Here is a 230,686-nt window from a genome sequence, read left to right as displayed (position 1 = left end):
ATATAAGCTTATTTGTCAGCAGGTCAAGTTCCCACATCCCAAACTCTAAAGCCTGTAAAGCCACGTGCATTTTATTTTCTAAGATATCTTGAGTAGATAGGTCTTGAATAATTCCTAAAAATGTAGTTTCTGTATCGCTTTTAACCTCACTAACAGAAAGCAGAATTTTAAATTTTTGGCCATTTTTTTTCATAGCCTCAACTTTTCTTCCAGTACCAATAATAGATGCTTTTTGAGTTCTTCTATAATCAGCGAGATAGTCATCATGTTTATTTGATATATTTGGAGGCATCAGAATTTTTACATTCTGTCCAACTAGCTCGTTTGATTCGTATCCAAATAATTTACAAGTGGCGTTATTTACCATCAAGATAAATCCAGCATCATCAATGATTACAACTGAATGAATAGCTGCTTCTAATGCTTTAAAATAATCTATTGATTTGGGTTTAACCATAAAACTCAACCACAAATGTTTAGTTACTATAAATCATTCTATAGTTTTAAATATAAAGAATCTAGAAAAATAGAGATTTCCATTTGATTATCTAAAATGATATTGGTTTTTACCTTTGTTTTTAGCAATGTACATAGCGTCATCTGCTTGTTTAATAATTTCATCGACATCATTTTTATTATTTCTATTTTGTATAGTAATTCCTATACTTATAGATTGCACAATTTTTTGAGTACTATTTATTGCTATCTCTTGCTCCATAGATTTTATAGTTCTATCAAGGATATTTATAATTGTATTTTTGTCATCAAGGTTTTTTAAAACTGCGATAAATTCATCTCCACCAATTCTGGCAATTAAATCTTCTTCGCGTAGATTTTCTTTTAGCCTATTTACAACCTCTATAAGTATTATATCGCCAGCATCATGCCCATAAGTGTCATTTATATGTTTAAAATTATCCAAATCAATAAATAAAACTGTAAATTTAGAATCAATAGATCTACCACTTTTTAACATTGAATTAAGCTGTTTAATCAGTGCATGTCGATTTAGACTATTTGTTAAAGAATCTGTGGAGCTAAGCGTTGTTAATCTTTGCTCGCTAATACTTAATATTTTATTTTTTCTAGAATTTATATTTAGCAAATGAAAAAATATCTGCGTCATAAAGCTAATTAAAACTCCAAACAAAAATAGTAGGGATGGAAATAGCTTCTGTAAATCCTCATACCCACTGGTTGTATAGAATGCTATAATTTTCCAATTTTTAGCACCATTAAATGTTTTTGATACTTTAAAGGTGTAATTGTCTGTCGATGCGAGATTAGAATATATTTTTTCTCCTTCAAGGTATATCTCAATATTGTATTTATCATTATTTATCTGATTGATAAATTCGTTAGAAAAATTTGGTCTAAAAACAACATTGAACTTACTTTGCTTATCTTGGATACATATTAATTTTTGCTCTTTAGTATCTGTGACATCACATTTAGCTAAAACATTTAAAGCTTGTGATTTATCGATTTTATAGTTTGATAAAAACAAGTCTTCATTATTTTTATTATAGTATATAAAGTAAATGCTTGGATAATCATCTTCATATGCCTGAAAGTCAGCAAGAATTGCTTTTGTACTTGAGTATGATGAGCTTACAAGACGCTTATGTAGTCTATCAATAGCACTATACTCAAGATTTAATTTTCGTTCTAAATTTGTATGTAATAATATAAGCCCTTTATCAACTTTATTATTTATTTGCTCATCATCATAATAAGTAGCATATAACCAAAAAAGGAAAAATATAGTAAAGGTTATGATTGAAACAACTATCCCAATTCTTTGGCCTATATATTTAATACCTTGAAATGAAAACTTAGTTAAAGAGAGTAGTAAAAGACAAACTGAAGTATGTAAAGCCATACCTGTAATATGACCCCAACTAAAATAATAAGATATGTTTAGCGAATAACCTAGTAAAGCAACAAAAGTAATCAAGGCAACTATACCATGAAGCGTTGAATAAAGGTTCTTCACCAAAAGGGCATTGTTTCTAACTCGAGGAAATGTATTTGCTATCGCTAATAAGGTAAAGCATACAGCTGTGTTTGGAGACATCCTCCCTGGGTATAGTGAGTTGTCAAAAGTTTTGTGAAATATAATATTATCAATATGTAAATTAACAGCTAGCAAAAATTCCATCAGAGTACTAAAAGCTAATATCATAACAAATATAGAAATTATGCAACGTGTAAAAGATATCGTTGTTTTTCTAGGGATTAAATTTGCTACTGCTAATAAAAATAAACAACTAGCAGTATTAAACTGCATAGGTGGAAAAGTAGGGCTAATTTTTATTATAGAGATATTGTTAGTAATCCAACCATATATAACTATACTGGATATTACTAAAACAGTTGAACTTGCAACAATATTTGCTCTGCGTCTTGGTATATACAAATCATTCTCCAATAACCGCTTTACTTTTATTCTATAGCTAATGATAGTAAATGTCTAAATTTAGAGTTTACATTTATTACTAAAAAATATAGCTTTATGTTATGAGTCTTTACAGAAATTAACTAATGTCGAGAGATTTAAATATAGCAATACTAAATACAACTAGCTTAGATGTTCGAGATAAACTAAGCAAATGTAGTATAAAAGAATTTTCTACTAAAGATGAAATCTCCACTGATTTTGAAAATATAGATGCTATCGTATTAGATCATAATAGTACTACCACATCTAATGTTGATGCTTTTGTTATAGATCCTCAAGACCAAGATGAGTTTATTACACTTTTAAAAAAGATAAGATCAAGTATTTATACCTATCTTAAACCTGTATTTTGTACCAATGCTGATTATATCGATTATACTACTGAGCCCTTTACAGATATTGAAACAATAGCTAGTTTTATAGATACTGTTAACCATGAAGTATCTACTATAGAGCAAATATCACAAAATGCTGATAATATAAGTCGTGACTGGCAAGCCAGACTTTTAATTTATCTGTATACTAGAAGATCAATTCGACATTTAAAACCTTGTAAAAATAAGATAAAAAAGAGTTTTTTCAGTTATCCAGTGATAGATGTTTTTTCACAAGATGCAAATTTTGATTATTATGAGTGGATAAAAGAGCTTAAAGATAGAGACATTCTTAAATTTAAAAAGTTTGTAAAATCCTTTTTCTGTTGTTCTAATTGCTCCTCTGCTAAGGCATTATTTTCTGAGATATGTCCAGAGTGCAAAAGTGAAGATGTTCTTTTAGAAGATTTTTTACATTGTTATACTTGTGGAAATATATCTCCAGAAGCGCAATTTATATCAACTAGTGATGAATTGATATGCTCACAATGTAAATCAAAATTAAAGCATATTGGTGTTGATTATGATAGACCTCTAGAGAGTTACTCTTGTATGAGTTGTGATAGTATCTTTATAGAGCCTGAAGTTATTACAGAGTGTATAGATTGTAATACTATAACACTAACAGAAAAGATGAAAAAACAGAAAGTGAATGAGTATTCACTTACAAATAAGGCACAGCGCTATATTAGGATGAATCTTCTTGAATATTCTATGTCTGTATTTGATGAAATTAACTATGTAGTGCCTGAGTTCTTTTATAACCTCATTGAGTGGGCCTATTCTATGCAAGATAGAGATAAAGCTTATGAATTTTCTCTAATTTATATTAATGTTTTTGATTATGTAAATATAACAGACATTTCAACTCTATCAAAAAGCTTAAAAAATGCTCTTAGAAAAACAGATATGTTAACAAGGTGTGAAAAAAACCAATGTATCTGGGTTTGGTTGCCTAATACAACTCTAGAAGGAGCTAAGATAGTTGCAGATAAGCTAAAGCATATACATATGTCTGAGGGCGATAATTTGAAAGATGCTATTGAAATAAAAACTTTTTATTCAACAGATATAGAAGATTTTACAGCTCCAAATAAAGTATTAGAAAAATTAGCAAGACAAGGGTAGTTTTTGTGGACATAATATATGTTTTTTATCAGCATATTTTAGTTATTCTTTCTAATCCTAAAGATCTTTTTATTTCAGTTTTTACTATTGCTGTTTTAATAGAGGCTCCATATACAGTTTTTATATTTCTTGGGGTATTATTCGCCTACTTTAAGCAAATATCTAGTGTTACCAAAAGAGAGCCATATTTTCCTAAAGTTAGCTGTGTAATCACTGCATATAGTGAAGGAGCTGATATTTTATTTACATTAAAAACTTTAGAAGAACAATTATATAAAGGACATATTGAAGTTTTGATACTCATTGATGGTGCTGATGTGAACAAAGAAACTCTAGATGTTGCAATGAAATATAAAAGAAATTTCAGACCAAACAATAGAAGATCTCTTAAGGTTATTCCTAAGCTGCATAGAGGAGGTCATGCTTCATCATCAAACTTAGGTTTTAATTTAAGTACTGGGGATATCGTTATTATGCTTGATGGGGATACATCTGTAGATAATGATATGATAAGCAACATGGTACAACAATTTGCAGATCCGAATGTTGTTGGATGCTCTGGAACTCTTCGAGTACGAAATATCAAAGAGAATCTAATCACTCGAATGCAGGGTGTTGAATATATGCTTGGCATCCATATGTCACGTATCGGCTTAGCCAGCATTAATAGTATTAATAATGTTTCAGGAGCTTTTGGAGCTTTTAGAAAGAGTTTTATGAAAAAAACAACACGCTGGCGTAATGGTTCAGCAGAAGATCTTGACCTAACATTAAGACTGCAGTCATATTTCAAAAGACATAAGCACCTCAAAGTTGTCCACTCTCAAGATAGTATAGCTCATACAGATGTTCCTAAAACAGTTTGGCAACTTATAAAACAAAGAATGCGTTGGGATGGAGATATTTATTTTATTTATATTAGAAGACATCTAAAAAAACTATTACCAAAATATTTAGGTTGGCGAACTTTCTTTGTTACTGTCTTTTCAGGATTGTTTTTCCATGCGGTTCAACCAATTATCATAGTAACAAGTTTAGTTTATAGTATTTTTGTATTTCCAATACATGTCATCATACCTGTTTATATATTAGTTTATTTTTATTATTTAGGTATAAATGTATTTTTATTTATAACTTTTATATTATTAGTATCAGAGAGAAAAAAACAAGACCTAGCAATGTGGTATGTATTGCCATTTATGCCAATATATTCAATTTTTCTTAAATTTGTGGCAACAGCAGCTATATTAAGTGAGTTTTTTATAAAAACACATAGAGATAGCTCTATGGCTCCTACTTGGGTCAACAAAAAAGTTAAATAGGATTTTATTATTATGAAGTTTAAAACTCCCAAAAACAGAAGCTCCCAAGCAGTAAAGAGATCTCCTGTCAAAAAAAATATTGCCCGTTGGCAATGGTACTCAGTTATTGCGTGTGTTGTGGCTCCGTTGTTGTATATTGTTTGGCTAATATTTAGCAGCCATTATTTTATTGTGGCACATGGTACAGTTGTCACCGAAAGGTATCTTATAAGAGCCCACGAAGATGGTTTTATTAAACAAAATAATATTCATGCTGGTGAATTAGTGAAAAATGGTGATACTGTTTTTCAGATGAGCTCACCATTATTAGAGGCAGAACTTGATGAGGTGAAATCTCAAATTAAAGATTTAAAAAGCTTACAACAAAAACTTTACAAGAATGATCTAAAGGCTTTAGAACATAAATATGATATAGCTAAAAAGTATGTTGATATTAATAAAAAGTTCTATGATGCTATGGTTAAGTTGCGTAGAGAAAATATTATTAATGTCATAGAGTTGCAGCAGTCATCACAGGTTTTGCATACAGCTGAAATGGATCTAGAAAATGTACAAGTAGAAAAGCAAAAATACTCTTTAGATAAAGATAATGATTATGAAAAAACTTTAAGAAACTTAGCTTTACAGCAGAAGATTCTTGAGGAAAAGATAAAAGGTTTAAATATAGCTGTAGATGTAGATGCTATTGTTAGTAGGGTATTTGTATATAAAGGTGAGTTCGTGCAAAAAGGCCAAGAGTTAGCTCTTTTATCTTTATTTGAAGAACCTTTTATAAGAGCCTATTTGGATTCTGAGTTTATCTCATATATTTCAAAAGGTACACCTGTTATGATACGTTTTCAGGATGGCGCGAAGTTTAAAGGTATTATTGAGTCTAGACCTGTTTTTGCAGAGCAAAATAATGAGAGAAGTATGTTTGACTCAAAAGAGTCAGAGGTTGTAATAATTGTAAAACCGACACAAAAAATACCAGCGCAATACAATATAAATAATGTCCCTGTTGATATTGATATAGACAGAGTAGAATTTTGATTAGAAAAAAGCTTCTAAAATTAATAAAACTTGGGTTTAGAGAAAATTGTATTCTCTGTAAGCAATCAGCGGAGGGTGTTGTTTGTAATTATTGCTTATCGGGTTTGCAGAAGGATATAAATATTCAGCATCAAAAATTAGATTTTGGACTAGAGTGTGATTATTACCATTTGTTAAATTACTCTGCTGAAGTTAGGTATTTACTTCAGAAGCTTAAGTTTCATAAAGATTTGCTTGTAACACAAGTATTTTCTAAGCTTATTATATACTGGTGGGATCAGGTCTGTGGTAAATATTTTGTTGATGTAGATGCTATTGCTGTAGTACCAATTCATCGATATAGATATTTATATCGAGGTTTTAATCAAGCAGAAGTTTTAGCACAAAAATTAGCTGAATATACAGATATAGCTACAACTTTTGAGAGTTATTCACGTATTAAGTATACCAAGTCACAAGCAAAATCATCAAAGCAAAAAAGGGCAGAGCAAATTAAGGGAGTCTTTCATTTAGATAAGCCAATGAAAGCTAATCATTTGCTTGTATTTGATGATGTTTTAACTACAGGATCTACAATGAAGGAGTTTATTCAAACTATTGTAAATGATAGTAATATCGAGAAAATCTCCGTAGTAACACTTGTACGTCCTAATTAATTAGAATCGTACGCGCTCCTATTTATCGATAAGAAAAATATATCATTAGTATAAAATCAATATATTTAACATCTTAATGTCTGGATGTGATAATAGTCACATAAGTTTATTAAAGAATTTAAAAAAGGTGGCTAAAATGAGAAAAATAATTTTAACAGTAACGATGATAATAAGTTTAACAACAGCTAGTTTTGGGTATGGGATGCATGAGGTAAATAGTTTTTCTTCAAGCTCTTTTCCTCCGCCAACTTTAAATTTAGCTAGTTAAGTTATAGAGGGAATGAATGTATCTTTCCACCAAGTATATGGGCATGAATATGAAATACTGTTTGTCCACCTTCTTTACCAGTATTAAAAACAGTTTTAAAGCCTTTTAAGCCTAGTTCTTTAGCAACTTTTGAAATACCAATCATAAACTTACCCATTACTTGCTCATCTTCATTATTAAGCTTATTTAAGCCTTCAATGTGCTTTTTGGGAATTACTAAAATATGAGTCTCAGCAACAGGATTTATATCATGAAATGCTAAAATATTCTCATCTTCGTAAACTTTTTTACAAGGTATTTCACCAGCTATGATCTTACAAAAAATACAGTCAGACATACTAACGCTCCTTTCTAAAACTATAATAGATTAAACATCCTATACCAGCAATTACAAAGCCTGTGCTGTGAGCGCTAATAAAGTCTTGTAATTTAACTATAGGGGTTAGGTCTTTATTAAAACTATAAATAATACCTAAACTAGTTAAAACCACACCTGAACCTAATATAAGATTATATCTTTTCTTTTTTGGTTTTTTATCAGGTTTAGGTTCACTTACTTGCGGTTGCTTAAGATTCATCTGTGTTTGTTGAAGTATATCAAAAACCATACGTGGCAACTCTGGTAGTTTATCACTGACTCTAGGCATATTTTCCATAGTACGATGGTAGAAACCTCTTAAGCCCATTTGCTCTTTCATCCATTTTTCTAGAATAGGGCGTGATGTTTCCCAGATATTTAGTTCAGGGCATAACTTTTGTCCTAATCCCTCAACATGGAAAAGAGTTTTTTGTAATAAAGTAAGCTGAGGCTGGATATTCATTTTAAAACGACGAGCTACTGCAAATAGCTGCATTAACGTATAACCTAGAGAAATCTCTCGCATCGGTCTTTCAAATATTGGTTCACAGACTGTTCTAATTGCAGATTCAAGAACATCTACACGAGTATCACTAGGAACCCAGCCAGATTCTATGTGTAGTTCAGCAACCTTTCTATAATCACGTTGGAAAAATGCTAAGAAGTTGCCAGCTAAATAACGTTGGTCATCTCTATTTAGAGTTCCAACAATCCCAAAGTCAATAGAGATATATTTAGGGTCAGCAGGATTTGTAACATCTATAAACATATTTCCAGGATGCATATCTGCATGGAAAAAACAGTCATTGAAAACTTGAGAGTAAAAAATCTCAACACCACGTTGAGCTAATAAACGGCGATCAACACCTAGAGCATCCAACGTTTCTATATCAGAGACTCTTACGCCACTAACTCTTTCCATAACCATTACAGATGGGCTTGTATATTCCCAGTATATTTTTGGCACATAGTGGATAGGGGAGTTCTCAAAGTTTCTACGAATTTGGGAAGCATTTGCAGCTTCGCGAACAAGGTCTAGTTCATCAAAAAAACTCTGGTTAATTTCTTTGACTATTTCTACAGGCTTAAAGCGACGAATCTCTTTTAATTTACTTAGTAACGTAGCAAAAAAAAGCATTAAAGAGGTATCTAATTTTAGGATTTTATCAATTCCTGGGCGAAGTACTTTCACTACAACCTCTTCGCCATCTTTGAGGATAGCACCATGAACTTGTGCTACAGATGCTGATGCTAAAGGAGTATGTTCAAAGCTTTTAAATATTTCATCAATTGGCTTTTGAGCAGCTTTTTCAATTTGTGCTGCGGCTATTTTATTATCAAATGGAGGAACATTATCTTGAAGTTTTGAGACCTCTTTAATAACTTCAGGAGGTAAAAGGTCCGCTCTTACAGATAGTGCTTGTCCAAATTTGATAAATATTGGCCCTAATTTTTCTAGTGCTTCTCTAATACGCACACCATGTTCAAGCTTACGTATTCTTGGTGAGTAGTAAAAAGGGTTTAAATATAGCAAAGCTCGTAAAGTTCTTACTTTTGTTGCTCGAATAGGCTCGTTTAAAAGGCAATATCTATTAATTACATAAAATATGTATATAAGTCTTAGAAATTTTCTAATCATTGTAAGAGCCTTCTAGCAGTTTTAGTTTAGCTTCTATTCTATCTGTCGCTTGTTTTAGATCTTGAACCTGCTTGTAGAATATATTTATTTCATTTTGAGATATTAAGATTCTTTTTTCTTCAGTTAAAAAATCTTTGATATCAATAATTGATTCTTGGCGTGAGGTTTTAAAATATTCTTTCGCTTTTTGAAATGGTTTACTAATAACTCCAGCAAACTCTGGACTTGTCATTTCTGATATTTTATAAACTAAATCTATATCAATAGCGTTTAGAAATTTATTGAATTCGTTAAGATCTTTTAGGCTACCTTGATAATCTAGCTTTTCAGCAATTATAAGTTCTTGCAAATTTTTGTTGAAAACCAACTCTAAAATATAAGCTAGCTTTCCTTTTAAAACATTTTTTGTTATCTCATCTGTTGCGTATATACGGTTACCTTGAACAGTTAAGGAGATATCATAATCAATATCTGTAATATATACACTTATGGTTTTACCATTAAGTGGCTGTAATAGAGATGAAGCTTGAGGATCAAGATGTAATAAAAGTTCTAGAAACTTATTTATAGTCTGTATCATTTTAATATTTATATCCAATATGTAATGCTACAATTCCACCAGTCATATTTTGGTATTCAACATTATCAAATCCAGCGTCAAACATCATTTGTTTTAGTGTCTCTTGATCTGGATGCTTACGAATAGATTCAGCAAGATACTTATAGCTTTCCGCATCTTGTGTAATAATCTTACCCATAAAAGGTAGGGCTTTGAAAGAGTACTCATCATAAACTTTTGATAATATAGGCACTATTGGTTTAGAAAACTCTAATACTAGTAGACGACCACCTGGCTTTAGAACTCGACACATCGATGCAAGAGCCTTAGCTTTGTCTGTAACATTTCTTAACCCGAATGAGATTGTTATACAATCAAAATAGTTATCTGGGAAAGGTAAGCATTCAGCATTTGCTTGGACATACTCAATATTGCCTACACATCCTTTGTTTGTAAGTTTTTCTTTTCCAACTTCTAGCATTGATGAGTTTATATCACTTAAGACAACTTTGCCTTGTGAGCCAACCATTTGACAAAATTTGTAAGCTAAATCGCCAGTACCACCAGCTAGATCTAATACTCTGTCACCTTTTCGTACAGCTGATTTTGCAAGAGTTTGTTTCTTCCAAATGCGATGAATACCAAAAGACATTAAATCATTCATCAAGTCATATTTAGCAGCAACTGAATGAAATACACCAGCTACTTTTTTTTGTTTTTCTTCCCAAGGTACTTCTGTGAAGCCAAAATCTATTGTTTTATTTTCTTTAGACATTTAAACTAAAACTTATAATATTAAAGCTGCTTTCATTATAGCAGAATATCATTTATTTGTATTGACTAGATACCACTAAATATGAGGTAGAAAAATGTATATATTGTCAGGTGATATTGGCGGGACTAATACGCGTCTAGAAGTTTCTCTTTTAGAGAATGGTGTAACTAAAAGTATAGCTATAAAAAAATACAAAGGAGCAAGCTATAATTGTTTGTCAGATATTATTGAGCAGTTTTTAGCAGAAGTTAAATTAGACGGACAAATTGAATCTGTTTGTTTAGCTGTCGCTGGATTTGTTTCAAATGGTGAGGTTGAGGTTACAAATCTCCCATGGATGGTTTCTGAACAATATATATCAGAAGGTTTGGGTATTGATAAGTCTAAAGTTAAGGTTATAAACGATTTTGAAGCTATTGGTTATGGCATAGAATCTTTAGATAAGACAAAAGATATAATCACAATCCAAGAAGGAAAAAAAGATAATGATAATCTTTGTGCTGTAGTAGGTGCAGGTACTGGTCTTGGAATGTGCCTAGTCAGTTATGATAAAGATCATAACCCTAGAGTTTATAAGACGGAGGGTGGTCATGTAGATTTTTCTCCAGTAGATGATGAGCAAGTTGAGCTTTTTAAGTTTATGCGTAAAACTTTTCATCGAATCTCTCCAGAGAGGTTCTGTAGCGGCTATGGTATTTATAATATTTATAAATATGTTGTTAAAAATCCTTTATACGACCAGCCAGAATGTCCAGAGCTAAGAAGAGAACTATTTAGTGTTTCAGATTCTGACAAAGCGGCAGTTATTGTCAAATATGCAATGCAACATAGAGAACCATCAGCATTAAGAACTATTGATATTTTTCTAAGTATTTATGGGTCGGTTGCTGGAAATCTTGCTCTTACGAGTTTACCTTTTAGAGGTGTTTATATAGCTGGAGGTATTGCCCCTAGGCTCATTGAACAAATTAAGTCGAGTAAGTTTCTTGAGAAGTTTAGAGATAAAGGAAGGATGTCAAATATGATGAAAGACTTTCCTATACATATAATTGTAAATACAGATGTTGGATTAATAGGGGCGCGTACTTATGCCGCGGGATTACTGTAGTTTTATGATTAAATATGCAATATCAATTTGTATTGGGATTGGTATTAGTCAGTAGATTTTTCTTTATTTGTATAGTGGCTTATTACTTTTCTAGCAGATAGCCACAATAAATATGCGCCTCCAAATATAGCAATTATCATATAAAAGCTAGCAAATACAGCAAATATTGTTGTCATTACAGCTAGCTCTGCAATACAAAATATCGTTAATATAGTTACTAGGCAAATGCAGCTCAAAAAGTTTTTATAAGAACAAGATTTTGGGTTTTTTATAGGTTCTTGAGGTTGTAAGGCTGTGGAATTGCTCATTTTTTAGAAAAGTTTATTAATATGGTTGTAATTATACATCTATAAAATGTTTCTTTGCAAACCTAAAATATCTCAACTATTTCTTTATATGTCTCGAAAGATATATTGATTGGATTATTAAAAAAACAAAGGTTATTCCTAAAAGACCAAATAATTTAAAATCCATCCAGATGTCAGTAGAAAAAAAGTAAGCGACAAATAAGTTGATAGTCCCTAAAACAGTAAAGTATGCTCCCCACATATTATTGATTTCTCGCCATTTACGAGTTTTTAGCTCAACAGTTTCTTTTAGAATTTTTTCCATAGGGGTTTCTTTCATTGTATATGTGGTAATTATTAACCCAATTCCCATTAGCCAGTTGATAATGCTTACTTTCCATTTGATAAATTCTTCATTATGAAAATATAGTGTAGCTCCTCCAAATACAGCTACTAATAAAGCTATTAATATTTGAGCTTTTGCTACCTTGCGGTGTTTCACGTATTCCCATATAACTTGTGCGACTGTAACAATAATCAAAGCAGCCGTTGCAAAAAATATATCATAAAATTTATATACAGCGAAAAATACGATTGCTGGAAGCAAATCGTTAATCATTTTATTCATGTCAATTATTTATAAGTGTGTATAATGTCATAAAAGTATAACGGTTGTTGTAAAAATTATGAAGAGATTAATTGAACTATATAGTTATGGCAATAATGCTTCTGAACTAAAAGATATTGCTAATATTCTAGATAAGGATGGAGTTATTGCAATTCCAACAGACTCTGGTTATGCTTTAGCGTGTCGTATGAAATCAAAGAAAGGTATAGATAAAATCATCAAAATAAGAAATTTGGATAATAGTCATAATTTTACACTTTCATGTAAAGATTTATCTGAAATTTCTGAATATGCTAAAGTTGATAATAATGCTTATAGATTACTTAAAAGATACACGCCTGGAGCTTTCACATTTATTTTAAATGCTACAAAAAAAGTATCATCATTACTTGTTACTAAATCTAAGAATACAGTAGGTATTAGAGTTAGTGAGCATTATGTCCCACATGCGATATCAGCAGAAATTGGTGAGCCTCTAGTGATTAGTACATTCATATTGCCAGGACAAGAGCATGTGGTTACAGATTGTGCTGAGGTTGGTGATGATGTGATGAATTATATAGATGCGGTAGTTGAGTCTGATTACTGTGGTTATGAACCAACAACTGTGGTTGAAATGCTTGAGCTTCCATATCAGATACTTAGACAAGGTGCTGGTGAGATAGAAATTTAGATTTTTGTATATTAATGAATAGTTATAAAACTATTTCTCAAAATATTGAATTAGAAATTGAGCCAATCAAGAAATCACGGTTTATCGCGTATTTATATAAGGTTGAGTCAGAACAAGATGCTCTAAGTTATATAAGTGAGCTTAAAGCAAAATTTCCAGATGCAAACCATCATTGTTGGGCATTTTCACTTATCAAAGAAAATAAATTTAGGTTTAGTGATGATGGTGAACCAAGTGGTTCAGCAGGTAAGCCAATACTTTCACATATTCAAGGTCATGATTTAACAAATGTTTTAGTTGTTGTAGTTCGTTATTTTGGTGGCACTAAATTAGGTGTTGGTGGGCTGATAAGAGCTTATGGACAGGCTGCTAAAGAGGTATTGAAGTTAGCAGAGATTATAGAAGTCCAGCCACAAAGCCATATTCGTATCGAGTACGGCTATACAGAAACCACAAATATTGAAATTATTATAAAACGCTTTTGTGCCGAAGTAATAAATCAAAGTTATGATAGTAATATTGTAATAAATGTTAAAGTCAACTCTTCAGATAGACTTGAGTTTATTCAAGAAGTCATTAATATAACCAGAGGTAGTGCTAAAGTTAAAGAAACTAAATAATCTGTAGTTGTTAAAGTTTAAATTAAAGCTCTTTTAGTGTGTATAAACATGTATATGATTGATCCAAATAAGCAAACCAAACCACTAAAAATAAATATAATAAAGAAGTTATTATTTGTTGCTTGCAGAATAATTCCTGTTATCAGGGGAGCTAGCCCTGCACCAATAAAGTTTGCAAAGTTTTGAGCGCCGCCAATTGTACCAACTAGGTGAGAAGGTGATATATCTGTTACTAATGCCCAAGTTGGAGAAATTCTAAGTCCTAAGCAAAAAATAGCAACTGCTATTACACAGACAATCACAAATATATTATCTATAAATGGTAAAGTTAAAATCGAAAGAGATGCAACTATACAACCACCAATAATTGGAATTAAACGGGAATGTATGGCATTGATATTTCTCTTAATCAAAAAATCTGAGAGTATCCCACCAAGCATGACTGACACTATTCCTGATATGAATGATGCAGAAGTAGCTATACTCATTTGTGATAAGCTAAGTCCTTTTACTTTTATAAAATAGAAAGGTAACCATGTTAAAAATACCCAATAAGCATACGATGAACAAAGATTGCCAATACATAGGAATATAACATTTTTGTTTTTTAATGCTTGTTTGAAAGAGGTTTCTTGAGTTTTCTTGACAGATTTGACTTCGTGGAGAACTCCTCTTCTTAGGAGGTTATGCCATACTAAGGTTGCAAGTAGACCTACAACACCAAGCATTATAAACATCCCTCTCCAACTTATTAGTAGCATTAGAGATACTAATACCAGTGGAGCTAAAATATTTGCAAGTCTTGGACCAAGAGAAACTATCGATGAAATTAGGCCACGTTTAGATACAGGGAAGTTTTGCTGGATTATTTTTGTAGCAATAATGAAAAAAGGAGCTTCGGCAACACCTAATAAAAGCCTTGTAAAAAGTATTGAATAAAAACCAACAACCATTCCACCAAGAATACATGATAGAGACCAACCAATCATGCTAACTAGCATTATCTTGTTACTACCTAATTTATCAACTAGATATCCTGCTGGTAGGCTAGCTAAAGCATAAGGCCACATAAATGCAGAAAGTAGAATTCCCATCTCTGTGGGTTTAAGATTAAAAGCATTAGCTATCTCTGTATTAGCGATACTTAAAGTAGAGCGGTCAAGATAGTTTAGTAGTGCTAAGAAAAACATCAAAAGCACTAAGATAATGTAGTGTGATTTTTTCATTATTTTAACTTATCATAATATATTTTTGTCACGCTGCTGTATAGCTCATTTAACTCATTATTATTTAAATAATTCAGCTGTACTATTTGATTATATGCTTTATTTGGGTTATTGAAGTTAATTTTGTTATTTTCAGGCTTATGTTTTTTTAAAATATTATCAAAAACTTTTTTTTCATTTAAGTATTCATATAATCTTTGATATTTAATTATGAGCATATTTAAGTTATTTATATCAATATTATTGTATTTCATCATAGCCTTATAATATTCATTTAAACTTTTTTCAAGTTTGCTACATAACTCATTTGTTGGGATGACATCACCATTAATGACTATGTTTATACCTTCTTTTGATTTCATACAGTTTTCATAGTTAGTCACAGTATTTCTTGTGATAATGAGAAATTGGTCTGCAGATGTTATAAACTCACTTTGAAGTTTATCAATTTGTAAAATTAGTGTTTCTGAAACTATTTTATCCTTTTCAACTTGAGAGCTTATATACTTAATGCCAAAGAAAGCCAGCAGAGCTATAGTGATGGGAGCGTTTATTATTTTTATAAAATAGGTAATATAGGAGGGGACAGCTTTCCATTTGTCTTTTAAGTATAGAAAGATCTTCATTATTTTACACGCATGCCTGGTTGAGCACCTTCATGAGGTTCTAGTATATATATACCTTTACCATCTCCAGCAGCGAGTACCATACCTTCAGAAAGACCAAATTTCATTTTTCTTGGAGCAAGGTTAGCAACCATTACAGTATGTTTTCCAACTAAGTCTTCTGGATTATATGCTGATTTAATACCTGCAAAAACTTGCTTAGTAACTCCGCCAAGATCAAGGATTAATTTTAGTAGCTTATCAGCACCTTCAACATGAGATGCTTCAGCAATTTTAGCTACACGAAGATCTACTTTCATAAAATCATCAAAACTACATTCTTCAGCTATATCTAACTTAGATTCTTCTTTTTTAGGTTCAGGCTGTTTTTGTGGTTGCTCTTTTTCTAGCATTTTTTTAGTATCCTCAATTATCTTATCTACTTTTTCTTTTTCTATACGCGTAGCAAGTGGTTTGAATTTATTAATTTTGTGGTTCTTTAAGAATGTTGGAGCATCATTCCAGTTAGAGATTTCTATATTTAAGAAAGCTTCTGCTTTTGTAACAATGCTTGGAACTATCGGTTTTAGATAAGAAACCAAAACCTTAAACATATTTATACCTTGTGAGCAGACTTGATGAACTTTTTGTTCCTGTCCTTCTTCTTTTGCTAGTTGCCAAGGTTTATGATGATCTATGAATTGGTTTGCTTTATCAGCTAGTGACATTATCATGCGTACAGCATTTGCAAATTCTCTCTTTTCAAAAGCTTCTGTAATTGCTTGATGACTTTCTGCAAATTCTTTTTCTAGCTCTTTATCAAAAATCTCATCAGCTAAAGTAGCATCGAATTTCTTGTATACAAAACCTGCACAACGACTAGCAATATTTACAACTTTACCAACAATGTCAGAATTTGATTTTGTGATAAATTCTTCTAAATTCAAATCAATATCATCTATGCGAGCAGTTAGCCTTGATGCGAAGTAATATCTTAAATAACTAGGTTCTAAACTATCTAAATATGTTCTAGCTTGGATAAACGTGCCACGAGATTTAGACATTTTCTTACCATTAACTGTCAAGAAACCATTTGCAAAAACACTTGTCGGAGTTTTATAACCAGTTGATGATAATATTGCAGGCCAGAATAAAGCATGAAAATATATAATATCTTTACCAATAAAGTGATAAAGTTCGCTGTCATTAGAGCTATCACCCCAAAACTCATTGAAGTCGACATCGTTTTTATTGCAATAGTCTTTGAAGCTTGCGATGTAACCCATAGGGGCGTCAAGCCATACATAGAAGAACTTTTGCTCATTTGTACCTGGAATTGGGTAGCCAAAGTAGGGCGCATCACGAGATATATCCCAGCTTTGTAAGCCTTGCTCAAACCATTCTGCTAATTTGTTAGCTACTTCAGGTTGTAAACTTTTATTAGATTCAATCCAATTTTTGATATCTTTTTCTAATGCTGGTAGATCAAAGAAGAAATGTTCTGAATCTTTTTTTATCGGAGCCTTGCCAGAAACTACAGATTTTGGATTTATTAATTCTGTAGGATCATAAGTTGCACCACAAACTTCACAACTATCACCATATTGATCTTCAGCTTTACATTTTGGACAAGTACCTTTTACAAATCTATCAGGTAAAAACATTTTCGCTTCAGGGTCATAAGCTTGAGCAATCTCTTTTTTAGAAATAAGTTTTTGAGCATTTAGCTTATTATATATATCTTCAACAATTTCTTTATTCAAAGCATTGTGTGTTGAGTGGTAGTTATCAAAAGCTACTTCAAAATCTGCAAAATCTTTTTGATGGTTTTTTGAGTAATGCTCTACAAGCCTCTCAGGAGTTATGCCTTGGTTTTTGGCCTTTAGCATAATTGGAGTGCCATGAGTATCACTACCACAGACAAATATACATTGGTTTCCTTGTAGTTTTTGAAATCTTACCCAGATATCTGATTGAATATATCCAAGCATATGTCCTAAATGTAAATCACCGTTTGCATAAGGAAGAGCGTTTGTAACTAAGATTTTTCTCATTTTATATTTGACTATGTAAGAATTTTATAATAATTTGAATATTATAAAGATTTTTCCCCGTTTTGTTTAGCTAATTTATTAAATATAGCGTTTTAAAGTGAAAATATCTGTCTAGTACTCTTGACTCTATATTTTATCTATATATAATAATTTCTCACATGGTTTAGGAGAGGTGGCCGAGTGGCTGAAGGCGCTCCCCTGCTAAGGGAGTATAGGCGTTAAACCCTATCGAGAGTTCGAATCTCTTCCTCTCCGCCATTAAGTTTCGATTACTTTGAAATCGGGTGCATAGCTCAGCTGGGAGAGCATCGCCCTTACAAGGCGAGGGTCGGGGGTTCGAACCCCTCTGCACCCACCACGATACGAAAAGGCGGTTCTATACCGCCTTTTTTGTTTTTAGATATTTTGTTTATTAGATGATTTCGATAAATTGCTTTACGCATAGTTTTAGTTCATTTCTTAATAATTCATCTACAATTCCATTGCCATCTTCAAAGTTTTTATCAAACTCAGGTAAAGAGAAAGATATTATTTCACCTTTTGATAACATGCTGAAAGTGATTTTTGCCATGTTTAAAATAGTTCTAGCTCCTCTAGCACCTGGTGAAGTCGAGAGTAGTAATACCGGTTTGTCATACCAGAGCGAGCCGTCATTTATACGAGATATCCAATCAAAGATGTTTTTGAATGCTACTGTATAAGAACCGTTATGCTCAGCAAGTGATATTATTAAAGCATCATGTTCCTTCACTATCTTTTTAAACTTATAAGCTAAAGGATGAATACCATCTTTATTTTCTCTATCAATACTATATATGGGCATTTCAAAGTTATTGATATCTAAAATGGTATTGTTTGAGTCTGGAATTAGGCTTGCTGCATATTCTGCAAGTTTTTGATTTATTGAGTTTTTACTATTACTTGCGCCAAAGACTAGGATTTTTTTCATAACTTTTTTATTTGAGTGCATATATTAGATCATTATATATATTTAAATGTAAATTTATTAGGAGTATTATGTTTGGTAGTAACTTAATTTTAGGAGTTGGTAATGCCATTGTATCCAAAAATAGAACCATATAACCAAGAATTTTTAAAAGTTTCAGATCTTCATACAATATTTTTTGAAGAGTGTGGAAATCCAAAAGGTAAGCCTGTAGTGTTTATCCATGGTGGGCCAGGTGGAGGAATTCAACCAAGTTATAGACAGTATTTTAATCCAGATAAATATAGAGTAATTTTAGTTGATCAGCGCGGATGTGGACAAAGCACTCCTTTCGCGGAGATCAAAGAAAATACAACTCAGCACTTAATAGAAGATTTTGAGAAGATTCGTAAGAAACTTGGGATTGATAAATGGATGATATTTGGTGGCTCATGGGGGAGTACTCTAGGATTAGCTTATGCTCAAGAACATCCAGAAGTTGTAACAGAACTTGTTTTAAGAGGAATATTCTTTGGAAGAGCTAAAGAAATATCGTGGTTATATCAGTATGGAGCTAGTGAGATTTTCCCAGATATGTGGGAAAAATATATAGAGCCAATCCCTGAAGAACAAAGAGGGGATTTCCTATCAGCATATTATAATATACTTACTGGTGATGATAATGAACTAAAACAGAAAGCTGCAAAGGCATGGAGTATTTGGGAAGCATCAACAAGTAAATTATTCGTAGATGAGAAATCAATAGCGAGATATGGTGGTGATAAGTTTAGTTTAGCTTTTGCACGTATTGAATGTCATTTCTTTAAAAATGGATTATTTTTAGAGGAAGCTCAATTACTTAAGAATGCTCACAAAATAGCAAATATACCAGGAGTTATTGTACAAGGCCGTTATGATATGGTTTGCCCAGCAACTTCTGCTTGGGATTTACATAAAGCTTGGTCAACTGCAAAATTAGAAATAGTTCCAGATGCTGGACATTCTATAAGTGAACCAGGAATTATAGAAGCTTTAGTTAAAGCAACAGATGATTTTGCTAAATAAGAAAAAATTTCTAGATATCAAAATAATAAATAGTTAGTGATTAGATTAAAAATCCTTACCTTTGAAATTACCTTTGATTGCTCCCCACATTAGTTTAAATAAGTTACTCCATGTTGGTTCTATTGAGTAAGCACTCATATTTTCAGATAATTCATCCATTGCAGATATATTTGTATTTAGCATGTGTCCCGGAGACATAAAACTATCATATATTATTGATTTTTCGATATTCTCATAGCATAAAAGATTACCGAAATGACCATGACCAGAGACTAAATCTTTGTCAGACTCATGTCCCCCCCATGTTAGATAAGGGTTTAAGAAAATAAATGGAGGCATAGCATTAATAGCAATTCCACCATAGTTCATTTCAGTTACGGCATTCTCTAAGTCAGTTTTATGAGCTTTTTTTGTATCTTCATCAATTATGATACAGCTTCCAAGTGTACCTAGAAGTTTTGTATTACAAAAATCAATAGCCTTTTCTAAGAAAGCTTTTACATTAGTTGTAGTATCTAGAGGAACTTCACTTAATATTTGACAAAAAGCTTCGTGGGTTACACAGTAATCATCTTCAGGAGCATCTGTAATTAGTATAAACTCTCCACTTTTATATTTACCATTCTCAGGGTTAAGTATTTTTGCTTCTGGACAATTTTCTTTGAAACCTTGTATAACTTTTTCTGATCCTGGGTAATAAGTTCCTGCTGCAGGGGTATAAATCTCAAGAGCATCTTTTAATGCTAATAAGAATTCTTCACGTTGAGCCCAGTTTTTACAAGTTACAATTGTTTGAGGACGGCCACATACTGCCCCACCATTTAGTTTTGCCATTGTAGCAATTTGAATTGCTTGGTGTTTGATTTCTTTTTTTGTCCATGCTCTAACACCTGGGACAATAATGCAGGGGTTATTACCACCACACTCAGATACTAGTTTTGTATCTGTAGAATTTGCAATAGCTTTAGCTGTTGCGGAGCTTCCTGTAAAATATATTCTAGATAAGCGCTCATCTTTAGTCAGTTCTTGCCCTTGATCCGCTGAACAAAAGCCAAGAGCTCCAATATCAACTAGGGGTTTGAAAATTTTAGCCCAAGTTTGATCAGTTTCTTCATTAAGTTGATGAGGCTTATGTACAACAACACAATTCTCTAGAAATAATGCTTTAACCATTTCAGAAGAAGAGCTATAGTTACCAGCTCCTAAAACTGCAATTATTTCTGTAGGTTTCTCCATTGGGCTTACTTGTTTAGGCTCTCCTTTTACGCGGATATAGTCTTTACGTTTTCCATACATTATTTTATCTTTGATTTCTTTTGGGAAAACATGGATATCATATAGATTATCTTTTACTTTACTTATACTAATAGGCTTAAGTGGTTCACCATCTTTTTCTAATGCTTTATATAAATCTATACAAGCTGTAAGGGTATTTGTTAGTGGGACAATGGTTGCAACTTTAGCAATAGAGTCGGAGTATATATTTTCACTCGTTTGCTTATTTTTCATTTTTTTATCTGATTTAGCAAGATCGTCAGCATAACTTTTTATATTCTGTTGAATTTGCTCAAGTAATCTAACTCGATCTTTTATGGATGTTTTATTCCAGATATTTGGTTTCAATTGGTCAATAGTCTTTATTGCAGTTTTTTTATCTTCCATATGATTTCTCCTTTCTATATATAACAATATGAAATATATCAATTGATAGGGTATCAAACAAGATAGATTATGTAACTAAATTATAAAAGGTAGAGCCCAAATCTATAATTAATAATTTTTATATTAGTATTAAGAAAAGGGTGAATTTTAGGTATAAAATAGGCTTGAAGCAAAAAACCTATAAAAAAGTGTAATTTTTTACAGAAAGTACTTGCAATTGGGTAAGTGTATGCGTATTATATGTCTTCACCGGCTGGGAGTGATCCAGTGGGAAGCTAGACAGGGAGTAGTTTTCAGGTCTTAGATATTTAATAGATATATTATATACAAACACTTTGTTAAAGAATTTGAGTATCAGTAGTTAGAGTCAGAATTTGAGAATTAAACTGAAGAGTTTGATCCTGGCTCAGATTGAACGCTGGTGGCATGCTTAACACATGCAAGTCGAACGGTAACAGTAGAAGCTTGCTTCTAGCTGACGAGTGGCGGACGGGTGAGTAACGCGTAGGAATCTGCCCATCTGTGGGGGATACCAGTTGGAAACGACTGTTAATACCGCATAATATCTGCGGATTAAAGGTGGCCTTTGTGCTGCCGCAGATGGATGAGCCTGCGTTGGATTAGCTTGTTGGTGGGGTAAAGGCCTACCAAGGCTACGATCCATAGCTGATTTGAGAGGATGATCAGCCACATTGGGACTGAGACACGGCCCAAACTCCTACGGGAGGCAGCAGTGGGGAATATTGGACAATGGGGGAAACCCTGATCCAGCAATGCCATGTGTGTGAAGAAGGCTCTAGGGTTGTAAAGCACTTTAGTTGGGGAGGAAAGCTTATGAGTTAATAGCTCATGAGAAGGACGTTACCCAAAGAATAAGGACCGGCTAACTCCGTGCCAGCAGCCGCGGTAATACGGGGGGTCCGAGCGTTAATCGGAATTACTGGGCGTAAAGGGTCTGTAGGTGGTTTGTTAAGTCAGATGTGAAAGCCCAGGGCTCAACCTTGGAACTGCATTTGATACTGGCAAACTAGAGTATGGTAGAGGAATGGGGAATTTCTGGTGTAGCGGTGAAATGCGTAGAGATCAGAAGGAACACCAATGGCGAAGGCAACATTCTGGACCGATACTGACACTGAGGGACGAAAGCGTGGGGATCAAACAGGATTAGATACCCTGGTAGTCCACGCTGTAAACGATGAGTACTAGCTGTTGGATTCGGTGTAAAGGATCTAGTGGCGCAGCTAACGCGTTAAGTACTCCGCCTGGGGACTACGGCCGCAAGGCTAAAACTCAAAGGAATTGACGGGGACCCGCACAAGCGGTGGAGCATGTGGTTTAATTCGATGCAACGCGAAGAACCTTACCTGGTCTTGACATCCTGCGAACTTTCTAGAGATAGATTGGTGCCTTCGGGAACGCAGTGACAGGTGCTGCACGGCTGTCGTCAGCTCGTGTTGTGAAATGTTGGGTTAAGTCCCGCAACGAGCGCAACCCCTATTGATAGTTACCATCATTAAGTTGGGTACTCTATTGAGACTGCCGCTGACAAGGCGGAGGAAGGTGGGGACGACGTCAAGTCATCATGGCCCTTACGACCAGGGCTACACACGTGCTACAATGGGTATTACAGAGGGCTGCGAAGGTGCGAGCTGGAGCGAAACTCAGAAAGGTACTCTTAGTCCGGATTGCAGTCTGCAACTCGACTGCATGAAGTCGGAATCGCTAGTAATCGCAGGTCAGAATACTGCGGTGAATACGTTCCCGGGTCTTGTACACACCGCCCGTCACACCATGGGAGTGGGTTGCTCCAGAAGTAGATAGCTTAACGAATGGGCGTTTACCACGGAGTGATTCATGACTGGGGTGAAGTCGTAACAAGGTAGCCGTAGGGGAACCTGCGGCTGGATCACCTCCTTAACGGAAATACGAAAAAAAGAATAAGCTTTAGCTATTGATTTCAAGTGATTTAACTTAGTGTTTGTAGATAATATATTTTAGTGTAAATAGAATACGGGTCTGTAGCTCAGTTGGTTAGAGCGCACCCCTGATAAGGGTGAGGTCGGTAGTTCGAGTCTACTCAGACCCACCAGTTTTTTTGGGGCCATAGCTCAGCTGGGAGAGCACCTGCTTTGCACGCAGGGGGTCAGCGGTTCGATCCCGCTTGGCTCCACCATATTTTATTTGCATGAAGATAGAGATATTTAACAATTTAGTATAGAAATAGACTTAAGAAAATAAGTGCAAGCGGTGGATGCCTTGGCATTCAGAGGCGATGAAGGACGTGATAATCTGCGATAAGCTTCGGTTAGCTGGTAAATAAGCTTTGATCCGGAGATTTCCGAATGGGGGAACCCACCTAGCATCAGTTAGGTACTCACTCGATATAGAGTGTAGAGCGAACGAGGGGAACTGAAACATCTAAGTACCCTTAGGAAAAGAAATCAATTGAGATTCCCATAGTAGCGGCGAGCGAAGTGGGAAGAGCCTGGTATGATTTAGCATGATATATAGTAGAACAAGTTGGGAAGCTTGACGATAGAGGGTGATAGTCCCGTATACGAAATATACCATGTGGAACTAAGCATACGAACAAGTAGGACGGGGCACGTGGAACCTTGTCTGAATATGGGGGGACCATCCTCCAAGGCTAAATACTACTGAATGACCGATAGTGAACTAGTACCGTGAGGGAAAGGTGAAAAGAACCCTTATAAAGGGAGTGAAATAGAATCTGAAACCGCTTGCATACAAGCAGTAGGAGCATGATTTAGTCATGTGACTGCGTACCTTTTGTATAATGGGTCAGCGAGTTACTTTTAGTGGCGAGGATAACTGAATAAGGGATCCGTAGCGAAAGCGAGTTTTAATAGGGCGACTAGTCGCTAGGAGTAGACCCGAAACCGGCGCGATCTATCCATGGCCAGGTTGAAGGTTGGGTAATACCAACTGGAGGACCGAACCCAATAATGTTGCAAAATTATGGGATGAGCTGTGGATCGGAGTGAAAGGCTAATCAAGCACGGAGATAGCTGGTTCTCCCCGAAAACTATTTAGGTAGTGCCTCGTGTATAACTGATTGGGGTAAAGCACTGTTTCGACGATGGGGGTTTTACGACCTTACTGACTCGATGCAAACTCAGAATACGATCAAGTTCAATCACGGGAGACACACTGCGGGTGCTAAGGTCCGTAGTGGAAAGGGAAACAGCCCAGACCGCCAACTAAGGTCCCCAAGTCATAGCTAAGTGGGAAACGAAGTGGGAAGGCCCAGACAGCCAGGAGGTTGGCTTAGAAGCAGCCACCCTTTAAAGAAAGCGTAATAGCTCACTGGTCGAGTCGGCCTGCACGTAAGATTTAACGGGGCTAAGCTATGCACCGAAGTTGCGGAATATATATAGTATATTGGTAGGGGAGCGTTCTGTAAGCCGATGAAGGTGAATTGAGAAGTTTGCTGGAGGTATCAGAAGTGCGAATGCTGACATGAGTAACGTAAAATAAGTGAGATTCTTATTGGCCGAAAACCCAAGGATTCCTACGCAATGTTAATCAACGTAGGGTAAGCCGGCCCCTAAGGCGTAGCTGAAGAGTGAAGTCGATGGGAAACAGGTTAATATTCCTGTGCCGCTTATATGAACGAAGGAGGGACGGAGAAGGTTAGGTAGGCCTGGCGAATGGTTGTCCAGGTGAAAGTATGTAGGTAGAGTTATTAGGCAAATCCGGTAACTTGTTGATCTGAGATACGAGACGAAGTCAAATTTTATTTGACGAAGCTATTGATACCACGCTTCCAGGAAAAGCTTCTAAGTATATTGTATAAGCGACCGTACTCTAAACCGACACTGGTGGGTAAGTAGAGAATACTAAGGCTATGAGATAACTCTGGTGAAGGAACTAGGCAAAATGACACCGTAACTTTGGAAGAAGGTGTGCCCTTGATGGTGAAGAGACTTGCTCTCTGAGCTGTTGGGGGTTGCAGATACCAGGTGGCTGCGACTGTTTATCAAAAACACAGCACTCTGCTAAATCGTAAGATGAAGTATAGGGTGTGACGCCTGCCCGGTGCTGGAAGGTTAATTGAAGGGGTTAGCGCAAGCGAAGCTCTGGATCGAAGCCCCAGTAAACGGCGGCCGTAACTATAACGGTCCTAAGGTAGCGAAATTCCTTGTCGGGTAAGTTCCGACCTGCACGAATGGCGTAACGACGGCCACACTGTCTCCACCAGAGACTCAGTGAAATTGAAATCGCTGTGAAGATGCAGTGTACCCGCGGTTAGACGGAAAGACCCCGTGAACCTTTACTACAGCTTTGCACTGGACTTTGAATATTTATGTGTAGGATAGGTGGGAGACTTTGAAGCACGATCGCTAGATTGTGTGGAGTCGTCCTTGAAATACCACCCTTGAATATTTGAAGTTCTAACTCAGGAGAGATTCGAGGACAGTGTATGGTGGGTAGTTTGACTGGGGCGGTCTCCTCCCAAAGAGTAACGGAGGAGTACGAAGGTGCACTCGGTACGGTCGGAAATCGTGCCAAGAGTATAAAGGCAAAAGTGCGCTTGACTGCGAGAGTGACGGCTCGAGCAGGTACGAAAGTAGGTCTTAGTGATCCGGTGGTCCTGTATGGAAAGGCCATCGCTCAACGGATAAAAGGTACTCCGGGGATAACAGGCTGATTCCTCCCAAGAGTTCATATCGACGGAGGAGTTTGGCACCTCGATGTCGGCTCATCACATCCTGGGGCTGAAGCAGGTCCCAAGGGTATGGCTGTTCGCCATTTAAAGTGGTACGCGAGCTGGGTTCAGAACGTCGTGAGACAGTTCGGTCCCTATCTGCCGTGGGCGTTAGAGATTTGAGAAGAGTTGCTCCTAGTACGAGAGGACCGGAGTGAACGAACCACTGGTGTTCCGGTTGTTTCGCCAGAAGCATTGCCGGGTAGCTACGTTCGGACGGGATAAACGCTGAAAGCATCTAAGCGTGAAGCCTCCTTCAAGATTAGATCTCTCTAGCTTAGCTAGTAAGGAACGTTGGAGACTACGACGTTGATAGGCTGGGTGTGGAAGTACAGCAATGTATGAAGCTTACCAGTACTAATGATCCGAGAGACTTAAGTCTATTTCTATGCTGAATTGTTAAATATTTTTATTCCAAAACATAAAGTTTTGGCGATGATAGCTTGTAGGAACCACCTGATCCCATTCCGAACTCAGAAGTGAAACTACAACACGCCGATGATAGTCTGGCATTGCCCAGGTGAAAGTAGGTAGTCGCCATCTTATTACAAATAAAAGACTTATCGTGATAAGCAACAACACAAAGCCTCATAGAAATATGGGGCTTTTTTGTATCTAAAGCACAAAAAATACTTGCTGTAATTTATTGTTTATTTATATAGAACAATGGTAAGCAATTGATAAATATTAGCCTAGCTTTCCAATTATATATCTAGGACAGCCCTTTAATTTATTTATAGTATTTTAATTTATGATACTTAATATATATATTTACTATGTTAATTATCTTAAAAAATAAATAGTTTTTAATATTTTAAAATTGAGGTATAGTTTTACCGTTATTAATTTATAAAACTGCATAAGGGAAATATATGAAAATAATAATAAGTATAATAAGTATGATAATTGTAGTTAGCTCTTTTGCAGCTAATAATTGTGTTGTTAATGATAACTGTCCTGAGGATCAGTTGAAAAGTATTTCTTCTACTAATGACCACTCCAATAGAATTATTATACATAGTCAAACAGAGTATCCTCTTCAAAATAATACTCTTACTTATAATTCTAATTGTGTAGAAGCTGATACTAGTACATTTAAGTATGATTATGATGATATTTATAAAATATATAATTTTAAATTAAAAAAGAATGAGTGTGGAATGTTTGTTTCAGAGCCATATTTAGTAAGTTTTAAATTTAGTGATAATACTGGTTACAGTGGTATTTCGATAGATCTTGATAGTGGAAAATATCGTATTGCTAGTAATCATTTAGACTCACATATTGTTGATGGACAGTTAGGTAAAACAAAAACAGATTTTAGTGCAGAATCTCGTGATGGAAAAACTTATGTAAAGCATATTGTAAAGTAGACGAAGAGAAATGATTATTATTCAAAAATAAGATTAAATATTATAAACCTTTAAATATCTAAGCTAATTAAAAAATAAAATATACTCAGAGAATTTAAATATTTATAAATAAACAGAAACATCTAGTGTAAGTGTATTCATACTTTTGCCATCATAAAATATCTGATATGCCCATTCTGGCCCAAATAAAATATTATTATCAAAATATGCTCGCTGAGCTGAAAATATAAGTTGTCTTTTAATTCCTGACTTCGATAACCCATCTTGTAAAGGACTAGCAGCTATTGCCATTGGTATGGCAGCAGCATTGTATGTCTCACCATAGGTTGCGTTAAAGTTGGTACTTTTACCAAAAATATTGGCACTATAGTTACCAGCAACATACCAAGAGCCAGCAAGCACGTTATTACCAGTACCATTAAAATCGAAAGACTGTGTGGTAGATGCCCAACCAGAGTTTATCTGGAATATTCCAGAATCTATGGTATAAGCGATGTTAGTATCGACATTGAATGCTCCAATAGTTTGATTTGGAGCTACTCTAGGAATGCTAAAATTTTCAGCGCCATCTAGATCATAGACATAGCCGGTATTAAAACCAACAGCTAAACTATCTGTCCAGCTATCAGCGTAGAATAGACCTGCTGAAAAGTCTGCTTTTTTATCACTTGAACCAAATACTGCAATACTCGCATTTATAATATCTGTTTTATAATTAAGAGAGATGTTTGTAGCTCTACCAGTACCTAAGAATCCCGCGATACTTCCTGTCGAACTACCACCTCCACCTAAGTTAGCAACAGAAAGAGTACTTCTCCCTGCTGTTACAAAGAATGGAGATACAGACATATTACCAAATATTACAAAAGCATTACCTATAAAAAAGTCATTTGTTTCAGATGTGCTTACATCATATTCAGCAGTTACATAATCGCCAAGATTTGATACAAAAAATAATTTAGATGATGTTAGGTAAATATTTTGACCTGTTGGACTAAAAGGAGTAGTCGGTTTGTTATCAAAACCAACACGGGGAATTGTATCTCCAAACCAAGTTTGAGCATCTATACCAATGAAACCACCTAAGAATACTGAATAATCATCAAACTTCTCTTTTTGTAGTATTAATGTTGAAGCAAATAACTTTGATGGTATCATTCCTATAGGAATACTATTATTACCTGAGTATGAGCCTAGATAAGCGGCTTCACCATTAGTTGTGATAGCTGGTGCATCTCCAACATTAATTCCACCACCTGTATCAAAGATTCCTCCAACAGGCTCATTTTTTAAATCGATTATAGAGTTTTCAGGACTAATGTTTTGTACAATATCTACAGTATTTTTTTTAATTATGTATTTTTCAAGCTCATTTGCTATGGTGGGTTTATTATCGACAACATTTGCATTATATGTGGTGAATTCATTGTTATTAATATTATCCGTTTGCTGAAGCTGATTAATCTCTAGCTGTATATTTTTGATTTGTTGTTGTAGTTCTAAAACTGAATCTTTATCTTTAGTTTCTGCATATAAGGGAGTGATGATGCATATAAGTAGCACATAAGTTAATAAACTTCTGTAAATATGCTTCATCAATATAATAAATAATTACCCTCTAAAAGAATTATTATATAATAATTATGAAATTATTTTAATATATTGTTTAGAAATTAGGTAGGCATAATTTTAATACAGATAAGTAAAGTATAAAAATATTATGAATGCTATATATGTAAGAGGGAATGCTGCTCTTGAAAAAATATCTATTTGCTTAGCAATATCTTGTTTGTTAGTTTTTACAAACCAGTAAACAATTAAACTTTCTAAAACTGTAGAAAATAATATTGAGAAAGAAATTAATAAGAAGCCATCTGTAAAGGTTAGATAGTCAATGTCAGGCATTTCTCCTTCTACTAGAAATTGATAAGCAATAACTGAAAGTATACCAATAAATGCAATATTTAGCCTATCTGAAAGAGCTTTAGTATCCATCCAAAATACTGCCCACATAGCTAAAACTAATAATGATAAAGGTATTAAAACTTTAAGTAGAATATTTGTAGCTTGTCTATCTAAAGATATACTAAATTTTAGCATTGAGACTTGATCATTTTTACCATAATATTGTTTTGATTTGGTAATATTTTTTAGGTTGAAATCAGTAAGTTGCCACTCTGCTATATTGACATTAGGGTGATCTTTTACATAATCTTTAACTGTAACTTGGTAGTCTGGATTAACTTGTAATTGAACTTCATCTGAATCGTAGCCAAATGGTATTATATAGGCATTAAGTGTTTGCTTGTCAAAGGGAAATCTTTCTAGTTGCATAGGTGTTTCTAGAGCAAGAGTACGTTGCTCTGTATATATGACATCACCATTAGGATATATTCTTATCTGACGAGCTTTTATTTGAGGGCTACCTATTTCATTTATAATTGAGATTTGAGGTTTCCATCCTTCGAATATTTCATCATATTGGAAATCTCCTTGATATAGTTTATATTCTGTATTTTCTTTTTTTTCATCAAAGGCAAGTCTTGGATCGTTCCACTTTAATCGAAAAATGGCATCAACCTGTAATTGTTCATTAACTTCATCTAAGCTTTGTATGTCTGTTATGAATGCTGTGGTATCAACTATAGTTGGCTTTTGAGGTGGAGCGTTACCATATGAAAAGCTTATCGAGTATGACATTAATAAAAATGTGATTACTACAAAAAGATATTTACTAGTATTTAGCATTTTATCGTAAGATTGTTTTATATGGTATATATTATACTAAATCAGTATAGTTAATCCAAATTTATAACTTTTTAAGAATATATATAACAGCAAAAAAAGCAAAAAGAGCCCATGTGGCAAGCATGACGATACCACTATAAAAGAATGAATTAACGCTCGCTTCAAGTATATAAATCTTATCAAAATTAAATGAAATAGCTTGAGAAAATATGATTTGGCTAGCCATGCCACCTAAAACTATAAAAAGATTATTTAATGAAATAGCTAAACCTTTTTCAGTATCTGTTACAAGATATTGAATAATAAAAAAGCCTAAAACGACTCCTGATGCTGAGATACCAGAGATAATTGTGATAAGCATAAGCATAGAATATCCAAATAAAAAAGGAGTTAACATAGTAAAGTATGCTATAACTCCCAGAATAGAAAGTAATAATATATATTTCTTTGCTTGGGCAATTGTTTTAACATATGCTCCAACAATAAGTGCTGAAATTAAAAAGCTCATCCAGTATATTTCAGGTAGAGATAATGCATACTCTCTAGTATAGTCATGCATATTAATATAATAACTTTTCGCCCAAAAGCCAGCAAAAGTCATTATTATTCCCCATGTAAAAAATGAGTATGTAAAGATGGCAATGTTTGTTGATGATTTAAACATTTTTTTAATTGAATTTTTGATATCTTTCATAGACATTTTACTGGTAGGTTCAAGTTTTGTATCTTTTTTACGTCTTTTTATAACTCTCATTAATATCAGAGAGTATAAAAATAGAAATAAAACCATTAGAACGGTTACTATATTTGTCGCATTCCAACCTAAACCTTTGATAGTCGTTAAATATATATTGCCTGCAAAATAATCACCAATACCCGTAGCAATTTCTGCAAAACTTATTAATAAAGGGATTATAGCTTTATTGAAATATTTAGTAGCTATAAATATAGAAATAATGTATGCACTTGAGCATCCAGCACCAATAATAAGCCTACTAAAACCGATTAGAAAAACATTGTCTGAAAACCAGTATAAAATACAGCCAATAAGAACTAAAAATATAGAGCAAGGAAATATTTTTTCAAAACCTTTTGAGTCTAAAATATATCCACATGGAATTTGTAAAATAGCATATGAAAGAAAGTATAGCGTTACAAGTTGAAGGAAGAAACTTTCGCTTATTTCTACTTTATCAAGTATAAAATCAACACTAACACTTGGAGATACTTGCAAAAATGCAGATACAGTCGCAAACAGTAAAGCAACAACTAGAATCTGTATACGTATTAATAATGTCATTATATCTTAAGGATAATATATGGATTTTTACTCAGTAAAGTCTACATTAAAAATAGGGTAAATAAAATAGATATAAAAGTTATATTTTATACAATTTGAATAATGTTTTAGAGATCAATATAACTATTAAACCTATTACTATAGCTGAAATACTTAGTGTGAAAAATACATTGTAATATGCTTGGGCTTGGCTAGTATGTATCTGCGTAGTTGATGAAGTATTAATATCTGTAAATGTTGCAATATAGCTAGCCATGTAATTGCTAATGCCTGATTTAATTCCCCATATTCCAAATAGTAAAGCTGCAATATCTCTAGGAGCAACTTTGCTAATAGCAGATAAGCCTGTAGGGCTACAGCATAGCTCTCCTATAGTTATAGCGATAAAACCAAGAATTATAATTAATATAGATACAGCGTGACCTTGTAGAGCAAGGTAGGCTGCAAAAGTGAATATTCCCATGGCTAATCCTGTGATAACAAGCCCGGCTCCCATTTTTTTAAAAACAGAAATATTCCATTTTGCCCAAATCGCTGCAAGTATGGGAGAGAGTATAATGATAGAAAGGTTATTGGTTACATGAATGTTGGCAGCAGAAATATCAAACCCAAAAATATTAAGATCAACAAATCTTTTTGTAAATAGTAAAACACTTGTGGCAGTCTGTTCAAATAGAGCCCAGAAAAGCATAACAATTATAGAAATTTTAAGAACGGCAAGGATTGCTATAAGATACTCTTTACCTCCTTTTCTGGCTTTATAAGCTAAATATAAAAGAGCTAAGATGCTAGTTATATATAATACAGATGCTGTATTGTTTGCTGTTGAAATAAGATATGCAAAAATAAAAGCGATAGTTGTGGCAACAATAATTATAGTAACATGAGTTTGTTTGGTAGCTTTAATATGATCTGCAGGAACTAATTTTTTTATTTGACCTATAAAAAGTGTTATAAGCCCTAAGAACATTCCAAAAGCAGCAGCTGCAAAACCAGCGTGCCAGCCATAGTATTTTGCTATTAGAGGAACCGTGATGATAGCAATTGCTCCACCGAGATTTACTGCCATATAAAAAAGAGTATATGCACTATCTTTCATATGTTTTTGGTCTTTCGAGTAAAGTTCCCCGATATTAACATTCATCGCTGATTTGAAAAATCCTGTGCCAACAACTATAGAGCCTAGCCCTAAAAAGAAAAACATATCCATGGCTAATAGTAAATGACCTATCATTATGAATATACAGCCATACTTGACACTTGTGGTATGTCCAAGATATACATCAGATATATAACCACCTATTAGTGGAGCCATATATACAAATGCAACATAACTTCCGTATGTTAAGTAAGCTTGAGTGTCACTCATACCCCAGAATTTACTTGTTAGGAAAAGAATAAGAATAGCTCTCATTCCAAAGTAACTAAATCTTTCCCATATTTCAATACTGCATAAGACCCATAAGCCTTTAGGCTGGTTTTTAAAGTTTCTTAACATAACTCTTAAAAGAAAATTTATACTATATTTTTTTAATATAAAGAATAAAAGTGGATTTGTATATAAAAATTTATCTTTAGAAGACTATTAATTGGATAAAGTTAGTAATAGCTATTATAAAAGGTTTCATAATATAGAACAAAAGGTTTGAGCCATTAAATGGAATAATTATCAATGCTAATAGAATGAAAAAACCATATCTTTGAAAGCTATTGTATTTATACGCAGTGGAACTAGGTAGGAGAGATGTTACTATTTTACTACCATCTAAAGGAGGTATAGGTAGCAAGTTAAGAACCATCAGTATTACGTTTATCATTATTCCATAAAAAGCCATACCTTGAATGTAGGGATGTAGGGTTACATATTTTGCGACTAAAGCCCAGATTATTGCCATAAGTAGGTTAGCTAAAGGTCCAGCCGCTGCAACTAAAGCCATATCGAGTCGAGGTTTTTTTAGGTTGTTATAATTAACAGGTACAGGTTTAGCCCAACCAAATATAAAAGGAAATCCTGCTGCCATTGATGAGATAAGCATAATCCCAGGGATTAGTATTGTGCCAATAGGATCTATATGAGAAACCGGGTTTAAAGTAACTCTACCTAAGCTATAGGCTGTATTATCTCCTCTTATTTTTGCAATATAAGCATGAGCTGCTTCATGCATAGTTATGGCAAATATTAGAGGTATTATTGCCATTAGAACAGTCATTAATATGTGGTTGAAATCCATCTTGATTTTTGTGATAAATGCTTGTTGTTGAGATTATAGTATTTGAGGTTATAAATATGAAGTTAAAACATAGATTTAAATAAAAAAGTAATAAAAAAGATGAATTTATATTGTCTATGTTTATTCTGTGTGGTATAAAATAGGTGTGATCTAGTTTTAAAGAATGATTTTAGCAACTAGATTTTTAATAAAACTATAATAGGAGAAACATTATGAAAAAAATCATTGCTATTGTTTTGGTTTCATGTGTATTGGCTTCGTGTGTATCATCGTATCAACCAGAGCCTGCGCAACAGTCGCAAGAGTAATTCAAGGAGAAAGTTATGAAAAAAAATATTTTTAAAATAGCTGTTGTTGGACTAATTTCAATGTCTTTAATGTCATGTGTTGTAAGACATCAATGCCCAACTAAAAAAGATGCAAATGGCAATGAATACTTAGATAGAAATGCTTGCTCTGAAACGACTTACTTAGCTGGAATTATTCCTCTAGGTTAATCAATATTTTCTTTTTCTTTATATAATTTTTTTCAATAAAATTTACTTTTTTTTAAAAAAATAAACTGCTTTAAGTATAGCATAGATATTTTGTGTCTAATTTTGTATTCATCGATATGGGTCTAAAAATATAATGTAATTTAGCCTTACATAATGATTTAGATTTTTATTCTTTAATAGCTTTATTAAGGGATGTTTAAAACATTTTATTAAGAATATTATCTATTATTGATCATAAAATTAAACTATAAAAGTTGCTGTATAAAAGGGTTGTGGAGATAGATAAAAGCTGTAATATCTTAGTCTAGAGAGATCAAATTAGTTAATTAGAGGAGGCTCGAGATATGGCAAATCAGTATTCGGGAAATTTTGAACAGATAGTTAAAAACAAGTTTAAATGTTCAGCTAAAGAAATTTTATTAAAATGCCAGAGAGAAGGGTTAAGCTATCAGGATGCAGAGCAGGTCTTGGGCTTTAAACATGTTACAATTAGAAAATGGGCAAAAAGGTTTGATATTAAGCTGCCGCCTAGATTTAGAGTATCAGAAGATAGCGTAGATTCTGATAATGGCATAGCCTATGTCAGAGAATGTAAATCAAATAATGTTAATAGAACAAATATTCTTAGTCGTTGTTGGATAAATATGAGTCTTTATTCAGCAATAAAAGCTAAATCTTGATTGACTCTAATTTCTGAATTATCTTTTTCAAAATTGAATCTTACCTTTTCTCCTGGTGTTAGAACTATAACTGTAGAGCCAAAATTGAACCAACCTAAGGTATCGCCTTTTTTAAATGTGATATTAAATTCTTCTGAGTTATAATTCCATGTTTGGGCTTCTTTGTAGTAGTTGGGTGCTACTTTTCCATGCCATACTGTTTCTATACCTGCAACTAAAAGGGCACCTACAAAAATAACTGCTACTTCTCCTATGCTAGTATTAAAATAACAAACTAATCTTTCATTTTTAGCAAATAAATTATCGATTCTATTGGTTGTAGTATTGTTTACTGAGAAAAGTTTACCAGGAATATATACCATCTTGGTTAACTTACCATCAATAGGCATATGTACTCTATGGTAGTCTCTAGGAGACAGGTAAATCGTAGCGAATTTCGTAAACCTTGTAGCTGAACTTTCAGCTATGAGTGAATTAAGCTTAAAAGACTTACCTTTTGCTTGAATTAAAGTACTATCTTTTATATCACCAAACTGACTAAGAACACCATCAGCTGGAGAAGATATTGTATTTTCATCTTTATTCAAAGGTCTTATTCCATTTTTTAATTCTCGAATGAAGAAATCATTAAAAGATGAATAATTGTTTATATTTGTTTCTTTTGCTTCATCAATATTTATATCGAACTTTTTAATGGCTGTTTTTATTAGGAAAGTTTTTACAGTTTTATTTTTTGAATCAGCAAATTTACTTACTAAGCGTGAAGTTAAGCTGTGAGGTATTATGTATTGTAAAAATATAAATAGATTATCTTTCATAGTTTTGTGCTCATTTTTATTACTAAATATTAGTATAGCACTGTGTTATAATATTTAGCTAACTTAATTAGCTAGTTGTATTTAATTAAACAATGAGAAAGATATCTAAATTGCTTGTGTTATTGAGCTTAGGTTTTTTATTACAAGACTGCTCGACTAACAGCGTGGAAAACGACTTTTCATATGAAAGCTTGACAGACACAATAAGCGGAACACCATTTAGAAATAGAAAATATGATTATGCTAGAGTTAAGGTTACAGAAAAACCTTCTTTAAAAATACCAACCGGATTAAATGGTGAGAAAATAAAGCCTGCTTTGAAGTTGCCGGACGGCGATAATAACTATGCAAAATCACAGGTGGATGAAGCAGAGAAGGATATGCTGCCACCTAATTATACAGATCAGTTTAATATGTCACAAATAATAAGTGATCAGATTTCAAAGGTTGCTATTAGCGTTGTATATGATGATTCTGGCTCGTTGAAGTTAGTTTTTAGAGAGCCCTTATTAATAACTATAAACTTACTTGAAGATTATTTCAAAGCACACTCTGATACTTATACTATATCTTCAGAAGAAGATGAAATGCTTTCAGGGCACTTGATAAAAGTTAGAGATAGTAAAAAAGATCTAATTTTTGTTATTAAAGCTCGTAAGGTTGATGAGCTATCAAGTTTAGTTAAGGTTAATATGGTCTTTTTAGGTGATGGGGAAACACAAGCGCCAGACTATATAAATGAAGGAGTAAGCTTACTAAGTAATATCCGTAAAGAGTTAAACAATACAGAGCTTAAAAGTGATGATAATCTTAAAATTGCTAAACAAGCAGAGGTAAATTTAGCGAATTCAACAGCAAGTCCAGATAATGCAAAATCTGGTTTAGGTGGTTTGTTAGGAGCTAAGAAGAGTAGCTTTAGTCTAGGTTCATATGATAGAACGATTGATAAAGCGAAGCAGCAAGAGCAACAGGGTTCTCAGGCTCAGCAAGATTACACGCAGATGACAGCACCATCAAGTGACAGTGTTTACGATAGTGATGCACAAGCTCAGGTATTAAATACATAGGTTATAAAATGTATGATGTTTCAGTTTTTATAGGTAGATTTCAACCTTTTCACAAAGGTCATTTACATAATATACTAGTTGCTCTTAAGCATAGTGAAAAAGTAATTATAAATGTTGGTAGTTCATTTAATGCTCCTAATGTAAAAAATCCATTTTCTTATAAACAAAGAAAACAAATGATTTTGGAAGATCTTGAAATTGCAGGAGTTAATTTATCTCGAGTTGAGATAGAGCCTTTAGCAGATTATTTTTATCAAGAACAAAAATGGGAAGATGCATTAAGAGCTAATGTCAGAAAGCATATTAATAAAAATGAAACAGTTGCCATAGCTGGACACGTTAAAGATAGTTCTAGTTATTATATAAAAAGTTTTCCGGAGTGGGGATATATTCCTGTTACAAACTATAAAAATTATAATGCTACAGATTTTAGGAAAAAGTTTTATAAAGGTGAAATCATTGCTGAATATATGTGTAATGATAACTTATCAAAAGGTACCTATGCTTTTTTAAAAAAGTTCATATTCACACAACAATATCAAGACTTAGTCGCTGAAAATAATTATGTTATAGAATATAAGAAATCGTGGAGCAGTGCACCATATAAACCAAACTTGGTTACGGTTGATGCTTTAGTTATTGTTAACGATCAGATTCTACTAGTACAGCGTAAAGGTTTGCCAGGAAAAAATCTTTGGGCTTTACCTGGAGGCTTTTTGGAGCATGATGAAACAATATCTCAAGCTATAGTTAGAGAGTTGCATGAAGAAACAAGCCTTGATTTAACTAGGGAACAATTAGCTTTAGCAAAAATAACAGAAATGGTTTTTGATTATCCAGATCGTTCTGTTCGTGGTAGAACTATTAGTCATACTGGATTATTTGTATTTGATAAATGGGAAAAACTGCCCAATATACGAGCAGCAGATGATGCAAATGATACTAAATGGGTACCCATATCCTCAATTATGGAAGATATGTATGATAGAATGCTAGAAGATCATTATCAAATTATCACTATTTTATTAGAAATATGTGAGAAATTATAAGGAGACTTTTTATTATGAGTTTATCAGTTGTAATTTTGGCTGCCGGTAAGGGCTCTAGAATGAATTCAAACAAACCAAAAGTGCTGCAAACATTAGCAGGGGAGACTTTAATTAAGCATGTGATCAATAGAGTCAAACCTCTTAATCCCGATAATATTATAGTTGTTAATGGACATCTAAAAGAGATGGTCGAAGATAACCTAGTAGGTCAAAATATAACATTTGTTGAGCAAAGGGAGCAGTTAGGGACAGGACATGCTGTCTTACAAGCTTTGCCACAAATTAAAGAAGATAAAGTTTTGATTCTTTATGGTGATGTACCATTAATATCTACAGAAGTATTAGCTAACTTAATTAAATCAGCAAGTGATGACTTAGCAGTACTAACAGCTATTGTAGATAACCCAACAGGGCTTGGTCGTATAGTTAGAGATAAGTTTGGTGCAGTTAGTCATATTGTTGAAGAAAAGGATGCGACTGATGGTCAACGACAAATTAAAGAAATTAATACAGGAATATACTGTGTAGCGAGAGAGCATTTAGAAAAATGGCTTCCTAATCTTGGTAATAGTAATGCTCAAGGTGAATATTATTTGACCGATATTGTGGCAATGGCTAGGAAAGATAATATTTCAATTACAGTGACGCATCCTGTTGAAGAGTTTGAGATTCAAGGCGTAAACGATAGAGCACAACTTGCACAACTTGAAAGACAATGGCAAAAACATATTGCAGATGTAATTATGGCAAAAGGTGTTAGTATTGCAGATCCTCATAGATTTGATGTGCGTGGTAAACTAGAAGTTGGTAGGGATTGTTGGTTGGATATTAATGTCATTATTAAAGGGAATGTAAAGCTTGGAAATAATGTAGTGGTTGGTGCCAACTGTATTTTGAAAAATTGTACTATAGAAGATAATGTTAAAATCAAAGCAAATAGTATGGTTGATGGCTCTATTATTAGAGAAGGTGCTATTGTTGGACCTTTTGCAAGAGTTAGACCGGATTGTGATATAAAAGAAGGTGCTGTTATAGGAAATTTTGTTGAAGCTAAAAAGACAGTTCTTGGTAAAGGATCTAAAGCATCACACTTAACATATCTTGGAGATAGTGAAATAGGTGCTAATTGTAATATAGGTGCGGGTGTAATTACATGTAATTATGATGGTGTGAATAAGTTTAAGACTACTATAGGTGATTATGCTTTTATTGGTTCTGATTCACAACTAGTCGCTCCAGTTAATATTGGTCAAGGAGCAACTGTGGGCGCGGGGTCAACTATTGCAAAAGATGTGCCAGCTGATAATCTTGCAATTTCAAGAGCTAGACAGCGTCATATAGATAGTTGGGAAAGACCTGTCAAAAAAGCGGATAAATAAAAATTAATTAGTAGGTATTTATTATGTGTGGAATAGTTGGAGCTAACTCTACGAGAAATGTTACAAATATATTGATTGAGGGTTTAAAGAAGCTTGAATATCGAGGTTATGATTCAGCAGGTTTAGCTGTTATAGAGGATAATAGTAAGATCGATATTTGTAAAGAGGTTGGTAAAGTTATAGAACTAGAGAAATCTGTTCATGCGCAACCAGATTTCAAAGGTAATATTGGGATAGCTCATACGAGATGGGCAACTCACGGGAAGCCTTCAAAAGAAAACTCTCATCCCCATGCTTCAGAAAAGTTTTGTATTGTACATAATGGAGTGATTGAGAATTTTGCAGAGTTAAAGAAAACTCTAATAAATGATGGTTATGCTTTCAAATCTGATACTGATACAGAGGTGATTGCACATCTTCTTGATAGGAAATGGCAAGATAATCTTTCAATAATTGAGAATATCAAATATATTACAAAGCTTCTAAAAGGAGCTTATGCTTTAGCAATTATCTCACAAAAATTTTCTGATAAGATAGTTGCTGTTAGATCAGGGTCGCCGTTAGTTATAGGTGTTGGAATCGATGAGAATTTTATTTCATCAGATGCTTTATCATTATTGCCAGTAACAAATAGGTTCTCTTATCTCGATGAAGGTGATGTTGCTGTAGTTTCTAAGGATAATATAGAAGTTTATGATAGTAACGGTATAGCTAAAAATCTTGAAGTTGAAGAATATAACTATTCATCATCAAGCGCTTCTAAAGATGGTTATAAGCATTATATGCTTAAAGAGATATATGAGCAGCCAGAAGCTATTTCAAATACAATAGCCGCATCATTAGATGGTGATGAAATTAGCTTGGATAATTTTAATAACAAAGCAAAAGAGCTATTTGAGAAAACAAAGCATATTTGTATAGTTGCATGTGGTACTAGCTATAATGCTGGTATGACTGCGAAATATTGGATAGAAAAATATGCAAAGATTCCTTGTAGTGTCGAAATTGCAAGTGAGCTTAGATACCGCGATAATGTTGTGGTTGAAGGTTCATTTTTTGTAAGTATTTCACAATCTGGTGAAACAGCAGATACTCTGGAATCTCTAAGAAAGAGTAAAAAGCAAGGCTATGCTGGAAGTATGTGTATTTGTAATGTACCAAATAGCTCGCTTGTTAGAGAGTCAGATATTGCATTTATGACGAAAGCAGGAGTTGAGATAGGTGTTGCATCTACAAAAGCTTTTACAACTCAATTAGTTGCTTTAGCAATATTTACTCTTGCAATGGCTAAGCTCAGAAATACTTTATCTGATCAAGAAATTGCTAAATATACACAAGAGTTAAAAAATACTCGAGCTTTAGTTATGGGAGCTTTAAAACTTGATCCTGAAATAGATGAAATAAGCGAATATTTCTCTGATAAAGAGCATACAATCTTTTTAGGTCGTGGATTATATTATCCAATAGCTATAGAAGGCGCACTTAAGTTAAAAGAAATATCATATATCCATGCAGAGGCGTATCCATCTGGTGAGCTTAAACATGGCCCATTAGCTCTAGTTGATAAAAATATGCCAATAATAGCTGTAGTGCCAAATGATGATTTATTAGATAAGACTCTTTCAAATTTACAAGAAGTTCATGCGAGAGGTGGTAAGTTGATTCTTTTTGTTGATAAAGCGATTAAAGATAGAGTTAGCTTTGATAATAGTATTGTTTTAGAACTAGATGGCGGACACGATTTCAGTGCACCAATAGTCTTTACAATACCTCTTCAACTTCTTTCATACCATGTGGCTATAATCAAAGGCACGGATGTTGATCAGCCAAGGAATTTAGCTAAATCAGTAACAGTTGAGTAATGTTACGCTACGCTACATTTAATGATATTGAGCAACTTGAAAATATTAGAATACAATCTATCTCATCTCTAACAAAACATTATTCCACTCAACAGCTTAATATTTGGAAATCGTTAAAGCCAGATTGGAGTAAGCTTTATGAGCTTACACAGATTTATTGCTTAAATGATAGCAAAGTAGCAGGTTTTATAACAGCGACTAAGACTGAATTAAAGTTACTTTACATTGATCCAAAGTATCAAAAAATGGGTATAGGAACATTCTTGGTTTCAAATGTTGAGAATGTAGGCATGATTTGTGATGCTAATATATTGACTGAGAAAATTCTAATTAAAAGGAATTAGGCTTATATAAAAGAAAATCAAAAAACTTTTGATAGTAATATTTGCTTTTATAATAGAATTTATAAGTGTAGGGAAGAAAGTTATATGGACTTTAATAAATCTATTTCATGTGAGAATGTTCATCTTCAACTAATGACTCAAGATGATTCTGATAGACTATTTGAAGTTGCTAAAGATCCTGAAATTTGGGATCAATATAATGCTAAAGAACGTTGTGAGCTAGAAGGGTTCAAAAAGTTTTTTAATGATGCTATAAATAATCCACAGAATTGTTATTTGATTTTTTACAAAGATGAGTTGGTTGGATCAACAAGATACTATGAGTATGATTCAGTCGCTTCATCAGTAAAAATAGGTTATACATTTTACGCAAAAAAATGTTGGGGTACTGGATTAAATAAAAAAGTAAAAAAACTAATGCTAGAGTATGCTTTTAAATATCTTGATAATGTATTTTTTGATGTTTGGACTAGTAATTTTCGTTCGCAAAAAGCTGTTGAAAAGCTAGGCGCAAAACTTTATAAAAAAGATAATTTACGAGAGAGATTAGTTTTTAAACTAAATAAAAAAGATTGGAAAGGAAGAAATGATTAACCGAAAGCTCTTCTTTGAGCGATTCTAGCTCTTTTAACAGCAGCTCTTTTAGCTAACTTTCTTCTTTCAGTAGGTTTTACGTAATGTTGTCTATCTCTAAGCTCTTGTTTGATACCTGCTTTTTCACATGCACGCTTAAAGTTTCTTAGACTTATATCAAATGGTTTACGATCATCTACTCTAATACTTGGCATTATAGCACCTCAATATTTATAGCTTCAGGACCTTTTCTACCTTCTTGAGTTTCAAAAGCAACCTGTTGACCTTCTGCCAAAGTTTCACCATCTAATTTTGAAATATGTACAAATACATCTTTTCCACCGTCTTGAGGAGTGATAAAACCAAAACCTTTTTGGTCATTGAAAAACTTAACTGTACCTTGTGATTTATTATCCATTTTTATTCTCTTAATTTGTTTATTTTATTCATATTTTGATAGGACATAGCCCCTACCAAAGGCTGTATGGAATTTATAATTTTGTAAAAACACTAAGACTAAAAAAAGTGAGTTAAAAAACTATAAGAAATCATATCACTGAAATCTCCAATCCTTACAGAAAGTATAATAATACAAAAATATAGTAAAAGATAGTGTTGGAATTATTTTTTGTCTAGAGAGTATGTATTTACAAACTCTTGGAATTTATCAGCGACTATATTATGAGTATATGTGGTAGGATGCATTTTGTTATAAAATATATATCCTTTGCAGATAGGAAAGTTCTCTTCCATATTTTTACTAGGGGTTGTGATTGTATCTACACACATTGAAAAAGGATTATTATTTACTTTGCCAAAATATTGTTCATATTCTGGATTTTGAGGATCTTTTACTAGTTCAATTAAGTATTTACCAACATCAAAAAAATTAGCACCTTCATGATTTGCCATAGATCTTAAACTATTGTTATAGTTTATTGATACCGCGCTAAGTATACTAGATATTACAGTTTGTACTGAATTAGGGAACTCTGATATAAGTTGATGCACAGCAGGTACATATTTGAAGTTAGGTAGGGCAAAAACATATATGTTTTTAGGTTTAATGCCAAAATTTTCTAAGAGTTTTATGCTTGTTTTTACATTATTAACTAATAATGATGGTTGGAATTTTTTAAATTCTGATTTGATATTTTTAACATCAATATTTGGAATATTCAATATTTTAACAATATTTCCAAATACATCATTACCACCGACCCAGATGATAACTTTAGTATCTGTAGTTGGTTTGAAATCATTTGCTTTAGCTAGCTTAATAAACTTCTTAACTTGTTTTGTAACGCTAGGGACACAACTAGCTATTGGTGAACCTTTTAAAACTTCACCGTATTTGTCTGCTGGACAGTCTGCGTAAGGGAACATGCCTGTTTGGTAAATTGCTTTATAATCTAGATCATCAATGAAATTATCACCAGATTGAGCTGTTGCAGTAGCAAAAGTAATGTTATTTTTAGGAGTATTTAGGTATTTCCCAAAATCAGTTATAGCAGCTCTATATATTACTAGAGTTTGCCCATTTTTTTCAGAGAAATAGTTGATCCATGTTTTAGGCGCTTGATTAATATCACTATAATTAAAGCTAGTTATAGGGGCAGCTTGGAAGTTCTTGGGAAATGCAGTATCTCCGGGAACCCAGTAGTTATTTCCTAGATCTCTAATAAGATTATTACCATCTATTTCACCACCGTTTGTAGCAGGTAAATCATTATCTTTTAATATTTGACTACTTTTGGAGCTACCTGTATCTGTTAGGCTATCACCAAAGATAATGTATTGATCATTCGCTAATATAGGTGTTGATATAGTAAAGGTTGTTAAACCTGCTAAAATTATTTTAGATATTTTCATAATATAAAGTAAAAATGACGTATTCAATAATTCATAATATAGGATAGCTTTGTTGATCTAGCAAGATATATTGGTATAAAAAATTGATTTTTAAAATCAATCAAGCTTATCTCTTTTTATTTTTAATAAACTTTCTGCAGATTGCCATTGTGCTACACGAGGCTTTAGAGTTTTTATTTTTTTGTTAAATTCATTCTCTAAATCTATCTCATATAAATTTGCTAGCTCAAGCAGACTAACAAAAACATCTGTAAGTTCAGAGGTTATTTTTTCATTATTTGAGGTTTCTTCATATATTTCTTTTTGCATAATTTCATTAGCAAGTTCTCCAACCTCTTCTGTTAAAGCTATAAAACTTGCTAAGCGTGGGTGAGAAATATTTTTGAAAAGTTCTGCTAAGGTCTGTTGGGCTTGTTGGATTTTCATTTTGTTGAGATTATAAGTTTTAGTCTGTTAATTTTAACATCATTTTACGACATCTATATATTCATGAAATGATAGTTTATAATAGCACTTAGACTTATATTTAAAAAATGATATGTATAAATGAGCGAAATACTTATAAAAACACCAGAAGAAATTGAAAAAATGCGTATTGCTGGAAAGTTGGCGGCAGAAGTTCTAGAGATGATTACTCCTTATGTTAAAGAGGGTGTTACTACCGAAGAACTTGATAATATTTGTCATGATTATATTGTCAAAGAGCAAGATGCTTATCCTGCACCGCTTAATTATCATGGTTTCCCAAAATCTATTTGTACATCTATAAATCATGTGGTTTGTCATGGTATACCTGCTGATAAAAAGCTGAAAAAAGGCGATATATTAAATATAGATGTGACTGTTAAAAAAGATGGCTATCATGGTGATACTAGTAAAATGTTTATGATTGGTGAACCATCTGTAATGGCTAAAAAATTAGTTGATGTAACACATGAATGCCTTTGGAAAGGTATAGAGGTTGTTAAACCAGGTAATCACTTTGGCGATATAGGTGCTGTAATTGAAAAACATGCTAAGAAGTTCGGGTATTCAATAGTTGATGCTTTTTGTGGTCATGGTATTGGTGCAAATTTCCATGAACCACCTCATGTGATGCATCATGGTAAAGCTGGTACAGGTGCAAAAATTGAAGAAGGTATGATCTTCACAATTGAACCAATGATTAATATTGGTAAAAGAGCTGTATCAGTTCTTAAAGATGGTTGGACTGCTGTTACAAAAGACAGATCACTATCAGCTCAATGGGAGCATACAATTTTAGTTACAAAAGATGGCTATGAGGTTTTAACTTTAAGAGAAGAAGAAAAAGGCTAAGATGTCAAAACAAGTAACTCAAAAACTAGTAAATCAAAAATGTGATCTTTTAAAGTCACAAAATGAAGAAATTACAGTTAATAAGATCAGAAAACTTATTGGTAATGGTGTTTCGATAATTGATTTAGTAGAAAAAGTTACATTGTACAAAGATGACAGAAAACAAGCTTTAGCAGTTGCTGAAAATGAGGTTGAGCAAATTTCTAAACCTAATCATGATGAGTTGCTTGAGACTATCAAAACTACACTAAAGAGTTTTGCAGTTGATAAAAATGATATTACTTATACTCTAAGAAATAATCTCAAGACTCACATAGACAAAGAAGTCGCAGATAAAACATCTAAATTAAAACAAAAGCAAGTAGAACTATCTAATCGAAATGATAGTCTGGAAATATCAAATTTAACTTTAGAGAAACGCTATAAAGAGCTTTTAGAGAAATTTAGTCAACTAAAGGAAGATCTTCATCAGCTTAAACAAGATTTTAACAATCGTACGATAAAACAGCTTAATAAAGAAGATGAAGAGGCTTCACTTCTTGATATCGAAGAATTTACAAGCTTTAGTGAGCAGTTGCGCAAATATAATAAAGATCCATCTGTTGCAGTTTATGATGCTAATAAACGTACAATTTTAATTAAGTTTCCAGCTACATCTGCACTTACTGCAGAATGTCGTAAGGGTAGAAGCAGTTTTTTAAATGCGATTACAACTTTTGATTTTACAAACAAGGTTTGGGAGTTGAGAGGTTATAATCTTAAGACGGTGGATTATCTAAAAAGAAAAGGCTTTGTGTTTTCAAGAGAGTTAGAAACTATTGTCTATATGTTTAAGCAGCGTCAAGCTCAACAAAGTAATAACTAGGTTTTTAAATAACCCAAGTTAATAATTGGTATCCTATAATAGGATGATCTAGTCTTAGTACTTTCTAACTTCTCTAGCATAGCAAAGGCTGTTAATATATAATTTAGCCATTAGTTTATTATATCTCCTTAATATATGGATTTATTCTCAAGTTTAGAAAACACTCAATCTGTTGGCGAGTTCTCCGAACAGGCATACTTGAACTACTCAATGTATGTGATCTTAGATAGAGCTTTACCTCATATATCAGATGGTTTGAAGCCTGTGCAAAGGCGTATCATATATGCAATGAGTGAGATTGGTCTAAGCCATCTATCTAAATACAAAAAATCAGCTCGTACAGTAGGTGATGTACTTGGTAAATATCATCCACATGGTGATAGTGCTTGTTATGAAGCTATGGTGCTGATGGCACAAGACTTTTCATATCGTTATCCTTTTATCGATGGGCAAGGTAACTGGGGATCTATCGATGATCCTAAGTCATTTGCTGCAATGCGATATACAGAATCGCGTTTATCTAAATATGCAGTATTGTTACTAGATGAGCTAAAAAAAGGTACAGTTGATTGGGTCAAAAACTTTGATGGTACAATGGATGAGCCAAAACTACTACCTGCTCAAGTGCCAAATATTTTACTAAATGGTGCAATGGGTATTGCTGTGGGGATGTCAACATATATTCCTCCGCACAATATAACTGAGATTATTAATGCTTGTTTGCAACTTTTGTCAAAACCAAAGTCTACAATTGATGATGTCTTAGAAATAGTCGAAGCTCCAGATTATCCTGGAGGAGCAAATATTATCAGCTCTCGTCAAGAAATAGCGGATTTATATAGAACTGGTAATGGCTCAATTAGACAACAAGCAGTATATCACTATGATAGTCATGGCAATGTAGTTATTACAAGGCTACCACATCAAGTGTCAAGTGCTTCTGTTATGGAACAAATTGCTAACCAACTTAAAGCTCAAAAAATTAGTTGGATAAAAAATATCCAAGATGAGTCTGATGATAAAGAGCCTGTCAAAATAGTACTATACTCTGGAAGTACTAAGAAAAATATTCAAAAAATCATGGGGCACTTGCTTGCGACCACTGATCTTGAGAAAAGTTTCCGTGTGAATATGAATATGATTGGTCTTGATAATCGTCCTAAAGTGAAGAATCTTTTAGAGATACTTACAGAGTGGTTGGAGTATCGCAAAGCTACTTTACGCAGAAGGTTACAAACTAGCCTAGATAAAGTACTTGCAAGGTTGCATGTATTAGAAGGTTTACTAATTGCTTTTCTAAATATAGATGAAGTGATTGAGATTATCAGAAACTATGATGATCCAAGCATTGAACTACAAAATAGGTTTTCACTTTCAGAAATTCAAGCTGAAGCAATTTTAAATATCAGACTGCGTAAGCTAGCGAAGATTGAAGAGATTGAAATCAAAAAAGAGCAGGCTGAGCTAGCAAAAGAAAAAGAGCTCTTAGAAGGCTACTTAAATAGTGAAGTTAAATTTAGAAACTTAATGAAAAAAGAGTTTAAACAAATCTTGGCTGATTTTGGTGATGAGCGTCGTTCACACATTATTGAGACAGAAAAAGCGCAGGCTCTTGAAGAAAAAGATCTAATGCCAAGCGAGAGAGTGACTGTTATATTATCAAAAGCTGGCTGGGTAAGATGTGCCAAGGGAGATGGTATAGATCCGAAAGGTCTTAACTACAAACCTGAAGATAAACCATATTTGGCAACTTCAGGGAATAGTAATATTAAGCTGGTATTCTTTACCAAGCTTGGTAAAGCTTACTCAATGTATGTTGATAAGTTTCCATCTGCTAGGGGATATGGTGAACATATAACCACATATATTCCACTTGATAAAAAAGATGAAATTATCAACATGGCATTTGTTAATGTAGCTTCTCACTTCTTGTTAGCTAGTGCTAGTGGTAAAGGTTTTGTTATTCCAGCTGAAGATTTGATAACTAATAAGGTCACTGGTAAAAATATTTTTGATACTGAGGATGTTATAGCATTTATGCCATTTAAAGAGAATAAAAAAATGTTAGCAGTAAGTTCACAAGGGCGTACAGTTATTCGTGATTTTGCTAGTTTTGGAGTTCTTAAAAAAGGTAAAGGCAAATCCATTATAAGATTAGATAAAAAAGATAAAGTTAAATTTATAGAGCTTTTTGAACCTGAGCAAGAACTTACACTTAGTGCTGGTAAGAGATTTATTAGAATCGATAATAAAAATATAGATACTTATCTTACAGATAAACCATCTGGTGGAGGAGTACTTTTACCACAAGGCTTTAGAAAAATCACAAAAGTTAATATAGAAAACACACAAAAAAATAATACAGAGAGTTAAAATGAAAAAAATAGCAATACTTGGAGCTATGGAGATAGAAATCCAACCAATTTTAGAAAAGTTAGATAATTATGAAGTTGTAGAGTATGCAAATAATAAATACTATACTGCAAGTTACAAAGGCAAGGATCTTGTGGTTGCATATAGTAAAATTGGTAAAGTTTTTTCAAGTTTGACTGCTACTGTTATGATAGAAAAGTTCGGTGTTGAGGCTCTTTTATTTACAGGTGTTGCTGGTGGACTACAAGATTTGAAAGTTGGAGATATTATTGCTGCAACTGCTACAGTCCAGCATGATGTTGATATCACAGCTTTTGGTTATCCTCATGGTAAGATTCCGACTTCTGAAGTAGAGATTGCTACATCTACAGAGATTTTACAGCAAGCCCAAATAGTTGCAAAAGAATTAGACCTGTATTTGCAGACAGGAGTAATTGCTACAGGAGATCAGTTTATTCATTCCGTTGAGAAAAAAGATTTTGTTATAAAGGAGTTTGGAGCAAAAGCTATCGAGATGGAAGGTGGTAGTGTTAACCTAATATGTAATGAGATGGGTGTTCCAAGCTTAATTTTGAGAAGCATTTCTGATACAGCTGATGGTGATGCTCCTGAGAATTTTGATGAGTTCGCAAAAATAGCAGCTAATAGATCAGCTGAGTTTGTAACCAAGTTGGTTGAGAAACTATAATCTTACATTAAGGAGAGCTGTATTGTTTAAGAAGTTCTTTATCTATGGTGCTCTATTTATCTCAACTATTGCATACAGCAGTATTTCTGAGAAGCAAGTGCAGCAATTAAAAAAACAGTTAGCTACAATCCAGCAAAAAGAGTATAAAGATAAGCAACATATCAAATCCAATCTTAAATCTACAAATATAGATGCTTATCTTCAGTATAAAAAAATATCTCTTGATCCAGCAGCATTTACTCAAGAACAGATTAAAACCTTTTTTGATGAGAATGAAGATCAGTATTGGAGTTCAGCCTTATGTGATGATTTGGCGAGATATTATGCGAAAAATAATAATTGGCAGATGTTTAAACAATTCTATGACGGCAACCTTGAGTCTGCTGGCAAGTGTTGGATAATTGCACAGAAAGCATCAGATGAAGAATTTAAAAGAAAGGCTATAGTAGACTTTTCTAAATTCACACAGACTAAAAAATATTCAGCTCTTGAATGTTCTGATGTGGATGATTATTGGAAAAAACAAGACTCTACCAGTAAAAATAAAGATTGTGTTGTAGAGAAAGCATATAAGCTAGCTTTTGAAGATAATTTTGATGATGCTCTTATACTTTTAGATAATAATATTGAACAACATTCTTATAATGACTATATAAAAGCATGGAAAAAAACTACAGATAATCCTCAATTGCTTGATGGTTTTATAGCGAAATATCATGACTACCCAGAGTTTATAGAAGTACTAGCTGAGACTTCAAAGGATTCTGTGAAAACTAAACTAGAAGATTATGCAAAGATTTGGCTAAAACTAAAAAACAAAAGCTATTTAAATGACGAGGCAAAAAGTAAGGCAACTTTACCAATTGCTGTTGCTTTTGCAAAAAATCATAACATGCAACAAGCTAAAGAATGGTTTGCAAAAGTAGATAAGAAATACTACGATGATAATGCTTGGGCATGGTTATTAAGAGTAGATATATATAGCTTTGATTCTCAAAACTATATAAACAACTATAAGAATCTTCCTGCTAAAATGCAAAAAGAAAATGCTTGGAAGTATTGGTTTGCTTATAGTTATTCAAAAACTGGTAATAAAGCAAAGGCAAATGAGATTTATGAAAGCTTAGCAATACAAAAAGGCTTTAACTATTATACGTTGTTATCTGCTGATGCTCTTGGTAAAAAATATGTTTTAGGTTCTGATAAAGTTAAGTTGATTTCTAAAGAAAAAACGACAGATTTCTTAAAAGATAGGAATATTTCTCAAGCGGTGATGCTTTATGAGGCTGGTCAGTATAAAGATTCTAGTCAGTTATGGAAATGGATTATACGAGAAAAATTTAGAAGCCAACAAAGGATGCAAATACCTGAGCTAGCACAGCTTGCATGGATTAAAGAAATGCATTATCAGGCTATTTTTAGTATGTCTATGCTTGGTTTGGATAATCATTTAGAGCTTCTTTATCCATACCCTTTTACAATTGAAGTTGATGACCAGTCTAGTAAATATAATTTACAAAAAGCTTTAATTTTTTCTATTATGCGCCAGGAGTCTTTATTCTATAGAGAGGCTAGTTCATTTGCAGGAGCAAAAGGGTTGATGCAAGTTACAGACTCTACAGCTGGATTTGTCGCTAAAAGATATAGGTTAAAAAATATTGATAATATTGCAGAAAAACTATTTACTCCTAATGTTAATATAAGTGTTGGTAGCGCAAATCTTGATTTTCTTAATCAGCTATTTAAAGGTAATATCATCCTAACAATTGCTGCTTATAATGCCGGTCCTGGTAATGTGGCTAAGTGGTTAACAAAACAAGAGATTCCAGCAAAACAATGGCTAGAAAGTATTCCATTTGGTGAGACGCGTCACTATGTTAGAAGTGTATTGGTGAATATGGTTATTTATAACAATATTATTCTTAAAGATAAAAGAGTTAGGTTAAGTGACATTCTTGATAATCAAATATCAAATAAGCTAAGTTTTAAATAAGATTGTTTGGTAGTTATAAGTTAGTTTTTTTGCTCTAATAATGTTAGTATCTCTAACAAAATAAACAGTTGTGTTTTATAAACGTGATTAGTAAAAAAGTTATAACATTAAGCTTAGCATTGCTATCAGTAGGCACTAGTTACAGCTTAACAAATCAACAAGTTGAGCTATCAAAGCAAGCAATAAAAGCTTTAGATAATAAGAATTATAAATCATATTATTATCTAAAATCTAAACTTAAAGATACAAGTATCTATACATATTTACAATATAAGGAAATTAGTAGTGATCCAGAAATATTTGAGAGTTCTACTATTGATAATTATATTTCTGAGCATAAAGACAGTTATTGGACGGATGAGTTAAAAGATGATTTAGCTAGCTACTATGCGGAAAATGATAATTGGCAAGGTTTTCAAAAATATTACAATGGTGGTCTAGGAGTATCTGGACAATGTTGGTCAATACAATCTAGTTATGAGTCTGGGGATAAACAAAAAGCTTTAGATAAGTATGGTCAGCTTTGGCAAAACCGTGTTTATATGCCTTCTGCGTGTAATGGAATGCAAAAGTATTGGGATAAGTCAGATTACAAACCTAAGAATTATATTGTTAATAAAGCTTATAATTTAGCATTTGCAAATAAGTTTGATGATGCTTTATGGCTTTTGAATACCTTCGTTGATAACAATAAAGACTATGTGAACTATATAACAGCTTGGAAAAATGCTACAAAAGATCCTAGCCAATTAGATAGTTTTATTAATAGATTTCATAACTATAGATATTTTGACAAAATCTTTGTTGATATATCAAATGATCTTGTTAAAAGAGATGCATCAAAATATGCAAAAACTTGGGATGGTTTAAAAAATAAAAGATACTTAAGCTCAAAGGCAAAGCATGAATGTATCTCTGCTATAGCTGTTAGTTTCGCACGCTCTCAATCGCCACAAGCAAAACAATGGTTAGCTAGGGTTGATAAGAGGTATCTTGATACTATTGCATGGGAGTGGTTATTAAGAGTTGATTTGTATAATGAAAACTTTAAAGATTATATAAAGACATATAATCAACTTCCAAAGAGCTCTCAACAAGACGAAGCGTGGAGATATTGGTTAGCATATAGTTATGAACAAATAGGGCAAAAAGAAAAAGCGAAGCCTATTTTTGAAAAACTAACTAAAGAACCTTTAGATTATTATTCATTCTTAGCATCAGACAAGTTGGGTAAACCATATAATTTTGGTCATAAAGAAGTTGATGAGCTAGATACTAAGAAGTCAGAAGAGTTAATTAAACAGGATACTATCGAGCAAGCTATAGATCTTTACCAAATAGGGCAGTATAAAGCTTCAACTAGTATTTGGAAGTGGGATATTCGGAAGAAGTTGAAAGCTAGAGAGATTACACAAATTAAAGAGCTTTCTCAGCTAGCTGAGGATAATGATATGTATTATGCAGCTATTTTCAATATGGCTGTGATAGGTACATACAGTAATATTAATATGATTTTTCCAAAGGCATTTTTAGATATTGTGAATAAAAATGTTAAAAAATTTGGTATCGATAGAGATTTAGTGCTTTCTATTATGCGTAAAGAATCATTATTTGATATTGAAGCAGGATCTTGGGCTGGTGCAAAAGGTCTGATGCAGGTTACAGAGCCTACAGCCAATTTTATTGCTAAGAAATATAAACTATCTCTAGCTGGAGATAAATCAGAAGGTATGAGTAGTCAAATATTTATACCAGAGAATAATATTAAACTTGGTACGGCTAATTTATATTTCTTAGAGAAATTATTTAAGAAAAATCCAATACTTGGGATAGGTGCTTATAATGCTGGACCTGGTAATGTTGATAAATGGTTAAATAAAAAAGAGGTTCCTGCAGCTATTTGGATTGAGAATATTCCATTTGGAGAGACAAGACATTATATACGTAAAGTTCTTGTATATATGGTTGTTTATAATAACTTTATCTTTAAAAATAAGAAAAATAGCATTAGTGACTTTCTAGATTATCAAATATCTGATAAATTAAGTTTTAGGTAATTTTATAAAATTTAAATAAAAGGGAACATAATGCTAGTTAAAAAAACAATATTGGTAGGTAGTTTACTACTTTCGCTAAATATAGCAGTTGCAGCAGATGAAGGGTATACTTTTTGTGGTTATAAAACTCAAGCAGCAGATCCAGAAACAAGCCAGCAGTTTAAATTTAGAGAGATGACAGATAACTATACTATCAAGCCAGCTGCTTATAAAACGCAGGCCAAAAAAGAAGATTTGGATACTGTAATGCTAGGCTCTGGTATAACACTTGATAAATATACGATTAGTTCTTTTAATAAAGAGAATGCTAAGAGTGACTATGTAAACTTACCTGCAATGGGACCATTTATGATGGTGTACTCAGATGAATATAAAAAGAATATTCCAGCTGCATGGGTTTACTGGATAGGTGATGGTCAAACAACGGTTAACGGCCATTATCAGCCATATAATAGAGTTTTAGAGCCAATAAACTTTGTTTTTGTAGTTAAAGGTTTTGAAGATAAGGCAAAAGCAAATAAGTATTTAGTTGAGCAATTAGAAAAGGCTGATTTTACTAAAAATTATTCCGATCAGCATTCAGGTGGATATGCTGGTATTTTTAAAGATTCTGATGGTAAGTTGCAGACCTTCAAACAAATAGGTGGGATGGTTAATGGAGCATATCATGGTTATACTTTTGAGGATGTAGATAATCCTGATATTGGAGGGAATCATTTTAGAGTGTTTGGACCATATCAAGATAATGATAGTGGTGCATATATTTATACAGCATCAATATCTAAAGAGTCGCCGAGGTTTTATAAAGACAATAAGCAATGTGGACATATGTTTGAATCATTTACTACTGCTAAATCCAAATTGGCAATAGGACTATTAGATAATACAAAAGCTAAAGTATATGATACCAATCTATTTACCACTATTCCTGATCGTATTGTAAAAGCTGGAGATAATGTTGATACATACTTTACAGGAGATCAACAAATTACAAATTCTCAAATTTCTAATGTAGCTTTTGTAGCTGTTTTTGATAAAAAAAGATCAGACTTTATTTAGAATATCTATACAAAAAAATTCATCAATGATTTTATAACGCATTTATAGTAATATCTCTAGTTAAGTTTACAAAATAATAATATTTCTATAATGATTTCTCATCTTAGAGTCCATACAGGGTTTTCTGTTGTTGATAGTACTGTGCGTTTAGGTGATTTATTTGCTCGAGCTAAAGATAAAGATATTGTAGCTGTAGCACTTACTGATGTAAGTAATTTGTTTGCTGCAGTTAAGTTTTATAAACAAGCTCTGGGCAGTGGAGTCAAGCCGATATTTGGAGTTGAGTTGAAGGTGGTTACGGGGTTTGGTGTATCTGATTTGGTGCTTTTGGCTGAGACAAATACTGGTTATCAAAATATTGTCAATCTAGTATCTAAAGCTTACCAAGAAGGGCAAAGGCATGGTTCTATTCCATTAGTTGAAAAATCTTGGCTAAAAGAAGCAGATTTAATAGAAATTATTTGTTTAAATGGTGGGCAGTATGGGGAGTTGGGTCAGGCTATACTAGCTAAAGATATTGCAAAAGCTGAACAAGTTATAGCTGAGAATATTGCAATATTTGGAGCTGATAATTATATAGTAGAGATCCATAAACTAGGCTATGAAAATGAAGGTTTATATAATGAAAAAGCTCTTGAACTAGCTAGTAAACATAATCTGATTGCTGTAGCTACAAATTTGACTGTATTTATGGAGTCTGATGATTATGATATCCATGAAATTAGAGCTTGTATCAATGAGAAAACTACAATTCTTGATGAGTCACGTAAGTCTAAATTTACTAGAGAACAATACTTAAAGTCATCTGACGAAATGTATGAGACTTTTTCGGCATTGCCAATACTTGTTGATAACTCTTTAGCAATTGCAAAACGTTGTAATGTAACATTTGATTTGGGTAAGCCTTGTTTACCGACAGTAGATATTCCAGATGGTTTAACTGAGAAAGAGTATTTCTCAAAACTATGTTATGAGGGGCTAGAGAATCGCTTAGAAAAAGTACTAGCAAATAAGCCGCAAGACAAACACGAACATATTACAAAAGTTTATAAAGATAGATTACAAAGAGAGATTGATATTATCTGTGATATGGGATTCCCTGGCTATTTCCTGATAGTAGAGGATTTTATAAGATGGTCAAAAGAAAATGATATTCCAGTAGGTCCAGGGCGTGGTTCTGGTGCTGGTTCATTAGTGGCATACTCGTTACTTATTACAGATATTGATCCACTACCGTATGGACTACTTTTTGAGAGATTCCTTAATCCTGAAAGGGTATCAATGCCAGATTTTGATATTGATTTCTGTATTCAAGGTCGAGATAGGGTTATCAAATATGTAGAGCAAAAATATGGTAAACAAAGTGTTGGTCAGATTATAACTTACGGTACTATGGCTGCTAAAGGTGTAGTGCGAGATGTAGTGCGTGTAATGGGTCAAAGTTTTGGTTTTGGTGATAGGATTGCTAAGCTTATTCCTGAAACTCCAGGTACAACATTCAAAAAAATCTTGCATGAAGGTGAACCGCTATATGATGAAATGCAGGCAGATGAAGATGTTGCTGAAATTGTTGAGAAAGCACAAAAGTTAGAGGGTCTACCACGAAGCTTAGGTAAGCATGCTGCAGGTATCGTGATATCACCAACTGTAATATCAGATTTTGCTCCGATATATTGTGAGGATAAGGGCGGTGATATTGTAACTCAGTTTGATAAAGGTGATGTTGAAGATGTTGGTCTTGTTAAGTTTGACTTTTTGGGACTAAAAAACTTAACAATTATCAAAAATGCTATTACAAGTATTAATGCTAAACGATCTAACCAAGAAACTCCGTTAGATATCTCAAATATTCCTCTTGAAGATGAGAAAACGTTTAAGCTGTTACAAGCGGGTAATACTACAGGGATATTTCAGCTGGAGTCGCAAGGTATGCGTCAGATTGTCAAAGATCTTGGTACTTCAAATTTTGAGGAGATTATTGCCTTAGTAGCATTATACAGACCAGGACCAATGGAAAATATACCAACATTTATTGATCGTAAGCATGGTAGAAAGAGAACTACATATCTGCATCCATTATTAGAAGAAGTTTTAAAAGAAACTTATGGTATTCCAGTTTATCAAGAGCAGGTAATGCAGATGGCGCAAAAGCTTGCTGGCTATACTCTTGGAGCCGCAGATTTATTACGTCGTGCAATGGGTAAGAAAAAACCAGAAGAAATGGAGCAACAGCGTAAAATATTTAAAGAGGGTGCTGCTAAATATCATAATATTGAAGCTGGTCTTGCTGATGAAATATTTGATCAGATGGAAGCCTTTGCAGGTTATGGTTTTAACAAATCCCATGCTGCTGCGTATGCGTTGATTGCCTATCAAACTGCTTGGCTAAAGGCTCATTATCCTGATGAGTATATGGCTGCTCTTATGTCAGGAGATATGGGTAATACTGATCAGTTAGTTAAGTTTATCCTAGATTGTAAAAATATGGGTATCACAGTTTTATCACCAAATGTGAATAAGAGTGTTTATGACTGTATAGCTATCTCAAAAGGTACAATTTTACTTGGTTTAGGGGCTATCAAAGGACTTGGTGGCGAGGCTATTAAGAGTATCCTTACAGAAAGAGAAGCAGAGGGAGAGTTTAGCTCAATCTTTGATTTAACTCGTAGGGTAGATCTACGTAAGGTTAATAAAAAAGCTCTTGAAGCACTTTGTTTTGCAGGTGCTATCAAAGAAATTTCTAGAAATAGAGCAACAGCATTTAACTGTATTGAGAAAGCTATCAAAAATGCTGGCTATGTAAATGACATGGCAGCTGCTGGGCAAAATGATTTATTTGGTTTTACAGAGCAAGAGAGCGATACTGATGGTGAATTAGAAAGAGAGTGTATTATTGATGAGTGGAGCCTAAAAGAGTTACTTATCAATGAGAAAAAAGCTCTTGGGATGTATTTTTCTGGGCATATTATTGATGAGGAAAGCCATTGGCGTAATCATGTTAGCTTTAGTGATCTTGAGAAAATACAAAAACCAAATATGGATGGTAATTCTGTAAGAATTATTGCTAGTATGATAACTCCAGCGATGCGTAGAAAAACCAAGACAGGTAGAATCTTATATATTATCAATATAGATGATGAGTTTGATAGAGCAGACTGTCTTGTTGGTGAAGATGTTTTTGCACTAGTCAAAGATAATATTCAAGTTGATGATGTTGTTGTTGTTGAAGGCAAAGTAAGCCGTGATATACAGCGAGAATGTAATAAACTAAGTGTAGATAAGGTCCTGCCAATATCTCAATATATTGATGAGAACTTTAGTAAAGTAGAGCTTGCTCTAAGAAGTCAAAATGTAAATCCTACAAATCTTAAAAAGGTTTTAGATAATTTAAAAACAAATATTGCTACTACTAATATTCAAAGAGAAAATACTTTAGAAATAAAAGTATTACTGGATGATGTCGATGGTAGGTTTGATTATCTAAATAAGCCATTTTCGATATATGAGTTTGTTAATGATGTTAGTAGGTTAATAGCTGAGGGCAGTACGGTTAGTTTAAGTGGTAAGTAAATGAAATCCCAATTTATACAATATAATGATCCAAACAACGAAGTTCTATATCAAAGATGTAAACCTGTAACTGATATTAAAAATGCTGAAATACAAAATATCATCACAGAAATGAGTGAGAAAATGCAAGGCAATGGTATAGGTCTAGCGGCTAATCAAATTGGCTATCCATATCAAATATTTATGATAGAGTTTGATAGCTCTAATTCTCGTTATCCAATAGATTTTGAAAATGTACCATATCAGGTATTTATAAATCCCAAAATTACAAAGGCATCAAAGCAAAGAGTCAGTTTCTGGCATGGTTGTCTAAGTGCTTTAGGTGAAAAGAGAGGTAAGCTTGCAACATTCAAAGAGATAGAATACGAAGCATATAATCAAAATGGTGAGAAAGTTATAGGCAAATTAGATTCGATTGCAGCCGTAATATTCCAGCATGAGTTTAACCACTTGATTGGTTCTGTATATGTCGATTTTGATACAGAATATATGGATAATGATGAGTTGCAGGTAAAATTTTCTATGGGAGAGTTGTTACCTTACCAAGAGTGCGGAGAGGAGGTTCCGTTATTATTAGAAAAGTACCAAATAGGGACTAGTATTATTTAAAATAAAGTCTTTTTGATAAAAATAAAGATAGCTTATTGACTTATAAATTAAGAAGAGTATCATAACAGCCACTGACGATCATAGCAGTTTGGCACCACCTGATCCCATTCCGAACTCAGAAGTGAAACGGACTCACGCCGATGATAGTCTGGCATTGCCCAGGTGAAAGTAGGTAGTCGTCAGGACTTTTTCAAAAATTTTACTAAAACATTATTTCTGCTATCACAGTTACTGAAGCGATATATGCTAGAGCTATTGTTCCTAAGTATATTGGAAGTGAGTATGTTTGACCTTCTAGAAAATTTCTCATTTTTTAACCCATTTAGTTAGCTTAATTTGTGATGTGTATATAATATAAAAACTTAGCTAATCTAACAATTAGGCAAAATTGATAGGAGTAGTTAATTTTTGATAGTCTTCTTAAAAGAATGTTTTAAATATCGTTTTGTACTTGTTTCAAGCTCAAGTATTAGCGTAAGATTTTTCAAATGTTTTTCATGGCTGGATATGATATTCTATATAACAATTTTTGATTAGAATGAGATTTTTAATGTTTAAAAGTCTGCCTTTATTTATAGGGTTGCGATATATCCGCGCAAAGAAGCGTAACAGGTTTATATCTATTATTTCAGCAATATCTTTTTTAGGTATTTCTTTAGGTGTTGCGGTTCTTATTACAGTTATGTCTGTTATGAATGGTTTTGATGGACAAATAAAGAGTCGTATTTTGATGATGGTACCTCCCCTTAAAGTTTATCAAGTTGGTGGTAAGGTTACAGACTGGCCAGCATTATCAAAAAAAGTTGAGCAAGAAGCTCCAAAAGTTACAGCGACTGCACCTATTATTGAATCACAAGGTTTGCTTAGCGCAAATAGTGGTGGTAGTACTACAGCATTTGTACAGATACAAGGTATAGAGCCAAAGTATCAAACAAAAGTATTACCAATTGCAGATCATATAATTGAAGGTAAGCTTTCATCGCTTGATGATGGAAAGGGATATAATGTGGTATTAGGTAGTGCTTTAGCAGATAGCTTAGGTGTTAAAGTGGGCGATAAGGTTACGTTAATCGTACCAAAAGTAAGCTTAACGCCAGCAGGGATGATTCCTAGAATTAAACAGTTTACTGTATCAGGGATATTTTCTGTTAGTTATCAGTATGATGCTTATTATGCGATGATTAATATCAAAAATGCTCAAAAAGTTTTTCAAACAGGTGATTCTGTATCAGCACTTCAGCTTGGTACAAAAAATGTCTATGATGCGCCACTTATAAAAAATAAATTAAATGATGGTGCAATTCCAGCATACTATTTTACTCGTGACTGGACAGATGAAAATAAGTCATTTTTTGATGCTTTGAAGATGGAAAAGACAATGATGTTCTTTATATTATTGTTAATAATTACAGTTGCAATATTTAATCTTCTATCATCACTAGTTATGGTTGTTACAGATAAGCGTAGTGATATTGCAATCCTTAGAACCATGGGCATGTCATCACGCCAGATTATCACAGTATTTATTTATCAAGGTTTTATAATCGGCATGATTGGTACTGTTATCGGTGTGCTTCTTGGTATCTTGTTATCAACTTATGCTACAGAGATCGTCAACTTTATTCAGCACGTTACAGGTAGGCAGTTCTTAAGTGCAAGTGTGTATCTGATTAACTATATACCATCTGAACTTATGTGGTCAGATGTTCTTAAGGTTACAGGTGTTTCAATGTTTTTAAGTTTCTTAGCAACATTATATCCAGCATGGAGTGCTTCAAGAGTTCAACCAGTGGAGGCACTTAGATATGAGTGATGTAGTTCTAAGTTGTAAAAATGTTTCGAAAAAATATACAGAATTCAAAACTGATATTGCTATCTTAAAAGATATAAATCTTGAGATTAACAAGGGTGAGAAAGTTGCTATTCTGGGGTTGTCAGGTTCGGGTAAAACTACTCTTCTAAACGTCCTTGGCGGCTTAGATAAATGCAGTTCTGGTGAGGTTACTCTTATGAATGAGAGATTTGATAACCAATCTGTAAATAAACGAGCAATTATGCGTAATAAGCATCTTGGTTTTATTTATCAGTTGCATCACTTGTTACCAGAATTTACAGCTATTGAGAATGTGATGATTCCTTTAGCAATTACCAAGAAATATGGTAAAAAAGAGTCTATAAAATTAGCTACGGAAATCTTAGAAAAAGTAGGTCTAGCACATAGAGCTAATCATAAGCCTGCGGAGCTTTCTGGAGGTGAAAGACAAAGAGTGGCTATTGCAAGAGCTTTGGTGACAAATCCTAGTTGTATCCTAGCAGATGAACCAACAGGTAATTTGGATAGTGAAAGGTCAGAGAGTATTTTTCAACTAATGCAACAGCTAAGTGAAGATTTTGGCACAAGTTTTGTGATTGTGACACATGATGAGAAACTTGCTAGCAGAATGAACAAGGTCTATAGATTAACAGATGGCGAGTTAAGTCAAGTTCAATAGAATATATTTAAAACTTAAGCCTGTTTCGCTATATTTTTACAAATTTATATTAGAGTTGGTGTTAAAGGTACTTCTAGTTTCTTATGAATGCTGAAAAAAGGTTCTATTTATTCTAGTGTCTATGTAGATATTTATAGTAGAGAAGGAGCAAAAACTAGTAAATTGTATATCAAAGTAATTGATGGCAAAGAATAGTATTATTTTTTCTAACAAAATGCTTATAAAAAACTAAAAAAAAATGTATATTGTTACGTATCTAGAATTATTTTTTTTGGGTGGGCAATTTCATGCTTAAAACTCCTCTATTTGAAGCTCATGTGGTAGCAAATGCCAAGATGGTTGATTTCTCTGGTTGGTCAATGCCAATCAATTATGGTTCACAAATTCAAGAACATAATAATGTACGTGAAAACTGTGGTGTGTTTGATGTATCTCATATGCTTGCGGTTGATATCAAAGGTAAAGGTGCAGAAAAGTTTTTGCGCCATATGTTAGCAAATGATGTTGCTAAGTTAGCAAATAATAAAGCTCAATATGGTTGCATGCTTAATCATGAAGCAGGTATTGTTGATGATTTAATTACATATAAAGTTAGTCAAGAGCATTTCAGAATAGTCGTAAATGCAGGTAATAGAGAGTCTGATGTTGCTTGGTTTATTGAGAATTCGAAAGATTTTGATGTTGAAATTACATCAAAGAAAGAGCTTGCAATAGTCGCTGTACAAGGACCAAAAGCTGTAGAGATTGTTAAGCATTGTGTTACTAAAGAGACTGCAGAAGAAATTGAAGCTCTTAAACCTTTTTCGTTTAAGTTTTTTAGTAAATGGATGTTTGCTCGTACTGGATATACTGGTGAAGATGGCTTTGAAATAATGTTACCAGCAGATCAAGTAGTAGATTTCTGGGATAGCTTATTAGAAAATGGTGCTGAGCCTGCTGGTCTTGGTGCCAGAGATACTCTTCGATTAGAAGCTGGTATGCATCTATATGGTTCAGATATGAATACTTCAACTACTCCACTAGAAAGAGGTCTTGGATGGAGTGTTGATTTATCAGATGAAAGCAGAAGCTTCATTGGTAAAAAAGCATATTTAGCAAAAAAGGCAGAAGGTGTAAGTACTAAGTGGGCTGGAGTTGTATTAAAATCAAAAGGTGTACTCAGAGCTGGTCAAGAGATTGATTTTGATAATGGTGAAAAAGGTTATATAACAAGTGGGACATTCTCACCAACGTTAAAAGTTGCCATAGCTTTAGCATATGTACCAAAGCAAGGAGATAATCCCGTGGTAAATATTCGTGGTAAAAAGCTAGAAGTTGAAATTATTAAGCCGAGATTTGTTAAAAACGGCGAGTCTTTAATATAAAATATATAAAAGTTTAGTTAGTTAAATTGGGTCAATTACCGGAGGTATAAAAATGTCAAATATTCCTAGTGAATTAAAATATACAAAATCGCATGAATGGATCAAAGTAGATGGTGATGAGGTTACTGTAGGAATTACAGCGCACGCACAATCTTTACTAGGAGATTTGGTTTATGTTGAGCTACCAGAAGTGGGAGAAGAGTTCTCAGCTGGTGATGATACTTGTGTGGTTGAGTCTGTAAAAGCAGCTTCTGATGTATATGCTCCTATTGATGGCGAAGTAGTAGCAGTTAATGATGCTGTAGTAGATGAACCTGCTTTGGTAAATGAGTCTCCATTTGCTGATGGTTGGTTATTTAAATTAAAAGTTTCTGATGAGTCTCAACTAGATGAATTGCTAAGTGCTGAAGCTTATGCAGAAAATTTAGAAGATTAATCTTAAAAAAAATTCTTACTGTTATAGAATAAAAAGATCAAAACTAACTATCTGTTCACTCTTAATTTGTTTTGAGTGTAGCAGGTAGTTCTTTAGTTTATTCAAGGACATGGAGGAAGTATGTCTTTTATTCCACATAAACCAGAACAAATCAAAAAAATGCTCGATACTATTGGAGCTAATTCTGTGGATCAGCTTTTTGATGAAATTCCTGCTCAGCTAAGAGCAGATGCTCTAAAAATTCCAGACGGGATCAATGAAATTCAATTAGCTAATGTAGCAAGAAAAAGAGCTAATAAAAATCATCATAATACAAACTTTATAGGAGCAGGTGCATATAGTCACTATATACCATCTGCAATATGGGATATTGTTGGTAGAGGTGAGTTTTATACAGCATATACACCATATCAAGCAGAGGCTTCTCAAGGTGGTTTACAAGTTATTTATGAATTCCAAACTATGATGGCTTGGTTAACAGGTATGGATGCTTCTAATGCTTCTATGTATGATGGAGCAACAGCTTTAGCAGAGTCTGTGCTTATGGCAATTCGTTCGAACAAGAAAGCAAAATCGCAAAAAGTGTTAATAGCTGAAGCATTACATCCTACTTATTTAAATGTATTAGAAACAATTACAAAACATCAAGGTATCGAAGTTGATGTTGTAAATCTTGATTCTAAACATGGAAAGACTGATATTGCTAAACTAGCAGATTTTGCTGATACTCAGTATGCTGCAGTAGTTATTCAAAGCCCTAACTTCTTAGGTCAACTTGCAGATGTTGATAGTCTTGCAAACTGGGCTCATGAGCATGGTGCTTTAGTAATAGCTGTAACTAATCCAATGTCGTTAGCAATCTTAAAATCACCTGCTGAATGGGGAGAAAAGGGTGCTGACATAGTATGTGGTGAAGGTCAGCCTATGGGTGTCCCACTAGCTTCTGGTGGTCCATATTTTGGTTTTATGACTTGTAAGATGCCTCATATTCGTCAAATGCCTGGCCGTATTGTTGGCAGAACAGTTGATCTGGATGGTAATGAAGGTTTCTGTCTAACTTTACAAGCTAGAGAGCAACATATTCGTCGTGCAAAAGCTACTTCAAATATCTGCACTAACCAAGGTCTGATGGTAACAGCGGCAACTATCTATATGAGCTTACTAGGTGCAGAAGGTCTAGAAAGAGTAGCAAGTGTATCTCATGAAAATACTACTAAACTAGCAAGTGAATTATCTAAGCTAGATGGAGTAAACACTAGATTTGATAAAGTATTCTTCAATGAGGCTGTTATTGACTTACCTGTAAATGCGCAAGATTTTGTAACAGAAGTGGAAAAAGAAGGTATTGATGCAGGTTATTTCTTAGGTGAATATCATAATGACTTAGCTAATTCTATTATGGTTTGCTCTACTGAAATTCATACAGCAGAAGATATAAATGAGTATTTAGAAGCAACTAAAAAAGTTTTAGCTAGGTTAGGAGGTTAATTTAAATGGTTATTTTTGAAAAAACTAGAGGTGTAAACTCACCAGCTGTTATGCCTAGCAAAAAAGGAGATGTTTCAAATATCCCTGCAAATATGCTTCGTTCTAAAAAGCCAATTTTGCCAGAACAAGCTGAACTAGATGTTGTTAGACATTACACACAACTTTCACGTAAAAACTTCTGTATAGATACGAATTTCTATCCATTAGGTTCTTGTACTATGAAGTATAATCCGCGTGCAGCACATAAATATGCATCACTTGCAGGTTTCTTAGAAAGGCATCCGTATGCTGCTAGCCAAAGTGTCCAAGGTACTCTTGAATGCTTAGCTGATTTACAAAATGTAATCACTGAATTAACTGGTATGACGGCTGTTTCACTTGCTCCTATGGCTGGTGCTCAGGGTGAGTTTGCTGGTGTAGCTATGATCAAAGCATATCATCATAAACGTGGTGATTTTGAGCGAAATGAAATTATCGTGCCAGATGCTGCTCATGGCACTAATCCAGCAACTGCAAAAGTTTGTGGTTTAAAAGTTATCGAGATTCCAACTAAGAGATGTGGTGATATCGATATTGAAGCACTTGATAAAGTACTAGGTCCAAAGACAGCTGGTATTATGCTAACAAATCCATCAACTGTTGGTGTGTTTGAGAGAAGTATTGCTGTAATTGCGAAGAAAGTTCATGAAGCTGGTGGTCTATTATACTATGATGGTGCGAACTTAAATGCAATTATGGGTAAAGCGCGTCCTGGTGATATGGGCTTTGATGTTTTACATATGAACTTGCATAAGACTTTTGCAACTCCTCATGGTGGTGGCGGTCCAGGTGCTGGTCCAGTTGCTGTTAATGATAAGTTAAAAGAGTTTTTACCAGTACCAATGGTAGGCAAAAAAGACGATAAATTCGTATGGTTAGAAGAAAAAGATGTACCAAATACTATTGGTAGAATGTCTGCATTCAACGGTAATATTGGTGTATTGATTAGAGCGTATATTTATGGTGCTATGCTTGGTGGAAATGGTCTAACAGAGGCATCTGAAATAGCGACTCTAAATGCTAACTATATGATGGCTCGTTTAAAAGAGGAAGGCTTTACGATCGCTTATCCTAATAGAAGAGCATCACATGAGTTTATTGTAACTTTGAAACCTGAATTACAAAAATATGGTGTCACAGCTACAGATTTTGCTAAATGCTTGATAGACAGAGGAGTTCATGCTCCTACTATGTATTTCCCACTATTAGTACCTGAGTGTCTATTAATAGAACCTACTGAAACTGAAAATGTTGATAGTATGGAGAAATTTATCCAAGCAATGGTAGAAATCAGAGATATTGCTAAGGAAAATCCTGAATACCTAAAAGGAGCTCCTTATAATCTACCAGCTCGTCGTCTTGATGATGTTAAAGCTGCAAAAGAGCTTGATATTGTTTGGCAGCCTAAGCCATAAATATATTAACAATCAATGCCTTATCTCTCTAGAACCTTTAATAGATCTATCTAATAACTTCAATTATTTAATAAAAAATTTATTTTGCTTTATCTAAAGTTTAGAATATAATTGATTAATTCCAGGATTTTATTCTAACTAGATGATAGACTTAAATACAAAGCTCCTTTTGGAGAAAATTCAAGATGGAGTTATATTGTATGATTCTACTTCAACTGTTTCTTTTGTTAACTCAAGTGCTTTAGAAATACTTAAAATGCAAGAGCAAGAGCTTCTGGGTAAGAAGTTCGATGAGATAGGCTGGAAATTATTGAATGCCTCTGGGAATGAACTGAAAAAAGAGCATTATCCTGCTTATTCCGTTGCGCTAAATGATAATAACATAGTAAATCGTATAATAGGTATAGCAGATAACAACTCTGTAGAACCTATTTGGATGCTAATGAATGCTTATAAAGATGATGATAATGTAGTGGTTACTTTTACTGATGTAACTCATAAATATACTCAGGCATTTAATGAGATTGTTGAGAATGCAATTGATGGTGTAGTAATAACGAAAGCTGATAATATTGATAAGCCAAGTGGTCCTGAGATTATATATATTAATGACCATATAATAGAGTTAACAGGTTACACAAAAGAAGAGCTGGTTGGTAATACTCCTAGAATTTTTCAAGGAGAGAATACTTGTAAAGAATCTATGTTAAGAATTAGAAAGGCTTTAGAAGAAAAATCTCCAATACGAGAAGTCATGTTAAATTATAAAAAATCAGGAGAGGCTTATTGGGCAGATGTTTCAATTTTTCCATTAAGCTTGGCTCCTGATGATACAATAACTCATTTTTGCTCGATACAAAAAGATATTACAGAAATAAAAAAAGCGGAAGAAGAAAGTGCTAAAAACGCACAAAAAGATCATTTAACAGGTCTTTTAAATAGAAGAGGTTTAAGCCAAGTATGTGATAAATTTGCTGCTGATCAATCTTTTTCTATTATTATGATAGATGTAGATCATTTTAAAAATATAAATGATAATTACTCACATAAGCATGGTGATCAAGTATTAGTAGCTCTGGCAAAAAATATTCAACTTAGCTGTAGGAGTCAAGATTTGGCTGTTAGGCTTGGAGGTGAGGAGTTTGCAATAATACTGTTGGGGTCTACAAAGAACCAAGCTTTACAAGTCGCAGAAAGGTTAAGAAAGCAAATTGGAAAACAGGTTCTATCGCTAGATGGACAAATTATAAACTGTACAATCAGTTGTGGTCTTGCTGATTCAAATGATGCTAAAGATGTAAATAAATGTATTGAGTATGCTGATGAAGCATTATATAAAGCTAAAAAATCAGGAAGAAACCAATCTGTTGTTTATGCGTAGTCTTATTGTAGGGTTAAAGTTGTCAAAAGCCTAGATTGTGTGGCAGCCCAAGTAGCTTTTCTTTATAATTTATTTATATTCATCAAAAAAGATATGTAAATGGTTACAAAGTTTACTCTAGTCAAAACTTTATTTGTTGTAAATGTAATTTTTATAACTTTATCTTTTTATTTTCAAAATGAATTGTTTGGTAATCTTGCAATATTGTTTGCAGCATTATCTTTGATTTTTAGTGTGATTTTTGATAATAAAGTCTTCAATTCAAATCTATTTTTATTTTTATCTAGTTTGCCAGTTTATTTGATAATACCACTTTATCAAAACCCTATGCTTGCAACATTACTAATTACACTACTGATATCAGTGATAGTATATAAAAAGCAAGTTTTTGAACTATTTAGTCTTGGAAAAATAAAAGATATTAGAATTTGGATTGCGATAGCTGTTGTATCTTTAGTAGCTTCAATAAGCTTGATAGTTTGGGGAATGTCAACTAATGAATTAACAGGAGTTGGAATTGCGACTTCTCAAGAGTTTAAAAAACTTAGCACTATTGTAATTTTAATCCTAATACCTGTTGGTGCATTACTAAATGCAGTAGTAGAAGAGGTTATTTTCAGAGGGATTATTCAAACTGAGTTAAGTAGAATTTCTAGTGTTTTTATAGCAATATTTTTACAAGCATTTTTATTCGCAGGATTTCATTATGCTGGAGGCTTTCCAAATGGTCTAAGTGGTTTTGCTATGACTTTTGTTTATGCTTTTGCTCTTGGTACGACAAGATTTAAAGTTAAAGGACTTCTTGCTCCAATCATTACTCATACATTTGCTGATATGACTATTTTGATATTTCTGTGGGTTTATTTTTAGTTTAACCCCCAAGCTTCAATTATATCTTCTTCAGAAATTTTCTTTTGATTAAGGTTTTCAAAATAAATCATATATTGTTTGATGAGTTGGGCAATATACATTCCTTCACCACCTATATAAAAAATGTTATTTTTATTACAGTACTCTAATAGATGGTTTTCTTTATTATCTTTTTCAGGCATAGCGTGGCAAAAAACTATTTTTGCATTTTTGACTAGGTCTATAAATTGAGTATTTTGCTCAATATCAGGTGATGAGGAGATAGGTGTAGCATCTACCACTAAATCATAAGGACCTTCGAAATGCGGGATATTTTCTATACCAAGTTCTTTTTTCTTTTGAGCAACTTTCTCGGCATTTCTACCAATTATAGTTACTTTAATACCTTGATCTTGTAGCACCTTAAAAGCCACACCAGAGACGCCGCCATTTCCATAAATTACAGCAGTTTTGATATCCTGTTTGGATTCTTTGATACCTTTTGTTAAAGCTGTTTGTAGGCCATGACAATCTGTATTGTAACCATAGAGTTTACCCTCTTTGTTTATAATAGTATTTACAGCTAGAGTCTGCTGTGCAAGAGGTTCAACATAGTCTAAGAAAGGTATTACTTTTGATTTTAAACCGTTATGAGCTGTGACAGTTCCACCATTTACGAAAGGTGCTTTAAGAGCATCTGTATAAGTTTTAGCAGTTATATCACCAGTAAATGTAAAGTAACAAAGGTTTACTGCTAACTTTTGAATAGCAGTATTGTGTCTTATGATAGATGAATTACTTCCAGAAGTTGAAAATAAGAACTTAGTGTTGGTATTTACAGGGATTTTAAATGAGTCAGACATTTTTATAATTCTTGTTTATTAAACTAGAAAAAGTTTATAAGAGCTTATGAGCATAATCAATATAAGATTTAGCTATGTGCTATTAACATTGAGTAAGATTTTAAAGGAGGTAATTTACCAGCAACAACTTTCTCAATTATCTCAACGCCAGCTTTTTCATGATTAGCAATCACATGCCACATGCCACTATCAATGTCTGGAACAATATCGTTAATATTATAGTTATCAATAGCTGTAGCATTATATACAATTACAATATCTTTCCAACTATCGCCATTTGCATGGTTTTTGAAATAAGAGATGATAACACCAGAATGTAAGTCATGATACGCAGCTGATACACTAAGGTATTTGCTAATATCTGCAGCATTTGTCATTCTAAAAGCTGGGTGCTCTTTTCTGATTTTTATTAATCCTTTAACATAGTTAAAGAAAGGTTTGTATTTTAGTTTGTCTTCCCAGTAAAAAGCATTGATATCATCGCTACTTTTATAGCTGTTATGATCGCCTTGTTTAGTTCTTAAAAACTCACAGCCACCATGTAAAAAAGGTATACCTTGTGCTGTTAATATCATTCCAAGAGCAAGACCATTTTGGCGAACTCTACGACTTTGGAAAATATCTTCAGGTATCCTTTCACGATAGTTACCAGCTTGAATATTTCTTTGTTGGCTTTTTTCTATCTGATCCCAAAGTGTATAGTTATCATGAGCGTCAACGTAGTTGATAGTTTCTTTAGGTTTGACCGTAAGATCATGGATAGATCCACGTAAACCTTCCATGACTTTACCAATATTTGCTGGGTTATGAGCATCACCATTTATATATCCATTACCAGGGCTATTATTTCCTCTTAGAGCATCTCTAAATGTATCATTAAATACTGAAAAGTCTTGGTTTCTTTGAGTGCCTCTATATGTACCATTCATTAGAGGTGAATCTCCAGCTTTCCAAGGCTCTCCATAAACAATAATATTAGGATTTATCTCTTTGATTTCTTTAGTGATTTCTTTGATAGTATCAAGATCTATTAGCTCCATAAGATCAAATCTAAGGCCATCAATTTTATAATTTTTGATCCAGTGTAATACAGAGTCTTTGATAAACTTTCTTACCATAGGCTTTTCTGTATCTAGTTCATTACCACAGCCTGATCCATTGGTAAAACGTCCAATCTCATCGGTTCTAAAATAATATTTAGGCACAATGCTATCAAAGTTTTTAGTATCAGTCATATGGTTATAAACCATATCCATAACTACACCAATTCCTTTGCTATGAAAACCAGCTATCATTTCTCTAGTGCCTTTTATTCTTTGGGTAGGATCAAAAGGGTTTATGGAGTAACTACCATCTGGAGCATTGTAATTTTTAGGATCATAACCCCAGTTTCTGTTGTTTTCTACATGAAGGCTTAATTCATCAACGGATGAGAAATCAAATATTGGTAGCAAATGTACATGAGTTACACCTAACTCTTCTAAACTATCAATGCCTGTAGAAACAGAGTCTTTATTGTCTTGACTAGTATATTTAGATCCTTCGTAAACTGTACCTAAAAACTTACCTCTGATTTCTTCAGGGATACCACTGTCAGCACTAATTGTGAAATCACGTAAATGTAGTTCATAAAGTACAGCATCTTCTGGAGCTATAGTGTTTTGATAACTATTCTCTAGCCATTTACTTGGAGTGAGATCTGGAGAGTCTAAATCTAGGATAAAGCCTTTTTCTCCATTTGCGCCAAGGCCTACAGCATAAGGATCAATAGCATAAGTTATTTTGGTATGTTTTTCACCACGGTGATCTAAATCATCAAAATAGAATCGATATAGGTAAAACTTATTATGACATAACTCTTTATCAATAGAGATTGTATGCGTGCCATATTCTAGCTCTGGAGTTAATGTGAAAGAGTCATCAGGGATAGCATAATTATCAGCATCTTCATTATATATCAGCAGTTCTACATATTTTGCTGTTGGAGCCCATATTCTAAATGAAACAGTATCATCATTAAATTTAACTCCCATATCGTCTTTAGGGTAGTAGAACTTATCAAGAAAACTTCCCATGGTTACTTTGGTAGGCATAAAAGTATTGTTTGCGCGTACTTCTATTAGATCACTTGGATGTATGTTTTCAGGAATATTAGCAAAAACAACTTTTTTTGATTTATATTTTACAATTGTTTCTACGTTACTTACTCTTTTTGAATTTATCCATAGTTCAAATAACGTACCAATAAGAGGGGTATCAGAAAGGTAAGCTACAACCTTATCTGGTTCATCAAGAACGGCATAGTTTATTTTTGCATTTGTTCTATTAATAACATCAGTCAGTGATGTATAAAGGTACGGGTCACCATAGATGATGTAATAATTATCGTAGTTACCACAAGCTTTAAATGTACCAGTTTGCTCTGCCCAATCATTTTGCCAATGCATTGTCCAAGTTCTTTTTCTAGCGATGATATTGCTATTTGTACAATCAGCATATAGTCCAAAGTCACTTTTTTTGCTTAGAGATTTGACACGTATTTTACCTTTTTCATCAAAAGTCCAAAGATCCCAGCTGAAGTCTTGTCCTTTATACTGCTCATCTTTTTTTATAAAGTGTATTAACTTACCTTCTCTAGGTTCTTGAGTTATTCTGAAGGTTTTCTGAGCTCTGTAGTTAGGGTTATTTTTACTGCTACAACAGACTGTAACTTCGTTTATATCTTTTATAGCAGGGTCTACACTTATTTGATTATCACCCAAGGTTATATATTTTGATCTAGGTTCTGTTCTCCATGTAACTTCGACAACTTCTCTTTTTTTAGTCAAAGATTCTGTAATCGCTGCTAAATCAACTTTATGTCCAGGAACGATATAGTCTTCTGATGATTTAATTGTAAGTTGTAAGGAATTTGTTTGCCAGTTGAATGTTAAAGGCTCAAAAGAGTCTCCACTTGATGAGACCTGTTGTTCATTTCCATCTAAATCCACTAGAATAAAAGTATACTGATTAGAGCCACTAGTAAGAGTTTTAAGGTTAAAAATTTTTTTGGTAAGCCATAAGCTGCCATCATCAGAATCCGCTTTCCATAGCATTTTCAAATGATCTTGTTTTCTCCAATTATTAAAATCACCAAGAACATAACCATAAGAAAACCCATGTGCTTTTATTCTAAACTTAATACTGTTTGTGTCAGTGTCTAGTTCAACACAGTACTCGCCATCTAATTTGAGGAGTTTATGATTTTTATCTTGAATCCATATATTGTTTGCTTCTTGCATAAAAAAATCCGGTAACTTTGTATGGGTTTAATAAATATTAAAAATTAACTTTTTATTATATACGTAAAAGAGTTGAAAACACAGGTTTCCGCTTTTGTCATCGCTGTGAACGATAAAGGATTAGTTAAAAGTCATAGATAAAATTATCTAGAAAGAAATTATTGCTTCAATTTAAGAACTATAGCTGCCATTGGAGGAATTTTGATAGTAATTCTTTGATCGAAGCCATGAGTAGATTCGTTAGCTGTAAATATCTCATCAGACATGATTTGGCCAGAGCCACCGAACTCAAGTTTATCTGAATTAAATACTTCTGTATATGAACCTGCTTTGGGAACACCTAAATGATAGTCATAGTAGGTAACAGGAGTGAAGTTGCATACAAAAACTAAGCTCTCTTTGTTGTCTTTGCTATTTCTAACAAAAGATAAAATACTTTGTTCTGAATTGTTAGCGTCAATCCATTGAAAGCCGCTATGATCATAATCACATTCCCATAAAGCAGTTTCTTTTTTATAAAACTCATTTAGCTTTTTAAAGAATGATAGAGTTTCTCTGTGGGGTTGGTACTCATCTATTATTTGCCACTGTAATTGCTCAAACTCACGCCACTCGATAAACTGTCCAAACTCACTACCCATGAAGATAAGCTTTTTACCAGGATGTCCGATCATATATGTTAAATACAAGCGTAATCCTGCATATTTGTTCCATAAGTCTCCCCACATTTTATCAACTAGAGGTTTTTTACCATGTACAACCTCGTCATGTGAGATTGATAAAATAAACTTCTCTGAGTAGTGATAAGTCATAGAGAAAGTTATCAGGTGATGGTGATATTTACGATAAACAGGATCTAGAGCAATATAACGAAGAGTATCATTCATCCAGCCCATATTCCATTTGAAATCAAATCCTAAACCACCATCTTGGGCAGGAGTTGTAATATCTGGCCATGCAGATGATTCTTCTGCAATCGTTATGACACCTTTACAAGTATGTTTTAGTACCCCATTTAATTCCTTTAAGAATGCAATACCTTCAAGATTCTCATGTCCACCGTGAATATTTGGCTTCCACTGACCTTCATCTCTATCGTAGTTTAGATAGAGGATATTTGATACCGCATCTACACGAAGACCATCAACATGATATTCGTTAATCCAGTACATTGCATTGGATATTAAAAAGCATTTAACTTCATTACGACCTAAATCAAAATTGTATGTTCCCCAGCCCTTATTATCAGCTTTTGTCGGTTCTTGGTATTCATAGCAGGCGCTACCATCAAAGTTTATTAGTCCATGTTCATCTTTGCAGAAATGCCCCGGTACCCAATCTAAAATAACTCCTATATCATGAGTGTGGAGTTTATCTATAAGGTGTTTAAGCCCTACTGGATCACCATGTCGAGAGTTTATCGAATAAAAACCAGTTGGTTGATAACCCCAAGAAGCATCTAATGGGTGTTCATGTAGAGGCATGAATTCAACATGTGTATAACCCATTTCTTTGACATACTCTGGTAGTGTCTCAGCTATTTCTTCATAAGTCATGAACTCACCATCTTTTGTCTTCCAAGAAGCTAAATGCAGCTCATAGGTGTTCATGGGTGTTTCATAATGATTTATTTTAGCGCGTTTTTTGAGCCATTTTTCATCGTGCCATTTATACTCTGTCTTAGTATTTACAACAGATGCTGTGTTGGGTCTTAGTTCTGATTTAAACGCATAAGGGTCACTCTTGTAAACATAGTGATTTGTATCTTTATTTGTAACTACAAACTTGTATTTATCACCAGATTTTACATTGGGTATGAAAACACTCCAAAGCCCAGCACCACTTATATCGAACATATAATGTTCATCTTTGATTTCCCAGTGACAGAAATCACCAATAACACAAACACTTTTTGCATTTGGGGCCCATGTTGTAAACCTTATACCGTTTACATTATTTTCTTTTGCTTGATGCGCACCCATAAAATTGTAGGCGTAAATATGTTTGCCTTCGTGAAAGTAATATCTATCTAAATCTTGTATATTTGAGTTAGAGTTACTCATAAAAATCTCCCAATAAAAATTTGAGTCAGAATTCTAATAACAATAGACGTATATTACTAATTGTATACCATTACATAATGATAAAACGAGTAAAAAGCTGTATTTTTGTTATTTAATTTTTTTAATTAAAATAAGCAATTTTAAATTCAAAGCCATAGTGATAATATTGATGTATATGTCATTCAACTGATTCATCAGTAATTTAACTTTCAAGGTGAAAATGTGCCAGTTAAGCAAATAGCAACGAAACCTTTTGATAATCAAAAACCAGGAACTTCTGGGCTAAGAAATAAGGTTACTGCATTTAAGCAAAATAATTATCTAGAAAATTTTGTTCAATCTATAATTAATTCATTAGAAGGTTATAAGGGTAAGACTTTAGTAGTTGGTGGTGATGGTAGATATTACAATGATATTGCGATCCAGAGAATTATCCGTATAGCTGCAGCAAATGGTTTTGGTAAGATCATTGTTGGACAAAATGGGATATTATCAACACCAGCGGCTAGCTGTGTGATTCGTAAGTATAAAGCTTTTGGTGGGATTATATTGTCAGCAAGTCATAATCCTGGTGGACCAAATGGTGATTTCGGTATCAAATACAATACTGGTAATGGTGGACCAGCACCGGAGAAAATCACAGACAAGATATATCAACAAACTCAGACAATAGCAGAATATTTAATAAGTGATGCTCCTGAAGAAACGTTAGACTTAGCTAAAATAGGCGCTTATCAAATAGAACAAACTCAAGTTGAGGTTATAAACTCTGTTTTAGATTATGCTGAACTGATGCAAGAGATTTTTGATTTTGCTGCAATTAAAAGCCTTGTAAGTAAAGGCCTTAAAATTCGTTTTGATGCAATGTCTGCTGTAGCTGGACCATATGCAAAATATATTTTTGAAGAGGTGCTTGGAGCTTCTGAAGGAACAGTTGTTAATGGTGAACCACTGGAAGATTTTGGTGGCCTTCATCCAGATCCTAACCCCGTAAATGCAGTTGATTTAGTCAAAAAAATGCGTACAGGGGAATATGATTTCGGTGCAGCTTCTGATGGTGATGCTGATAGGAATATGATTGTGGGTAAAGAGATAGATGTAGCTCCATCTGATAGCTTAGCAATTATGGCTGCAAATGCTCATCTGATACCAGCTTATTCGAAGGGTATAAAAGGTGTAGCAAGATCTATGCCGACTTCAGCAGCAGTTGATAGAGTTGCAAAGGATTTAGGTGTTAATTGTTATGAGACTCCTACAGGTTGGAAATTTTTTGGGAATCTTCTTGATGCTGGCAAAATCACTTTATGCGGTGAAGAAAGTTATGGAACAGGATCTGACCATATTCGCGAGAAAGATGGCGTTTGGGCTGTTCTTTTTTGGTTAAATCTAGTTGCTGCAACGGATAAAAGTATTGATGAATTAGTAGTTGATCATTGGCAAAAATTTGGTAGAAACTTCTACTCAAGACATGATTATGAAGCTATCGATAGTGATATTGCAAATCAGATAATGTCAAGTTTGCGTGAGAAGGTTGCTAGCTTAGCAGGAGCTACTTTGCTAGGTGAAAAAGTCAAACTTGCTGATGATTTTAGTTATACAGATCCGATAGATGGTTCTGTTTCAGCAAAACAAGGTATTCGTGTGATATTTGAAGATGATTCTCGTGTTGTATTTAGGTTATCTGGTACAGGTACCCAAGGTGCAACACTTAGAGTTTATTTAGAAAAGTATGAATCAGATTCTAATAAATTCAGTGTACCAACACAGAAAGCATTAGAAAAATTAATAGACATAGCAGAAGATTTATCACAAGTGAAAAAATTAACTGCTATGCCAGAACCAACAGTAGTTACATAAATTTAGTGTGACAATTTATAAGGAGATATAATATGCCTGAACAAACATCTACACACCAACTCTATAAAAAAACAGTTGCGTTAGTATTAGCTGGTGGTCGTGGTTCAAGATTGTATAACTTAACTGATAATCGAGCAAAGCCGGCAGTTTATTTTGGTGGTAAATTTAGAATTATAGATTTTGTGTTATCAAATTGTCTAAATTCTGGTATTCGTAAGATTGGTGTAGTAACACAATATAAATCACATTCATTATTAAGACACTTACAAAGAGGTTGGAGTTTCTTGCGTGGTGAGCTTAATGAGTTTATTGATTTACTACCAGCACAACAAAGAATTGATGAAGAGCATTGGTATCGTGGTACAGCAGATGCAATTTATCAAAATATAGATATTTTAAAATCTTATGATGCAGAGTATATTGTAGTATTAGCTGGAGATCATATCTATAAGATGGATTATTCTGAGATGCTTAGAGATCATGTAAAAAGTGGTCGTGAATGTACGGTAGGATGTGTTGAGATTCCAAAAGAAGAAGCATTCGCTTTTGGTATTATGGGAATCGATGAAGATAGAAGAATTACTGATTTTGTCGAAAAACCATTAACAGATGCACCAACAATTCCAGGTGATGATACAAGGTGTTTAGCAAGTATGGGAATTTATGTATTTAATACTAAATATCTATATGAAATGTTAGAACAGGATATTAAAAATCCTAATTCATCACATGATTTTGGTAAAGATATTATTCCTGCAGCAGTTGCAAAATCTGAAGCTTTGGCTCATCCATTTAGCATGTCTTGTGTACCTCAAGTTAATGGGGTGGCACCATATTGGCGTGATGTTGGAACTATAGATTCTTTTTGGGAAGCAAATCTTGATTTAGCTAGTAATATGCCTGAATTAAACCTATATGATAAGCATTGGCCTATTTGGACTGCTCAAGAGCAGCTACCACCAGCTAAGTTTGTGCCAGGTAAAACTGGGAAGCATGGTGTAATTACAAATACTCTTGCATCAGGTGGGTGTATAGTACTTGGTTCTGAGATATCTCACTCAGTATTGTTTTCAAGTGTAGTGATATCATCGTTTTGTGAGATAGATCAGTCTGTTTTATTACCTCAAGTTAGAGTACGTGAAAACTGTACTTTGAAAAAAGTTGTGGTTGATAGAGGTTGTGAGATTCCAGCAAATACTGTGATTGGTGTTGATGCTGAGTTAGATGCTAAGCGATTTCATCGTACAGATACTGGTGTAGTGCTAGTTACCCAAGAAATGCTTGATAAGCTGAAATAAAACTTCTAATAGTATGGATATGAAATCTGTTTCTAAATTTAGACACGTGGTCTCTAAGATTTTCAATTTATTCTAAATCTATATTTCCACACGTTTTGGGTATATACTTACGCCTATATGAATATTAAATTCTAAGAGGCATTTTTCAATGCAAGTGTTACATGTTTGTAGTGAAGTTTTTCCATTATTAAAAACAGGCGGTTTGGCTGATGTAACAGCAGCATTACCGCCGGCTCTTGAGAAACTTGGTGTAAAAAATAGAATTTTAGTTCCAGGTTTCCCGGCCTTTATGCGACAGCTTAAAGATAAGAAACTAATAACTAATATCTATCCAAAATTTAGAGCAAGTAATATTGATCTATATCTTGGTAAAACTGCTGATACAAATACAGAAGTTTATGTTATTGATGCCCCAGATCTATATCAAAGAGAAGGTAATCCTTATGCAGATGAAAATAGCCAAGCGTATAGTGATAACTATCTAAGATTTGCATTACTTGGCTGGGTTGCTGCAAAGATTGCAGAAGGCTTAGATGAGACCTTTAGACCTCAAGTTGTCCATGCACATGATTGGCATGCAGGCCTTGTACCAGCATATTTAAAAGCTAGCAAAATGTACGCAGGAACTGATGTGAAATCGATATTCACTGTACATAATCTTGCCTATCAAGGGTTATTTCCTTTTAGTGTATTTTCAGAGCTTGATTTACCTGCTGAGTTTATGTCTGTTGATGGGTTGGAGTTTTATGGTAATGTGTCTTTTCTAAAAGCAGGGTTATATTTTGCTGATAAGATAACTACAGTCAGCCCAACTTACGCAAAAGAAATTCAAACTCAAGAACAAGGTTGTGGTCTATCTGGTTTATTAACTACAAGACAAAATGATTTATATGGAATACTAAACGGTGTGGATCCTGATGTTTGGAATCCTAAGAAGGATAAGTTAATAATTCAGAATTACTCAATATCACGAATTGAAAATAAGCTTGATTGTAAAAAAGCATTGCAAGCTTTTTATGGATTAAAAACTCAAAACTTAGCTCCTTTGTTTGGTATTGTTACTCGCTTGACTGAGCAAAAAGGTCTAAAACTGGTATTAGCTGGAGTAACTGAAATACTTGAGAAAGGTGGGCAGCTTGTGGTGCTAGGTAGTGGAGATAAAGATCTTGAAAATGCTTTTGTTGAGTTAGCTAAAAAATATCCTAAGTCAATAGCAGCGCATATTGGTTATGATGAAGAGCAAGCTCATAGAGTAATAGCAGGTTGTGATGTGATACTTGTACCATCTAGGTTTGAACCTTGTGGATTAACTCAGCTGTATGGTTTGATTTATGGTAGCCTACCTTTAGTTCATAAAGTTGGTGGGCTTGCTGATACTGTTGTTGACTCTTCACTTGAAAATTTAGCTGATGATATTGCTACTGGATTTGTGTTTGATAAATTTGAGTTAGATGATTATAAGTCAGCAATAAAAAGAGCATTTGCGTTATATAGTCGCAAAACTGATTGGAAGAAGGTCAGAAAGGCAGCAATGCGCCAGAATTTTAGTTGGGATGTTGCTGCTAAGAAAATCCTTGAAATTTATCAGCAACTGATTAAATAAAGTAAAAAATATCTACGTATCTTGTATAGAAAGTATTTTAATGACATTATACCCATTGAATCAAATTACTAAGAATTTTAATTGAAATAAACTTTTTTGTTAGAAAAGGTTAAAGGTTTTATAAAATGAAAGAAAATAATATCAAGTTACAACTTGAAGAACTATTAGACTGTGAAATTAGCAAAGCAAATGATCATGAATTGTATTATGCCCTTTTAGCTTATACAAAAAAACAAACTGCAAAACTTCCAGAATATGATGCTAAAAAAAAGGTGTACTATATATCTAGTGAATTTCTTATAGGAAAGATGCTAATTAGTAACCTGATGAATTTGGGCATTTATGATGAAATTAGTCAGATATTAAAGGATAGTGGTAAAGATATCGTCCAAATTGAAGAATTTGAGCCAGAACCATCTTTAGGTAATGGCGGTTTAGGAAGATTAGCCGCTTGTTTCTTAGACTCGATAGCATCTTTAGGTATTCCTGGGACTGGCGTTAGCTTGAACTATCACTATGGTTTATTTAAACAGAAATTTAAAGATAATAGCCAGAATGAAAAAAGAAATCCTTGGATAGAAAAGCAAGGTTGGCTAAATAAGAAAGATGTTAACTATATAGTTAATTTTAGAGATTTTAGTGTGAAATCTCAGCTATGTGAAATTGATGTGGTTGGTTATGAAAATAATTTTGTAAACAAACTGTGTTTATTTGATATTGATAGTGTGGATCCCAGCATTATTGAAGATGGAATTACATTTGATAAAACAGCTATCAAAAAGAATTTAACGTTATTTTTATACCCAGATGATAGTGATGAAGATGGACATCTTCTAAGAATTTATCAACAGTATTTTATGGTAAGTAATGCTGTGAGTTTAATATTCTCAGATATTACTAGCAAAGGCTATTCGCTAGAAAACTTGCCAGATCATGCTGTTGTTCAAATTAATGATACTCACCCAACTTTGGTTATTCCTGAGCTAATTCGCCAGTTAGTTGCTAATGGTATAGATATTGATAAAGCTATTGAGCTTGTGAGCAAAACGACAGCTTATACAAACCATACTATTTTGGCAGAAGCTTTAGAGAAATGGCCATTGAGCTATTTAGAGCAAGTTTTATCTACAGAAATGATCGAGATTATCAAATACCTAGATAAAAAAATCAAAGAAAAATATGATGCCCCAGAGCTAGCAATCATTGATGAAGATGATCGTGTTCACATGGCGCATATTTGTATTCATTATAGCTTTAGTGTTAATGGTGTAGCAGCACTACATACAGAGATTCTAAAAAACTCTGAACTAAAACATTTCAATGATTTATATCCGAGTAAATTTAACAATAAGACAAATGGTATTACATTTAGACGCTGGTTGTTACAAGCAAATCCGGAGTTGGCATCTTATTTGAAAGAGCTAATTGGTGATGAATTCATAAAAGATACTAAGGAACTGGAAGAGTTACTTGCTTATCATAATGATAAAACAGTATTAGCTAAACTTGAAGAGATCAAGAAAACTAAAAAAGAACAGTTTATTGATTTTGCTAGTTATTACTCTGGTGTGAATCTTTTAGAAAATGGTATTTTTGATGTTCAGATTAAGAGAATTCATGAGTATAAACGCCAGCAAATGAATGCTTTGTATATTATTCACAAGTATCTTGAGATTAAATCAGGACTATATCCAAAGCCAGAGCGTCCAATTAACTTTATATTTGGAGGAAAAGCTGCTCCAGCATATACAATCGCTAAGCACATTATTCATCTGATTTTATGTTTACAAGAGCTTATAAATAATGATGAAGATGTGAACGAGCATATTCGCGTGTTATTTGTGGAGAACTATAATGTAAGTGTTGCGGAGAAGCTAATACCAGCGACAGATGTTTCTGAGCAAATATCTTTAGCATCAAAAGAGGCTAGCGGTACTGGTAATATGAAGTTTATGCTAAATGGAGCTATTACACTTGGTACTATGGATGGTGCGAACGTTGAGATTGCTGATTTAGTAGGAAGTGCAAATATTTATACTTTTGGCAAAGATAGTGATACGATCATTGATTTATATAAAACAGAAGGTTATAGATCAATAGATTATTATCATAATTCTGTTATAAAAAATGTTGTAGATTTTATAATCTCACCGACAATGCTATCAATAGGCGATAAAGACAAATTAATACCATTATTTAATGAGTTAATCAGTAAAGATTGGTTTATGACTTTAATTGATTTAGTTGATTATATTAAGGTTAAAGATCAAGCATTTAGAGACTATGAAGACCGTGAGCATTGGTTGAAAATGAGCTTGGTGAATATCGGTAAAGCTGGTTTCTTTAGCTCTGATAGAACTATTGCTCAGTATAATAAAGATATTTGGAAGATTTAATTTAAAAGGTAGTTTCGCTACTTGCTTTGCAAGTTATAGCGACATACTTTTTTCATGGCAGAAAAAGTATGCAAAACTGCCTAGCACTATGCTCTCGCTATGTTGTAAATTAACGACAGTTACAAAACTCACTTATGCTCAGACAGTTGTAACTGTTATACCATTAATTTACAACAGCTTGCCGCAAGGTGCATTTTTTAGATGTAGAGAGAGTGTATGAAAAAAGCTGGAATCTTATTAGCTATATCAAGTTTACCAAGCCAACACGGTATTGGTGATTTAGGTAAAAATGCTTATGAATTTATAGATATTTTAAAGCAGAAAAATATCAATATTTGGCAGGTTTTGCCTCTAACTCCTCTTGGGTATGGCAATTCTCCATATCAAGCCAGCTCATCTTTTGCTGGTGATGAAATATATATTAGCTTAGAAAAGTTGGTTGATTATGGTTTACTTGAAGAATCTTCTCTTAAAAATCTAAATGCAGATTCTGATAAGGTTGAATACGAACTAGTTCGTGATTTTAAAGATAAATATCTTGAAGAAGCATTTAGCAATTTTCAAAGTTTAAAAACTAAGTTTGAACAAGAGTATAATGATTTTATAGCTCAAAATCCTTGGGTTAAAAACTATGCTATTTTCAAAGCATTTAGAAAAGCAAATGATGATCAAGCTTGGAACCTTTGGGATAAGTCTTATAAGAATTGGATTAAAGAAAAATCTATAGATCTAAGTGAGTTTCAGACAGATATTGATTATGAACTATTTTTACAGTTTGTCTTTTATAAGCAATGGTTTGAGCTTAAGAAATATGCAAATGAAAATAATATCGAAATTATGGGCGATTTACCTATTTACTTAGGTTTTGACTCTGCAGATGTATGGGAACATCAAGATGTATTTTTATTAGATAAAGATCAAAATCCTACTTTTGTTGCTGGTGTTCCACCTGACTTTTTCTCAGAGACAGGCCAATTATGGGGCAATCCGTTATATGACTGGGAGAAGTTAGAAGATACTGATTTTGAATTTTGGATAGATCGTTTAAATGGTAATTTTAAGCTTTTTGATATTGTGCGAATTGATCATTTTAGGGCTTTTGATACCTATTGGAAGATTCCAGCGGGTGAAACTACAGCAATAAATGGTGAATGGGTTGAAGCTCCAGGTTATAAGTTCTTTGATACGATTTATAAGAAGTTACCTAATGCTAATATTATAGCTGAAGATTTAGGCGACTTACGCGAAGAAGTGTTTGAGCTTCGAGATCATTATAATCTAAAAGGTATGAAAGTTTTTCCTTTTCATTTTGATTTAAAGACTGGTAGCTTTATTGAAGATGCAAATATTGTTGCTTACTCTGGAACTCATGATAATAATACTCTCAAAGGCTGGTATTTTGATGAACTAAATAGGTACCAAAGAAAGCTGTTAAAGAAATATTTCAAAGCTAATGATAGAAATATTTTTAGAAAGATTATTAAGTATCTGCTTAGTTGTGAAGCTGAATATGTGATTTTACCAATTCAAGATATACTAGAGTTAGATGGTCATGCTAGGCTAAATACCCCAGGTACGGTTGGCTCGCCAAATTGGGAGTGGAAATTGGTTAGTTTTGATAGGTTATATCAATTTGTATCGTGATTGGGATAATGGCTTTTTTGTTTAGGTGTTTTATATAGATGTGATTATCATGTATATAACATTGTGTAGTTAAAATGTTTATCTATTTGTAAGATAATTTGAATGCGTAATGAGATATAATTATAATTGCTGTATTTAATAATCGTTAGGCTCCCAAGTTATCTGCTGGGATATTTAGTCAGAAGGATTATGAGTTGAAAGTTTGTATTTACTGCAAAACGAATAAAGACGAAAAACAGTTTACATTAGAACATGTGATCTCACAGTTTTTAGGAGGAGCTCATGCTCCTGACTATTTGAAGACCAGAAATGTGTGTGTAACGTGCAATAGTAACTTAGGTCTTTTTGTTGATGCTTCTTTTGAAAAGGACTTCTTGGTTTTTAATGAACTGAATGAGGCCGCATACGCTTTCTTTAATCCTGATAAACCAGTACCACTTCCATTAAGAAATATAGGAATATCTGATCTTGTACCTTCAGAAATGAAAGAGGATGAAATTTGTGAATGCTGGATTGGTCCTCTAGGGGAACAAATTTACTGGATTCGTCCTACTGACGAAAGAATGTATTGGTATTCTGGCGGAAATCCTAGGACAGTTAAAAAAGTAAGGACTAGAGCATACTTTATATGGTCAGAACGCTCTATAAAGAATCCTATAATTACTTGGTTATCATTCAAGGATGCATTTAAAGGACGTAAAGTTAGGAAAATATCATGCACACAAGTCAAAGGAGCTAATTTGGTTGATATCGGTTTTTCCGAGCCAGATAACTTGGATTTAATGAGAATCAAGTACTTTAATAATATGTGCAGTAATGGGCAGAAGCGTGAAAATAAGTTTTCAATGTATCTTCGTCATGATATTCGCTTTATGGCCAAACTGGCGATTGGTCTTGGTCATGTCTTGTTTGGGGATGATTTTAATAACTCAGAATATACAAATGAACTGCATAAAGCTTTATGGTTCAGAGAAGGAGATAGAGAGCCTGCTATAGTTGGGCAAAGTAATTTAGGCCAAGATAATGACTTCTTGAAAAGGGAGTGCGGCGTATCAAATGGAGTTACATTAACCATTATACCTTCGTTTAAATATCTTACTCTTAACTTGAATATTTCAAGGAAAATGAATTGGACTATAGGTATTGCTGAGATAGATAATATTAAAGATCATATACAAGGAGATCTTGAGCATGGGATATGTATTATTTTATTTAAGTCTCTAGAAAAGGGGCTAAGTTTAACGCTCCCTGAGCTTATTGCTCACAACTCTGGAAACATTATTAATCTAGAACTAGCTGAAGTAGATAAGATTTCAAGAAATAACGAAGGTTACTTTGCGAAGTTATGAAGAGCTTAGCAGGAGCTTGTTATTAGACTAGTTTTCCATTGCACTCTAAACTTGGCTTAGAAATTATAAGGAGAATAGAAAATGCCGAAGTATGAAATAGCTTATTATTACAATGACCATGAAGAGTGGGAGCCAGTCTCATATCGAGAGCTTTTTAGCGATGAGCGCAGAGCTGAGCTAAGAGAGAAAGATCTTAGAGATAGAGCTGATGGGAATTATCATCTAGGAATCAGAAATCACCCTACAACCCCACATTTCTTTGAGAAAAAACCAGTCCGGCAAGGTATTGATCTAGGTGCTGTTGAAAGTGATGCTCATAACGAACAGCAAAACATGATATGTAATTTTCTGAATAAGTACGAAAAACATGATTTTGGCTATTTCGAGCCCCCTTGGGCTGATGAGAAAGGTTATGAGAATCTCCTGAGAGTAAAAAACTATAAGTGGGCAAAAGAGGTTAAGTTTGGTCTTGTTTATGGGAAGTTTGTTTTATTTGATATTTTAGGTAGACATTCAAGCGACATTTCTCTTACAGATAAAAATCCACTAATTGCCATCGAGGTTGTAGATACGCACTTTCACTCTCAACAGGCCTTTAAAGTATTATTGGAATCTACAAAAAACATTCCCTTACTTGTCGGCTATATGTTTCTACCAAAAATGCCTAAATTAAACTCTGTTAAAAAGCCAATTCGATCCAGTTGCTACAGCAAAAATAGAATTCATTGCTACATCTCGGATGGTTCATTTTGGTTTAGGAACGAACGAATTGAAGACTTGTATAATGTTTTTCCAAGTGAACCAGAAGTTTACTATAACCTTGTTAGGGAGAAATTATATGAACAAGATCTTGTGCGGCGACAAAAACTTAATAATCAAGATCAGGTGAGTACATAAATGTACCATTATTTTGGGTGTTAAAATATATAAAATCCTAAACGTGATTTTTTATTATAAAAAAAGAGCTAATAAACTCTTAAATGTGCCTACTATGTTTAAGTAGTGCTTGATCAAATAGCTTACATGCAAGCTATTTGCTAGATTGTAGGTCAAGCCTGATATAATTACGTACTATTTTGTATTGCTTCAACAGTATAAAGGGTGTGGCTCTAATATTATTATTTTCCGTATTGGAGAGAAATACCAATATCATCTAAGCATTTTTCGCAACTCTATCTTTAATATGTTAGAATTTATCTCAATTAATTAGGTTAAAAAATATTTAAAATGCTTACATTTCAAGAGATTATTTTAAAACTACATCATTATTGGGCATCTAAAGGTTGTGCGATTATTCAGCCATTAGATATGGAAGTAGGTGCTGGGACTTTTCATCCAGCTACAACTCTACGAGCGATAGGTCCAGAGCCATGGACAGCGGCATATGTTCAGCCATCAAGAAGACCTACGGATGGCCGCTATGGTGAGAATCCTAACCGAACACAACATTATTATCAGTATCAAGTTGTGATGAAACCATCTCCGGATAATATTCAAGAGCTATATTTAGGATCATTAAAAGAACTTGGTATAGATGCTTTAGAAAATGATATTCGTTTTGTCGAAGATAACTGGGAGTCACCAACGCTAGGTGCTTGGGGTCTTGGTTGGGAAGTATGGTCAAATGGTATGGAAATTACACAGTTTACATATTTCCAACAAGTTGGTGGTCTTGAATGTAAACCTGTGATGGGCGAGATTACTTATGGTCTTGAGCGTCTTGCAATGTATATTCAAAATGTTGATAGTATGTATGATTTACTTTGGGCAAATACTCAAAATGGACCTTTGTATTATCGTGATGTATTTCTGCAAAATGAAATTGAGATGTCTACTTATAACTTCGAAGAAGCAAATGTAGAGGAGCTTTTTAAACAGTTTGATCTGCTTGAGAAAGAAGGTTATAGATTGGTAGAAAAGAATTTACCAATTCCAGCTTATGAGTTTGTCTTAAAAGCATCTCATACATTTAATTTGTTAGATGCTCGTCATGCGATTTCTGTTACAGAAAGACAGGGATATATCTTAAGAGTTAGAAAATTGGCTCTTCAAGTTGCTCAAGAATATTATAATGCTAGAGAAAAAATGGGTTTTCCTGCTTTTAAGAAGTAAGTAAATATAAAAAGGCTTCGCTAACTTACTATGTAAGTTTTAGCGACATACTTTTTGCAATAGCAGAAAAAGTATGCAAAACTGCTTAGCACATGTTCACGCTTTATTGTAAGCCATTGGTGCCTACAAAAACTCGCAAGCTCGAACAGTTGTAGTCACTAATTCAATGACTTTGACAATAGCTTGCCACAAAGTGCTTTTTTTGCGGTAAAAATAAAATGAAAAATATTAGTCAAGTTTTAGAGTTTCTAGGTATTCAAACCTCTTTAGAAAATAATTATCAAATCAAATCTCTATATTTAGATAGTCGTAAATGTGATAGCGAATCTGCCTTTATAGCTCTTAAAGGACAAGCTACAGATGGTAATAAATATATTGATGCTGTTTTAGATAAAGGTACAAAACTTGTTTTAAGTGATGATGACAAGCTATCTCATAAATTGGCGAGTACTTCCTCTTCATACTTCGACTCCGCCCAGCAATCTGAAGAGGAGAAGGCTAATATTTTTTATGTTGAAAATTTAAAAGATAAGTTACCAGCTCTAGCAAGGTGGTTTTATGATTATAAAAAACCTCAAAATATAATAGGAATAACAGGCACAAATGGTAAAACTTCTATTTCTAGCTATATTGCACAACTTCAAAAATTACTAGGGCAGAAGTCTCTATTACTTGGTACAAATGGTAATGGTATTTACCCAGATTTAAAAGAAAGTACGCATACAACGCTAGATATATTATCTCTATATCAAATAATAAGTGAGTATAGTCAACTTCCCCCTTCATACTTCGACTCCGCTCAGCAAACTGAAGAGGAATTTGTGAATCTAGTGATGGAGGTATCATCTCATTCATTGGATCAAAAGCGTACTGAAAGTTTGAATTTTGATGTGGCGGTATTTAGTAATCTTAGTCATGATCATTTGGATTATCACAAAACTATGGATAGCTACTTTGAGGCTAAAGCAAAACTATTTCAGTTTGATAACTTAAGAAAAGCTGTAATAAATATAGATGATGAATACGGTCAGAAGCTATGTAATATTTGCGGTTGTGAAGTAATAACTGTTAGCTTGAAATCAAAAAATGCAGATATTTATCTAAAATCTAAGACTATCGAGAATATGCAAACAAGTTTTGATTTATATATTTCTCAGGAACTTATTGGTACATACCAAACAGCTCTTATAGGTGGATTTAATCTAATGAACTTGGGTTTAAGCTTAGCGGCATTAGATGATAATTCTACTAGAGAGCAACTACTTATAAATATTTCCAAAGTACAGCCTGTAAAAGGGCGTATGGAGGTGGTTGAGCTAAAAAATAGTGCTAAGGTTATAATTGATTATGCACATACTCCGGATGCTTTAGAAAAAGCTCTACAAACTTTAGCTAGTTATAATTCAAATAATCTATGGTGCATTTTTGGTTGTGGTGGTGATAGAGATACTAGTAAAAGACCTATAATGGCACAAATAGCTGAGAAATATGTTAGCAAAATAGTAGTTACAGAAGACAATAATCGTTTTGAAAATATTGAAAATATTTTTAGTGATATAAAGAAAGGCTTTGTTAATTCTGAAAATCACACATTTATACCATCCCGAGAAGAAGCTATAAAATATGCTATTGAAAATTCTAAAGCTGGAGATATTATTATACTAGCAGGGAAAGGCCATGAGTGCTATCTTGATAAAAATGGTGTCAAAGAGCATTTTGATGAGCGAGAGATTATTGCTAAGTATAATAAAGTATCTTTTTAGCTAACTGAGTGGAGTCGAAGTATAAAGAGAGATATATAAATCCTAAGAGAAAACATGACAAATTTAGAAAAGAAAATAAGCTTTATCCAAGAGATAGACAAACTAAAAGGTGTATATCGTAGAGCTTTGATAAAGTGTGATAATAATCGCAGAGAAAATACAGCTGAGCATAGTTGGCATGTAACTTTGATGGGCGTTATATTACAGGAGTATGCAAATGAGAAGCTTGATATATTAAAAGTGCTTAAAATGCTCTTGATCCATGATATTGTTGAGATATATGCTGGTGATACTTATGCTTTTGATAATCATGCGGTACTCGCCGAGCAGAATGCTAAAGAGTTAGAAGCTTTAGAGAAAATATTTTCATTATTGCCAGACGATGAAGCTAATGAATATAAGGCCTTATGGATTGAGTTTGAAGATAATCAAACAGCAGAGGCAAAATACTCAAAAGCTATAGAGCGAGCTATTCCAGTTTTGCAAAATATGCAGAATAATGGTGGTAGTTGGACAGCTTATGGTAAAGTGCCAAAAGAGAAAGTTATCAATAGAAACTTAGGATTAAAAGACATTGCACCTGAGCTATGGCAATATGTAAAGGGACAGATTGATTTAGCTGCAGAGAAAGGGTGGCTTATTTAAAGAATGTCATATTAAGGTTTTAAAAATATTCTTATCATCTAAAGGTTGTTGTAAGGTTTACTTGTATAAGCTAAAGTTATTGACTTTATAAAATCTATATCTTTGTAATAAGATTCTGTGTCAGTATTATTAATAAGATAATGTTAATCAATAATAAGAGGCTATAATGAGAAAATTTCAAATAATTATAATAGGAATATTATTTTTACCATTTTTAGTTAATGCTAACAATTCAGGGAAGAGAGAAAATATAATAAATTTTGAGCCATATGATCATAATCTTGTTAATTTAGGAATTGAAGATTGGAGTGTTGGGCGAACAGAGAATGGAGGTGTTTATCCAGATTTTATATCTTCTGATGATATAACTGTAAATTATCAAGAAAAACCGGGAGTTATAAATATTGAATCTAATAGAAATGGCAATAAGATAGCAGCTATAGTAATAAAAGACTGGCCAGAAGGTGGGATGATATCTCCACAATTGTTCCAATATATTGACGATATTTTCATACCTCAAGGCGTTATGGATATCTCTGAAATAACCAATAGGATAATTAATTTTGGGGTCCAATTTGAAAATATAGAATTCCATACGGAAACAAAAGAAGGAATTGATTATAAAAACTATATGGTTCCTGCTTTAGCAGTGATTCAAGATGGAGGGACTAAGGATTGGTATATGACTTGCACAAATGGAGATTTGAAAGATAATTTTTATGGTATTAAAACATGTGAGTATTATGATCCAACTGGGTCTATATGTCTTAAACATACATGTGAGAAGAATAATAGACCAGTATATACTTGCTCTATGAATGAAGATGAAGAAATTTATTTTACGCCTAAAAATGGAAACAGCTTTTACTATACTGATATATTGAGTGATCTGGTTCCTAAATCTGAGTGTGATAACTTTTAGAATTGTTCTTTAAAATTTATATTCTCGAATTAAGTTTAATTATTTATAATTAAATTCATTAAACTTATAAAAATATTTTAAATAAATGATCAAATCACTAAAACAATTAGCAACACAAGCTGGCTTAGAATACATCCGTGAAGATGTATCAATTCAAACAGTTAACATTAATTCTAATGATATTAAGCAAGATGCTTTATTTGTTGCAATTGTAGCAAATCGTGATGGCCATGAATTTATCCCAAGTGCTATTGCCAATGGTGCAAAAGCTCTTTTAGTTTCAAAAAAACAAGATACAAATATTCCACAAATAGTTTGTAACAATACTATCAAAGGATTACGAGCTTTAGCAAAAGAGTATCGTAAATCACTCAAGATGCCTGTTATATCACTAACTGGTAGCTGTGGTAAGACAACTGTTAAAGAGATGATTGTAACCCTGCTTGGCAGTAAAAAAATACATTTTACGCAGGGTAATTTTAATAACTACCTTGGTGTACCGATGACAATTTTAGAAACGCCACAAGATGCTGATTTCGCTGTGATTGAAACTGGTACAAGTGTTGAGGGTGAGATAAAAGCTGCTGCTGAAATTATCCAGCCGAATATTGCGATGATAACAAATGTTGGGGCTAGTCACCTAGAAAACTTAAAAACGATAGATGGTGTAATGGTTGAAAAAGGTGAGCTTCTTAAAACCTTGACAAACGATGGTACATGTATAGTAAATCTTGATGACGAAAGAATACCAAACTATGCTGAGAAATTATATTGTAAGAAAATCACTTGCTCAATGCATAATCAAAATGCAGATATTTTAGTTTTAGATTATCAGGTTACGCCAGAGTTATATGATGTTAAAATTAGAATTTTTGACAAGGAATATAGCTATCAGTTGCCAAATATAGGCAAACATAATTTATCGAATAGTATGCTTGCAATAGCAAGTGTAGTTGCTGCAGGGCTAGACCCAAATGATTTTTTACGAAATACACAAAATATCAAAAACCATAAAGGCAGATTCTCAATTGAAAAACTAAATGATAAGTTAACCCTTGTAGATGATACCTATAATGCTAGTGCAACAGCAGTTAAGGCAGCTATTGAAGATTTAGCAGGTTTTGATGGGAAGAAAGTTTTAGCTATTAGTTCAATGAGAGAACTTGGAAGCGAGGCTGAGAATTATCATCGTAAGATGGGGCAATGGCTTAAAATGGCTAATATTGATAAAGTCTTTTTATTCGGTGAAAAAGAGTTGATTGGTTATGCTTTAGAAGAGTGTGAGGCTCCCAATATTAGATATTATGAAGATAAACAAGAACTTAATAATGATTTACAAAAAGTGCTAAATGAGTATAAGTCAGAAAATACAAAAGTTACCATCAAAGGTGCTAGAAGCTTTAAGATGGAAGAGATTGTTAAGTTTGTTAAGGAAAATTTATAGGAAGTAATATGAAAAAACTTTTTGGAATATTTGCTTTAATCTTATTTTTGAATGTGTCTTTTGGTAAAGATATTGTGAAGTACCCACTAATAGAATCAAATGTACTTTGTGATTCTGTAAAGCCTTTTTGTGGTGATAGTTGTAGTAATATGCCTTTTTATCCAACATTATGTAAGCCTACTGAACACGGCTCAGCTTGGTCTGGTGGTGGAGCAACTAGTGTAACTAAACAGTTATATTGTGCAAAAGCTACTTATGCAAATTGTCACTACTCGGGTTCTCCTAAAGCAACTGGCATAAATCCAGACAATCAAGCTATGCCATGTAAAGTAAGCGAAGATGGTAAAACGGCTAATTGTAGATGTAAAGTTTTCACAGGACCTAACTATGTAAATATTGATGGGATTATGAACTTAGGTGTTTACTATGAGACTGTAGCAGTTTGTGGGAAAGATGGCTCAAAATGTAAAAACCTATCAACTTGTAAGCCTGATGGTAGCGGGAACTGTAAAGGTGTGGAAGCACCTGTATGTAAGTACATAGCTGAGCAAAACACTCAAGATGATAGCTCCTCTTTTATTCCAGGGGCAGATCTGATTTCAACTTATGGTTTTGATATGAATAAGGACTACGATATTGCAAAACCAGGTGAAGGAGTCAAATGTCAAAATATTGATGTGGCAGGTTGTATGACTCAACCATGTAAATATGAAAAAGGTTCAAAAGAATACGCGACTTGTAGTTGTCCTATTACAAATATGAAAACTATGATGTTAAGTCAAAAGGGTGTATCTTGTGATTTACCAAAAGGTTATGTTTGGGAATAATAAGAGATGTTATTTAGTTTTTTAATAGTCTGTTTAGGTATGGTCTAGCTAACCACATCAGTAAAGCTGTGATTGCTACAACTAATCCGAGAGATCCAAAAACATTTCCATATGTTTGAATACTTTCTTGAGCAGTAATATTGCTATTTACTGCTGTAAGTTTTCCTACCCACCCAGAGATAGGGCCTGCTAGCATTGTACTTAGGAACCAGAAGCCGCATACAAATCCAGACATTCTTTTAGGGCATAAGCTTAACATCATCGATAATCCTAATGCTGAAATTAAAAGCTCTCCTATTGATATGAAGAAATAAGACATAATAACCCACCAACTAGAAACTATACCTGAAGTGCTAATAAATTGAGGAATATATAGAATTAGAAATGCAACAGAACAAATTGTCATTCCAGCGCAAAATTTAGTGGCATGAGTAGATGGGTATTTAGTATAAATTTTTGATAATATTGGTGAGAAAATTAATACTGCCATAGGGTTGAAAATATAGTATTGGGCAGGAGATATGCTATATCCAAGAATAGTGTGATTAACATTGTTTTTCACAAAAAGAATTAATGTAGAAGGCATTTGGTTGTACATTACAAAAAATATTATTGCTTCAGCAAATAACAGTAATGCAACAAACATCTTTATGCGTGATTTTGTATCTTCATCTTTCATCGATAGTAGATAGTAGCCAACAGCAGTAATTAAAGTCATAACAACCAGAATATTACTAATCACTGTATGGATTAAAAGAATACCTATTATATATATTGCAGTAATGCTTCCTATCAATACTATTACTAGGCTTTTGAAATTAAGAGATTTCCCTCCTGCAATAGTTGATATGCTGCTTAATTTATTGTAGAAACATAAATACCCTATAAGCCCAATTATCAATCCTATAGCACAAGAAACGAATGCTACTCCCCAACCAAAATATTGAGATAATAACGGAATAGAAACTGTTGCAATAAAGCATCCAACACTTATAGACATATAATAAAGAGTTATTGCACAATCTAGTATTTCAGGATTATCTTTATATAGTTTAGATATTAAAGATGAAGGGTTTGCTTTAAAAAGAGCATTTCCAACAATTATACCTGCTAAAGAGTAATAAACATTTTCATCGGAAATAAATGCTAAACTTGCATATGAAATAAGTAAAAAGATAGCTCCAATAATAATGGTTCTTTTTGCTCCAATTACTCTATCTCCAATCCAACCACCAAACCAAATAAATGCAAAAAGGAAAGCATTAAATGTACCAAATAATGTATATGAGTAGGCTTCTGTAAAGTTAAGTTTATCAATCAAAAAAAGCATTAATATTGATTGAATACCATAGAAGCCATATCTTTCCCATAGCTCTAGTGACCAAATTACCCAGAATGGTAAAGACAGAATACGTGTATTTTTCATATGATAATTTCCATAATAAGTTTGTTTGAGGTTTTATATACTTGTAACTTGTAAAATCTCACCATCTTTCGAGATTTTTAGATAATTTCCATTTTTAAACCAGTCTCCTAGTACATAGCGAGTATAATTATCTGCAACATGTATTGCCATTCTATGAGTATGTCCATGAATTACAATATCACAATCTTTGCGATATTTTTCAATACCTTTTGTCGTGACATCAACAGTAGGATTTTTACGATTTTTTACATAGCTAGCTTTGCGAACATTCCTAGCCGTGTACTCTCTTATAAACAAGGGAAGCCTTCTGAAAATAAATCTTAAAATAGGATTATAAGCAATCCACTTTCTATATCTTTGATAACTTATATCATCTGTACAGAATAGATCTCCGTGAGAGAAAAGTATCTTTTTATCTGCAATATTTAGATAGTAAGGATCTTTTATTAGTTTGACGCCACTTCTTTTAGCAAACTTTTTACCAATTAGAAAATCACGGTTTCCATACATAAAAAATATTTCTAAACCATTATTAGAAGCTTCTCTTAACCAGTCTGTAATTTTATGATAAAAGCTATCTCTATGATTATCACCAATCCAATAATCAAAAAAGTCTCCAAGGATATATAGTTGATTATCAACGCTAGTTATATCACCTAAGAATTTTTTAAAAAGATCAGCCATTTCTGCATGATTTTCATTTAAGTGTAAATCTGAAATTATATAAATATCTTTATTATGAGCCATATTTCTGACGGTATTCTTTAAATTTGTTGATTGTTTCTTGGTCTAAATTTTCTTTAGCATACTCATATATGCTTTCGAAATTTGTCACAGCTAATACGGGGATATTAAAATCTTGAGAGATTTTCTTAGTCGCAGATATATCACTATCTTTTGCTTTTTCTTGACGGTCAATCGATAGAGCTACTCCAGCAATTTTAGCATTTATAGTTTTAAGCTTATTAGATGATTCGTAAAATGCGGTACCTGCTGTCATTACATCATCAACTAGTAGAACTTTTTTACCTGTCATATCAGCACCAACAAAGACTCCACCTTCACCATGATTCTTTGCTTCTTTACGATCAAAAGCATACGGCATATCTATATTGTACTTAAGTGCTAAAACAGTCGAGATTGCTGCAACTAGAGGTATACCTTTATAAGCTGGACCAAACAGGATGTCGTATTTAACATCACTTTTAGCGATCATTTGAGCATAGTGATCAGCTAAATTTGCTAGCTGATTCCCTGTATTAAATAATCCAGCATTAAAAAAATATGGGCTAATACGACCTGATTTAAGAGTGAACTCTCCAAATTTAAGTACACCACTTTTAAGCGCAAAATCTATAAACATTATTTTTTAATAGTTTTAATCATTTGCTATAAGTATAAATAATACTGACGATAATACCAAGATAATCTGATAAGCAGTAACTTCTGATTTCTGTTGTGTTAAGTAGTATTAGCGATATATTTAAAACTTATAAGCTGATATAATCAAATTAGTTTGAAAAGCTATATAATACTAATGTCAAAACATATCCATATATTAGGAATTTGTGGGACTTTTATGGGTTCGCTTGCTGTTTTAGCTAAGCAAAAACGCTACAAGGTTACAGGTTCTGATCTTAATGTTTATCCTCCTATGAGTACATATCTTGAGTCACAAGGTATTGAGATTATTCAAGGGTTTGAGTGCTCACAATTAAATACCAAACCTGATGAGATAATTGTTGGCAATATCATGAAACGTGGCATGCCAATTATTGAGAAAATTCTTGATGAAAAATTAAATTATTTCTCGGGTCCAGAGTGGTTGTACCAAAATATTCTTAAATACAAAAAGGTCATTGCAATAGCGGGAACACATGGTAAAACTACAACTACAACAATGACTATTAAAGTTTTAGAACAAGCAGGTTTAAATCCAAGTTTCCTAGTTGGTGGCGTCAGTGGAGATTTTGGAGTTTCATCACGATATACAGATTCAGAATACTTTGTGATTGAGGCAGATGAATACGATACTGCCTTTTTTGACAAACGCTCAAAGTTAATCCATTATGATCCAAGTATTTTTGTAATCAATAATATCGAATTTGATCATGCAGATATTTTTAAAGATATAGATGCGATATTTTGGCAGTTTCATCAACTACTTAGAAAAATGCCATCAACTGCAAAAGTTATTTATAACGCTAAAGATGAGAATGTCCAAAAAATTATAGATATGGGATGTTGGTCAGAGCGTATTAAAGCAAATTCCAATGATGGCATCTCGATGAATAAAAAAGCTCTTGATTATTCACAGTTTGAATTAAACTCAAACAATAGTAGTATAAATATCTCGTGGGGTTTAATTGGTGAACATAATGCATTAAATGCAATGAGTACTTATGCTATAGCAAAGCAGCTTAATATTTCTGATAGTGTTATAATTGATGCCTTAGAAAGCTTTAAAGGTGTTAAAAGACGTTTAGAGGTTTTACATAGTTCAGAAAATATTGTGCTATATGATGATTTTGCACATCATCCAACATCGATCAAGCTAACATTAGAAGCTGTAAGAAATAAAGATAAAAATGCTTTTGTGATAGCTTTGATTGATCCTCGATCAAATACGATGCGACAAGGTAATAATAAAGATAACCTACCGCAAGCAATAAATAATGCTGATAAAATTCTGTTATATAATCATAGTTTACTAAAGTGGGATGCTAAAGAAGTGTTAAAAACTTCGGATAATGTTGATTTTATAACTAATGTGGAAGAATTTGTAAATAATGTTGATAGCCTAGTTAATATTAATAAAAGTAAAAATATACAAATAGTAATGATGAGTAATGGTTCATTTGATGGACTAAGAGAAAAATTAGTCAAACTTTTGGAGACTAAGTAATGAGTAGTTTAATTTATGGCATACATGCTGTAGAGAGTTTAGTAGAGTCCAATCAAGCGAAAGAGATATTTGTATTAAAAAAACAAAATACAAATGCAAAAATAGATTCTATAATCGAGAGTGCAAAGACTAGAGGTCTAGAAGTTAATTATGTGAGCTCTTTTAAAGAGTTACCAGCTAGAATCAAAAAAGATGCAAACCATCAAAACATTTTTGCTACAGAAAAAAGCTCACTTAAAACATATTCAGAAAATGATATAGAAGGTTTATTACCAAATGATAGAAATGCTTTTGTATTGATCCTTGATAGTGTCCAAGATCCACATAATTTTGGTGCATGTATTCGTAGTGCTCACTCGGCAGGTGTTGATTTTATAGTGGTACCAAAAGATAACAGTGCTCCGATAAATGCGACTGTCAAAAAGGTGGCTTGTGGAGCAGCAGAGCATACAAAGATTGCTGTAGTCACAAATCTTGCAAGATCAATCGAGAAATTGAAGAAACTTGGTGTATGGGTGATTGGTTTGGCAGGTGAGGCAGATGAAAGTTTATATGATATGAATCTAAGTGATTCAATAGCTATTATTGCAGGGGCAGAAGGCTCTGGAATGCGTCAGCGTACAAAGGCTAGCTGTGATTTTCTTGCGAAACTACCAATGCTTGGAGAGGTTTCAAGCTTAAACGTATCAGTAGCTACGGGTATTAGCTTATATGAAGCTGTAAGGCAGAGAGGAATTAAATAGGTATATTTATGCAGTTTGCTTTTTTAAATAGTAATAAGTATGCAGTTAGAAATGCTTTAAAAGCTTGTATTGCTGTAATTGTTACATATTTTATAGGGCTTGTTTTGGGTAATATATTTGATATCCAGAGAATGTATTTGTGGATGGTCATTACCGTATTGGTTGTAATGTCAACACAGCCTAACCTTGGCGGGGCTTTGGATAAAGCTTTGATGAGATTCTTAGGAACAATAATTGGTGCTGTAATAGCTATTGTAATTACAGCATTTATACCTGTTGGATATGTGCAAATTGTTTTGGTTATGCCCTTTATATTTTTAGCAGTGTATTTTGCAGGAGCTTCAAAGTACAGTTATGCGGGTACTTTAGCGGGTATAACTTTAATGATTATTATATTAAATCAACAACCTAGTGTTCAGATTGCGATATATAGAGCTGTAGAAATACTATTAGGTATAACAGTAGCTCTGATAGTTAATCGTTTTGTTTTTCCAATTCGTGCAGAAACTAGGCTTAAAGAGAGTTATGCTAAAACGATTATACAAATTCATGACTTTTTTGACATACTTTTTATAGAGCGTAATCAATCACATAGAAAGCTTAGAGAGAGTATTTTTCATGAATTTGCTAAGCATTTAACATTAGTTAAAGAGTTGAAGTATGAAAAATCTGCTAAGAAAGTTCGCGAATTTGAAAAGATGAGTTTATATATTCGCAGACTATACCGCTATATGATTGTTACTTATGAATATATTGAATTTACTTTAGATGCAAAGACTATCGCTAAGTTAGATAAAGAACCAGCATTTATTGAGTTCAAAAAATATATAATGAAATCACTCACAGATGTTTCAGAAGATATTAAAAAGAGAAAGAGAATTAGCTATAAAGAACTTTTTCATTTTGAAAAACATATTCTACCTTTACTTAGAGATGTTGAAGTTTTAAATGATAGAGATGAAAGCTTTATCTTTTACATTAAGATGTTTCTTGATGCCCTTAAAAAGCTCTCAATAGAATATAACTATATTTTGCAAATTTCAAAACATTGATTAAAAATACTGCTTGAGGTAGTATATGTCACTGAATTTTTATTATTCTGTATGAGGTTTAAACGTATGAATTTACATTCAAAGAATATTTTAATTCCAGTTTTAATAGTTACTATTATTATTGATGTAATGGGAGCAGGGCTTGTTTTTCCTATAATGCCATCATTATTTTTTGGTAATATTTGTGTTACATTTGGTGATCCAGGCGGTAATTTTCAAAATTGGTATTATTCGATAGCTCTTGCATGTTGGCCATTAGGGCTACTTATAGGGTGCCCAATAATAGGGGAGCTGTCAGATAAGTATGGTCGTAAGATAATACTGATGGTAGCGCTATTTACTACTTGTGTATCTTATGTATTATCAGCGTATGCAATATATTCACATCATTATTTATTATTTGTTGCAAGTAGATTTATTTGTGGTCTTGCTGGAGGTGCTTTTGAAATAGCTCAAGCAGCCGTTATTGATATATCTTCTCCGGAAGATAAGTCAAAGAATTTAGGTTATATAACGATGGCTGCATCTCTAGGTTTTGTTATTGGTCCAGTTGTTACTAGCTTTGTATCAACTATGAATATAAGTTATACACTACCATTTATGTTTGCAGCAATGTTGGCCAGTATAAATATGTTTTTTATAGCATTTATCATGAAAAAAGATTTACCTAAGAATCCAGGATTAATTATTCAGATTGGAACTATATACAAAACTATTTCATTTTTGCTATCAGATAAAAGAGTGAGACTTGTTGGGGTTGTGTATCTTTTAGTACAATGTGCTTGGGGCTTTTATGGTCAGGGAATAGCACTGTTCTTGAATTTAACTTATGGCTATGATGTCGCATTGACTGGTGCTTTTTATGCACTCATGGGATTAGCAACAGCTATAGCTAGTATAGCTATTCAGCCAAAAATTTTTGCTAAAGTTTCTAATCAAGTAGCTTTTGTTAGAGCTGCTACAGTTTGTGGTATCGGATTTATTTTAGTTTCTGTTTTGACTAATCAGATTTCTCAATGGTTTTTAACAATAGTTTTATCAGCTTCTCAGCTGATAGCATATACAGCGTTACTTTCAATGATATCTGGTGCGGTTACTGAAAAAGAGCAGGGTAAGGCGATGGGAGCAGCTGGTGCTGGTTTTGGTCTGGCGTGGTTTTTAAATGATATTATGATGGGACATCTTGCATCAGTATCACCAAGTTCACCAATATCATTTGGCGGAGGGATGTATTTTATAGCAGCTATTGTGTTTGTATTTTCTATCAAAATCTTGCGTGAAAAGGTACAATAGTCTCTACTAAATGATTTTGTTTATTCTCCCTTAAATGCAATTAATATCACTAAAAAATGTTAGCCTAAATTTTGGTACTCAAATAGTACTTGATAATGTTAATCTTGAAATTACAAAAGGTCAAAGAACTTGTTTCATCGGCCGTAATGGTACTGGTAAATCCTCACTTCTAAAGATAATCGAAGGTAAGGTTATTCCAGATAGTGGCGAGATTATTGTTCATAAAAATACTGTTGTCGCTAGTATGATACAGGAAGTTCCAAGTGATATATCAGGAAGTGTTGTTGATGTCATATTAGATGGGTTGGGAGAGCTTGGTAATAAACTAAACTCATATCAAAAAACTCTAGAATCAAATCCACAATCTTCAGAATTAGAAAATTTACATAAATATATTGATGAGAACCATGGCTGGATCTATCTCAATGATGTTGAGGTTTTAGCATCTAAGCTAAATCTTGATCCAAAAGCTTCTTTTAAAGATCTATCTGGTGGTATGAAAAGAAGAGTGATTCTTGCAAGAGCTTTGATAAATAAGCCTGATTTACTACTTTTAGATGAGCCTACAAACCATTTAGATATAGATTCTATAAAATGGTTAGAAGAGTTTTTAGCAAACTTTGCTGGAGCGATATTATTTATCACCCATGATAGAAAATTTTTAAACAGTGTTGCTAAAAGTATTATTGAACTTGATAGAGGACACCTTTATTCATTTGATGGTAATTATACAAAGTTCCTAGAGAAGAAAGAGCAAATACTTAATGCCCAAGAAAAAGAAAATAGTGAGTTTGATAAAAAGCTAGCTCAAGAAGAAGTATGGATTCGTCAAGGTATAAAAGCTCGTCGTACAAGGAATGAAGGACGAGTAAGAGCTCTTGAGCAAATGCGTCGTGAAAGAAAACAACGTCGTGAAAATGTAGGTAAAGCTGATATAAAAGTTGCACAGTCTGAAAAATCTTCAAAAAGAGTTATTCAAGCGACAAATATTGGCGTTGAATATGATGGACAGTTTTTGTTCCAAAACTTCTCTACGGAGATTCGTAAAGGTGATAAGATTGCAATTATTGGTCAAAATGGCTGTGGTAAAACGACTCTTTTAAATTGCTTACTTGGAAAAGCTAAGCCATCTCAAGGTGAAGTGATTTTAGCTGATAATATTAAGATCGCTTATTTTGATCAATTGAGAGATCAGTTAGATGAGAAATTGAGTATTATTGATAATGTTAAAGAAGGTTCTGATTTTATTAATATTGCAGGCAAGGAAGTTCATGTAATTACATATTTGCAGAAGTTTTTATTTACTCCAGAGAGGTTGCATTCACCGATTACTCATCTGTCAGGTGGTGAGAAAAATCGTCTTTTGCTAGCAAAAATCTTATCAAAGCCAAGTAATGTAATAGTTCTGGATGAGCCAACTAACGATCTAGATATAGAGACTCTTGAGATATTAGAAGAAATGCTTATAAATTATCAGGGTACAATAATTATAGTTAGTCATGATAGGGAATTTATAAACAATATTGCAACAAGCTCTATAGTTTTTGATAGTGGCTCGTTAGAAGAGTTTGTTGGCGGATATGATGATTGGCTAGCACAAAGAAAACAACCCCAAGAGCAGTTAAAAACAGAAAAAAAACAAGAGCAAGCAAAGAATAAACTTAGTTATGAACAAAGAAAACAGTTACGTAACTTACCTAATCAAATAGAAAAATTAGAAACTAATATTGAGGCTCTTCAAGCACAAATGGGAGAGTTGGATTTCTATCAAAAATCTCAACAAGAGCAAGATAAAGTTCAAAAGCAATTAGATTTATTAAATTCTGATTTAGAAGAAAAATATGCTTTATGGGAAGAGTTATTAGAACTTGAATAACCTTTAAGGTCTTAGTTTATCGGCTATAAGCTTATATTTTAACTTCTATTTTTAACTTAATAATATTCAATATGATATTATTATATTATGTTAGTTATTAGAATAAATACTCAATGAAAACTTATAAACGAGATGTTCATGATATTTCGGAAGAAAGAAAGGTTTTAGCAATAACATCTTTTGCGGAATTTGCAGAGAGATATGGTTATTATGTAATCCAAGCATTATTAATATTTTTCTTAATAGATAGATTTAAAATATCACAGGAGGTTTCAGCATCTTTAGTTGGAACTACACTAGCTATGACATATATATCTGCAATTGTTGGTGGCTATATTGCTGAAAGGCTATTAGGGTACTATAGATCGGGTTTATTAGGCTCTGTTATGATGCTTTTGGGCTTCTTTCTTTTAGCATCAACTACGACTAAAGATGCTTTATGTTTAGCTTTAAGCTTTATATGCATAAGTACTGGTCTAATCAAATCAAATATGGCCTCATTTATTGGTAGGTTTTATGACCGCTCATCTTTAGATAATTCAAGAAGAGATTTTGGCTTTAATATTTTTTATATGGGCATAAATCTTGGAGGTTTTTTAGGCCTTGTTTTTGCGATGTCTTTAAAGGATCATTATGGCTATGATTCAGCTTTTTATAGCAGTCTGTTTGTAAACTTAGTAATGTTTATTCTATTAATTATTGGCTATAGCTTTGTGAGTAAACATATGGTGAAAATAAAGGTAACTTTACTTACGGTGTGTAGAGTGTTACTTATTATGTTTTTATATATAACCTTATTGTTTTATATTTTTCATTCACCATATGTGGCTAATTTTTCTGTACTTGCTGCGATAATAGTTTCTTTGTTTATTCTCCTCTTATCAGTACGTAAAAGTAGCTGGAATAAAGTTTTCGTAGCAGTTATATTTTTTATATTGTCAATACTATATTGGGCTTTATATTTTCAAATGTTTATAAGTCTACTTTTATTTACAGAATATGCTGTAAATGAGTATTTATTGAATTCTAGCCAACTTTTAAGTGTAATTACTGTGACAATACTTCTTTTTGCTGTAGTTATGGGCAAGCTCTGGGTGTTTCTTGGTAATAAGGGCTATATGAAAAATGACATTGATAAGTTTAATTTAGCTTTTGTGATAATAGCTTTAAGTTTCTTAGTTATAGAAATATTTATCTATGCAACACCAGGAGCAATAAAAGTAACACCATTTGCTTTTATTTTAGGGTATTTCTTAATTGGGATATCAGAGCTATGTTTATCTGCTATAGGTTTATCTTTAATTACTAAAATTGCTCCTAGAGGATTTGTAGCACTATATATGGGTATATGGCTTATTACTCTAGGTGTTGGGGGTAAACTAGCGGGCTTAATCGCAAGCTATTTTTATATTCCTGAGAATAATATTGTATTAGCAAAGACAAATATAGCAGATGCTTTAGATACTTTTGTAGTAATTGCAGTGCTTGTATCTTTATCTATTCTGTTAGTTAGGAAATATGTTAATAAGTATGTGGCATAATAGCCTTTTGTATTACGTATAACTATTTTGTTTCCCAAGTATTTCTAAGAGTTACGGTTCTATTAAATACAAGCTTATCTTTTGAACAGTCTTTTAAATCTGCAATAAAATATCCAGTTCTATTAAACTGGAATCTTTCCTCAGCTTGAACATTTTCTAAAGATTTTTCAACTTTTGCATCTGTTATAATTTGTAAAGAATCTGGATTTAGAACCTTTTCAATACTATCTGCATTTGCTGGGTTTTCATCATTAAATAAACGATCATAGATTCTTACTTCAGCATTTAAGCAATTATTGGCATCTACCCAATGGATAATTCCATTTGGTTTAACACCATCTTCAGGTTTTTTACCTCCCAAAGTTTCTGGTAAGTAAGAGCATTTTATCTCTACAACTTTACCATCATTATCAGAAATTACTTCGTTACACTGAATAACATAACCATTGATTAAGCGAACCCTGCCATTTGGTGATAGTTTTTTCATACCTTTTTCTAGCTCAAATACAAAATCATCTCTTTCGATATAAATGTCAGATGAAATCGTAATATCACGACGACCAAAATCAGGATTTTGAGGATGATTTGGTACATTTAGCTCATGTGCCGGCATATCAGCTATAGTAACCTTTATAGGGTCCAAAACTGCATTTTTTCTTAGGGTATTTTTATTAAGATCATCACGAATAGATTCTTCTAAAACAGACACATCAATCACAGAATCTTGCTTTGATATACCAACCATATCACAGAAGTTACGGATAGACTCTGGAGTATAGCCTCTACGGCGGTAGCCTTTGATAGTTGGCATACGAGGATCATCCCAACCGTTTACCAAGTTATTATCTACAAGATATTTAAGCTTTCTCTTGCTCGTTATTGTGTAATTTAGGTTTAACCTTGAAAATTCAATTTGTTGTGGTTTGATTGCAAATTTTGTTTCATTGACAACCCAATCATAGAAAGGTCTTTGATCTTGAAATTCTAGAGTACATAAAGAGTGAGTAATTTCTTCAATAGCATCTTCTAGAGGGTGAGCAAAAGTATACATTGGATATATGCACCATTTATCACCAGTTTTTGGATGATGGGCGAATCTAATTCTATATAGAGCAGGGTCTCTTAGGTTGATGTTACCAGAAGACATATCTATTTTTGCTCTTAAAGTTTTACTGCCTTCCTCAAATTCTCCATTTTTCATAGACTCGAAAAGCTGTAAATTCTCTTCGATAGAACGATTTCTATATGGACTGTTTTTACCAGGCTCTTTTAAAGTACCACGATATTCTCTAACTTCTTCAGCTGATAGATCACATACATAGGCTTTGTTTTTTTTGATAAGTAGTACAGCTAATTCGTACATTCTATCAAAATATTCAGAAGCGAAATGTGGTTTGTTTTCCCAATTAAAACCAAGCCATTGCACATCTTCTTGAATAGCGTTGATATATTCAATATCTTCTTTTTCTGGGTTGGTATCATCAAAGCGAAGATTGCATTTTCCATCGAATTCTTTTGCAATACCAAAATTTAGACAAATAGATTTTGCATGACCTATATGGAGATATCCATTAGGCTCAGGAGGAAAGCGAGTTAATATGCTAGAGACTTTTTTTGTTCCTAGGTCTTTTTTAATGATATTTTTTATAAAGTTTGTTTTATTTACTTTTTTAGTTTCATCACTCATGATTTTTTTATAGAAATAGTCGATTTTATGAATTTAGTAATAGTTTACTTTATTGTGAAAACAATAACATATTTTTTTGAAAAAAAAGTATATACTGATTATAATTTTAGTTAAATCTAATTGCTGTTCAGCTAAGGAAATTTTGTTAATGGATCCCTCTACCATAGATGATAATAAATACCTTTATACTTCAAAAAATGTATATCAGAATTTAGCTCTAGAAGAGCTTGCTTTATATGCTGAAAAGAATGATGGTTTTATTGCTGGTGAAGATAATACTTTAATTGTAGATAGCGGTGAGATTAAAGGAAGGTTGCCAGAAGACAAATATGTTGTAGAAACAAAGTATGCTAAGAAAAATGTCTGGTGGAATGAAGATGGATCAGATAATAAAAGACTTAAGAGAAGTAGTTGGAAGCAAATAAAACAAAAGCTTTGTCAGAACGTTTCAGTAAAAGATTTGTTTGTTGTTGATGGTTATTATAACCATGATGAAAAGTATAAGATAGCAGTAAGATTAATAACCACTCAAGCATCAGCAGCTTATTTTTTTAAATTAATCTCTATAGCTCCTACTCAAGAAGAACAAGAAAAATTTGATCCTCAATGGGTAATGATGCATTCACCTGAAACAGAGGTGGAAGATTATCAAGAACTTGGACTTAATAGTTCTAAGATAATAGCAACAAATTTAAAACAGCGAGAAAGCATACTTTCAGGAACATTGTACCTGGCTGAGATAAATAAAGTTTTACTATCGGTTATGAGTTATTACCTTTCTTTAAATGATATTGGTGTATTTTATTGTGCTGCTAGTGTTGATACCCAAGGTAATAGTAGTATGCTTTTTGGTTTATCAGGTAGTGGTAAAACAACATTAGCGTTAGATCAAAATAAAAGTCTTGTAACAAATGAGGCTATTGCATGGACTGAAAATAGAGGTCTTTACAGTTTAGAATCAGGTTTAACAATTAAATCAGCAAGTTTTAAAAAGGATGATGAACGAATTTCTAAAGCTATTGCAGGAGACCTGTTAATAGAAAATCCTAATTTTGACGATGATGGAGCCCTTATTTTCGGCAAAAAAGTAAAGCCTCAAGATAATACTTATTTAACCTTCCCTAGAGAAAATTTTGAAAATGTAATCTCTACAGATAGTCCAAATACAATTATTTTCCTTACAAGAGATATAAAAGGTGTACTTCCAAGAGTAGCTAAACTTAGTAAGGGGCAAGCTATATATTATTTTTTATCTGGCTATACAAGCACCTCAGCGGGTATTGAAAAAGGGCTTACAGCATCACAGGTTGAGTTTTCTAGCTGTTATGCTCAACCCTTTTTACTTCTTAAGCCAACTAGATATGCTAGTATTTTACGTCAACGTTTAAAGCATAGTAATGCAAAGATATATATGATAAATGTTGGCTGGATAGATGGTGATTACAAAACAGGTAGAAGAGTGCCTGTTGAGGAAACTAAAACTATAGTTAACTACTTATTAAATAAACCAGATAATGTCAACTTTAAATTTACAAGACAAGAGTATTTTAATTTTAAAGCTTTAACTTCGATTTATGATAATGATGAAGCTTTTCATTTAAATAATATTTGGGATAATAAATCAGAGTATAAAAAGCAATATAAATCCTTAGCAAAGAGCTTCATAAAAAATTATGAACAATTTAATGGTGACGAATTTGCAGAAAAATATAAAAAGTTCCAACCGGATATCTAGGTATTAATTTGACTCTATAAAAAATCCTCTTTATTTATTATAATATCTACAATTTGTTCAAAATTTAAAAATACATGTTAATTTATCTCTTTAACTGGCTAAACCAATATTATTCTGGAATTGAGCTTTTTAGTAATTATGTATCTATTAGAATAATAATGATTTCGATCACATCCCTACTAATTACACTTTTTCTTGGTGGTCCAATGATTAGATGGTTGCAAAAAATGCAGATTGGACAAGTTGTACGAGATGATGGTCCAGAGAGTCATTTTTCTAAAAGGAATACTCCAACGATGGGTGGTGTATTGATCTTGATGTCAGTAATAATTTCAGTACTGCTGTGGGGAGATTTGACTAGTTTATATTTATGGATTTTAGTCTTGGTTGTAGTGTTTTTTGGTGCAATTGGCTTTTATGATGATTATCTAAAATTAGTCCTTAAGCACCCAAAAGGTTTAAGTGCTAAGCGTAAGTTTACACTACAGTCGATTTTTTCTGTTGTATTAGCAGTTATTTTGTTTTTCCTATTATCAAAAAATGGACAAATGAGTTTATCAATACCTTTTTCTAAGTCTTTGTACATACCCATGGGAATAGTTTTATTTACTATTCTTACATTTTTTATTATTAATGGTAGTAGTAATGCAGTTAATTTAACTGATGGCTTAGATGGTTTGGCAATAGTGCCTGTAGTTTTAGTTGCAGCAGGGTTAGGAATCTATGCTTATATTGAAACAAATAATAATCTTGCGACTTATCTTCTTTTTGATTATTTAGGAAATCCTGGACTTGCAGAAGTTTCTGTGTTTTGTGCAGCTCTTTGTGGCTCTGGGTTGGGCTTTTTATGGTTTAATGCTCATCCGGCAGAAGTATTTATGGGAGATGTTGGTTCATTGACCTTAGGTGCTGTTCTTGGTGTAATTGCTGTTATGATTCGTCAAGAATTAATATTCTTTATAATGGGACTACTATTTGTTGTAGAAGCGTTATCTGTAATGCTTCAAGTAGGCTCTTATAAACTTAGAAATGGCAAGCGAATTTTTAAAATGGCGCCGATTCATCATCATTTTGAGTTAAAAGGGTGGCCAGAAACAAAAGTTGTTGCACGTTTCTGGATAATTTCATTAATACTTTTTTTAATTGGTATAGCAGCTATCAAGGTTAGGTAATGTATAGTTTTTATTTTAATAATGAGAAAATAACCAAATTACTGATGGTTGGTTATGGGGCAACTGGTAAGTCTGTTTGTGATTATTTATCAAGTTTTGGAGATCTTGAGGTTGATATATCTCAAGATGATGAAGAATTCTTAGACTGTGATTTAGACAGTTATGATTTGATAACCGTTAGCCCAGGAATTCCTCTTAATAGATCTCCATATAGAAGATTGTCTGAATATCGTTCTAAAATAGTTAGTGATATTGATATATTTTATCAAGCTATAAAAAATACAAATGCAAAAACAGTAGCTATCACAGGTTCGAATGGGAAAAGTACGATAGTAACTATGCTAAATTATGTTTTAAATAAATTAGGGCATAAGAGTATCTTAGTTGGTAATATTGGAGTTCCTGCCTTAAATAAAATAGATGAAAAGTTTGATTACTGTATTGTTGAGACATCAAGTTTTCAAATTGATCTATTTCATAGTGTTCATTTTGATTTAGGCTGTGTAATTAATGTTTCACCAGATCATTTAGATAGATATAAGTGTTTTGAAGAGTATAAGCATTCAAAATTGAATTTAGCTAAATTTAGTAAAGAATTCTTCGTTTATGATGTACACAATAATGGAGTTAAATACTCAGGAGAGTATGAGATAGTTAGGGGTAGTATATATAGAAATGCAACAAAGCTGCTGGATATCACAGAAACTAATTTATTTGGTAATCATAACTTAGAAAATATAATAGTAGTTTTAAATATTATAGATAGATTAGGTCTAGATATTATAAAAGCTGTTGATGTTATCAAAAAGTTTAAAGGTCTAGAACACCGCTGTCGAGTTGTAAAAAAGATTGATGAGATAACCTATATAAATGACTCAAAAGGAACAAATGTCGGAGCTACAGTGGCAGCTTTGAATAGTATTACAAATAAAAGAAATATTATTTTATTACTTGGTGGTGTAGCAAAAGGTGGTGATTTTAGTTTAATGATAAAATCATTACGTAAATATGTTAAGTATATTTTTATATATGGAGAAGATAGAGAATATATAGAGACTTATTTAGAAGATTTTTGTGAGTATCAGCTATGTGATAATATGAGTCATGCTTTGACTTGTGCAAATGATATAGCACAACCAGGAGAGACAGTTTTGCTATCACCAGCCTGTGCTAGTTTTGATGAGTTTGATAATTATGTTAATAGAGGTGAGGTTTTTGAAAAACTTGTTAAAGAATTAGCAATCAAAAAGCATCAGGAAGAAAAAAGTGCTATATAGATTAAAGCTACTATTAAGTAGGCAGAATGCTAAAAAAGAAAGAGTAAGAGCAAAGCTTGAGATTGATATATCAATAGTTTTTGTTATGCTTGGATTGCTTACATTTGGTTGGGTTATGGTAACTTCTGCATCTATGATAGTAGCTTTAGATGATTATAATAATCCTTATTTTTATTCTATTAGGCAAGGTTTCTTTGCTATTATTTCCATTTTCTTATTTTTGTTAGCATTATTAGTACCTACGAAAAACTATGAGAAAAATTTTAACTTCTTCTTTTTTGCTATGTTACTCATTTTAGTGGCAGTATTAGTCCCAGGAGTTGGTAAAAGTGTTAATGGTGCGAGACGTTGGATACCTTTGTTAATAATTAATATTCAGGTAGCAGAGTTAGCGAAGCTTTTAGCAATTATATTTTTTTCAGGGTATATTGCTACAAATTTAAAAAAAATGAGTGAGTTTAAAGAAGGAATCCTTACCCCAATAACTCTTTTGGGGTGCATAGCTATACTTTTATTGATGCAACCTGACTTTGGTTCGACAGTTGTTATATCTATCTGTGTTATGGGAATGTTATTTGTATCAGGGAATAAAGTTCGATGGTATGGTTTACTATTGGGTGCAATGGTTTTAATGGCTGCTACATTAGTTATAATATCACCGTATCGTATGCATAGAATTACTGGATTTTTGCATCCATGGGAGAATGCCAATGGCTCTGGATATCAGTTAGTACAGGCTCTGATAGGTTTTGGTAGAGGAAGTTGGTTTGGGGATGGCTTAGGAAGTGGAGTTCAAAAACAGTTTTTCTTACCTGAAGCTCATACTGATTTTATTACTTCAGTAATTGCTGAAGAAATCGGTGTAGTTGGGTTGATGATTCTATTAGTCGTATATTTATATATAGTGTTTCGTGCAATGAGTATTGCTAAATTGGCCTTTGAGCTTAAAAGACACTACCAAGCATTTTTAGCATATGGGATTGGCTTTTGGATTGGTTTTCAAGTGTTTGTGAATATTGGTGTAAATACAGGATTACTTCCGACCAAAGGCTTAACTTTGCCTCTTATAAGTTATGGAGGTAGTAGTTTGCTTATTATGTGTTATACGTTGGGTATTTTAGTAAGAGTTGACTTTGAGAATAAGCTCTTGGCAGATACTATTAACCCTAAATATGTTTACAAGAAAGTTAAATAGAGCTTTTAGAATTATATCTGATTAAATTGTTCAGGTTTTTCTTCTTTATTTTCAAATAGGAACTTATGCATTTCTTTTTGAAGAAACTCTTTAGCCTTTGGCTCCATCAAATTCAATCTATATTCATTTATTAATATTGTTTGATGTCCAAGCCATGCTTGCCAAGCTTTGTTTGAAATTTCAGTATGAATTTTTTTACCAAGCTCACCAGGAAGTGGTTGATATGGGATCGCGTCCAGTTCTTCATTATATTTTTTACATAATACTTTTGCCATGATAAGTTCCTTTTTGTTTTTTAAATACATCTTTTAGGTTTAGGTAGCCCAGCAAGTTTAGCTGCTTGTACAGCGGGAGATACTGGGAACAAAATTTGTAAGTATAGACTATTACCTATTTTTTCACCGTGTTTTTCTTTTAATGCTTTTACTAGCTCTCGAATAGCTGGAGATTTTTTATTTTTATTATAAAAATCACGTAGAAAATTAATAACTAACATATGTTCATTTGTTAGTTCAATATCCTCTTTAGATGCAACTTGTTTACAAAAATTAATGTCCCAACTTTCAAAGTCTACTAAAAAGCCTTGTTTGTCTGTGTTGTAGTTATCCACAAATATGGTAAAATTTCATACTAGTTTTTATTATCTGACAATTATAACAAACAAGAGTAATTGTTTTAATCTTTAAAAAGGCATATTCAATGAAAGTTACATTATATACAACAAAATATTGTCCATATTCTCTTAGAGCTAGAATTGCTCTTGCAGAAAAGAAAATGGCAATGGAAATAATTGAAGCAGGTGACTTAGATCCAAACCAAGCTAAAAAAATTTCACCTAATGGTATTTTTCCTGTTTTAAAAGAAAAAGATTATAGTATAAATAATAGAAAAGCATTGCTTATTTATATTGATGAAAGATTTCCTGCTCCAGGATTATTACCAAGCTTAGTTAATGATCGTATTAAGATTCGTTTATCTTTAGACAAGATAGATAATGAATGGTATCCAGTGCTTGATGAAATTAGAAAAAATAAGACGAGTAAAACTAAATTGAAGTCAATATTCAAAGATCTTAAAGAGAGTCTTTTAACTATGGAAAAAGCTTTTAGTGATTCAGAATATTTTATATCTTCAGGTTTCACTTTAGCTGATTGTTACATTGCTGCTTTGATAATTTGTCTAGAAGCAGAAGGTTTTGTAATTGATGAAAGCTTTGGGGCGATATTTGATTATAAAAAACGAGTTTTTGCTAGAGATTCTGTTAAGAAAGCTAGTTTAAAAGGTAATGCAAATGACTCGTTGTTGAAGACTCTAAGAGCTCACAAGTAGGTAATGCTTATGTGGTATCAGAATTTTATAGATTTTGTTTTTTTTGCTCTTAGTACTATTTTGGTTGTTATAGCTGTAGTTTTTATCATTGGTAGTTTTTTTTCATTACTTGGTAAAGCAAAGCAAGAAGTTGCTAAGCTTGCAAAGGGTAAGCTTGAAGTAAATAAAATAGGCGATGACTATAAAGACACTAAAGAAGAAGTTTTAGAAACTCTATTAGATAAAAAAGAATATAAGAAACATCTTAAAGAGCAGAAGAAACTAGATAAACAAGATAAACCTAAAGAAAAAGTTTTTGTAATTAATTTCAAAGGTGATATGCATGCTTCACAAGTTGAGAATCTGCGTAAAGAAGTATCAGCTGTATTAGCAGTAGCAAAAACAGAAGATGAAATAATCGTTAGAATTGATAGCCCTGGTGGGGTTGTTAATGGTTATGGGTTTGCTGCAGCGCAACTAGAGCGAATACGTCAAGCTGGAATCAATCTGACTGTATGTATCGATCAGGTAGCTGCTAGTGGCGGTTATATGATGTCAGCAGTTGGTCATAAAATTATTGCAGCTCCATTTGCAATAGTTGGTTCTATTGGAGTAGTTGGACAGGTACCAAATATTCGTGAGCTACTTCAGAAAAATGGTATAAATGTAGAAATGCATACATCAGGAGAATTTAAACGCACACTTACAACTATGGGTGAGAATACTGATGAAGGGCGTGAGAAGTTTAAGCAAGATCTTGAGAATATTCATGAGTTGTTTAAAAAGCATATTCTTACATATCGTCCAGATTTAGATATGAAAAAAGTTGGAACTGGTGAATACTGGTTTGGTAAAGATGCTCTTGAGTTGGGATTAGTCGATAAGATTCAAACTTACGATGATTACTTAATAGATTTATTTAACAAGCAACACGATGTATATGAAGTCAGTTTTGTTATCAAAAAAGAAAAAGGTTTCTTAAAATCTAAACTTGCAATGATAAAAAGAACTATAACAAATCTTTTATATGCACGCAAAATAATGTAGGATAGAAGTGTTATCTCTAAAATCTCATCAAAATCTTCTTGATAATTTCCTTGAGCAAAAATCAAAGAATACTCTTCATCATGCTTTTATCTTTAGAGTGAAAGATGCTGTACTTCTTGATAGTTTTATTAGTTCGTTGTGTCAATTATTGTTAGGACAGAAAGTTGATGATTACAAAGAGTCTCCTTATATAACTGTAGCAAATACAGAGAATGATGAAGTCAAAGTTGCTGAGATAAAAAAAATAATTAAAAACTGTGAGTTAACAGCTCACAATAATTTAGCTAAAATCATAATAATTGAAGAGCTTGATTTTCTAAATGAATCAGCAGCAAATGCGCTACTAAAAACATTAGAAGAGCCATCTGAGAATACATTTTTCTTAATGTTTACAAGAAGCTATACAGATGTGTTAGCAACAGTTAAAAGTAGATCTTTAGTATATGATATTAAGTTTAGCCAAAAAGATAAAGATCACTATCTAAAATACACTTTTGATATGTCAAAAGATGCGATAGAAAAATCACTTCAAATGGCTAGGGGTGATATAAATATAATTGCAAAAATTAAACTAGAGCAACATTTTTGGGCATTACGAAATAGTTTGATGAAGGTATTAGTTAATCAAATAAATCCAAATGTATTTTTAAAAGAAATAAATCCACATTTTAAAGATACTCTGTATTGGCTAACGAGTATAATAATTGACGTATATAACTATAAGCTAGATGAAGAAACTCAAAATCTAGCAAACTATGATAAGCTTGCTGTGATTAAGTATTTAGCTACAAAATTTGATGATAGTTATATATACAAGTTATACAAAGATACATTAGATGCAAAAAATTATTTTGCTAACTTTAAGAATGTAGATAGAGAATTAGTTTTAGAGAACATAATATTAAAGATTATAAAATAGGTAAAAAATAGAATGGAAGTAAAACAACAACAAAGATTAAAAGGTCTAGCTCATAGCTTGAAGCCTGTAGTATTAATGGGTGAGAAAGGCTTAACAGAAAATGTAATGCTAGAGATTGATTTAGCATTAGCAACTCATGAGCTAATCAAAGTAAAAGCAGGTCGCTTACCAAAAGAAGAGAAAAAAGAAATTGCTGCTGAAATAACAAAAGCAACAAAATCAGAACTTGTACAAATAATAGGTAACATCTTAGTTTTATATAGAAAAAATCCTAATTTAGCAAAATCTAAAGATAAAAAATAGGTAAAAAAATGAGCTTTCCAATATCACGCCCACGTAGGCTTAGAATTAGCCAAAATTTCAGAGATATGGTAGCGGAGATTTCTTTAAGTACTGATGATTTGATGTATCCGATATTTGTGGTACATGGAGAAGGTATCAAGAAAGAAATCTCAAGTATGCCTAATCAATATCATTGGTCAATTGATATGCTTGATGAGTTAGTTGAGCAGGTTGTTTTAGCGGGTATCAAAAGTGTGATGATTTTTGGTGTACCAAAGACAAAAGATCTTATTTCATCAGAAAATTATGATCATAATGGCATTATGCAACAAGCTATCAGAAAAATTAAAGAGCTTGCTCCAAACTTAGTTGTTGGCACCGATGTTTGTATGTGTAGCTTTACACCTCATGGTCATTGTGGAATTCTAAATGAACACGAGTATGTTGATAATGATAAGACTTTAGAAATTTTACAAAAAACAGCAGTATCTCATGCACAAGCAGGTGCGGATATTGTTGCTCCAAGTGGTATGATGGATGGTATGATTCTCGCAATGCGTCAGGCTCTTGATGAGGCGAATTTTGAAACTGTAAGCATTATGTCATATTCAGTTAAATATGCTTCAGCATACTATGGGCCATTTAGAAGTGCATGTGATTCATCTCTTAAAGGTGATCGTAAAACTTATCAGATGGATTATCGTAATAAAAAAGAAGCTATCCGCGAAGCAATGGAAGACGTTGAGCAAGGTGCAGATTTTATTATGGTTAAACCAGCTTTGAGTTATTTAGATATTATAAATGAGCTAAGCCATATAATAGATCTACCAGTAGCTGCATATCATGTAAGTGGGGAGTATGCGATGATAAAGGCAGCCGCAGCAGCTGGATTAGTCGATGAGAAAGCAATAACTATAGAAACTTTAACCTCTATGAAGAGAGCTGGGGCAAAAGTTATTCTTACATATACAGCACTAGATGTTGCTAAGTGGTTAAAAGGTTAAATATGATAAATATAGCTTTATATGAGCCAGAGATTCCACCAAATACTGGTAATATTATTCGCTTGTGTGCAAATGTGGGTGCAAATTTGCATCTGATTGAGCCATTAGGTTTTAAACTTGAAGATAAGCAACTTAGAAGAGCTGGGCTTGATTATCATGAGTTTGCAGATTTGAAAATATATAAAGATTTTGATGAGTTTTATCAAGCAAATAAAGATAAAAAAATCTGGGCTTGTACAACGAAGGCTAAGCAATATTATCATCAAGTAGATTTTAATTGTGATGATATTTTACTCTTTGGTCCTGAGACTAGAGGACTTCCAGCAGATGTGCTTGAGTTACTTAGTCAAACTCAAATTAAAATTCCAATGAATAAAAATAGTCGTAGCTTGAATTTATCAAATTCTGTAGCTGTTATTCTCTATGGTGCTTTAAATAATATTGGCTTTGATAATTTGGGATTACTATAATTATTTACTATTTATTTGGTTTATAATACTTTGGAGTAAATTCTATACCAAATTTTACATTCATCCACATTTTACTAATGAAATCCTGCATTTTAGCATCATGAATATTTATAACATACATCTTTTTAATCATTTCATCAGTAGGACGAATATTAGTATTATCAAATATTTTATTCAAATATTGTTCATTATTAGTTACAGCATTCGGCAGATATAAATAGTTACTATTTTGAGCTGATACATATGGATCTATAATATAGTTCATGAGCTTATAAGCTTGATCTAAATTTTTAGCTCCTTTTGGAATCATTAACATTTCAAAATAAATATTTGTGCCTTCTTTAGGTACTGTATAGCCTAAAACTTCATCAGGATTTACAAGCTTTGCTCTATCAACAGCTCTAGCAACATCTCCAGAATATCCCATAGCCAAGCAGAGATTGCCGGCCGTGAAATCATTCTGATACTTATTACTATCAAAATATTTGATATATGGACGAATGTTTCTAATAATATCTAAAGCTGCTTTCTCATATTCAGCTTTACTATTTGTATTGGGATCAATACCGTGATAAAAGAAATAATTACCAAAAATTTGCTCATATTCATCAAGTAAAGAAATTCCGCATTTTGATAGTTTCTTTAGGTATTTTTTATCAAAGACATATTTCCAACTATTAGGAACAACACCTTTACCTAAATATTCTTCAACTTGTTTTTTATTATAAGCTATATTGGTTGTTCCGTATGCATATACGACAGCATATTTATTACCAGGGTCATTAATTTGAGAAACTTTATTGTAAATTTCTTTATTTGCATATTTTAAATTTGGTAGTTTAGATTTATCTAGTTCAACTAATGCATTTGAGGCTATTTCATTATTTAGGTATAAAGACCCCTGTTCTATAAGATCAAAACCAGATGAGCCTGTCATAATTTTTGCACGAGTCATATTATCATCAGATGTATATATGTACTTAACTCTAGTATTAGATAGTTTAGAAAAGCATGGGATGATATCAGGAGATATATAGTCAGCCCAGTTTGTGAAGTTTACTTGTGTTCTATCTGGTGTTGGTGTAATGGGTGTTTTTAGTATGTCATTATTACAAATATAAGAATTTGATTTAGCATAAGATAAATTTAAAGTACTAACAAATAAGGTGAAAATAAAAAGCTTAAGTTTCATCAAACAAGCCTTGTAGTGTGGTTGTTATAAAATTGCTTTAAGTATATACTAAACCGCGATATTGTCGAAATAAAAAGTTAAAGAATGGAACAGATTGTTAGTAGTAAAAAGTTTGGTCTTATCAGGCTTATAATGATAAATATTATAGCTGTCGATAGTTTAAGAAATATTTCTATTACAGCTCAAGCTGGTTGGATAGTTGTAACTTTTTATATCTTAGCGGGTATTTTCTTTTTAGTTCCGTGTGCTTTGTTAACAGCTGAGATGTCTACAGGGTCTTCAGAAGATACTGGAGGTATCTATATCTGGGTCAAAAAAGCCTTTGGTAAAAGGTTAGGGTTCTTAGTTATTTGGTTACAGTGGGTTTACAATCTTGTATGGTTCCCATCAATATGTGGTTTTTTTGCTGGAGTAATTGCTTATGTAATAGCACCTCTTACAGGTCAAGGAGCAAATGAGTTGGTAGCTAACCCTTGGTATATGATATCTATGAGTTTAGTTATGTTCTGGAGTGCTACAGCTATTAACTTATTTGGTATCAAGACATCTAGTACAGTGAGTACTTTAGGTGCTATTATTGGTACGCTTTTGCCTATGTTTATAATTATAGTGATAGCTGTTGTTTGGTCACTATCTCATAGTTCTGAAATTGTTGCACCATCTATATCTGATTTTATACCATCTGGTAATAATATTAGTAGTTGGGGACTTTTTATAACAGTGATGTTTAGTTTATTTGGTCTTGAGATGAGTGCAATTCATGCAGCTAATGTCAAAAATGCTAAAAAGAATTTTCCAAGAGCATTGCTAATTTCAGGTTCTGTAATTTTAGGATCTTTGATATTGTCAAATATTGCTGTGATATTAGTAAGTAGTCAGCTTGAGATTGGTGATGTTGATATTGTTACGGGGCTAATGGTTTCATTTAATTATTTCTTTAGTCAAATTAATATGCCTTGGATGACTTACATCATTGCTATCACATTAATTTTTGGCGCCTTTACAACAACATCAGCTTGGATTATGGGTTTATCTAGAGCGTTCATGGTTGTTAGTAATGATAAGATTTTACCTCAAGCATTTGGTAGAACTAATAAAAATGATGCACCAGATACTATGCTTATTACTCAGGCTCTTGTATTTACAGTTTTTTGTTTCTCATATATCTTTATGCCATCAGTGAATGAAGCATATTGGTATCTTAGTGATTTGACAGCTCAACTTGCTGTTATAGCATATATTTTGATGTTTATAACTGCTGTGAAGTTAAAAATATCTCAACCATTGCAAGAAGGGCAGTACGAGATTGGTAAGGGATTATTTGGTACTGTAACAATGGCACTACTGGGATGCTTTGGTTGTATAGTTGCTATTATTGTTGGTTTTATTCCAATAGATAATATGAATATGTCTGTAATTAAATTTGATATGATGCTACTTATTGGAATAGTTGTGGCGTTGATAGTACCTGCTGTTATAACCATTAAAAAATAATCTGAATTTATATATTTCGCAAATCTTTAATCTATCCAATATTTCCTAAAACTGCTAAAATATCAACCAGTTTAATAAGAGACTTTATGTAAATGGTTTTAAATACTTTAAGAGACTGGTATCAAAGGAGATATCAGAATAATGAGCCAATAGTTTTTATTGGTTTGATGTTGTTTTTTTATTTGGTTCTGACATTTTTAGGGGATTATATTGCGCCAATTTTAGCTGCTTTAGTTATTGCTTATTTATTGGATACATTTGTTAGTATTTTGCATAAGTTTACAAAAGTAAAAAGAATCATTCTTGTTTATATAGTTTATGTTTTATTTTTGATAGCTCTATTAACTTTTATTTTTGTGTTATTACCAATTGTTGTTAATCAGCTTATTGATTTCATAAAACAAGCATCACATACATTATCAAGTTTAAAAGGGAGTTTAGAACATCTCTCTAATAAATATCCTAAACTTCTTACAGAAGATCGCATAAATTCGATAGTTACTTGGTTTGATAGTATTGATTGGAAAAAAATAAGTTCAAATGTTGGCTCATTTGTATTGAAAAATACAGCGACAACACTTCCTATATTATTTTCAATTTTAATTTATCTATTCTTAGTGCCTTTAATGGTATTTTATTTTTTAAAAGATAAAGAAAGAATTATCGAATGGTTTAAGTCGTTCTTACCTGAAGAGAATGGGGCGCTTTATTATGTATGGAATGATCTAAAACCTAAGCTTGCTGATTATGTTAGAGGTAAGGCTATAGAGCTTATAATAGTTTCAATAGTTACCTATATAGGCTTCGCATATTTTGATTTAAATTACGCTGTGCTTTTAGCTGTAGGGGTTGGGTTATCTGTAATTATTCCGTATGTTGGTATGGTTGTGATTACAATTCCTGTTGTGATGGTTGGGATATTGCAATTTGGTTTAAATGGAACTTTTGTATCTATGCTTGTAGTATTTTTCATTATTCAAGCATTAGATGGTAATTTGTTAGTTCCGTTGCTTTTCTCAGAGGTTCTAAATATGCATCCAGTAGGCGTTGTTTCCGCGATTCTTATTTTTGGTGGTATGTGGGGGCTATGGGGAATATTCTTTGCTATACCTTTAGGACTTCTTTTCATTTCAGGTGTAAATATGTTTAGAAACCATCTTAAAGGCAAAAAAGATGCTGCTAAAATTAATTTATGTTAATTAAAAAAAGAAAAATAAATCAAGAAGTTTTAAATGAGCTAGTCTCAAAGGGACATGACTTTTTTATTGCTAAAATAGTAGCTGCTAGAGTAAATCAAGGCGTAGATACTGATTTGATTTTTAAGAGTTCTATAAAAGATCTTTCATCGCCATTTTTATTTAAAGATATTGATAAAGCTGTAGATAGGCTTTATCAAGCTTTGCAAAATGGTGAGGTAATTGGTTTAGAAACAGATCACGACTGTGATGGTCAAACTTCTCATGCAATTTTTTATGAAGCTTTAACAAAAGTTTTTGGTTACCCAAAGGATAAAGTTCGTTCATATATTGGACATAGAATGCAAGAAGGTTATGGGCTGTCAGAATCCTTGATGAATAGAATTCTCACAGACAATATGCGACCAAGTTTGATTATAACCGCGGATAATGGCTCCACAGATGAAGTAAGAATTGCTGTACTTAAGCAAAATGGAATTGATACGATTGTTACGGATCATCATGGCATACCGCCAGAAGGTGCACCAAAGAGTGCGGTAGCTGTGCTTAATCCAACTCAGGATGGTTGTGATTATCCAGATAAAGCAATTGCTGGCTGTATGGTTGCTTGGTTATTTATGGCAGCTTTACGTAGGAAGTATATTCAAAATAATAAGCCTGTATCCAAATCGTATGGTTTGAGTAATCTATTAGATTTTGTCGCAATTGGTACGGTTGCTGATTGTGTAAGTATGGCAAATAGTCATAATAATCGCATTGTGACAAAATTTGGTATTCAGCAACTCAAAGAAAATAATCGCCTATGTTGGGATTTCATAGATAAAGACAAACTTTCTAGTGAGTATATTGGATTTAGCATTGCACCAATTTTAAATAGTGATGGTAGAGTTTCTGATGCTTTGGGGTCAGTTAGTTTTCTACTTGAAGAAAATGATGAAAAAATAGAAGAAATATTTGATAATCTTAAAGAGCAGAACAACCAACGCAAAGAAATACAAAAAACTTTAACTCAAGAAGCAATGCTTCAAGCACAACAGTTAAATGAAACTAAAAAATCGCTATGTATATTACTAGAAAATGGTCACTCTGGAATTCATGGAATCTCAGCGAGCAGGCTTAAAGAAAGTTTTGGCAAGCCAATAATTATTTTCTCACAAACTCAAACTGATGAGACTCTTATCTCAGGGTCTGCAAGAAGTGTTGATGAGATACATATCAAGCAAGTATTAGATAATGTTGCTGTAAAAGAGCCTAATTTGATGATCAAATATGGTGGACATAAAGGCGCAGCAGGCCTCACAATCAAAAAGCAGGATTTTGATAAGTTTTATGAGCTTTTTGAAAGTCAGGTAATCGAGTTAGTGAATCAGGAAAACATAGTTTTAGAGCCATGTATTGAGTATGATTTTGAGCTTGATGAGCAGTATTTTAATTTAGACACTCTTACAAAAATTGATTCTCTAGAGCCTTATGGTCGTGAGTTTGAAAAACCTGTTTTTTGCAATGAGTTTACAATTGAGAATTTTCGCCTAGTTGGTAAAGATAAAAATCATGCTCAACTAGTTTTACGCTATAAGAATAGTTCAATCAAAGGGATCTGGTTTAATGCTACAGATAACATAATAGCAAATCAGCTAAATATTGGTGATAGTGTGAAAGTTTGTTATCAGTTACAAAAAGAAGAGTTCCTTGGCCAAGTTAATTTGTCATTGAATGTTAAAGCAATCCAATATGAAGAATCATAATTATATAGAACAAGAGTTAAGTAGTGAAATTGATGATATAAAAGTAGAATATTTTCTTACTATAGGCTCAACAAATGATTACCTTTTAGAACAAAAACTTAGTTACAAATACCACATTTGTTATGCAGATATTCAAACAAAAGGGCGAGGCCGTCGTGGTGGAAAGTGGGTCTCGGAAAATCAAGATAACATATACTCATCTTTAGCGTTTCATTGTAATTGTAATATCTCAGAATCAAAACTTATGAGTGTCAAAGTTGCTTTAGGAGTTTTTGTTACGATTAAAGAACATCTACCAGAAAAATTACAGCAGTATTTAAAAATAAAGTTGCCTAATGATATTTATTTCAAAGATCAAAAATTAGCAGGGATTCTTATAGAAACAAAAAATATTAAGCAAGATAGCTTTGATATAGTTATTGGTGTCGGTATCAATGTCAATATGCTTGATATATCAGAAAATATTGATCGTGAATGGATATCTTTAGCGATTATTAATAAGCAACAGATGGATTCGTCAACAATAATCGTCAGCTTGGTAAAAAATATTATTAAATATTTTGCTATAAGTGGTGATGTGGCTATAACTGAATTTTCTGATTATGATTATACTTACAATAAAATGATTAAGTTTAATTACGGTGATAAGCCTTGTGTTGGTATAGCTAAAGGAGTTTCAAAAGATCTAAAGCTAAGCTTGATAGAGGGCGACAATCAATTTGAACTTGATCTTGCTATTATCAATAAAATTAGAGTTATTAAATGAGTCTAGAGAATATAAAAAAGCGAGCACAATACCTAACCAAGATTCGCAAGTATTTTGCTGAATTGGATGTGCTCGAAGTTGATACACCATTAGCTTATAATTATGGAGTGACAGATCCATTTATTGATGTTTTTGCTATAAATACAGTAGTTGGTAAGAGATATCTGCAAAGTTCTCCAGAATATGCCATGAAGCGACTTTTAGCGGAAGGTAGTGGTAGTATATACCAAATATGTAAAGCATTTCGTGATGAGCCTTGTGGGCAGTTTCATAATCATGAATTTACCATGATAGAGTGGTATCGAGTTGGAATTGATTATTTTCAGTTAATGAAAGAAATGGAAAATTTATTTCTTGTAGTAAAGCCCAATTTGAAATTTGAGTATATAAGTTATCAAGAAGCTTTTGAAAACTACTATAACTTTAATCCTCATACTATTTCTTTAGAAAAATTGCTCCAACAAGTAGAGTTAGCTGTTGGCAAGATTCAAGGGTTAGATAATCCAACGATAGCAGATTGTTTAGATATACTTTTTAGCTATAAGATTGAAAAAAATCTTAATCAGCCAAATACCGTATATTTTATCTATGGCTATACTGTTCATCAGTCAGCACTTGCTAAAAAAGTTATAGATAAAGATGCTCAGCAAGTTGCTGCAAGATTTGAAGTTTTTATTAATGGTATAGAGCTGGCGAATGGTTATTATGAGCTAATAGATAAGCAAGAGCAGCTTAAAAGGTTCAATTCAGATTTATCAATTCGCCAAGAGCAAGGAAAATGTCTGATTGATATTGATACTGAGCTTTTGGATTGTTTGAATAGGATTCCAGAATGTTCTGGAGTTGCTTTGGGCTTTGATAGGCTTCTTATGAGCTTAGAAGGTATTAGTAATATAAAAGAGCTTTCTATTTTCTAATTATCATTTTTAATAGTTACTGGGTTTATCGCAAATTTAACATCAAGACCATCTAATTTATTAGCAATGGCTAGAAAAACATCATCTTGAGTATTAACAAAATCTGTAAAAAATACCTTATTAACCATTGCATAAATTTGTAAGTTAATACCATTAGATCCAAAGCCTCCTTCAGATTTATTACCAATCATAGTGCCGCCAGTAGCAAGAGCTACAGCAATTGTTTTATTTTGATCTATATTGGGGTGGGATTTGAGTATGCTAGTAATTTCTTGTTTAATTAAATCAATTTGTCCTAGATGCTTATAGTCAATAGTAATATATTGTAGGATGCGCCTATGAGTTCGACGTGATGTTGTTGTTATACAGGTATTTAGAAATATTGAGTTTGGTATGTGCATAGGAGCTGTTTCATAGCTGTCTATTTGCGTTGTTAGTATTCCAATTTTCTTGATTGTACCGCTAAATTTTATCGAAGAATTAATATCTGATGAAATAATATCTCCTTCCGAATACTTTCTATTAAAGACTACAACTAGTCCTCCAAAGAGGTTTGTAAGTAGAGTGCTTTGAGAAAGAGTTAATCCAGCTAATGCTACACCACTAAATGCACCTAAAGCTGTTGGTGGTACACGTAGAGCTGCTAAAATTAATATGATTGATGCAATAACTGCCCCTAGTTCTAATGCTTTAAAAATAGCATTAATATCTCTAAAGTCATCATATCCTTGTTTATTTTCAGCTTTTTTCTTTTCTATACTTATTTTTTTACTTTCACGTAAGAATTTAAACAAGCTAATAATAATTGCAAGATAAATACAAAAATCAAATATTTTATCTGAGTATAATAGAATATTATTCTTGTAATCAGGAAAATGCACAATCACAGGTAGGTCAATACAAGTCTTAATAAAATATGACCAAATAACTAGATAAAGAGTTAATTTAAATGATCTTACAAAAGAAAATCTAATTGTGTTTTTATGCTTTCTTACGAGTAAACTACCGACTATAAATATAATAATACTCAATAACAAGCATATTAAGAAATCTATAAAAAGAATATATGTCGCAGAATAGTTTTCTGCTCTAAGTAATATATTGTTTAAAATATTCATATTTCACTAATTTATAATTGATACTGTGATTTTTACAATATTAGTATATTTTAAGTTTGTCGTATATAGAAGAATTGATTAAAAGAGATACTTGAGATTTTAATTATTTGGTTCATCAATAACCATATTACTCATATTGGCTGTAGCAGGAGGGTGAGCTTTTAGGCTTTTGTGGTTAGTCTTTTCTTCTGAGCTAGAATTTTGAGAGCTACTATTGTCATTATTTGTAGAAGGAATGTTTTGTTTTTCGCCAGAGTTATCAACGGCATAATCAATAGGTGTATAAATAATAGATGTCTTTGAGTCAGTCTGACTAGCTATATTTGTTGTATCAATATTTTCTCTGACATGTTTTGTAACAAGTGTGACAATAACTATTGCAATAATTAATATTGTAAGTCTATTTATATAGTCAAAAGCTTTTAGTTTTCCATATTGAGATTTTTTATAGTAAAGTATGTCAATTTTATTGAGAATTGAAATTATCTTTTTTTCGGGAATTTCTAAATATTCGCAATACCTTCTAATTTGGTTTTTAAGTAAGCTACTTGAGCATTGCAATAATTGGTCATTACTCGCTTGTTCTATCATGTTGATAGTTTCTTCAGATAGATTTATAGCATCAGCAATAGTTTTTTGCTCAAGCTCTTTTGACTCTCGAGTATTTTTTATAAAAAGTTGAAAACTATGCATAATTTTCCAGCAATTATTAAATTTAATCATTGCTAGAGATTATATAAGAAAAAAAGATAAAATTAAATGCAGATGTACAGAGGAGGGATTAACTATTTAGCTTTATTTTTCTCTTCTAACATTTTTTCCAAGAAGTGAATGTTAGTTCCGCCCTTGATAAACTCTTCATTATTTAAGATTTCTTGATGAAGAGGAATATTTGTTTTAATACCATTAATTACCATTTCCTCAAGAGCTGCACGCATTTTTTGAAGAGCTGTTGCTCTATCATGACCACGTACAATTACTTTTGATATCATCGAGTCATAGTTTGGTGGTACTGTATAGCCAGAATATATATGTGAATCAACACGTACTCTAGGACCTGCAGGTGGATGATACATATCAATTTTACCTGGAGATGGGATCATTTTCTCTGGATCTTCAGCATTGATTCTACACTCTATTGCATGACCAACTATAGCAATGTCTTCTTGCTTCCAACTTAAACCTTGTCCACCAGCAACTCTAAGTTGCTCTTTGATAAGATCTGTAGATGTAATTGATTCTGTAACAGGGTGTTCTACTTGAATTCTAGTATTCATTTCAATGAAATAGAATTCACCATTTTCATATAAGAATTCGAATGTACCAGCCCCACGGTATTTTAAAATCTTACAAGCATTAACACATTGCTCACCAATGCGTTTTCTTTGCTCATCTGTAAGACCAATAGCAGGAGCTTCTTCAATTACTTTCTGATGTCTTCTTTGAGTAGAGCAGTCTCTTTCAAATAAGTACACGGCATTACCTTCGCCATCACCAAAAACCTGAATCTCAATATGACGAGGGTTTTCAAGGAATTTCTCCATATATACCATATCGTTATTAAAAGCGATTCTAGCTTCACTCTTCGTTAAAGAAATAGAGCTAATTAGATCTTCTTTCTTTCTAACGATACTCATACCACGACCACCGCCACCACCAGCGGCTTTGATAATTACAGGGTAGCCAATTTTTTCAGCGACTTCTAAGTTTTTCTTATCATCACTACCTAGAGGGCCACCAGAACCAGGTACACATGGTACACCAGCTTTTTTCATATATTTAATAGCTTCAACTTTATCGCCCATTACTTCGATACTTTCTGCACGGGGACCGATAAATATAAATCCACTTTCTTCAACCGCTTTTGCAAATTTTGCGTTTTCTGATAAGAAGCCATAGCCTGGATGGATTGCATCAGCATTAGTTATTTCTGCAGCTGTAATAATAGCTTGAATGTTTAAGTAACTAAGGTTAGGGGCAGCAGGACCGATACAAACAGCTTCATCTGCTAGCTTAACATGCATAAGATCAGCATCAGCTTTTGAATAAACTGCAACTGTTTTAATTTCTAGTTCTCTACATGCTCTTAAAATTCTAAGGGCTATCTCACCTCTATTGGCAATTAGTACTTTTTTAATCATTTTGTATTTACCTTTTAAAAGTTTATACTAGATTTATGAAGTCTCTATATTGTGAGTAGGTAATTACTCAACTATGAATAGAGGTTGATCAAACTGAACAGGGTCACCATCTTTAGCAAGGACTTTAACAATTTTTCCAGATTTTTCAGCTTCAATTTTATTCATAATCTTCATTGCTTCTATAATACATAGCACGTCACCTTTCTTAACTTCTTGACCTTCTTTTACATAAGGAGCAGCGTCAGGTGAAGGAGCACTATAGAAAGTACCAACCATAGGAGATTTTATTTCTTCTCCATTTATTTCTTCCTCAGTTTCTACTTTAGCAGTAGCTGTGCTAGTAGTAGAAGTACTAGTAACAGGAGCTGTAGCAACAGGAGCATTAGCAACCGGGGCTGCTGATACAACACTTGTAGTAGCTGTGTTGTTTTTTGTCATGAATATGCTTGAACCGCCATCCTTAACTTTGATCTCTTTGATATCGCTTGAGTTAAGAATCTCAGCTACTCTGTCGATTGCTTTTAATAAATCCATTGTTTTTAGTCTCCTTTCGTATTTATGTAATGTATAGCCTCTATCAATGCTAATGTATAACCTCTTGAGCCAAACCCAAATATGCAGCCATGCGCTATATCTGATAGAAACGATTTAGTCCTAAATTCTTCCCTATTATATATATTAGATAAATGTATTTCAATAAAAGGCGTCTTTGTCGCCAAAAAAGCATCTCTTATAGCCACACTTGTATGGGTATAGGCAGCAGGATTTATTATAATGAATTTTGCTTCAGTTTGTTGAATCCTATCAACTATTTCACCTTCATGATTGCTTTGAAAAAAGCTGATATTGACATTATAAGATTTAGCAAACTTTGATAATTCTAAGTTAATATCTGAAAGTTTAGAGTTTCCATAAGTTTGAGGTTCTCTTGAGCCTAGTAAGTTTAAGTTTGGACCATTAATTACTAAAATATCCATTTCTTTATATATCCTTATAGCTTTTAGTAGCTTTAACAGAGTATTTTTTTTCTGTTTCAATACAGTAACAAGTTAGTCTGCCTCCAAAAACACATCCTGTATCTAGAGCAATTCTATCTTTATCTTTTGTTTCGCCTTTAATAGCTGCCCAATGTCCAAAGATGATCTTTTTTCTATCAAATTTTTTATGCTTTAGTTTAAACCATGGTTTAAAATTTTCTGGAACTTGTTCTATTGTGGAACTGAATTTAAGATTTAACTTTCCATCTTTATCAATAGTTCTCATTCGAGTGAAATAGTTTAGGATGCATAACCATCTCTCAAAGCCTTCTAAATCTTTGCTCCATTTATCACCTTCATTATTAAACAGGTTCGCAAGCAGTAGTTTTCTAGTTGTTTCATTTTTGAATACAAATTCTACTTCTTTAGCTCGTTTTAAAGCTTTTTTGGGAGACCAGGTATGGGGTATACCTGCGTGAGATATAAAAGTATCATTAATTTGGGTTAAAAGAGGCTGGTTGCAAAGCCATTCTTGAATTTCTTTTAAGTTAGAAGCATTAAGCATTTCATCAAAAGTGTTTTTGTTGCTTGATGGAAGGTAATTATAACTAATAGCCAAAAAAAGAATTTCATGATTGCCTAAAACTGTTTCAGCTGCATCACCAAGGGACATTATGAAATTTATTGTCTCTAGTGATTTTGGGCCTTTATTTATAATATCTCCAGCAAAGATGAGTTTATCTTTTCGCTTATCAAAACTTATTTTTTGTAATAGTTGTAAAAGCTCATCATAGCAGCCTTGGATATCTCCTATTACGTATGTAGCCATTTTGTTGCACCTTAACTTAAAAAATTTGCTAAATTCACAAAATCATCAACACTTAAGTTTTCTGCACGAAGCTTTGTGTTTACTGGCAGAGAATCTGGGTCAATATTTCGTTCTTTTATTATATCCTTTAAGTTATTATGCAAGGTTTTTCTGCGTTGCGCAAAACTTTGTTTTACAATTTTTTCAAAAAAACTATAGTTCTTGAGAGTGGCTTTGCTTATTTTAGGCTTTAATCTAAGGATAGCTGAGTCAACTTTTGGTTGAGGGTAAAAAACTTCCGGAGGAATCTTTAGGATTAAGCTACAATCAAAATGATACTGTAATACTACTGATAATCTTCCATATGATTTACTGTTAGGCTGGGAAACAATTCTTTCTACAACTTCTTTTTGTAACATAAAGTGAGCATCAATTATCTTATCACTAATTTCTATAACTTTAAAAAGTATTGGAGAAGAAATGTTGTATGGTAGGTTTCCTATTAATTTTATTTTTTCATTAGAAACTTTATTAATATCAAACTTTAAAAAGTCTTCATTGTAAACTGTAGGTACACCGTACTTACTACAATTCTCAAGAAGTGTATCAATAACACTTGAATCAAATTCGACAACATTGACATTGTTACATTTAGATAAAATATGCCTAGTTAAAGCTCCAAGCCCAGGACCTATTTCTATAACTGTGTTATCTTTTTTTATATTGGCGAGTTGGACAATTTTGGTGATTATATTTTCATCTTGTAAAAAGTTTTGTCCTAAGGATTTTTTTGCTTTTGTTTTGTATTGCATCTTAATAAAGTTCAGGTGTCTTTAAATCATTTTCTAGTATTTCAATATAAGCATCATCTTTCATTGATGTTAGCCATGTTTTGTATACCTCTTGGGCTTTTTCAGCAAAAATTGCCTCTAATGCTTTTTGTTCTTTTAATTGCTCAGCAGCATCAAATTTTTTAACTTTCGTGTATTTCATTATCATCCAAGTTTTAGAGTCTGCTTGAAATGGTTCTGAGAGTTCACCTTTTTTTAGCTGGTTTAGTTGTGCAAATGCAGCAGGTGGTAAAGACGGGGGGCTATCTAATTGAGATACCCATTTGAAATCACCATCAGGATGGTCATAATCTTGATTATATTTTTCAGCCACTTTTGAAAAATCTTGCCCGCTTTCTATTGCAAGTTTTGCTCTATCTAAAGAATTTTTTGCACCTTCTTCTGTCATGCTTCCATCTAGTTTGATCTCAATTGCATAAACATAATACTTAGTTATTTTTTTGCTTAACATAGGTGCTTGCTCATTAAGATTATCTATATATACCATTTGAAGAGTATTTTTAATCAAAAAAGGTTTAGAAACCTGATGTTGTTTTAAACCTTTTACATGATCTTTGTAGATATCTCTAATAGCATCAAACTTAATGTTTTGGCTAAGTAAGCCACCTGAAGCAGAGTTTGGAGCTTGAGAGAACTGTTTAGCAAGCTCAGTAAAGTCAATATATCCTTTGTTAACTGCTATAGCTAACTTTTTGTATAGATCAATTTTTTTTTGTCGAGCTTTTTTTGAGTCTGGCAGTGTTACAATGAGATTACGGAGAGAATATAGCCTTACCGGAGCCATTTCTTTATCAAATTGTTTTTTATGTTTTTGAATATATTTTTGAATTTCTTCAGGAGATACATAGACCTGTTGAGAGATTGCTTGTTGTTGTAGCTGGTTTACCATTAATTGATCTTTGATACGCTTTTTATAACTATCAAAAGACATACCAGCACCTTCAATATTTAGTTTTAAAGACTCTACAGAAACCCCATTTTTAGCAGCAATATCTTTTATAGCAGCATCTACTTGAAGAGGGGAGATCATTATATTATTTTGTTCTGCAAGCTGAATCAGAACACTTTGAGCAATTAGGTCTTGTAGAGCTTGTCTTTTGATCTCTAGAGGATCTGAATTGAAGTTTGTATTTGGTTGACTAGCTTGAAGTTTTGCAACTTCTTGGTCAAGTTCAAATGATGTAATTGGTTTGCTATTAACAATAGCAACAGTCTTATTTAGTAGTTGTTCTTTGTTTGAAGAAGTTTGTGCTGGTATGTTCTGAGCACTACTTAAATCGGTGTTAAATGAGTTTTGGAAAAGGCTAGATGTTACATCTGCATAGCAGTTTATAAATATAGAACTAAGGGTTAAAAAAAGAAGTATTTTTTTCATTATATTCCCTGTCCCCATTCACCAGTTTCATAGCCATTAATTTGTGTTAAGCGCTCTGATATTCCTGAAGTATTACCCATGCCACCTATGCCTTTAAGTTCAAACTCTAGCATATATGTGTCTCTAAGAGGACCTAATTCTTGAGGGTTGTTAGGATCTTGGTTAGTATAAGCACTTTTTTGCCAAAGGAATCTAAGAGCCCATGATTTGGCATTATATTGAAGTCCCGCAAAGACGTTAGAAATTTGTTTTTGTTCAAAATTATAGTTCCACAAAGCAGCAATACCCCAGTGATCTGTTAGATTTAGTATTGTTGAAAGTGTTACTGTTTCTTGAGGTTTTGGCTTAACTCCATTATTCATTTGTTCTTGTGTTAATGAGTTCCAGTTATTTGCTATATTATTGTATGAGACATTAAAAATATTCTCATTTTCATCCTTATATGACAGCTGATAAACTTGGTAATCAATATTTTCTTGTTTAACTCTATAGTTAACTTGTGCGGATACATAGATATTCTTCATAACCTGGAACTCAAATGATGACATAATAGGAGAAAAAGTTTCCGTTGAAAAAGGATCCATTTGCCCAGGGTTATTACATTTTTTATCTCCTTGGCAAAGAGTTACTTTTCGGTCAGCAAAATACATCATTTGTCCAATTTTAGCAGAAGCTAGTGTTGACCCATCATCTTGATTTGTTGTTGATGCTTCTAGCGCATAGGTTACCTGATTGGCATTATTAATTCTATCATGACCAGTAAACCTGTTAACTTGAAACATTTGCATATATTGTTCGTTTTGCAAGCTTGTATCAAATAAAGGAATATCTGTTTGGTCTTGATAAGGTATATATGTATAGAATAATCTTGGGTGTAGTGTTGAGGTGTATGTTCCACTATCTGTAGTATAATCTTTATCAAAATATGCTCCAGCATCAATATTAAATATAGGTATAACACTAGTTACTGAATCTTTAGCAAATTTAATTGTGTCTGTTGGTCTATTTTCAAGTTGGTAGTAACGTATCGGTACTTCTAGTGAAGGATTTAAATATCCCCACGTTTCAGAGAAGTTACCTGTTATCTTAGGAGATTCATACGCTCTAAAAGCATTGACGTTCGTGGCATTAGGAGCTCCAGGCTTTGCCGTGCTTGGACCAGGGGCTTTATAAAAATAAGTATTAAGTGTTTCAGCACTTAAGGTTATATAGTCTGGTGTGTAGCCATCTGATGTTACGTTGAATTTCAGCTCCGGAAGCTTTGCATAGGGTCTGTTTGTCACAGTGAGGGTAGGGTTTACTACACCATATTTTAAGAATGTTAAACTTGAGTCGATATAGTCATTTGAGTAGTTAATATCAAACTCTCTATCTAAAAGTGTTTTTGTAACAAGATTTATATTACCTGCAGAGAAATCATTATAGAACTCTGCATCACTTACGTAATCATATCTTAAGTTGGTTGTAATACCATTTTTAAAGTCACCAGTATTTGTTAAGCTAAATGCTCCACGCATTTTTCCTTCTTGGAAATCATATGGTACTATTGATCCTTCGAATTGTCCCTGGAAGTAATCGGTCATATACCGGAATGTACCGTTCTCCATAAGGCCACGTTCAGACCAAAGCACTGTTTCAAGCATTAAGTCATAATTTGGCGCTAAATTAAAGTAGTAGGGAACAGAAACACCATAACCACCATTTTGGTTCTGAACGATACCAGGAAATAAGAAGCCTGATTTTCTTTTGTTGTTAATTGGGTGTGAAAAATATGGAATATACATTACAGGAATGTCTTTAATCTCAAGGAAACCATCTTTAATGTAGGCCATTTCTGTTTCTGTGTTAATGTCTATATTATCACCAGTCAATTTCCAATCATTGTCATATGGGTCACCAGATGTGATATAGCCATTTTCAAGATATAAGTCATCTCCTTGTTTTTTGAAGCTTTTACCATAACCCCTTAAATGTCCACTAAAGTGTTCTTTGTCATATATTCTTGTATCTGGAACTTCTCTAGCCATTCTGAAAAATGTTTCGCCTGCACTATAGGTTCCATCATCCATATTAGCATCAAGTTCTTTGGTTCTCAGGAAAATACCAGTTGATGGTTGTTTTGCAATAACATCTCCAGTCATTACCAGTGATCGAATTGAGCTTTTATCTTTATTGAAGTTGACAATTGCATTGTTACCATAAAGCTCTTGATCGCATTGAAGCACTTCAACATTACCTGAGGCGATTAATGTACCATCAGTGTCAAATTCAGCATTTTCATAGCTGACATCTGTTTTTTTTGACTTACATAATCTTTTTGTGAATTCGTTATCATTGTCATAGTATCCACCAGAGAAATAAGAGGATTTTTGTATCCAGCCCATATCATCTGCTAAAGCTTTCTCTTTTTCAGCAGTTTTTAGCTCATCATTAAATACGTTTTTAGGCTTTTCTGAACGTTCACAGCTCCACTCACCATCGATGACGCTACATTTCCAATCTTCTTTTATAGGGTTTTTATTCATGATGCGCGCAGCATTGCCTTGCACTGTAAAGAATACAGTGCCAAAGCAAATTAGCAGATATTTATGAATCCCCTTTAACATATTTGACCTGAAAAGCCTTAAATTATTGAGTTTTTAAAAACAACCATGGTATTATATCTGCATTTGCTAGATATTTCCATTTTAAATTTAATCACTGTATAAATACATAAATATTGGACTGCTTAATGAATATAGAAAATTACTTATCTGAACTTCTTGCTAAAACATTTCAAAAGTTAGGCTATGCTGAGAGCTTTGCTAAGGTCGTAACTTCGACTCGTGAAGGTGTTGGACATTTTCAATGCAATGGAGCAATGCCTTTAGCTAAGTTTGCTAAAAAGGCTCCTCTTATAATTGCTGAGGAAATAGTCGAAAATATTGACCAAAAACATATCTTCTCAAAAATCGAAGTTGCAAAGCCAGGTTTTATTAATATGTCTCTTACATCAGAGTTTCTTTCAAAACTAACAGATAAGTTTTTGAGTTCTGATAAGTTTGGTGTAGAAGATTTAGAAATTGCTAAAAAAGTTGTTCTAGATTTTGGTGGACCAAATGTTGCAAAACCAATGCATGTTGGACATATTAGATCTGCTTTACTTGGAGATGCTTTACAAAGAATTCATCGTTTTTATGGAGATGATGTGGTTTCAGATGTACACCTAGGTGATTGGGGTACACAAATGGGGATGTTAATTGAAGAAATAAAGTTAGATTCCCCTGATCTTGTATATTTTGATGAAGCTTATATAGGAGAGTATCCAAAAGAATCTCCCGTGACTGTTAAAGAACTTGCTGAAATATATCCTAGAGCTTCTAAAAGATGTAAATCAGATATTCAAGAGATGAAGAAAGCTAGAAAAGCGACTTTTGAATTACAGCAAGGTCGCAAAGGTTATGTAGCATTGTGGCAGCATTTTGTTAATATTTCGATTGCTGCTATTAAGAGAGATTTTGATAGTTTGGATGTCCATTTTGATTTATGGTTAGGTGAAAGTGATGCTAATAAGTTCGTTGATGAAATGATAGCTTATTTTAAAGCAGAAAATTTTATCTATGAAGATGAGGGTGCTTGGGTTATAGATACAAATAAAGAGGGTGTTCCTCCTCTTATTGTTGTTAAAAGAGATGGTGGTGTAATGTATGGCACAACTGATTTAGCAACCTTATGGCAGAGAAATAAAGATCTAGACCCAGATCAGGTTATATATGTCGTAGATAAGCGCCAATCTTTACATTTTAAACAAGTATTTAGTGTTGCAGAAAGAACAAGGGTTGTTAGTGAAAAGTGTAGGTTAAAACATGTAGCTTTTGGTACTGTAAATGGTAAAGACGGTCGTCCATTTAAAACCCGTGAAGGTGGGGTTATGCATTTGTCAGACCTTATCTCTCAAGCTAAAGACTGTGCTAGGGAAAGAATGCCTGATGAGAAAGATGAAAATGTTATAAATCAAATAGCTATGGCAACCATTAAGTTTGGTGATTTGGTTAATAATTATTCAAATGATTATATTTTTGATTTAGAAAAGTTTGCACAATATGAAGGCAAAACAGGGCCATATTTGTTATACACGACTGTTCGCGCAAAATCTATTCTTAGAAAGATATTTAGTGATGATTATGTGCTACAAGATTTAATTAGAGATTGTAGGGTTCTTAATGCTGAAAATGAGCATGAGGAAAAACTGCAGTTGCAACTTATTCAGTTTCCTATTGCTATATCTAGAGCCTATGAGAATTCCCAACCTCATCATATTTGTGAGTATGCGTACTCATTGGCAAATAGTTTTAATAAATTCTATGTTAATTGTCCTATTACTAGTCTTGATGATGGCAATGTTAAAAGCTCTAGAGTTGCTCTATGTGTTGCCGCAGTGAAGGCAATGAGTATAGCTACAGATTTATTAGGTATTTCTATCCCTGAGAGAATGTAAAACTTTAAAGTTAGTTATTTAATTAAAATATATTTATACAAATCTTCTTTTGTTAGGGTTTTATAGATTTCAGATTTATTTTTACTAGATGTAATTGAGGCAAGAATATATGCTTAAGCTTTTTAATCAGCCAAAGGCTTTTTATACAATTTTTATGTTAGAGATATGGGAGCGTTTTGGTTATGCTGCTTTAATATCTATTTTGGTGGTATATCTTCAACAAGGAAGTATAAGTCTAAGTGAAGATGGGGCTATAGCTACTTATGCAGCTTTAGCAGCTCTTGTGTATGCATTTATTGCTATTGGTGGTTATATAGGTGACTCTATACTTGGGGCTAAACGAACAATAGTTTTAGGATTGGTAGTGTTACTATGTGGCTATATCCTTTTGATCTTTGACAATAAGCAACCTGTTCTTTGGGGGTTGTCTTTTATATGTGTTGGAACAGGATTATTTAAGTCGAATCCGACTAGTTTGCTGTCAAGGTGTTATACAAATAGTGATTCAGGTCAAATTAGTAATGCTTTCACACTATTTTATATGGCTATAAATTTTGGATCATTGCTAGGCTTAGCAATGATTCCTAATATAGCAAAACAATTTGGATATTCATCAGCATTTACAATTGTTTCATTATCTATGGTATTAGCTATTATGACATTTGTTGGTTTTAGGTTTACTATGAAACATATATCTACCCATGCAGGCGCTAAAAAATTAAATTATGGATATCTCGCTGTAGTGATAGTTGGCGTAGTTTTCATGATATGCTTAGTTAAATGTTTATTAGACTATTTGCTTGTTGCGAAACTAATTGTTGTTCTTACTTTTATTTTATGTGGGTTTATCTATGTATATTTAGCTTTTTCTTATAAAAAAGCAGGTTATTTCTATAAGATGATGTTGGCTTTAATTCTTATGTGTGAAGCAATGGTTTATAAGATTTCATATATGCAGATGGCATCGTCAATAAATCTTTTTACTATTAAAAATACTGATCATACAATTTTAGGATTAAATATTGCTCCAGAGTCTTTTCAGTCACTAAATCCTTTTTGGATATTTATATTAGGGCCTATTTTGGCTATGTATTATGTTCGTACAAATAATACGAAGTTTGATTTGAGTGTATATGCAAAGTTCTCTATGGGACTACTTGTGATAGGTTTATCTTTTGTTGTGCTATATATCTCGAAGTTTACAGCAGTAAATGGAGTTATTTCTTCTTATTGGTTAGTACTTAGCTATGCACTACAGGCGACAGGCGAACTCTTTATTTCAGCTATAGGGTTATCAATGTTTACGAAACTTGCGCCAGCTCGAGTAAATGGTTTTATGGTTGGGGTATGGTGGGTTTTCTTAGCATTTGCATCAATTTTGGGAGGATTAGTAGCTCAGTTAATAGCTATTAGTAAGGATCAAGCATTAACTATGACTCATGTGACTTCTTTGAACAACTATACTCATTTATTTCTTATGATAGGTATTGGAATAGTTATTGTGTCATTTATATCTTTTGGTTTATCACCAATCAAAAAAATGCTTATGAATAAATAATAAGTTAAAATTAGTTTTTTATCTCAGCTAATATTCTATGATAGTTTTTAAATCGAGTGGGATTGATATTGCCTTCATTTAGTTGTTTAACTATTTCACAACCCTTTGAGCCTTCTTCATGAGAGCAATTTCTAAATTGACACATTCCTTTGTACTTCTTAAAATCTAAAAAGCCATCGAAGAGTTCTTCTTGAGTAATATGCCATAAGCCAAATTCTCTAATACCAGGTGAATCGATAATATTTGTTTGATTATCTATTTCGTATAAGGTTGAGCAAGTAGTTGTATGACGTCCTTTTTTAGTTGAGCCAGATACTGCGGTTGTCTCAGTAATTTTTTCACCAAGAATTGTATTAAGTGTTTCAGATTTGCCAACTCCTGATTGCCCTAGGAATATTGAAGTTTTACCACTAAGAGCATCAAGAAGTTTATCTATACCTATATTATTTTTTGCAGAGATGTAAAAAGCTTGGTAGCCAATATCTTTGTACACGCTTGCTAAGTTTTCGATATGTTGTTTGTCTTGCTCAGATTGATCATCTATTTTATTTATGACGATAATAGGTTCGATATCGCTATTATGAAGGGCTGCTAAATATCTATCTATATAATGTTCAACAGGTGCTGGAGAGTGTGTAATAATAATTACGGCATTATCTATATTTGCAGCAATATTCTTATTTTTACGTTGATATTGGTTTGGACGAGATATAAGATTTTTACGCTCAAGAAGTTTTGTAATTACATAAGTTGAGTTAGTGTATTCAAGCTCGACATTATCACCGACAGTTAGTTCACCTTTTAGATGACTTCTGTGAACAGCTGATATTTTGTCACCATTTGCTAGTTTTACAGAGATGTTACCACCAAAGTTAGTTATGATTTTTCCTTGCAAGAATAAGTCGAAGTTATTTCAATATTGGAAATGATTATAAGCTTTATTTATTAAATTGTTAATATTAGTCTTAACTATAATTGAATAAAAACAGCTTCTTTGCTAGTATCAGAACAATAACTTAGTGTTTTTGCTAAAAATTACAAGGAGAATCGTTAATGAAAAAAACTAAACTTATAGCTTTAATGGCTATGGCAGCTTTTGGTGCTACTAGCATGTCATATGCAGCGGATGCTGATAAATCTGATTCACAGCCAAATCTTTCTCCAGAAGGATATTGGGTTCAATTTGATGAGGATAAAGATGCTGGTCGTGGTATGCCTCAAGGGATAATCCATACTTATGTTGTTAATAAAGACACAAAAGATGCTCGTGGTAAAAATGGTACACTTCAAATGGAAATAGTTGTTCCTTTAATGAATGTTGATGCTGCAGGCAAGCCAACTAAACCAAGATTAACTTGCCATAATTGTAAAGATGGTTCGTATAATGGCTTTACTTATAAAGGTAAAAATGCCAACTTACAAGGTTTGGTTTTTGCAGGTAACATGCAAAAACAATCTGGTACTGGTGTTAAAGGTCAAAAGAGTGATGTATATAAAAATGGTGGTGTAATTAACCCTAATGATGGTAAGGTTTATGCTTCTGAAGCTCAAGTTCAAGATGGCGGTGAGACAATGTATGCTAAAGCTGCTTATATCGTATGGGGCAAAGAACTAGGAAGTAAAGATGCACATTGGAAGAGAATTTCAAAAGCTGACTATGAAAAAGTTAAAGCTGACTGTGGTGTGACTTCTAAAGGTGTATATGCAAATGATAACTCAGAAGTTACTGCTAAATGTATAAACTATCCAGTTGGTCAATTTGGTGTTAAAAGTCCTGTCTAATTAGTTTGTATAATTACAAATTTTCTTTATACTTTATCTTAAAATAATCTCTTTTTTTAACAAAAATGATGAAAAAAATCCTCTCTATATTTTCTGTGGTTGTTCTTATATCTTTTAGTTATGCTAGTAGTGATAAGCTTGCAGCTACTGGTTACTGGCTACAAAAAGATAAAGATACAAATACAAATGTTTCGGTGATCCATGCATACAATAATGATGATGGTAATTTAAATGCAGAAGTATTTGTTCCACTATCAAATGTTGATGATGGTAAAGTACATGAGCCAATTATTTATTGTGAAAATTGTGGTAAGGGTGATGCTTATGGTCACAAATATGATTACTCAAGTGGTAAAGAAAAGTATCAGGGCTTAGAGTTCGTTTGGGATGTTAAAAAATCCTCTAAAGATAAGGCTACAGATAAAGGGCCTGTCTATGAAAAAGGGTCTGTTCTAAACCCTCATGATGGCAAGTATTATCATGTTAAAGCACAAACTATTGATAGTGGTAAGAAGGTTTATGTAAGAGCATTTTGGGGAATGTTTGGCAAAGATGAGTATTGGGAAAGAATATCAAAGTCAGAAGCTAAGAAAATAAGAAAGAAATGTGGTTTGACAAAAGATAATGTCTATCCTTATGAAGATAAAGATGGCAAAGTTAATAATCCTAAGCTATTCAAAGAATGCTCAACTAGAGATTTTATAAAAGATCCTATATAGATAAATATGCAGTCACAATTACAAGACTATCGTCAAATAAAAATCCTTTCTCAAAGCTTAGCAAATCAAATAGCTGCTGGTGAAGTTATTGAAAGACCTTCATCTGTAGTTAAAGAGCTTGTAGAGAATTCTATAGATGCAGGGGCTACTACTATAACTATTGAGGTTCAAGAGGGTGGTAAATCTCTAATACGAATCCGTGATAATGGTAGGGGAATTACTCAACAAGATTTAGAGTTAGCTTTAGCTCCACATGCAACTAGCAAAGTTTATACACTTGATGAATTGGAGTCTGTAGCTAGCATGGGTTTTCGAGGTGAAGCTTTGGCGAGTATTGCGTCAGTTTCTAAGTTAAAGATTATATCGAAACACCATGATTCTAGTGAGGCTTGGCAAATTAATAATCAAACTAGAGAAGTTGTACCAGCTGCACATGTTACAGGTACAACTATAGAGGTTAGTGAGCTTTTTTATAATACTCCAGCACGTCGTAAGTTTTTAAAGAAAGATAATACTGAATTTTTGCATATTTCAGACCTACTAAAGAAATACATGCTTTGCTACTTTGGTATAGCATTTAAGCTTATCCATAATGGTAAAGAGGTTAAAGATTTACTTTTAGCAGAAGATTCTCAACTTAAATATAATCGTGTTTTGGAGCTATATAGTCGAGAGTTTATCGAAAATGCTATCTACATAGATAAAGAGGTTGGCGATGCACATCTATGGGGTTGGGTAGCTAGTCCTAGGTTTAATAGAGCTCGAGCAGATATGCAGAGTTTCTATATCAATGGGAGAATTATCAAAGATAAGATTGTCACGCATGCTATCAAAAATGCTTATAAAGATGTGATGTATGGTAATAGATATCCAGCATTTTTGCTGTATCTAGATATGGATTATCGAGAGGTTGATGTAAATGTTCATCCGGCCAAAAGTGAAGTGCGTTTTAGAAACCAAAAGTTTATCTATGATTTTCTCTTTGGTACTGTAAACAAAGCGATAACTACAAGTGCGGATGTAGATGTTGAAGTTGAAAATACAAAGTTTAGTCAAGATATAAGCCAACAAGAATATAGTAGTAGTGCAAATAATCCTCTTAATATTGGCAATATGAGTTTGGATATTAGTGTTGAAGATGAGAAAGAAGAAGATACTAGCACTAAATTACTTGATAGATACTTTAATAATCAAAGTTCTCAAGAAAATGAAATCCATATTACACGACAACCTAAATCTAGCGGCTTAGGACAGGCAATTTGTCAGATACATGGGATATATATTCTTTCGCAAATTGAAGATGGCGTTGTGCTTGTGGATATGCATGCAGCTCATGAGAGAATACTCTATGAAGAAATGAAAAAAACATGGCATGCAGATGCTGATAAGTTTAAACAAAATCTTCTAATGCCACTTACATGTCAGCTATCTAGTAGTATTGTTGCAACTATTGATGAGAATATCGAAGTCTTCGAAAAGCTAGGTTTCGAAATATCAATAATAGCTGATGATGCAATACTTGTGCGTTCAACGCCTATCTATGTTAAAGATAAAGATATACAAAATCTAATATCAAATGTGGCTACAGAGCTTACATCTTCTGGTAAGACTAAAAGTGTTGAGTTTTATCTAAACCATATCTTGGCTACAGTATCTTGTCATGCAGCTGTACGAGCAAATGATAAATTAAGTATTCCAGAGATGGATCATCTACTAAGACAAATGGAAACAGTCGAAAACTCAGGTCAATGTAATCATGGCCGACCAACTTGGGTGAAGCTTAATTTTGCTCAATTAGATAGTTTCTTTTTGAGGGGAAGATAATCCTAAGTTTTTCGTAGAGACAAGTCGCGACTTGTCTAATTGTAGTGACAGAACATTGTTCTGTTTTTTCTATTTCGCTACTTACTACGTAAGTTATAGCGACATACTTTTTTCATGGCAGAAAAAGTATGCAAAACTGCCTAGCACTACGCTATCGTAGTTCAAAACAAATGGAAAATAAAAAAACTCACTTCGTTCAAACAGTTTTATTTTCTAATCATTTGTTTTTGAAACTACTTGTCGCTGATGTGCAGTCTTATATTTTTGTTTGATATCATAGGATTATATACTTATTATTAAAATATCAAAGATAAATAATTTAAGGATAGCTTTGAAAAAACATATATCAACAGTTTTAAGCTTTATAATACTTGGAATACTGGCTTGGGGTAGTTATTGGATTATCTCTACAGTTTGGGGTCAATTTAAGCTTTTAGATCCGAAAGTCTCAATAAGTTTATTAACTGGTGCGACTACTGTAATAGCAGCGACTCTAGCAGTTGTCTTAGGAAAATATTTTGAACGTAAAAGAGATATTGAAGCGCATTATAGAGAAAAGAAAATACAAATATATGATGAATTTTTATGCGAATTTTTTAAATTATTTAATTCAGAGTATGGTAATGAAGAAAGCCAAGGGCTTGTTAGCTTTCTTCGTGAGTGGCAACGGAAAATGATTTTATGGGGAGGTCAAGATGTATTATCAAAATATATTGCCTGGAAGGAACATATGCAAAAAAATAAACCTAATGCTAAAACAATGTTTATGATGGAGGAGTTTTTTTTAGAAATTAGGAAAGATCTGGGTCATAAAAATAATAAATTGGTTAAGGGCACTTTTATATATTTAATTCTTCAAAATGCTGAACTTTTTCTACGTATGGCTAAAGATAATCCAGATTTAACATTGGAAGAACTAGTTCAGAAAGAAAAATGTTTAGCAAATTCATAAAATAAAAATAATTAAAGTCAAGAATCCAACCCATCCAAATACTTCTCAGCATCTAGAGCAGCCATACAGCCAGTGCCAGCAGAAGTTACAGCTTGTTTATAAACATGGTCCGCTACATCCCCAGCGGCAAAGACACCTTTGATATTTGTTTGAGTAGCATCACCAGTTAGTCCAGACTTAACTTTGATATAGCCATTTTCCATCTCAATTTGACCTTCAAAAATACCTGTGTTTGGTGTATGACCAATAGCGATAAATACGCCAGCTACACTAAGGGTATTTTCTTTATTAGTTTTGACATTTTTTATTCTAAGAGAGTCTACACCTGCTTCAGTACCACAGACTTCTTCTAATGTTGTATCCCAAAGAATATTGATATTACCATTTTCTGCCTTTTCCATAAGTTTATCTATAAGGATTTTTTCAGATCTTAAAGAGTCTCTACGATGAATTAAAGTTACAGATTTAGCAATATTTGATAAGAAAAGAGCTTCCTCAACAGCTGTATTCCCACCACCTACGACAGCAACATCTTGTTGCTTGTAGAAGAAACCATCACAAGTTGCACATGCTGATACACCTTTACCCATGAATTTCTCTTCTGATTCTAAACCTAAATATCTTGCAGTAGCACCAGTTGAGATGATTAGGGCATCACAAGTATACTCTTCTAACTCACCAATTAGCTTAAAAGGTCTAGTTTGTAAATCTACAGAGTTGATAGTGTCATAAGCGATTTGAGTATCAAATCTTTCTGCCTGTTTTTGTAGTTTATCCATAAGCTCAGGCCCCATGATGCCATCAGGTTCACCTGGCCAGTTATCTACATCTGTAGTAGTTGTAAGTTGTCCGCCTGGTTGCATACCTGTGATAATTACGGGGTTTAAATTTGCGCGAGCTGCGTAGATTGCTGCAGAGTAACCAGCAGGTCCAGAACCTAGAATTATTAATTTGTGATGATTTGCCATTTTTTTTTGAAACTTTTGAATAAATAGGTGAGCAAAATTATAGCATAGTGCTTAGGTAAGTGAAATTTTGAAGTTACTATCTTAAAATATTTATTTAAACATATTTAGCTACTTGCTTAGTAAGTTATAGCGACATACTTTTTTCATGGTAGCCCTTCGGCTTCGTTCAGGAACCGGTATGCAAAACAGCCTAGCACTACACTACCGTAGTTTAAAGCAAAAAACTCACTTCGCTCAAACAGTTTTATTTTCTAATCATTTGTTTTTGAAACGACTAATCGCTAATGTGCATTTACCTCTTCGATAATACTTTCTATCTCTGCAAAATCATCAATATAGGCAAAGCTATCTAAAGATTTAAGATCTAGGCCATTATGATAACCGTAACTAACCATTACAGCATTTACATTTGCTTCTTTAGCACATAAAAAATCATTCATAGAATCGCCAACCATTAGACTTTCTTCAGCTTTAGCATTTAGTTTATCTATAGCAAAAAGTAGGGGTTCGGGATATGGTTTGTAGCTAGTTGTAGTATCTCCTCCTACAATCACTTCAAAATAGTCAATCAAACCTAAATGAGTTAGAGACTGTATGGCATCTTCTTCATGTTTGTTTGTTACAACAGCCATTTTAATATTTTGTTGTTTTAAAAAATCTAGTGTCTCAATAACATTTGGATATACTCTGCTATTTGTACTATTCAAAGTTTTGTATGTTTGGCTGACAATTTTGACACCTTCATCAGCTATAGATTCAATATAATCCTTATTATCAAAATCTAATGCTAGGACTTTTCTAACAGTGGTGGGGTAGCCTTTACCAATTATATTAGCTAAGATCTTTTCAGATACTGGATTAAGGCCGAAGTGTTTACGCATAGTGTTTGTAGCAACAGTTAAGTCACCTACAGTATTTACAAGTGTTCCATCTAAGTCAAAGAATATGTTTTTTATCATAAATATAATATAAGTTATAGTGTATTTTATAAAATTATATACATTAAGAATAAATATTTCATATAAAATTTATTAAGTTTGCTTGCAGCATATTTGTTGATATATTAGGCAGGTATGCTATTATTTGCTATTGTAAATTAAATTTTAAGAATAAAGAGGAAACAAGTGAATAAAACAAAAATAGTGGCTATGATTTGTGTAGGGTAGTATCAACGGCATTAATTAGTTGTTCTAAGGATAATGATAGTGGTATAAGTTGGAAGCAAACTATAACACTTTCTGGTGGTGATTATGGTACAGCAGGTCCAACAAGTGGTGGTAATGCAACAGTTGGTACTTGGACACTTAGTGGAAACTCAGTAACTATTACATGTCCAGCAGGATATGCAGTTCCAATAACAGGAACTCTTCCTATGGGTGGTAATGTAGGTTCTCCAGTTCGCAATAACTCAGATCAGGATCTGACAAGTGGTATTACTAGAGTATCAATGTATATGTTTGATGGTGCTACAAGAATCGATATTTCTAGTAGCTCTAGTGTGGCGGGAGGTTCTGTACTAAATGCTATCTATAATGCTGAGTCAAGCGGTGGAAGTACTATTGTAACTAATGCGCTTTGTATAAGTACTGATAACCAAAAATATTTTGTAGCGGTATAAGGTTTTACTCTAAAATTGTGAACTTATAGAAATCATTTCATCAATTTGACTAATTTTAATTTCTAAAGCAGAAGCTGGGAATGCTGTAGAGTCAGTATTTCGTAAAATTTTCTTAGAAGCAGAGCAATGGACATTTGTTACTTTTGTGTTTTCTAGTATTTCTTTCACATTGGCTGAGTTAATTCCACCACCAGGCATTATTTTAATTTGGCTTCCAAATTTTTCTTGTAGTGATTTTATAGTTTCTAAACCAGTTATTACATTCGTCGCAGTTCCTGATGTTAAAACTCTATCAAAACCAAGTCTAATAATTTCTTGAGTAGCCGTGTATATATTTGTTGTTAAATCAATTGCTCTGTGAAAAGTTAGTTCTTTACCAGCTTGTTTTGTAAGTTCAATAAATGGTTTTAAAAACTCTTTATCAATCTTGTTTTCTTTAGTTAAAGCACCAATTACAACTCCATCAATATTTAGCTCAAGCATTGTTTTTAAGTCATTAAGCATAATTTGTTGATCTATCTCATCATAATAAAAATCCCCAGCACGATGGCGAACCATAGCTTGTAGTGAACTTGTAAAATTTTCTTTGGCAAATTTAACTAAGTTAGGTGAGGGTGTAAGTCCTTCAACTCCAAGTGCAGAACATAGTTCTAATCTATCTGCACCAGCTTTTTGAGCATTAATAATCGATTGATAGTTATCTATACAGATTTCTAGGGTTGTCATGGATGAGTAGATTATCTAATTTTAATTAGCATATTATAACATCAGTTATATTGTAGTTTCGCTACTTACTGCGTAAGTTATAGCGACATACTTTTTGCATGGCAAAAAAAGTAGCATGTCATTGCGTCAGGCTTGATCACGCAATCTATTACAGAAATATGGTTTTTGTATTTTTGATGACTAAAGTAATAAACATTTTTCAGAATATTGCTCAATTTGGCTATAATTACTCTAAGAAAGTTAATTTTTAGAGAATTTAATGAGTAAATTATTTATAGTCTATCTAGGTGGGAGTGCACCAAAAGCAAATATTGAGTTACATGATGTACAGTTTGTAGTTGGAGAGAGTATTGAAGATACTTATGAGCAATTAAGAAAAAACTGGTTTGGTACAGTTAAGGGTTTACATCTTGATAGCTACAAAGCTGTAAAAGGTGCAGATGGATATCAAATATCACTTCAAGATCAGCCTCAAGATTTTGATAAGAATTTATATTTTGTAAACCTTGGTGGATATGATGAGTATAAACTAAATGAGTTACATGAGTTTGCACTATTTGTTGCTGCAGATAAGGCAGAGGCAAAAGAAAAAGCTAAGAAAAGTTTGCTAAAAAACTCTATTCATCAGCATAAAGATAATCTTATGGAAGTTGATGATTGTTTAGAGCTTAGCAAGATAGGTGGTAAGTATATTCATCTAAATTCAAGTGATGAAAAATATGATCTAAGACCTGATTGGTTTGGGTATAGGGTGATTGGGTAGGTCAAAGATATCAAATTTTTTAAGAATTAGTGTCCGAGTTATAATATCGACTCAGCTTGCTTCTTAATAGGCTCATTCATATCATTAGCCCAAACTCAATAGAAGACTGGTTCACTACCTTTAAAGCTTGTAATTAATAAGATAGTTGGATTGTATGGCAATTAATTAAACTAGTTGCTTATTAATTTTGTTCATTAATATTTGAGATTCAGCTTTAGATATACCGTCAAAACTAGTACCTTTAATATAAACTTTTGCTTGATTTGGATTATTATCAACAGGACTAATTGCTACATTAACTTTTTTACCTGCAGAGTTCACAAGTTCTGTCGAATTAGTATTATCTTTGTCATTAGTTTCAGTTTTGATAACTTTGTAGCCATTTTCTTTTAGAACACCATTAACAACTTGTGTAACTTCTTTTGGTGTTTTTTCAAAAGCATTAGAGGCGTCAGGATCGTTCATCCATCCGTATGCCATATATCCTGCAGCAGCTCCAGCTAAAGCTAAGCCTGTTACAGCCATTTGAGTGTTGCTACAACCAACTAACATTGATACTCCTGCAGCGCATAATACAAGTTTGATTTTTTTCATAATATATTTTCTCCTAAAATTTTAGTAATTATTAGTTCGTAAAACTAAGATATTATTACATAAAGATGACTATTTTAATACTATATTTTATTGATGCTAATATGTTTTTAATTTAGTTCCTAAACTTAAAAGATTTACATACTTTAAAGTAATCTTAGAACTTTCAATGTATATTTTTTTATATTAATGCCGTTATGATATACATTTAGCTTGTCTCTTAACAGGTTCATTCATATCATCAGTCCAAACCCAGTAATAAACTGGTTCGCTACCTTTAAAACTAGTTACGAAATGATTATCTTGATTATCAATAGCATGAATAGTTAATTCATCTAAATATCCAGTTTTTAGATGGCGTAAGTCTTTAGCTGCTTCTAATACTGCTTCTTTTACAGACATTCCCATTTTCATATATAATACTACAGATCTAGCAGTACCACAGCGGATTGCCATCTCACCAGTATGAGTACAAGCACAAGCCCCATACCTTGAGTCAGCATACGAGCCAGCTCCGATAATCGGACTATCTCCAAGTCTGCCTGGGTAACGCCAACCCCAACCAGAAGTACTTGTTGCAGATGATATAGTATTCTTGTGATCTTTTGATAGATAAACTGTAGTGTCAAATATTTTTTCAGGATCAACTGCAAATTTGCTTAGCTCAATAAGAGGAATATTTGGGAAGTTAACTTTTTGTTTAGGTGTTAGATGTTTGTTTAAATGTTCTAACCAAACTTTTTTTATTTCAGGTAATAGATTATCAATCTTAGTAGCATTGATTTCGTTGGCAAAACGGTTTGCACCTTCAGCTACTAATATCTCATGGTGTAATCTTTGCATAACTTCATAAGCAACTTCAATTGGGTTAGCATAGCCTTTTAGAGCACCTATAGAGCCTGTGCGTAGATCATTCCCATCCATCACAGAAGCATCTAATGTTACATTACCCAAGATATCAGGCCATGAGCCTCTACCTACAGTTTTTATAGTAGTATCATTTTCAACAAGTTTGATACCTTCAATAATAGCTCGAAGACCATTTTCTTTATTTTTAAGCCTTTTAAAAGCTTCAGGTACGCCACTACGACCCTCATCATTTGCAATTAAAATCATTTTTTTAAACCTCAGATTTTGTAAGTTTCTTTAATATTGGTACTAGTACAAATAATATAATAGCCATAACAATTGCTGCAATAAAAAGCTTAAAATATGAGCCTGCAAAACTACTAGCAGGAGTATTTTCAGTAACAGTTATATGAGAGCTTATAACCCCGCCAAAGAAACCTGCATAAGCACTAATAGTCCACCAGACTCCCATCATCGTAGATTTGAGATGCTCTGGAGCAAGCCTTGTAACTAGTGCTAAGCCTACAGGAGATATACAAAGCTCACCAAATACTAACATTAGATAACATAATATTAGCCATATAACGTGAGCTTTACCAACTTGAGCGGCTATCGAAGCAGCCATGCTTAAGAATAAGAAGGACAAACCTAGAAATACTAAACTAAACACAAATTTTAAACCGTCAGATGGTTCTTTATTTCGCTCACTAAGTCTTTGCCAAAGTAAACCAAAGAATGGGGTGATTATAAACAAAAGCAATAACTGTCCAGACATAATAGTTGTCACAGGTAGATCACATCCTATAACACTAGCTATAGGTAAATGACAGCTATACATATTTAGATCAATATTATTTTTTATAAATATTGGGATGCTAATCAAAGTTTGGTTACTTAGAGACCAGTAGAAAAGCATAAAAATGGATAATATAAGCAGGATAGCAATATTAGTTTTTTGTGATTGGTGTAGTGATCTCCATAGCATTGCTAAATATATAAATAAGACAGCTCCAGAGAATGAAATCACTAACATTGATTTAGCTGGGTGTGAAATTAAATATGCAAATACACACGCTGATATGGCTATACAGATTATAATTGCCCACCAAACGTTAATCCCTAGAAATATTCTTTTGTGCATTAGCTCATAGTTAGGCATATCACAGCTAGTTGGAAAATGCTTTTTACCAATCTCAAAACAAATCAAGCCAGCTGCCATACCAAATGCAGCTAAGCTAAATGCATAGTGCCAACCAATTTTTTCACCCACTAGACCAACTATAAAAGTGGCAAGAGCAGAGCCTAGGTTAATCCCTGCATAAAAATAAGCAAAACCACTGTTTCGTAATGCTTCTTTTTTATCATATAGCCGACCAACCATAGTTGAGACATTAGCTTTAAAAAAACCTGTACCAGAAGAAATACATCCAAGACCTAAAAATAAGGTGACATTACTAGCATCAGCAGTTGATAGTATGATATGTCCCATCATAATGGTACTACCACCAAGTAAAACACAACGGCGATACCCTATAACTCTATCTGCAAGTATGCCACCAATAGCGGTTGTGATATATAAGTATGTGACATAACTACCAAATACTATAGCAGCATTTGCATCTGTGAAGTTTAAATGCTCTGTCATATATAGAACTAATATTGCAGATAAACCATAGAAGCTAAAGCGCTCCCACATTTCAGCAAAAAATAAAAATTTTAAGCCTTTCGGGTGTTTTAGATGTTTCATTAATATTATGAGTTGCTTAAGAGTAAGATATCATTAAATTTATTTTAGACAAACTTTTGTTGCAAGTCATTATTAATATCTCTTTTTAGTAAGTTTTATAAGGCATGAATTTGCTATACTTGCAGTTAATTCATATAATCAAAAGATCATTTATATAAATTAAGTTTAAGTGCGAAATTATGAGTGTTAAAGGATCTTGTCTTTGTGGTAGTGTTAAATTTGAAATTGATGGTGAGTTCGATAATTTCTTTTTATGTCACTGTTCTTATTGTCGCAAAGACACTGGTTCAGCTCATGCATCTAATCTTTTTTCAAGTAAGGCAAAACTAAAATGGAACTCGGGCCAAGAGCTGGTTAAAAATTTTAATTTACCTTCAACTCGCCATATTAAGAGCTTTTGTAGTAAATGTGGTTCGGCAATGCCTTTTGAATTATCAAGTATGGTTGTTATACCTGCGGGAAGTTTGGATGATCAAGTATCAATTAAACCTACTGCTCATATTTTTATGACAAGTAAAGCTAATTGGGATGAGGGTTTAGAGGAAGTTCATAGTTTTGATGGTTTTCCTAACAATTAGGGTTCATTACCATCCATTAGTTTTTCAATACCAACAAAAGCTACGTTAAATATTACAGGGCCTAAGAATATTCCTATAAATCCAAAAGCGTGAATTCCACCCATAATACCTATTAAGGATGCAACAAAGCTTAATTTAACTTGTTTGTTAATGATTTTGGGTTGCATTATATTATCTGTGAAAATATTAAGCCCAAAGCCAACAATTAAAATTATAATTGCTTTCGTACTACCGTAAAGAACAAAAACAGCTCCTGCTATTAGGATATAAACTATACCAACCATAAATGGAACCATCGAAGCAATAGTTGCTATAAAGGCAAATAAAATAGGGCTTGGTAGAGATATCAGAGAGAATGTTATGCCCATGATTATGCCAACAAGCATGGCTGTTAAAAATATCGCTAAACTAACTCGACGTGTTGTAATAATCGCTGTTGAAATAAAACTATCACTGTCATTAAAGTCTTTAAGAACCACTTTTTTTAGGAATCTTTCTAAAGTACTACCACTAACGAGAAACTGGTAAACAAGTAAAAGAGTGATTAAAAAATCAGTAACTATACTTATTGAGGTTGAACCAATATATCGAATAGTCGGTAAAGCTTGTCCAAGATTTGAGATTATGACTTCTTTATCTTCTTTAATCATCTTAATGATTTTATCAAAGTGCTCTTGTAAGGTATCTCCAATATATGGGATATTTCCAATGGATCTACTTAGTTGTGAGAATGTTTGTGTCAGAGATTCTGCATGTTGGAGATAAGAAATAACTTCAGTAATAGCATAAGATAAAACAATTAATATAGGTATGAAAATACATAAAAGAATCCCAAGTACAATCAAGAAGCTACTCTTATGTCTTCCTATATGTGGCTCTAAATATACCTGTAGAGGTGCAAGAATTATAGACAATAGACCAGCAAATAATATTGGGTATATAAAAGGATATAATACCCATACAATTAGAGCGCCAACTAAGCAGATAATGCTAAGTTTTTTTATAGTTGAATAAGATGTCATTTCATCTCTAGATTTTAATTACTACTAATATTAATAAGGATAGCAGTATAAAGATTTTTGTTAAACTATAGAATTTAAGTGTTTTAAATTTTATACCATATAGCAATTACTTCTTGCTGAACTTGACAAGGTTGCTGCCGTTTCTATTGGTAACTCAACAACTCCAGCACCTGCACCAACAACAGATCCTAATATTACGGCCCCGGTTATTTGTATTGGCTGAATTATAGCGTTATCATTTAAGCCTCCACTATCAAACATCATAGGAGACATCATTGCTCCTGTTATAGCGCCTCCTATTAAGCCTACTGGAGCCATCAAAATAGATCCGACTCCAATTCCAGCTATTGTTATAGGAGTTAAAGTAAGAGTTGAGATTTTATTACATTCTTTAATGTTTTTAGATTGAGTAGGAGATGAAGTGTTTATTTTCTTCTTGTCATTTAAAGTATTGCAAACTCCTATACTACAAATCATAATTGTAAAAAAAGTAAAAGTAATTAGCTTCTTTAGCATACTATATCAACTCCTTTACTTGTCTTGCATTTTATCTCATATCACATTTATGCAATATAATTATTTTCTCTGGCTTTTTGTGTTAATTCTTGTGATGTTTGCATTGGGTAGCTCACAGCTCCACTAACTGATCCAACTGCTGCAGCACCAACTCTTTGCAGAGGGCTAATAATAGGATTGCTACTTAGTTGATCAGCTGGTGTATTAAATCCATCAGCAGCACCTTTAAAGAAGCCTACAGGAATCATTAGTATAGATGTTAAACCAATTCCAATAGCTGTAAATGGTCCTGATGCAGCAGTTGCTGCAGGAGTTCCAGAGTAGACTTGCTGCTGCTTTTGAATTGGATTAGCTTGTTCTTGAGTGTTTGCAAAGCTAAAGGTTACAAGCATTAAAGTCAGGCTTGTTGCAGTAATTATTTTTTTTATCATATTTTAAACCTTTTAAGTTTTATATTGATTAAGTAATTAAATATTATCATAAAAAGATATATTGTGGTTATGAGAGAGGAGTATATTATTTTTTTATTTTATTGAGAGCTGTGATAAATATCATTGCCATACAAGCATAAAAAGTCGTCATGCATAAGAAATAGTAGGCATCAATCTTAAATATGAAAATATATGCCATTAAAAGAGCTTTACTGACAAATGATAGCGCTAATAATATAAAAGCAATCCTATATTTAGTAAATGCAAAAATTAGCCCTGAAAATAGTAGGGTCTGATCAAGACTTTTAACAAAAACTCCTCGAAGAATAAATTCTTCAAAGTTCGATCCTAAAACAAAATAGTAATCTAAGTTTATAAGGAGAAAACAAATTAATATTGTTAAAAGGACAAATATAGTGTTAGATTTTCTAAAGTTTTTATTTTTATCAACAAAAATATAGCCCATAATAGCTATAGCAATTACAGCCAAGATTGGAGCAAGCATAAATAGAAAATGAGTATTAATCATTGACAAATTTGCCTTATAGAAACCAAGAAAGTAGTTTGATAAGGCTATTAAATAAGATACTAATAAAAATAACCAAGCAAGTTTTTTGTTCTGAGTAAGCTTAACTGCAAATAGTATAAGTAAGGTTTCCCCTATTAGCTGGATAGCAACTTGTATATTCATAAGTAATTTGAAAAAAATTTTATTGTAAGTAACTATAGGAAACAATAGTCTTTTTTTCAAGAATATAGTGTAGAAATAAAGTGGAAAGAATATTTTAGAAAAAATTACCAACCAGTAACTTCTTTAAGTTTAGAACCTAGTTCTGCAGGAGATCTAGTGTAAGCAATACCAGCAGCTTCAAATGCAGCGAATTTCTCATCGGCTGTACCTTTACCACCAGAGATGATAGCTCCAGCATGACCCATACGCTTACCTGGAGGAGCTGTAACACCAGCGATATATCCGATAACTGGCTTAGTTACATTGTGCTTGATATATTCAGCAGCTTCTTCTTCAGCTGTACCACCAATCTCACCGATTAGGATTATAGCTTCTGTTTGAGGATCATTCTCTAGAAGTTTTAACGCTTCGATTTGGTTCATACCAGGGATTGGATCTCCACCTATACCGATACAAGTAGACTGACCAAAGCCTAATTTAGTAGTTTGAGCAACTGCTTCATAAGTTAAAGTACCAGAACGAGAGATGATACCAACTTTACCAGGTTGATGAATATGGCCAGGCATAATACCAATCTTACATTCACCTGGAGTGATTACACCTGGGCAGTTAGGACCAACTACTTGTACATCTTTACCTTTTAAGTATTCTTTAACAACTAGCATATCTAGAGTTGGAACACCTTCAGTAATGATTACAACTAGCTTAACACCAGAATCAATTGCTTCAATAGCAGAATCTTTTACAAATGGAGCTGGTACATAGATTACAGATGCATCAGCATCAGTAGCTTTTACAGCTTCTTCCATTGTGTTGAAAACTGGTCTGTCTAAGTGAGTTTGACCACCTTTACCAGGAGTTACACCACCTACGATGTTTGTACCATAAGCAATAGCTTGCTCTGAATGAAAAGTACCGTTTTTACCAGTAAAACCTTGTACTAAAACTTTTGTATTTTTATCAACTAATACGCTCATTATTTAATATCCTTTTAACTGTTTTAATTTATTAACCTAGTGATTTCACAACTTTATCAGCAGCATCAGCTAAACCATCAGCAGGGATAAGTTTTAAACCTGAATCAGATAGGATCTTAGCACCTTTTTCTGCATTGTTACCTTCTAGACGAACAACTACTGGTACAGTTACATTTACTTCTTTAACAGCTTCGATAATTGCTTCAGCAATCATGTCACAACGGACGATACCACCGAAGATGTTAATTAAAACAGCTTTTACATTTTCATCATCTAGGATTAGTTTGAAAGCTTCGATTACTCTTTCTTTAGTAGCTCCACCACCAACATCTAGGAAGTTAGCTGGCTTACCACCGTATAATTGAATGATATCCATAGTAGCCATTGCAAGGCCAGCACCGTTTACCATACAACCGATGTTACCTTCAAGAGCTACATAGTTTAGCTCATGCTCAGAAGCTTTAAGCTCTTTAGCATTTTCTTGAGATTTATCTCTTAGAGCTAATAATTTAGGGTGTCTGTAAAGAGCATTTGAATCAAGGTTAATTTTGCCATCAACACAAACGATATCACCATTCTCTCTTACAGCAAGAGGGTTAATTTCAAATAATGCGAAATCACACTCTACAAATGCTTTATAAGCACCAAGCATTGTTTTAACGAAATCATTGATTTGCTTGCCTTCTAGACCAAGTTTGAAAGCTACTTCACGAGCTTGGAATGGTTGAAGACCAACTAATGGATCAACTTCTACTTTAAGGATTTTTTCTGGAGTGTTATGAGCTACTTCTTCAATATCTACGCCACCTTCAGTTGAAGCCATGAAAGTTACTTTACGGCTAGATCTATCAACTACAGCACCTAGGTATAATTCGTTAGTTACAGGGTATACATCTTCAAATATACCAACAGAATTTACAGGCTGACCTTCAGCATCTGTTTGGAATGTAACAAGATTTGTACCGATAAGGCTTTCAGCTACTTCACGAGCTTCTTGAGATGATTTAACAACTTTTACACCACCAGCTTTACCACGACCACCAGCATGTACCTGAGCTTTAACCACAGCAAATTTACCACCGATTTGATCAAATGCCTGAGCAGCTTCATTAGGGTTATGAGCTACGATACCTTTTTGAACTTTTAGACCATAACTTTCTAAAAGATCTTTCGCTTGATATTCATGTAAGTTCATTGATTTTTTCCTTATTTAATCGTTTGACGAAAATTTTTGTAATAAACATATAAAATAATAACTCATTTATGCTAGTTTTTCTAATAAAAATACCTTTTTAAAGTATAGAATTCCTACGGTATATTGAGTATATTGGTTATTAATTACTATTAAAAAAATTACTATTAAAAAAATAGGAGCTTCCTAGTGAAAAAAATATACAATAAATTGATGTCTATAATCTTTAGTCCATCAACACCTGTGCAGTTGCTGCTAGTGTCGTTGCTGGGTTTTATTTTTGGATTTATTCCAGGGTTTGCGTACTCTCCGCTATTATTTGTTTTGGTGATTTTCTTAGTTTTAATACTGCGTATTAATATTGGATTATTCGTGCTTATTAGCATTTTAGCTAAGATGCTAAGTTTTCCCTTAGAAATTGTTAGCTTTTACTCCGGTAGATTTTTGCTTGATAGTTTTGCTCAACCAATTTTTAAGGCTGCGATAAATGTTCCTGTATTAGCATATGCTGGATTTGAATATTACTTAGTAACAGGTGGTTTGTTTGTTGCAGTCGTGCTAGGTGTGGCTTTTGGAATATTTATAGGTAAATCATACAAAAAGTTTATAACTAAGATGGCTGGTTTACAGTCAGGAAGTGAAGCCTACCAAAAAGTTACTAGTAAATTATCTGTTAAGATAGCCTCAAAAATAATTTTTGGAAAAAATATCTCTAAGGTTGATTGGCAAAAAATTCAGTCTAGAAGATTTCTTCAACCATTTAGAATATGGGGAGTGATCTTAGTTGTTCTGATGTTGTTGGCAATAGTCTTTTCTCCACAAATATTAGAGACTACTTTAGTTTCAAATACAATTAAACAACAGCTAACAAAGGCAAATGGTGCAACGGTTGACTATGACTCTTTAAATCTAAGCTTAGGTGATGCTAAGTTAGAGATAAATGGCTTGGGTGCAACGGATCCAAATAACCTTTATAAAGATAGATTTTACGCAAAATCTATAAGTGCTAGTATTGATGTTTCAGGCTTGCTAACTAAACATATTGCTTTAAAAAATGTAGTGATTGACGGGGTGGCTTTAGATAAGCAAAGAGATTCAAAAGGGGAGCTTTATATTAATAAAGAAACAAGTCAAGATAAAGAATCTCAAACAAAAATAACACAAAAACAAGCTGAAGATGCTATCAGAAAATATGGTGACAATATTCAAAATATTGATTTAAATAAAGTCGCTGATAACGCTAAAGAGACTGTTGATATCGCTAATAATATCAAAGAGAGTGTTGAGTTTTTAGCTAATTTTAGATCTTCTTCTAATAGCTCTGACTCTACTGCGACCAATGCGAATACTCAAACAGTCGTTACACCTAGTCAACAGGCGAAAGTTTATGGCTATGCAAATGTGAAAAATGAGAATTTGCGAGAAGGTGCTCCTAGTTTCGTTATTCAAAATATTGATGTTAAGAATTATGAGGATTCTGGAACTGTATATAGTGCTAAATTGACAAATCTATCTACGAACCCAGCATTGTTGGGTCAACCAACAAATATCGTTGTTAAGTCAGTTAATAATAATGATCTTGATGTGAATGTTGTAATATCAAATAAACCTAATGTTGATAATACAGTTAAGTTCTCTGTAGAGAATGTAGCTGGTGATGCGATTAGAGGTTTAACTATACAAGGCGTAGGGCTTGATGCTGATAGTTTAAGTATTTCTGGTGATGGTACTTGGCAGTTCAGGGGAGTAAATAATGTTAACTTTACTATCCCTCTAACATTAACATTACAAAATGTGGGCATTAATTTTAATAAGTTTAAGCAAAATATTTCTAGCTTAACTCTTAAGGCAGTTATTTCAGGTGATTTAAATAAAGTTGGCTTTGGTATTGATATGTCAACTTTGACAGACTTATTAAAACTAGATACTGTTAAAAATGCTGCAGGAACAATTGCTAAACAAGCTGGCTTAGACAAGGGTGCTCAACAGTTAATTGAAAAAACCAAGATTAACGGCAAAAATATAAAAGATCTAAATGCAAAAGATGTAAAAGACTTAGCATCTAGTTTTGGTATTAAATTAGGTTAGTTAAATTTTATAAAGTAGTCACAAACATAGAAAAAAAGTCATATATTCTGTTATGATATTCTCTGCTTTAGTTAATTTTATGAAAAGGAATTTATACATGAAAAAAATATTAATCACTATGTTGGGTGTTTCAGCTCTTGCTTTGTCTAGTTGTTCTAATCAGCCAGTTAATCAACAAGTTACACCAAACTCTCAGCAACAAGCTGGTACTACTAATCAGTATGTCCAGACTATTGCGAATGAAAATGTTATTAAAGAGCTATTGATGGATGAGAATACTCCTCAGGTTGGTCCTAAAGACGCTAAAGAAGCTGTTGTAATATTTTTTGATTTTGGTTGTGGCACTTGTGCTCAAATCTCTAGACAAGTCTCTAAGCTGATGGATGATCATCCTGATGTTAAGTTTATTTTTAAAGCGTATCCATCACCAAAAAGAGATGCAAAAGTACCTAACTATGCAACTCTAATAGCAAGTGAAGCATATATTCAAGGTGGGTCAGAGCTATTTATGGCGTATGATAAAGCTATATTTGATCAGCGTATTGCTAACGGCAAGTTAACTCAAGAAGATGTTGATGCTGTAGCTGAGAAGGTTGGTATTAAGTATGATAAAAAGGAGCTGGAGCAAAAAGCAGCTTCTGAAGAGTTACAGTCAAGAAAACTAGGTAAAATGATAGGCTTCAGAGGACCTCATGATATTATAATCATGCCAACAAAACTCGCTGATATGAGTCAATCTGAGCTAGATCAGAATGCTGAAAGTATAAATAAAGATGTATTTGTGATATCTCATATGGATGCTCAAAATCAAGGCTTAGATAGTGAAGGTATGGCTAAGTGGGAAGCTGAGCAAATTAGTAATAAATTAAGCTAATTCTTAACTAATATAATGAAAAAATTATCAATTAAATACTTTTAAAGCTTCTAGAAAAGTATTAACATTAGCATCTTTCTTTGTAGCATTTTCGCTAAGGTATCTTCTGTAAACTTTAGCGTTTGGTAAGCCATTAAACAAGTTAAGAGTATGTTTTGTTATATTGTTTAATTTGATATGTGGATCATTTTCCATCTGCTCTTTTATGTAGTCAGCCATTTTATATGCTACTTCTAGTGGTGATATATCTTGAGGTTCTATATTATAAAACTCACTATCAAAATCTTTGAAAATCATCGGATTATGATAAGCTTCTCGACCAATCATTACACTATCAACATGGTGTAGGTGTTTGTGTGTTTCTTCAATCGTTGTAATACCACCGTTGATGCCAATTTCTAGATTAGGAAAGTCTTTTTTAATCTGGTAGACCATATCGTAATTAAGCTCTGGAATAGTACGATTTTCTTTTGGAGATAACCCACTTAACCAACCTTTACGAGCATGGATACATAGATAATCAGCATCAGCCTTTTCTTGTTTATCAACAAAATTGTATAACTCTTCATAACTATCATTATGATCATACCCAATACGACATTTCACAGAAATAGGTATGTTTAGGTTGTCTTTCATTGCTTTTACACAATCTGCAACAAGCTCTGGTTCTGCCATAAGAGATAACCCAAAATTTCCTTTCTTTACTCTTTCACTTGGACAGCCGACATTTATATTTATCTCATAGTAACTAAGCTTTTCTGCAAGCTTACCGCAAGTGATGAAGTCTTTAGGGACGCAGCCGCCCAGTTGTAGAGTTACTGGATTCTCACCATGGTTGTATTTTAGAAGATAATCTTTACTGCCATGAATTATGGCATTTAGGGTTACCATTTCAGTATAGAGCATGGTTTTTTTTGTGATAAGACGCATCATGTAACGATAGTGTCTATCAGTCCAATCAAGCATTGGAGCTATACAAATCTTTCTATTAGATGTTTTCATTTTATGGGATTTATCAGGATTTTTGTTAATTATAGCGGATCGTCTTCAAAATTTAAGCGACGGATTATTTTATCTATTCGTGTGCGATATTTTTCAGTAGCTTTAGAATATCTGGCATATTTTGGGTTTGATCTGTCATAAAACCAGTTTGCAAGATCCCAGTTGTAAGTAGTATTAAAACAAAGCTGGCCAAATTCTGTAAGGTTAAATTCAGCTTGTGTTTGTAAGCATCCTGTAATAAAGACATCAGCATACGTCTGTAGTATAGGAAAGTCTTTTGTCGGAAATTCAGCATCTTTAAAGTCTTTTGTATATATCCAAAAATCTCCTTTAGGTAGGCTTTTGATGCCAAGAGGAACTAAGTCTTTTCTTGGTATCTTAATTCTACAGTACGATGCTTCACGTAAGTCAGTCGCTGAAATATCTTTAGCTGATGCTTTATAGTATATAGCATTCATTACATAGCCTTTGTTAGGAATAGCTAATAAGAATGTTGCATGAGACTTATTGCCACGAGAAGCCCATAGTCTTTCAAAACCACTGACTAGAACAGGAGCGGCGTAAGTTGCTTCAGGTACAGTTATTTGGCGTGATTGTTTATTCATGAGGCTACCGTAACCAACTACATAGTTTTTTACCTTTGAATTAACACTAGGTCTGCAATTTATACTATTTTCAGGGGTTTGAGATTCATATTTTTCTTGTAGTACTTTTAGTTCATTCTTATGAATTTCATCAGCTTTTTTAACTCCAGTTTTTTTACCTATAAAAAAACTAAAAGCTACAACACCAGCAGCTATAGTTATTAAAAGTATATTTTTTTTCTTTAGCATAAGAAATAACTGCTTATTTTAATTGGTTTCTTTAAATACTACCATTTTTGTATAAAATGAAAACCCTATATCTAACATGGATTAATATCGAAGGTTAATTGTGTTATAATACTATCTAATTGAGTTTTATCGTAATAATTAAATTTGGAGCTTGCTAGTGTCTGAAAATAACGCGCCTGAGAATAAAGCATATGATTCGTCTAGTATCAAGGTATTAAAAGGTCTTGATGCGGTTAGAAAAAGACCTGGAATGTATATTGGTGATACTGATGATGGTAGTGGTCTGCATCACATGGTGTTTGAGGTTGTTGATAACGCTATTGATGAAGCGTTAGCAGGACATTGTGATGATATTAAAGTTATTATCAACAAAGATGGTTCGGTGTCAGTATCAGATAATGGTCGTGGTATACCTACAGATATTCATGAGGAAGAAGGTCGTTCAGCTGCTGAAGTTATTATGACAGTACTTCATGCTGGTGGTAAATTTGATGATAATTCATATAAAGTATCTGGTGGTTTACATGGGGTAGGTGTATCAGTTGTAAATGCGTTATCAGAAAAGCTTATTTTGGATATATCTCGAGGCGGTCATAGATATTATCAAGAGTATACTCACGGTGTACCTGACTATCCGCTGAAGCAGTTAGAGACAACTAGTAAATCTGGTTCTATAATTACATTTAAACCTAGTAAAGATACATTTTCTTTTGTTGAGTTTGATTATGATATTTTGATGAAGAGAATTAGGGAGCTATCTTTTTTAAACTCTGGTGTCAAAATTGAACTTATTGATAAAATAGGTAATAGATCTGAAATATTTAAGTATGATGGTGGTATTAAAGCTTTTGTACAGTACCTGAATAATAGCAAAAAGCCAATCCATGAGAATGTAGTTGCTGTAAATGGTATTAAAGATGATATTCAAGTAGAGCTTGCTTTACAGTGGAATGATTCTTATAAAGAGTCAATTTTCTGTTTTACAAATAATATTCCTCAGCGTGATGGTGGTACTCACTTATCTGGTTTGAAAGCTGCTGTTACTCGTACTATGAACTCTTATATTGAGTCTGAAGGTCTAAACAAGAAGCTCAAAGTTTCTCTAACTGGTGAAGATACTCGTGAAGGTTTAGCGGCAGTATTATCGGTAAAAGTTCCAGATCCAAAATTCTCATCTCAAACAAAAGATAAGTTAGTGTCATCAGATGTTAAATCAGCTGTTGAGACTTTGGTTAATGAGAAACTACAAGAGTTTCTTTTAGAGAATCCAAAAGAAGCTAAGATAGTTTGTGAGAAAATTTTAGATTCTGCAAAAGCTCGTGAAGCAGCTCGTAAGGCTCGTGATATGACACGTCGTAAAGGAGCTTTAGATATTGCGGGTCTTCCTGGTAAGCTTGCAGACTGTCAAGAAAAAGATCCATCTCTGTCTGAGATTTACCTAGTGGAGGGTGACTCTGCAGGTGGTTCAGCTAAGCAAGCTCGTGATCGCAAAACTCAAGCAATCTTACCACTTAAGGGTAAAATCCTTAATGTTGAGAAAGCTCGTTTTGATAAAATGTTAGGTTCTCAAGAGGTTGCAACACTTATTAAAGCTTTAGGTTGTGGGATTGGCGCGGAGGATTATAATCCTGACAAAACTAGATATCATAAAATTATCTTAATGACGGATGCTGATGTTGATGGATCTCATATTAGAACATTGCTTTTGACATTCTTTTATAGACAAATGCCTGAGCTTGTCGAGAGAGGGTATTTATATATTGCTCAGCCACCTTTATATAAAGTTAAAAAAGGTAAGCAAGAAACTTATTTAAAAGATGAGGATGCTTTGGCAGAGTATTTAGGTAACATTGGTCTTGAGGGTGCTAATATCCATCTTTCTGATGGTAATGCTATTTCTGGACAAGTTTTAGCTAACTATTATGAGCTTTATCAAAAGTCAGAAAAAGTTATTAAAAAATACAATAAAACATATCCTGAGAAATTACTTAGAGTAATGGCGTATAGTGCAAAATATGTTGATGAAAATGCCGATATTAAGCAATGGTGGGAAGCAATAGTTGATAAGTGTAACCAAAAAGCTTTATCGTATGAAAGGTTTAAACTTATAGAAGCTACAGATGTAACTGATGATGGTCAGGAGACAACTTCTTATGGAGTTAATCATTATATAAATGGTTATGATACTGACTATATCGTCAAAAATAGCTTCTTCACTACAAAAGACTATGAAGATCTTGTGACTTATGGTGATGTTTTATCTGATATATCTTTTGAAGGAGCATATGTTGAAAGAGGCGCTAAGAAAGAATATGTTGACGATTTTGAAATGGCTATAAACTGGTTGCTTAAAGAAGCAAGAAGAGGTAATGATGTTCAGCGTTATAAAGGTCTTGGTGAAATGAACCCAGGCCAGCTTTGGGAGACAACTATGGATCCTGATAATAGAGTATTATTACAAGTATCTGTAAAAGATGCTGTTGAGGCTGATGCATTATTTACAACTTTAATGGGTGATGAAGTTGAGCCACGTAGAAACTTTATTGAGTCAAATGCTCTGAATGTAGTTAATTTGGATGTTTAATTTTACTTTTGACATTTCTTACAATAAAAAGTATTTCTTTGTGCTATAATTAAACTTTCAATTTTTGTATTACAAATGTAGCATTCCTGGTTTGCTCGCCCATAAACATTTAGTTGTTGTGTGAAATAACCAGGTTTGCCTTCAGTATTTTTATAATCTTTGAGTGTGGTGCCACCTTTAGCAATAGCTTTTGCTAAGATTTTTTTGATTGAGTCTATCAATTTTTTAATTTCTTTTTTCGTAATGGTATTAGATGCTCTAGTTGGTAAAATATTACTATCAAATAACGCCTCGCTAGCATAAATATTACCGACACCTACAACTATGGAATTATCCATAATTGTTTGTTTGATTTTGCGAGAGGTTTTTTGTAGTTTTGTAAGCAGGTACTCAGTATTAAAATCATCAGTTAATGGCTCAACTCCATGAGTTGCTAAAACTTTATGTTTAAGAGGGTCTAAGTTGTTATTTATTAACCAGTAGCCAAATTTACGTGGATCATTATATGATAGTGTTAAATTATCAGATAACTGTAGAATTATATGATCATGTTTTACTTTATTATAAATAGTTGTTTCTGTAGTTTTGATTACTCCAGACATACCTAGATGAATAATTATTTGTAAGTTTTCAGCTAAGAAAAGTATTAGATGTTTTCCTCTTCTATGAATATTTTTAATCTCTCTATTTTGGAGTGTTAAGAGTTCGCTTTTTATTAGAGGATAACGTAGTTTGTCTGTGTTAATTTCTATATTTAATATTTTTTTTCCAATAATATTTTTGGTTAAACCTCTTTTGACTGTTTCTACCTCAGGAAGTTCTGGCATAAAATCAATATTGTTATAAAAATTAAAGTGACTATATGATACCATAATATGCTAAGCGTAAATTTGTTTGTGACTAAAGTGAGATAAAAAATGCGTCTAAATCAACTTAAATCTGCAATCCACAAAAGGTTAAATCAGTCGTATATTTATGATTGTAATTCTGATATTGATTTTAGCCAGTTTAAAGATGGTTCCATAATTATAGCTAATGATACTACTATTGTTACAACTTTGGCTTTGAAGAACTATCTTCAGGATAAGGATATTACCGTTTTAGATGCTTTTGATGAGAGAGCAAAAGGTCTTGAAAAGACTATGGATAAGGTCGGTATTAAATATATCGATCATATTAGTTTTTGGGACCATAAGGGTGTGCTTCTTGTTGATAAAAAATTTATTTCACAAGTTGAACATAGCGAGAATAGATTTTTACTTTTTGTTTGTGGTGTTGAGATGCCTCACTTTTCTAAGCGTAAAAACTTAGATAGGCAAATCTTCTTTGATGTTAGCGTTTTAAAAAGTTTAAAAACTCTTAATGAAGAAATGGAAGATCTTTCTGTAAGAGCATGGGAAGAGTATTTGCAGCTTTTGAAATCACCTGCTGAAATTTGGTTTAGACAGATGGTTAATGCTGGTAATAATTTAGTGATGAGAGATACAACAGGAGTTTCTCTTGATGGCTATAAATTTGCCACAGGTGCAACTCTTATGTCAAAAAAGCTTCAGGATTTGACACGCCAAGAAGATAATGTTGGTATTTGTTTGCCAACAAGTGGTGGTGGTTATTTAGCTATTTTAGCTCTTATGATGAGTGCAAAAGCTATTGTAAATCTTAACTATACAGCCTCTGAAGAAGCTTTAAGACATGCAATAAATAATGCTGGAATAAAAACAATTATTACCTCAAAAGCATTCGTGCAGAAACTTAAAAATAAAGGTTTTTTTGTTGAAGAAGTCTTCTCTATGTGCAAGATTGTTTATCTTGAGGACATCAAAGCAAATATTACAAAAGCAGAGTCTATAAAGACATTTTTAGAGATAAAAACTTTGCCTGTGAATTGGCTTGTTAAAAAGTATATTAAGCCTACGAATTTAGATGATTTGTCTTTCATAATATTTAGCAGTGGTAGTGAAGGTGTACCAAAAGGTATCGCTATTAAACAGAAAAACTTACTTGCAAATGTTTATCAAAGTACCTGTGTGATTGAGTGTAAAGAAAATGATTCTGTTGCTGGCATCTTGCCTATCTTTCACGCTTTTGGATTGACTATATCTTTAGTATCTTTGTTTCAAGGTGGCTATATTGCATGTCATCCAGACCCCACTGATGCAAAGGGTGTGGCAGATTTAATAAGAAAAAATAAAACAACGGTACTTTGTGCTACACCTACATTCTTGCGTATCTACACAAAGAATAGATCTGTTAAAAAAGAAGATTTTGCAACTATTAGACTTATTATTACAGGTGCTGAAAAACTTTCTAGAGAAGTGCGTTCAATGTTTGAAGAGAAGTTTGCTAAGGTAATTAATGAAGGGTATGGTACTACCGAACTTTCACCTGTTGCGGCTGTAAATAGACCAACAAAATCGCCAAATAAAATTGGTACTGTAGGGCTTACTGTGCCTGGTGGCCAATTTAAAATTATTCACCCTGAATCTCATGAAGAGTTACCGATAGGTATTGAAGGGATGATTATTTATAGAGGTGTAAATAAAATGGATTATTATTTGAATGATCCTAAGAAAACTAGTGAAGTTATAATAGAGAAAGACGGCTATAGTTGGTATATAACTGGAGATAAAGGAAAGATTGATGGGGAAGGGTATCTAACAGTTGTGGATAGATATTCAAGGTTTGCTAAAGTAGCAGGTGAGATGGTCAGTTTAGGACTTCTTGAGCAAAAGGTTTATGATACTCTTAGGGAAAGAGGGTATGACTCTCATAAAATAGATTTTGAGGTTTTGGCTGTTGCAACTCCAGACACTAAAAGAGGAGAAATTATTAGCCTGTTATATACCTTAGAAGAGCTTGAGCCCAATGAATTAAAAGATATTGTTAGACATTCAGGGATAGATAATTTATATAAACCAACTAATTATTTTAAAGTTATCTCTGTTCCTAAACTAGGTTCTGGAAAAACTGACTTTTCAAAAGCTAAAAAATTAACTAGTGAGTTGGTGAAGGCGTAGAATGCATTTTTCAGTTTTATTACAAGAATCAATAAATGATTTAAATATAAAGCCAGACGGTATTTATATTGACGCTACCTTTGGCAGAGGTGGTCATTCAAAAGCTATACTCCAAAAGTTAGATACAGGACGTTTAATAGCATTTGATAAAGATATTGAAGCTATCGAATATGCTAATGAACATTTTCCATTTGATAATTTCGAGATAGTGCATACGAGTTTTGCCAATATCTATAAATACTGTCAGCAAAATAATCTGCTTGGTAAAGTGGATGGTATCATTATGGATCTAGGAGTATCTTCGCCACAGTTAGATAATGCGGAGAGAGGCTTTAGTTTTATGAATAATGGCCCTCTTGATATGCGTATGGATACAACTCAGGGAATTACTGCAAGCCAAGCACTAGAAACTTTAGATGTAAATGAATTAGCTTATATCTTTAAAGTATATGGAGAGGAGCGTTTTGCAAAGAAAATTGCTCTTAGGATAAAAGATTATATAGCCGAAAAAGGCAATATCCAAACAACAGCGGAGCTATCTGAACTTATTAGAGCAACGATTGGTAAGAGAGAGAAGAAAAACCCTGCAACAAGATGCTTTCAGGCTTTAAGAATTTATGTAAATGATGAGCTCAAAGATTTAGAGATTTTGCTAGAAAATATTTTAGAAATTATGAGTGTTGGTGGTAGGATAGCTACCATCTCTTTTCATTCGCTTGAAGATAGAATTGTGAAGCAAAAATTTACATCTCTAATCACGCCTAAGCAGGAAGTAAATAGAATCACTAAAATGTTACCTCAAGATGATAGTCTTATAAAACTAAAGTGGGTTACCAAAAAGGCTAGAGCTGATCAAAATGAACTTGATCAAAATACTCGTTCAAGAAGTGCTATCTTAAGGGTGGTAGAAAAACTATGATGCTAACAAATCGCCAAATTAGGATAAGATTGTTTGAATCATTGAAAAATAGTTTTTTTAGAAAAACAGTAGGAATCTCATTTGCATTATTATTTGTGTTATTGGTGACAGCTTTTAGTGTAATTGTGGTTCGTTTTGAGTATAAGTTACAGTTAGATAAACAAAAGACTTTGATAGTTGAGGATACTAAGCTTGATGAAGAGTGGAGTCAGATAGTGCTTGAGTATAGTTCTTTAGCTACACCTACTGCTGTAGAAAAGTTTGCTGAAAAAGAAAAAATGTCCCTTCCTACCAAAAAAGATCTTCGTTTTTTAAATAAACAGTCAGAGGGGACTGATGATGAGTAGCTATAAGCCTAAACTTCGTCATTTGGTTGTTATTGTCTTGCTCATAGTGAGTTTTGCTGTGCTGTTTGGAAAACTTATCTATATGGAGACTATTCAGTATCCAAAACTAAAACAAGAAGGTGATAATCGTAGTGATAGAAGTATTAATATAAAAGCTTATAGAGGGATTATTCTAGATAGAAATGGTAATCCTTTAGCTATTAGTACACCTGTTGATACTATCTGGGTAGACCCTTTCTACATTAAAGCTTCTAGTAGAAAATTAAAAGAGGTTATGGATATCTTAGATTTATCTAAGAAAACTAGAGAAAAAATAAAAAGACAGGTAAAGGTTAGAGAAGGGCGAAGTGGTTTTGTTTATGTTGAAAGGAAAGTTCAGCCATATTTGTCTCAAAAAATAAAAGATCTTGATATTTCAGGAGTTCATGTCATCCGTGAATTTAAACGATACTATCCTTTAGCAGAGGTTGCTTCTCATATTGTTGGGTTTACGAATGTTGATGGTAAAGGTCAAGAAGGTTTAGAGCTTGAATTTAATAAATTTTTAACTGGTCAAGATGGATATTTTGAATATAAAAAAGACCTACATGGTGGCGTAGCATCAAAAGTTGAAGATAAATATATAGAGCCAAGAAATGGCCATAACTTACAAATAAGTATAGACTCTAGATTACAGTATGTGGCATATAAATATCTTAAAGAAGGTGTTCTTGAGACTCGTTCTGAAGCCGGTTCTGTAATTGTTGAAAATGTACATACTGGTGAAATATTAGCTATGGCAAATTATCCATCTTATAACCCAAACAGTATGGCAGATGCGTATCCTGAAAACCGTAGAAATAGAGCAATTACCGATGTTTATGAGCTGGGATCTGTTATGAAAACTTTTGCAGCAGCTACAGCCCTAACTTATGGTGATAATATTTCTGCAGATGAGCCCGTGATTGATACTCATCCAGGTTTCTATCGTATTGGTAAAAATACTGTGCGAGATGAGAGAGATTATGGAGATATGGATTTAAGACATATTTTAATGAAATCTAGTAACGTAGGTATCTCAAAGATGATCCTAAACTTGATGGATCCAACCATATTGGAGGCATCACTTAGAAACTTTGGTTTTGGAGATAAGAGTGGTATTAAACTTCCTGGTGAAAGAGAAGGTTATGTTCCAGTTAAAGACAAGTGGGGTGATTTTCAGCTTGCGACACTGTCATTTGGATATGGTATGAATGCTACAGATCTTCAGTTAATTGCTGGAGTATCAACAATTGCAAATGATGGTCAATACATAAAGCCAACCATACTTAAAAGAAGATCTGGCGAGCAAATAGACGCTAGACCAGTTATTTCTAAAAAAGATTCTGAAGAAATGGTGAGTATGATGCAATCTGTTGTCGAAGGAACTGGAGGTACTGGATCAAAAGCGCAAATTCCACTTTATCATGTAGCAGGGAAAACAGGTACTGCTAGGATGTTGGAAGGTGGTACTTATGGAGCTAAATATTTAGCAAGTTTTGTAGGTATTGTGCCTGCTAGTAATCCTAAGTATGCAATCGTGGTGACTGTAAAGGATCCTAAAGGCGATCATTATGGCGGTGGTTCTGTGGCTGCCCCTATTTTTGCAGATGTCGCCTTAAATAGTTTGGAGATCCTAGGTATAACACCTGATAAGATTGATAACTAATCCTTTGTTTTTAGCTTAATATAGTATATAATTGTGCGTTGGTAAACTGTTCCTTTGTGCGGTTTGCTCTATGTTAATTTAATTAAAAACAAACGGAGAAATGTTATGTTAACAGTACAAGATAAGCAAAATATTATTAAAGAAAATCAACAGTCAGAAGGCGATACTGGTTCACCAGAAGTTCAAGTTGCTCTTTTAACTGCGAGAATTAATGATTTGCAAGGACATTTTGCAACTCATAAAAAAGATAATCATTCAAGAAGAGGTCTTTTAAGACTTGTAAGTCAACGTCGTAAGTTATTAGATTATTTACATGGTAAAGATGTAGAAAGATATCGTAGCCTAATCAAAAAACTAAATCTACGTAGATAATAAATAATCATCTTAATAGTTCTTACGTCATAAAATCAAAAAATAAGGTTAAACTGTGAAAATATTTAGAGAAATCTTTGAACTAGGAAACAAAGAAATAGTTCTTGAAACAGGTGGTATGGCTCGTCAAGCTGATGGGTCTGTGACTGTAAGTTGTGGAAATAATGTTGTATTGGTAACTACAGTTGTTAAAAAAACTGTAGCTGATGGTCAAGATTTCTTTCCATTATCAGTACATTATTTAGAGAAAACTTATGCTGCAGGTAAAATTCCTGGCGGTTTCTTAAGAAGAGAAGGTAGACCTTCTGAAGAGCAGATTCTTATTTCTAGGTTAATTGATAGATCTATCAGACCATCTTTCCCTGATGGTTTTTTTAACGAAATTCAAATTGTAGCAACAGTTGTATCCTATGATGGTAGTTTCTCTCCAGATATTTTAGCTTTGATAGGCGCATCCGCATCATTAGCTATATCAGGAGCTCCTTATGATGATGTAATTGCTGGCGTGAGAGTCGGTTATACAAATGGTAAATATATTTTAAATCCAAATAAGCAAGATTTAAAAGAATCTGCTTTAGATTTGGTTGTTTCTGGTACAGATGACGCAATTTTGATGGTTGAGTCGGAAGCAAATAGTTTACCAGAATCTGTTATGCTTGGCGGTATCTTATATGCACATAAGCATCTTAAAACTATTATTGAATCGATCAACAAACTTGCAAAAGTAGCATCTAAGCCGCGTTTTGACTATTCTGTCTATCAAGTAAATAAATTACTTAAGTCACAAATCAAATCTCATTTCTTTGGTGAGATTAAGAATGCTTACACTATAGCTTCTAAACAAGAAAGAAATGTGAAGCTTGGTGAAGTTAGAAAAAATGTTTTAGAGCATATATTTGCTAATGATGTAGATGGTATTGAATATTCTGAAAAAGAAATTTTAGAAGCATTTCATGATATCGAAAAAGATCTTGTAAGAACAAATATCTTAGAAGGTAAGCCTAGAATAGACGGTAGATGTACAGAAACTATCCGTCCAATTAGTGTTAAGACAGGTGTTCTTCCGGGTGTTCATGGATCAGCATTGTTTACTAGAGGTGAAACTCAAGCTTTAGTTGTTACTACTTTAGGTAGTGATAGAGATGCGCAGTTGGTAGAGTCTCTAGATGGTATGGAAAAATCTCGTTATATGCTTCATTATAACTTCCCTCCGTATTCAGTAGGGGAGTGTGGTATGGTTGGTATGGCACCTAAGCGTCGTGAGATTGGTCATGCTAATCTTGCAAAGCGTGCTACACAAGCTGTTTTCCCTAACCAAGACGCATATCCATATGTTGTAAGAATTGTATCTGAGATTTTAGAGTCAAATGGTTCAAGTTCAATGGCGACTGTTTGTGGCTCATCTTTATCTATGATGGATGCTGGTGTACCAATAGCTGAGCCAGTTGCAGGTATCGCGATGGGTCTTATTAAAGAGGGATCTAAATACGCTGTTTTATCTGATATCTTAGGTGATGAAGATCATCTTGGAGATATGGACTTTAAAGTTGCTGGTACAAGATATGGAGTTACAGCACTTCAAATGGATATCAAAATTAAAGGTATTTCTAGAGAGATTCTTGAGCAAGCTCTTGAGCAAGCAAAAGCCGGTAGACTGCATATTTTAGGTATTATGAATGAAGTGATTAAAGAGCATAAAGAAGCAGTTTCTGATGTTGCTCCACAAATTCATGTTATGAATATAAACCCTGCTAAAATCAAAGATGTAGTCGGTCGTGGTGGTTCAACTGTTAAAGGTATAGTTGAGAAAACTAGTGCTCAAATTGATACTAGTGATTCTGGTGAAGTTAAAATCTTTGCTAAAGATAAAAAGTCTCTAGATATGGCTGTAGCTATGGTTGAAGAAATTGTGGCAGAAGTCGAAGAAGGTCAAGTTTATAAAGGTAAAATTGTTAAGCTTCTTGATTCTGGTGCTTTTGTTAACCTTCTTGGTAATCAGGATGGTTATTTACCATTCTCAGAAGTTGAGCAAGCAGGTATGAAGACTAATTCATTAGTTGAAGGCCAGCCTATGGAAGTATTAGTTCAAAATATTGATAGAGGCGGTAGAGTTAAACTTTCTCTTGTAGCGAGGTAATTTTATGAGTGAAGAAGTTCAAAGTGCCGAAGTTCAAAGCGTAGAGCCTATAAATTTCACAGAATCGGCTTCTTTGAAAGTAAAAGAGCTGATTGAAGAAGAGGGCGATGATTCCTTAAGTTTACGTGTATATATTACAGGTGGAGGCTGTTCTGGTTTTCAGTATGCTTTTGCCTTTGATAATGAAGTAAAAGAAGACGATATGGTTATTACAAAAAATGGGGTTCGTCTTCTTGTTGATTCAATGAGTTTTCAGTATCTTGTTGGTGCTGATGTTGATTACAAAGATGATGTCGAAGGGGCATATTTTGTAATTAGAAATCCAAATGCCAAAACTACTTGTGGTTGTGGCTCATCTTTTTCTGTATAATAATCAATTGTAATTAACCTATTTAAGTAGAAGAGATTTTATGAAAATTGCTAATTTTGAAGTAGGAAATGGTAAGCCATTTTTCCTAATGTCAGGACCTTGTGTAATCGAATCAGAGCAAATGGCTATGGATACAGCGGGGTATTTAACAGAAGTTACTAAAGAGTTAGGTATTAACTTTGTTTATAAATCATCTTTTGATAAAGCAAATCGTTCTTCTATAAATAGTTTTAGAGGTTTAGGTGTAGATAAGGGCTTAGAGATTTTAGCAAAAGTTAAAAAAACTTATGATGTACCTGTTGTTACAGATGTACATGAGGATACTCCATTTGCTGAAGTAGCTGAGGTTGTAGATATATTACAAACACCAGCTTTTTTATGTCGTCAAACTAATTTTATTGTAGATGTTTGTAAGCAAGGAAAACCTGTAAACATCAAAAAAGGTCAGTTCTTAGCACCTTGGGATATGCAGCATGTTGTAACTAAAGCAAAAACTACCGGTAATGAACAAATTATGGTTTGTGAAAGAGGGGTAAGCTTTGGGTATAACAATCTTGTTTCAGATATGCGTTCACTTGAGATTATGAAAGATACAGGTTGTCCTGTAGTATTTGATGCAACACACTCTGTACAACTTCCAGGTGGTCAAGGTAGTTCATCAGGCGGTCAAAGAGAGTTTGTGCCAGTTTTATCAAAAGCTGCTATGGCAGTTGGAATTGATGGGTTATTTATGGAGACTCATCCAAATCCAGCTGAAGCAAAAAGTGATGGGCCAAATTCTTTCCCAATGTATAAAATCAAAGAATTTTTGAGCTTATTAAAAGAACTTGATCATTTAGTAAAGAGTCAACCAAAAATAGAATTATAGGAAATAAAAATGGCTGGTAAAGGCGATGTTTTTATAATTGGTATAGTTGGTGGCTCAGGCTCAGGTAAGACACTATTTTCTAACGCAATTATTAAAAAATTAAAATCAAAACATTTGAATAAAATTGCTGTAATTTCAGAAGATAGGTATTATAAAAATTGGGGTGAAATGGTTGGTTTTGAAGAAGCTTGTAAAGTTAACTATGACCATCCCGATGCTTTTGATCATAAGTTACTAAGAAAAGATTTAGAGAGCTTAGTAGAAGGTAATGATATCTATATACCGCACTATGATTATACTACTCACTCAAGGGTTGAAGGTAAAGCTGAAAAGATTACCGGTGGAGTTAGTGTTATAATTTTAGAAGGAATTATGTTATTTAATGACCGTAAACTTTTAAAAATGATGGACTTTAAGGTTTATATGGATACTCCATCTGATTTATGTTTTATTCGAAGATTAATGCGTGATCAGAATGAGAGAGGCAGAAGCGTTGATAGTGTGATAAATCAATATTTAGAAACTGTTAGACCAATGCATATTAAATTTATTGAGCCTTCAAAAAGAAAAGCTGATATTATAGTTCCTGATGGAGCACAAAATAAAACTGTAATTGATATTATATATAACAAAGTAAAACAATTATTGAAAAGAAATGGAGTAAAAAATGGCTAGAGTAACGGTAGAAGATTGTTTAGATAAAGTTGAAACAAGATTTGATTTAGTAGTTTTAGCATCTATGAGAGCAAATAATATCCTAAGAAATGGCTATTCAGAATCTATAGATAATGAAAAGAAAGAAAAAGCTACAGTAGTTGCTTTGAGAGAAATTGCAGAATCAGAGATTACTACTGATCAAATACTTAGAAATGAAATAGAAGGTTAATAAACCCTTTAAATATAAGATTATAGATACTCAAAACAAAAAATTTTTTCTATGAAATATATTTTATCTTTAGCTATGTTGAGTGCGATATTGGTTTCATGCAGTAGGAATTATAGCTGTCCTACTTTAATAGATAATCATGGTAACAAATATCTAGATAGAACTAATTGTGTAAGAATATAGAGAACGATTAAGCTAATAAATAGCTTGTTGGGTTATCAGGACATTCATGTAATCCACATTCAACAAAAGTAGACGTTACGTTAGCTAATACTATAAAGGCAAAGAGTAAAAATATTATATGAGTGAATATCTTTAATTTCTTATTTTTAGCCTCTGAGATTTCTTGAGGTTTTTTACGAATTTCGTACTGCTCGGGATATGACATAACTATAGCAATATAGATAATAGCAATCATAGATATTACAAAGACCCAACTATACATATGTAATCCCAAAATTTTTGAGCCAAATCCAACGGGATCTGTTACATGTAAAGCAATTTGTCTTAATGATACAAAAGCAGTAAAAACAGCAGCTAAAAGTGATAGTGCATAATGACTTGGGCGGACGTGAAATCTCATATTTAATAAGAATCCAAACCCAATAGCTAGTAGCCCTAGTCTCTGTAAAAGACAGAGTGGGCAGGGGATTTCATCCATGAAAAATTGAAAGAAGAATGCCATTAGAATAATTATTGCTATACCAGCTGCTTCTATGGCGCTTAATGCTTTTATAGCATCATTTGGAATAATCTTTTTCATAATGCTCTCCTATAAGTAAATAGATAAATGATCTGTAGCATGATGCAAAAAAACTAGGTTTGCAGCGATTAAGAATATGGAAAAAGTTATAACTCCCCATCGCCTATTGAACCAAGCAGTTAATATAGATATTAGCAGTAAGACAAAACTTATTAATATACCAGGCATTTTGTAGCTCCTATTTATTAAAAATTACATTTAAATCATAGCAGCTAAATTTTTATATTTCATATATTAATTTCTTAATCATTCAAAATCATACTTCATACCACTATCTAGAATCATTATTAAAATATTGTAGTTTTTATTTTTTGGAAGCATATTTGCTAGTTTTTTTAGTATAAAATAATTTGCCCCACTGCTGTGTCCCGCATATATTCCTTGTTCAATAGCTAAATCTTTACAACCTTCTATAGCTTGATTATCAGTGAATTGTATTATTTCATCTATATATGCTAGATCCATGGATTTACAAAAAACTGGATTCCCCGGACCTTCAACTTTATAACTATAGATATTTTGCTTAATAGGTTTACCAAAATTAAAAATGTCATAATAAACTGAGCCTTTAGGGTCTGGCATAACAACTTTAGCATTAGGGAATATTTCTTTAATTCTTTTTGCACATCCTGTAATGGTTCCTCCTGAACCACCGACTGTTATAAAGTAATCAATATTTAAAGCTTGCGTCAAAAAATAGCTAACTATCTCAGGGCCTGTAGTTTTGTAGTGGCATTCAGTATTCAAAGGATTGTCGTATTGGTTTATTAGAATGCCATTTAATTTATCTGCTATTAATCGAGCCTTATTTACATAAAATTCAGGATCTTTATAATCTGCAGTGTTCTTACAAATGGTTAACTTGGCTCCAAGGCTTGTAATCATTTTTCTTTTAATTAGTCCTGTTTTTTCTGGACAGGTAATATGTACTGGATGATTAAAGTATTTTGCAATAGCTGCTAAAGATGTACCCATATTGCCGGAGCTAGCTTCAACAACAGGTTGATTTGACTGTATCTTATTATTGTTGATTAGGTCGTCAAGAATATATTTTGCAACGCGATCTTTTATGCTTCCTGTTGGATTAACCCATTCGCACTTAGCATAGAAATTGTGATTACAGTTATTATTTTTAAGTTTGATTATAGGGGTTCTTCCTATTAGAGATAACATTGGTTTTAATATGTTATTTTTAGTTAGAGTATTTTAACAAAATGTTTGCTGTAGAAACTCAGAGATTATTTTGCAGAATGATGATGCAGAGCTAAAGAATAAGAAGGTATTTGATGAAGAGGTGCTGCTTGTAATATTGATACAATGCTAGCAAAAATAATTAAAGTAAAAATAGTTTTTTTCATTTTAAGTAGTTCCTTATTACTTCGAGCTCATATCATAAGTAACATCACCAGCTAAGTTATTATTCATTGCTGAAATAGTCTTTACAGGTTGCCCTTGCTCTAGATTAGCTTCATTTAAGTCTACATATATTCTATTACCTACAAGAACATCAGAAAGATATAGTTTTTTATCTTGTGTTGAAATAACACTTTTCCATTGAGTTGGCCATTTATCTTGAACACCTTCTGCAGTAAAATCAACATCCTTATATCCTTCTACGAAGGGTACGGAAACTGAGTCTGCAGCAGCAAACATATAGTTTACAGCTTCCTCTGGAGAGCTCGCTTTAGGCATATTTTCGCTAATAAAATTTGCTCTTACAAATCTGTTTTCTGATTTAGCTCCACCAGGAATCATATCTATGTTATATAAATCGGTATTTTTTATAATATTTAAATTTTCCATTTGCTTATCAAAACTTGGCTCGTTTGTCATAGCTTTAATATTCTTATGTACAGTAAGCTTTTTATTTACATATTCTATTATGGCGCTATTTCCTTGGGCATCTTCTATTAAGTAATGGATTGGTAAATTTCCTTTTTTACCTTGAAGTTCTATTTGAGGTGTATAAATTTGATAATCTCCTAATCCTTTTATGACTTCATCTACATTTGAGTAATTGCCAAGAACATATCTAACCCAAGCTAAACCATTAACTCCTTTTATGTTAGCATTTCTTTCTGGTTGCTCCATAGTTCCAAAATATAATAGGTGGGCTGATAAACCTTTTTCATTGACTCCTTCAGCAGTTAGGTCGTGTAAATTTGTTTCATCAACAGATACATATCCATACTTATCAGTCCAGTTAAGAGAATTTCTATCAAGAGCTCCTGTTTCTTTTGTGCCTTTTGGGTAAATAGATAAGCTTGGTTGTAGATCTATAAATACATCCATTGTTCTAGCAGAATATAGTCCTAAGTCATTTCCAAAATTATGATTTAATTCTGAGCATGCAAATGTTGGTGCAGCAGTTGCTAAGATACTAGTAGTTAGTAAGATTTTTGAAATAGTTTTTTTCATTTTATATTTTCCTTATTTGTTTGGTTGTTTATTTGGTTAAGTCAACTGCTTAACTTACACTATTAGTATATTTGTAGTAGTATTAGTTTGTCTGTAGCAAAAAATGCATAGCTCTTATGCAGAAATGGGAGATGGTATGAGTTATGATGATATTTTTCTTTTTATAAAACTTATAAACATAGGTACATTTACTGAGCTTGCTAGACAAATGAATATTTCTCAAAGCACAGTATCGCGTAGGATTCAAAATCTAGAAGAGTCAATTAACACGAAGCTAATAAAAAGAAATTCTAGAGGCTTAATAGAAATGACATCTGATGGGGAGGTGCTATATAGGAATTTTAATAATATAGAAACTCAAGCAAATGAAACTCTTCAAAGGTTAATGAATATCTCAAAAGAAGTTAAAGGAACTTTGAAAATTGGAGTTCCAAAACTGTTTTTTGATAATGTTATAGCAAGTAGGTTGGATAATTTTTATAGATGCTACCCAAATGCAAAATTAATATTTACATATACAGCTGGAGTGGTTGATTTAGTTAGAGATGACTTAGATTTAGCTATAACAACAAAGCAACCTTTAACACAAAACTGTACAATAAAAACATTAGTTAAAGCAAAGAATAAACTTTATACATCCAAAAAATATATTAAAGAAAATGGAGTTCCTAAAACAGTTAAAGATTTAGAGTTACATAAAGTTGTTGGGCTTGCTGATAATAATAAGGGTCGAGAAACTTTAATAGGTACTTCAGAAGAAAATGGATCAAAACAACAGGTCTGTTTAAGTTCAAGTTTATTTCTTAATAATGCTATGTATGACCCTAGCTTAGTTGCAAGGTGTAGTTTTATTATTAACACTTTAGACATATTCGCAAGTAGCAATGATGAAATAGTTCCTGTTTTAGAAAAATATTACTTTGGTGAAACTTCTTTCTATTTAGTTAGAGGCGTGGGGATACGTAACAATTTAGAACAAGAAGTGGCAAAATTTATAAATGTTTGTTTACAGAGAGAAACGTAAATTACCTCTTTTAGTTTTATCAATAAAGTTTATAAAACACATAAGAACAATATATTTTTATAATCTATTTTTTAATGTAAAATTACAATTGTAAGAATAAATAAGAGTTAAAAAAATGAAAAAGATACTACTCAGCCTATTTATTATGGGCTCAATTAGTTCAATAGCTTATTCAAATGTCACAGGATTTACTTTAGGTCCAAGAGGTGAAATGACTGATATGTCTACCGTTGCTGGTGAATCTGTACAATTATCAAGACAGCAAGCAATGGAAGATAGAATTGCAATAGCAAGTCAAAGCCGTTACCGTTAAGCTAAATTTATTTACCTATACAGGAACTTTCAATCATTCTATATAAATCTATATAACTCTTTATACTACTAGCTTTCAATTTATTTATTTCTGTATGATTCTTTATAATTCTGTATAAATAGTGTTTAATGTTACACACAAACTTCACACAGAAGAAATCTTACACACAATGAAACTATCAGATTTAAAAATAAAAAAACTAAAGGCTACAGGCAGAGATTATACCCAAGGAGATGGTAATAATCTATATATACGAGTAGACCCAAATGGTAATAAGTCATTTCTGTATATCTATACAAAAGATAAAAAGAGAAATGTTGTTAGCTTAGGAAAATACCCAGTAATGTCATTACAAGAAGCCAGAGAAGAATCATTTAGAATAAAAAAAGATATTAAAGCTGGTCGCAATCCCAAGATACAAAATGATGAGAGTAAAAACTTCAAATATGTAGCAGAAAAATTTATTGAAAACTGTAGGCAATCAGGATTAACAGATATATATATAAAATCATCAATATCAAGATTGGAGCTATATGCTTATCCAGTTATAGGGAATAGAGATATAAATACAATAGAGCCTTTAGAAATAATATCAATATTACAAAAGTTAGAAAAAAAAGGCACACTAGGTCAAAGAGATAGATTAAGATTTAATCTTAATATGGTATTTAAATATGCGATAGCACATGGGTTGTGCCTGTATAATCCAGTTAGAGATATTTCACTAGCACTAATAAAGAAAGAAGAAAAAAACTTAGCCTTTATAGATCCTGTTAAAGATAAGCAAGCATTTAAAAATCTAATAAGTGATTGCTTTAATCATAAAAATCAACAGACTAGAGAAGCTTTTAAATTATTGATTTATACAGGATTAAGACCTTTAGAGTTATTGGCTATGGAGTGGGGAGAGATAGAAGAAAGCTGCATTAGGATAAAACCTGAAAGAATGAAAATGCGATATGAACATATAGTGCCACTATCTAGGCAAGCAAAAGAGTGCATAGCTAGATTAGAATATATGAAGATGCACGATAAATACATTTTTGTTAGCTCTCATAATTCAAAGGTACATAGACCTAGAAATCATTTAAACTCTAATTTACAAAAGATTTTAGGATATGATGGAAAGGGTGATAAGCCTAAGCAGACAGCTCACGGCTTTAGGCATATAATATCAACATCATTATATGAAATGGCTAGACATTATAAGTGGAGAAGTGAAGCTATTGAGATGGTATTAGCTCACAGGGAAAAAAATAAAGTTAAGGCTACTTACAATAAGTATGACTACTTAGAAGAAAGAGAAGAAATGTTGCAAGTATGGGCTGATTATTTAGATGAATTAATAAGTTGAGGAAGTTTATCAGCAAATTCTTCAATGTCAGATCTTCTATAAAGAATAAGCTTTGTCTCATTTATGCAAGGCTTTGGAAAGTGTTCTTTATATTTTTTTCTCCATTCATAAACCTTGTCTTTACCAACATCTAAAGCTAGATGTATGTTTTTTGCTCGTATAAGTATATTACTCATATCATTTCTCCTTACTTAATATAAAATTGTTTGATTTGTTGACGACATCAGTGTCGTTAAGATATATGAAACCTTTGTACTTAAAGGCTTTTAATTGTGGTTTATTTGTTTGACTAACTAAAAGCTTCTAGCCAGAGTTCTTTTGTTATTAGTTCGTTTCCACTTATGTGATGAGCTACTTCTAAACTCATGCACAGTCTTGAATCAATTACTAAATATCCTGCATAAGAATCAATATAAAAATAACATTCGTTATAACGTGAATCTAATGCTAGAAAATACTTTTCTTCTCTATCCCAATCAGGCTCTAACTCATGCTGACACTTAGCAATGATGTCGTAGATTTCTTGCTGAGCTTGTAGTTTTTTAAGTGATTCATATACATTTACACCATCTATAAAAACAGTCCTAACTACAGGAGTGTTGCTATCAAGATGCTCTATATGTATGTCTCTGACATCACTCTCCCATTCTTTCTTAGGATTAGGCAATTCAAAACATAGCTCTTCCCAGTCGGTTGATATTTCTAGGAGTAGTTTTGTTAATCGAAGACAATTTCTTACATATTCCCATTCGGTTATATCATTTGACCGATACCAAACCGAGTCTTTATTTGTTGTTGGTATTTCAGACCAAATACAAACCTCACCACTACAATCTATAGTAATGTATTTAAATTTATTTATATTAGAAAATTCATCTTTTAAAATATTGTAAACTTCCAACAATATCTCATTTTTTATTTCTTCACTTACGTTCATTATCTTTCCCCCAAATATGCTCTCCAGCTTTATACACTGCTTGAAATTCGGTTGTCGCAATGAAAATTTCATCAATATAAAGAATACGACAATAATAATTACCGAGTTTATGGTCAAAATAACCACATTCCCACCAACTATTTTGAGTTACAAGCCACTCCTTAATTTTTTTAACAAGACTGGATTCTGATATAAAAATCACGTGTTTGATAGTTTTAATTTTAAAACCTTCATAAGATGTTTCTATTGATAATATTTATGTACCAATAATCTCACTCAAAAAATCTTTATTTAACTCCATTACTTAACCTCCGTCAAATTTACCGTCCCTAATATAAAAATATAAAACCATAAAAGTCCCAAACGTACTGAATATAAAAATACATAAGACATCAATAAGTTCTTTGTAGCTATCTTTGTTAGGCACAAATAAACAATGTAAAAGCTTAATTGGGATAAATATTATTGATATAACCGTAAAAACACCAAATGCACTAGTTGCCATAAATCCTATGAACAATAGTAAAAAAAGTATTACTGGCGATATATAAAGTGAAACCATGGACAGTATTAATAATAGACTTAATCTATAAATCTGAATATTTGACATTTTTATTATCATTCTTCTTATCCTCTTTAATCTGTTTCTTAGCTTTGACTGGGTCAATATAGCTATATAGCTCCTTCTTAGTATCTCCAGTGCGTACTAAGTGAATAATCTCAGTTGCTCTACCCATATTAGAACCTTAGTTTAAAACGGTTAAAATAAAAAAGTTTATCAATATAGCAATAGCTATAATCAGAGCAGTGCCAATAATGCTTTTGTAGTTATTTATCAATAATCTTGAAATATCACTTACGCCCCTAGTTATGTATTTAGAGTTTTTAGCAATAAGAATTAAACCAACCAAGAACATAATATTGACAATAACTATAAATATAATTCTTAAAACCATATCAGCACCTATTTTTTATCCATGTTAAGGATTGGCAGGAGACCATTATTAACATCTCCAAGACTGTAGAATTTAGCCGATGGATCTTTAGCCATGCCCTTAAGAGCTTCAACAGCCTGTAGTCTTACATAGTTGTCGCCAGCTTTGCTAAGTGCTATAGATTCTTTTTCTATCTTGTATGAGTTAGCATCAGCCATTTGTTTAACAGATAGTGCATCTTGCTTAGTAGCTTCTAGTTTAGCTTGAGCTTCTACAACTGTTTGCTGGGCTTCTATCTTCTTTCTATCAAGCTCAGCTTGTTGTGTTAATACTTGTTGCTCTCTCTCTTTCTTATTTTTAATGGCATCTTGTATAAATTTCGGTAGCTTAATATCTGATGAAATCATTACTTGCTGAACTTCAATACCAAACTTCATAAGCTTGGTGTTTAAGTGATTAGTTAACTCACTTTGTATCTGTGATTGAACCTTGCTATTAAATAGCATATCAACACTCTTTAGTGACTTTGTAGTCTCTCTAAGCATAGAGTAAAAGTTAGGTTTTAGCTTGCTAGCTACTAACTGTTCTTCACTTCCAATATTAGAAGCTATGTAAGGAACTTTTTCAGGTACAACTCTATATTGTATTCTCATATCTACATGTGCGGTTAATTGGTCTTGGGTCTGTATAGGGGCGTTGGGGAATAACATACTTTGATCTTTAGTATTATATTTCAGTACATCTGTAGTCAAAGGGTTATATCCTACCACTTCACTAGTATATGTTGTATCTCCAACATCTCCCCATGATTTTTTAACTGCTGTTGTTCCAGTATCTACTTGCGTACAAGATGTTATTAAAGTTACAACTGATAAAGTTAATAGTATTTTTTTCATTTTCAATTCCTTGTTTTTATTTGTAATATTCACTTTCTTTAATCCATTTTGTGTAAGTCTTTTCAACTTCAACTTTGAATGTTTTCATCACCTACCTCATCATATATACAATTTAAAACCTCATCACAAAGTTTACTAACTTTGTCTTCTTTGAAGTTTTTGCCAAGAGAATTTGATACTACAGAAGCAAAGCACATCGCTCTTACAACTGCTAAAACTGCAGTTGTTGCATCACATCCATCAAGTTTTATTGCTTCGTTTTTAACTTGCTCTGCTATTTCATTAATTATTTTTTTACTCATCACCAACCTCGCTGTCTATATCTACTACATCATCGTTCATTAAGTCATTAATATTTTGTTTTGGCTTTTCTTCTTGCTTATTGAAATTAATACCTTCGTTATTTTCGTTGTTAAGAAAATCTATAGCTTTAGATAATTTGCTTGAACCTTTCCAGTATTTGCTAGCTCTTTTAATAACTGTTTTCTTTGCCATTTCATCAAAATCTGTGTCCCATGGAGTGGTATTTCCAGACTTGACTCCACTTGACCTTGATTTGATTGAATTTATATCTGTAATACTCATTATTTCAGTTATATAATCGCTATTGGGAAATTTGGCTACACAATATACTCCGATAACATCACCTCTTGTTTGTTCACTATCAAAAGGGTTATATTTATGCTCTGGTGGGGTATCAACTCCAGTAATATTGAACAAGTCATTTTGTCTTACAACTTTAGCTTGAGCCCACATAATAGCACCATCAGATATAGCTAAATCAATTAATCCCATGTAGCTAATTTGCAAATCTACTCTTGGATTTTTACCGCCGTAAGGAACAAGGTAAGCTTTTTTCTCAGCTGGGTTAAGAGTTAAGCCCATGCTGGCAAGGTTTATAATTGCATTTCTTAAGCTATTAGGATTAGCATTTGCTTGTTGTAGCATGTAGCTATTAGCTTGTAATGATTGAACAGCAAAATTACACTCTCTTTTATACTTTTTTTCATCACCAGAAATACCAATAAAACTTTTTTCAGCAGATGCTAAGCACTGTTTTGCTACTACTAAATTACTCATGACTTTCTCCTTCCATTAAATATTTCTCAGCATAATAAGGCAATTCAGCTACTAGAATTTCGTTATCTATCCAAGCATCATCACCGTATTTTTCTTTTAGTTGTTTGTATTTATTTATTAACTCTAAAGTCTTTTTATATCCATATTCATATAAACAAGAAGCATCCCATATCTGCACTTGATAAGGTTCTTTCTTCTCTATACAAATAAAATAAAACTTTGGATTAGTACCGTATTTCTGGCGATAAGCTTCGCTATATATAAATACTTGCTCAGCATTGTGATAATTAATCATTTCGCTAGCAAATTGCTTAGGACTAATAAAAGCTTCTCTACAAGTCTTGACATCAAATATAATTTTTTTACTAGTATTGATAGCATCTAACTTTGCTTTAAACTCAACACCCTCTAAATCAAAATAAAATTCCTTTTCTTTAAGATCACAAGACTTTATTATCTTGTGGGCAGGGTGGTTTGATAAGCTGAAAAGCATATTGTTAAGCAAGTCATTATCTGCTTTACTTAATATGGTTTTATTAATATTTTTTTCTGCAAATTCCTTACCTTGTTTAGTTCTCATGTCGTAAGGGTTATAACAATATAAATCATTGTATAAATGTGGCTCTAATATCGCACAATGAAAAGCTGATCCAAAATATAATGCTTTAGTGCTTTTGCTTTCTAGAGCATTAGCTAAATATTTTAAATACCATTCATAAGGTGTAAGTTTATCCAAATCTACAAGCTTGCTACGGCTCATAGCTTCATGATCGTAATAATCCATAACGACCTCCTAAACTGGTCTAATCTTAATATTTTTGCTTTTCTTTTCTCTTGAGTAATGCTCTTTAATAAGCAAATCTGTTGTTAATATGATTGAGTGACTCTCAATCGTTATAAACTTCTTTGTCTTCAATCTTTGAATTAGTTTTTTAAGCATCTTTAACCTCATCTAAAATTATTTTAAAATGAATTCCGCATCCAGCATGAACATCGACTAAAGTTTCCCCATATTTGCTTAACTCTTCTGCAATGTTTTTTCTATAAAAACATTGACTTCTAGGTCTTATTCTTGGCATTGCTTGCTCCAATGCATCATTTATAGATGATGCTACGATCAAAACTCCGTTATTATTAAAAAAATTATTTTTCATTTTCTACTCCTAAGCCACTAAAGCAGGCAAGTTTTTGATTTGTGTATTTGTAACTTGAAATTTATTTATAGCTACAGATTTAGCTGTATATTTGTGATAACAATCACAATCATCATATCTTGGATCATAGAAGTCATAATCAATGTCAAAGAAAACATTAACATCTGCTATAACACTTATATCATCACTAAGTTTTATTTCTATTTCGTAGCTATCATCAAGATAACCAGAGTCGAAATCTATTAATTGATAATGGTTATAACTACTATGTGGCATATACTGATATCTAATAACATCCCAAACACGTTCAGCTTCTTCATCTAAACACTCAAATAGAAAAGTTTTCATCTCTTCATTGTTAATGCTTGATACTTCTAGGTTATCCAGCTCATCTGCATAGGCATCTGATAGATCAACAGTTTTGTAGTATTCTGTGACATCGTGACATTCATCGTTTATCAATGTTTTTGTTGTCATATCTCACTCCTTAACCATTCTCATAACGTCTTCATAGTTCTCATTTATTTTCAATTTAACAAACCATGTACCCAATCCATTATTGAAAGGCTTGCGATCACAAACCCATTGTTTGCCGTCAAGATCAGTGGCTAACCATTTGCCATTATCTAACTGCTCAAGCTTTGCATCATTAGTGTCATATTTACCTACTTTCATATATCTCTCCTTATATAAAACATACAATTGATACACCTCAGAAGGTTGTTTGTGTGTGTAAATCATTAAGAAGTGCATCAACTGTATATTCTGTAAAACATCTATGTGATAGCTCTCGTTTGCCCTGTTGTTAATAAATTAAGAACTATCGCGTAGCTGCTCTACGGATCACTCATCCTTTCAACCCAATGCTTTAACCCTCAATAAAAGCTTTATCGGTATTAGGTTTTAATTCCTAGTAATCTTTGTCTCGGTTTTTAAGTATCTTTTAGTTTCTTTAGTTGTCATCACTCGATCAACTGTTAACTACATGTTGACATGTAATTTCACTATTGTCAACTAAAAAAGTACAAATTTGTCCATAAATAATTTACACAATTTCAAACTGCTGTAAAATAAAGGCTTTGAAAGATGTGAAAAATTATAGAAAGAGGGTGGTTTATTTAACTATTTAGTAATTATGAATATAATTGATACAAATAATTTAATGGCAGATACTAACTTGATAATTAGCAAAAAGCAGGTTGAAAAAGCTGGTAAGGTCTTAAAAGGTAGAAAAGATATTGATATGTCATTTGATGAAGCTTTTAGTATTATGTCAGAATGGAGATCTAGGCATGATGTTTCTTTAAGTCATATATATAAAACAATCAAAGACATTTCTATAAAGATTGATCCATCATCATATTTTGGAGCTAGGTTAAAAAGAGAGGAATCAATTACTGCTAAGCTAAGAAAGATATCAACATTAAGGCTTGATAAGATGCAAGATATAGCTGGTTGTCGGGTGATTGCCTCAAATATAGATAGTTTAAATAAAATACGATCTGAGTTATTAAAAATTGAAAATATAACTGAAAGAGATGATTATATTTATGACCCTAATAAATATAGATATGATGGTTATAAAAGTATTCATTTTATATATAAGCATCGAGATCCAAACCTTGTGTTTAATAATAAAACAGTTGAAATACAATTAAGAACTTCTATACAGCATTACTGGGCTACAACAGTTGAGATAATAGATATATTTGAAGATCAAGACTTAAAGAGTGGTGGAGGTAGCCCAGAGTGGAGAAGGTTTTTTTATTTAGTTTCAGAGTTATTTGGTATTAAAGAAGGTGTGAATAGAAGAATTAAGAGTATTGAAAATGTTCCATCAAAGGCTATGAAGGAGTTTATACAGTTATATAATAGTATGGATGTTTTCAATAAGCTAACTACATATAGAGCTTTTTCTTATTTCTCAGATGATATTCTAAATGATAATGTTTATGTTGTTTTGATTCTTGACAGAAGTAATTTTGAAGTTAAAAATTATGCTTTATCTAATGCTAAAGATGCTAGAGAGTTTCATGATAAGATAGAAAAAGAAAATATTAATAACAAAAATATTAATGTTGTAATGGTTAAGGTATCATCAGTTAGCGAGTTAAGAAGATCATATAAGAATTATTTTGCTGATAGTGAATCTTTTACTAATTTGGTTGAATTGATAATATTAAATTTTAATAGGTTGAACAAATGAAAAAACTAATCCCAATACTGCTAGCAATAATCATAATCCAGCTATCTTATATCTGTTATAAGACATCAGTTAATTCAAGCATACTGTACGAGATGGCTAAAGCAGAATGTGATAATAATTATCCAAATATGTGTAAATTCTTAGATAAGAAAGAGTTTGATGATAGGGGTTTTGTTAAGAGTGCTTAGGTACTACCATATTAGCAATATAATGTCCTATTGGTTCAGCTAAAAAATACACAATAATTATCCCAACAAAAGCAACACTTGCCTTAATAGCTAAAAATTTAAGATCTTTTTTTAGCTTATCTTTATTTTTTCTCATGATATAAACTTTCTAATTGGTGGTATTACAGCTTTAACAACTCCTTTGATATGTACTTCGTCATCCTTGGGTATTACAAAGCCATCACGCCCTAAATATTTCTCATTTAATGGCTCTAGATACATATTGCCAACTTCACCAGTAACAAGCTTTATAGTTGCTTCACAAGCACCTGTTACATAAGCAACAACTACATCACCAATATTTGGACACTTCTTAGTATCAACAACAACTAGCTCATCTGGATTAAGAGATTTTCTATTGCTAGGGTTGTACATAGAGTCGCCACGAACTTTTAATATGAAATCATTCTCAGGGTCAAGATCAACTGATTCTGGAACAATAGCATGCTCAATACCATCTGGCAGATTGCTGACACCACTAAAATGCCCAGCTTGTATATAATCAAGAACTGGAGCGTATCTAATTGGTTGAGCCTCTTTTGATAAGTTATATAAATCATCTTTGCTAGCATCTTCTTTAATATCTAAAACCTTAAGAAGTTCTTTATATCTTTTTAGGGTGGGTGATTGTATTCCTTTAACCCAAGCATTAACAGATGCTCTACTTATGCCTAATTTTCTTGCAAGTTCAGATTGTGATATACCACTATCCTTTATTAAATGCTTAACATCTCTCATATTCTTATTCATTTATTTTTGTTTCTCCTAGGGCAATTAAATTTTACCAACATGTTTTCATGTTGTAAACGATTGGTTGACAAATCTAAACATGTAATTAATCATAGTGTAAATTAATTATTGACAATATTTATTATTTTGTTAGTCTTTAAGTAACAGAAAGTAAACTAAATAATTACATGAATATTCAAGAAGTTCTTAATTATTTTGGAAACCAGAATAAGCTTGCTCTAGCTTTAGGTGTTACAAGAGCAGCGGTTGGGAGATGGGTTAAAGATGGTGAAATACCTCCTAAAAGACAAATTCAAATACAAAGATTAACGAAGTCAAAAATAAAGGTTAGTTAGTATGATAATCCGTAGAGAAAAGACAGAAGATTATTCAATTATAGCAAATGAGTGTTTCAGAAATCCAAAGATAAGTGGTAGAGCAAAGGGTATATATGGTTATCTTATGACTCTACCAAATACTTGGGAGCTTAATAAAAAAGAGCTTTTAAATCACTTTACTGAAGGTAGAGACGCTTTAAATACAGCTTTTGATGAGCTTGTTTCTTTTGGGTATATTCATGAAAATAGGGTAAGAGATGAAAAAGGTAAATTTATAGGATGGGAATATGTTGTCCATGAATTTGCTACCCGAGTTACTGAAAACCCGAAATCGGATAAAGCCGAAAACGGGAAACCAGTTACTGGAAAACCGAAATCGGAAAACCCGCACCTATTAAATACTAATAAAGAAGTAAATACTGAAGAAGTAAATACTGATAGTAATAATAACCCTATAGTCCCTTTGATTATTGAACCTTATTTTGGTTATGAAAATTGTAGTCAAGATTGCAAGAGAAAAGCAAATTCTAAAATAAACGATAATCTTTATTGTGGTCAGCACCAAAGAATATTCTTGAAAGAACAAGGATGTTTAGTGGCTGAGAAAGAAAGTAATAAAAAAGATTCTGATGTAGAAGTTATCAAAGCTAACGACATCACAAGAGAGGTTATCGGATATCTAAACCAAGCAGTCAATAAAAACTTCAAGCCAACAAATAGAGTTTATCAGCAGCATATCCAAGCAAGAGTTAATGAGGGTTATACCTTAGAAGACTTTAAGCAAGTTATTGAGATCAAAACTAAGCAATGGATATGTAAGCCAGATATGGCTAGATATCTAAGACCGCAAACATTATTCGGCACAAAGATGGATGTTTACCTTAACGAGCCTAAACCGATGTCTAAGATTGAAAGAGCAATGCAAGGAGTTACATTATGATTCAGGAACAAACACAAAAGATAGTCAACCTGTTAGATGCTAACTACAACATCTTACATGATGAAGATGATGAAAAAAATAGACTGATTATAGGTACTTGGCATAGCGTGTTGAAGTATTACAGCTATAGCGATGTTGGGAATGCGTGTGGTAGATATATCTCTAGTAATCGAGTTAAACCAAAGCCTGCTGATATTAGAGGCGAGCTAGAGGCTATGAGAGCAACTAGACACACAGCATATCAACAAATAGAAAACAGCCAAAAACTAGATTGTGAAGCTTATTTAACTAGACAAGGATTACAAGATTTATTTAATCGTGAGTTTGCACCATTTACTAAGATGAGCTTGCCAGAACACATAAAGGAAAAATTAAGAGCTAAGCATAATCAACAACCAATAGATGACTTTGTTACTAAAGTGTGGGGGTTTGTTCAAGGTTCAGACTTCCAAATATTTCATATTGAAATGGCCATAGGAAAGTTAAAAGGTACTAAATTTACATTTGAACAATTTATGAAAGTGTTAATAGGTTGTAGAGAGTTCTCAGATGACATTATGAGCAATCCAAACAAGTTAGAAGCTTGCAAAAGCTTTATGAAAGAACAGTTAAAAGCAGCATAGGAGCAATTATGAGCCAAGAAAAACAAATACTTGAGCATTTGAAAAGTGGTAAGGAGTTAACACCATTAGAAGCTTTATTAGAATACGGTTGCATGAGACTTGGGGCGAGAATTTACGACTTAAGAGTCAAGGGTCACGAGATAGTTAATGTAAGCAAAGATGTTAAGTATGCAACTTATAAAATGGTGGGTGTGTAATGAGTGGTTGGGATTTAAATATATTAGTTAAAAACTTCATTGAATTTTCAGTTAATGATTTTAAAGAAGTGGCTCTTCAAAGAGTTAAAAACAATCTTGAAGTTAAGTATAAAGAGTATAAGGAAGCTGAGAAAAAATATAACGATCACAAGTTTAAAGTTGAAGATCAAGGGAGAGAGGTCAAAAAAGGATTAGAAAAAGTCTTTCATGAGATTTTAAACCAAGCTAAAGGTGATGTTGATTTTAGTCTCGAGCAGGAGGTAGATGGTGTAGTTGATGAAAGCAAATATAACTACACAGCCAAAGATGTTGATGATCTTTATAAAAGTACTAGCTTAATTTATACACTTCATTCTCAAGGTAAAGTAGGTCGGATTAAGAAAAATGGTGTTTGGCATTATAAAGATTCAGATGTAATGGATTATTACGAGAATATTAGAAAGCCAAGATTGATAGAAAGAGGTGTTTCATTATGAGTGAAACAATAATCACAGTATCAGCATACCCACCTAGTTCTAACGACTTGTATAAGAGAAATGCTAATGGTGGTCAGAGACTTAGCAAAGCTCACAAACAGTTTAGAGATGAAATATTTTATTCAGCTTTATCAAGTAAAGAAATAGAGCAATACCCTGTTGAGGTTAGCGTTTATCTATATATGAAAGATAAAAGGTTAAGAGATGTTGATAACGTTAATAAAACCATTCTTGACGGCTTAGTTAAAGCGAAAGTATTAAGAGATGATAGCTGGAAGTATGTTAGAAGCATAAAGAGCGAGATTGTTGGTTTATGCCCCACTAAGCAAGGTAAAACGCTAATAAGAATAAAAAAATACAGTGGTGGCGATTTATGAGTAAATCAATGAATAACCAACAGTTGTACAACTACATATTAGAAAAGGTTAAAAGCGTTTCTAGTGAGTCTTACGTTACTTTTGATAGCAAGGAATACATAGCAAGAACCAAGGATAAGTTTTTAGGTAACAAGGAGTATAGAGCTAAGACTTTAGTTGAATTAAAAGAAATTATAGATGAGGTGATTGAATGATTAAAGATTGTAGAGATTGTAAGTTTTGCAAGCTTGCTGATGATGGTGTTTTTAAACCTGTCATGAGATGTACTTTGTTTGGATCAATTACATCAATTGCTAGAAATCATGAGTGTGGTTTAGATAAGGCTAAATACTTCGTTCCAAAAGAAAGCATTTTTAAAATAATTTATAAATTTATATTCGGAGCTAAATAATGAGCAGCTACACGCCAGAAATTGACGACGACATCTGCGAAATGACTGATGTAACGGTAGAAAATGAGATTTGTGATAAAGCTATAGAGCTAGAAGATGCTGTAAATAGGTATGGAAAGCTAACTATCATCAAAGAAGTTGAGCCACATGTTCAACCTAGCGGAGTAAAGAGAAGAAAAGTGCTTTGTAAATGTGGTTGCGGTAATTATAAAGAGGTTCAGCTGAGTGAAATTATAAGAGGCAAAACTAATAGTTGTGGTTGTTTGCAAAAAGAGAGAACTGCTGAAAGTAACACTACTCATAAGTTAACTAATCATAGGCTTTATGGTACTTGGAAACAAATGTTATCTAGATGTAATAATGTAAATCATAAACATTTTAAAAACTACGGTGGTAGAGGTATTAAAGTATGCGATGAATGGATGGATATTAAAATCTTTATTAATGATATGTATCCTTCTTTTAAAGAAGGATTAACCTTAGATCGTATTGATAATGATAAAGGATATTTTAAAGATAACTGTAGATGGGCCACATCTAGTGAGCAAAGCTTAAACCAAAGAATTTATGGGGAAATATCTTATAGAGGTGTTTCTTTTCATAAAAGTATTGGTAAATATCGAGCTCAAATTCAATTTAATGGTAAGCGGAAACATCTGGGATATTACCTAACACCAAAAGATGCTGGTAAGGCTTATAATGATTTTGTAATAGCAAATAAATTGAATAATAAATTAAATTAATAATAAGCGAGGTGAAAAATGTATAGCTTGGAAAAGTGTCAAGAGATGTTGAATGTAAATAAATCAAAGCTTTATATGCTTATGGATAAGGCTTGTGTTAAGTCTTATAAGGTACAGAAAAACGAGAATCTTCAAGAGTATCTAGATGGTCAGCAGATATCAAGAATTAAGAAGATTAAAGCTGCTCATGATGCTATAAAAAGATCATTACCTAATAAATGGGGTGAAATACATAAAGTTGAGCAAAAACACTTAAATATAGAGAAATATAAAAACACAGCATTTTGTCAATTTGCAAGTAGGAGGTTTATGTGATGAAGAAGAAAGATTAGAAAGATTTTAAAATTTTATCACGATATAGAGTTTAGATTTGATGAAAGCGAAAAATATATTGAATCACTAGAAAAGAAAATAGAAGCGTTTAAGACAGTGTTAGAGGAGTAAAAAATGTTTAAGAGATTGTTTTGCAAGCATGAATATAGGTATATGCATACCAGTCATTATTATTGGGATGATGATGACAAATATCCAGAGTACAGTAAAAGAGTTTATATTTGCGACAAGTGTTTAAAAGTAAAGAAAGTAAAGGTGTAGCATGGCTAAAATAGGTGTAAACATAAGCGTAAATGTTAATGATATTAATAAAGCAAAGCTATTTAAAGGCAAGAAAGGTACATATCTTAATTTAGTGGCTTTCATTGATCCAGATAATCAAGATCAATACGGTAATAATGGAATTGTTAAGCAGAAGGGTGATAAAGAAGAAGATATGCCAATACTTGGTAATTCTAAAGTTTTCTGGACTCATGGGCAGCAACAAGGATATCAAAATCAACCAAACCCAACATACGGATCACCACAACAAGAAACACCGCAGTTTGATGCTAATAACTTCGATGATGAAATGATTCCTTTTTGATAGATAAATTCATGTTTGAAATATTTGTAATAGTAATGCTGATATTAATTTATAACAAAGTGAGTAAGTAACAATGTTAACAGGTCAAGAAGTATACAACTTGTATAACCAAAACATGCAGGTTAAAGACAAGTCTATAGATGAGTATTATGCTGAAAATATACCATATTTTAATGGTATTAATACATTCGATATAGCTAATGCCAAAGGTGTTGATGTAGCAACAGCAGATGATATGTATAACAATTCAGATGAGGTTGAATTATTGAAATATATGAGAACCGAGATACCTAAGAAAATGGTAGAAGCTGAGAAGTCTAATAAGTTCAAAAAGGTGCTTATGGATGTGCTTATGTATTTTGCTAGACTATACGAGCGTGTAAGGGCTTCTATTGATGGATTTATAAATGAAATAGATAATCCATACCACTGGAAAAATACAGGAGATGAGCCACCACTAGAGCCTAGATTTATAAAAGAAAAGCAAATGTGTTTTTTTGATGATGATATTAATCAAGCTGAAATAATAAACAAAGGAGAAATAGCCAAGAAAAACAAGAAAAAAAGAATATCTAAAGCAGTTGATAATCTCATATATCAGCAGAAGTATAAAGAAGCACATAGGAGTTTTTTTTGATTTATAAAAATAAGTATGGGTATGATTTTAGTAACTTAAATAATACTGAAGTAAGTGTTTATAAAAGAAGATTAGAAGGTGAAACATTAGTAAATATAGCCAATGATTTATGCAAAAGTCCAGAGAGAATAAGACAAATATATTCTAAAGCACAAAGAAAATCTAAAGGTAAATTCTTAAAAGACACATCAATAACTGAATATCATATAAACTTAGTAGAAAATGGAATACTAATACCTTTCAGAGATGCTGGAAAATGTATAGGCACATTAAGTGAAGAAGTAATTTACTTTATAACCAATAATTTTAAAAAATCATGGGTTGAAGCTTATGAAATGTTTTTGCGTTCAGTAGATATTGACTATATCTGCAGACAAATGAAAGATCCAAAAATATCAAATAGAATACATCAAGTTATGATGCAGAAAGAAGAGATACAAAAATATTATTCAATAGGTGGTTAAAATCCATAATCTCTAATCAATCTTATAATTTAATCAAGTTAAGACCTAGGTTTTTGTTTACCTTCCTCGCAACTTGCTAGCAGTTGTGGTCGAAAGCTAGCACTTATTTATAACCAAATTATAAGGCTGCAAAGTGAAATATACTTTTTTAGATTCGTTACTTATTTTTAGTGTTGTGTTATTGATAGCTTGCTTAGTTAGCGGGTGTCAACCATGTTAGAAAAAGCTTTAATTGGATTGGTGCTAATCATAGTTATACCAGCAATGTTAGTACTTATGATATACCAGAATGCCAACCTATCTGCTCAGAATAAGCAATTAATTAATGTAATGTCTAAGATGCAACAATCTTGGCTTAACTCCAATGAATCAACAATAACAAGCTTAGAAAGTGCAGATCATATTAAAAAAGTTTATGCAGATAATTTCTTTAATGCTCTAGGAATAGTTAAAAAAGACGATGGCGGCTTACTTGATGAGAATACACCTAAAGAGCTAAAGCCGTTCATGATATTACCACCTAAAGAGGTTAAAGATAAATATGAGGATTAGCATATTGATAGCACTGTTATTGAGCCTATCTGGTTGTAGTTGGTTTGATACTAATTATATAGCACCAAATAGCACCCCATACCTAACACAAAAGGTTTATCCGTCTTTCTATAGTGTTGATACCGTTGGAGATACATACCTTAGCCTTATAAGCACTAGAGAAGGTTTAAGTATTTGTAATAACAAGCTAGATAGTATTAGGCAGTTACAGAACAAGAATCAGGAGCTATAAATAGTGAAATACAAACATATTAAATTTGAGATAACTAATCACGATATTTACTTTTGTTATGGTTTTAAGAACTTCAAGAAAGTGCAAAAAAAGCTTGGATTCAATTATGACGTATCTAAATACGGCGGTGCTACTGCGTTCAATGAAGAAACTAAACAGATTGTTATAGGCGTGGATAAATACGATGATATTTACGAAGTTAAGGCATTAATAGTTCATGAACTTAGTCATTGTGTAACTGTAATTATGGAATCAATGGATTCTAATTGTGATGAGTTTAGAAGTTATGTTTTGCAGTGGCTATATATAGAAATTATGAAGTATTTTGATGATTTAATATCTAAGGGTAAGTAATGAGCAAACTAACGCCACAACAAGAGTTATTTTGCCAAGAATATGTTAAGTGTGGCAATGCTACTCAATCTTATAAAAAGGCTTATCCTAAGGCTGAGAAGTGGAAAGAATCAGCCGTGTGGTCAAAGTCTAGTGAATTATTAGCTAATGGTAAGGTTTCGGAAAGGGTAAAAGAGCTAAAGCAACAATTACAAAATAGTAATCTTTGGACAAGAGAAAGATCAGTTAAGATTTTAGCACAGATAGCCGAGTATGATTTTCAAACTCAAACAGACAGAATCAATGCAGTCAAAGAGCTTAATAAAATGCACGGTTATGATGCACCAGTAGAGCAATCAGAATCCAAACTAGAGTATAAGATAATCTTAACAGATGAAACTAAATGAATGCTCTAACCCTTACCCCTAAACAATCAACTATATTTAGAAATAAAGCAAGATTTAAAGTTCTTATATGTGGTCGTAGATTTGGCAAAACTTACGGTGCTTTAGCTTGGCTTATTGAGGGTGCTATGACTAAGCCTAATAGTATTAATACTTACTATGCACCAAACCAAGTTGATGCAAGAGAGATTGCTTGGGAATTACTACAAGAGTTATTGCCTGATAATTACATAAAATACAATGAGCAAAGGCTAGAATGCAAGTTTTTTAATGGTAGTGTGATTAAACTTAGGGGTACTGACAAGAAGCTCGGTCGTGGTGGTAAAAACCATAGATTAGTATATGATGAATTTGCTTTTGGTAATCAAAAGAAATATGAAGCAGCAGTATCGCCAACATTAGCAGACACTAAAGGAGAGGCTTTATTTATTAGCTCTCCACATGGTAGAAACTGGGCTTATGATTATTATCTTAGAGGTTTGGATTCTAGCTTTATCGATTGGGCTTCATTTCAATTTACTACTCTAGATGGTGGCAATGTAGATCAAGATGAAATAGAAGCTAAAAAGAGAGAGCTAGACCCTAGAACATTTAGGCAAGAGTATGAAGCTACATTTGAAGAGGCTATCGGTCGCATTATTTATGCTTTTGAAGAGAAGAGTAATGTTATATCAAAAGATATACAACCAGAGGAGCATGAAGATATATGGGTGGGTATGGACTTTAACGTCAATCCTATGTCTGCAGTTATTGCAGTTTTTAGGGCAGGTATAATATATCAGTTTGGTGAGATTATTATTGAGCATTCAAACACCGCTGAGATGTGTAGAGAAATAAAAAGAAGATTCCCCAATCATACGGTTTACTTTGCACCTGATCCAGCAGGTAGAGCAAGGAATACATCATCAGACAATACTAACTTTGCAATTATAGAGGAGTTTGATAATTTTTATGTTTATGCCCCTGACTCTCATCAATTAGTAGAGGACAGACATAACGAGACTAACGCCGCTTTTTGTAATGCTAATGGCGATCATAGATACTTTATAACAGGTAATTGCACTAAAACAATCAAGGCTTTAAGCGGACATACTTATAAAGAAGGTACATCAACACCTAATAAGAATGATGGATTTGACCATATAGTAGATGCTATTGGGTATATGGTACATCAGTTATTACCTATAAAATCCGTAGCATCAACTTCAGCTTACAATACTAGCATTATCTAATTTTTATTATTCTTATGACTGTATCTGCTAGAAGAGATGATTTTATATCTTATGAGAAGAAATACACCTTAATAGATGACTGTACAAGAGGTCAAGATGCTATCAAGAACGGCGCTAACTTTCAAAAGTATCTACCTTTGCCTTTAGGTGTGGCAAGTACAGAATCTAAGAAATATAAGCTATATAAAGAGCTAGCATTTTATCCAAATATTGTGGGTAGAACATCAGAAGCTTTGACTGGTTTAGCATTTAGAAAGCAGCCTAGTTTTAATCCTGAAGCTATAGAGGGTATAGAGTATCTTGCTGATAGATGTAGTCTAGATGGTGAGGGTGTAACTCAATTTTCTAAGAAGATACTAAGCCATGTTATCAATTATGGTAGGGCTGGCATATTAGTAGACTTTCCTGAGTACGGCAACCCTACACCAAGCATAGCAGAGAAAGAAGCAAATAATCTTTATTCATACATGGCTTTCTATCCTACGCACTCAATCATTAATTGGAATCATAAGCAAGTGGGAGCAGTCAAGAAACTAAATTTAGTTGTATTACATGAAGAATATTTAGACTTCACTAAATTTGATAGCAAATACAAAGAAAGATGGCGCGTATTGATGCTTGATGATGGTGTTTATAGGCAGTTAGTATACGATCAAGATTCTGATGAGCCAACCAAAACATTTACTCCAACAGATTATGGAGAAAATACATTCTCAAGTATTCCTTTTGTGTTCTGTGGCAGCACTAACAATAATAGCGATATGGATAAACCGCCAATGCTCGACCTATGCCATGCAAATATCAATTTATATAGGTTATATGCAGATCATCGCTGGATATTGCACAATATGGCTGATCCTTTCAGATATATAACTAACATATCAAAGAGAGAGCAAGAAGATCTTGAGAGACAAGGTATAAAGTCTGGAGCGACTAAAACACTTATGTTGAGTGGTAACTCGACAATAGGTAATTTAGAACTTCAAGAAAACTCTTCACTATCTAACGAGATTGATCGTTCTGTAGCAATGATGATGGCTATGGGTGCAAAGATGGTAAAAAACGATTCTGTCAATGAGTCAGCAACAGCAGCCAAGATAAAAGCATCTACAGAAGACAGTGTGTTACTTAGTGTGATGGGTAATGTATCTAGTGCTATTGATGAAGCTATTAGGTATGTCTGTATGTTCGAGGGTGCAGAGTATATCAAAGGTGCTTTTTCTCTTGATAAGAATGTCATAGAAGAGATAACAGAGGCTCAAACTTTATCAGTAGTATTACAAGCTGTAATGAGTGGTAACAGTCCGAGACTACCTCTCTACAACGCATTGAAGTCTATTAATCTAATATCAGAAGATATGACTTATGAGGAGTTTATTGCAGATATCATAAAAGAAAGAGAGTCATTTAATGAATTTAGCTAATGATCTTCTTAAGCAATTCACTCTTTCACAATCTGTTGTAACTAATACATCTAATTTACTTTATGGTGAGTATGAGAAAGTTTTACAGCTTGTTAATGCTTACCTGCTAAAAAATGAAATAAGAACAAAGACAGAGCTTAGAGCATTAATAAGGCAATTCACATCTGAAAGTTTTGATGATTCTGAATTTACTCAAGAGGTTGTTGAATTTGGAGGTGTGCAAGCTGAACAATATAAGGAAACTATTAAAAATTATGTAACAAGTGCTGCCTTAACTAGTATAGCAGCTACTAAGCTTAACAAAAAAAAGATACGAAAAGCCGTGATGAATACTTACATCAATAATGCAACCGTATCTGAAGCTTTAAGAACGATGTCAGCTACTTCTAAAAATTTCTTTAAGCAAGAAATGATTAATGCTTATGTTAATAGCGAAACTGTAGATGATATAACTAAAAATATAACTTCAAGATTAAAGTATGTAGATAAAAAAATAAAGCAACACACAATCACACAGACTAGGACCATATTAAATGGCGTGTCTAATGCTATGCTTGTTGAAACTGTTAATCAGAATGATGACATTATGGAAGGGTGGCAAGTATTAGTTACTTTAGATAGTAAAACAAGCCCACCATGCAGAGCTTATGGGGCCACACCAGAAAAGGTTTATCCATTAGATAAGCCACCATCATTGCCAGCACACTATAATTGCAGAAGTGTATTAATTCCAGTTATTAAAGATGAATATGATAAGCAATTCACAAGCTCAGAAACTAGACCAGCTAAGTTTTATGATAAAGAAGGTAAGCTTGTAAAAGTTGAGCAGGTATCTACTAAACTTAGTTTTGATGACTTCTTAAAGCAAAATCCTGTAGCCTTTCAAAAGGATGTTTTAAGACCAGTTGAGTATAAAATATTTAAGCAAGGTGTAAGCCTTAATAGATTTGTAGATAATGGCAGAGTGTTATCAGTTGCTGAGTTAAGAAGTAAGTTTAGAGAGTTACTTTAAGAAGTATTTATTTTCGTAAATGTTACTTACTACTTCAGAATGCAGAGCTGACCAGTGATAGCCATCATCCTGAAAAGGGTGTAAAGAAAAATATGCTCCTTTATTATACATTTTAACCACTTCCATTCTCATGGGTTCCACCTTAACAATATCACCTTCATAAATCTCAACACCATTTTTGTCTTTGAGTCCTGTGTATTGCATAAAAATATATCTGTCTAAACATTCCTTATTAGACATAATAGAATCTAAACCGTAACCTAGATCTTGTGAAACTTCGATATCAACATTATTATTTGATTGCTTAAAATAAACACTACGCACCTCGCCATCATAAGCTACCAAGTCTTCAAAACCAAAAGAACCTGACATTTGTTTTTTTTGCTTATCCCAAGCTCTGAATTTTAATCTTTTTAAATCCATTTCAACTCCTATATTTACACTTATATTATACCATATAGCTACCTATTTACCTCATCTATCAAAGCCATTATTTGTTCTGGTGTTTCTCTAACAAGATTAACCCTTTTATTTAAGTCATTATCTCCATAAGTAACATAAGTCACACCTTTATAATTAAAGAAAGATTGTATTAAATCAGAATCAATATATACAACCGCAGAATAATCAGAATCATCCATTGTTAACTTTATATATTTTCTCATTATTAACTCCTATTTATATAGTAATTATAGTTATATCTTTATTGGTGGATTCTTGAGTGTTTAGATGCAAGATACCCAAGTATGGATATCCGAATCTAATATCTAGCATGACATCTTCACTGGAGCCATTCTGTCGCTATAGATAACCTAGTCATTTGTAAGAACACTAAGCTCAGTTATTTACTCTTACTTACATATAGAGCCAGCCCCATAACTGCACAGATTAAACTGCGATACCCTGAGGTTTAAAGATCATTCTGGTTATCTTGCTAGGGTAGATTATTCGCACTACCAATTTATATTCCGCTTTGAGTGATTAAAGACAGCTAAGCGGTCGACCTTATTCAGTCAATTAGTTTAATTACTATCTCAAAATACGGATTTACAGCCCCAAAATCCGACATTCTCAACTCCAATTAATATTGATCTGTGTTTAACAATGCAGGAAATATTGATGTCAGAACAAGATATCCAAAATCAAGAAACTGATGCTCAAGATGTTCAATCTCAAGATGTGTCTAATGATGATTTAGCACAGAGACTTAAACAACTTGAAGAGCAAAACAAACAGCTACAAGAGAAGTATTCAAGTGTAGTTAGTGTTAATGAGCAGTTACTATCAGAAAAGCAAAAAGCTGAAGAGCAAGCACGCTTAGAAGCAGAAGAAAAGGCAAGAAAAAACGGCGACTGGGAGGCTATTTTAAAAGCCAAAGAACAGGAGCTAGAAGCCTACAAAGAGAAAGATGCTCTAAGAGTACAGCAAGAAAAGAATTTTGCTAAAGAGAAGCTTATAGGCTCTATATCTAGCGTGTTCACTAATCCGGTATTAACAAGACTTGTTGAACCAGATTTCACGTATTCAGAAGACCTTGGAAAACCAATCTTTAAACATAACGGTGTTGCTTATGACAATGCCGAGAAGATCAAAGAAGTTATCAGTTTAGACCCGCAATTCAAAGACTTTGTTAAAGCCACTGGTGCAACTGGTGGTCATGCTAGTGGTGGTATTAATCGTACGCCAATAGACAACGGAGTTAGTGGCAAAAAATATGATGACAACAAGGGCAAACAAGCAATTTTAAACAAGTTTCAATAAGTTAATAAAGGAGATATAAACTATGGCTTATCAAACAAGTGCAAACCTAGTATCGTTGTCTGAGAATTTACCAGACGATCAACGCTACTTACTTAATATGAGTGAGAAGTCAGCTAACAATATGCTGGGAGAAATTCCAGTTGTTACAGTTCCAAATATGGAAATGAAGGTTGGTTATAATGATGCGGTTCAAACAGTTAAGAAAACAGAACTTAACCAATCTATCCGCCAAGTTGAACTAACTAATGGTAATGAGAAAACAGAAGTTGTTAAAACTTTAGCTGCTAAGATTCCAGCGGCTTATATGCAAAAGTACTACAATAATGGTATGACTGACGAAATCATTGCTAATCAGATGAGAAAGATTGCCACTGATACTCGCAATGACTTCTATAGACAGATTTTCAAAGGCTACTCTAATAGTATGACAACTGATGTTATTGATGGCTTGCAAGTTCGATGTAATGATGATGGAGTTAACCATTTCTATAATGGTATTGATACTGCTAACAAGGCACCTAAAGCACTAAGTTTAAGCTTCTTAGATGAAATGATTATGGAATACTTAAGGTTCTCAAGAAGTAACCCTGTGATTATCTTACCGTCAAGAATGTATAGTGTAATATTCGCTAAAGCTATGCGTGATGGTAAGTTTGGTAACTTTATCATGCAAAAGAATGAGTTCGGTAAAACAATAATGACATACAATGACATACCTGTCAGATCTGCTGGTACTGGTGTTAATGGTGAGACTTCTCAATACGGTCAGTATGTTTTAGATTTCGATGAGGTTGCTCTAGATGCAAGTGGGAGTACTACTGGATCAATATACCTTGCTGATATGAACAGTACTGATGGTATGTTCTTAATCAACTCTAGCTCAGCTCCATTGTTTGAGATTAGAAAGAATAACGACCTTAACGGCAATGGTCAATATGATACTTTTATGTTTATGGCTATGGGCTTTGGTACAGCTTCACCAATTGCATGTACTAGAATTTCTAACATCTCGAATAGTGATATCGTAGATTAATAATAGGAGAGTATAAAATGACTAGCAAAAACCCTAATTTAAATTTATATCAAGCAGGTAAACCACCAAGAAAGTTTGATACGCTTTTAGCATTCAATGAATTTACAGATGGATCTAGTAATACCGTTGAAAATAGTATTACTAATGTTGTATCAGCACAGCAAACAACTAATGCTGTTGATTTTATGGGTGGTAAGCCTCAGAGAATTATTGCAGAGGTTATCAGGACTAAAGCAGATGATGGCGATGAGGTATACACTATAGAGGTCCACGGCAACATTGTAAATGTAGATACTGGTGCTACTAGTACTAAGCTTCTATATGACAAGTTTATAGCATCTGGTTTAGTTAATCAGGATAGAGTTGTTGCATATATTGATCCTTATGAAGTAGCTGGCCTTGTAGGTGAAGATGAAGAGATCGAAAGCATATATCTAGTAATTAAGCCAACTGGGACATCACCAGAGATGATCTCAAGTTTTTTCTTAACAGAAGTATAGGAGAATATAAAAATGTCTAATCAAATTAAATTACCAGCTTATTTTAAGATTAAAGATAAAGCATTTAAAGTAGTTCATTTTTCTGATTTTTACGCATTTGTAGGTATGGGCCATAAGCAAATTTCAGAGCAAGAATATCATAACTTAGTTAAGCCTAAGAAAGCTAAAACAAAAGCACAGCTAGAGGCTGAGAAAAAGGCTCAAGAAGAGGCAGAGAAAGCTAAAGAAGGTAAATAATAATGAGCTTAATTATTCAAGATGATTTAGGTAGTATTGCTAATGTTAATTCTTATGTCGATATCGCATACGCAGATGATTATTTCTTATCTATACTGGAAGATGATTGGATTAATGCAACGGATCAAGATAAAGAAATAGCATTGATACAAGCCTTTAATTACTTGGATAATGCTTATGTTTTTTATGGTAGTGCTATAACAATAGAGAGCAAATTTCCTAGAAATGATCTAGTAGTTGATGGTTTAACTATAGAGGGTATACCAACCGCAATTAAAAAGGCTCAATGCGAATTAGCTCTAGCATATATAAAACAAGGCTCACTAGATACTAATATTGATTATGCTACTGGTGATACTAGAACAATTATAGAAGAATCTAAAGACATCGCAGGAGCTATTAAAAAAACATTTAAATATGAAACTGATGGTATAGGTCCTAAAGATTATCGCTATTATCAGAGAGCAGATAAATACCTTAATGGTTATGTATCTTCACTTGGTAATAGTGCGACTGATGGTAATGATGTATCTGGTGGGTCAGTAGATATTGTGAGGGGTTTGTAATGATAGTTGTATTGACTGCAATTGTGTTTTTTCTTATAGGGTGGACCTGCTGTATTAAGTTACAAAAACTAATACTTAGGAAATCTATAACTAGATTAAATGCTATGGAAATAATGGTTGTTATATATGCTAAGCAGATAATATTAAATTCATTCAGAAAGATAAAAGATGATGAAAGAAGCTATATAACAGATAAAGCCCTTGAAGAAATACAAAGTGTACTTAAAGGTAAAAAATAATGGCACATTCTGACTATATAGAAGCAGCTCAAGATCTTATTGATGAAATAGATGAGTACGGTGTAACAGTTAAGCTTGTTGAGAAAGTCCGCACAGCAGGTGCTAGCCGTAATTCAGGAAGCTTTAGTTATAACTACATAGCTGATATTAAGATTCTTAAGACTTCTAAAAAGAATGCTCTCATTGGTGGTGCTGTAGTTGTCATTAGAGATGACTGGCTAGAAATGGCAGATATAGTTTGCTTAACTGGCAACACTCAAGAAATAAAGAAAGATCAGTATATCGAAATAGACAATACTAGATATGTTATTAATCAACTTAAGCCAATAGATCCAGCAGATTATGTTATCGGCTATTGGTTATCCCTTAAGGGTGTTTAGATGAGTGCTTTAGATACTAAGTTAGATGAGTTGACTAATTTCATAGAAGATAATCTTGTTGGCAATGTTTATTTCAATGATTATGATTTAGATACTGTTAAAGCATTAAAAACATTTATTAATGTGGATATATCATTAGATGGACCATGTGAACAGAAGACTTTGCTATCAGCAGGTAAAAAAGCCAAGTTTACTCAAGGTTTTAGAGTTACATTCTATTTGTATAGCACAGAATTAAAGTATCTTAGTGATATATTCAAGATGGTAAATAATGTAAATTATTTACTTAATAAACGTTCTTTATATCCTCAAGGATTCAGACTAACAAACAAGATTGTTACACCTCATGCTATCGTGGATGGTAGGCTAGGTGCAGAGTTCAATAACTATATAATTGAGTGTTTTTTTGAGCTTGAATATATAGATCAAGTTTATTAATTCTATTTGACTTCATTATCTCAGTATCTTAGATTTAAAGTATATTTATTCTGTTTGGAGTGGTTGTGGATAAAGTTTTTAAAACATTGGCTGGGTCAAATAAGTCAGCTATTGATATAGGCGATATAAAAATACCTTGTTATGTCCTGGAGGATGAAACCAGGGTATTATCTGGAAATGGCCTGCAAAGAGCATTAGGGTTTTCTCAAAATGCTGGTGGTACTGCACTATCTACAATGCTTAATACTGGTGATCTTAAAGATTATGTTACCCAGGAGATAATCGATAAAATTCAAAATAGAAAAAAGTTTATTCGGCCTGGTGGAGCTGGTGCAGTTTCTGAAACTTATGGATATGATGCAACTCTACTTATAGACATATGTGCATTGCTTGATGAATGCAAAGATAAAGGCATTCTTACACCAGGACAACAAAAGTATGCTGACCAGGCTGGAATAATACTCAGATCAATAGCCAAAGTAGGTATTATAGCCTTAATTGATGAAGCTACAGAGTATCAGTCATATAGGCAAAAAGATGAATTACAAAAATTCTTACAGCAATTTATAAGTAAAGAATTATCGGCCTGGGTAAAAAGATTCCCTAATGAATATTACCAGGAGATTTATAGGCTTTATGGATGGAGCTATGATGAAGATAATAACAAGAGGCCTGGTGTAATTGGTAAGATAACTAATAATATTATTTATGATAGGTTGGCTCCATATATTCGCAAAGAGTTAGAGAAAATAAACCCTAAGAACGAATCAGGCAATAGAAGTAATAAACATCATCAATATTTAACCCAGGATATAGGACATCCTGCTTTATCCCAACACATGCACCTGGTTATAAATTTTATGAAAGTTTCTAACACCTGGGATGATTTCATTAATATGCTAGATAAAGCTAAACCAAAATATACTCCTCAAATGCTTATGAATCTTGATTTATAATAAAATGTACGTATCGTGGCCAGGCTTATTATCCTTATAAATAAAGGCTTTCATTATCTCAATATGCTAAATATACAGGTATCTTGGGCAGGCTCTAAATGTGTAAATTGACATCCTTCCCCAAATAGCTTAAATTAAAGTGTTGTTTAATTTTTTTAACTACTGTTATGAATATAGAAAAGCTAGAAGATATCTATAGTTATTCAGAGCAGTTGAAGTCAGTAATTAAGAATTATATTTAGAGGTTGTTGTATGAGTACTGAAAATAAGCCAAAAGAAAAAAAATCTAATCCACTATATACAGCATTTATATGGATATTCCTAACAATTACTATATTGGGATTTATTACGATGTGTGCAACTTCTAAGAAAAGTGAAGATTCTAGTTACTCTTCATCACCTAAAGAAGAATGTAGACAAATGATAGAAAGTACATTCAGTCAGTATAAGTCTCTAAATATTAAATGGTTTAGTGGTGCTAGTGCTTATAAACATAGCAATGGTCGAACTACTGTAAGAATGGACTTTGATATACAGAATAAAAGTTTTGTAGCTAAGTGTTTGGTGAGTGAACACGGTGGTATAATTGATTTTGATACATACTCTAAATAACAATACTTGACAAGCAAATAATTCTCTTTTATCCTCTAAGTGTTGGGCTTCAACTCCCAGTGTGTGTAAATATCAATTATTCCGTTCTTTTACTTGTTAAGAGTTCGGGTGGACTGTAGCTATACAATACCCTCGTGGAAAGGCTATAGTGCGTGACAATGTCCCTTGCGACGAGCACACACGTGTTGAACCACCCGACATTATCAACAACAAAAGTGCTATTAAGCAAGGAGAACGGTCATGAAAGACTTAATCATAAACAATATACAAGTAAAACAGTTAGATAACCTTTATTGTTTAAACGATTTTCATAAATTAAGTGGTGGTTTTGATAAACATAAACCTGCTAACTTTATGAGATTAGATCAAACAAAAGATCTTATCGCCGAAATAAACCGAAGCTCAGATATGAGCATCGCATTCAAAACTAAAAAAGGTGGTTCCAATCAAGGTACTTTTGTATGCAAAGAACTAATATACTCTTATGCTATGTGGATAAGTGCTAAGTTTCAACTTTTTGTAATTAGAACTTTTGATAATCTAGTTAATGAACAGATGAAAGAAGTTGAGCAAGAACTATTCCACAAAGAAAGAGCAATCAAATCAATGTCTGCTAGATGGGCTAATGATAGGGATGAGCTAAAAGAGTTCAAAGAATACCACCATCAAGAGATAGCTAAATGGCAATATGAAGTTCAGCAGATGAGAAAAGGCACTAGATCTATACCTAAGCTAAGAATACATAAAGTAGATAAGTACGATAACTATTACTACAATAACTATCAAACTAATCATGATAAGTTGTATCAAGTGCTAGAAAGTATAAATATTGACTCTAGAGAGCTAAGAAAAGAGTTTAGAGCCGTGATTATATTAAACAACATCTTAACCCATGAACTCAGAGAATATCAAAACTATATGGATAATATGGCCAATAAAAGAATAACATCAACCATATACTCACATGAGTTAGTAGGTTTGTGTTAAAAGTCTAGAAATAATAATGGTCTAAAATAGGGTAAGAAAAAGTTTAAATATCTACTTTTGATGCTCCTAATTGTTTGTTTGGACTTCTCCAGATGTATTTGATCTATTATCATCAAACACTATCTTTTCAAACTGAAATAGTACAATAATTTCATTTACATTTTTAGCTTTATCTTGTCCATCATTTTTATGTAAAGTTACATCAACTATACGACCATCCGTAGCTGTATAAGTTGATAATATCTTATTTGTACCACCTGTTGGGGCTCTATCAACATTATTTAAAACAAGTTTTGATACAACATCTTTTTGATTAACCGCATTAAAAACAGCAGCTATTAAAGGCTCATAAGCAGGCATTTCTAGTGCTAATACAGATGTAATATTATCTAAGCTAGCAGAATGATTAGGAACTAAATGTAGATCAATATTATAAACCAAACTAAAATGCTCTCCAGCTCCATTTTGTATATTTGAATTTCTTCCAGCGACTTCTTTACTACCGCAATGTAAAAATAACTCTCCAGTATTCTCCATTTTAGCTTGCACATACATTGGCATAATTAATATCTCCTATATTTTTTTATAATCCATTAGCTGCTTCATAAACTTCTATACTTAGACTATTTTTAGTAGTATTTAAACAAGCGTCATACGCTTTTTTATTATCTGTACTCATTCTCATATATACTTTTAGAAAAGCCTTACCTAAAGCAAAATACCCAGGTTTAAAACTCGTTAATATATCAATTGGAGCAAGTTTAGCTCTCGATGTACACACTTTGCTTTCACTAACTATTTTACCAAGAACCCCCACTAATTTTTCATTGATTTGCCAAGCATCAGCATCAGCATAACCAATGCTTTTAAATACTTTTCTAACTTCTTCTTTTTCTTCTTCTGTGAGCATTGTGTCACCTCAATAATATCGTATTTTTATTTATAATTTCTTCCCCTATTTTTTTAGGGTAAACAGCTACAACGGTTACAAAATTTAATTTTTTTGAAAATATATAAAAATATTGTTTCTCAAAAAATGGATATGAAAAAATTACATAATCTTCGCCTTTGATTTCTTTAGGTTCTCTAGGTTTCATTTGTTCGTAAAAATTCTTTTGCTTCTCTGTTTTGGGGTTTGTAAACATTTCAAAGTAATAATCATACAAACTTTTATCCTTAATGTTTTCCTTATCGTATGTGGTGTAAATGTATATTTTATACCCTTTATCAGTTACAAAAATATCTATAGGCGTAGATTTCGTATCTGCTATATCTGTTTCTAATCTATACATTTTTTTAATATCTGTAGGCAAGAGAAAATCTAATTTATTATTTATTGAAAAATTAAAAGAATCATTAGCCCAACAAAACAAGGGTATAAACAAGCTGAGAGATATAAATATTTTTTTCATAAATAAGTATCAAAAAAACTAAACAACACTTTAATTTAAGCTATTTGGGAGAGGATGTCAATTGGGGTTATTTGTTGTCATTTTTCTTAGATTTTTTATACCTATCTATAACTATTCCTATAAATCCACCGATTATTGATACAATGGCAGGTGAAGCAAATATTGATCCAGCTATTATATTGTCATTATATATAAGAAAAGTAGATAGCATACTTAATATTATAATTGTTACAAAAGATAGCCATAGGGCTAACTTTTTTAAAGAAACATCTTTATTGAACTCTTGATTAACATTTTGTAACTGAGTCTGTTGAGTATCTATTTGCCTATTTGATATGGCCAATTTCTCTTTGTCACACTCAATTTGATGAATATGTTGTTTATTTACAAATTCTATATAAGTATCAACAAGTCTATGATCTACACTCTTTAGCTTCTCCATTTCAGATGCTGGAGGAAGTATAGAGCTATGAACCTCTGTTCTTTGTAAAAGTTGCTTTTGATTATTATTTTTAAATGGTTGATTTGACTTGCTCATAAGCTTTTCTACCTACTATGTTAAGAGAATTTCTTATCTCATTCATACTAGCAGAAATATCCCTTGAATTCGAGACATTAGAGCTATATAGGGTTGGTATGTCAATGTCAACTTTTGATGACGGAGAATCTTTCATAGATGCATCAATATTCTTACTGATATTAAATAGTCTTTTTATTGAATTTATCATATCATAACCTCCCTTTTAGTTATTAACTGTTATGGTAATCGCTTGCATTATAACTCATAATCTACTCCTTTTATCATGGTTATCTATTACTAATGTCATAGTCAACTACTACATGTGTAATATTACTATATAAATATACAAATATACAAATATATATTTTAATGCAGCCCTAAAATCCGACTTTTCTAAGCCGTTTTAAACTTTCCTTGAGTTTCATTCAAGGAGTTTATTAATGGCAACAAATTCAAATAAAAGTATTGGTTTAGTTCGTGAAAGTGTAATGGGAGTTACACCGAATAACCCAGAATTTACAACGGTTTCACTAGACAAAACAGGTTCGACATTCACAGCAGAACCAGAGTCTATCAATTCAAGAAATAAAGCTAAAGGTAGAGACCCTAGGGGAGCTAAGGTAGTTGGTTTGTCATCAAGTGGTACTATTGATGCTGATTTAGAATATGGTCATTTAGAGACAGTAGTTATTGAATCAGCAATGCTTAATGATTGGGTCTCTCAAGGTAGAACCAAGATATCAGCAGATGCAGATCAATCTACAATACAAGTTGCAGATGAAACATCTTTTTCAGTTGATGATATAGTTGCGTCTCATGGTTCAGTAGCTGTTGTAACAACTGTTAATGCTAATGAGTTAGTTTTAGATGCTGTGCTTGATAATGCAAGCGTTGGTGATAATGTTGTCAAGGTCGGTAAACGTATTACAGATGTTGATATTGTGGGATCAACTATAGTTTCTACAGGTTCATTTGATTTCACTACCCTTAATCTTAAAAATGGTCAGTTTATTAAATTAGATGGTTTTTCAGCGGATAATAATGTTTGGGTTCGTGTCGTATCTATAACTGCTACAGTAATTACAGTTGATCTAGTTCCTGATACTTGGACAGATGAGTCTATTGTTGGTGAAATAGACTTATATCATGGTGAGTATATTGTCAATGGTACAACTCTAGTACCATTCTCAACTTGTATTACTTATGGAGACTTAAGTACTGAATCATATAGATACTATAGTGGCAATATTGTTAATACTATGGAGTTTTCTGTTACTAATAAGCAGGCAATGACTATTAATTGTGCATTGCTTGGCTTGTATGTTGGAAATACAGAGACTAAAAAGACAGGTCAAACAGACTTAGACCCTTATGCTTCCAACTTAATTGATGGTTCAAATAACATTGCTAGGTTTGTACTAAATGGTAATGATTTATCATCAACCAATATTGTAACTGCAATGTCATTATCTCTTAATAACACAGCAGCTCAAACATGGGGTCTAGGTAGTAAATATCCTCAAAAAGTAAATGCTGGCGATCTTGAAATCACTGGTAATATAACTGCTTTCTTAGAGTCTATAGATCAGTTTGATAATGCAGTTAATAACAGTGATTTAGATTTAGTTTCAGTTCAGGAAATTAATGGTCAAGCAATGGTGCTTAATGTACCAGTCATGAATTTAACAGGTATTACAGAACAAGATCAAGATGACAATATCATTGTAGAACAGCCATACTCGGCTAAGTACTCAGATCAGTTTGGCTATACATTTATGCTTCAAAAATTTGAGGGAGTTGCATAATGGAATTATCAGCAATACAAAAAGTAGTTGAGCGTCAAAAACAGGGTATCTGGGTTGATATGTTTAAGAAAGAATCACCAGAGTACAAGGATTATGGTCATTTACAGTTCAAAGTTAAGTACCTACCAGAGAAGCTAAGGCAAGATCTTAACCTATTGTATGCAGACCTTGTAACCACTATGTCACAAGCACTTAAAATAAGTGGTGGCGAGCTAAACAAGAAAGGTGATATCAAACAACCAAAGCAAGAAAAAGAGGTTACAGATAAAGACTTAGATAGATTTAAGACATTAGCTAAGCGTATAGCGACTATTGAAGCAGATATCAAACAATTAGTAATTGATAATGATATGGTTATCGACTTCAAAGGATTTATGCAAGATGGACAGCCTGCACAATTCACGAGAGAAGCGCTAGAAACCATTATAGAAGCTTTTAACTATAACTTTGAGCCTGTGTTAGCGGTTATTAATAATACCAAGAGTTTTTCAGAAGGTATCTTGGGGAAGCGAAGCCAGTCATCAAAGACTGGGTAAATGGTAAAGGTGATGCAAAAGCAGATGTTATTGAAGAGCTTAAGAAAAAAGGCAAACCAATACCTAAAGCCTTACAAAGTAATGATGATGTTGATGCTATCACTAATTTTTATCTTATGTCTTTTTGTGATCTTAATACTACTAGATTTGTAACTGGCGAGGCTGTTAATCAGATAAATATATTTGATATGTACAAATATGCTGAGATGAAAGGCTATAAAGATGTAGATGAATTTGTATCAGTCATGAAGTCTATAGATTCGCATTATATAGATCTTAGGATTAAGAAGATGCAAAGAACTATGAAAACTAAGTAGGTGTATATATGGCAAGAGCTAAGAGTTTTGGTAGTTTTGCAAAAAAAATTGCAGATATAGATGTTAAAGAAAATGTAGCTAAGAATCTTAGGGTATACTCATTAAAGCTATATAGCAGGATACAGCAATATTCGCCTGTAGATAGTGGTCAGTTTAGGTTTAACAATAGATTAACTATCTATAATCGTACCAATCAAGTATCTAGCAATAGTTCTAAATCTAAAAATACATCACAAGCAAAGAGTGAAACTGATAGATATAAGGATATTAGTAAACCTATATATATTCAAAATAATTTACCTTACGCCGAAGTTATAGAGGATGGGCTATATCCAAAGAATCCTAAGAAAGGGTCTTGGAATAAAAAGACAAAAAGCCACGAAATAAGATCACAAAACGGATATTCAAAACAAGCAACATCTGGAGTTTATAAAGTAGCCCTAGAAGATGTTCAGTTTAAACCTAAGAGTTTATTATCATGAAAGAACCTATTTATATAGAAATTAAACAAGACGGTGGCGATGTAGTAGCTAAAAAAATAAGTGATATAGGTAAGGCTGCTGGAAGCACAGATAAAAGAATACAATCACTACAAAAAGAAAATAGAAAATTATCAGATAAAAACAAAGAGCTATCTACTTCGCTTGCAGACCTTGAGAAAAGATTTAAAACTGGTGCTGGTGGAGCTAACTTGTTAAAAACAGCTTTCGCAGCTATTGGTGGGACTCTTCTAATCCATAAGCTTTTTGAATACTCAGATAGCTTACAGAATATGGAAAACAAACTTAAGGTTGTTACTAGTTCATCTGAAGAACTAAAAGCAGTACAAGAAGAGTTATTTAATGTTGCTAATAGGTCCAGATCAAGTATTGGAAGTGTTGTTGACTTGTACTCTAGAATGGCTAGGAGTACTAAAGCATTAGGTTATTCTCAAGAAGAAACTCTACAACTAACAGAAACTATATCCAAAGGTTTACAAATATCAGGAGCATCAGCACAAGAGTCAGCTTCGGCAGTATTGCAGCTTGGTCAGGCGTTCGCTAGCGGTGCATTAAGAGGCGAGGAGTTTAATGCAGTAAATGAAGCATCGCCAATAATTATGGAGGCTTTAGCTAGATCAATAGCTGGTGTTGGTGCTAGTTCAGAAGAAATAAATGTTGTTCGTGGCAATCTTAAAGATATGGCTAGTCAAGGTCAATTAACGGCTGAATTAGTTGCTAAAGCAATGCAAGAGCAAGCTGGATGGATAGAGTCTGAATATGCAAAGATGGAGACTACTGTTGGTCAGGCTTTAACATTAATACAGAATAATTTTTTACATGCGTTTAAAGACTTTGATGATGCTTCTCATATTTCTGATATTCTAGCCACTTCATTGGAGTTTGTGGCTAATAATTTATCTACAGTTCTTAAAATGGTTACCATTCTTGGTAGTGCTATGGTATTAAATTTTGGAGGTAAGGCACTATATGCTGTTACAGGTCTAAGCAATGGTATTAAAGGTTTATTTACCGTTATTGGTAAGAATCCAATATTCTTGCTAATTACTGGTCTTACATCACTATATTTTATTATTGAATCTGTCATAAATTCAAAAGATGAGTTAAATGAGGCAAGCAAAAAAGAAATAGCTAATAATAAAGCGCTTATAAGCACATATACAACACTAAATAAAGTTGAAAAAGAAAACGCTAAAATAGATCTAACAAAGAAAATAGAAGATCAGAAAAAAGCTTTAGAAGATCTTAAGAAGCAGCAAATAGAAGCTCAGAATGAAGCTAAAAAACTTGAAGATAGAGCTAAATCATTACAATCTGGTTTTAACACTCCTGGACAAAGTTTTTTTAATAAGAAATTTAGTGGAGATGTTTCAGGTCTAACCAAGATAGATGATGAAATATTAAATGCTCAAAAAAGGCTAGAAAGCTTCGAGACTACATTGAGAACACTTGAAGCAAAAGACAAACATGAGGTAAAAATAAAAGCCACAGTTCAATCTGAATTAATAGAAAAGCAATATGCAGATCTTGTTTCTGGATTAGAAAAAAACATAGCTATATCCCAAGCTAAGGCTGCTGGTGATACATTTAAAGAATACTTGCTTAAAAATAATATAGATACTGCCAATTTTACTGATGAGCAGATAGATATAATTAGGAAAAGGTTTAATGAGTTAGAAAGTTTTAATGATAAGAATATATCAGTAGATAACCCACTGGGTAAATTTGATTTCAAAGAATTTGCTGATGGCTTAGGTATTTATAACTCAGAGCTAGAAAAGACACTATCTAACTTCGATGTTATCAACTCAAAAACCAAAGACTTAACTGCAGAACAAAAACAGTTATTAATAGCTAACGAGAAAATAAAAGCATTTAAATCTATAGGAATACAAAACCCAGAAGCATTGCTTGATGCAACAGATAAGTTAGCCTTACAAAGGCAAGAGATGGAAAGGTATGAGGCTGTAGCTAAGAAAACTGGTAAAACAGTTGAGGAGTTAAAGCAAGCAGTAGAGTCAAACAAAGATGGTTATGATACATTATCAGCATCTATCTCCAACTTTGATGTATCAGCTCTACAATCACTAGGATATACTCAGCTATTGACAGACTCAGTAAATAATTTTGGTAATAGTATAACAAATAGCCTAGTAGATGTATTAACTGGTGCTAAATCACCTATGGAAGGCTTTCTTAATTTAATTCAAAAGATGGCATTAGATATTGGTACTCTTATCATCAAAATGTATACATTTAAAGCTATAACCGAATCAATAAAAGCTTTTCAAGGTGGAGGTATCGGTGGCTTGTTTGGTATGTTTGGCTTTGCTGATGGTGGTCAAGTACCAGTTATCAAATATGCTGATGGTGGCTTAGCTGTAGGTAATTCACATGCTAACGGAGGTATTAAAGGTATTGTTGCTGGGCAAACACCTATAGAGTTTGAGGGAGGTGAGTTTATAGTAAATAAGGACTCAACGGCTAAGTATTTGCCATTACTTAACCAGATAAATACTAATAGTCTGAAGTTTGCTGATGGTGGGAAATTACCACAAGCACCAGTGAACACTATTGTATCGCCTGTGACTTCACCAAGACAATCTAACAATAGTGATAGTTCAAATACTAATAAGATACAGAATAATATTAAGTTTGTTGTTGTTAGTAATCAGCAAGAAGCAATATTAGAAGCTACAAATGAGCCTGATTTTGAGGCTAGAATATTTAATATTATGCAAAGGAAAAATGAGTATATTACGTAAAATTTAATTTATTGGGTAAGTTATTGTCTATGACATACTTATCATAAGCTTTCGCCGCTTCGATATCTGTCGCATATCTCCCTATATACTTAGAACGACTGTTGATGGAAATATATGATTTATATTTATTGTTATATTTATCAAAATGGACTCCACGATACTTAACTTTACCAGTCACTCTAGTATTTAGCATATTATCTGATGGCGTTACAAATCTACAATTACTAGGCTCATAGTTACCATCATTATCTATTCTGTCTATTTGCAAACCTTTTTTATAACCATTATCCATACACCAATCATAAAATGTTTTGAAATCATTACGCCACTCATCGCAAACAGTTATTCCACGACCACCGTAATATTTATAATTTATAGCTTTTGAATTGTAGCATCTGTACATTAAATTGTAATATGTATTACATAATGGGTGTTTTCTTAATCCGTACTTCTGCCTAGGAGTGCTAATTCTTTCTATACGATAACAACCACAAGATGTTGTTAGTCCACTTCTAAGATCAGGTAATCTATATTCTTTCTTAGATCCACAAACACATTTTGCTAGCACCTTTCTACACTTTTGTCCACTAGGCTGTATATGTGTTTCAACTTCCTTAATAATCGTTAATCTACCATACTTATCGCCAGCTTTGACTTCTACTTTTCTTAACATAACAACTCCTTGCTATTTGAACTCATGATAAATATAGGCAGGTGTATGAGTAGTACACTTTTCGCCCGCTAAAGCTAGCCTACATACATATTATAACATATTTCAGATATTATTTTTTGGATGTATAACATACAACAAAGAAAGCAAGAGTATTTAAGCTAAAATCCGACATTCTAAACCTCTCTTACAATGTCTATAAGTTTTATTCTAATTTTTATTCTAAATGTATCAAACAGGAACAGCTACAAATTATATTGATCTACTAGCTAAAATACTTGACTTATCAACTACAAACGGATGGACTTTAATCGAGTGTAACGGCAATACTTCAAGTCCTACCAGTGCAGATCTTAATCTAACTCCTGCTGATGCTACAGTTGAAAATAGAAGCTTTCTTCAATCTACTGGACATGGTGGCACTAGTCAGTGGCAGATCGAACTATTTAGCTATCAAAATAGCTCTAGTGGCTTATATAACTTGGTATTTAGATGCGGTGTATATAATGTCGCTGGAGATACTACATATTTACCTAACTTGCTAGGCAACTGGCAATGCTTAACTAACTCTAATGATTCATGTAACTATTGGATGAATGTTAATGCTGGTCGTATTTTGTGCAACACGTCTCTTTCATCATCTTATTACTTGATGTATTGTGGATATTTCTTTCCTTATGGTAGTCCTAGTCAATATATAGCACCATTATGCTCACTTGGCCAAGGAGCTAATTATACAGCAGTAAAGTATAACGATGATATAAAGTCGCTATCAAGAACAAATACTAGTTCATATTCGTTTACTTGTATCACTCATGAACAATCAAATGCTAATGGTCATGGGAATAGTTCATCTGCTGGAATATTACCTTTCAGAAACAAGAGTGATTTAGCTTTTTATTCTGGCAATCATCATCCTAAAAGAATACACGGAACTCTTGATGAATATGAATTATTTGAATCAACCGTTGTTCATTCAGGTAGTGAAGCTGGGTATCTCGATGGCATAAGGCAAGTATCAAGTGAAGAAAATAGAAATGAGGCAGAAGTTACCGAATCAAGCGGTAATGTATGGATCTGTTTTGGCCAGCATCAATCTTTAAGCGCTAGCGAAATGTTTGCTATAGATACGGAGAGTGTGTAATGAGCTATCAAATAGTAAACAATCCTTCATCTATAACAGATATTTTTGGGGTTCTTGCTCAAGAGTTGACAGATAACAGCTACACAGTTGAAAGGTCAAGCGAAGTTGTAGGCAGTGAAACCTGTATATCTTGGACAGATGGAAGCGGTTTATACTTCCATGTTGATTGGAATGGTTCAGATGTTATGTATACTTCAATATCAACTGGTTACGTAGCTGGTACCTTGGGTAGGAGCCAAGCTGGTGCTGAATATAGTAATTATATTCAAACATATACAAAGCATGATTTTAGTGATTCTGATGAAACTATTATTGTAGTTACTGATGATCTAATATATCTAAAGCAAGACGTTTACCCCCAATATAAACCAGCATTTCAATTTTCTAAGAGTTATTTTTATTCAAAAGGTACTCAATGGTGTGTTACCAATTCATCTTATAATAATAGAAACTCTGGGGGAGGTTTTAACCCAGCAATATTTGAAACATTAAGCTCTTATAGAAGCGGATTTTCAAATAATTATACATACTCTTATATAGTATATTATGATGGCTCAAGTATCGTGAAGCAGGGTAATGCTTATTCTGATACAGCTTTTAATGGAATGATACAGCCAAATTCTCAGCTCCCAGGTTATGACTATGATGGTGTTGATAGTTGGCTTGGTCTTATGTTAGTTGATGAATATTATTCAACATTAGCAAAACCTCTAAGGGTATATATTAACGGTCAACCATTTGCAAAAATAAATAACAGATTAGTTATAGGTAGAGGAGATAATTTACTAGACAATAAACCAGTTCAAATAGCCGGAAATAATTACATTAGTACATATAGAAGAACATCTAGCTCTTGGGGTGGCAGACCAACCAACACTCAAGAAGTTGTTTTAATAAGGTACGACTAATGAGTATTGCATACGATACATTTATACCGTCAGTATTAGCAAGTGCTTTACCAGTTGAGCCTATTGGCGATAAAATTATACCTATACCAGAAATAACTAATCACGGTGCTAAAACTGATACTAACCCTAGCTATACTCAAGATTATGGCAAGGGTGTTTATAGTGATACTCATAATACAGTAGATTATGTATATTCAGGCGTATATATAATCAACACACTTACACCTAACGACAGTGAAGGTCATATATTTAATTTTGGTACTTTCTCGGATGATGTATCAATTAATGCTTATGTTTGGAATGCTACCAATGAAGTGCAGACGCTATCATCTAAGACATTCATTGGAGACACTTCTAATATAGATATTAACTACGATACTATCACACTAAAGCCAACTCAAGAGATACTAGTAACTATTACAGCCTCAGCAGATGGCGACCCTATAATAGATGGTACAGTAACATCTAACTATACTACTACAGCTACACCAATTAAGGTGCAAGGCTCAAGAGTATTAGTATGGATATTTGAACAGAATAAAGAAAAATCAGACTCGTTTGAGTTTCTTACTAATATATCACAAGCCTACGATAGAGAGTATCGCACAGCATTAAGAGAAGTGCCTAGCTTCAAGGCTAATAGAAGTTATCAGCTAATAGATCAAGAGGGTTATGCTCTACTTAATGAATATGCTAGAAAAAGCTTCAAATCAAAGTATAGCTTCCCATTATGGGAGAAGTCTAAATATTTTTACAAAGAGCTAACTATAGGCACTACAGCTATTGATTATGAAGAGATATACAATGAAAGCTTTGAAGACTCTTTGAACATCTTAATCTATAAAGATAATCGTAATTATGAAGTGGTGCAAATTGATAATATATCAGGTGATACAATTAATCTAAGAGCTGAAGTTAAGAACTATTATGATAGATTCCAAATAGTACCTTTATATAGTGGGTTTGTTAAAAATATATCTATTCAGAATATTAATAAATACAGTACTTTTGATGTTCAGATTATTACCAATCAGATACCTAAAGAAAACGGCAATATACCATTTACAACTTATAATAATCTGTATGTTAATGACTGGATATATACTGAAGAGCAAAGCCGAGAAGTAACACAAGACACTAATATCATAACTAGTGGTATGGGCTTATTTGATATATCCGAAAATCGTTTTTATAACAACGATATTTTCGGTATACAGCATATAATAGATACAACATTGCTTGAAGACTTTAAAGCTTTTATTTTTGACTGCAACGGTCAACAAAAACCATTTTGGTTATTATCTCGTAAAGATGAATTTGAATTTTTAGGCTTCAATGGTACAAACTATAGTCAAATATTAATAGACAGCTATACAACCGCTACAGGTTTTAATGATGCTCATATTTACTTTCTAGATGCTGAAGGCAACTATCACTTCAGAAAGGTAACCAATATTGATAATACGGCTAACTACAATTTTACTCTAACACTAGATACAGCTTTAGCTAGCGATATATCAGTAGTTCAGACTGGTTTTATGTTACTTGTTAGATTGAATAGCGATATTGTAACTATTGAAGATATCAGCTCAAGAACTCACAAGGTTAATTTATCTTGCTTAAGACTACATCGTGAAGAAAAGGAGCTTTAGTATATGGCTACATTTTTAGAATTATTGCGAAGTGTAAGACTAGGAAATCCACAGTATTTAGTTTCTATTGAGTCTGAATATGGAGAGAATTTATACTTTTTCTCAGGCTCAAGAGATAAGACTATTGATAATATAACTTATAAAGCTACAAGCTTAGAAGTAGACTTACAAGTTACAAGCGAGACAGAGCAGAGCAAGAACACGGCGAGCGTTAAGATATCAGCTATGGATCATTCAGCAGACTATCTTTATCGCCGTAAAGACTTAAAGAAGTGGACCATATCAGTGTATGGCTATGATAAGAGTGCAAGTGATAGGCCTTTACTTATACAAGGCGAGTTATCCAAAGGCACTAGAGATGGCAATAAGTGGGTATCATTTCAGATTAAGACACTACCAAATAAACAACAAGATGAGTTTTGCACTCAGCAATTTACAAAAAGATGTCCGTTACAATTATATTGTACACAGTGCGGAGTTGATAAGTCTAGCTTTGTAGATACAAGAAGTATCATGACTGGTAGCGATAATCTTACAATATCACTTGATACAAATGACAAAGCAGATGGTTATTATGTCGGTGGTTATATTGTATCAGCAGACACAGGATATCGCACAAGTGTTATAAGAGAGCATACAGGCACAACAATTAAAGTTGCTAATGTGTTTGATAGCCAGTTTCTTAATAGCAAAATAGTATCAATCTATGCAGGTTGTGATAAGTTGCCTTTGACTTGTAAGGATAAGTTTAATAATTATCGTAGATATGGAGGCTATCCTCACATGTCTAACCTAAATGCTGTTACTCGTTCAACTTTCTAAAATCCGCATATCTCAATAACTCTTACAATATAAAATATTTACTTTTATTTATCTCTTATGTTCGGTTTTTTAGTTGGCTTTGTGCTAGTAGCCTTGTCTACTCTTTTCATGAAAAGACAAAACAATCAAAGCAAAATTAAAGCAGATGCTTCGATAGATCAGAACAGTATACCTCGAGCGGTTATATCAAGTCCGATACCAATACTCTTTGGCGAAAGAAAAATAAAGAATATGAACATTATAGTTGATGGTGGCTTTAATTCAGAAGTTAAGAGCCGCACAGAATCAACAGGTGGGGGTTCTAAATAATGCTTATAACTTATGCAGACCTTAGAAAAGTTGGAGCTTGTGCAAGTGGTATTCATGAGATATGTACTAAGCATGATATTAGCCTTGTAGAGCTTAAAAAAGGCGGCGTTAATAAGGATACATTACTAACCAAAAAAGATGCGATTATAAGGCTTTATGTAAGCAAAGCAGTTAAGAAAAAGGCGGTTAAATAGATGGCTTTATTCGGTGGTAGTTCTCAAAAAAGCCAAGTGCAATGGGTAGAGTATTATTACTCTCTTAGGGGTGTATTATGTCTTGGTGGTGTTGATAATATCACAAGAATTAAAGCAAATGATAAAGACCTTTTTTATAATACAACTTATGACTTAACAGCTTCTAATGATATTACGGCTACAGTTGGTCAGTACGATCTTTACGGATCAAGAGATAAAGAGGGCGGTTTTGTAGCACCTATTCGGATTAAGGATGGGCATCCAACTCAAACAGCCGACAATTACTTCGGAATTAATGGCAAGCTCAATAATTCAACTAGTGATCTATTAGAAGAGCCTGCTTATCTGTATGTAACAACATTAAGCTTAGAGAATGCCTATATTGGTAATAGCTCAAACTTTGGCAATCTTGAGATTTGGGCTGCAAGAACACAGAGAGAATTAGATTACTCTGATATGTGGTATAAAGAGAAAGCTAAAGTTTTTGGTGGTATTAATCCGGTCCATATAATTAGAGAGACTTTGACTTATTATGGTTCACCAGTAAAAGGCAGGCCAGTCAACTTTAATGATACTAACTTTAGAGCAGTAGCAGATAGGCTATATGATGAGGGGTTGGGTTTATCTTATTACATTACAGAACCTACAGTAGTACAAGATTTTATTGATGAGATATGTAAGCAAGCCGACATATACCTTAACTTTAATGAGTATACGCAACAATACAACCTTGTATTAATGCGAGAAACAGACCCCACAGGTGCTTTTGAGATATCAGATACTAATGGTTATTTGGTTGAATTTATTAGTGCTACACAGTCTGAGGCTGGCGATGCAGTTACTCAGGTTGATATTGAATATACAAATGATGATAGACATGATGAGAAAGATATTGAAAGTGCTTTTGATACTGGAATGTTTGAAGAGTTAGGCAGGCATAACATAAGCAAAATAACTTACGCTGGTGTAACAAAGCCAAGTATCGCTAGATCGCTGGCTGATAGAGAATTAAGAAAGCTAAACGCATGTCCAGAGACTATCGAAATTAAAGCTACAATTCATGCTGATGTACTGAATGCAGGCAACTTAGTTATATTCTCATTTTCTCAGCGTGGTTATTCTAATCGTGGCTTCAGGGTTGTATCTAAGCAAAAGACAGGCTTTTTAAGAGCTAAATATGTAACACTTAAATTAATATCAGACTTATGGGTAGATGTAGCTACAATAGACCAAACAGTTGATCCTATACCAGTTCCAGAGCAACCTACAGAAGTACCTAGCAGAGTTGATAATATATTATACTATCAGATGGCTACGATTTTGGGAGATGCTGAAGCTAGAGCTAAAGACGGATCAGAAGTTGCATTTATACATCAAACCATTAATGACAATAATAATCAATACTATAGATTAAGAATTGATACAGATACTCAAGTTGATACTTATGACTTAGGAGCTGGTTTCTTAATCAATCAAGATATATCAAAAATAGATACAGTTATAACTTATTCTGATGTATACAACAATAGTAAAATATCAACTGATAAGTACGCTATGCTTAATGATGAGGTTATATATATCGAAGCTATAGACTATGTTAACAAGACCATTATAATCCAAAGGGGATTGTTAGATACATACCCACAAGAACACGGCACTGGGGCTTATTTATTCGCTACTCAAGGCAACTACAGAGCTAATGATAAATATTTCTTAAATGATGACTTAGATATTAAGTTTTTAACTCTTAAAAATGGCTTTGAGTTGGATTATACAACAACTACAAATTATGATATTACACTTGATCCGAGATACTATAAACCTTATCCGCCAAAGAATATTCAGATAAACGGACAAGATCCGCTTACAACAAGTATAACTGTATCGGCAGAAGATATTAAAATAACTTTTTCTAGTCGTAATAGATTAACAGAAACTGGTGCTTTATTTCTTAATTACTATGATGGTGCAACGACTATAGAATATAATGCGCTCAACCAAGTTGTACTAGAATTCTTCTTATCTGGGGTATCTCAAGGAACTATTACAACACAGGTTAACACTAACTCAATAACCGTAACACAAGCAGAAGTACAAGCAGACATAGGCACAGATGATTATGATGTAACAGCTACTATTTCAGCTATTAGAGATGGTGTGGAAAGTTACCAAACATTTAGTACTGATTTTGTATTTGAGCAAATTGTAGCTCCAACAATAAGTGCTATAGCACCACTAACAACGACATCCACTGGGAATATTAAAGCTATTATCTTTGATTTGGGATCTAGTGATATTGTAAACCTTGAATATCAATTTAGATATAGATTACAAGGTAACACTACTTGGATAGAATCAGCTTGGCAAACTGGCGACACATATTCAATATCTGGACTTACAGAAGATGCAGCTTATGAATATCAGGTGAGTCTTAGAGATAATGTTCTGTTATCTAGTTCAGTTAGCGAAATTAGAACATTATTAACAAATAGTATTAATGTTGGTTTAATATCTCATTATACAATGAATCATTTTAATGAAAATATTGTTATAGATGAAGTAGGAAACTATAACGCTACAATTTATGGGGCAACAGAAACAATTTACGGATTATCATTTGATGGTATTGATAATTATTTAGATTTTGGGTCATCTTTTGATATATCTGGTAATGAGCTCTCAGTTGCATTTAGAGCAGAATTATTTACACCTGCAACTGTAACATCTCTTATTTACTTTACAAATGACGAAAGTGTAGGAAATAAGCCAGTTATAAATGCTCATATACCTTGGAGTGATAATAATATATATTATGATTGCGGTTACGATACTACATTTGCTACAAATAGAATATCTAAAGCTATTTCAACATCTGAATGGACTGGTGTCCACGATTGGGTACTTCAAAAAAATGCTGTAACTGGAGTAATGGAAATTTATATTGATGGCGTATTATGGCATTCTGAAACTGGTAAGACAGCAGCTATTATCAATACTATTTATAATAAATTATGTTATTATGCTCCGCAGAATACATATAAGAAAGCTATATTTAGTTATTTAAGATTCTACAGTAAAACATTAACGTTAACAGAAATAACAGCATTAAACTCTTAAATCCACAATTACAAAACAGCATTATAATATACAAAAATATCAAAACATTATTTTTATGGCAACAAATCCTTATACAGTAGCTCAAGGCTCTGATTATGTAGAAATAGATCTTACCTTATTTGGTATCGCTGATGGTGATACTTTTATGATGAAGAACACAGGAGAAAGGGGCATTGAAATATTTAGCTCTGCTACATTACCCGATTCCTCTTTAAGAGGATGGCCAATAGAGAGTAAAGAGAAAGAAAGTTATCTCAAAAAAGTTGGCGAAAACTTATATATAAGAAATATAAATAAATATAGTCCAGATCAAGTAATAGTTATAGAGGTGTAGTAGATATGGGTGTTATTCCTGAGAATATTGGAACTGGTGGCGGTGGATCATCTGAAACAGCTTCATCAATAAAAACAAAATATGAATCAAATCAAGACACTAATGCTTATACCGATGATGAAAAATCTAAAGTAGCTAACACACCCGCAAATGTTATAACAGAGTTATCTAATAAAGAGCCTGTTTTTAATAAAAATACAGCTTTTAATAAAAATTTTGGGTCAGGTGCTGATGAGGTCCTTGAAGGTAATGCAACTTTCGATGCTTCGAGAATAACTTCTGGAATTATAGATATTGCAAGATTACCTAACTCGGCATTTAGCAAATTAGTGACTGTTACTGATGAAACAGCTAGATTTGCATTAACTACTGCTACTGTTCAGGAGGGTGATAGTGTTAAACAAAATGATACAGGAGTATTATATTTTGTTAGTGATGAACTTAATTTAAATAATTCTTCTGGATATACTGAATATACGGCGTCTATTGATTGGTCTTCAATAACATCTAAACCACAAAACATTATAGATATTGAAAGCATTAATGCAAGTAATGATGACATAATACAAAAAAAAGCAGGTGTTTTTGTAAATCGAACTTTAGAGCAACTTAAAACTGATCTAAATATCACAGCACAAACAAGCAATTTAAGTGTTTCGCGAACAATAAATAGTGTTACTGTAGTGAATTCTGCAGGCGATGATGCAGTTATACCAGAAGCAAATTTTAATTTTGCTGGAGCTATGAACACTACAGATAAGGTTTTACTAGATTTATACAAAAATCATATAGGTAAAGTTTCTGTATTCACAATCGATGGCGGAACTATAGACAACGTATCAGATTTAGTTGAAGTGAATGGTACTTCTTATAATGGTTCTTCTTTTGTTAGTAGAGGAATAAATTACATATTACTAAATCAAGGTTTTGCTTACGAGCTTGTTTTTAATGGTTTCCCTCGATTCACGTCAACTTCAGGAGAGCTGGCTTTGCAATTCGATATTGTGTCAGGGTCTTCTAATAATTATGCATCGACTTGGGCGCTATATAAACCTATTAATGCTAATAGTACTGAGTTTTCAAATTGCACGCCCAAAATGTATATAGACTGTACTGTTGACTGTCAAATTGGACTTCGCTGTGTTGGCTTGAATAATTTTCAAGATTTCTTCACTTATAACAATACATCACACATCACAGTTAGAGTTTTAAGAAAGCTGTAGATAGCTGTGGAAAAGTTTTATCTTTATCACAAAATTACACACAAAATCATTTTTAATATTCTTTAAAGCCTTGCATGCAAAAGGTTTAATGATCTTTAATTATTTACCTATACAAAAACTTGAAAATATTTCTCCTAATAAATCATCAGAAGTGAATTCTCCAGTTATTGAATTTAAATACTCTTGTACAATTAGTAACTCCTCTGCAAGGAGCTCCCCATTACCAAGCTGAAGCTGTTCTTTTGCTAGCTCTATATGTTCAAATGCTTTATTTATAGCGGTTACATGTCTTTCACGGGCCGTATAAATACTTTCATTTTGGTTTGTGTAGCCAACTTTTTTGAGAATATGGGATTTTAATTTATCTATGCCAATATTATTTTCAGCTGATATATAAATATGATTATCTTGGTTTTGAGGAGTTTCTTTAAGTAAATCTATCTTATTGTGTACATATGTTATGTCTATATCTTTAGGAATCTGCTGATAGAATTCAGGAATTATGTCTTTAATATCGCTAAATCTAACTTTGCTATTAGTATAGTCATCTGTAACAAAAAGTACCTGGTCAGCTTCTTGAATTTTTTTGATAGCTCGTTTTATACCTTCGCTTTCAATAAGATCATCACTACTTCTTAATCCAGCTGTATCTATTATATGCATTGGCACACCATTTATTTGGATATGCTCTTTTACGATATCTCTAGTTGTACCAGCAATTGCTGTAACTATGGCTGAGTCTTTACCAGCTAAAGCATTTAGAAGACTAGATTTACCAGCATTAGGTTTTCCAACCAATATAAGGGTAATGCCTTCTACTAATATAGCTCCTTGTTTACAACTATTTCGTACTTGTAAGATATTACTATAAATATCAGCTAAGCTACTGTGTATTTTTTTGTCTTCCAAGAAGTTTATTTCTTCTTCTGGAAAGTCTATAGAAGCCTCAACGTACATTCTTAAGAAAATTAATTTTTCAAGTAAGCTATTTATCTCTTTTGAAAATTCACCTTGTAGTGATTTAGCAGCTGATTTAGCAGCTATTTCAGATGAGGCGTTTATAATGTCAGATACCGCTTCAGCTTGAGCAAGATCTAGTTTATCGTTCATAAATGCTCTTTCTGTAAATTCACCTGCTTTTGCCATCCTTGCTCCATAACCTAGAGCAGACTTAATAATTAAGTTGAGTACGAAAGGGTTGCCATGAGCCTGTATCTCTACCACATCTTCACCTGTATATGAAAAAGGTGAATTAAAAAATACAGCAATACCATGATCTATAGTTTCTTGAATATCTTGGCTGTATATGTTACAAAAAGTTGCATAGCGAGGTTTAAGCTCTTTTCGAGTTAGTTTCTGAGCTATTTTTAGAGCATCTGTTCCTGATATGCGTATTATGCCAATACCACCATTACCTTGAGGGGTTGCTATTGCAACAATAGTGTCTTTTGTATACATTTTTTATTTTAATTTATTATTTGAATTATCAAAAAAATCATCATCTTCTTCTTGATCTATTACCCTACCTTTTTTAGTTTTTCTTTGCTTAAAGAACTCTGGGTTTTCTTTCATTATTTTTCTACGCAAGAAAAATGATGAAATCATTAAAAAAATAATTAAAAAAACAAAAAGTGGTGCAAAAATAATAAATGACATTACAGCAACTGCTATAAGAGCCAAAGAGCTTAATATTTGCTTTACAGTGTTAGTCATAGCTTTTCTTTATAGTATTTAGCTTGTATAATGTGGGTACAAGTATATCACTTTGGTGATTATTAAAATAGGGCTCATAAATAGAATGAGCATGATGTTCAAATCTGGAGGTTTATATATGAATATTCAAATTACTGGTAGACACGTAGAAGTTACTGAAGCAATCAAAAATTATGTCAATGAAAAAGTTGGTAAAGTGGGGCAGTATTTTGACCATATCACATCAACAAAAGTTATCTTAGCTGTAGAAAAAGATCAGCAAGTTGCAGAAGCTATAGTTACTGTCCCTGGTAGTGAATTTGTTGCAAAAGCAGAAGATAAAGATTTATATGCTGCTATTGATATGTTAGAAGACAAGCTTGCTCGTCAGCTTAAAAAACATAAAGATAAAATGAGAACAAATCACGGCGAATAATACTTAATTCTTCATTTTCCAATTTATCTAAAAATATTTCTATGAATTTAAAAGCTCTTATCGATAAGAAGAATATTATACTTAACCTAAATATTGAATCTAAAAAACGTTTGATTGAATTTCTTGCTAATAGGCTAGCAAATACTTATTCAGATGTTGATGAAGATATTGTGCTGAAAAACATCTATAAGCGAGAAAGGATAGGTAATACATACATTGGTAAAAATATATACATACCTCATTGTCGAGTTGAAAACCTTAGTACTACAAAAATTATTGTCGTGACACTTAAAAATGGTTACTACGATGACTCAATTAAAGACGCTATAAAAATAGCAGTAGGGGTGTTTTTCCCAGATAATATTTCTAATATTCATATGGAGCTATTAAAGCAATTAGCACTTTTTTTAAAAAAAGAAGAAACACAAAGGTATTTTGAGCATGCGCCAAATGCCAAAAACTTATATAACTTAATAGTTGAAACTAAAGATGAAAACGAATCTATTTAATAATATTCGAATTGTACTTATTGAGCCGTCTCATAGTGGTAATATTGGTTCTACAGCAAGAGCGATGTTAAATATGAATTTAACAAATTTATGGCTGGTTAATCCTAGGAAAGGTATTGATGATGAAGCAATTGCATTGTCATGCCACGCTACAGAGGTTGTTAAAAATGCAAAGATTGTTAATTCTCTGGAAGATGCTCTTGATGGTATTGACTATGTTGTAGGTACGAGTGCAAGGGTTCGTAGGGTTTCTTTACCTATTGAGCCTATAGCCAAAGTTGCGACAAAAGTTTTGAAGAAGGTTCAGAAGTCTAATGAGAAAATAGCAATACTTTTTGGCAGAGAAAGGACAGGTCTTTTAAATGAAGAGCTGCTTATGAGTAATGTACATGCCTACATTCCATCTAATGAAGGTTATACATCTTTAAATCTAGCTCAGGCGGTACAACTAGTCGCGTATGAAATACATAGACAGGCAATTGAGATAACAGATATTAGAGATGTTCCTGAATATAATCACTTACATAAAAAAGCTTCTGTAAAAGAGCAACAAGGCTTATATCAACACTTTGAAGACAGTATGATTAAGTCAGGTTTTTTGGATAAAGAAAAGCCTGGTCATGTCATGGATAAAGTAAAAAGGCTTTTCCAAAGGTCTGAACTTGAGAGTCAAGAAGTAAATATATTAAGAGGTTTTTTAACATCTTTAGAAAATCAGGATAAATAATATGATTATTTTAGGGGTAGATGAGGCTGGGCGTGGCCCACTTTCTGGACCTGTCGTTGCTGCAGGAGTTATTTTAGATCAGAATAATATAATTGAAGGGCTTAATGATTCAAAGAAACTGAGTGATAAAAAACGAGAAGCTCTATATCGTGAAATTATAGCTAAGGCTAAAGCATATTCAATTGTTGAAATATCACCTCAAGAGATTGATGAGCTAAATATTTTACAGGCTACTTTAAAAGCAATGAAACAAGTTGCGGATAATCTTCAGAAGCAATTTGATAAAGTATTGGTAGATGGTAATAAATTACCAAATTGGAACTATAACTCAGAAGCTATTGTTAAAGGAGATTCAAAAATAGTAGAAATCTCAGCAGCATCTATACTAGCAAAAGTCCATAGGGATAGGATATGCCTTGAGCATGATAAACTATATCCAAAATATGGTTTTGCAAAACATAAAGGCTATCCTACGAAAGATCATCTTGAAAATATTAAGAAATATGGTGTACTGGAAATCCATAGAAAGAGTTATAAGCCAGTTAAATCTATATTTGAACAGAATTAGAATATTGTAATTATTTTAATCATCTATTTTAGCTAAAATAATCTTCCAATACGTCGCTATACTCATCGAATAGAGGATCTAATTTAGTATTTTTCATATTGTATGATTTTTTCATACTATATGATTGTAATGGTCCCACATACATAAAGTTAGTTTGACATCTTATAGCACCAGCAGAGTTTGCTAGATACTCTTGGGTGCTTAACTTTACCTCAAAAGAAAGATCTCGATCTTTTTTAGCAAAAATAGGTTCAATATTGTAATTATTAAGTATACCAGTTAGATGATCTCTATGCCTACTTTTATTAGTGTGTGCACATACAAAATAATCCTTGTTATCTCTATTTGATTTAAAATGAAAGCCGTTAATTAAATTTGAATAGCGATTATTATTATTATCTAGTTTCTGTTTAGCTTCACTATCATTGTCGAATGCTAAATTCCATAAGCTAAATTGCTCGATATCGTTAGAATAGAAACCGATATATAGCCTTGCTTCGAATCCAAGCATCTGTAAAAAACTCACAATGCTTTCTGCTACTTCTTGTTTTTTTCTTATTATTTTTTTTAGTTCACTACTAATATTAACTTTCGAAGAGTCTATTAAATGTTCATAATTATTTACTAAGAAATGCCCTTTCTTTATATAAGCCATTTGACAATCAAGATGGTATGTAATATTTGGAATATGATAAACATTATCTGTACCAAAAATCTTCTTATATTTTTCTAAATTATATTCAATAGTGCGTTTAAGCTGGGGATTCTTTTTTACTCTTTTCTTATATGCTTTGTCCTGGAGATACTTTAGGTTACCAGCATGTTCATCATAAAAAAGTACTCTCTCACCTATAAAGTAAAAGTCTTCACCTTTTAAGTTTTGTACATGAAAAAGATTACCTCCTTCTAAAAGCTTATTGGTTAAATGCTTGCTATGAAATTCATTTTCTGGATCAATATCCTTCACATCTTTATTTTTTGCTTTAACATCAGCAAAAACATATTCATCATAGTAATCTTTGTTACGTCTTGTTCTTCCTAGCGAATAATCAATAGCGTAATCAGGCTGTTTGAAAATATCAGCGGGAGCAGTATCATCGGTATTAAAGAGTGCAAATTTAGAATTTTTATTTCTAATATAGTTTTTATATTTTGCACTAAAAATATAGTCACGAATCCAAAGATCTACTTTGTATAATTTTCTATGAGGTAAATTATGATTTTCCGCAATCTCAACTAATGCATCATAAAATTTGGAAAATCTAGAAAATATAAGTATACCTTGGCATGAGTCAAAATGATCTTTGAGAGCATTTGATGTAAAAAACTTTTCACATTTAGGACATTTAGGCATAAGTTATAGTCATTTACTATAGGTAATTTCATTGTACTGTGCATTTATGGTTATGTAAAATATATATCGAGTAGAAATGTTAATTTTAAATAAAAGCAGGAGTTTTAGACAGTCATGCAAAGAGTTATAAATCCATACGGAACTTGTTAAAATAGTATGCACTCTTTATATAACTTAGCTATAACATGATATCAAAATGTGAAACTATTCAATTAAAACTTGCAGACCAAAATGATATAAGGTTTATTTTAGATATAGAGAATGATTCAGAAAATTCTTTATATATTGGGAAATGGACTTACAGCCAGCATAGAGAGGCACTAAAAAATGATGATATTATATATTTTATTATTAAAGATTCTTTAGGTAATAAGGTTGGGTTTGTAATAATAACAGAGCTACTAAATAAACATAACTCTATTCATATTAAACGAATTGCTATCAGCTCCTTATATAAAGGCAAAGGTTATGGTAAAGCTGCTTTTGAATTAATATTAAATTGGATTTTTAAGAATACTCAAGCTCATAGAGTCTGGCTTGATGTTAAAGATTTTAATACTCGAGCTATACATATATACAAGTCTCTAGGTTTTGTTATAGAGGGAATGCTACGAGATTATGAGTTTAATAGTTTAAAAAATAAGTATGAATCATTTCATATAATGTCTATTCTTAGAAAAGAGTATGAAATTTTAGAAAGATAAGTATTTGGTGAGTTAATCTAAAGTAAGAACATTATCTGAGTTTGATTGACCAGGCTTTTTAGGATTAGCTGTTTCATCATCTTCTCCTTCATCAATATTGATACCATAGCCAAATTCACGAGCGTACATACCTTGTTCTGTCTCTTTAGAAAATACTTCAAGAACAGCTTCGATGGGTAGATTCACCAACATTGGTTCACCATCAAAAGTAGCATCAAAAGAAATGTGGTTATCATCTATGTTAAGATTTTGTATAGCTTGAGGAGATAAGTCTAATAAGATCTTTTTATCTTCATCTATATAGTTTGTCGGCACGACGACATTCTCATATTCTGTATCGACTAATACATAAGGTGTAAACCCATGATCAACCAACCAGTTGTATGTCGCTTTAGCAACATAAGCTCTTAGCATAGCCATTGTTAAGCTCCTTCTCCTTTAATGGTACGAATAAAGTTTGGTTCACTTAATAGTTCTTTGATTTCAGCAATTACATTTTTATCTTTAGTTGGAATAGAGATCTTTAGTTTAATGAAATAATAAAAAACAAAAGTTATTATAAGAGTTAATACATTAATATTTTGAGCATCTGGATTGCTTTCTGCATTAATTTCTCTTTCACTAACTATAGTTCTATATGTGCTGATTATGTCTTTTTGCATCATCATTTTGATTTGTTCAGCCTCTTTCTCGTCAATATTACCATCTTGAAGTTTGATAATATTCTGTAGGTATGTTTTATTCACGTACTCTAGCAAAATTCTAGCATTAGCACGTTGTTTAGGAAAAACAGGGAACATCGGAGGAAAAGGGTATAAATCTTCGATAGCTTCTATAATAACACCAAGCCTATATACAGCAAACTCATCCGTGCTTAGAGTTGGTATATTACCATTCGGTGTAATAATATTAAGCTCTTCTATATGCTTTGCACTTTCATCTTCAGAAACATCTATAAATTTTGCGTTAGCTCCTTTGATAAGAAGAATCATACGAGCTATATCACTATAGACATCATCCTTTTTTGTATATAAAACCAAGGTTTTATCCTCCTAGTAATAATGAAATAAAAAGAATAATAGAAATAATATAAAAAGATATATTAACGCTTAGAGAATTGTCTTCTTCTACGAGCTTTTCTAAGACCAAATTTCTTACGCTCAACTTTACGTGGATCACGAGTAACAAATCCTGCTTCACGAAGCGCTGATTTAAGATCTTCATCAAACTCAATAAGAGCTCTAGTAACACCAAGACGGATAGCACCTGCTTGACCAGTAGTTCCACCACCTTTTACAGTTACTTTGAAGTCAAAGTTTTCAGTATTATTAGTTAGTTCTAAAGGTTGTTTTACAACCATGCAATCTGTTTCGCGACATAGGTATTGTTCTAATGGAAGACCATTAACGATAAATTGACCAGTACCTTTTTTCATAAACACACGAGCTACAGAACTTTTACGACGACCTGTACCATAATTATATTCTGACATTTTTACCATCCTTTATTAAATATTGTGAGCTTGAGGTTGTTGAGCTGTATGTGGGTGATTTTCACCTGCATAAACTTTCAATTTTTTAAACATTGTACGACCTAGAGGAGTTCTAGGTAACATGCCTTTAACAGCTTTTTCAATAGCTCTTTCTGGATGAGTTGCTATTAGCTTCTCAAAAGAGATTGATTTGATACCGCCAATATATCCAGTATGGTGGTGGTAAATTTTGCCTTTTCTTTTGTTACCAGTTACAGCTACTTTTTCAGCATTAACGATAACAACATAGTCACCAGTATCCATATGTGGAGTGTATTCTGGCTTGTTTTTACCTCTTAGGATCATTGCTACTTCTGTAGCTAGACGACCTAAAGTTTTATCTGTAGCATCAATCAAAAGCCATTCTCTTTTGATGTCTGATGGTTTTGCAGTAAACGTTTTCATCTTTTTT

236 protein-coding genes, 4 tRNA genes and 4 rRNA genes (1 of these 244 only partly in view) are annotated in these 230,686 nt (G+C 32.8%); 154 read left to right on the top strand and 90 right to left on the bottom strand.

Features of this window, described 5'->3' with window-relative positions:
* On the bottom strand, positions 1 to 457 hold the 5' end (the start) of the coding sequence (locus tag QI37_RS04265; RefSeq protein ID WP_040008854.1) for a bifunctional diguanylate cyclase/phosphodiesterase. The gene continues 2,075 nt to the left of window position 1, outside the view; 457 of the gene's 2,532 nt are visible here — the first part of the coding sequence; its start codon is at positions 455 to 457; its stop codon lies off the left edge, out of view.
* An 87-nt stretch (positions 458 to 544) separates the two neighbouring features.
* Positions 545 to 2,419: a GGDEF domain-containing protein gene (locus QI37_RS09950; protein ID WP_052399151.1), complete on the bottom strand. Its 1,875-nt coding sequence runs from the start codon at positions 2,417 to 2,419 to the stop codon at positions 545 to 547.
* 125 nt (positions 2,420 to 2,544) lie between these two features.
* Here QI37_RS09950 and QI37_RS04255 point away from each other — a divergent pair, with 125 nt between their 5' ends.
* From QI37_RS04255 to QI37_RS10410, 5 genes are all read left to right on the top strand, one after another.
* Complete coding sequence (locus QI37_RS04255) at positions 2,545 to 3,963, top strand: TackOD1 domain-containing metal-binding protein (RefSeq protein ID WP_040008853.1); 1,419 nt, start codon at positions 2,545 to 2,547, stop codon at positions 3,961 to 3,963.
* A 5-nt stretch (positions 3,964 to 3,968) separates the two neighbouring features.
* Positions 3,969 to 5,285: a glycosyltransferase family 2 protein gene (locus QI37_RS04250; RefSeq protein WP_040008852.1), complete on the top strand. Its 1,317-nt coding sequence runs from the start codon at positions 3,969 to 3,971 to the stop codon at positions 5,283 to 5,285.
* 12 nt (positions 5,286 to 5,297) lie between these two features.
* Positions 5,298 to 6,317: an HlyD family secretion protein gene (locus tag QI37_RS04245; protein ID WP_040008851.1), complete on the top strand. Its 1,020-nt coding sequence runs from the start codon at positions 5,298 to 5,300 to the stop codon at positions 6,315 to 6,317.
* The gene (locus QI37_RS04240; protein ID WP_235261398.1) at positions 6,314 to 6,973 is read left to right on the top strand and encodes a ComF family protein; all 660 of its coding nucleotides are present in this window, start codon (positions 6,314 to 6,316) and stop codon (positions 6,971 to 6,973) included. The genes QI37_RS04245 and QI37_RS04240 overlap by 4 nt, the downstream gene beginning before the upstream one ends.
* Positions 6,974 to 7,109: 136 nt before the next feature.
* Complete coding sequence (locus QI37_RS10410) at positions 7,110 to 7,241, top strand: hypothetical protein (RefSeq protein WP_268746175.1); 132 nt, start codon at positions 7,110 to 7,112, stop codon at positions 7,239 to 7,241.
* Between the two features lies 1 nt (position 7,242).
* On the opposite strand, the gene QI37_RS04235 is transcribed toward QI37_RS10410, so the two are convergent.
* Genes QI37_RS04235 through ubiE form a run of 4 tightly spaced genes read right to left on the bottom strand, consistent with a single transcriptional unit; the run spans position 7,243 to position 10,572 of the window.
* Complete coding sequence (locus QI37_RS04235) at positions 7,243 to 7,578, bottom strand: histidine triad nucleotide-binding protein (protein WP_040008849.1); 336 nt, start codon at positions 7,576 to 7,578, stop codon at positions 7,243 to 7,245.
* Position 7,579: 1 nt separating this feature from the next.
* Positions 7,580 to 9,238 carry a ubiquinone biosynthesis regulatory protein kinase UbiB gene (gene ubiB, locus QI37_RS04230; protein WP_040008848.1) on the bottom strand — a complete coding sequence of 553 codons (1,659 nt, stop codon included), beginning with the start codon at positions 9,236 to 9,238 and terminating at the stop codon, positions 7,580 to 7,582.
* On the bottom strand, positions 9,231 to 9,818 hold the full coding sequence (locus QI37_RS04225) for a ubiquinone biosynthesis accessory factor UbiJ (RefSeq protein ID WP_040010697.1): 588 nt from the start codon (positions 9,816 to 9,818) through the stop codon (positions 9,231 to 9,233). The genes ubiB and QI37_RS04225 overlap by 8 nt, the downstream gene beginning before the upstream one ends.
* Position 9,819: 1 nt before the next feature.
* Positions 9,820 to 10,572 (bottom strand): bifunctional demethylmenaquinone methyltransferase/2-methoxy-6-polyprenyl-1,4-benzoquinol methylase UbiE, encoded by a 753-nt coding sequence (ubiE, locus tag QI37_RS04220; RefSeq protein WP_040008847.1) that lies wholly within the window; start codon positions 10,570 to 10,572, stop codon positions 9,820 to 9,822.
* A gap of 94 nt (positions 10,573 to 10,666) precedes the next feature.
* On the opposite strand from ubiE, the gene glk reads away from it, so the two are divergent.
* Entirely contained in the window at positions 10,667 to 11,680 is a 1,014-nt protein-coding gene (glk, locus tag QI37_RS04215) for a glucokinase (protein WP_040008846.1), read from the top strand.
* Positions 11,681 to 11,724: 44 nt separating this feature from the next.
* Here glk and QI37_RS04210 read toward each other — a convergent pair whose 3' ends face one another.
* Together QI37_RS04210 and QI37_RS04205 are read right to left on the bottom strand one after the other, a co-directional pair.
* Positions 11,725 to 11,988 (bottom strand): hypothetical protein, encoded by a 264-nt coding sequence (locus tag QI37_RS04210; RefSeq protein ID WP_040008844.1) that lies wholly within the window; start codon positions 11,986 to 11,988, stop codon positions 11,725 to 11,727.
* Between the two features lie 76 nt (positions 11,989 to 12,064).
* Positions 12,065 to 12,595 (bottom strand): septation protein A, encoded by a 531-nt coding sequence (locus QI37_RS04205; RefSeq protein WP_040008843.1) that lies wholly within the window; start codon positions 12,593 to 12,595, stop codon positions 12,065 to 12,067.
* Between the two features lie 58 nt (positions 12,596 to 12,653).
* On the opposite strand from QI37_RS04205, the gene QI37_RS04200 reads away from it, so the two are divergent.
* Together QI37_RS04200 and QI37_RS04195 are read left to right on the top strand one after the other, a co-directional pair.
* The gene (locus QI37_RS04200; protein ID WP_040008842.1) at positions 12,654 to 13,268 is read left to right on the top strand and encodes an L-threonylcarbamoyladenylate synthase; all 615 of its coding nucleotides are present in this window, start codon (positions 12,654 to 12,656) and stop codon (positions 13,266 to 13,268) included.
* 14 nt (positions 13,269 to 13,282) lie between these two features.
* Positions 13,283 to 13,888 carry a YigZ family protein gene (locus QI37_RS04195; RefSeq protein ID WP_040008841.1) on the top strand — a complete coding sequence of 202 codons (606 nt, stop codon included), beginning with the start codon at positions 13,283 to 13,285 and terminating at the stop codon, positions 13,886 to 13,888.
* 17 nt (positions 13,889 to 13,905) lie between these two features.
* Here QI37_RS04195 and QI37_RS04190 read toward each other — a convergent pair whose 3' ends face one another.
* Genes QI37_RS04190 through metG form a run of 3 tightly spaced genes read right to left on the bottom strand, consistent with a single transcriptional unit; the run spans position 13,906 to position 17,773 of the window.
* Positions 13,906 to 15,114: an MFS transporter gene (locus QI37_RS04190; protein WP_040008840.1), complete on the bottom strand. Its 1,209-nt coding sequence runs from the start codon at positions 15,112 to 15,114 to the stop codon at positions 13,906 to 13,908.
* Positions 15,114 to 15,740: a hypothetical protein gene (locus tag QI37_RS04185; protein ID WP_040008838.1), complete on the bottom strand. Its 627-nt coding sequence runs from the start codon at positions 15,738 to 15,740 to the stop codon at positions 15,114 to 15,116. Before QI37_RS04185 ends, QI37_RS04190 begins: the two co-directional genes overlap by 1 nt.
* Complete coding sequence (gene metG, locus QI37_RS04180; protein WP_040008836.1) at positions 15,740 to 17,773, bottom strand: methionine--tRNA ligase; 2,034 nt, start codon at positions 17,771 to 17,773, stop codon at positions 15,740 to 15,742. Before metG ends, QI37_RS04185 begins: the two co-directional genes overlap by 1 nt.
* A 166-nt stretch (positions 17,774 to 17,939) precedes the next feature.
* Between metG and QI37_RS04175 the strand changes: the two genes are divergently transcribed.
* Both QI37_RS04175 and QI37_RS04170 read left to right on the top strand, forming a co-directional pair.
* Positions 17,940 to 18,031: transfer RNA gene (locus QI37_RS04175), tRNA-Ser, on the top strand.
* Positions 18,032 to 18,055: 24 nt separating this feature from the next.
* A tRNA-Val gene (locus tag QI37_RS04170) sits at positions 18,056 to 18,131 on the top strand.
* Positions 18,132 to 18,185: 54 nt separating this feature from the next.
* Here the strand turns inward: QI37_RS04170 and QI37_RS04165 are convergent.
* Entirely contained in the window at positions 18,186 to 18,722 is a 537-nt protein-coding gene (locus tag QI37_RS04165) for an NADPH-dependent FMN reductase (protein ID WP_040010696.1), read from the bottom strand.
* Positions 18,723 to 18,824: 102 nt separating this feature from the next.
* Between QI37_RS04165 and pip the strand changes: the two genes are divergently transcribed.
* The gene (gene pip / locus QI37_RS04160) at positions 18,825 to 19,763 is read left to right on the top strand and encodes a prolyl aminopeptidase (protein WP_040008834.1); all 939 of its coding nucleotides are present in this window, start codon (positions 18,825 to 18,827) and stop codon (positions 19,761 to 19,763) included.
* A gap of 45 nt (positions 19,764 to 19,808) precedes the next feature.
* Here the strand turns inward: pip and QI37_RS04155 are convergent, their stop codons facing one another.
* On the bottom strand, positions 19,809 to 21,425 hold the full coding sequence (locus QI37_RS04155; RefSeq protein ID WP_040008832.1) for an aldehyde dehydrogenase family protein: 1,617 nt from the start codon (positions 21,423 to 21,425) through the stop codon (positions 19,809 to 19,811).
* 383 nt (positions 21,426 to 21,808) lie between these two features.
* Between QI37_RS04155 and QI37_RS04150 the strand changes: the two genes are divergently transcribed.
* The 6 genes from QI37_RS04150 (at position 21,809) to QI37_RS04125 (ending at position 27,527) form a co-directional block, all read left to right on the top strand.
* Positions 21,809 to 23,342 (top strand): 16S ribosomal RNA (locus tag QI37_RS04150).
* Between the two features lie 95 nt (positions 23,343 to 23,437).
* A tRNA-Ile gene (locus QI37_RS04145) sits at positions 23,438 to 23,514 on the top strand.
* Positions 23,515 to 23,522: 8 nt separating this feature from the next.
* Positions 23,523 to 23,598, top strand: a tRNA-Ala gene (locus tag QI37_RS04140).
* A 51-nt stretch (positions 23,599 to 23,649) separates the two neighbouring features.
* Positions 23,650 to 26,536 (top strand): 23S ribosomal RNA (locus QI37_RS04135).
* A gap of 46 nt (positions 26,537 to 26,582) precedes the next feature.
* Positions 26,583 to 26,697 (top strand): 5S ribosomal RNA (gene rrf, locus QI37_RS04130).
* Together the 16S, 23S and 5S rRNA genes with 2 tRNA genes alongside form the textbook arrangement of a ribosomal RNA operon.
* Before the next feature lie 329 nt (positions 26,698 to 27,026).
* Positions 27,027 to 27,527 (top strand): hypothetical protein, encoded by a 501-nt coding sequence (locus tag QI37_RS04125; protein ID WP_040008830.1) that lies wholly within the window; start codon positions 27,027 to 27,029, stop codon positions 27,525 to 27,527.
* A gap of 102 nt (positions 27,528 to 27,629) precedes the next feature.
* Here QI37_RS04125 and QI37_RS04120 read toward each other — a convergent pair whose 3' ends face one another.
* The 5 genes from QI37_RS04120 to QI37_RS04100 all read right to left on the bottom strand — a co-directional run bounded on the left by QI37_RS04120 (position 27,630) and on the right by QI37_RS04100 (position 33,806).
* Positions 27,630 to 29,123 (bottom strand): DUF3573 domain-containing protein, encoded by a 1,494-nt coding sequence (locus QI37_RS04120; protein ID WP_040008829.1) that lies wholly within the window; start codon positions 29,121 to 29,123, stop codon positions 27,630 to 27,632.
* A gap of 93 nt (positions 29,124 to 29,216) precedes the next feature.
* Positions 29,217 to 30,275, bottom strand: a complete 1,059-nt coding sequence (locus tag QI37_RS04115) for a ligand-gated ion channel (protein ID WP_040008826.1) — start codon at positions 30,273 to 30,275, stop codon at positions 29,217 to 29,219.
* A 61-nt stretch (positions 30,276 to 30,336) separates the two neighbouring features.
* The gene (locus QI37_RS04110; RefSeq protein ID WP_081946980.1) at positions 30,337 to 31,575 is read right to left on the bottom strand and encodes an MFS transporter; all 1,239 of its coding nucleotides are present in this window, start codon (positions 31,573 to 31,575) and stop codon (positions 30,337 to 30,339) included.
* A 79-nt stretch (positions 31,576 to 31,654) separates the two neighbouring features.
* Positions 31,655 to 33,073 (bottom strand): peptide MFS transporter, encoded by a 1,419-nt coding sequence (locus QI37_RS04105; RefSeq protein ID WP_040008824.1) that lies wholly within the window; start codon positions 33,071 to 33,073, stop codon positions 31,655 to 31,657.
* A 76-nt stretch (positions 33,074 to 33,149) separates the two neighbouring features.
* Positions 33,150 to 33,806, bottom strand: coding sequence for a site-2 protease family protein (locus tag QI37_RS04100; protein WP_040008823.1), 657 nt, complete (start codon positions 33,804 to 33,806; stop codon positions 33,150 to 33,152).
* Between the two features lie 323 nt (positions 33,807 to 34,129).
* Here QI37_RS04100 and QI37_RS10300 point away from each other — a divergent pair, with 323 nt between their 5' ends.
* Positions 34,130 to 34,303 (top strand): hypothetical protein, encoded by a 174-nt coding sequence (locus QI37_RS10300; RefSeq protein ID WP_200883204.1) that lies wholly within the window; start codon positions 34,130 to 34,132, stop codon positions 34,301 to 34,303.
* A gap of 344 nt (positions 34,304 to 34,647) precedes the next feature.
* Positions 34,648 to 34,983, top strand: coding sequence for a transcriptional regulator FevR (fevR, locus tag QI37_RS04095; RefSeq protein WP_040008822.1), 336 nt, complete (start codon positions 34,648 to 34,650; stop codon positions 34,981 to 34,983).
* Here the strand turns inward: fevR and asd are convergent.
* A complete protein-coding gene (gene asd, locus QI37_RS04090; protein ID WP_040008821.1) occupies positions 34,956 to 35,801 on the bottom strand; it encodes an archaetidylserine decarboxylase in 846 nt (281 codons plus the stop codon). The genes fevR and asd overlap by 28 nt on opposite strands.
* 92 nt (positions 35,802 to 35,893) lie before the next feature.
* Between asd and QI37_RS04085 the strand changes: the two genes are divergently transcribed.
* The 6 genes from QI37_RS04085 (at position 35,894) to QI37_RS04060 (ending at position 42,096) form a co-directional block, all read left to right on the top strand.
* The gene (locus QI37_RS04085; protein ID WP_040008818.1) at positions 35,894 to 36,868 is read left to right on the top strand and encodes a hypothetical protein; all 975 of its coding nucleotides are present in this window, start codon (positions 35,894 to 35,896) and stop codon (positions 36,866 to 36,868) included.
* Positions 36,869 to 36,876: 8 nt separating this feature from the next.
* A complete protein-coding gene (locus tag QI37_RS04080; protein WP_040008816.1) occupies positions 36,877 to 37,917 on the top strand; it encodes a bifunctional nicotinamide-nucleotide adenylyltransferase/Nudix hydroxylase in 1,041 nt (346 codons plus the stop codon).
* A 14-nt stretch (positions 37,918 to 37,931) separates the two neighbouring features.
* The gene (gene glmU / locus QI37_RS04075) at positions 37,932 to 39,296 is read left to right on the top strand and encodes a bifunctional UDP-N-acetylglucosamine diphosphorylase/glucosamine-1-phosphate N-acetyltransferase GlmU (protein WP_040008814.1); all 1,365 of its coding nucleotides are present in this window, start codon (positions 37,932 to 37,934) and stop codon (positions 39,294 to 39,296) included.
* 23 nt (positions 39,297 to 39,319) lie between these two features.
* The gene (glmS, locus tag QI37_RS04070; RefSeq protein WP_040008813.1) at positions 39,320 to 41,158 is read left to right on the top strand and encodes a glutamine--fructose-6-phosphate transaminase (isomerizing); all 1,839 of its coding nucleotides are present in this window, start codon (positions 39,320 to 39,322) and stop codon (positions 41,156 to 41,158) included.
* Positions 41,158 to 41,502, top strand: a complete 345-nt coding sequence (locus QI37_RS04065) for a GNAT family N-acetyltransferase (RefSeq protein WP_040008811.1) — start codon at positions 41,158 to 41,160, stop codon at positions 41,500 to 41,502. The genes glmS and QI37_RS04065 overlap by 1 nt, the downstream gene beginning before the upstream one ends.
* 84 nt (positions 41,503 to 41,586) lie before the next feature.
* Positions 41,587 to 42,096: a GNAT family N-acetyltransferase gene (locus tag QI37_RS04060; RefSeq protein WP_040008810.1), complete on the top strand. Its 510-nt coding sequence runs from the start codon at positions 41,587 to 41,589 to the stop codon at positions 42,094 to 42,096.
* On the opposite strand, the gene rpsU is transcribed toward QI37_RS04060, so the two are convergent.
* From rpsU to QI37_RS04040, 4 genes are all read right to left on the bottom strand, one after another.
* Complete coding sequence (rpsU, locus tag QI37_RS04055; RefSeq protein ID WP_040008809.1) at positions 42,093 to 42,290, bottom strand: 30S ribosomal protein S21; 198 nt, start codon at positions 42,288 to 42,290, stop codon at positions 42,093 to 42,095. The genes QI37_RS04060 and rpsU overlap by 4 nt on opposite strands.
* The gene (locus tag QI37_RS04050; protein ID WP_040008808.1) at positions 42,290 to 42,493 is read right to left on the bottom strand and encodes a cold-shock protein; all 204 of its coding nucleotides are present in this window, start codon (positions 42,491 to 42,493) and stop codon (positions 42,290 to 42,292) included. The genes rpsU and QI37_RS04050 overlap by 1 nt, the downstream gene beginning before the upstream one ends.
* A 203-nt stretch (positions 42,494 to 42,696) precedes the next feature.
* Complete coding sequence (locus tag QI37_RS04045) at positions 42,697 to 43,947, bottom strand: SGNH/GDSL hydrolase family protein (protein WP_040008806.1); 1,251 nt, start codon at positions 43,945 to 43,947, stop codon at positions 42,697 to 42,699.
* Positions 43,948 to 44,043: 96 nt separating this feature from the next.
* Positions 44,044 to 44,373 carry a MazG nucleotide pyrophosphohydrolase domain-containing protein gene (locus QI37_RS04040; protein ID WP_040008804.1) on the bottom strand — a complete coding sequence of 110 codons (330 nt, stop codon included), beginning with the start codon at positions 44,371 to 44,373 and terminating at the stop codon, positions 44,044 to 44,046.
* A 120-nt stretch (positions 44,374 to 44,493) separates the two neighbouring features.
* Here QI37_RS04040 and map point away from each other — a divergent pair, with 120 nt between their 5' ends.
* The 18 genes from map to QI37_RS03950 all read left to right on the top strand — a co-directional run bounded on the left by map (position 44,494) and on the right by QI37_RS03950 (position 67,963).
* Positions 44,494 to 45,264 carry a type I methionyl aminopeptidase gene (gene map, locus QI37_RS04035; protein WP_040008802.1) on the top strand — a complete coding sequence of 257 codons (771 nt, stop codon included), beginning with the start codon at positions 44,494 to 44,496 and terminating at the stop codon, positions 45,262 to 45,264.
* Position 45,265: 1 nt separating this feature from the next.
* Complete coding sequence (locus QI37_RS04030; RefSeq protein ID WP_040008800.1) at positions 45,266 to 46,129, top strand: hypothetical protein; 864 nt, start codon at positions 45,266 to 45,268, stop codon at positions 46,127 to 46,129.
* Positions 46,130 to 46,264: 135 nt separating this feature from the next.
* Entirely contained in the window at positions 46,265 to 48,502 is a 2,238-nt protein-coding gene (parC, locus tag QI37_RS04025) for a DNA topoisomerase IV subunit A (protein ID WP_040008797.1), read from the top strand.
* Between the two features lies 1 nt (position 48,503).
* On the top strand, positions 48,504 to 49,190 hold the full coding sequence (locus tag QI37_RS04020; RefSeq protein ID WP_040008794.1) for a 5'-methylthioadenosine/adenosylhomocysteine nucleosidase: 687 nt from the start codon (positions 48,504 to 48,506) through the stop codon (positions 49,188 to 49,190).
* A gap of 22 nt (positions 49,191 to 49,212) precedes the next feature.
* The gene (locus tag QI37_RS04015; protein ID WP_040008792.1) at positions 49,213 to 51,183 is read left to right on the top strand and encodes a lytic transglycosylase domain-containing protein; all 1,971 of its coding nucleotides are present in this window, start codon (positions 49,213 to 49,215) and stop codon (positions 51,181 to 51,183) included.
* 83 nt (positions 51,184 to 51,266) lie between these two features.
* Positions 51,267 to 53,240, top strand: coding sequence for a lytic transglycosylase domain-containing protein (locus tag QI37_RS04010; protein WP_040008789.1), 1,974 nt, complete (start codon positions 51,267 to 51,269; stop codon positions 53,238 to 53,240).
* A gap of 30 nt (positions 53,241 to 53,270) precedes the next feature.
* The gene (locus QI37_RS04005) at positions 53,271 to 54,299 is read left to right on the top strand and encodes a hypothetical protein (RefSeq protein WP_040008786.1); all 1,029 of its coding nucleotides are present in this window, start codon (positions 53,271 to 53,273) and stop codon (positions 54,297 to 54,299) included.
* A gap of 90 nt (positions 54,300 to 54,389) precedes the next feature.
* The gene (gene dnaE, locus QI37_RS04000) at positions 54,390 to 57,869 is read left to right on the top strand and encodes a DNA polymerase III subunit alpha (protein ID WP_040008784.1); all 3,480 of its coding nucleotides are present in this window, start codon (positions 54,390 to 54,392) and stop codon (positions 57,867 to 57,869) included.
* On the top strand, positions 57,870 to 58,478 hold the full coding sequence (locus QI37_RS03995) for a peptide deformylase (RefSeq protein WP_040008782.1): 609 nt from the start codon (positions 57,870 to 57,872) through the stop codon (positions 58,476 to 58,478).
* Between the two features lie 70 nt (positions 58,479 to 58,548).
* Positions 58,549 to 58,663, top strand: a 5S ribosomal RNA gene (gene rrf / locus QI37_RS03990).
* Between the two features lie 365 nt (positions 58,664 to 59,028).
* Positions 59,029 to 60,291, top strand: coding sequence for a lipoprotein-releasing ABC transporter permease subunit (locus QI37_RS03985; protein WP_040008780.1), 1,263 nt, complete (start codon positions 59,029 to 59,031; stop codon positions 60,289 to 60,291).
* Positions 60,284 to 60,970 (top strand): ABC transporter ATP-binding protein, encoded by a 687-nt coding sequence (locus QI37_RS03980; RefSeq protein WP_040008778.1) that lies wholly within the window; start codon positions 60,284 to 60,286, stop codon positions 60,968 to 60,970. Before QI37_RS03985 ends, QI37_RS03980 begins: the two co-directional genes overlap by 8 nt.
* A gap of 287 nt (positions 60,971 to 61,257) precedes the next feature.
* Positions 61,258 to 62,334 (top strand): glycine cleavage system aminomethyltransferase GcvT, encoded by a 1,077-nt coding sequence (gene gcvT, locus QI37_RS03975; RefSeq protein WP_040008776.1) that lies wholly within the window; start codon positions 61,258 to 61,260, stop codon positions 62,332 to 62,334.
* Positions 62,335 to 62,386: 52 nt separating this feature from the next.
* Positions 62,387 to 62,770, top strand: coding sequence for a glycine cleavage system protein GcvH (gene gcvH, locus QI37_RS03970; protein ID WP_040008774.1), 384 nt, complete (start codon positions 62,387 to 62,389; stop codon positions 62,768 to 62,770).
* Positions 62,771 to 62,890: 120 nt separating this feature from the next.
* Positions 62,891 to 64,258, top strand: coding sequence for an aminomethyl-transferring glycine dehydrogenase subunit GcvPA (gene gcvPA, locus QI37_RS03965; protein WP_040008773.1), 1,368 nt, complete (start codon positions 62,891 to 62,893; stop codon positions 64,256 to 64,258).
* Positions 64,259 to 64,263: 5 nt separating this feature from the next.
* Positions 64,264 to 65,712, top strand: coding sequence for an aminomethyl-transferring glycine dehydrogenase subunit GcvPB (gene gcvPB / locus QI37_RS03960; RefSeq protein ID WP_040008771.1), 1,449 nt, complete (start codon positions 64,264 to 64,266; stop codon positions 65,710 to 65,712).
* Positions 65,713 to 65,854: 142 nt separating this feature from the next.
* Positions 65,855 to 67,093 carry a sensor domain-containing diguanylate cyclase gene (locus QI37_RS03955; RefSeq protein WP_040008770.1) on the top strand — a complete coding sequence of 413 codons (1,239 nt, stop codon included), beginning with the start codon at positions 65,855 to 65,857 and terminating at the stop codon, positions 67,091 to 67,093.
* A gap of 99 nt (positions 67,094 to 67,192) precedes the next feature.
* Entirely contained in the window at positions 67,193 to 67,963 is a 771-nt protein-coding gene (locus QI37_RS03950) for a CPBP family intramembrane glutamic endopeptidase (protein WP_040008769.1), read from the top strand.
* On the opposite strand, the gene QI37_RS03945 is transcribed toward QI37_RS03950, so the two are convergent.
* The 3 genes from QI37_RS03945 to glgB form a co-directional block, all read right to left on the bottom strand.
* A complete protein-coding gene (locus QI37_RS03945; protein WP_040008768.1) occupies positions 67,960 to 68,805 on the bottom strand; it encodes a shikimate dehydrogenase family protein in 846 nt (281 codons plus the stop codon). The genes QI37_RS03950 and QI37_RS03945 overlap by 4 nt on opposite strands.
* 68 nt (positions 68,806 to 68,873) lie before the next feature.
* Positions 68,874 to 72,086, bottom strand: a complete 3,213-nt coding sequence (pulA, locus tag QI37_RS03940) for a type I pullulanase (RefSeq protein ID WP_040008767.1) — start codon at positions 72,084 to 72,086, stop codon at positions 68,874 to 68,876.
* Between the two features lie 158 nt (positions 72,087 to 72,244).
* Positions 72,245 to 74,149 (bottom strand): 1,4-alpha-glucan branching protein GlgB, encoded by a 1,905-nt coding sequence (gene glgB, locus QI37_RS03935; RefSeq protein ID WP_040008765.1) that lies wholly within the window; start codon positions 74,147 to 74,149, stop codon positions 72,245 to 72,247.
* 222 nt (positions 74,150 to 74,371) lie between these two features.
* Here glgB and QI37_RS03930 point away from each other — a divergent pair, with 222 nt between their 5' ends.
* The 13 genes from QI37_RS03930 to QI37_RS03870 all read left to right on the top strand — a co-directional run bounded on the left by QI37_RS03930 (position 74,372) and on the right by QI37_RS03870 (position 92,009).
* The gene (locus QI37_RS03930) at positions 74,372 to 76,006 is read left to right on the top strand and encodes an alpha-D-glucose phosphate-specific phosphoglucomutase (RefSeq protein ID WP_040008763.1); all 1,635 of its coding nucleotides are present in this window, start codon (positions 74,372 to 74,374) and stop codon (positions 76,004 to 76,006) included.
* A 32-nt stretch (positions 76,007 to 76,038) separates the two neighbouring features.
* The gene (gene glgC, locus QI37_RS03925; RefSeq protein WP_040008762.1) at positions 76,039 to 77,304 is read left to right on the top strand and encodes a glucose-1-phosphate adenylyltransferase; all 1,266 of its coding nucleotides are present in this window, start codon (positions 76,039 to 76,041) and stop codon (positions 77,302 to 77,304) included.
* A gap of 148 nt (positions 77,305 to 77,452) precedes the next feature.
* Complete coding sequence (gene glgA / locus QI37_RS03920) at positions 77,453 to 78,907, top strand: glycogen synthase GlgA (RefSeq protein ID WP_040008761.1); 1,455 nt, start codon at positions 77,453 to 77,455, stop codon at positions 78,905 to 78,907.
* Positions 78,908 to 79,032: 125 nt separating this feature from the next.
* Positions 79,033 to 81,303 (top strand): glycogen/starch/alpha-glucan family phosphorylase, encoded by a 2,271-nt coding sequence (gene glgP, locus QI37_RS03915; RefSeq protein ID WP_040008758.1) that lies wholly within the window; start codon positions 79,033 to 79,035, stop codon positions 81,301 to 81,303.
* Positions 81,304 to 81,519: 216 nt separating this feature from the next.
* Positions 81,520 to 82,947 carry a 4-alpha-glucanotransferase gene (malQ, locus tag QI37_RS03910; protein WP_040008756.1) on the top strand — a complete coding sequence of 476 codons (1,428 nt, stop codon included), beginning with the start codon at positions 81,520 to 81,522 and terminating at the stop codon, positions 82,945 to 82,947.
* Between the two features lie 254 nt (positions 82,948 to 83,201).
* Positions 83,202 to 84,296 (top strand): hypothetical protein, encoded by a 1,095-nt coding sequence (locus QI37_RS03905; protein ID WP_235261396.1) that lies wholly within the window; start codon positions 83,202 to 83,204, stop codon positions 84,294 to 84,296.
* A gap of 81 nt (positions 84,297 to 84,377) precedes the next feature.
* On the top strand, positions 84,378 to 85,193 hold the full coding sequence (locus QI37_RS03900) for a hypothetical protein (RefSeq protein ID WP_040008753.1): 816 nt from the start codon (positions 84,378 to 84,380) through the stop codon (positions 85,191 to 85,193).
* Positions 85,194 to 85,523: 330 nt separating this feature from the next.
* Positions 85,524 to 86,408, top strand: coding sequence for a glycine--tRNA ligase subunit alpha (gene glyQ / locus QI37_RS03895; RefSeq protein ID WP_040008751.1), 885 nt, complete (start codon positions 85,524 to 85,526; stop codon positions 86,406 to 86,408).
* Between the two features lie 218 nt (positions 86,409 to 86,626).
* The gene (locus QI37_RS03890; protein ID WP_040008749.1) at positions 86,627 to 88,171 is read left to right on the top strand and encodes a UDP-N-acetylmuramoyl-L-alanyl-D-glutamate--2,6-diaminopimelate ligase; all 1,545 of its coding nucleotides are present in this window, start codon (positions 86,627 to 86,629) and stop codon (positions 88,169 to 88,171) included.
* A 54-nt stretch (positions 88,172 to 88,225) separates the two neighbouring features.
* Positions 88,226 to 88,816: an HD domain-containing protein gene (locus QI37_RS03885; protein WP_040008747.1), complete on the top strand. Its 591-nt coding sequence runs from the start codon at positions 88,226 to 88,228 to the stop codon at positions 88,814 to 88,816.
* Positions 88,817 to 88,982: 166 nt separating this feature from the next.
* Positions 88,983 to 89,738, top strand: coding sequence for a hypothetical protein (locus QI37_RS03880; RefSeq protein ID WP_040008745.1), 756 nt, complete (start codon positions 88,983 to 88,985; stop codon positions 89,736 to 89,738).
* A gap of 85 nt (positions 89,739 to 89,823) precedes the next feature.
* Positions 89,824 to 91,182, top strand: coding sequence for a UDP-N-acetylmuramoyl-tripeptide--D-alanyl-D-alanine ligase (locus QI37_RS03875; RefSeq protein WP_040008743.1), 1,359 nt, complete (start codon positions 89,824 to 89,826; stop codon positions 91,180 to 91,182).
* Between the two features lie 8 nt (positions 91,183 to 91,190).
* The gene (locus QI37_RS03870; RefSeq protein WP_040008742.1) at positions 91,191 to 92,009 is read left to right on the top strand and encodes a hypothetical protein; all 819 of its coding nucleotides are present in this window, start codon (positions 91,191 to 91,193) and stop codon (positions 92,007 to 92,009) included.
* 13 nt (positions 92,010 to 92,022) lie between these two features.
* Here the strand turns inward: QI37_RS03870 and QI37_RS03865 are convergent, their stop codons facing one another.
* Genes QI37_RS03865 through pyrE form a run of 3 tightly spaced genes read right to left on the bottom strand, consistent with a single transcriptional unit; the run spans position 92,023 to position 94,798 of the window.
* Complete coding sequence (locus tag QI37_RS03865) at positions 92,023 to 93,435, bottom strand: oligopeptide:H+ symporter (RefSeq protein WP_040008740.1); 1,413 nt, start codon at positions 93,433 to 93,435, stop codon at positions 92,023 to 92,025.
* Between the two features lie 33 nt (positions 93,436 to 93,468).
* Positions 93,469 to 94,182 (bottom strand): UDP-2,3-diacylglucosamine diphosphatase, encoded by a 714-nt coding sequence (locus QI37_RS03860; protein WP_040008738.1) that lies wholly within the window; start codon positions 94,180 to 94,182, stop codon positions 93,469 to 93,471.
* Positions 94,172 to 94,798, bottom strand: a complete 627-nt coding sequence (gene pyrE / locus QI37_RS03855) for an orotate phosphoribosyltransferase (protein ID WP_040008735.1) — start codon at positions 94,796 to 94,798, stop codon at positions 94,172 to 94,174. The genes QI37_RS03860 and pyrE overlap by 11 nt, the downstream gene beginning before the upstream one ends.
* A 174-nt stretch (positions 94,799 to 94,972) precedes the next feature.
* Between pyrE and mpl the strand changes: the two genes are divergently transcribed.
* From mpl to QI37_RS03825, 6 genes are all read left to right on the top strand, one after another.
* Entirely contained in the window at positions 94,973 to 96,340 is a 1,368-nt protein-coding gene (gene mpl, locus QI37_RS03850) for a UDP-N-acetylmuramate:L-alanyl-gamma-D-glutamyl-meso-diaminopimelate ligase (RefSeq protein WP_040008733.1), read from the top strand.
* Positions 96,340 to 97,083: a 23S rRNA (guanosine(2251)-2'-O)-methyltransferase RlmB gene (rlmB, locus tag QI37_RS03845; RefSeq protein ID WP_040008730.1), complete on the top strand. Its 744-nt coding sequence runs from the start codon at positions 96,340 to 96,342 to the stop codon at positions 97,081 to 97,083. Before mpl ends, rlmB begins: the two co-directional genes overlap by 1 nt.
* 8 nt (positions 97,084 to 97,091) lie before the next feature.
* On the top strand, positions 97,092 to 98,135 hold the full coding sequence (locus QI37_RS03840) for an FUSC family protein (protein ID WP_040008727.1): 1,044 nt from the start codon (positions 97,092 to 97,094) through the stop codon (positions 98,133 to 98,135).
* 66 nt (positions 98,136 to 98,201) lie between these two features.
* Entirely contained in the window at positions 98,202 to 99,428 is a 1,227-nt protein-coding gene (locus tag QI37_RS03835; protein WP_040008724.1) for an MFS transporter, read from the top strand.
* A gap of 34 nt (positions 99,429 to 99,462) precedes the next feature.
* Entirely contained in the window at positions 99,463 to 101,304 is a 1,842-nt protein-coding gene (locus QI37_RS03830) for an ATP-binding cassette domain-containing protein (RefSeq protein WP_040008721.1), read from the top strand.
* A gap of 113 nt (positions 101,305 to 101,417) precedes the next feature.
* Positions 101,418 to 102,845, top strand: coding sequence for a peptide MFS transporter (locus QI37_RS03825; RefSeq protein WP_040008718.1), 1,428 nt, complete (start codon positions 101,418 to 101,420; stop codon positions 102,843 to 102,845).
* A 22-nt stretch (positions 102,846 to 102,867) separates the two neighbouring features.
* Here QI37_RS03825 and QI37_RS03820 read toward each other — a convergent pair whose 3' ends face one another.
* On the bottom strand, positions 102,868 to 104,532 hold the full coding sequence (locus QI37_RS03820) for a glutamine--tRNA ligase/YqeY domain fusion protein (protein WP_040008716.1): 1,665 nt from the start codon (positions 104,530 to 104,532) through the stop codon (positions 102,868 to 102,870).
* Positions 104,533 to 104,680: 148 nt separating this feature from the next.
* On the opposite strand from QI37_RS03820, the gene QI37_RS03815 reads away from it, so the two are divergent.
* From QI37_RS03815 to ftsW, 4 genes are all read left to right on the top strand, one after another.
* Positions 104,681 to 106,267 carry a phosphoenolpyruvate carboxykinase (ATP) gene (locus QI37_RS03815; RefSeq protein ID WP_040008713.1) on the top strand — a complete coding sequence of 529 codons (1,587 nt, stop codon included), beginning with the start codon at positions 104,681 to 104,683 and terminating at the stop codon, positions 106,265 to 106,267.
* 74 nt (positions 106,268 to 106,341) lie between these two features.
* The gene (gene mraY, locus QI37_RS03810) at positions 106,342 to 107,439 is read left to right on the top strand and encodes a phospho-N-acetylmuramoyl-pentapeptide-transferase (protein WP_040008710.1); all 1,098 of its coding nucleotides are present in this window, start codon (positions 106,342 to 106,344) and stop codon (positions 107,437 to 107,439) included.
* Positions 107,439 to 108,716, top strand: coding sequence for a UDP-N-acetylmuramoyl-L-alanine--D-glutamate ligase (murD, locus tag QI37_RS03805; RefSeq protein WP_052399150.1), 1,278 nt, complete (start codon positions 107,439 to 107,441; stop codon positions 108,714 to 108,716). The genes mraY and murD overlap by 1 nt, the downstream gene beginning before the upstream one ends.
* Positions 108,706 to 109,911, top strand: a complete 1,206-nt coding sequence (ftsW, locus tag QI37_RS03800; RefSeq protein ID WP_040008708.1) for a putative lipid II flippase FtsW — start codon at positions 108,706 to 108,708, stop codon at positions 109,909 to 109,911. Before murD ends, ftsW begins: the two co-directional genes overlap by 11 nt.
* An 11-nt stretch (positions 109,912 to 109,922) precedes the next feature.
* On the opposite strand, the gene QI37_RS03795 is transcribed toward ftsW, so the two are convergent.
* A complete protein-coding gene (locus tag QI37_RS03795) occupies positions 109,923 to 110,186 on the bottom strand; it encodes an oxidative damage protection protein (RefSeq protein WP_040010693.1) in 264 nt (87 codons plus the stop codon).
* Positions 110,187 to 110,206: 20 nt separating this feature from the next.
* Positions 110,207 to 110,521 carry a TusE/DsrC/DsvC family sulfur relay protein gene (locus tag QI37_RS03790; protein WP_040008707.1) on the bottom strand — a complete coding sequence of 105 codons (315 nt, stop codon included), beginning with the start codon at positions 110,519 to 110,521 and terminating at the stop codon, positions 110,207 to 110,209.
* A gap of 89 nt (positions 110,522 to 110,610) precedes the next feature.
* Between QI37_RS03790 and sspA the strand changes: the two genes are divergently transcribed.
* From sspA to trmL, 6 genes are read left to right on the top strand one after another with little or no spacing between them, the layout of a single operon-like run.
* Positions 110,611 to 111,240 (top strand): transcriptional regulator SspA, encoded by a 630-nt coding sequence (sspA, locus tag QI37_RS03785; RefSeq protein ID WP_040008704.1) that lies wholly within the window; start codon positions 110,611 to 110,613, stop codon positions 111,238 to 111,240.
* A 9-nt stretch (positions 111,241 to 111,249) separates the two neighbouring features.
* Entirely contained in the window at positions 111,250 to 112,266 is a 1,017-nt protein-coding gene (gene sohB, locus QI37_RS03780; RefSeq protein WP_040008702.1) for a protease SohB, read from the top strand.
* A gap of 7 nt (positions 112,267 to 112,273) precedes the next feature.
* Positions 112,274 to 113,185 carry a DNA polymerase III delta subunit-related protein gene (locus tag QI37_RS03775; RefSeq protein ID WP_040008700.1) on the top strand — a complete coding sequence of 304 codons (912 nt, stop codon included), beginning with the start codon at positions 112,274 to 112,276 and terminating at the stop codon, positions 113,183 to 113,185.
* 12 nt (positions 113,186 to 113,197) lie between these two features.
* The gene (gene yhbY / locus QI37_RS03770) at positions 113,198 to 113,488 is read left to right on the top strand and encodes a ribosome assembly RNA-binding protein YhbY (RefSeq protein ID WP_040008699.1); all 291 of its coding nucleotides are present in this window, start codon (positions 113,198 to 113,200) and stop codon (positions 113,486 to 113,488) included.
* 8 nt (positions 113,489 to 113,496) lie between these two features.
* Positions 113,497 to 114,471, top strand: coding sequence for a porphobilinogen synthase (hemB, locus tag QI37_RS03765; protein WP_040008696.1), 975 nt, complete (start codon positions 113,497 to 113,499; stop codon positions 114,469 to 114,471).
* Between the two features lie 2 nt (positions 114,472 to 114,473).
* On the top strand, positions 114,474 to 114,941 hold the full coding sequence (gene trmL / locus QI37_RS03760; RefSeq protein ID WP_040008694.1) for a tRNA (uridine(34)/cytosine(34)/5-carboxymethylaminomethyluridine(34)-2'-O)-methyltransferase TrmL: 468 nt from the start codon (positions 114,474 to 114,476) through the stop codon (positions 114,939 to 114,941).
* 7 nt (positions 114,942 to 114,948) lie between these two features.
* On the opposite strand, the gene QI37_RS03755 is transcribed toward trmL, so the two are convergent.
* Positions 114,949 to 116,133: a polyamine ABC transporter substrate-binding protein gene (locus QI37_RS03755; RefSeq protein ID WP_040008693.1), complete on the bottom strand. Its 1,185-nt coding sequence runs from the start codon at positions 116,131 to 116,133 to the stop codon at positions 114,949 to 114,951.
* A gap of 84 nt (positions 116,134 to 116,217) precedes the next feature.
* Between QI37_RS03755 and gadC the strand changes: the two genes are divergently transcribed.
* From gadC to epmA, 5 genes are all read left to right on the top strand, one after another.
* Positions 116,218 to 117,627, top strand: coding sequence for a glutamate transporter GadC (gene gadC, locus QI37_RS03750; protein ID WP_040008692.1), 1,410 nt, complete (start codon positions 116,218 to 116,220; stop codon positions 117,625 to 117,627).
* Between the two features lie 92 nt (positions 117,628 to 117,719).
* A complete protein-coding gene (locus QI37_RS03745; protein WP_040008691.1) occupies positions 117,720 to 118,826 on the top strand; it encodes an AI-2E family transporter in 1,107 nt (368 codons plus the stop codon).
* Positions 118,820 to 120,568: a single-stranded-DNA-specific exonuclease RecJ gene (gene recJ / locus QI37_RS03740; RefSeq protein ID WP_040008689.1), complete on the top strand. Its 1,749-nt coding sequence runs from the start codon at positions 118,820 to 118,822 to the stop codon at positions 120,566 to 120,568. The genes QI37_RS03745 and recJ overlap by 7 nt, the downstream gene beginning before the upstream one ends.
* Positions 120,555 to 121,334 (top strand): biotin--[acetyl-CoA-carboxylase] ligase, encoded by a 780-nt coding sequence (locus QI37_RS03735; RefSeq protein WP_040008688.1) that lies wholly within the window; start codon positions 120,555 to 120,557, stop codon positions 121,332 to 121,334. The genes recJ and QI37_RS03735 overlap by 14 nt, the downstream gene beginning before the upstream one ends.
* A complete protein-coding gene (epmA, locus tag QI37_RS03730; RefSeq protein WP_040008686.1) occupies positions 121,331 to 122,251 on the top strand; it encodes an EF-P lysine aminoacylase EpmA in 921 nt (306 codons plus the stop codon). The genes QI37_RS03735 and epmA overlap by 4 nt, the downstream gene beginning before the upstream one ends.
* On the opposite strand, the gene QI37_RS03725 is transcribed toward epmA, so the two are convergent.
* The 9 genes from QI37_RS03725 to QI37_RS03685 form a co-directional block, all read right to left on the bottom strand.
* Positions 122,248 to 123,369 (bottom strand): mechanosensitive ion channel domain-containing protein, encoded by a 1,122-nt coding sequence (locus tag QI37_RS03725; RefSeq protein WP_040008684.1) that lies wholly within the window; start codon positions 123,367 to 123,369, stop codon positions 122,248 to 122,250. The genes epmA and QI37_RS03725 overlap by 4 nt on opposite strands.
* 99 nt (positions 123,370 to 123,468) lie before the next feature.
* Positions 123,469 to 124,062, bottom strand: coding sequence for a helix-turn-helix domain-containing protein (locus QI37_RS03720; RefSeq protein ID WP_040008683.1), 594 nt, complete (start codon positions 124,060 to 124,062; stop codon positions 123,469 to 123,471).
* A gap of 92 nt (positions 124,063 to 124,154) precedes the next feature.
* Complete coding sequence (gene accC, locus QI37_RS03715; protein WP_040008681.1) at positions 124,155 to 125,510, bottom strand: acetyl-CoA carboxylase biotin carboxylase subunit; 1,356 nt, start codon at positions 125,508 to 125,510, stop codon at positions 124,155 to 124,157.
* 63 nt (positions 125,511 to 125,573) lie between these two features.
* Complete coding sequence (gene accB / locus QI37_RS03710) at positions 125,574 to 126,044, bottom strand: acetyl-CoA carboxylase biotin carboxyl carrier protein (RefSeq protein WP_040008679.1); 471 nt, start codon at positions 126,042 to 126,044, stop codon at positions 125,574 to 125,576.
* A 5-nt stretch (positions 126,045 to 126,049) separates the two neighbouring features.
* On the bottom strand, positions 126,050 to 126,487 hold the full coding sequence (aroQ, locus tag QI37_RS03705) for a type II 3-dehydroquinate dehydratase (RefSeq protein WP_040010692.1): 438 nt from the start codon (positions 126,485 to 126,487) through the stop codon (positions 126,050 to 126,052).
* A gap of 4 nt (positions 126,488 to 126,491) precedes the next feature.
* Positions 126,492 to 127,316, bottom strand: a complete 825-nt coding sequence (locus QI37_RS03700) for a symmetrical bis(5'-nucleosyl)-tetraphosphatase (RefSeq protein ID WP_040008678.1) — start codon at positions 127,314 to 127,316, stop codon at positions 126,492 to 126,494.
* An 11-nt stretch (positions 127,317 to 127,327) separates the two neighbouring features.
* A complete protein-coding gene (gene rsmA, locus QI37_RS03695) occupies positions 127,328 to 128,107 on the bottom strand; it encodes a 16S rRNA (adenine(1518)-N(6)/adenine(1519)-N(6))-dimethyltransferase RsmA (RefSeq protein ID WP_040008676.1) in 780 nt (259 codons plus the stop codon).
* A 1-nt stretch (position 128,108) separates the two neighbouring features.
* Positions 128,109 to 129,521, bottom strand: coding sequence for a peptidylprolyl isomerase (locus QI37_RS03690; protein ID WP_040008674.1), 1,413 nt, complete (start codon positions 129,519 to 129,521; stop codon positions 128,109 to 128,111).
* Positions 129,521 to 132,127, bottom strand: coding sequence for an LPS-assembly protein LptD (locus tag QI37_RS03685; RefSeq protein ID WP_040008671.1), 2,607 nt, complete (start codon positions 132,125 to 132,127; stop codon positions 129,521 to 129,523). The genes QI37_RS03690 and QI37_RS03685 overlap by 1 nt, the downstream gene beginning before the upstream one ends.
* A gap of 125 nt (positions 132,128 to 132,252) precedes the next feature.
* Here QI37_RS03685 and argS point away from each other — a divergent pair, with 125 nt between their 5' ends.
* Together argS and QI37_RS03675 are read left to right on the top strand one after the other, a co-directional pair.
* The gene (gene argS, locus QI37_RS03680) at positions 132,253 to 133,998 is read left to right on the top strand and encodes an arginine--tRNA ligase (protein ID WP_040008669.1); all 1,746 of its coding nucleotides are present in this window, start codon (positions 132,253 to 132,255) and stop codon (positions 133,996 to 133,998) included.
* A 109-nt stretch (positions 133,999 to 134,107) separates the two neighbouring features.
* Positions 134,108 to 135,556, top strand: coding sequence for a peptide MFS transporter (locus QI37_RS03675; protein WP_040008666.1), 1,449 nt, complete (start codon positions 134,108 to 134,110; stop codon positions 135,554 to 135,556).
* 10 nt (positions 135,557 to 135,566) lie between these two features.
* On the opposite strand, the gene rsgA is transcribed toward QI37_RS03675, so the two are convergent.
* Positions 135,567 to 136,451, bottom strand: coding sequence for a ribosome small subunit-dependent GTPase A (gene rsgA / locus QI37_RS03670; RefSeq protein WP_040008664.1), 885 nt, complete (start codon positions 136,449 to 136,451; stop codon positions 135,567 to 135,569).
* Positions 136,452 to 136,609: 158 nt separating this feature from the next.
* Between rsgA and QI37_RS03665 the strand changes: the two genes are divergently transcribed.
* The 4 genes from QI37_RS03665 (at position 136,610) to QI37_RS03650 (ending at position 140,833) form a co-directional block, all read left to right on the top strand.
* A complete protein-coding gene (locus tag QI37_RS03665) occupies positions 136,610 to 137,338 on the top strand; it encodes a DUF2147 domain-containing protein (protein ID WP_040008660.1) in 729 nt (242 codons plus the stop codon).
* A gap of 65 nt (positions 137,339 to 137,403) precedes the next feature.
* Positions 137,404 to 138,057, top strand: coding sequence for a DUF2147 domain-containing protein (locus tag QI37_RS03660; RefSeq protein WP_040008657.1), 654 nt, complete (start codon positions 137,404 to 137,406; stop codon positions 138,055 to 138,057).
* 6 nt (positions 138,058 to 138,063) lie between these two features.
* Positions 138,064 to 139,881 carry a DNA mismatch repair endonuclease MutL gene (mutL, locus tag QI37_RS03655; RefSeq protein WP_040008654.1) on the top strand — a complete coding sequence of 606 codons (1,818 nt, stop codon included), beginning with the start codon at positions 138,064 to 138,066 and terminating at the stop codon, positions 139,879 to 139,881.
* 331 nt (positions 139,882 to 140,212) lie between these two features.
* Entirely contained in the window at positions 140,213 to 140,833 is a 621-nt protein-coding gene (locus tag QI37_RS03650; protein ID WP_040008652.1) for a hypothetical protein, read from the top strand.
* A gap of 17 nt (positions 140,834 to 140,850) precedes the next feature.
* Here QI37_RS03650 and trxB read toward each other — a convergent pair whose 3' ends face one another.
* The gene (gene trxB, locus QI37_RS03645; protein ID WP_040008649.1) at positions 140,851 to 141,801 is read right to left on the bottom strand and encodes a thioredoxin-disulfide reductase; all 951 of its coding nucleotides are present in this window, start codon (positions 141,799 to 141,801) and stop codon (positions 140,851 to 140,853) included.
* Positions 141,802 to 142,082: 281 nt separating this feature from the next.
* Positions 142,083 to 142,760, bottom strand: coding sequence for an HAD-IA family hydrolase (locus tag QI37_RS03640; RefSeq protein ID WP_040008647.1), 678 nt, complete (start codon positions 142,758 to 142,760; stop codon positions 142,083 to 142,085).
* A 194-nt stretch (positions 142,761 to 142,954) separates the two neighbouring features.
* Here QI37_RS03640 and QI37_RS03635 point away from each other — a divergent pair, with 194 nt between their 5' ends.
* Positions 142,955 to 143,419 (top strand): hypothetical protein, encoded by a 465-nt coding sequence (locus QI37_RS03635; RefSeq protein WP_040008645.1) that lies wholly within the window; start codon positions 142,955 to 142,957, stop codon positions 143,417 to 143,419.
* A 9-nt stretch (positions 143,420 to 143,428) separates the two neighbouring features.
* On the opposite strand, the gene QI37_RS03630 is transcribed toward QI37_RS03635, so the two are convergent.
* Complete coding sequence (locus tag QI37_RS03630) at positions 143,429 to 144,145, bottom strand: copper homeostasis protein CutC (protein WP_040008644.1); 717 nt, start codon at positions 144,143 to 144,145, stop codon at positions 143,429 to 143,431.
* A gap of 259 nt (positions 144,146 to 144,404) precedes the next feature.
* On the opposite strand from QI37_RS03630, the gene QI37_RS03625 reads away from it, so the two are divergent.
* Positions 144,405 to 144,908 carry a DUF1543 domain-containing protein gene (locus tag QI37_RS03625; RefSeq protein WP_040008642.1) on the top strand — a complete coding sequence of 168 codons (504 nt, stop codon included), beginning with the start codon at positions 144,405 to 144,407 and terminating at the stop codon, positions 144,906 to 144,908.
* Between the two features lie 165 nt (positions 144,909 to 145,073).
* On the opposite strand, the gene QI37_RS03620 is transcribed toward QI37_RS03625, so the two are convergent.
* The 3 genes from QI37_RS03620 to QI37_RS03610 all read right to left on the bottom strand — a co-directional run bounded on the left by QI37_RS03620 (position 145,074) and on the right by QI37_RS03610 (position 148,095).
* Positions 145,074 to 145,502 (bottom strand): hypothetical protein, encoded by a 429-nt coding sequence (locus QI37_RS03620; protein ID WP_040008640.1) that lies wholly within the window; start codon positions 145,500 to 145,502, stop codon positions 145,074 to 145,076.
* Positions 145,503 to 145,694: 192 nt separating this feature from the next.
* Positions 145,695 to 146,615 (bottom strand): glycosylasparaginase, encoded by a 921-nt coding sequence (locus tag QI37_RS03615; protein WP_040008638.1) that lies wholly within the window; start codon positions 146,613 to 146,615, stop codon positions 145,695 to 145,697.
* A gap of 4 nt (positions 146,616 to 146,619) precedes the next feature.
* Positions 146,620 to 148,095: a peptide MFS transporter gene (locus tag QI37_RS03610; protein ID WP_040008636.1), complete on the bottom strand. Its 1,476-nt coding sequence runs from the start codon at positions 148,093 to 148,095 to the stop codon at positions 146,620 to 146,622.
* Positions 148,096 to 148,274: 179 nt separating this feature from the next.
* On the opposite strand from QI37_RS03610, the gene QI37_RS03605 reads away from it, so the two are divergent.
* Positions 148,275 to 148,673, top strand: coding sequence for a GFA family protein (locus QI37_RS03605; RefSeq protein ID WP_040008635.1), 399 nt, complete (start codon positions 148,275 to 148,277; stop codon positions 148,671 to 148,673).
* On the opposite strand, the gene QI37_RS03600 is transcribed toward QI37_RS03605, so the two are convergent.
* The 6 genes from QI37_RS03600 to sucC form a co-directional block, all read right to left on the bottom strand.
* Positions 148,670 to 149,695 carry an AI-2E family transporter gene (locus QI37_RS03600; protein ID WP_040008633.1) on the bottom strand — a complete coding sequence of 342 codons (1,026 nt, stop codon included), beginning with the start codon at positions 149,693 to 149,695 and terminating at the stop codon, positions 148,670 to 148,672. The two genes, QI37_RS03605 and QI37_RS03600, sit on opposite strands and share 4 nt — an antisense overlap.
* 90 nt (positions 149,696 to 149,785) lie before the next feature.
* The gene (locus QI37_RS10365; protein WP_040008632.1) at positions 149,786 to 150,211 is read right to left on the bottom strand and encodes a hypothetical protein; all 426 of its coding nucleotides are present in this window, start codon (positions 150,209 to 150,211) and stop codon (positions 149,786 to 149,788) included.
* A gap of 47 nt (positions 150,212 to 150,258) precedes the next feature.
* Positions 150,259 to 150,642: a hypothetical protein gene (locus QI37_RS09945; RefSeq protein ID WP_052399149.1), complete on the bottom strand. Its 384-nt coding sequence runs from the start codon at positions 150,640 to 150,642 to the stop codon at positions 150,259 to 150,261.
* A gap of 85 nt (positions 150,643 to 150,727) precedes the next feature.
* Positions 150,728 to 151,333: a hypothetical protein gene (locus tag QI37_RS03585; protein WP_040008631.1), complete on the bottom strand. Its 606-nt coding sequence runs from the start codon at positions 151,331 to 151,333 to the stop codon at positions 150,728 to 150,730.
* Positions 151,334 to 151,437: 104 nt separating this feature from the next.
* The gene (sucD, locus tag QI37_RS03580; RefSeq protein ID WP_040008630.1) at positions 151,438 to 152,310 is read right to left on the bottom strand and encodes a succinate--CoA ligase subunit alpha; all 873 of its coding nucleotides are present in this window, start codon (positions 152,308 to 152,310) and stop codon (positions 151,438 to 151,440) included.
* Between the two features lie 31 nt (positions 152,311 to 152,341).
* The gene (sucC, locus tag QI37_RS03575; RefSeq protein WP_040008629.1) at positions 152,342 to 153,505 is read right to left on the bottom strand and encodes an ADP-forming succinate--CoA ligase subunit beta; all 1,164 of its coding nucleotides are present in this window, start codon (positions 153,503 to 153,505) and stop codon (positions 152,342 to 152,344) included.
* A gap of 210 nt (positions 153,506 to 153,715) precedes the next feature.
* On the opposite strand from sucC, the gene QI37_RS03570 reads away from it, so the two are divergent.
* Together QI37_RS03570 and QI37_RS03565 are read left to right on the top strand one after the other, a co-directional pair.
* Entirely contained in the window at positions 153,716 to 155,590 is a 1,875-nt protein-coding gene (locus QI37_RS03570) for a TIGR03546 family protein (protein WP_040008628.1), read from the top strand.
* Between the two features lie 97 nt (positions 155,591 to 155,687).
* Positions 155,688 to 156,464 carry a thioredoxin domain-containing protein gene (locus QI37_RS03565; RefSeq protein WP_040008627.1) on the top strand — a complete coding sequence of 259 codons (777 nt, stop codon included), beginning with the start codon at positions 155,688 to 155,690 and terminating at the stop codon, positions 156,462 to 156,464.
* Positions 156,465 to 156,491: 27 nt separating this feature from the next.
* On the opposite strand, the gene dusA is transcribed toward QI37_RS03565, so the two are convergent.
* The gene (gene dusA, locus QI37_RS03560; protein WP_040008626.1) at positions 156,492 to 157,466 is read right to left on the bottom strand and encodes a tRNA dihydrouridine(20/20a) synthase DusA; all 975 of its coding nucleotides are present in this window, start codon (positions 157,464 to 157,466) and stop codon (positions 156,492 to 156,494) included.
* Positions 157,467 to 157,495: 29 nt separating this feature from the next.
* Positions 157,496 to 158,299 (bottom strand): gamma-glutamylcyclotransferase ChaC, encoded by an 804-nt coding sequence (gene chaC, locus QI37_RS03555; protein ID WP_040008623.1) that lies wholly within the window; start codon positions 158,297 to 158,299, stop codon positions 157,496 to 157,498.
* A gap of 157 nt (positions 158,300 to 158,456) precedes the next feature.
* On the opposite strand from chaC, the gene gyrB reads away from it, so the two are divergent.
* Complete coding sequence (gyrB, locus tag QI37_RS03550) at positions 158,457 to 160,883, top strand: DNA topoisomerase (ATP-hydrolyzing) subunit B (protein WP_040008621.1); 2,427 nt, start codon at positions 158,457 to 158,459, stop codon at positions 160,881 to 160,883.
* A gap of 2 nt (positions 160,884 to 160,885) precedes the next feature.
* Here gyrB and mutM read toward each other — a convergent pair whose 3' ends face one another.
* Positions 160,886 to 161,710 carry a bifunctional DNA-formamidopyrimidine glycosylase/DNA-(apurinic or apyrimidinic site) lyase gene (gene mutM, locus QI37_RS03545; RefSeq protein WP_144242742.1) on the bottom strand — a complete coding sequence of 275 codons (825 nt, stop codon included), beginning with the start codon at positions 161,708 to 161,710 and terminating at the stop codon, positions 160,886 to 160,888.
* Between the two features lie 90 nt (positions 161,711 to 161,800).
* Between mutM and migR the strand changes: the two genes are divergently transcribed.
* The 10 genes from migR (at position 161,801) to rpoZ (ending at position 171,486) form a co-directional block, all read left to right on the top strand.
* Positions 161,801 to 163,900: an iglABCD operon regulator MigR gene (gene migR / locus QI37_RS03540; protein WP_040008616.1), complete on the top strand. Its 2,100-nt coding sequence runs from the start codon at positions 161,801 to 161,803 to the stop codon at positions 163,898 to 163,900.
* Between the two features lies 1 nt (position 163,901).
* Positions 163,902 to 164,819, top strand: coding sequence for a 16S rRNA (cytosine(1402)-N(4))-methyltransferase RsmH (rsmH, locus tag QI37_RS03535; protein ID WP_040008614.1), 918 nt, complete (start codon positions 163,902 to 163,904; stop codon positions 164,817 to 164,819).
* Entirely contained in the window at positions 164,816 to 165,166 is a 351-nt protein-coding gene (ftsL, locus tag QI37_RS03530) for a cell division protein FtsL (RefSeq protein ID WP_040008611.1), read from the top strand. The genes rsmH and ftsL overlap by 4 nt, the downstream gene beginning before the upstream one ends.
* Positions 165,159 to 166,853, top strand: coding sequence for a peptidoglycan D,D-transpeptidase FtsI family protein (locus QI37_RS03525; RefSeq protein WP_040008608.1), 1,695 nt, complete (start codon positions 165,159 to 165,161; stop codon positions 166,851 to 166,853). Before ftsL ends, QI37_RS03525 begins: the two co-directional genes overlap by 8 nt.
* Before the next feature lie 105 nt (positions 166,854 to 166,958).
* Positions 166,959 to 167,225 carry a 30S ribosomal protein S15 gene (rpsO, locus tag QI37_RS03520; protein ID WP_040008605.1) on the top strand — a complete coding sequence of 89 codons (267 nt, stop codon included), beginning with the start codon at positions 166,959 to 166,961 and terminating at the stop codon, positions 167,223 to 167,225.
* Between the two features lie 55 nt (positions 167,226 to 167,280).
* A complete protein-coding gene (gene pnp / locus QI37_RS03515; protein ID WP_040008603.1) occupies positions 167,281 to 169,362 on the top strand; it encodes a polyribonucleotide nucleotidyltransferase in 2,082 nt (693 codons plus the stop codon).
* 4 nt (positions 169,363 to 169,366) lie between these two features.
* Complete coding sequence (erpA, locus tag QI37_RS03510) at positions 169,367 to 169,732, top strand: iron-sulfur cluster insertion protein ErpA (protein ID WP_040008600.1); 366 nt, start codon at positions 169,367 to 169,369, stop codon at positions 169,730 to 169,732.
* Between the two features lie 40 nt (positions 169,733 to 169,772).
* Positions 169,773 to 170,600: a 3-deoxy-8-phosphooctulonate synthase gene (gene kdsA, locus QI37_RS03505; protein ID WP_040008598.1), complete on the top strand. Its 828-nt coding sequence runs from the start codon at positions 169,773 to 169,775 to the stop codon at positions 170,598 to 170,600.
* A 9-nt stretch (positions 170,601 to 170,609) separates the two neighbouring features.
* Positions 170,610 to 171,275 (top strand): uridine kinase, encoded by a 666-nt coding sequence (gene udk, locus QI37_RS03500; protein WP_040008596.1) that lies wholly within the window; start codon positions 170,610 to 170,612, stop codon positions 171,273 to 171,275.
* The gene (gene rpoZ, locus QI37_RS03495; protein ID WP_040008593.1) at positions 171,268 to 171,486 is read left to right on the top strand and encodes a DNA-directed RNA polymerase subunit omega; all 219 of its coding nucleotides are present in this window, start codon (positions 171,268 to 171,270) and stop codon (positions 171,484 to 171,486) included. The genes udk and rpoZ overlap by 8 nt, the downstream gene beginning before the upstream one ends.
* Before the next feature lie 190 nt (positions 171,487 to 171,676).
* Here the strand turns inward: rpoZ and QI37_RS03490 are convergent, their stop codons facing one another.
* From QI37_RS03490 to QI37_RS03480, 4 genes are all read right to left on the bottom strand, one after another.
* Positions 171,677 to 172,249 carry a disulfide bond formation protein B gene (locus tag QI37_RS03490; RefSeq protein ID WP_040008592.1) on the bottom strand — a complete coding sequence of 191 codons (573 nt, stop codon included), beginning with the start codon at positions 172,247 to 172,249 and terminating at the stop codon, positions 171,677 to 171,679.
* A gap of 9 nt (positions 172,250 to 172,258) precedes the next feature.
* The gene (locus tag QI37_RS10360) at positions 172,259 to 172,417 is read right to left on the bottom strand and encodes a DUF5993 family protein (protein ID WP_235261394.1); all 159 of its coding nucleotides are present in this window, start codon (positions 172,415 to 172,417) and stop codon (positions 172,259 to 172,261) included.
* Positions 172,418 to 172,495: 78 nt separating this feature from the next.
* Positions 172,496 to 173,422 carry a PLP-dependent cysteine synthase family protein gene (locus QI37_RS03485; protein WP_040008590.1) on the bottom strand — a complete coding sequence of 309 codons (927 nt, stop codon included), beginning with the start codon at positions 173,420 to 173,422 and terminating at the stop codon, positions 172,496 to 172,498.
* A gap of 201 nt (positions 173,423 to 173,623) precedes the next feature.
* Positions 173,624 to 174,667 (bottom strand): linear amide C-N hydrolase, encoded by a 1,044-nt coding sequence (locus tag QI37_RS03480; protein WP_040008588.1) that lies wholly within the window; start codon positions 174,665 to 174,667, stop codon positions 173,624 to 173,626.
* Between the two features lie 136 nt (positions 174,668 to 174,803).
* Here QI37_RS03480 and QI37_RS03475 point away from each other — a divergent pair, with 136 nt between their 5' ends.
* The 3 genes from QI37_RS03475 to QI37_RS09940 all read left to right on the top strand — a co-directional run bounded on the left by QI37_RS03475 (position 174,804) and on the right by QI37_RS09940 (position 177,358).
* Complete coding sequence (locus QI37_RS03475) at positions 174,804 to 175,691, top strand: LysR family transcriptional regulator (RefSeq protein ID WP_040010690.1); 888 nt, start codon at positions 174,804 to 174,806, stop codon at positions 175,689 to 175,691.
* 115 nt (positions 175,692 to 175,806) lie between these two features.
* Complete coding sequence (locus tag QI37_RS03470; protein WP_040008586.1) at positions 175,807 to 176,004, top strand: hypothetical protein; 198 nt, start codon at positions 175,807 to 175,809, stop codon at positions 176,002 to 176,004.
* A gap of 169 nt (positions 176,005 to 176,173) precedes the next feature.
* Entirely contained in the window at positions 176,174 to 177,358 is a 1,185-nt protein-coding gene (locus QI37_RS09940) for a tyrosine-type recombinase/integrase (protein WP_052399148.1), read from the top strand.
* On the opposite strand, the gene QI37_RS03460 is transcribed toward QI37_RS09940, so the two are convergent.
* The 12 genes from QI37_RS03460 to QI37_RS03405 form a co-directional block, all read right to left on the bottom strand.
* Positions 177,334 to 177,534: a hypothetical protein gene (locus QI37_RS03460; RefSeq protein WP_040008585.1), complete on the bottom strand. Its 201-nt coding sequence runs from the start codon at positions 177,532 to 177,534 to the stop codon at positions 177,334 to 177,336. The genes QI37_RS09940 and QI37_RS03460 overlap by 25 nt on opposite strands.
* A 113-nt stretch (positions 177,535 to 177,647) precedes the next feature.
* Positions 177,648 to 178,295: a hypothetical protein gene (locus QI37_RS03455; protein WP_040008582.1), complete on the bottom strand. Its 648-nt coding sequence runs from the start codon at positions 178,293 to 178,295 to the stop codon at positions 177,648 to 177,650.
* 587 nt (positions 178,296 to 178,882) lie between these two features.
* The gene (locus QI37_RS10245; protein WP_158409066.1) at positions 178,883 to 179,032 is read right to left on the bottom strand and encodes a hypothetical protein; all 150 of its coding nucleotides are present in this window, start codon (positions 179,030 to 179,032) and stop codon (positions 178,883 to 178,885) included.
* Positions 179,033 to 179,041: 9 nt separating this feature from the next.
* On the bottom strand, positions 179,042 to 179,251 hold the full coding sequence (locus QI37_RS03440; protein WP_040008576.1) for a hypothetical protein: 210 nt from the start codon (positions 179,249 to 179,251) through the stop codon (positions 179,042 to 179,044).
* A gap of 8 nt (positions 179,252 to 179,259) precedes the next feature.
* Positions 179,260 to 180,126 carry an SPFH domain-containing protein gene (locus QI37_RS03435; RefSeq protein WP_040008573.1) on the bottom strand — a complete coding sequence of 289 codons (867 nt, stop codon included), beginning with the start codon at positions 180,124 to 180,126 and terminating at the stop codon, positions 179,260 to 179,262.
* Positions 180,127 to 180,194: 68 nt separating this feature from the next.
* Positions 180,195 to 180,428 carry a hypothetical protein gene (locus tag QI37_RS03430; protein ID WP_040008572.1) on the bottom strand — a complete coding sequence of 78 codons (234 nt, stop codon included), beginning with the start codon at positions 180,426 to 180,428 and terminating at the stop codon, positions 180,195 to 180,197.
* Complete coding sequence (locus tag QI37_RS03425; protein ID WP_052399147.1) at positions 180,421 to 181,206, bottom strand: recombinase RecT; 786 nt, start codon at positions 181,204 to 181,206, stop codon at positions 180,421 to 180,423. Before QI37_RS03425 ends, QI37_RS03430 begins: the two co-directional genes overlap by 8 nt.
* The gene (locus tag QI37_RS03420) at positions 181,199 to 181,990 is read right to left on the bottom strand and encodes a PD-(D/E)XK nuclease-like domain-containing protein (protein ID WP_040008570.1); all 792 of its coding nucleotides are present in this window, start codon (positions 181,988 to 181,990) and stop codon (positions 181,199 to 181,201) included. The genes QI37_RS03425 and QI37_RS03420 overlap by 8 nt, the downstream gene beginning before the upstream one ends.
* A gap of 9 nt (positions 181,991 to 181,999) precedes the next feature.
* Complete coding sequence (locus QI37_RS10240) at positions 182,000 to 182,146, bottom strand: hypothetical protein (protein WP_158409065.1); 147 nt, start codon at positions 182,144 to 182,146, stop codon at positions 182,000 to 182,002.
* Positions 182,139 to 182,360: a hypothetical protein gene (locus QI37_RS03415; protein WP_040008568.1), complete on the bottom strand. Its 222-nt coding sequence runs from the start codon at positions 182,358 to 182,360 to the stop codon at positions 182,139 to 182,141. Before QI37_RS03415 ends, QI37_RS10240 begins: the two co-directional genes overlap by 8 nt.
* A gap of 9 nt (positions 182,361 to 182,369) precedes the next feature.
* The gene (locus QI37_RS03410) at positions 182,370 to 182,837 is read right to left on the bottom strand and encodes a hypothetical protein (RefSeq protein WP_040008565.1); all 468 of its coding nucleotides are present in this window, start codon (positions 182,835 to 182,837) and stop codon (positions 182,370 to 182,372) included.
* 3 nt (positions 182,838 to 182,840) lie between these two features.
* A complete protein-coding gene (locus QI37_RS03405; protein WP_144242703.1) occupies positions 182,841 to 183,062 on the bottom strand; it encodes a hypothetical protein in 222 nt (73 codons plus the stop codon).
* A gap of 433 nt (positions 183,063 to 183,495) precedes the next feature.
* Between QI37_RS03405 and QI37_RS03400 the strand changes: the two genes are divergently transcribed.
* Both QI37_RS03400 and QI37_RS03395 read left to right on the top strand, forming a co-directional pair.
* A complete protein-coding gene (locus QI37_RS03400) occupies positions 183,496 to 184,566 on the top strand; it encodes a RelA/SpoT-related domain-containing protein (RefSeq protein WP_040008561.1) in 1,071 nt (356 codons plus the stop codon).
* On the top strand, positions 184,563 to 184,754 hold the full coding sequence (locus tag QI37_RS03395) for a hypothetical protein (RefSeq protein ID WP_040008558.1): 192 nt from the start codon (positions 184,563 to 184,565) through the stop codon (positions 184,752 to 184,754). Before QI37_RS03400 ends, QI37_RS03395 begins: the two co-directional genes overlap by 4 nt.
* Here the strand turns inward: QI37_RS03395 and QI37_RS10235 are convergent.
* Positions 184,741 to 184,890 (bottom strand): hypothetical protein, encoded by a 150-nt coding sequence (locus QI37_RS10235; RefSeq protein WP_158409064.1) that lies wholly within the window; start codon positions 184,888 to 184,890, stop codon positions 184,741 to 184,743. The genes QI37_RS03395 and QI37_RS10235 overlap by 14 nt on opposite strands.
* Positions 184,887 to 185,543, bottom strand: coding sequence for a LexA family protein (locus QI37_RS09935; RefSeq protein WP_052399146.1), 657 nt, complete (start codon positions 185,541 to 185,543; stop codon positions 184,887 to 184,889). Before QI37_RS09935 ends, QI37_RS10235 begins: the two co-directional genes overlap by 4 nt.
* 167 nt (positions 185,544 to 185,710) lie before the next feature.
* Here QI37_RS09935 and QI37_RS10085 point away from each other — a divergent pair, with 167 nt between their 5' ends.
* The 20 genes from QI37_RS10085 to QI37_RS09910 all read left to right on the top strand — a co-directional run bounded on the left by QI37_RS10085 (position 185,711) and on the right by QI37_RS09910 (position 196,816).
* The gene (locus tag QI37_RS10085; RefSeq protein WP_081946978.1) at positions 185,711 to 185,878 is read left to right on the top strand and encodes a Cro/CI family transcriptional regulator; all 168 of its coding nucleotides are present in this window, start codon (positions 185,711 to 185,713) and stop codon (positions 185,876 to 185,878) included.
* A gap of 1 nt (position 185,879) precedes the next feature.
* Positions 185,880 to 186,800 (top strand): conserved phage C-terminal domain-containing protein, encoded by a 921-nt coding sequence (locus tag QI37_RS09930; protein ID WP_052399145.1) that lies wholly within the window; start codon positions 185,880 to 185,882, stop codon positions 186,798 to 186,800.
* The gene (locus QI37_RS03380) at positions 186,797 to 187,423 is read left to right on the top strand and encodes a replicative helicase loader/inhibitor (protein ID WP_040008555.1); all 627 of its coding nucleotides are present in this window, start codon (positions 186,797 to 186,799) and stop codon (positions 187,421 to 187,423) included. The genes QI37_RS09930 and QI37_RS03380 overlap by 4 nt, the downstream gene beginning before the upstream one ends.
* Positions 187,424 to 187,431: 8 nt before the next feature.
* Positions 187,432 to 187,620 carry a helix-turn-helix domain-containing protein gene (locus QI37_RS03375; RefSeq protein WP_040008553.1) on the top strand — a complete coding sequence of 63 codons (189 nt, stop codon included), beginning with the start codon at positions 187,432 to 187,434 and terminating at the stop codon, positions 187,618 to 187,620.
* Complete coding sequence (locus QI37_RS03370; protein ID WP_040008550.1) at positions 187,620 to 188,096, top strand: hypothetical protein; 477 nt, start codon at positions 187,620 to 187,622, stop codon at positions 188,094 to 188,096. Before QI37_RS03375 ends, QI37_RS03370 begins: the two co-directional genes overlap by 1 nt.
* Positions 188,093 to 188,473, top strand: coding sequence for a RusA family crossover junction endodeoxyribonuclease (locus QI37_RS03365; protein WP_040008547.1), 381 nt, complete (start codon positions 188,093 to 188,095; stop codon positions 188,471 to 188,473). Before QI37_RS03370 ends, QI37_RS03365 begins: the two co-directional genes overlap by 4 nt.
* 8 nt (positions 188,474 to 188,481) lie before the next feature.
* Positions 188,482 to 188,667, top strand: a complete 186-nt coding sequence (locus tag QI37_RS03360) for a hypothetical protein (RefSeq protein ID WP_158409063.1) — start codon at positions 188,482 to 188,484, stop codon at positions 188,665 to 188,667.
* Entirely contained in the window at positions 188,664 to 188,864 is a 201-nt protein-coding gene (locus QI37_RS03355) for a hypothetical protein (RefSeq protein ID WP_040008535.1), read from the top strand. Before QI37_RS03360 ends, QI37_RS03355 begins: the two co-directional genes overlap by 4 nt.
* Complete coding sequence (locus QI37_RS09925; RefSeq protein ID WP_081946977.1) at positions 188,864 to 189,607, top strand: AP2/ERF family transcription factor; 744 nt, start codon at positions 188,864 to 188,866, stop codon at positions 189,605 to 189,607. The genes QI37_RS03355 and QI37_RS09925 overlap by 1 nt, the downstream gene beginning before the upstream one ends.
* A gap of 18 nt (positions 189,608 to 189,625) precedes the next feature.
* Positions 189,626 to 189,922, top strand: coding sequence for a hypothetical protein (locus QI37_RS03340; RefSeq protein ID WP_040008532.1), 297 nt, complete (start codon positions 189,626 to 189,628; stop codon positions 189,920 to 189,922).
* A gap of 280 nt (positions 189,923 to 190,202) precedes the next feature.
* The gene (locus QI37_RS09920; protein WP_052399143.1) at positions 190,203 to 190,526 is read left to right on the top strand and encodes a hypothetical protein; all 324 of its coding nucleotides are present in this window, start codon (positions 190,203 to 190,205) and stop codon (positions 190,524 to 190,526) included.
* Positions 190,527 to 190,599: 73 nt separating this feature from the next.
* Positions 190,600 to 191,163, top strand: a complete 564-nt coding sequence (locus tag QI37_RS03330; RefSeq protein ID WP_040008530.1) for a hypothetical protein — start codon at positions 190,600 to 190,602, stop codon at positions 191,161 to 191,163.
* On the top strand, positions 191,160 to 191,627 hold the full coding sequence (locus QI37_RS03325; RefSeq protein ID WP_040008526.1) for a hypothetical protein: 468 nt from the start codon (positions 191,160 to 191,162) through the stop codon (positions 191,625 to 191,627). Before QI37_RS03330 ends, QI37_RS03325 begins: the two co-directional genes overlap by 4 nt.
* Positions 191,628 to 191,840: 213 nt before the next feature.
* Complete coding sequence (locus tag QI37_RS03320) at positions 191,841 to 192,179, top strand: hypothetical protein (RefSeq protein ID WP_040008525.1); 339 nt, start codon at positions 191,841 to 191,843, stop codon at positions 192,177 to 192,179.
* On the top strand, positions 192,169 to 192,411 hold the full coding sequence (lysC, locus tag QI37_RS03315; RefSeq protein WP_040008523.1) for an Rz1-like lysis system protein LysC: 243 nt from the start codon (positions 192,169 to 192,171) through the stop codon (positions 192,409 to 192,411). Before QI37_RS03320 ends, lysC begins: the two co-directional genes overlap by 11 nt.
* Positions 192,412 to 192,414: 3 nt before the next feature.
* A complete protein-coding gene (locus QI37_RS03310; RefSeq protein WP_040008522.1) occupies positions 192,415 to 192,765 on the top strand; it encodes a hypothetical protein in 351 nt (116 codons plus the stop codon).
* Positions 192,765 to 193,151 (top strand): terminase small subunit, encoded by a 387-nt coding sequence (locus QI37_RS09915; RefSeq protein WP_052399142.1) that lies wholly within the window; start codon positions 192,765 to 192,767, stop codon positions 193,149 to 193,151. The genes QI37_RS03310 and QI37_RS09915 overlap by 1 nt, the downstream gene beginning before the upstream one ends.
* Positions 193,148 to 194,380, top strand: coding sequence for a terminase large subunit domain-containing protein (locus QI37_RS03300; RefSeq protein ID WP_040008520.1), 1,233 nt, complete (start codon positions 193,148 to 193,150; stop codon positions 194,378 to 194,380). The genes QI37_RS09915 and QI37_RS03300 overlap by 4 nt, the downstream gene beginning before the upstream one ends.
* 14 nt (positions 194,381 to 194,394) lie before the next feature.
* Positions 194,395 to 195,804 carry a DUF4055 domain-containing protein gene (locus tag QI37_RS03295; RefSeq protein ID WP_040008518.1) on the top strand — a complete coding sequence of 470 codons (1,410 nt, stop codon included), beginning with the start codon at positions 194,395 to 194,397 and terminating at the stop codon, positions 195,802 to 195,804.
* Positions 195,791 to 196,816, top strand: a complete 1,026-nt coding sequence (locus QI37_RS09910; RefSeq protein WP_052399141.1) for a putative phage head morphogenesis protein — start codon at positions 195,791 to 195,793, stop codon at positions 196,814 to 196,816. The genes QI37_RS03295 and QI37_RS09910 overlap by 14 nt, the downstream gene beginning before the upstream one ends.
* Here QI37_RS09910 and QI37_RS03280 read toward each other — a convergent pair.
* The gene (locus tag QI37_RS03280; protein WP_052399140.1) at positions 196,808 to 197,239 is read right to left on the bottom strand and encodes a YopX family protein; all 432 of its coding nucleotides are present in this window, start codon (positions 197,237 to 197,239) and stop codon (positions 196,808 to 196,810) included. The genes QI37_RS09910 and QI37_RS03280 overlap by 9 nt on opposite strands.
* A 38-nt stretch (positions 197,240 to 197,277) precedes the next feature.
* Positions 197,278 to 197,481, bottom strand: a complete 204-nt coding sequence (locus QI37_RS03275) for a hypothetical protein (protein ID WP_040008515.1) — start codon at positions 197,479 to 197,481, stop codon at positions 197,278 to 197,280.
* 454 nt (positions 197,482 to 197,935) lie between these two features.
* Here QI37_RS03275 and QI37_RS03270 point away from each other — a divergent pair, with 454 nt between their 5' ends.
* From QI37_RS03270 to QI37_RS09905, 11 genes are all read left to right on the top strand, one after another.
* Entirely contained in the window at positions 197,936 to 198,577 is a 642-nt protein-coding gene (locus QI37_RS03270) for a hypothetical protein (RefSeq protein WP_040008513.1), read from the top strand.
* A gap of 22 nt (positions 198,578 to 198,599) precedes the next feature.
* A complete protein-coding gene (locus tag QI37_RS03265) occupies positions 198,600 to 199,610 on the top strand; it encodes a hypothetical protein (protein WP_040008512.1) in 1,011 nt (336 codons plus the stop codon).
* A 17-nt stretch (positions 199,611 to 199,627) separates the two neighbouring features.
* Entirely contained in the window at positions 199,628 to 200,110 is a 483-nt protein-coding gene (locus QI37_RS03260; RefSeq protein WP_040008510.1) for a hypothetical protein, read from the top strand.
* A 12-nt stretch (positions 200,111 to 200,122) separates the two neighbouring features.
* Positions 200,123 to 200,347 carry a hypothetical protein gene (locus tag QI37_RS03255; protein WP_040008508.1) on the top strand — a complete coding sequence of 75 codons (225 nt, stop codon included), beginning with the start codon at positions 200,123 to 200,125 and terminating at the stop codon, positions 200,345 to 200,347.
* A gap of 2 nt (positions 200,348 to 200,349) precedes the next feature.
* On the top strand, positions 200,350 to 200,913 hold the full coding sequence (locus QI37_RS03250) for a DnaT-like ssDNA-binding protein (RefSeq protein WP_040008506.1): 564 nt from the start codon (positions 200,350 to 200,352) through the stop codon (positions 200,911 to 200,913).
* Positions 200,913 to 201,152: a hypothetical protein gene (locus QI37_RS03245; protein WP_040008503.1), complete on the top strand. Its 240-nt coding sequence runs from the start codon at positions 200,913 to 200,915 to the stop codon at positions 201,150 to 201,152. The genes QI37_RS03250 and QI37_RS03245 overlap by 1 nt, the downstream gene beginning before the upstream one ends.
* Complete coding sequence (locus QI37_RS03240) at positions 201,152 to 201,532, top strand: hypothetical protein (RefSeq protein ID WP_040008501.1); 381 nt, start codon at positions 201,152 to 201,154, stop codon at positions 201,530 to 201,532. Before QI37_RS03245 ends, QI37_RS03240 begins: the two co-directional genes overlap by 1 nt.
* Positions 201,533 to 201,970 (top strand): hypothetical protein, encoded by a 438-nt coding sequence (locus tag QI37_RS03235; protein ID WP_040008499.1) that lies wholly within the window; start codon positions 201,533 to 201,535, stop codon positions 201,968 to 201,970.
* A gap of 65 nt (positions 201,971 to 202,035) precedes the next feature.
* On the top strand, positions 202,036 to 202,926 hold the full coding sequence (locus QI37_RS03230; protein ID WP_052399139.1) for a P63C domain-containing protein: 891 nt from the start codon (positions 202,036 to 202,038) through the stop codon (positions 202,924 to 202,926).
* A gap of 252 nt (positions 202,927 to 203,178) precedes the next feature.
* Positions 203,179 to 203,538 (top strand): hypothetical protein, encoded by a 360-nt coding sequence (locus tag QI37_RS03225; RefSeq protein WP_040008498.1) that lies wholly within the window; start codon positions 203,179 to 203,181, stop codon positions 203,536 to 203,538.
* Positions 203,539 to 203,778: 240 nt separating this feature from the next.
* Entirely contained in the window at positions 203,779 to 204,525 is a 747-nt protein-coding gene (locus tag QI37_RS09905) for a KilA-N domain-containing protein (RefSeq protein ID WP_052399138.1), read from the top strand.
* 66 nt (positions 204,526 to 204,591) lie between these two features.
* Here QI37_RS09905 and QI37_RS03215 read toward each other — a convergent pair whose 3' ends face one another.
* From QI37_RS03215 to QI37_RS03200, 4 genes are all read right to left on the bottom strand, one after another.
* Positions 204,592 to 205,086 carry a hypothetical protein gene (locus tag QI37_RS03215; RefSeq protein WP_040008496.1) on the bottom strand — a complete coding sequence of 165 codons (495 nt, stop codon included), beginning with the start codon at positions 205,084 to 205,086 and terminating at the stop codon, positions 204,592 to 204,594.
* Between the two features lie 22 nt (positions 205,087 to 205,108).
* Entirely contained in the window at positions 205,109 to 205,435 is a 327-nt protein-coding gene (locus tag QI37_RS03210) for a hypothetical protein (protein WP_040008495.1), read from the bottom strand.
* Positions 205,436 to 205,439: 4 nt separating this feature from the next.
* Positions 205,440 to 205,937 (bottom strand): hypothetical protein, encoded by a 498-nt coding sequence (locus QI37_RS03205; RefSeq protein ID WP_040008493.1) that lies wholly within the window; start codon positions 205,935 to 205,937, stop codon positions 205,440 to 205,442.
* Positions 205,938 to 206,004: 67 nt separating this feature from the next.
* Positions 206,005 to 206,475 carry a hypothetical protein gene (locus QI37_RS03200; protein ID WP_040008491.1) on the bottom strand — a complete coding sequence of 157 codons (471 nt, stop codon included), beginning with the start codon at positions 206,473 to 206,475 and terminating at the stop codon, positions 206,005 to 206,007.
* A gap of 422 nt (positions 206,476 to 206,897) precedes the next feature.
* Between QI37_RS03200 and QI37_RS03190 the strand changes: the two genes are divergently transcribed.
* The 5 genes from QI37_RS03190 (at position 206,898) to QI37_RS03170 (ending at position 212,380) form a co-directional block, all read left to right on the top strand.
* Positions 206,898 to 208,262 carry a phage tail tube protein gene (locus QI37_RS03190; protein WP_040008489.1) on the top strand — a complete coding sequence of 455 codons (1,365 nt, stop codon included), beginning with the start codon at positions 206,898 to 206,900 and terminating at the stop codon, positions 208,260 to 208,262.
* Positions 208,262 to 208,798 carry a hypothetical protein gene (locus tag QI37_RS03185; protein ID WP_040008488.1) on the top strand — a complete coding sequence of 179 codons (537 nt, stop codon included), beginning with the start codon at positions 208,262 to 208,264 and terminating at the stop codon, positions 208,796 to 208,798. Before QI37_RS03190 ends, QI37_RS03185 begins: the two co-directional genes overlap by 1 nt.
* A 116-nt stretch (positions 208,799 to 208,914) precedes the next feature.
* Positions 208,915 to 209,115: a hypothetical protein gene (locus tag QI37_RS03180; RefSeq protein ID WP_040008487.1), complete on the top strand. Its 201-nt coding sequence runs from the start codon at positions 208,915 to 208,917 to the stop codon at positions 209,113 to 209,115.
* A gap of 8 nt (positions 209,116 to 209,123) precedes the next feature.
* Positions 209,124 to 209,597 (top strand): hypothetical protein, encoded by a 474-nt coding sequence (locus tag QI37_RS09900; protein WP_052399137.1) that lies wholly within the window; start codon positions 209,124 to 209,126, stop codon positions 209,595 to 209,597.
* A complete protein-coding gene (locus QI37_RS03170) occupies positions 209,594 to 212,380 on the top strand; it encodes a tape measure protein (RefSeq protein ID WP_040008485.1) in 2,787 nt (928 codons plus the stop codon). The genes QI37_RS09900 and QI37_RS03170 overlap by 4 nt, the downstream gene beginning before the upstream one ends.
* Here QI37_RS03170 and QI37_RS03160 read toward each other — a convergent pair.
* Complete coding sequence (locus tag QI37_RS03160) at positions 212,373 to 213,053, bottom strand: AP2 domain-containing protein (RefSeq protein WP_052399136.1); 681 nt, start codon at positions 213,051 to 213,053, stop codon at positions 212,373 to 212,375. The genes QI37_RS03170 and QI37_RS03160 overlap by 8 nt on opposite strands.
* A gap of 223 nt (positions 213,054 to 213,276) precedes the next feature.
* Here QI37_RS03160 and QI37_RS03155 point away from each other — a divergent pair, with 223 nt between their 5' ends.
* The 9 genes from QI37_RS03155 to QI37_RS03115 all read left to right on the top strand — a co-directional run bounded on the left by QI37_RS03155 (position 213,277) and on the right by QI37_RS03115 (position 222,753).
* Positions 213,277 to 214,194 carry a hypothetical protein gene (locus tag QI37_RS03155; protein WP_040008483.1) on the top strand — a complete coding sequence of 306 codons (918 nt, stop codon included), beginning with the start codon at positions 213,277 to 213,279 and terminating at the stop codon, positions 214,192 to 214,194.
* Complete coding sequence (locus tag QI37_RS03150; RefSeq protein WP_040008480.1) at positions 214,194 to 215,102, top strand: hypothetical protein; 909 nt, start codon at positions 214,194 to 214,196, stop codon at positions 215,100 to 215,102. Before QI37_RS03155 ends, QI37_RS03150 begins: the two co-directional genes overlap by 1 nt.
* Positions 215,102 to 216,754: a hypothetical protein gene (locus QI37_RS03145; protein WP_040008478.1), complete on the top strand. Its 1,653-nt coding sequence runs from the start codon at positions 215,102 to 215,104 to the stop codon at positions 216,752 to 216,754. The genes QI37_RS03150 and QI37_RS03145 overlap by 1 nt, the downstream gene beginning before the upstream one ends.
* Positions 216,755 to 216,757: 3 nt before the next feature.
* Entirely contained in the window at positions 216,758 to 217,576 is an 819-nt protein-coding gene (locus QI37_RS09895) for a phage BR0599 family protein (protein ID WP_052399135.1), read from the top strand.
* A 108-nt stretch (positions 217,577 to 217,684) separates the two neighbouring features.
* On the top strand, positions 217,685 to 217,885 hold the full coding sequence (locus tag QI37_RS03135) for a hypothetical protein (protein WP_144242702.1): 201 nt from the start codon (positions 217,685 to 217,687) through the stop codon (positions 217,883 to 217,885).
* A complete protein-coding gene (locus tag QI37_RS03130; protein WP_040008471.1) occupies positions 217,885 to 218,079 on the top strand; it encodes a hypothetical protein in 195 nt (64 codons plus the stop codon). The genes QI37_RS03135 and QI37_RS03130 overlap by 1 nt, the downstream gene beginning before the upstream one ends.
* Positions 218,080 to 221,196: a phage tail protein gene (locus QI37_RS03125; protein ID WP_040008466.1), complete on the top strand. Its 3,117-nt coding sequence runs from the start codon at positions 218,080 to 218,082 to the stop codon at positions 221,194 to 221,196.
* A gap of 55 nt (positions 221,197 to 221,251) precedes the next feature.
* Positions 221,252 to 221,530 (top strand): hypothetical protein, encoded by a 279-nt coding sequence (locus QI37_RS03120; protein WP_040008463.1) that lies wholly within the window; start codon positions 221,252 to 221,254, stop codon positions 221,528 to 221,530.
* Between the two features lie 5 nt (positions 221,531 to 221,535).
* On the top strand, positions 221,536 to 222,753 hold the full coding sequence (locus QI37_RS03115; protein ID WP_040008461.1) for a hypothetical protein: 1,218 nt from the start codon (positions 221,536 to 221,538) through the stop codon (positions 222,751 to 222,753).
* A gap of 99 nt (positions 222,754 to 222,852) precedes the next feature.
* Here the strand turns inward: QI37_RS03115 and mnmE are convergent, their stop codons facing one another.
* Positions 222,853 to 224,211, bottom strand: a complete 1,359-nt coding sequence (gene mnmE, locus QI37_RS03110; protein WP_040008458.1) for a tRNA uridine-5-carboxymethylaminomethyl(34) synthesis GTPase MnmE — start codon at positions 224,209 to 224,211, stop codon at positions 222,853 to 222,855.
* A gap of 3 nt (positions 224,212 to 224,214) precedes the next feature.
* Complete coding sequence (locus QI37_RS03105) at positions 224,215 to 224,466, bottom strand: DUF2852 domain-containing protein (RefSeq protein ID WP_040008456.1); 252 nt, start codon at positions 224,464 to 224,466, stop codon at positions 224,215 to 224,217.
* A gap of 118 nt (positions 224,467 to 224,584) precedes the next feature.
* On the opposite strand from QI37_RS03105, the gene hpf reads away from it, so the two are divergent.
* From hpf to rnhB, 4 genes are read left to right on the top strand one after another with little or no spacing between them, the layout of a single operon-like run.
* Positions 224,585 to 224,881 carry a ribosome hibernation-promoting factor, HPF/YfiA family gene (hpf, locus tag QI37_RS03100; RefSeq protein WP_040010672.1) on the top strand — a complete coding sequence of 99 codons (297 nt, stop codon included), beginning with the start codon at positions 224,585 to 224,587 and terminating at the stop codon, positions 224,879 to 224,881.
* A 41-nt stretch (positions 224,882 to 224,922) separates the two neighbouring features.
* Complete coding sequence (locus tag QI37_RS03095) at positions 224,923 to 225,390, top strand: PTS sugar transporter subunit IIA (protein ID WP_040008454.1); 468 nt, start codon at positions 224,923 to 224,925, stop codon at positions 225,388 to 225,390.
* The gene (locus tag QI37_RS03090; protein WP_040008452.1) at positions 225,371 to 226,117 is read left to right on the top strand and encodes an RNA methyltransferase; all 747 of its coding nucleotides are present in this window, start codon (positions 225,371 to 225,373) and stop codon (positions 226,115 to 226,117) included. The genes QI37_RS03095 and QI37_RS03090 overlap by 20 nt, the downstream gene beginning before the upstream one ends.
* A gap of 1 nt (position 226,118) precedes the next feature.
* Positions 226,119 to 226,685, top strand: a complete 567-nt coding sequence (rnhB, locus tag QI37_RS03085; protein WP_040008448.1) for a ribonuclease HII — start codon at positions 226,119 to 226,121, stop codon at positions 226,683 to 226,685.
* A gap of 28 nt (positions 226,686 to 226,713) precedes the next feature.
* Here the strand turns inward: rnhB and QI37_RS03080 are convergent, their stop codons facing one another.
* Complete coding sequence (locus QI37_RS03080) at positions 226,714 to 228,039, bottom strand: hypothetical protein (protein ID WP_040008445.1); 1,326 nt, start codon at positions 228,037 to 228,039, stop codon at positions 226,714 to 226,716.
* A 185-nt stretch (positions 228,040 to 228,224) separates the two neighbouring features.
* Here QI37_RS03080 and QI37_RS03075 point away from each other — a divergent pair, with 185 nt between their 5' ends.
* Complete coding sequence (locus tag QI37_RS03075; protein WP_040008443.1) at positions 228,225 to 228,743, top strand: GNAT family N-acetyltransferase; 519 nt, start codon at positions 228,225 to 228,227, stop codon at positions 228,741 to 228,743.
* Positions 228,744 to 228,755: 12 nt separating this feature from the next.
* On the opposite strand, the gene mglB is transcribed toward QI37_RS03075, so the two are convergent.
* The 4 genes from mglB to rplM all read right to left on the bottom strand — a co-directional run bounded on the left by mglB (position 228,756) and on the right by rplM (position 230,679).
* Positions 228,756 to 229,163, bottom strand: a complete 408-nt coding sequence (gene mglB, locus QI37_RS03070; RefSeq protein ID WP_040008440.1) for a transcriptional regulator MglB — start codon at positions 229,161 to 229,163, stop codon at positions 228,756 to 228,758.
* Positions 229,164 to 229,165: 2 nt separating this feature from the next.
* Positions 229,166 to 229,783 (bottom strand): transcriptional regulator MglA, encoded by a 618-nt coding sequence (gene mglA / locus QI37_RS03065; RefSeq protein ID WP_081946976.1) that lies wholly within the window; start codon positions 229,781 to 229,783, stop codon positions 229,166 to 229,168.
* Between the two features lie 62 nt (positions 229,784 to 229,845).
* The gene (gene rpsI, locus QI37_RS03060; protein WP_040008439.1) at positions 229,846 to 230,235 is read right to left on the bottom strand and encodes a 30S ribosomal protein S9; all 390 of its coding nucleotides are present in this window, start codon (positions 230,233 to 230,235) and stop codon (positions 229,846 to 229,848) included.
* Between the two features lie 15 nt (positions 230,236 to 230,250).
* Complete coding sequence (gene rplM, locus QI37_RS03055) at positions 230,251 to 230,679, bottom strand: 50S ribosomal protein L13 (protein ID WP_040008436.1); 429 nt, start codon at positions 230,677 to 230,679, stop codon at positions 230,251 to 230,253.
* Positions 230,680 to 230,686: the final 7 nt, after the last annotated feature.

The sequence above is a fragment of the Candidatus Francisella endociliophora genome, assembly GCF_000764555.1.
Lineage (GTDB): Bacteria > Pseudomonadota > Gammaproteobacteria > Francisellales > Francisellaceae > Francisella > Francisella endociliophora.
Note: the sequence above shows the minus strand (reverse complement) of the source record. Positions and strands in the feature narration are given on the sequence as shown.

Bases quoted from the DNA above. Each gene is read 5' to 3' on its own strand.
- QI37_RS03725 (WP_040008684.1), bottom strand. From the start codon at position 123,369: ATGAATATTTTAAACAATATATTACTTAGAGCAGAAAACTATTCTGCG.
- QI37_RS03685 (WP_040008671.1), bottom strand. From the start codon at position 132,127: ATGTTAAAGGGGATTCATAAATATCTGCTAATTTGCTTTGGCACTGTA.
- QI37_RS03835 (WP_040008724.1), top strand. From the start codon at position 98,202: ATGAATTTACATTCAAAGAATATTTTAATTCCAGTTTTAATAGTTACT.
- udk (WP_040008596.1), top strand. From the start codon at position 170,610: ATGGCTGGTAAAGGCGATGTTTTTATAATTGGTATAGTTGGTGGCTCA.
- QI37_RS03830 (WP_040008721.1), top strand. From the start codon at position 99,463: ATGCAATTAATATCACTAAAAAATGTTAGCCTAAATTTTGGTACTCAA.
- QI37_RS04110 (WP_081946980.1), bottom strand. From the start codon at position 31,575: ATGACATTATTAATACGTATACAGATTCTAGTTGTTGCTTTACTGTTT.
- glgB (WP_040008765.1), bottom strand. From the start codon at position 74,149: ATGAGTAACTCTAACTCAAATATACAAGATTTAGATAGATATTACTTT.
- QI37_RS03340 (WP_040008532.1), top strand. From the start codon at position 189,626: ATGTATAGCTTGGAAAAGTGTCAAGAGATGTTGAATGTAAATAAATCA.
- rpsU (WP_040008809.1), bottom strand. From the start codon at position 42,290: ATGCCAAGTATTAGAGTAGATGATCGTAAACCATTTGATATAAGTCTA.
- accB (WP_040008679.1), bottom strand. From the start codon at position 126,044: ATGGATTTATTAAAAGCAATCGACAGAGTAGCTGAGATTCTTAACTCA.
- QI37_RS04155 (WP_040008832.1), bottom strand. From the start codon at position 21,425: ATGGAAGATAAAAAAACTGCAATAAAGACTATTGACCAATTGAAACCA.
- QI37_RS03900 (WP_040008753.1), top strand. From the start codon at position 84,378: ATGCCGAAGTATGAAATAGCTTATTATTACAATGACCATGAAGAGTGG.
- trxB (WP_040008649.1), bottom strand. From the start codon at position 141,801: ATGGCAAATCATCACAAATTAATAATTCTAGGTTCTGGACCTGCTGGT.
- ubiB (WP_040008848.1), bottom strand. From the start codon at position 9,238: ATGATTAGAAAATTTCTAAGACTTATATACATATTTTATGTAATTAAT.
- QI37_RS03135 (WP_144242702.1), top strand. From the start codon at position 217,685: ATGAAAAGACAAAACAATCAAAGCAAAATTAAAGCAGATGCTTCGATA.
- QI37_RS03410 (WP_040008565.1), bottom strand. From the start codon at position 182,837: ATGACAACAAAAACATTGATAAACGATGAATGTCACGATGTCACAGAA.
- epmA (WP_040008686.1), top strand. From the start codon at position 121,331: ATGAGTCTAGAGAATATAAAAAAGCGAGCACAATACCTAACCAAGATT.
- QI37_RS03190 (WP_040008489.1), top strand. From the start codon at position 206,898: ATGGCAACAAATTCAAATAAAAGTATTGGTTTAGTTCGTGAAAGTGTA.
- QI37_RS09895 (WP_052399135.1), top strand. From the start codon at position 216,758: ATGGCTACATTTTTAGAATTATTGCGAAGTGTAAGACTAGGAAATCCA.
- mglB (WP_040008440.1), bottom strand. From the start codon at position 229,163: ATGGCTATGCTAAGAGCTTATGTTGCTAAAGCGACATACAACTGGTTG.
- QI37_RS04060 (WP_040008810.1), top strand. From the start codon at position 41,587: ATGGACTTTAATAAATCTATTTCATGTGAGAATGTTCATCTTCAACTA.
- QI37_RS03865 (WP_040008740.1), bottom strand. From the start codon at position 93,435: ATGAAAAATACACGTATTCTGTCTTTACCATTCTGGGTAATTTGGTCA.
- QI37_RS03280 (WP_052399140.1), bottom strand. From the start codon at position 197,239: ATGGATTTAAAAAGATTAAAATTCAGAGCTTGGGATAAGCAAAAAAAA.
- QI37_RS03620 (WP_040008640.1), bottom strand. From the start codon at position 145,502: ATGAAAAAAATCAAACTTGTATTATGCGCTGCAGGAGTATCAATGTTA.
- glmU (WP_040008814.1), top strand. From the start codon at position 37,932: ATGAGTTTATCAGTTGTAATTTTGGCTGCCGGTAAGGGCTCTAGAATG.
- QI37_RS10300 (WP_200883204.1), top strand. From the start codon at position 34,130: ATGAAAAAAAATATTTTTAAAATAGCTGTTGTTGGACTAATTTCAATG.
- QI37_RS03460 (WP_040008585.1), bottom strand. From the start codon at position 177,534: ATGAGTAATATACTTATACGAGCAAAAAACATACATCTAGCTTTAGAT.
- QI37_RS04200 (WP_040008842.1), top strand. From the start codon at position 12,654: ATGAAGAGATTAATTGAACTATATAGTTATGGCAATAATGCTTCTGAA.
- mutM (WP_144242742.1), bottom strand. From the start codon at position 161,710: ATGCCAGAACTTCCTGAGGTAGAAACAGTCAAAAGAGGTTTAACCAAA.
- QI37_RS10360 (WP_235261394.1), bottom strand. From the start codon at position 172,417: ATGCCTGGTATATTAATAAGTTTTGTCTTACTGCTAATATCTATATTA.
- QI37_RS03735 (WP_040008688.1), top strand. From the start codon at position 120,555: ATGAAGAATCATAATTATATAGAACAAGAGTTAAGTAGTGAAATTGAT.
- pyrE (WP_040008735.1), bottom strand. From the start codon at position 94,798: ATGTTTATAGATTTTGCGCTTAAAAGTGGTGTACTTAAATTTGGAGAG.
- rpsI (WP_040008439.1), bottom strand. From the start codon at position 230,235: ATGTCAGAATATAATTATGGTACAGGTCGTCGTAAAAGTTCTGTAGCT.
- QI37_RS04225 (WP_040010697.1), bottom strand. From the start codon at position 9,818: ATGATACAGACTATAAATAAGTTTCTAGAACTTTTATTACATCTTGAT.
- QI37_RS03795 (WP_040010693.1), bottom strand. From the start codon at position 110,186: ATGGCAAAAGTATTATGTAAAAAATATAATGAAGAACTGGACGCGATC.
- QI37_RS03875 (WP_040008743.1), top strand. From the start codon at position 89,824: ATGATCAAATCACTAAAACAATTAGCAACACAAGCTGGCTTAGAATAC.
- hpf (WP_040010672.1), top strand. From the start codon at position 224,585: ATGAATATTCAAATTACTGGTAGACACGTAGAAGTTACTGAAGCAATC.
- sucD (WP_040008630.1), bottom strand. From the start codon at position 152,310: ATGAGCGTATTAGTTGATAAAAATACAAAAGTTTTAGTACAAGGTTTT.
- QI37_RS03485 (WP_040008590.1), bottom strand. From the start codon at position 173,422: ATGTTATCTCTAATAGGAAGAACCCCTATAATCAAACTTAAAAATAAT.
- QI37_RS03250 (WP_040008506.1), top strand. From the start codon at position 200,350: ATGAGCTTAATTATTCAAGATGATTTAGGTAGTATTGCTAATGTTAAT.
- QI37_RS10365 (WP_040008632.1), bottom strand. From the start codon at position 150,211: ATGCTAAAGAAGCTAATTACTTTTACTTTTTTTACAATTATGATTTGT.
- QI37_RS03270 (WP_040008513.1), top strand. From the start codon at position 197,936: ATGTCAGAACAAGATATCCAAAATCAAGAAACTGATGCTCAAGATGTT.
- aroQ (WP_040010692.1), bottom strand. From the start codon at position 126,487: ATGGATATTTTAGTAATTAATGGTCCAAACTTAAACTTACTAGGCTCA.
- QI37_RS09935 (WP_052399146.1), bottom strand. From the start codon at position 185,543: ATGAATAAGAATATGAGAGATGTTAAGCATTTAATAAAGGATAGTGGT.
- QI37_RS03585 (WP_040008631.1), bottom strand. From the start codon at position 151,333: ATGAATATACAAGTTGCTATCCAGCTAATAGGGGAAACCTTACTTATA.
- mnmE (WP_040008458.1), bottom strand. From the start codon at position 224,211: ATGTATACAAAAGACACTATTGTTGCAATAGCAACCCCTCAAGGTAAT.
- QI37_RS03630 (WP_040008644.1), bottom strand. From the start codon at position 144,145: ATGACAACCCTAGAAATCTGTATAGATAACTATCAATCGATTATTAAT.
- hemB (WP_040008696.1), top strand. From the start codon at position 113,497: ATGAGCTTTCCAATATCACGCCCACGTAGGCTTAGAATTAGCCAAAAT.
- QI37_RS03400 (WP_040008561.1), top strand. From the start codon at position 183,496: ATGAATATAATTGATACAAATAATTTAATGGCAGATACTAACTTGATA.
- QI37_RS10235 (WP_158409064.1), bottom strand. From the start codon at position 184,890: ATGAGAAAAAATAAAGATAAGCTAAAAAAAGATCTTAAATTTTTAGCT.
- QI37_RS04190 (WP_040008840.1), bottom strand. From the start codon at position 15,114: ATGAAAAAATCACACTACATTATCTTAGTGCTTTTGATGTTTTTCTTA.
- QI37_RS03210 (WP_040008495.1), bottom strand. From the start codon at position 205,435: ATGCTCACAGAAGAAGAAAAAGAAGAAGTTAGAAAAGTATTTAAAAGC.
- QI37_RS04105 (WP_040008824.1), bottom strand. From the start codon at position 33,073: ATGTTAAGAAACTTTAAAAACCAGCCTAAAGGCTTATGGGTCTTATGC.
- QI37_RS04235 (WP_040008849.1), bottom strand. From the start codon at position 7,578: ATGTCTGACTGTATTTTTTGTAAGATCATAGCTGGTGAAATACCTTGT.
- QI37_RS04005 (WP_040008786.1), top strand. From the start codon at position 53,271: ATGCTAGTTAAAAAAACAATATTGGTAGGTAGTTTACTACTTTCGCTA.
- QI37_RS03660 (WP_040008657.1), top strand. From the start codon at position 137,404: ATGATGAAAAAAATCCTCTCTATATTTTCTGTGGTTGTTCTTATATCT.
- QI37_RS09945 (WP_052399149.1), bottom strand. From the start codon at position 150,642: ATGATAAAAAAAATAATTACTGCAACAAGCCTGACTTTAATGCTTGTA.
- QI37_RS04245 (WP_040008851.1), top strand. From the start codon at position 5,298: ATGAAGTTTAAAACTCCCAAAAACAGAAGCTCCCAAGCAGTAAAGAGA.
- mraY (WP_040008710.1), top strand. From the start codon at position 106,342: ATGTTAATTTATCTCTTTAACTGGCTAAACCAATATTATTCTGGAATT.
- QI37_RS04100 (WP_040008823.1), bottom strand. From the start codon at position 33,806: ATGGATTTCAACCACATATTAATGACTGTTCTAATGGCAATAATACCT.
- QI37_RS04210 (WP_040008844.1), bottom strand. From the start codon at position 11,988: ATGAGCAATTCCACAGCCTTACAACCTCAAGAACCTATAAAAAACCCA.
- QI37_RS04125 (WP_040008830.1), top strand. From the start codon at position 27,027: ATGAAAATAATAATAAGTATAATAAGTATGATAATTGTAGTTAGCTCT.
- QI37_RS03470 (WP_040008586.1), top strand. From the start codon at position 175,807: ATGAAAAAGATACTACTCAGCCTATTTATTATGGGCTCAATTAGTTCA.
- QI37_RS03870 (WP_040008742.1), top strand. From the start codon at position 91,191: ATGAAAAAACTTTTTGGAATATTTGCTTTAATCTTATTTTTGAATGTG.
- QI37_RS03480 (WP_040008588.1), bottom strand. From the start codon at position 174,667: ATGAAAAAAACTATTTCAAAAATCTTACTAACTACTAGTATCTTAGCA.
- QI37_RS04205 (WP_040008843.1), bottom strand. From the start codon at position 12,595: ATGAATAAAATGATTAACGATTTGCTTCCAGCAATCGTATTTTTCGCT.
- QI37_RS04185 (WP_040008838.1), bottom strand. From the start codon at position 15,740: ATGAAGATCTTTCTATACTTAAAAGACAAATGGAAAGCTGTCCCCTCC.
- QI37_RS03700 (WP_040008678.1), bottom strand. From the start codon at position 127,316: ATGGCTACATACGTAATAGGAGATATCCAAGGCTGCTATGATGAGCTT.
- QI37_RS03255 (WP_040008508.1), top strand. From the start codon at position 200,123: ATGTCTAATCAAATTAAATTACCAGCTTATTTTAAGATTAAAGATAAA.
- QI37_RS03115 (WP_040008461.1), top strand. From the start codon at position 221,536: ATGGGTGTTATTCCTGAGAATATTGGAACTGGTGGCGGTGGATCATCT.
- QI37_RS03125 (WP_040008466.1), top strand. From the start codon at position 218,080: ATGGCTTTATTCGGTGGTAGTTCTCAAAAAAGCCAAGTGCAATGGGTA.
- sucC (WP_040008629.1), bottom strand. From the start codon at position 153,505: ATGAACTTACATGAATATCAAGCGAAAGATCTTTTAGAAAGTTATGGT.
- QI37_RS03205 (WP_040008493.1), bottom strand. From the start codon at position 205,937: ATGAAAAAAATATTTATATCTCTCAGCTTGTTTATACCCTTGTTTTGT.
- QI37_RS03475 (WP_040010690.1), top strand. From the start codon at position 174,804: ATGAGTTATGATGATATTTTTCTTTTTATAAAACTTATAAACATAGGT.
- QI37_RS03295 (WP_040008518.1), top strand. From the start codon at position 194,395: ATGACTGTATCTGCTAGAAGAGATGATTTTATATCTTATGAGAAGAAA.
- pulA (WP_040008767.1), bottom strand. From the start codon at position 72,086: ATGCAAGAAGCAAACAATATATGGATTCAAGATAAAAATCATAAACTC.
- trmL (WP_040008694.1), top strand. From the start codon at position 114,474: ATGATAAATATAGCTTTATATGAGCCAGAGATTCCACCAAATACTGGT.
- rsmH (WP_040008614.1), top strand. From the start codon at position 163,902: ATGCATTTTTCAGTTTTATTACAAGAATCAATAAATGATTTAAATATA.
- QI37_RS03435 (WP_040008573.1), bottom strand. From the start codon at position 180,126: ATGAAAAAAATACTATTAACTTTATCAGTTGTAACTTTAATAACATCT.
- chaC (WP_040008623.1), bottom strand. From the start codon at position 158,299: ATGCTAAAGAAAAAAAATATACTTTTAATAACTATAGCTGCTGGTGTT.
- pip (WP_040008834.1), top strand. From the start codon at position 18,825: ATGCCATTGTATCCAAAAATAGAACCATATAACCAAGAATTTTTAAAA.
- QI37_RS03985 (WP_040008780.1), top strand. From the start codon at position 59,029: ATGTTTAAAAGTCTGCCTTTATTTATAGGGTTGCGATATATCCGCGCA.
- QI37_RS03120 (WP_040008463.1), top strand. From the start codon at position 221,252: ATGGCAACAAATCCTTATACAGTAGCTCAAGGCTCTGATTATGTAGAA.
- rpoZ (WP_040008593.1), top strand. From the start codon at position 171,268: ATGGCTAGAGTAACGGTAGAAGATTGTTTAGATAAAGTTGAAACAAGA.
- QI37_RS03375 (WP_040008553.1), top strand. From the start codon at position 187,432: ATGAGCCAAGAAAAACAAATACTTGAGCATTTGAAAAGTGGTAAGGAG.
- QI37_RS03095 (WP_040008454.1), top strand. From the start codon at position 224,923: ATGAATTTAAAAGCTCTTATCGATAAGAAGAATATTATACTTAACCTA.
- QI37_RS09920 (WP_052399143.1), top strand. From the start codon at position 190,203: ATGGCTAAAATAGGTGTAAACATAAGCGTAAATGTTAATGATATTAAT.
- QI37_RS03080 (WP_040008445.1), bottom strand. From the start codon at position 228,039: ATGCCTAAATGTCCTAAATGTGAAAAGTTTTTTACATCAAATGCTCTC.
- QI37_RS09910 (WP_052399141.1), top strand. From the start codon at position 195,791: ATGAATTTAGCTAATGATCTTCTTAAGCAATTCACTCTTTCACAATCT.
- QI37_RS03980 (WP_040008778.1), top strand. From the start codon at position 60,284: ATGAGTGATGTAGTTCTAAGTTGTAAAAATGTTTCGAAAAAATATACA.
- ubiE (WP_040008847.1), bottom strand. From the start codon at position 10,572: ATGTCTAAAGAAAATAAAACAATAGATTTTGGCTTCACAGAAGTACCT.
- QI37_RS03525 (WP_040008608.1), top strand. From the start codon at position 165,159: ATGAGTAGCTATAAGCCTAAACTTCGTCATTTGGTTGTTATTGTCTTG.
- parC (WP_040008797.1), top strand. From the start codon at position 46,265: ATGGATTTATTCTCAAGTTTAGAAAACACTCAATCTGTTGGCGAGTTC.
- QI37_RS03570 (WP_040008628.1), top strand. From the start codon at position 153,716: ATGTCTATAATCTTTAGTCCATCAACACCTGTGCAGTTGCTGCTAGTG.
- recJ (WP_040008689.1), top strand. From the start codon at position 118,820: ATGTTAATTAAAAAAAGAAAAATAAATCAAGAAGTTTTAAATGAGCTA.
- migR (WP_040008616.1), top strand. From the start codon at position 161,801: ATGCGTCTAAATCAACTTAAATCTGCAATCCACAAAAGGTTAAATCAG.
- QI37_RS03260 (WP_040008510.1), top strand. From the start codon at position 199,628: ATGACTAGCAAAAACCCTAATTTAAATTTATATCAAGCAGGTAAACCA.
- glmS (WP_040008813.1), top strand. From the start codon at position 39,320: ATGTGTGGAATAGTTGGAGCTAACTCTACGAGAAATGTTACAAATATA.
- QI37_RS03840 (WP_040008727.1), top strand. From the start codon at position 97,092: ATGCAGTTTGCTTTTTTAAATAGTAATAAGTATGCAGTTAGAAATGCT.
- QI37_RS10410 (WP_268746175.1), top strand. From the start codon at position 7,110: ATGAGAAAAATAATTTTAACAGTAACGATGATAATAAGTTTAACAACA.
- QI37_RS03945 (WP_040008768.1), bottom strand. From the start codon at position 68,805: ATGTCTGACTCATTTAAAATCCCTGTAAATACCAACACTAAGTTCTTA.
- QI37_RS03815 (WP_040008713.1), top strand. From the start codon at position 104,681: ATGGATCCCTCTACCATAGATGATAATAAATACCTTTATACTTCAAAA.
- QI37_RS04195 (WP_040008841.1), top strand. From the start codon at position 13,283: ATGAATAGTTATAAAACTATTTCTCAAAATATTGAATTAGAAATTGAG.
- QI37_RS03380 (WP_040008555.1), top strand. From the start codon at position 186,797: ATGATTCAGGAACAAACACAAAAGATAGTCAACCTGTTAGATGCTAAC.
- QI37_RS03370 (WP_040008550.1), top strand. From the start codon at position 187,620: ATGAGTGGTTGGGATTTAAATATATTAGTTAAAAACTTCATTGAATTT.
- QI37_RS03880 (WP_040008745.1), top strand. From the start codon at position 88,983: ATGAGAAAATTTCAAATAATTATAATAGGAATATTATTTTTACCATTT.
- QI37_RS03420 (WP_040008570.1), bottom strand. From the start codon at position 181,990: ATGGATTATTACGATCATGAAGCTATGAGCCGTAGCAAGCTTGTAGAT.
- QI37_RS03075 (WP_040008443.1), top strand. From the start codon at position 228,225: ATGATATCAAAATGTGAAACTATTCAATTAAAACTTGCAGACCAAAAT.
- QI37_RS03820 (WP_040008716.1), bottom strand. From the start codon at position 104,532: ATGAGTGATGAAACTAAAAAAGTAAATAAAACAAACTTTATAAAAAAT.
- QI37_RS04065 (WP_040008811.1), top strand. From the start codon at position 41,158: ATGTTACGCTACGCTACATTTAATGATATTGAGCAACTTGAAAATATT.
- QI37_RS04115 (WP_040008826.1), bottom strand. From the start codon at position 30,275: ATGCTAAATACTAGTAAATATCTTTTTGTAGTAATCACATTTTTATTA.
- QI37_RS03090 (WP_040008452.1), top strand. From the start codon at position 225,371: ATGAAAACGAATCTATTTAATAATATTCGAATTGTACTTATTGAGCCG.
- mutL (WP_040008654.1), top strand. From the start codon at position 138,064: ATGCAGTCACAATTACAAGACTATCGTCAAATAAAAATCCTTTCTCAA.
- glgC (WP_040008762.1), top strand. From the start codon at position 76,039: ATGCCTGAACAAACATCTACACACCAACTCTATAAAAAAACAGTTGCG.
- QI37_RS10245 (WP_158409066.1), bottom strand. From the start codon at position 179,032: ATGGGTAGAGCAACTGAGATTATTCACTTAGTACGCACTGGAGATACT.
- QI37_RS04020 (WP_040008794.1), top strand. From the start codon at position 48,504: ATGAAAAAAATAGCAATACTTGGAGCTATGGAGATAGAAATCCAACCA.
- QI37_RS03240 (WP_040008501.1), top strand. From the start codon at position 201,152: ATGGCACATTCTGACTATATAGAAGCAGCTCAAGATCTTATTGATGAA.
- QI37_RS04255 (WP_040008853.1), top strand. From the start codon at position 2,545: ATGTCGAGAGATTTAAATATAGCAATACTAAATACAACTAGCTTAGAT.
- QI37_RS04165 (WP_040010696.1), bottom strand. From the start codon at position 18,722: ATGAAAAAAATCCTAGTCTTTGGCGCAAGTAATAGTAAAAACTCAATA.
- QI37_RS04080 (WP_040008816.1), top strand. From the start codon at position 36,877: ATGTATGATGTTTCAGTTTTTATAGGTAGATTTCAACCTTTTCACAAA.
- QI37_RS03360 (WP_158409063.1), top strand. From the start codon at position 188,482: ATGAATAACCAACAGTTGTACAACTACATATTAGAAAAGGTTAAAAGC.
- QI37_RS03950 (WP_040008769.1), top strand. From the start codon at position 67,193: ATGGTTACAAAGTTTACTCTAGTCAAAACTTTATTTGTTGTAAATGTA.
- accC (WP_040008681.1), bottom strand. From the start codon at position 125,510: ATGATTAAAAAAGTACTAATTGCCAATAGAGGTGAGATAGCCCTTAGA.
- QI37_RS03440 (WP_040008576.1), bottom strand. From the start codon at position 179,251: ATGGTTTTAAGAATTATATTTATAGTTATTGTCAATATTATGTTCTTG.
- QI37_RS04040 (WP_040008804.1), bottom strand. From the start codon at position 44,373: ATGAAAATCCAACAAGCCCAACAGACCTTAGCAGAACTTTTCAAAAAT.
- QI37_RS03180 (WP_040008487.1), top strand. From the start codon at position 208,915: ATGTCTTTTTGTGATCTTAATACTACTAGATTTGTAACTGGCGAGGCT.
- murD (WP_052399150.1), top strand. From the start codon at position 107,439: ATGTATAGTTTTTATTTTAATAATGAGAAAATAACCAAATTACTGATG.
- ftsL (WP_040008611.1), top strand. From the start codon at position 164,816: ATGATGCTAACAAATCGCCAAATTAGGATAAGATTGTTTGAATCATTG.
- QI37_RS03355 (WP_040008535.1), top strand. From the start codon at position 188,664: ATGATTAAAGATTGTAGAGATTGTAAGTTTTGCAAGCTTGCTGATGAT.
- QI37_RS03665 (WP_040008660.1), top strand. From the start codon at position 136,610: ATGAAAAAAACTAAACTTATAGCTTTAATGGCTATGGCAGCTTTTGGT.
- rpsO (WP_040008605.1), top strand. From the start codon at position 166,959: ATGTTAACAGTACAAGATAAGCAAAATATTATTAAAGAAAATCAACAG.
- sohB (WP_040008702.1), top strand. From the start codon at position 111,250: ATGTGGTATCAGAATTTTATAGATTTTGTTTTTTTTGCTCTTAGTACT.
- lysC (WP_040008523.1), top strand. From the start codon at position 192,169: ATGAGGATTAGCATATTGATAGCACTGTTATTGAGCCTATCTGGTTGT.
- QI37_RS03200 (WP_040008491.1), bottom strand. From the start codon at position 206,475: ATGAGCAAGTCAAATCAACCATTTAAAAATAATAATCAAAAGCAACTT.
- map (WP_040008802.1), top strand. From the start codon at position 44,494: ATGAGCGAAATACTTATAAAAACACCAGAAGAAATTGAAAAAATGCGT.
- QI37_RS03565 (WP_040008627.1), top strand. From the start codon at position 155,688: ATGAAAAAAATATTAATCACTATGTTGGGTGTTTCAGCTCTTGCTTTG.
- QI37_RS03185 (WP_040008488.1), top strand. From the start codon at position 208,262: ATGGAATTATCAGCAATACAAAAAGTAGTTGAGCGTCAAAAACAGGGT.
- QI37_RS03885 (WP_040008747.1), top strand. From the start codon at position 88,226: ATGACAAATTTAGAAAAGAAAATAAGCTTTATCCAAGAGATAGACAAA.
- mpl (WP_040008733.1), top strand. From the start codon at position 94,973: ATGTCAAAACATATCCATATATTAGGAATTTGTGGGACTTTTATGGGT.
- QI37_RS03625 (WP_040008642.1), top strand. From the start codon at position 144,405: ATGAGTAAATTATTTATAGTCTATCTAGGTGGGAGTGCACCAAAAGCA.
- glk (WP_040008846.1), top strand. From the start codon at position 10,667: ATGTATATATTGTCAGGTGATATTGGCGGGACTAATACGCGTCTAGAA.
- QI37_RS04120 (WP_040008829.1), bottom strand. From the start codon at position 29,123: ATGAAGCATATTTACAGAAGTTTATTAACTTATGTGCTACTTATATGC.
- QI37_RS03105 (WP_040008456.1), bottom strand. From the start codon at position 224,466: ATGACTAACACTGTAAAGCAAATATTAAGCTCTTTGGCTCTTATAGCA.
- QI37_RS03265 (WP_040008512.1), top strand. From the start codon at position 198,600: ATGGCTTATCAAACAAGTGCAAACCTAGTATCGTTGTCTGAGAATTTA.
- QI37_RS03235 (WP_040008499.1), top strand. From the start codon at position 201,533: ATGAGTGCTTTAGATACTAAGTTAGATGAGTTGACTAATTTCATAGAA.
- QI37_RS03320 (WP_040008525.1), top strand. From the start codon at position 191,841: ATGTTAGAAAAAGCTTTAATTGGATTGGTGCTAATCATAGTTATACCA.
- gcvH (WP_040008774.1), top strand. From the start codon at position 62,387: ATGTCAAATATTCCTAGTGAATTAAAATATACAAAATCGCATGAATGG.
- QI37_RS03615 (WP_040008638.1), bottom strand. From the start codon at position 146,615: ATGATTTTAATTGCAAATGATGAGGGTCGTAGTGGCGTACCTGAAGCT.
- gcvPA (WP_040008773.1), top strand. From the start codon at position 62,891: ATGTCTTTTATTCCACATAAACCAGAACAAATCAAAAAAATGCTCGAT.
- gcvPB (WP_040008771.1), top strand. From the start codon at position 64,264: ATGGTTATTTTTGAAAAAACTAGAGGTGTAAACTCACCAGCTGTTATG.
- QI37_RS03160 (WP_052399136.1), bottom strand. From the start codon at position 213,053: ATGTTAAGAAAAGTAGAAGTCAAAGCTGGCGATAAGTATGGTAGATTA.
- glyQ (WP_040008751.1), top strand. From the start codon at position 85,524: ATGCTTACATTTCAAGAGATTATTTTAAAACTACATCATTATTGGGCA.
- QI37_RS10240 (WP_158409065.1), bottom strand. From the start codon at position 182,146: ATGCTTAAAAAACTAATTCAAAGATTGAAGACAAAGAAGTTTATAACG.
- QI37_RS09915 (WP_052399142.1), top strand. From the start codon at position 192,765: ATGAGCAAACTAACGCCACAACAAGAGTTATTTTGCCAAGAATATGTT.
- QI37_RS09930 (WP_052399145.1), top strand. From the start codon at position 185,880: ATGATAATCCGTAGAGAAAAGACAGAAGATTATTCAATTATAGCAAAT.
- QI37_RS03690 (WP_040008674.1), bottom strand. From the start codon at position 129,521: ATGAAAAAAATACTTCTTTTTTTAACCCTTAGTTCTATATTTATAAAC.
- QI37_RS03330 (WP_040008530.1), top strand. From the start codon at position 190,600: ATGTTAACAGGTCAAGAAGTATACAACTTGTATAACCAAAACATGCAG.
- QI37_RS03245 (WP_040008503.1), top strand. From the start codon at position 200,913: ATGATAGTTGTATTGACTGCAATTGTGTTTTTTCTTATAGGGTGGACC.
- dusA (WP_040008626.1), bottom strand. From the start codon at position 157,466: ATGAAAACATCTAATAGAAAGATTTGTATAGCTCCAATGCTTGATTGG.
- QI37_RS03425 (WP_052399147.1), bottom strand. From the start codon at position 181,206: ATGAGTAATTTAGTAGTAGCAAAACAGTGCTTAGCATCTGCTGAAAAA.
- QI37_RS03720 (WP_040008683.1), bottom strand. From the start codon at position 124,062: ATGCATAGTTTTCAACTTTTTATAAAAAATACTCGAGAGTCAAAAGAG.
- kdsA (WP_040008598.1), top strand. From the start codon at position 169,773: ATGAAAATTGCTAATTTTGAAGTAGGAAATGGTAAGCCATTTTTCCTA.
- QI37_RS03455 (WP_040008582.1), bottom strand. From the start codon at position 178,295: ATGAACGTAAGTGAAGAAATAAAAAATGAGATATTGTTGGAAGTTTAC.
- rlmB (WP_040008730.1), top strand. From the start codon at position 96,340: ATGAGTAGTTTAATTTATGGCATACATGCTGTAGAGAGTTTAGTAGAG.
- QI37_RS03215 (WP_040008496.1), bottom strand. From the start codon at position 205,086: ATGCCAATGTATGTGCAAGCTAAAATGGAGAATACTGGAGAGTTATTT.
- QI37_RS03430 (WP_040008572.1), bottom strand. From the start codon at position 180,428: ATGAGTAAAAAAATAATTAATGAAATAGCAGAGCAAGTTAAAAACGAA.
- QI37_RS03150 (WP_040008480.1), top strand. From the start codon at position 214,194: ATGAGCTATCAAATAGTAAACAATCCTTCATCTATAACAGATATTTTT.
- QI37_RS03955 (WP_040008770.1), top strand. From the start codon at position 65,855: ATGATAGACTTAAATACAAAGCTCCTTTTGGAGAAAATTCAAGATGGA.
- QI37_RS03995 (WP_040008782.1), top strand. From the start codon at position 57,870: ATGAAATCCCAATTTATACAATATAATGATCCAAACAACGAAGTTCTA.
- QI37_RS04050 (WP_040008808.1), bottom strand. From the start codon at position 42,493: ATGGATAATAAATCACAAGGTACAGTTAAGTTTTTCAATGACCAAAAA.
- sspA (WP_040008704.1), top strand. From the start codon at position 110,611: ATGAAAGTTACATTATATACAACAAAATATTGTCCATATTCTCTTAGA.
- QI37_RS03610 (WP_040008636.1), bottom strand. From the start codon at position 148,095: ATGAAACATCTAAAACACCCGAAAGGCTTAAAATTTTTATTTTTTGCT.
- QI37_RS03755 (WP_040008693.1), bottom strand. From the start codon at position 116,133: ATGAAACTTAAGCTTTTTATTTTCACCTTATTTGTTAGTACTTTAAAT.
- dnaE (WP_040008784.1), top strand. From the start codon at position 54,390: ATGATTTCTCATCTTAGAGTCCATACAGGGTTTTCTGTTGTTGATAGT.
- QI37_RS03155 (WP_040008483.1), top strand. From the start codon at position 213,277: ATGTATCAAACAGGAACAGCTACAAATTATATTGATCTACTAGCTAAA.
- QI37_RS03170 (WP_040008485.1), top strand. From the start codon at position 209,594: ATGAAAGAACCTATTTATATAGAAATTAAACAAGACGGTGGCGATGTA.
- gadC (WP_040008692.1), top strand. From the start codon at position 116,218: ATGGAACAGATTGTTAGTAGTAAAAAGTTTGGTCTTATCAGGCTTATA.
- QI37_RS03130 (WP_040008471.1), top strand. From the start codon at position 217,885: ATGCTTATAACTTATGCAGACCTTAGAAAAGTTGGAGCTTGTGCAAGT.
- QI37_RS03365 (WP_040008547.1), top strand. From the start codon at position 188,093: ATGAGTGAAACAATAATCACAGTATCAGCATACCCACCTAGTTCTAAC.
- glgA (WP_040008761.1), top strand. From the start codon at position 77,453: ATGCAAGTGTTACATGTTTGTAGTGAAGTTTTTCCATTATTAAAAACA.
- QI37_RS03600 (WP_040008633.1), bottom strand. From the start codon at position 149,695: ATGACATCTTATTCAACTATAAAAAAACTTAGCATTATCTGCTTAGTT.
- QI37_RS04030 (WP_040008800.1), top strand. From the start codon at position 45,266: ATGTCAAAACAAGTAACTCAAAAACTAGTAAATCAAAAATGTGATCTT.
- QI37_RS04085 (WP_040008818.1), top strand. From the start codon at position 35,894: ATGAGAAAGATATCTAAATTGCTTGTGTTATTGAGCTTAGGTTTTTTA.
- QI37_RS09905 (WP_052399138.1), top strand. From the start codon at position 203,779: ATGAAAGACTTAATCATAAACAATATACAAGTAAAACAGTTAGATAAC.
- QI37_RS03395 (WP_040008558.1), top strand. From the start codon at position 184,563: ATGAAAAAACTAATCCCAATACTGCTAGCAATAATCATAATCCAGCTA.
- asd (WP_040008821.1), bottom strand. From the start codon at position 35,801: ATGAAAGATAATCTATTTATATTTTTACAATACATAATACCTCACAGC.
- QI37_RS03490 (WP_040008592.1), bottom strand. From the start codon at position 172,249: ATGAAAAAGATTATTCCAAATGATGCTATAAAAGCATTAAGCGCCATA.
- QI37_RS03675 (WP_040008666.1), top strand. From the start codon at position 134,108: ATGCTTAAGCTTTTTAATCAGCCAAAGGCTTTTTATACAATTTTTATG.
- QI37_RS03860 (WP_040008738.1), bottom strand. From the start codon at position 94,182: ATGGCTCATAATAAAGATATTTATATAATTTCAGATTTACACTTAAAT.
- QI37_RS03275 (WP_040008515.1), bottom strand. From the start codon at position 197,481: ATGAGAAAATATATAAAGTTAACAATGGATGATTCTGATTATTCTGCG.
- QI37_RS03745 (WP_040008691.1), top strand. From the start codon at position 117,720: ATGGTTTTAAATACTTTAAGAGACTGGTATCAAAGGAGATATCAGAAT.
- erpA (WP_040008600.1), top strand. From the start codon at position 169,367: ATGAGTGAAGAAGTTCAAAGTGCCGAAGTTCAAAGCGTAGAGCCTATA.
- QI37_RS04045 (WP_040008806.1), bottom strand. From the start codon at position 43,947: ATGAAAATATCTAAAATAATTTTAGCAGGTTTAACAACCTTTACTATA.
- QI37_RS03145 (WP_040008478.1), top strand. From the start codon at position 215,102: ATGAGTATTGCATACGATACATTTATACCGTCAGTATTAGCAAGTGCT.
- QI37_RS03300 (WP_040008520.1), top strand. From the start codon at position 193,148: ATGAATGCTCTAACCCTTACCCCTAAACAATCAACTATATTTAGAAAT.
- fevR (WP_040008822.1), top strand. From the start codon at position 34,648: ATGGCAAATCAGTATTCGGGAAATTTTGAACAGATAGTTAAAAACAAG.
- yhbY (WP_040008699.1), top strand. From the start codon at position 113,198: ATGGAAGTAAAACAACAACAAAGATTAAAAGGTCTAGCTCATAGCTTG.
- QI37_RS03640 (WP_040008647.1), bottom strand. From the start codon at position 142,760: ATGATAAAAAACATATTCTTTGACTTAGATGGAACACTTGTAAATACT.
- QI37_RS09900 (WP_052399137.1), top strand. From the start codon at position 209,124: ATGGCAAGAGCTAAGAGTTTTGGTAGTTTTGCAAAAAAAATTGCAGAT.
- QI37_RS03225 (WP_040008498.1), top strand. From the start codon at position 203,179: ATGAGTACTGAAAATAAGCCAAAAGAAAAAAAATCTAATCCACTATAT.
- QI37_RS03415 (WP_040008568.1), bottom strand. From the start codon at position 182,360: ATGAAAAATAATTTTTTTAATAATAACGGAGTTTTGATCGTAGCATCA.
- QI37_RS03825 (WP_040008718.1), top strand. From the start codon at position 101,418: ATGAAAACTTATAAACGAGATGTTCATGATATTTCGGAAGAAAGAAAG.
- rsmA (WP_040008676.1), bottom strand. From the start codon at position 128,107: ATGCAATACAAAACAAAAGCAAAAAAATCCTTAGGACAAAACTTTTTA.
- gcvT (WP_040008776.1), top strand. From the start codon at position 61,258: ATGCTTAAAACTCCTCTATTTGAAGCTCATGTGGTAGCAAATGCCAAG.
- malQ (WP_040008756.1), top strand. From the start codon at position 81,520: ATGAAAAAAGCTGGAATCTTATTAGCTATATCAAGTTTACCAAGCCAA.
- QI37_RS10085 (WP_081946978.1), top strand. From the start codon at position 185,711: ATGAATATTCAAGAAGTTCTTAATTATTTTGGAAACCAGAATAAGCTT.
- rnhB (WP_040008448.1), top strand. From the start codon at position 226,119: ATGATTATTTTAGGGGTAGATGAGGCTGGGCGTGGCCCACTTTCTGGA.
- glgP (WP_040008758.1), top strand. From the start codon at position 79,033: ATGAAAGAAAATAATATCAAGTTACAACTTGAAGAACTATTAGACTGT.
- rplM (WP_040008436.1), bottom strand. From the start codon at position 230,679: ATGAAAACGTTTACTGCAAAACCATCAGACATCAAAAGAGAATGGCTT.
- QI37_RS09925 (WP_081946977.1), top strand. From the start codon at position 188,864: ATGAGCAGCTACACGCCAGAAATTGACGACGACATCTGCGAAATGACT.
- argS (WP_040008669.1), top strand. From the start codon at position 132,253: ATGAATATAGAAAATTACTTATCTGAACTTCTTGCTAAAACATTTCAA.
- QI37_RS03605 (WP_040008635.1), top strand. From the start codon at position 148,275: ATGAGTGTTAAAGGATCTTGTCTTTGTGGTAGTGTTAAATTTGAAATT.
- metG (WP_040008836.1), bottom strand. From the start codon at position 17,773: ATGAGAAAAATCTTAGTTACAAACGCTCTTCCTTATGCAAACGGTGAT.
- QI37_RS09940 (WP_052399148.1), top strand. From the start codon at position 176,174: ATGAAACTATCAGATTTAAAAATAAAAAAACTAAAGGCTACAGGCAGA.
- QI37_RS03890 (WP_040008749.1), top strand. From the start codon at position 86,627: ATGAAAAATATTAGTCAAGTTTTAGAGTTTCTAGGTATTCAAACCTCT.